Below are 230686 nucleotides of genomic sequence, written 5' to 3'. Positions count from 1 at the left end.
GTAAAATCGTTTGGCTCTTTGGATATTGAATCATTTGGTGTTTCCCATGATGCAGCAGAACCGATGTTTTTTGCATTTCATCATGAGGGAAAGAAGCTTGCATTGATAACAGACACCGGGTATGTTAGTGATAAAATGAAGGGCACAATTCGCAATGCAGATGCCTTTGTTTTTGAGAGCAATCATGATGTCTCAATGTTGCAAATGGGTCATTATCCTTGGAGTATTAAACGACGCATTCTAAGTGATGTGGGACATGTTTCAAATGAAGATGCAGCACTAGCCATGATGGATGTGATCGGAGATTCAACAAAACGAATTTATTTAGCTCATTTAAGTAAAGATAATAATATGAAAGACTTAGCAAGAATGTCTGTTGAGCAAACATTAGCTAGTAAAGGTTTTATTACCGGTGAACAGTTTGAACTATATGATACAGACCCAACAACCCCAACTACGCTTGTAGCAATTTAAATTTCATAATATCGTCATCATCTTGGTTAATTTTCAATCTACAAGAGAATAATGTTGATTAGGTAAGCACTATTCAAGATGTGTTTGAAAGGAATGGTGAGCATAATGGGCTATTATGATCAAGATTATGAGAATTATAATGCCAAAAGACAAAAAGGTAATCGAGGCGGCTGGTTTTTAGCAGGATTTGTTGGAGCAATCCTAGGAGCATTGTTGATGTATTTTGCTATACCGGCCCTGTCAAATATCGTTCCGTATGACATGGAACTCGGAGAAGAGTCGTCAGACCAGGAAGGCACTATTGACAATCAGTCGGGAGTTACCAAAAATGTATCAGTAAATGTGAATTCAGCCATTACAGACATTGTTGACAATGTATCAGATGCTGTTGTTGGTGTTGTCAATCTTCAGGAGGCCGGATTCTGGAATGAAACGGGTGAGGCTGGAACCGGCTCAGGCGTTATTTATAAAAAAGAAGGAAAGAATGCCTTTGTCGTCACAAATCACCATGTTATTGAAGGAGCATCACAACTTGAAATTAGTCTGAGTGATGGAACAAGAGTCCCAGCTGAAATTCTGGGCAGCGATTCTTTAACTGATCTCGCGGTATTGAGAGTAGATAGTGAAAAGATAAAGAAAGTAGCCGAGTTTGGCAATTCTGATAGTGTTAAGCCTGGTGAACCTGTCATTGCCATTGGAAATCCACTTGGACTTCAGTTTTCAGGGTCAGTAACACAAGGTATAATATCAGGAACAGAACGAGCGATCCCTATCGATGAAAATGGTGACGGTCAAGTGGACTGGAATGCTGAAGTCATGCAAACAGATGCAGCGATCAATCCTGGAAATAGTGGTGGAGCTCTAATCAATTTAGATGGAAAAGTGATTGGAATTAATTCCATGAAAATAGCTCAATCAGCAGTAGAAGGAATCGGGCTTTCAATTCCTTCAAATCACGCCATACCAATTATTGAGGACCTTGAAAAATATGGTGAGGTAAGACGACCGTTTTTAGGAATTGGCATGAGATCGTTAAATGAAGTTTCCAGCTACCATAAAGAGCAAACATTAAAGCTATCTGAAGATGTTACAGATGGTGTCATCGTAATGAGTGTTGTTCCCGTATCACCAGCAGCTCAAGCCGGCTTACAGGAGTTTGATGTTATCACAGAGTTTGCAGGGGAAAAAGTAAAGGATATTATCGAACTACGAAAAGCTCTTTATGATCAGGATGTCGGTAACACAGTTGAAGTGGTATACTATCGCAACGGTGAAAAGATGTCTGGTAAGTTAAAGCTTGGAGAGGAAAACATGTAAGGGAGCTAAATATTTTAGCTCTCTTTTTTTACTGGTTGTGGACAACTATTAAGGGTAAACTAAATAATAAATATCCACATGTGGATAAGGAGGATTCTAGAAAATGTATTGCTGTGAAGACCATATTGAACTAGCAATTGATATGTATGTAGATGAAAAAGAAACTGCACCAGAAATAGAAAAAATTGATAGCAATGGAAAGTTATCCACAAGATGCCAATTGTGTGAAAAACCAGCTATATATGCAGTTGGAGAATAATTTTTAACATTATTGTGGATAAGTTTTCAGTAATGTGGATAACTTTTGTGGATAAACATAATTAGAACGGGGAAACAAAAATGAACATTTCAATCATTACAATTGGAAAGCTAAAAGAAAAATACTTAAAACAAGGAATCGATGAATACTTAAAACGTTTATCATCCTACGCAAAGATGGAAGTCATTGAATTACCAGATGAAAAAGCTCCTGAAAATCTAAGCGAAATCGAAATGGAGCAAGTAAAGGAAAAAGAGGGAGAAAGAATCCTAAGCAAGATTAGTGATGACACATATGTTATCGCATTAGCCATTGAAGGAAAAATGAAATCTTCTGAACAGCTGGCAAAGGATTTGGATCAGCTTGCTACTTATGGAAAGAGTAAAGTTGCGTTTGTTATTGGGGGATCACTTGGGTTGAGTTCTGCTGTTATGAAGAGAGCTAATGACAGTCTTTCTTTTTCGAAAATGACATTTCCTCATCAGTTGATGCGGTTGATTTTGTTGGAGCAAGTTTATCGGGCGTTTCGGATTAATCGGGGTGAACCGTACCATAAGTAAGCACAAAGTCTTCAAGAGAAGTATCAAAGAAAAGTTCAATATCCTTGATACTTCTTTCTTTTGGTCTTTTCCCCTCATTAACTGTAATCCTATTAATAATTGAATGAAGAACATGCTTTTGTTGTTCATGGCTAACATTCTTTAAAGCAATATTAATTTGAGATAGTACATCGAACACATCATTAAACTCAATTGATTGAACAGATGGCTTCCGTAATTCAGATTCAATGGCTTTTTTTCTAGCCAAAAGTGTTTCACTGTTTTTTTCTAAATTTTCAATTTTACGAAGCAAGGATTTACTATTTAATTGTTTTTTTTCAAAATTTGATAAGTATAGTTCAATTACCTTCTCATTATTCTTTATTTCTTTTTCTGTTTGTTTCAATTGTTCTTCGAGTGGTTGCTTATGCTTTTTTAGTTCTTGATTTACTTTACCTAATACATTTGATAACACTTGTTTATTCCTTGAAAGAAGGTGTAATCGTTTAAATACGTATTCCTCTGCATCATCAGCTAATACTAAATTAGAAGAACAAACAGAAGAGCCTTTATAGTGAAAGTTTCCGCATTGGTAATAGCGAATGTATTCATTGCTTTTATTAGAACGCTTTGCCTTATGTCCAATCATTCCTTGACCACAAACAGGGCACCGTAATAATCCTGTTAAAGGGAAACTTCCTAAGAATGTTTTTGTAGGTTTATGTGATTTTTTTTTAAACATTGCTTGGGCTTTGTTCCAAACATCCATTGTGATAATTTGTTCATGCTTACCTTCTTTAATCATAGGTTTTTCATTTTTTCCTTGTCTTCTTTTTTCAGACCAATTTTCGACTTGATTAAACCGAATAAATCCAGCATATAAAGGATTTGTAATTACAGTTCTAATAGAATTAATAGAGAATGCTTTTCCTCTTTTTGTCTTATAACCTTCCTTGTTTAATTTATTTGCAATTGCTTTATAACCTTTTCCATTTATGTAAAGGTTAAATATATATCTGACGATGAATGCTTCATCTTCAACAATAACTAATTGTTTATTTTCAGATTTATAACCTAGAGAACTGCCACCATTCCAATTCCCCTCATTAGCTCGTTGATTCATCCCCATCTTTACATTCTCAACAATTTGGTTTCGTTCTAATTCAGCAAAGCTACCCATCATTTGTAACATAGCTTTTCCAGTAGGTGTCGAGGCGTCAATGTTTTCACTAAGACTAAAAAAGGCTACATTTTGTTTTTCAAGCGTTTCGATAATGTTTAAGAAATCTAATTGTTTTCTTGATAATCTTGAAATTTTCCATACCATCACCATATCAAACATACCCTTACTAGCATCTTGTAATAATTGTGATAGAGCAGGTCTATTCATAGTTTTAGCACTAATTCCTTCGTCTTTATAAACATCAATAATTTGGTGTTTGTGAACTTTGCAAAAATCCGTAAGTGTTTGAATTTGTCCTTCGATGGAAAAGCCTTCTTGAAATTGCTCTTCTGTCGATACACGTACATATAAAGCTACCTTCATTTTGTTTCCTCCTGTTGTTCAAATATTTTGTGTAGTTGTTCAAGTAAAAATAGCTTATCTTTTTTATCTAGCTTAGATAAATCATAAGAAAATAGAGAAGTGAAAAACTTTCTTCCTTCCTCGTCTTGAAAGAGATGCTTTAAATTAGAAATCACTGTATTCATCTTATTCATTTCATTAACAATGGCAGAAAAAAAGTATTCATCTAATAAATTGCTTTGTACTTTTGTAATATCCTCAATTTCCCCATCGTTATAGTCATTTTTATTTATTATAGAAGAGGTGTTAAATAGCTTGTTATTATAGTCAATTTCTAAGTTGTATTTATTAGAAAAAGAAAAATCATTATCAGAAAAGCGATACTTATTATTCAAAATATCGTTTATTTCTGATTGATTTACATTTAAATACTCTAAAAGCTGATAAGCTGTTTCATAATCGGGTTTCTTTATATTTCCTCGTTCTAATTGAGAAACGTAAGCAAAAGACTTTCCAATTTTTGAAGATAAATCTCTTGAAGATATTCGATTTTTTAATCGTAGACCCCTTATAAAGTCGCCAAAAGTAACGTTTTCCATTAAATCACCTCCTTACACAACCTATTATTGCCTAGTGTTAAATTTGTTAAACGTAAAATAAATAATGAATAAAAAATAATTAACAAACAAAACATACTTAACACAACGATAATTGAAAGGAGTTGAACCATCAAGATGAAAAATATACCAGCTAATAAGGGTTCTTTATTGGTAGATGTTTTTTCAAATCTAATAGCTGATTTAGTAGTACACAATACTGATGTTTATAAGAATCTTATTGATGATTGGGGTGGTGAAAGATGTTTTTACGATGACCCAACATATTTATCGGAGGAAGATTTGGAGGATTATCTTTTTGAACTTGAATTAGAAGATACCCAAGAAGAGTTGTTAAATGACCCATTATACAGAAAACAAAAAGAAGCGGAAGAAGAAGTTTTATTAGAACTTAGAGCGATGGAATAATTTTGTCTGTATAACATCGTATTGTCAGTAAAATTTTATCCCTTACAAATCATTTAACATAATTAACAAAAAAACATTGAAAGGGGTTAAAACATGAATATCCTCGATAAAAACTATTAATTGAAAAGGATGTATTTATTTTGTTTGATACAATTAGAGCAAATGTCAATGTTGATATACCTCTTGAGAGCATAGACCAACTTCGTAAGGAAGAAAAACATCAATTATTTTTGAAAAATAGTAATGTTAATGAATATAAACGATTACCATATAATGTAACTGTCCAAGAAAGTGTAACAATAAAAACAGGTGAAATATATTATTCAATTTTTATAAGAAAACACCGTATTCCATTCATTAACTATTATTCAAAAAGCAGGGTGTTAATTATTGAAGTGTCTATTCCAAAATATTTGTTTGGTGAAAACTTCACAATGATTAAACTAGCAGACTTGAACGATTTTTGGAACAAATTAAATGCCGATATGTATGACCTTTTTGGAATAAAAATAAAACAGGGTGAATGGAATGTAAAAAGGTTGGATTGTTGCTATAACTTAGATGTAACCCTGTCTGATTACACTCTCAAGGATTGGATACAACACGTTTCTACGCTTTCGTTTCCATATAAAAATAACAAAAAATTATCAGAAGATAAGTCTATTCCTACAGGTGTAGAATACAGAGCAAGTTCTAAAAGTAGTCATAAAATAATGTTTTACGATAAACAAGCAGAGATATTGGCGAATGAAAAGCGGGTAGAGGAAAGGGCTAAAGATATTTTAAGGATTGAGATTAGAACATCTAAAAATGAACGGGATAAATATTCTAGCTCAAATAAACTTGTAGATTATTTAACGCTAGAATTTTATAAGTGGATAATGGAAAAGCATAAAATAAATGAGAAGTTGAAAAGCATTAACCAATCAAAAAAGATTGATAAAAATAATAAGAGAAAAAATTACGAGCAGCTCATAGAAAAATACGGCATAACACAAGTGGAAACTCTGATAGGGCATCAAGAGTTAATCAACGAGTTTGGACAGGAGATTCAACATCTATACACTGAATCCACCTATAAGAATAGGAAGAAAGTAGAGCGTAAAATGATGGAAGGTCTCAATGAGCCAAAAGCTAAAGTAACAAAAGAAGTGTTTATTGATTACACACTGTTTGAATAGAATTAACTGCTAAAGCGAGATCCCTACAAAAGCCAATAGATATGCCTAAAATCAACATTGCATATATTCAATGAAATTCAAGTTTCATTAGAAAAGGCGATTCCAAAAAATAAATTGGATTCGCCCTTTGTTATTGAACTAACGGATAGTTTAAGTACAATATTTCACAAACTTTTTTAAAGTCCCCCATTGCTGAATATTTGAAAAGCCCTCTTAGTTATGATATCTCCCTTGACAAACCAAAAAATTATTAATTTTCCATGCAATAATACATAATTGATAAAAAAATACCAGATACTTGTTATAGAATATAAAATTAATCTTAAAAAGGAATTGATTATATGGATAATAAAAAGGCTGCAAAGTTAACTGCGGGTGAGTTAGCACACTGTTGGGAACAGTTCATGAATAATAGTATGTCAAATGTTGTTTTGGAGTATCTTACCCTAACATCAGAACTAGAAGAAGTTAAATCTCTTTGTAGTGAGGCGGTTTCTATTTCTAAATCTGCTGTACAATTTTTTGAATCTGTTCTACGAAGTGAAAACTATCCAATCCCTAAAGGCTTTAACATTAAAGATGATTTAAACCCAAATGCCCCTAAGATGTATACGGATGTTTTTATACTATTTTATTTAAATAATATGTCTAAAATTGGAATGTCCTTAACAAGTATGGCACTATCCGATTCAGTAAGGGAGGATATCCGCAATTTTTTCCATGAACAATTAAAAAACGTTTCAAATTTATTTGAACGTACAACAACTATTCTATTAGAAAAGGGAGTATTTGTAAGACCTCCTTCAATTACCTCCACTCATGAAACAAACCCAATTGCAGATAAAGGATTTTTGGGTAACTTCTTTAATGATAATCGAGAATTAACGGCAAGAGAAGCAAATGAGCTACACAAAAATGTTTTTATGAATTATATTGGTAAAAACTTATTAATTGGATTTATACAATCTACATCTAATCAGCAATTAATGAGTTTATTGCAACATGGAAAAGAATTATCTTTAAATATTATAGACAAATTAGGTGATATTTTAGTTCAAAATGATTTGCCTATTTCAATGACTTGGGATACGAATGTTTTGGATGGTAAAACATCTCCTTTTTCAGATAAATTAATATCTTATCTATTAGACCAACTTAATCGTGATGGTATCGCCAGTTATGGATATAGTGCAGCAGTAAGTATCCGAAAAGATTTAAAAACTACATATGCAAAGATAATTGCAGATGTGTATCAATATGAAGAAAATATAAAAACCTTTATGATAAAAAATGAGTGGATGGAGAAACCTCCTGTTGCACTAAATAGAGATAAGCTTGCTCAAGACTAAAAAAAAATAAAGCTACCAAAGTACGGTAGCTTTTTTGTTTTTCAAAGGAGTATTCCAAATCTCCTTTAAGAAATGGTGAGTGTACTAGATATATGAAAGCCATTATTCCACTAACCTGCTCCGTTAGTTTAACAATAAATGGTACATAAATGTTAGTCAATATTTTCATGGCTAACCATGTTTGAATAAGTACACCTTTATAAACATAAATAAATCCTTAAAAACATAGCGTTATCACGTTTATAAAAATATAAAATTAATATATAAACGTTTATAAAATAAACAACACTTTTATAAACACTTGTGATATAATTTATGTATCAACTAACGAAGGAGATACAAACATCATGAGTAAAAAAACATTTGGCTACATTCGTGTATCAAGTAAAGACCAAAACATAGACCGTCAGCTTACAGAACTAATTGAATTAGGTGTTAATGAGCGTGACATATTTATTGATAAACAAAGCGGTAAAAATTTTGATAGACCACAATATCAAGCTTTAAAAATACAATTACGTGAAGGTGACCTTCTATATATCAAGTCAATTGACCGTTTCGGTAGAAATTCAAAAGAAATAAAAAAAGAGTGGGAATATATTACTCAAGAAATTAAAGCGGATATAAAAGTAATAGATATGCCTTTATTGGATACAACACAACATAAAGACACATTAGGGACGTTTGTAAGTGATTTAGTGTTACAAGTGCTATCGTTCATGGCAGAAACCGAGCGTGAGAATATACGTAAGCGACAAGCCGAAGGTATAGCGGTAGCAAGAGCGAAGGGTAAACAATTAGGTAGACCTACCATGTCACTAGAAACGCTCACAGACGAGCAAATAGACACGTTAAAAGCAAATTATTTTAGATGGAAGAAAAAAGAGATTACTGCGGTAATGTTAATGGAAATGTTAGAACTGAAAAAGAATACATTTTATAAAATAATTAAAGAATATGAAGAAACGTTTTAGGCACTCATGGAGTGCTTTTTTTCTGATTAGCGGGGTTAGTTTACAGAAAAAGTTAAAGGAGAAATCTTTTTAATGACAGTAGTACATCAACGTACAAATTCATGTTATATTTTACGAAACGAGTGCTACTTAAAAAGGCAAGTCAGTTAGATTAAACTAACTCGCCTTTTATGGAAAGGAAACTTATATTGATATATATAAGTGGGTATCAAATTCAACTTTGTTCTTTGTTTGTTTTCGGTGAACCGTATCATAAATAAATTACTTAAAATTTATCTACATGTGGTAAAAAAAGGGCAGAAGTTGCCCCCTCTATGAAACTACCCTATTACATAAATGAAATGCATATAAATGTATGTGTTCTACAAAGAGTGTCAGGCCCATTAAAGGTGCCTGACACTCTTTTGTTTAGTCGGCAAATGAATAGGGTATTTACCTTCAAAGTAAGATACTTAACTAGGTGAATTGTAGAAATAAATGAGAGGGAAAGGGATTGATAGCCAACATGCAGTTGAATAAAAAGTTACTATTGGTTTTCAGTTTTATTATGATCTGCCTTTTATCTGCTTGTGCTGAGAAGGAGGAGCTTGCGGACGGATCTAAACTAATACATAAAAATCAATTTGTTTTTGCTGCTTCTGGTGAGTTTAAGCCATTTAGTTATATAAATGATGATCTCACCATGTCAGGCTTTGATATTGAGGTTGGAGAAGCCATTGCAAAAGAAATGGACCTTGAGCCGGTTCAGAAGCGAATTAAATTTAAAGGGATTGTAGAAGGGGTAAAAACAGGCCGTGCGGATGCAGCGGTTGCTAGCCATACGATTAATCCGCAGCGGAGCAAACATGTCTCTTTTTCTACCCCCTACTATTATTCTGGACCGCAAATTTTCACTAGACCTGACAGTCAAATTAAGACTGCCAAGGATTTAGCTGGAAAAGAAGTAGCTGTAGCAAAGGGTTCGACCTATGCCAATACAGCTTCTGAGTATACAGACAAAATAAAAACATATGACAGCGATATTACAGCTTTAAAAGCGTTAAGCAGCGGACGTCATGATGCGGTTATTACAGATTTTGTCACTGGGAAAAGTGCTGCGAAGGAAGGGTTTAATATTAAAGGACAGCAATTAATTAATCGTAGTGAACAAGCGATTGTGCTTCCAAAGGATAATCCAAAACTATTGAAGCGAATAAACGAATCGCTGGAGAAACTCCGGGAAAATGGAACTCTAACTCGGATTAGTATTAAATATTTTGGTGAGGACATTACCAATAAACCGGAATAAATCAACACCATGGAAAGAAAGGAAGTAGGTACATTGCCAAGTTTTTCACATTTTTTTGACGTACTAACAGAAACAAAGGGTGTATTCTTAAAAGCTATGCTTTTAACATTAGAGCTAACGGTTGTTTCGATCTTACTCGGAATCGTTATCGGACTTTTCTTTGCTTTATTAAAAATCTCTAAAATAAAAATACTAGAACTTATTTCAGATACATATGTCTATTTGGTCCGCGGAACACCGCTGATTGTTCAAATATTTATCCTCTACTTCGGAATAAGTGGAATTTTCCTGCTTCCTGACTTCTGGGCTGCTTCATTTGCACTGGCGTTACATAATGGTGCCTATATTTCTGAAATCCTTCGAGGAGCGATTCAGGCAGTCGACAAAGGTCAGATGGAGGCAGGACGCTCTTTGGGGATGACAAAAGCACTGACATTAAGGAGGATTATTCTTCCGCAGGCATTCCGTCGGGCGCTGCCGTCTTTAGGCAACCAATTTATCATAGGCTTAAAAGATTCTTCATTAGCTGCATTTATCTCGATGAATGAGCTGTTCAATGTGGCAACAACATTAGGGTCCAATAATTTTGATGAAATGACCTATTTACTCATTGTAGCAATATACTATTTATTACTAGTAGCGCTAATGACATTCCTAGTAAAAAGATTTGAACTGAAATTAGCAGTAAGCGATAGATAGGAGGCGAGGACATTGGGCACAAAGGAAATGATCAAGATAAATCAATTGAATAAATCATTTGGAGATCTACATGTATTAAAAAATATCAATATGACAGTTTTCGAAAGTGATGTCGTTTGTTTAGTAGGAGCGAGCGGCTCAGGGAAAAGTACCCTCCTTCGCTGTTTGAACTTTTTAGAAAAAAAGGATAACGGCAATATAATAATTGAAGGAAATGAGGTCGACCCAGGTACTGATAACCTCAATAAGATTAGGGAAAAGATAGGCATGGTATTTCAACATTTCAACTTATTTCCACACAAAACTGTTTTGGAAAATATTATCGAGGCTCCTATAACGGTAAAAGGGGTTGAAAAGAAGAAGGCGATCCTCAAAGCAAAACAATTACTGAATAAAGTAGGTTTGGAGGATAAGTCAGATGTCTATCCTAGTAAACTATCAGGTGGGCAAAAGCAAAGGGTGGCAATTGCGAGGGCACTTGCGATGGAACCAGACATTATGCTTTTTGATGAGCCCACTTCTGCACTCGACCCAGAGCTTGTGGGAGAGGTTTTAAAAACCATGAAAGAATTAGCTGAAGAAGGAATGACGATGGTTGTTGTCACCCATGAAATGGGATTTGCTAGAGAAGTAGCGGATTGGATTGTGTACATGCACGATGGGAAAATTATTGAGCGCGGTAACCCTGAGCAATTTTTCAACCATCCGAAAGAGGAGAGAACTCAGGAGTTTTTAAAGACGACAATGCTGAAATAAAAATACGAGGTCCTGTCTATATATTTAGGTAGGACCTCGTATTTTATTGTGCTTCAACTTTTTAGTCCTTATAAATCCCTTTAATCATCTTTTTAGTCCTTATAAATCAATTTAATCATCTTTTTCTCTACAAATGAAGGTATATAGGTAATGGCAGTTTCCTTTAATAAGCATGTATGCATTTATAAAAAAATATGCTGTAATAGTGATAGGATAATAATTCATCTTGTTCGAAGTAGTCAAAGAATTGAGGAATTGATGTGAAAAAATTTAAGAAGTTTTATTTAGAGATTACTAGTGTATGTAATCTTGCATGCAGCTTTTGTCCACCAACAGAACGACAGAAGCAATTTATTTCTGTGGAGGATTTTTCTAAGAGATTAGACCAAATAAAACCGCACACAAATTATATTTATTTACATGTAAAAGGTGAGCCGTTGCTCCATCCTAAAATAGACCAATTGTTAGAGTTAAGTCATGAAAAGGGATTTAAAGTTAATATTACAACCAATGGAACATTGATTAATAAAAAGAGAGAAAAGTTATTAAATAAGCCTGCGCTAAGACAGATGAATTTCTCACTCCATAGCTTTGATGGCCATATTGGTTCTAAAGATAAGGAAGGGTATGTGAGAAGTATTCTTTCTTTTATTAAAGAAGCAACCAGCCAATCAGAAATGATTGTTTCCCTGCGATTATGGAACCTTACACAAGACAATGTGACTAATATTGAAAGAAAACGAAACAGAGAATTACTAGAAATAATTGAGAAAGAATTTGATTTAGACTACAAAATTGAAGAGAAGGTCGTACCTGGAAGCGGCGTGAAAATTGCGGACCGCATCTTTATCAATCAAGATTACGAGTTTCAGTGGCCTGCGTTACATGAAGAAGAAGATGACGGGAAGGGCTTCTGCTATGGCATGCGAAATCAAGCAGGTATTTTAGCAAATGGGACTGTTATTCCGTGTTGTCTGGATGGTGAGGGAGTTATCAATCTTGGAAATATTAATGATCATTCATTTTCTGATATTATCGAGATGGATAGAGCTAAAAACCTTGTAGATGGCTTTTCACGAAGAGTGGCAGTAGAGGAACTTTGTAGAAAATGCGGATATCGCAAAAGGTTTGGAAAATAGGTAGGCAAATGGCTAGGATTTAATAAGTTTGATAGAGTCAGTTCAACTCATTACCTCATTTAAAATAAATCAGTGAAAAGGGATGCTTCCTAATAATTGGCATCCTTTTTTTATTCTCAAAAATTTGGAAGCTTAAGGACCTAGGTTAGATTCCCTGGTCCAATTAGGTACTTATAGAACAGTTCTAATCATATTCTTATAAAAGAAAAAAATAAGAAGGAGGTCAAGCTAGTTGAAAAATATAAAAGTCAGATTACAGCCTATTGTAAGTAAGATAAATTTACCCACTGTTTTGAAAACAACTATACTTCCAGGTGACACAATTGAAAGGTTATTTATTGCAACCCAGGTAGGAGAGATCTTTTATATCGGAAACGGGGATATTAGGACTTTTTTAGATATTCGCACGCAAGTCATAAAACTAGGTACTTCTAGTGGTGGATACGATGAACGGGGATTGCTAGGGCTAGCGTTTCATCCGAATTTTTATTATAACGGTCTGTTTTATCTTCATTATTCAGTAGCCGGAACACAAGGTCCTGGTGCTCATCCTGAGGATTTTAAACCTGACCCGTGTGATCCTAGAACTTTAAATCTAAGATGGGTAAACAGAGAAACTCAATATGATCATATTGATACAGTTGAAGAATGGATTTTACAATCAAATGGTCAGCCTCAAAAACTACGTACATTACTTAACTTAAGAAGACCATTTTCAAATCATAATGGTTTCAATAGTTTAAATTTCTCACCTGAAACAGGAAAACTTGTTTTAACAACCGGAGATGGTGGGGCAGGCTATGATCCATTTAACTTAAGTCAAGACAATTTGGAAATCGCCGGTAAAATAATTGAAATTGATGTAGGTAAGAATACAACCATCAAAAATCCACCCATTGTCACTCGTTTTAATGAACTTCCTCCAACTATTCAGGATACGCTCACGGTAATGGCCAAAGGGGTTCGTAATATTCCGGGCATTTCATTTCAACGGTTTAATCATCAGTATATTAAATATGCAGGGAATGTCGGACAGGATTTGGTCGAGTCGATTTTTTCATTTGTTCTTTATAAACCCATACCGGTTACACAGCTTGTTCAAACTGGTTTCATATATTCTGAGCAAGAAGGATGTATTAACTTTGGCTGGCGGGGGTGGGAAGGTGATTTTCCTACTTCTACCATAAGTGGCTGTACTAATAATCCGACTTTAGATGAGAAAACTATTGCTTATTACAATGAAACAGTAGCACTTTCAGGGAGTCGTCTTCAGCCTTTAACTAGCTATTTTCATAAAGATACCAGACCCAATAAGTTTGGGGGAACTGCACTTACAGGAATTCAAGCCTATATGGGGAATAGAATCCCTGGCTTAACAGGAAGTGTTGTATTTACCGATCTTGCCCGGAAAGAATCTCAACCCCAGGTTAGAGGTGCTTTAGCTTATACCAGATTGAGGCCAGACGGTAAACAAAGTGATTTTAGTATGATTCAAACCGATTATGATTTTGGGTCTCAATCAGCCTTTTATGTTAATTTGGGAACGAATTTAAATCAAACTAGATTATATTTGGGGGTTTATGGCTCAATGAAAGTGACTGATTTTAACCAAGGCACTGTTTTTGAAATCGTTAATTGAAATCCAAATTAAAACCAAGGGAGCAATCGGATTCCCTTGGTTATTTATTTTCTAAAAGGTCGAATTATGAAGGTTTTTTCTTTCGAATTTTTGGGTGTAGGTTAAAAAATTCATTGTATTCAAAATGGTAATATAAAAATGTTTACCATCCCCCTAATTTTTAGTTTCTATTAGTTAACAATTGGTTCGTAGTAATTTTAATAGAATTTGGTACAACTTGTACGTTCATGTAAGTTTCTTCGTTGAGGACTAGGTATAAAGAAACATTGAGATTATTATAGATTTATAGTATTGTTTAATTGACAGTAACTTACTAACCTACATATGTAAACGCTTCATAGTTGTAAGTATAACTTTTTGTGGATTGGAGGTTATATAAGAATAACAAGAAAGTTAATGTTAATTAGTGGTACGTACAATTATTTAGTTTTAGTTATTCATTCAGTTAATTTTCGTATTTGAAGACATCCTTTTTTCGCTATTTTTCATAATGAATAGGAGCGCCCTTTATATTCGGAATATTATGAATCTTTAATTCCTAAAACATAAAGGTTAAGGCTAGTTTTATCGTGGTTATGCAGGGAGGAATGGGAGTTGAAAAAAGTGGATACGTTTTCATTTTCTATAACAAAGGAGGAGAAGGAAAGAAATGAAAGGTTATTTTAAAAGCATCATATCTGTGTTTCTAATAACTTTGTTGTTAATACCAAGCAGTGCCCTAGGTAAAAAGGAGACAAGTAATTCTGAACCACCCGAATTTAGAAATGCGTCTGTTCATGATCCTTCAATCATTAAAGACCCTAAAACGGGGACTTACTATGTGTATGGTTCACACATTGATGGGGCTAAGTCAACGGACTTAATCAATTGGGATAGATTTACGAATGGATATTCTACTCCAAATAATAAAGTATATGGAGATTTATCAGCAAACTTGGCGGAGTCATTTAAATGGGCAGGAGAAAATGATTCAGACAGCAGGGGCGGATTTGCAGTTTGGGCTCCAGATGTGTTTTGGAATAAACATTATGTAAATGAAGATGGTACAAAGGGTGCCTATATGATTTATTATAGTGTGTCTTCCACTTATATCCGTTCTGCCATCGGTATAGCGGTTTCGAAGAATATTGAAGGACCATTTAAATATGTAGATACCATTATGTATTCAGGATTTACCAGCAATGAAGCATATGATCGAAACAGTAATGTAAATAAACATTGGGAGAATACGAATATCGCAGATCTTATTAAAGATGGTGTGATCGATGAAGTTAATCCTGATTGGTTTACGGAAAGTGGTGCATTTAATAACAAGCTTTACACCAATGCAATAGACGCTAATATCCTTCAAGGTAAAAATAATAAGTTATATATGACTTACGGTTCCTGGTCAGGCGGAACCTTTATTTTAGAATTAGATAAGAAAACAGGGCTGCCAAAGTATCCTGGAAAAGATGGAAAAACAGAAGATGGAAGAATGATTGATAGATATTTTGGTACAAAAATTGCTTCTGGCTACGGAAGATCGGCTGAAGGAACTTATGCTGTATACGATAAGGAAACACGTTATTATTATCTATACATCACGTATGGCGGTTTAGCTTCTGATGGCGGCTATCAGATGAGGCCGTTTAGATCCAAGAATCCTGATGGTCCATATGTCGATGCAAAAGGAAATGCTGCTGTTTTCCCAGAATCATTCGATATAGGAGTTGGAAACTTCCCGGGTAATGACGATCATAAAGATATCGGTAATAAAATGATAGGGAACTTCCTATTTAAAAGAGACCTTGGTGAAGAAGGAACAGGAATTGGTACAGGCTACCTTTCTCCAGGTCATAACTCTTATCTAATTGACGATGAACTAGACAAGGAATTCATCGTTACTCATACTCGTTTCCCACAACAAGGGGAAATGCACGAAGTTCGTGTACACCAAACATTTAAGAACAAAGATCAATGGCCGGTACCAACACCATACCGCTATGCTGGAGAAACAATTGAGAAGGTTTCCGAAGCGGATGTAACGGGTGACTATAAATACATTAACCATGGCAAGGAAATTACAGGTGACTTAACAGAGTCAACATGGGTAAAATTGAACGAAGATCACACCATTTCTGGTGCAGTAACAGGTACATGGGAACTTTATGGAAATTACAAAGCGAAATTAACCATTGATAATGAAGGTACGTATGATGGTGTGTTCATCCGCCAATATGATCCTACTTCTCAGAAATGGGTTATGACATTTAGTGCAATGTCAAATGAAGGGATTGTCGTTTGGGGAAGTCATGTGGAAGCATCTTCTGATGAGAAATTAGTACAGGCAATTAAACAAGAGTTAATGACTACTTTCCCATCAACAGTGATTAGCAATATAACACTTCCAACAGTTGCAACAAGAGGAGCTCAAATTACATGGGAATCTTCTAATCCGGAGGTAGTGTCTAATGAAGGAGTGGTTACAAGACCGGATCCTGGCTCTGAAGATGCTGAGGTTAACTTAACAGGGACGATTACATTAGGAGATGCGACAGAAATACTAACCGTAACTGTGACAGTGAAGGCAAAGGAAGAAGGCGGCTTATCGGCTTTCTACGATTTTAATGAAGGTTTTAAAGACAGCTCTGGTAAAAAAGCGGACGCAACCGTGACTGGCAATCGACTTAATAATACAGGCGGAAATATTACATTTGCTGAAGGTAAGGTGGGACAAGCTGCTCAATTCGATGGGGAATCAGGACTGAAATTAGCTGATGGCTTAATTACAGGTGATACTTACTCTGTATCAATGTGGTTAAAGCCGGAGCAAATCACTGAATTTACAACCTCATTCTTTGGGGCAGAAACATTGAATCATTGGGTCAGTATCGTACCAAAAACCGGATGGGGTAATACAATGGTTTGGTCACACAACGGTGATCAATGGTATGATGCTGTAACAGATACCACCATACCTGAAGGTCAGTGGTCACATCTTACTTTAACGGTCCAGGAAGGACATGCTGTATTTTATATCAATGGAGTGGCTAAATACACAGGCGACAATTTCCCGAATGTATTTACTTCTCTTGATGCTGAATTTGGTTTAGGTGTTAACTATTGGGATACTCCTTTCAAAGGATTGATGGATGAAGTGCGTCTGTATGATGGAGTAGCCATCCCGGCAACAGAAGTACAATCACTTTACCAAAATCCAAGTGGATTAACTGAATAAACGTGAAAATAATTATCCCCTTTTGTCTATTGCAGAACAAAAGGGGATTTTTTTCGTATAAATATAACCAGATAGATGAAGCAGACATAGACATTACCTTCATATGTGGCTATTATTTCATAAGGGAAAGAATTTTATTTTATAAAGAATTAGTTTCAGATAGTAGGAGGTTTAATCTTGAAAAATATAATATATTTTATGTTTGGAAAGCCATACATAGAAAGTAAGTTTTATAGGTTTACCTACTGGTTTGGTGTCGGATTTTATTTTTTTGCATTGCTATTATTTATCATTCAAGCCATTTCATTTGGAGGAGGGGTCTTTATCCTGTTTCCAGCAATCGCCTTTCCTCTAATTTTTAGACTAGTTTATAAATTGAGTACACAAACACATAAATCATTTAAAGGTTTGAATAAACGGGTCATTATAATTCTAGGGATAGTTCTAGGAGGAACCATAGGGCTATTCACCGTTATTACCTTGGTCGTTACCTTTATTTTTGGAGATAATGTAGTGATAAATATGAACAAAACAACAACCAATGGAGAAGTTAATGTATCTATTGGTTCATTAAAGGGTAATCATGAAGTTGAAACTTTTGAAATCAATGAAACAGTTAACGGAACTATGACTATTCCTTTTGAAGCTTCGGTTGAAGAAGGGGAATATACTATATATGTTGAACATTCAGATGAGAAAATTTGGGAAGATACAATATCTTCAGTAAAAAATGGAGTAATAAGATTTGATGGGAAAAAAGGCATTTATACTATTAGTGTTTATACAGATGAAGCTAAGAAAATAAAATTGAGCCTTTCGTTGTATTAAGAGACCGTCAAAACTGAGGGTCTTTTTTTTCTTAGAGTTTAAGATGTATAAAAAATAAGCTTAAGATATGAATATAATGGAAGCCGAAGATTTAGCTTAATATCTTCGGCTTTTTATAGGGTAATTTCATTATTACAAACCAAACCTCTTTAGTGAAAATATGGAAAGATCAAACTTGCTTTGTCCGTTCACAGCCAACTCGCTCAATACTTCTCCCATCACGCTTGAAAACTTAAAACCATGTCCGGAAAAGCCGCAGGCAAAAATGATGCTTTTATTTTCAGGGTGGTGATCAATGATAAAGTGATTGTCACTTGATATTGTATATAGGCATGTTTTTCCTTGTTTTAACGGTCCGTTTGCTTCAGGCATATAGGTTTTAAGGAAAAAACGAAGATCTTCTTCATCTGATTCATACTGTCCAAAATTCTGAGTATGCTTGTTGGGATCAATTCCTTGTCCACCATCAGATCTTCCAATTTTAAGACCTGTTCCATTTACATTAGGAAATCCATAACACATATTGTCTTTATCCTCTATATAAAAAGATGGAAAGTTAGCAGCATCATATAGGTCAGTAGGTGTATCAAACCAGCCAAAGGCTTTACGGGTTGGCTGAATGGGAAGTTTTAGATCTGGTAACAGTTTGGAAGCCCAAGCCCCAACTGTTACGATGGCCTTTTTAGCCCGGAATACCTTGTTTTTCGTTGTGATTTTGATACCAGATGAGTCATTTGATTCAATTTGCTGAACAGGAGTATTTGTCACTAATTGTGCACCATTTTTAATCGCAATGTCTTTATAGGCTTGAATGGCATTCTCACTGAAGAGTAACCCTGACTCTGCTTCAAAGCATCCGATAAAATGGTCCGGTACAGAGAAACCTGGCCACTTCTCTTTTACCTCACGACTATCCATTACCTCTAATGGCAATTCGTATTTGTTTGCAGCAGCAATTGTTTCCTGAAGAAAGGCAGAATCTCTTGGTCCGAGTCCTATAACTCCTGTTTTCTCAAAAATCTTATAGTCTGTTTGTTCTTCTAATTCTTCCCATAATTGCTGAGCGCGTTTTACTAAACTTACATACTGTCTACCTTCGCCATATGCATGCCGAATCATGCGGGTATCTCCGTGATGACTTCCACGATTATGAGGAGGATCGAAGGCATCAATTAAAACAGTCTTTACTTGCTGCTGAGCTAAGAAGGCACCAGCAGCCATTCCCATCGTGCCAGCACCAATAATTGCAACATCAAAAATAAGTTCATTCTCCAAGATATTTAATCTCCAATCTGCCTTATTCATTTGTTTTTATGATTTGTTGAAATGTTAATGATGTACAAGTTAATAAAAATATGAATTAATTAGAAAATTTATTTGACAATCATCTTAATATTAAATAATATCATAATATACTAAAAATTGAATTACTTATCACGAGAGACTGAGGGACAGGCCCTATGACGTCCAGCAACCATCATTTTATGAAAGGTGCTAATTCCTGCAGAGTGTTTCATTCTGAGAGATAAGGTTTAGATAAAAATCCTCTTTCTGATTGAAGGAGGATTTTTTGATGTGGAATTATCCAACATTATTAAAAAGGAGTAAAAAAATGAAAAAGAGATCTCGTTTATTTTTATCACTGATTGCACTAGTAGGCTTAGCCGGAATATTAAATGGTTGTTCCTCTAAAGAAACAGCAAATGAAACAGGAGATAAAGTCATACTAGTCGGGACACAGAATGATTATCCACCTTTTGCTTTTGCTGATGAGAACAATGAACTGACAGGATATGATATTGACGTTGTGAAAGAAATTGATAAAAAGTTAGATGGTTATTCGTTTGAATTCGTTGCAACACCTTGGGATAGTATGTTTCTTTCATTAGAATCAAATAAAATCCAAGCAGTTGCAGATCAAGTTGCAAAAACAAAAGAACGTGAAGAGAAATATTTATTTACGGATGAATCATATTTTGCAGCAGAAACGGTGATTGTCGTAAAATCAGGTCGAACAGATATTAATACAATAGAAGATTTAGAGGGGAAAAAGGTCGGAGCGTTAGCTGGAGATTCTTATACTCTTTTGCTAGAAGAACATAATAAGAAAGCTGAAAATGACATTATTTTGAAGTATAGCGAAAGTGGCACTCCTTCAGAGATTTTGCAGGATGTACAAAATGGACGTATTGATGCCTATGTAAATGATCCCATTATGATTCATACAGTCTTAGAAAAATATGATCTTGATGTAGAAGTTGTAGGTCAGCCCCTAGTTCAAGATGACATGGGAATTGTATTTAAAGATGAGAAGCAAGGTGAGGAATTAAAAGCACTAGTTGATCCGGTTCTTAAACAACTTAAGGAAGATGGAACGTTAGCTGAACTATCGAAAAAATGGACTGGTGGAGAATATATTCCTGAATAAGGTTGGAGAAGGGAATACAAAATGGAAAATTTATTAGATATTGGTTTTTTAATAGAAAGCTTTCCTGCAATTGTTGCAAGATTACCTATTACAATTGGTATTGCGGTAGGGTCAATGATTCTAAGTTTATTTCTTGGACTTGCTACAGCACTTATAAAAATATATCGGGTGCCGGTATTAAAGACAATCTCTTCTTTTTACGTATCTTTTATTAGAGGCACACCTTTGTTGGTGCAAATTTATCTTGTTTTTTATGGAATACCAAAAGTCATTTACTTTCTTCAAACTGAATATGGCTGGCTTCAAAATGTCGATGTAAACATTATTCCACCGGAAATATATGCATTATTAGCCTTTTCTATTAATTTAGGTGCTTATTTATCTGAAACAATAAGGTCAGCAATAGAATCTGTTGATCGAGGCCAGTTTGAGGCTGCTAAAGCGATAGGGATGAGTCCAACACAAATGATGCTGAAAATTATTTTCCCGCAGGCTTTAACAGTGGCCATACCTAATCTGGGAAATATGTTTATTAGTACGATTAAGGACACTTCTCTTGTCTTTATTATTGGTGTTATTGATATTATGGGACAAGCCAAAATTATGGGCTCTCGCGGATTGGCCTTTTTTGAAGTCTATATAGCGGTTTCGATTATTTATTGGATTCTATGTATCATCGTAGAGAGATTACTTACTTTAGTAGAGAAGCGTGCCCGGAGATATGAAAGAGGGGTTATCTCATGATTAAAGTGGAGAATATTCATAAATATTTTGGTCAACAGCATGTGTTAAAAGGGATTGATTTTTCTGTTAATAAAGGGGAGGTTGTCTCTATTCTTGGACCAAGTGGTTCGGGGAAATCAACATTATTGCGTTGTCTCAATTTTTTAGAACATCCTACAAGTGGAATCGTTGAAATTAACGGGAAAAGAATAGATGTTGAATCAGCAGGTAAGACAGATGTTCAATCTTTAAGAACATCAACAGGAATGGTCTTTCAACAGTATAACTTATTTAAAAATTTAACTGTGTTACAAAATGTAATGATTGGCTTAACAAGTGTTAAGCGTGTGAATCCCGAGGAAGCAAAGAAGGTAAGCACAGATATCCTTGCAAAAGTGGGTCTTCAAGATAGGTTAAATCATTATCCTGCTCAGCTTTCCGGTGGGCAACAACAAAGGGTTGGTATTGCTCGAGCACTGGCACTTAATCCAAAGGTTTTATTATTTGATGAGCCGACTTCATCTTTAGACCCAGAGTTAGTTGATGAAGTTTTAACAGTTATTAAAGATGTGGCAAAGGAAGGAAATACAATGTTGATTGTTACCCACGAGCTGAATTTTGCGCGTGAAATTTCCGACAGAATTATCTTTATGGAGAATGGAATGATTCTTGAAGAAGGAACAGCAGAACAAATTTTCACCAATCCTAGTGTTGAAAGAACAAAGAAATTTTTAAGTAAAGTATTAAAGAAATAAGAGTAAGATTTTCTAGTACTATCAGAAAGTATAAATTTTATGGATGATAGTACAAGAAAAACTAAGGCTTTCACCATAAGGGCTTGGCGACAAGCCAAGTTTTTCTAGTATCTTTACTTTTAGGAAGAGGGATATGAGATGAATCCAATAGAAAAGATCCTGAGTAACTTTCCAATTATGATTATCGATGGAGCAATGGCTACAGAGCTCGAGAATCATGGGTGTAATCTAAATGACCGTTTATGGTCAGCAAAAATATTAATGGAAAATCCAGATCTCATTAAGCAGGTTCATACAGATTATTTCAAGGCGGGAGCAGATTGCGCCATAACAGCCAGCTATCAAGCTACGATTGAAGGATATAGGGAAAAAGGTCTGAATGAGGAAGAGGCGGTCGACTTAATTAAGAAGTCTGTTGTAATTGCTACGAAGGCACGCGATGAGTTTTGGACAGATATCGAATATCAGAATAACCGGCCTAAACCACTAGTGGCTGCTTCTGTAGGTCCGTATGGTGCATTTCTTGCCGATGGCTCTGAATATCGTGGGAATTATTCATTAAACGAAGATGAATTAGTAGAATTTCATAGAGAGCGGATAAAAATTTTAATTGAAGCTGGTGCTGATATCTTAGCATGTGAAACCATTCCTTGTCTTATAGAGGCCAAGGCAATAACAAGGGTATTAAAGGAATTCCCGGACGTTTACGCGTGGATCAGCTTTAGCGCAAAAGATGAATTGCACATTAGTGACGGGGAAAAAATTGCTGATTGTGCAAAGTGGATAGATGGAGAGAAGCAAATAGCTGCGATTGGTATAAATTGTTCAGCTCCAAATATTATTGAATCACTTATTAAGGAAATAAAAGACCAAACCACTAAACCCATCATTGTTTATCCAAATTCAGGGGAAGAATATGATGCAACAAATAAACAATGGAAAGAAATAGCTCCTTCTAATCAATTTACTACTAGCACTCAACGCTGGTATAAAGCAGGTGCAAACATAATAGGTGGTTGCTGTAGGACAACACCAGAGGATATAAGAGCTATTAGTGCTTGGGCGCGTAAATAGCTTTTAGACATATGAGAACATTGGAGCAGGAGGGTTATATTAACCTCTGCTCCTTTTTTATTTGGGAGTAGAAAAAGCCTGGTGACTGGTGCTGTAAATAGTAAATAACAATTTGAATTGAATCTTAATGTACATAACTAAAGGTATTACAAAGACCAAAATACATAATATAAAGCTTTCATACCGTCGGAATCTTTTTCATTTTAGAGAGGAGTTTTCCTTTTTCAAGAGAATTATCAGGTTATTAGACTAAATCTGATGGAGGTTGATCATGATGAAATATGTAGTTTATAAAGAATGGCTTATTGACCAATTAAATAACGATCAAGTGAAAATTGTGGATTGCCGGTTTGAATTAGGAAATCCTGTTAATGGAGAAAAGTTATATGAAGAGAGTCATATTCCGGGTGCTTTCTATTTTGATTTAGAAAAACAGCTATCTGGCCCTGTTTCAAAGCATGGTGGAAGGCATCCGCTTCCAGAAATCGAACAATTTAAATCCGAAATTGAGAAAGTTGGAATAGACAACACAAAAACGGTTGTTGCCTATGACATTGGAGAGGGACAGTTTGCATCCCGTTTTTGGTGGCTGCTCTCCTATTTAGGGCATGAAAATGTGTATGTGTTAAATGAAGGCTTTAAGGGCTGGAATGAAGCTGGCTACCCATTGACGAAGGAAGTAACGGCATCTGAATTAGCTGAATTTGAAGTGAATATCCAACATGAAATGCTGGCTTCTTATGAGGATATAAAAGAAGTTGTGCAACAAAAGAAAAAGTCTCCAATCTTAATAGATTCAAGAGAGGAGCGACGCTATGCAGGAGAAGTGGAGCCGCTTGATCGAATAGCTGGACATATACCAGGTGCGATTAATAAATTGTGGACAGAAGGATTAGAACAAGGTTCTTTTAAAAATGCAGAAGAACAGAAAAGGAGATTTTCTGAGTTAGACCAGGAGGATCCTATTATTGTTTATTGCGGGTCAGGTGTGACTGCCACTCCTAATTACATCTCTCTAAAAATGGCAGGTTATCAACATGTAAAACTATATGCTGGAAGCTATAGTGATTGGGTTTCATATGACGAGAATCCAGTAGCAAAAGGGAAGGAATCTTAATAGAATATGTTCCACGTGAAACGTTCACATAAATTGTAAAAAGGCTGCCCCTAAAGAACATCAGTCATGATTCTCTAGGGACAGTTTCAATTTAAATAAATTTCCTATAGAAAATATTCACTCCTAAGTCTAAACCTTTTAATAAATAGATAATTTCTCTGGATTCATTGTGATATACATTTCGTTTATTTTTTCATCACTAATATAAAAACTAAGGATGCTATGAATCTTACTATTGATGTACATAACGATTGCTGGTTGATAGTTGATATTCTTAATTTCAAAGTGAAAATCTTCAGGAGCTTTTTTTACGACTCCGTATAATAAGGCCAAAACATTGGTGATGGATATGATTGGTCGTATCGCTGCAGTGACTTTTCCTCCACCGTCAGAATATAGTGTGACATTGTTAGAGATAAGTTCTAATAAGGTATCGGTATTTTCTGTTTGAAAAGCTGCTATAAAACGGTTAATCAGTGACTTATTGTTCTCATAGTTTAAACTTTCACCTTCTACAACTAAGAGTTTTTGCTTAGCTCTACTAAAAATTTTCCTGCAATTTTCTTCTTTTTTTTCAATGATATTAACAATCTCTGAGTATGTGAAATTTAATACCTCTCTTAAAAGGAGAACTGCCCGCTCATCTGCTGTTAAATGCTCCATCATTCGTAAATAAGCAATGCTCAATCCTTCTTTCTGAATAATTCTTTCACTTGGGTCTAAGTCATGTATTTTCTCTAGTAGTAATGGCTCTGGATTCCATGGCCCTACATATTGTTCTCGTTTATACCGTGCGGATCTTACTAAATCAAGACAGAGGTTTGTCATTATTTTACAAAGATATGCTTTCTTATTTTCTATATTTTCTGTACTTATTTGGTAAGCTTTTAGAAATGTTTCTTGGACCATATCTTCTGCTTCTGCAATTGAGCCTAACATTCGATAGCCTAATGAAAATAACAATGGTTTAAATAACTGGTAGTCTTCCTTCGTGATTTGCATCGTTATTCCTCTTTTCGTTTAATATGATATCTTCAGCTGCTTGTTTTCCACTGCTTATTGCTCCATCCGCTAAAATATAGTCAGGAGAAGCCCAATCCCCGGCTATATATAGTCCCGGAATTTCTGTTTTATAACTATGAAGCTTGCGTTCATCTCCAATCCGAGGTAAACGCTGATTCACAATAATGTTAGGGATAAATCGTTTTGATATCACGTTTTGCTGCCAGCCTGGCTGTATCTTATCTAAGAATTGCTCAAGTTCTTTTTTAATCATTGTTCCATCTATATGTTCATCTGGATGATGATATTTAAAGACATGAAGAATGGCACTCATTGGGTTATCAGAGAGGCGGGCATAGCTTGAATGTACTGAATAATAAAGAGGATCTGTGATGCCTAATGCAAAAGGCCGATTTTTGTTAGGAAGCTGTGTTAAAGCTATATCTAAAGTGGCCCCTCTAACAGGTGTTATTTGAGTTAAAAAATTTCTAAGTGAAAAGACTATCTTTTCACTTAACATAGCATTTAGTTCATGAGCTCCTGTTGTGCAAATAACATATTTTCCTAGAAGTTCCTCACTATCTGAAAGTACTAATTTAAATAGGTTCTGTTGGGTAGGTTCAATTTGTTTAACAAACGTATGCGGTTGAACATGGACACCTGAAAGTATGGCTTTATTATGAAGTTGATCTATCATTGATTGCCATCCGCCATCAAGATAAAGTACACCTCCCATAGCATTTTTAATACTTGATAAAATTACTTTTGCACTCATTTTTTCAGGAGCATGACAATAGGTTGACAATCTGCCAAGGACGTATAGTAAGGACTCCACTATTGTAGAGCGGGCTACCTGTCTAACCCATTGTTGAAAGGTCTGCTCTGCTAATTTTTCAGAATCTATCCTCAGTATTTTTATCAGAATAGCTATCCACTCTATGCGTTCAGTTGCATTTAATAGGCGGGTTGTAAAGAGTGCTAAAGGAGAAAGTGGAGCTGCATATTCAGTATTATTATCAACTAAAATGCCGCCTAACTTGGGTGATTTGCCTCTAAGATTAATACCTAATTCTTCGAGAATAGACTTGGCTTTTCCTTTTTTATAAAGAGCATGGGGGCCAAGATTAAAATATTGTTGACCCACCTTGTTTGTTCGTGCCCTTCCGCCAACATTATTTCCCTTTTCTAATAATAAAATAGACATATTGGTTTTCATCAAATAATTGGCTGCAACATAACCTGCTAATCCACCACCAACAATGATAATATCCCACTTTTGAGTCATAAGATAACCTCCACATATTCATTTCACAACCCAAGACGAGAAAGGGTGAGTGAATGTGACACGTTAATAATTAAATATTTATTAATTTCTCCTTGAATTTGAATTTTTGAATTTTCCTTTATGTCTTAAATTTTAACTATTTTGTACATTGACAGCGGTAACAAACACATATATAGTAAAACATATAATCACATACAGGATTATAAATTACATATGTGATTTATAGGGAGGTGTTATCTTGACTGTTAAGTCTGCACTCCGTGTTTTACAGATTTTTGAATTGCTTGCTCAATATCCTGATGGATTAACGGTGAAGGAAATGAGTGACCAGCTAGGTTGGCCTCAGAGCAGTACCTTTAATCTGATAAAAACGTTATACAATCAAAGCTATTTATCACAATCATCTTCAAAGAAGTATAAACTTGGAGCAAATCTCATTCAACTCGGTTCAAAGGCATTAGATTCCTTTGACTTTGTGACTGATTCTCAACCATATTTGCAGGAATTAATGAATCAAGTGGAAGAAACTGTTTTTATGGCAGTCCTTTCAGAAGACAAAGTGATTTATGTGAATAAGTTTGAGTTTGAACGTTCTATCCGGACCAGTGCTTATATTGGAATGCAAAGGCCGGTATATTGTACAGGACTGGGGAAAGCATTTCTCACTTTCCTTCCTTTTCATGAGAGGGAAGAGATGTTAAATAAGATTGAATTAAAAGCGATCACTCCAAAGACAATTACAGATCGTCAAGCTTTGGAAGAACAATTATCTAAGTCTTTCGAAATGGGCTACACGATTGATGATGAAGAAAATGAAGAGGGATTACTTTGTATGGCTGCACCTGTCTATGATGTAAGCAAAAAGATAAAGGCAGCGATAAGTGTGGCTGGTCCAAAAGAGAGAATGCTCCTTCATAACGACAATATTGTAAGCAGTTTATTAGTAACAGCTGAAAAGATTTCAGCAAGAATGGGATACAGTAAGTGATTTAGGGGGGAGAAATAGTTATGGATGTGGTAACAATTGGGGAAACAATGGTGCTATTTACTCCGGAAGCGGAGGGCTCGTTGCGATATTCGCAGCAGTTTTCAAAAAAGTATGGAGGGGCTGAGTCGAATGTAGCCATTGGATTGGCTAGACTTGGTCATCAAGCAGGCTGGATCAGTAAAGTAGGAAATGATGAATTTGGAAAAGGCATGCTTTCATTTATCCGTGGCGAAGGGGTCGATGTTCATAAGGTGCTGCTAACAGATGAAGCCCCGACAGGGATGTATTTTAAAGAACATAGACGTGAAGGCATGATCAATGTTTATTATTACCGAAAAGGTTCAGCTGCAAGCAGGATGAAAAAGGAAGAATTAGATCGTGATTATATTGGTCAAGCCAAATATCTTCATATAACGGGAATAACTCCAGCTCTTAGCGAAAGTTGCCGCGAAACGGTCTATGAAGCTATCAAAATAGCAAAAGAAAAAAATGTAAAGGTCGTTTTTGATCCGAACCTTCGAAGGAAACTTTGGGAAGAGGACCTGGCTAGAGGAGTTTTGCTGAAGATTGCTTCAGAAGCGGATATTATTTTACCTGGTATTGAAGAAGGACAATTTATGTTCGGAGTCGACCAGCCTGAAGAAATAGGAAAACGCTTTTTAGAGTTGGGAGCATCCATTGTAGTATTAAAGATAGGAGCAGAAGGATCTATCTATTTTACGGAAAATGAAATAAGAAAAGTACCTGGTTTTCCAGTTAAACATGTTGTCGATCCAGTAGGAGCTGGTGATGGATTCGCAGCCGGGTTTCTTTCCGGAATGATTGATGGGCTGCATCTTGAACAGGCATTGACACGTGCTAATGCTGTAGGTGCCCTTGTAACAATGGTTAAGGGAGATGTAGAAGGGCTCCCGGATCGATTTGAGATTGAACAATTTATATCAAATAATGAAAACGATGTTATTCGTTAAGGAAAGGTGATTTTATGACTTTATTAGATCAAATTAAAGAGACAGGTATTGTCGCTGTTATTCGTGGTGCGTCAACAGAAAATATTATTCCTATTGCAAAAGCTTTAAAAAACGGTGGAGTAACAGCCCTGGAAATTACAGTTGAAACACCAAGAGTTCTTTCAGCGATTGAAAAGTTATCAGCAGAGCTTGGAGATGAGGTCATTGTTGGTGCAGGAACAGTCCTTGACCCTGAAACAGCAAGAGCAACGATTATGGCCGGAGCAAAATTTGTTTTTTCACCTACTGTAAACAAAGAAACAATTAAAATGACGAAGCGTTATGGTGTACTTAGTATTCCTGGAGCATTAACACCGACTGAAATATTGACTGCCTACGAAAATGGTGCAGATTTAATCAAGGTGTTTCCGGCAAATGTATTTGGTCCAAAATATTTAAAAGATATCCATGGTCCACTTCCACAAATTCCATTAATGCCTACAGGTGGAGTAAGTCTTGAAAACATTGGTGATTTTGTGAGAGCTGGTGCTGTTGCTGCAGGGGTAGGCACTTCACTTGTTAATACAAAGAGAGAAATTAATGAGCAGTACCTTGCAGAGCTTGAGCAAACAGCACGTTCTTATCATCAGGCATTTAAAGAAGCACAAAAAAAATAGAATACACATAGAAATAGCATTGGATAAATTAGTAGATAGTTATAATAAATTTTAATATTGTAGGATATTTTTAATTCATTGTCTAAATTTTGTAATAAGTTATTGTAAATGTAAGTGTTTACACATATAATAAAACTAAATCGGTTTACTAAACCGGTTTAGGAGTGAAAATACATGGAAAAAGTGACAATGAAAGATGTTGCAGTCAAAGCGGGGGTATCTAAGAGTACTGTATCACAGTATATAAACAATCGTTTTGAATATATGGCACAAGCAACAAAAGAAAGAATTGAGAGTGCAATCGAAGAACTTGGATATATACCAAACTATGTGGCAAAAAGCTTAAAGCAAAAGAAAACAGCCACAATTGGAGTTATTGTTGCGAATATCCTGCATTCTTTTACAACAGAAATTATTAGAGTCATAGAGGATATATGTAACCAAAATGATTTCCATATTTTTGTATGCAATGCAGATGATAATCCGGAAAAAGAGCAAAGTTATATTAAAATGTTGATGGCTAAACAAGTGGACGGTTTGATTATCTTTCCAACAACTGGGAATACAGAGTTATATAAACAGTTAAAAATAGCCGGGTTCCCAGTTGTGTTCATTGACCGCAAAATTGATCCTGTTATCTTTCCGACGGTAATGCTGGATAATGAAAAAGCGTCTGAATTAGCTGTTGAGCGAATCATTGAAAGTGGAAGAACAAAAATTTGTCTAGTAGGTCAATCAATTGAAAGTGGAATTTCTCCACGTATTGAACGGATTGATTCATATAAGAAAGTCTTAATGAAGCATGGCTTACATGTAAATGAAAAATGGATCATAACAGCTGAAACGAATGGAATCAGTGAGCAATTACAAACCATCTGGCAAGATGAAGAATATCGTCCCAATGCTTTTTATGCGATTAATGGGATGGCCGCAATTGATTTATTAACCTTTTTGAAGGAACAAAATGTTCTTATTCCCCGTGATGTAAGCGTTATAACAATGGATGATTCACCGTTTTTAGCAGCTGCTACTCCGGCTATAACGGTTGTCACTCAACCAAACAAACAAATGGGAATAGATACAGCAAAAATGATCATTAAGTTAATTAATAATCCGGAGTTGAAAGAAGAATATGAAGTCTTCCGATATCCGCCAACATTAATTGAAAGAGAATCTGTATAAAAATTTAAATCTGCCAGATTGCTAGAATGGCTGTGATATATACGTAGGTTACAAGAAAATTTTTAGAATAGGAGTGTTTTCTATGAAAGCTGTTCGTATTCCAAAGCCAGGAGAGATTGTTTTAGAAGAAGTTGAGGTTCCAGTTATTAGTAATCCAACTGAAGTACTTGTGAAAATAAAGCGAGTAGGAATTTGTGGATCAGATATGCATATTTACCATGGAACAAATCCGCTTGCTACATATCCCCGAGTGGTTGGTCACGAGGTTGCAGGAGAAGTTGTGTCTGTTGGTGAAGCTGTCACCAACTTAAAACCGGGTGACCATGTTGTCGTAGAGCCAATTCGTTATTGTGGCAAGTGCTATGCATGTCGAAAAGGACGTCCGAATGTATGTAATGAACTTTCTGTTTTTGGCGTTCATGAGGATGGAGGAATGCGTGAATTTATCGTGCTTCCTGAAAAACAACTTCATGCAGTGGATCCGTCATTGGACTGGGATGAAATTGTTTTGGCTGAGCCTTATACAATTGGTGCTCAAGCTGTATGGCGTGGAAACGTAGAAGAAGGCGATACTGTCTTCATCCAGGGATCAGGACCGATTGGCATTTGTATCTTGAAAATGGCGAAGCTTGCAGGAGCTACAGTCATCATGTCTGATTTAAAAGAAGAACGTCTTGCATTTGCAAAAGAAAATGGTGCGGATTATGTGATTAATGCCGGAAGCGAATCTATTGAAGAAAGAGTAATGGAGCTAACAAAAGGCGAAGGTGCCAATGTTGTCATTGATGCCGTATGTTTACCTTCAACATTCGCGTTAAGTTTAGACGTCGCATCTGTTGCTGGTACTGTCGTTGTTCTTGGTTTTGATGAACGTCCATCCGAAATTCCACAATTACCAATTACAAAGAAGGAATTAACTCTTGTTGGGTCCCGTCTTCAAACCAATCAATTTGAAAAAGTTGTTACATTATTAAATGAAAATAAGCTAAAAGAAAATGGCTTGATCACTCATAAATTTGCTTCAAGTGATGTAAAGGAAGCTTTTACTTTTGTAGAGGAAAATCCAGACATCGTAAGAAAAGCATTGATCATATTTGAGTAAAGAAAGTGATTCACCATTTAAAAAATAGTAGATTCTATTTTTAAACAGAGATTATTTGACAAAAGTAGGTGTACTTTTTATGAATATGACATTTCGTTGGTATGGCAGAGATAATGATACCGTGTCACTTGAACAAATAAGACAAATTCCGAATGTTAAGGGAATTGTTTGGGCGCTGCACAAAAAACAGGTTGGTGAAGTGTGGACGATTGATGAAATTCATGAAGAAGTTGAGTACATCCAATCATATGGTTTTCATGCGGAAGTAGTTGAAAGTGTAAACATTCATGAATCAATTAAGCTTGGTATTGAAGAGCGAGATTACTATATTGAAAATTATAAACAGACGATCCGAAATTTGAGTAAGTTTAACGTAAAAGTGATTTGTTATAACTTTATGCCTGTATTTGATTGGATCCGTACTGATTTATTTCACCCGCTTCCAGATGGGTCAACGGCTCTATTTTATGAAAAAGCAAAGCTGGATACGCTTGGACCGAAAGAGTTAATCGAAACCTTTGCTAGTGCTTCTTCAAAAATGACGTTAGCTGGATGGGAACCTGAAAAATTAGCAGCAACTCAAGAATTGTTTGAGGCGTATAAAGAAATTGATGAGGAAAAACTCTGGGAAAATCTGCGTTATTTCTTATTAGAAATTCTTCCTGTATGTGAAGAATGTGACATTAAAATGGCGATTCATCCGGATGATCCGCCATGGAGCTTATTTGGACTGCCTCGAATTATGACAGGGGAAGAAAGTTTAAGGAGATTAACAGAAATATCCAATTCTCCTTCAAACGGAATTACATTTTGCACAGGCTCCTTAGGTTCAAATCCGGCAAATGATATGGTGGATCTTGTTGCTAAATACGCAAAGTATTCTCCGTTTTCCCATCTTCGCAATGTGAAGATATTTGAAAATGGTGATTTTATTGAAACATCTCACCTTACAGCAGATGGATCAGTTGATCTGGCAGGAGTAGTCAAGGAGCTTGCTGAGCAAGATTATCAAGGGTATGTAAGACCTGACCACGGTCGACATATATGGGAGGAAGATTGCCGTCCTGGATATGGATTGTACGATCGGGCACTTGGGATTATGTATTTAAATGGTCTTTGGGATGCTTATTTTAAATTGAAAAAGGAGAATGTGTAATGTTACCTATACATGAAAACTTAAATGGACGAGTTGCTGTTGTTACTGGCGGAAGTGGGGTTTTATGTTCGGAAATGTGCCGTGAGCTTTCAAGACACGGAGTAAAAGTAGCCATCTTAAATCGTACAGTTGAAAAAGGAGAGGCAGTTGCAGAAGATATTCGCTCTAAAGGCGGAAGTGCCATTGCGTTAGCAGCAAATGTTCTTGATCGGGCTTCTTTAGAAAAGGCAAGAGATGAAATTATTAAGCAATTTGGAAAGATTGATATTTTAATAAATGGGGCAGGTGGAAATCATCCTGATGCCATTACTGCAAATGAAACGTATGGAGAAAAAGTGGAAGGCAAAACATTTTTTGATCTCGATGAATCAGGATTTTCACAGGTATTTGCGAGCAACTTTACCGGGACATTTTTAGCGAGCCAAGTATTTGGTGAAGCACTTTTGGAACAAGATGCTCCATCGATTATCAATATCTCATCCATGAGCTCATATTCACCAATGACAAAGGTTCCGGCTTATAGCGCAGCTAAAAGTGCTATCAATAATTTCACGATGTGGATGTCTGTACACTTTGCTGAAACTGGTTTACGTGTAAATAGTATCTCACCGGGCTTTTTCTTAACCCAGCAGAATCGTAATCTATTATTAAATGAAGATGGATCTCTTACATCACGTTCAAACAAAATTATTACACATACACCAATGAAACGTTTTGGAAAACCAGAAGATCTTCTAGGAACATTAATCTGGCTTGTTGATGAATCTTGTTCAGGGTTTGTAACAGGTATTACCGTTCCTGTTGATGGCGGGTTTATGGCTTACTCAGGGGTTTAGGTTTTTGAATATTGGAATATGGGGGGTACCCCCTGTATTCTCTCCTTTTAATGTGGACGGAATAGGTAAAAAAACCGTTTTTATCTGAGTGGAAAATGACAGCGCTTTAAATCAGAGTTAGGAGATGGGGGTATAAGAAATGAAAAAAATCATCATGAAGGGTTTAGCAGGGGTTGCACTATTAACAGGAATGGTAGCACTCTCAGGTTGCAGCTCTAATGCAGTTGCAGGTCAAAGTACTCTAGTGAAAGTAGGTACTCCTTTTGCAGCTTCACATCCGGTGAATGTTGCATTGTTAGAGGTATTCGAACCGGAAATTGAAAAAATGACAGACGGAAAGTTTAATGTGCAAATTTATCATTCCGGCCAGATTGGTGGAGAAAAGCAATTATATGATTTTACCCGCAGTGGAATCGTTGAAGCTACGGCAGTTGGTACTGTTATGTGGAGTGAAGTTCCAATGATGTCGACTCCTGACTTTCCATTTATTTTTAGAGACGTTGAGCATGCTAGAAAAGTATATCAAGGAGAAGTTGGGGAGTATATTGCAGAGAATTTAGAATCACAGGAGCCTCTTCAATTTTTATCATGGCATCCAAATGGTGCACGCGTTTTTAGCTCAAGCAAACCAATTAATTCAATAGAAGATTTTCAAGGACTTAAATTAAGAATGCCAAATAACCCAATTCACGTTCAGGTTGCACAGTCTCTTGGAGCAAATGCTCAAATTATGGATTTGGGAGAAGTGTTTACTGCATTAGAGCAAAATGTAGTTGATGGTCAGGATAACCCAATTTCAACGGTTAGACAAGAAGGCTGGTATAACGTTCAGGATCATATTTATGAGTCGAACCATATGGTCTCTTCAATTGAATTGTTAATGTCCAACGAGTTTTGGGAAACGTTGACAGAGGAAGAAAAGGAAATTTTCCAAGAGGTTGCTGATGCAACATCAGATAAAAGCTGGGATTTATATCAAAAAAGTCTTGAGGAAGATAGAAAATTCCTGGAGGAAAATGGCTTAACATATGTGGTTCCAACAGAAGAGGATAGAGCAAAATTGGTGAAGGCGATGGATCCGGTATATGAAACACTTTACGAGAAATACGATTGGGCAGAAGATTTGATTAAACGAATTCAGGCTGTTGAGTAGGAGAATTGGTTTTTGAACAAGGAGGGAAGGATTATGTCCAATTTTTTGGATAAGCTTTTCAAAAATGTAGATTATTTATTGGGAATCATGATGGCATTGATGGTTGGATTAGTATTTCTAAATGTCATTCTACGTGCCGGGTTTAATTCAGGTCTTGTGTGGTCAGAAGAACTTGCTCGTTATTTATTTGTTTTTATTACCTTTATCGGTGCCATTGGGGCAATGCGATCCAATTCTCACTTAGGAATGGATATTGTTATTCGACGCTTGCCGCATAAAGGAAAGATTGTTGCCTATTACTTAAATCAATCGTTAATTCTTGTTGTCATGGGAATGCTTGTTCAAGGAACATCTAAGATGGTTGTTCAGAGTGTGGAAGCAAGAGCAGCTGCAACTGGAATTCCATTATCTATTCTTTACAGTATTATGATTGTGACGGCTGTTTGTATTGGAATTAACTGTATTGCAAACATCATTAAGGTAATAAAAGATCCATCTAAAATTGATGAACTTGTTACACTGCATGAATCAGAAGATGATGATATTGTTGAACAGGTTAACAGCGATAAAACCAATTCCACAGATAAATTGGGCAACTAAGGGGGATTAGGCAATGACAATGCTCGTTTTTATAGTAAGTCTGATTGCTGCAATGGCTATAGGAATGCCGATTGCTTTTTCACTGCTATTAAGCGGTGTCATCATGATGTTTTTTCTAGGGGATTTTGATACGCAGATTATTTCACAAAATTTGTTTGTTGGAGCCGATAGTTTCTCTTTAATGGCGATCCCATTCTTTATTTTAGCCGGTGATTTAATGAACCGCGGCGGACTAACGTTACGGATTGTTCGTGCAGCCACATCACTTGTTGGTCATATTCGTGGCGGTCTAGGGTATGTATCGATTTTAGCTATTTTATTATTTGCAAGTTTAGTAGGTTCGGCTGTTGCATCAACTGCTGCATTAGGAGCTATCCTAATCCCAATGATGACACAGGCTGGATATGATCGTGGCCGGTCAACGGCATTAATCGCAAGCGGTAACATTGTGTCACCAATTATGCCTCCATCTGTTCCGATGATTGTCTTTGGTGTAACAGCAGGTGTATCCGTTACCGACTTGTTTATCGCGGGAATAGCCCCTTCAATTTATATCGCTGTTGCTCTATGTCTTGTTTGGGCATGGGTAGCTCGTAAGGATAAAGTTAAAGCATTACCACGTTCTAGTTTTAAAGAAATGGCAAAAGCATGTTTAGATGCTGTTTGGGCGATTTTAATGCCTGTTGGTATTTTAGTAGGTCTTAGAGGTGGATTTTTTACTCCTACTGAGGCTGGTGTAATTGCTGTTGTATACGCTTTAGTAATTGGGATGTTTATCTATCGTGACTTAAAACCAAAAGATATCATGGAGAGCTTAATTAGTTCTGCGAAAACATCAAGTGTCATTATGTTGTTAGCAGCAGCGGCAATGGTATCCGCATGGTTGATGGCAGTAGGGAATGTACCACAAGAAATTTCATCAATTTTAAGTCCTTTAATTGATCAACCGTTACTGCTTTTAATCGTCATTAATATTATTATTATTTTGGTCGGTATGGCTATGGACGTAAATCCAACCATCTTGATTTTAACACCAGTGTTAATGCCTGTTGTTGAAGCAGCAGGAATCAACCCGGTTTACTTTGGTCTATTGTTCGTATTAAACAATGTTATTGGACTTCTGACTCCACCGGTCGGAACCGTTTTAAACGTTGCAGTTGGTGCAGGTAAAATAAGCATGGAACGTTTAATTAAGGCGATAACTCCGTTCCTGATTGTAGAAGTCGTGATCTTATTCTTATTAATCCTTATTCCGGAATTAGTAACTGTTCCAATGGAGTTTTTCTCTGGTGAATAGGAAAGTGAATATTAACTTCTGAGCAATTTAGTTAGATGTAACGGCAATAATGACTAACTTACAGCTCGAATCTTTGGAGAAATGAAAAAGAGGGATCAACATCCCTCTTTTTTTAGTTCCAATTATATAGAAAGGAAGTATTTCCTAATAGACAACAACTGGATCATATGTTTCCAGATTATCATAAACAGCCTTCATAACATTAGGAGGGACATTGACACAACCACCCGAACCGGCTGTTAAATAGGCATTGCTTCCCCAGTTAGTTCGCCAGCTGGCATCGTGGAAGCCTTGTCCACTATTTGTGAAAGGTGCCCAATAATCTACTTTTATAGAGTAATTAGGATTACCTGCAGAGCTTCCTGTGAGGGTGTATGGTGTTCTTTTATAGAGGATATACCACACTCCAGGAGATGTATCTTCCTGTGTACTGTGCTTACCGGTAACCACATTTGTTGTTAGTACTTGTTTTCCGTCTTTATAAAGCCAAATACGCTGTTCTTTAATCGATACTTCAGCATAGGTATCACCAATACCGCCATTTGTAATAGTTTCATAGCCATATCCCTCATTGCTCCAACCATTTCCATAAATATTAGCTGCAGATACTGATTTTTCTCCTTTTTCAAAAGCATCTTGCACAAGTGCTGTTTCTTTTTCAACATCAAGTGCCCATCCATAGCCTTGTCCTTTCACTGAAATCACTTTACCAGAATGGGTTTTAAAGGTAAAATTTTTGTCCAATGTGGATTGAGAGTCATTAATTTCAGTTATTTTCTTTGTAAGATCTGCTGGATCAATCGTAACCTTTAAATCTTTTGTGACAGAGGCATTTTTAATGAGATTGCTGGCTTTTAAAGAATAAACTTGATCCTGCACCTTATAGTCAACAGTATGCTGTAGAAGCTCTTTTAGCTTTTGCTCTTCTTTTTTTACAACCTCACTGTCTTCCTTGAGTGGAAGAATGAATGAAGAATTCAGGTGAATATCATGAGTATATTTCTGCTTATCATATTCTTTTAATAGATTAGTAACATCATATTGCGTACCATCAATACTCTTTGTAATAATAACTTCTCCGTTTTCAAGTACAGCTTGTGCATCTTTAGGAGCCTTTAAATTTTTATTCATTGAGATAAGTTTTTGTTCAAACTCATTTCGCAGGATGTCGTTACGATATTGATCCTGTTTGCCAGGTACTAATGAATAATTTTTTTCTATAAAAGAAGGGAAGAATGTCCATTGTTTTTTTAATAGCTTTTTAACTTCTGATAAATCATCTTCTGTAAAAACCATCTTAGTATCTTTTCCATCTACGATTAATTCGTTTCCAACATAAACTTCATTTGTTAGAACGGTTGTTTGCAACTTATTCAGTGTCTCATCAGCAGTTAAATGACTAACACTTATACCATTAATTTTTATATGCGCGTTAAAGTGATTTGCTTGATAATAGCTAATAAATGCCAAGATGAGTGCAATAAAAAGGACAATTACCGTTGTGATCAATTTCCAATTTTTATACCACTTAACTGGTTTTTTATTTGCTTGATCATTTTCTTTAAAAGGTTGTTCTGCAGTGTTTCCCATACTCTTTCCCCCAGTATAACTTCGACATCGAAATCTTATCTTGTTGATATTATTACAAAGTTTACAGTTATTTTACCCTATTATTAAACTTTAACTACAATTTTACTAGAAAAAAGATAATGATTTTGTCGTAATTTGTAAGTTTTCTAATTTATGTATATTTCGTGAATACAGGGAGTGATTTCATTTGAAATAAGATATACCTATTTATATTTTTTACTTGCTTCTCACGTAACGTTAGGTTTTAAGATAATAATAGAAACTTAAATGGAGGGATCCTACATGGGGGAGAGTTATTCAATTGGTGAATTTTCCAAGAAGACAGCAACAACCATTCGAACGTTGCATTATTATGATGAATTAAATTTATTAAAACCTTCATATGTGACAGATAAAGGCCGGCGTTATTACACCAATAGTGATCTTATTACATTACAAAAAATTCTTACATTAAAATTTTTAGGATATTCACTTGAGCAAATTAAGGAGTTTTTTCAAGAAGAAACTTGGGATTTAAAGGAGACTCTTTTCTTTCAGAAAAGTAAAATGGTTCAAAAGAAAAAACAAATTGAAAATGTGATTAAAGCTTTAGATCATGCCCTTCATATAATAGAAGATCGTAAGGAAATTGAGCCGTCTATCTTTATTTCCCTTATTAGTACGATTCAAATGGAACACGAACAAAAAGAGTGGTTAAAGAATTATATAGATGGCGATCTGATTGAAACTATATACGATGTTTCCGAAAGTAAGCAGTTGGAAGTAGAGAAAAAATGGGTGGAAATTTCAATGGATTTAAAAAAACTACGTAACCTTGATCCGGATGATCAGCGTGTTCAAGATCTCATTGGTGAAATGATGGCACTTGTAAAAGAGTTAACAGGTGATGATCTTGCGTTTGTTCAGGAAATTTCTGAAAAAGAAGTAGAGGATGATGTATGGCTATTCCATTCCCCTTTTTCAGCTGAAGAGGAGGAATGGATTGCGAGTGCCTTAAATGCTTACTTAAAAAGGAAAGGAGTAGATTTACAAGATGGAAATGGAGAAAAAGAATCTTCCTAAAGCGAATCATATTGGTGAATTTTGGGCCCTTATTAAAAATTCAAAACCACCTGTAACAATATTTTGTGTGGCCGTTGTTCTTAGCTTGCTTGAGACTGGGGCTGGGCTAATTGTTCCTCTATTTACAAAATCATTGGTAGATCAGCTTTCCCAATCAGCTTTAGAGGTGTCGGTTATTCTTTTATTGGCTGTTGCGTTTATTGTGCAAACAATATCATCAGGACTTTCCTATTATTTTATGACATATTTAGGAGAATCAATTGTTGCATCTATAAGAAAGCGACTTTGGGAACATGTTCTCCATTCACCAATACCTTATTTTGACCAACATGAGTCAGGAGATACGATGAGCCGGATAACCCAAGATACAAATACAATTAAAACGCTAATTACGCAACACTTAATTACTTTTATTACTGGACTAATCACTATTGTAGGTTCGGTCATCATTCTCCTTTTTATTGATTGGAAAATGACATTAATTATGCTCATTGCTGTTCCACTATCAATTGCGATTATTATGCCGCTGGGACAAAAGATGTATAAAGTTTCACAGCTAACACAAGATGAGATGGCAGGGTTTTCTGCAAATTTAGGAAGAGTTTTAACTGATATTCGACTTGTTAAGGCTTTTGTTGCAGAGAAAACAGAACAACGAAGAGGAAATGACCTTATACATCACTTATTCCAATATGGTTTAAAGGAAGCAAAAATTCTTGCTGTTATTACACCTTTCATGTCATTTACGATGATGCTCGTACTTGTTCTCCTAATTGGTTACGGCGGTGTTCAAGTAGCTTCCGGTGCTTTAACAGCAGGTTCTCTCGTAGCCATAATCATTTATATGTTTCAAATTGTAGTTCCTTTTAGCCAAATGGCAGGGTTTTTTACAGCTTTTCAGAAGGCAATGGGAGGAGCTGAACGAGTTCAATACATTCTATCTCTTAATAGAGAACCGAGTGAAGATAACCTTATTGTTCAAAACCCTTCTCAGGATATTCATTTTAAAGATATTAACTTTGGATATAAAAAAGGAACTTCTATCCTAAGAAATATGATATTGTCCATTCCTACTGGAAAGACCACCGCATTTGTCGGTCCAAGCGGGAGTGGTAAAACAACCTTATTTGCCTTACTAGAAAGATTTTATATTCCAACGTCAGGAGAAATCTTACTTGGTGATACAAATATAAAGGATTTCAACCTTAAGTCATGGCGTAGTCAATTTAGCTATGTATCTCAGGAGAGTCCGCTCATGTCAGGAACAATTCGGAATAATATTATATACGGTATGGAAAGAGAAGTTGCAGAGAAAGAAATAGAAGTAGCGGCAGATCTCGCCAATGCTTTAGATTTTATTTCTCGACTTCCACAGAAATTTGATACAGAGGTTGGCGAACGGGGGATAAAGCTATCAGGAGGACAAAGACAACGAATTGCGATTGCCCGTGCTTTAATACGTGATCCGAAAATTCTTTTATTAGATGAAGCAACTTCTAATTTAGATAGTGCTTCAGAACATCTTGTTCAACATGCACTTAAACGTTTAATGAGAGGTAGAACAACACTTGTTATCGCACACCGTTTATCAACTGTTATTGATGCAGATCAAATTATTGTTTTAGATGGTGGGAATATTACAGGTATCGGTACACATTATGAATTAATTGAACATCATGAATTATATAGAAAGCTTGCAAAACAACAGCTTCAGAATACAAATTTAGAAGCAACTCCAAAAATAGGATCAAAAACCTGAATTAACTTTCCCTGAAAAACGTCCAGAATCAAGTATTGTAAGAAGGAGATTAAAAACTCATATAAAAGGGTATCATTTTTATAATAAAAATGATGTTATGAACTGATTAGAATCAGGAATACTTTTCATTGTTCAGAAAAAGCAAAAAACAATGTATAATTTATTGAGAGTAGAATAAAATAGTGATAGGTATAGGAAAAGGGAGTATCTCGCAAATACTCCCCCTCCTTCAAACAAATTAATTGAAGATGTTTACCCAGCACCAGCAGCAGCAAGAGCAGCACCATCCGCCTGGTGATAATGCACTTGCGTTGAAGTCCTTTTGGTCTTCAACTTTTTTGATTACCTTCATATTCTCACCTCCTTTTAATAAATAGATTAATAGGTTAAGGGAATGGCAGGATCTCATTATTAATGTCTACACCTTCTGCTAAGTATTCGTCATATTTCTCATGGCCAAGGACAGGTACGCCCGCGATAAATGCAGGGGTAAATTCTTTCATAAATACTTTGGAGATATAAATATGTTTAAAACGATCTCCTATCAGTAGTCTGGAGATATAAGGGTTAAGGTGGTGCTTTTTTACGTAATCAAGAATGTTTTGATTTGTTTGATTCTCTTTTATATCAGAAAGTAGTCTCTGTTGATTCCCTTTTACATACCAATTCAACTTATGCTGATTACTCTTAAGTCCATAGTATGAAACTGCTTGATAGAATGTCTTGAAATGTTTAGGATCATCATCCTCATTAACATCCAATACTCCATTTGAAAATTTAGATGTCAGCCAGTTAGGAGCATAAACGATCTTTCGCGTATTATTAACGGCTTGTGTATATTCTTCCATTGAAGCAAGTATTGCTTTTTCAATGTCTGATGAAATTCCCCCTCCAGTATTAAAGGAGTATTTGGTCATATCATCGTCAAAGGACATGGCTGTAATGACATGAAAATTTTGCTGATCCACATTGTGTCTAAAGAAACGGATGTTTTTTTCTTTAATATAATCTTTAAATCTCTCTAATTGTTTATTATGAATTTTATCAATGATAATCTCTTCGGGTTTTACCTGGCAGTACCAAGATAGATTTATTTCATGCCGTTCTATAATTTCCATCAGACCGTGCCCAATACCATGGTGCTCTAAGTAATGGGATGTAAGACCACCTGAAGTAGCATAACCTATTCTCTTTTCTTCTGGAGTTTGGGGTTTATAGTACATAAGAATAAGGCAAGCTGGTATATAGACGATATCTCCAGAATTTAATTCCTCCATCTTTATCCAGCTGGTATAGGTGTCTTCATGGAACTCTTCAAATAAAAAGTTTTCATCCATAAATTGATCTGCTGAAAAATTCCTAATGTCATGAGGATGAATGGCGTTCATTCCTTTTTTCTGCAGGTCATGATAAGATCCCAGTTCAATGAGTTCCTTTTGTTCAAAATATTCAAGGCATGCCATAAGTCTTTCAAATGCCTCTCCAAGGGAAGAACAAATAGCTTTGTATAAAGTAAACCCTTTTCCACCGGCAAAGATAGATTCATTTAACTTTACACTCATGCTTGTTCGTCTGAGTAAATAATTAAAGAAATAGTTGATATTCATGAATTCACAATTTCCGATGTACAATGGAATTTCTGAAGAGGGTGCCATGACAATATCAAGTTTTTTAATAAGATTAAAATATCCTAAGTAGCTGCTCATCTCTTTATAATTGGTGAAATCCTCATATTCAAGAAAAGGAGGTTCTGAAATTTTTCGTTTATTTTGAATAGTGACCTTTACTCTTTTCTTTTCATTTACGAGTCCCATCTAACCTTCACACTCCTTAATACGATAAATAGAACGGCTGCCAGTAAGAATAAGTATAATAGGCTACCAAAAGATTCATTAATTGAAAGTTCACTAATCCAAAGCATTTGAATAACCTCTATACTGTGTGACATCGGAAATATTTTTGCTGCATATTGTACATATTCTGGTAATGAATCCAATGGTAGGACAATTCCAGAAGTGAATAGCAGTGCCATAAAAAGACCTGAAGAAACTAAATTAGCTGTTCTTGCAGATTTAATAAATAACGCAATTAAAAAGCCCATTGCATAAAAAATATAAATGATCAATAAGTAGAGAAGAATGAAATATAGTATCTCAATGCCATTCATGTAAAAAGATGCACCGTATGCGACAAATGACAATGTAACAAAAAGAAATGTAGATAGAATACTAAAAGTTGAAAAGGTGAGAACTAAAGCAGAGAAATAACTTCTAATATTGATCGGATAGGTACTGTATCTTTTTAATACTCCCTGCTCCTTTAGTTCCAAAATGGTTATCGGAATTCCCATTAACCCGGCATTTGCAAGGAGGAACACAATATTGACAGGAACAACTGTATCAATTCCTAATACATTTTCTCCATATTGAGTCATCTCTCTTCCGAAAGCCCCGCCAAAGACGATGGTCAATATAATAGGTAAAATAATCATGAAAAAAATTGAAACAGGTTCTCGCAGTAATGCTCTCATTTCCACTTTATAAAAGGCCATTTGAGTCCTCATATGATCTCACTCCGTTTCCTTCATTAACTCTCCTGTGTGATAAAAATAAATATCTTCCAAATTTACTGGATGCATGTTGAATTTTGCGGAAGAATTTACTGAATGAAAGGTATCGTAATCCTCTTTCTTTATAAAGAAGTTATAGACCGAACCGGAAACTTTTAAATCAAGTTGTGAATTTCCTTCATTTATGTATTGCTTAAGTTCTTGTAAATAATGTTTTCTTGTTTTAATGACGAAGCCCCGTTCAAAATCTTCAATTAGCTCATTTGTGTTGCCGTGAAGGACGACTTTTCCTTTATTCAATAGATATACATAGTCACTATATTGTGCAGCCTGATTTAAATAGTGATCAGAAACAATAACAATATTGTCTTGTGAATAATCCCGAATCATATTCCATATTTCATCTCGACTAAATGTATCAAGTCCTGAAACAGGTTCATCCAGTACAACAATGCGATACTTGGGCATGAATAACATGGCAATTAGTACTCTTCTTTTTGTTCCGCCGGACAACATTTTTGTTTTTTGATGATAGTATTCCTGCAGTTTAAACTCTTTCAAATAATCGTACGTGTCGATATCTAACTTAAATAAGTCTTTTATAAGATTTAATTCCTCTGCCACGGTACAATTTTTGCGGAGAGTATTACTTTGTGTGAGAAATCCCACATAGTTTCTTATATTAATGTGATCAACTCTACTGTCGTTAATTGTCACCTGCCCATCGTTATAATGTCGAAGCCCGACAAGGATTTCGAGAAGGGTCGTTTTTCCACTTCCATTTGGTCCGGCAATTAAATACACCCCGGGATTTTGTAAAGATAAGTTAATGCCATCCAATACTGTTTTATCACCGTAGCTTTTGACTAAGGAGTTTACGTTAACTTGCAACAGTAACAACCTCCGATTTTGATGATTTATTTTTTAAGGTTAAATAATTATAAATTCCATGAAAGAGGATGGATAGGAGGATACTATTTGTCAAAAGAAATATCACTCCACAGATCAAACTTAATATTGCTTTGGAAAAAACATCATAGTAGGAGAAAGAGATATGAATCAATCCAAAACAAATGCTTCCCAAAAAAAGCAGTAAAAGATCAGAATAATCATTGTCTTGAAATAGATAATATCGAAACAGTAACTCTTCTTGTATCCCTATGATGAGGGATAGAAAGAATGCTGGAAAATGGACTTTTCCTTTAAAATAGTAGGAAAGATCTATAAGTATGACTTTTTGAGTAATCATATTTAGAATGAAAAAATCAAGCATAAAAAACAGAAAAGAAAGCATAACAACGATAAATACCGTCAAGATAGAAAACGATAGATTAAAATGTATAGAGTTTAATAAGAAAATGTTTGTTGTGATACATATAGCTAATGTACCTGCATATAGATATGGTGCTTTTCTATTCTTTCTAAGAATGAACATAAGGATCATAAGGAGTAATATTTGTAGGATAACGATTTCCTAAACCTCCTCTGGCTTATATCCAAAACAAATCGATAGAATAGGATAATCATTGCTTGAAAGGTCAAGCAACTCCTCTAATTTATGTTCTAAATATCCGGCAACAGAACAGGACCCCAAATCATGATATTCTGCAATTAGCTGTAAATAGGCAGCTAGAATTCCTGTATCAACATGGGAAAAACGGTATGCTCTCTTATAATACTTCGGAACAACTCTTTCCATATCTGCCACGATGAAACAGATAAAATTACTGTATACTGTAAATTCATTTTGAAAGTTAATTTCGTTAATAAGCGGCCTCATGTTACCAATGTCCATTAAGCAAAGTTCATCATTTATAAAATCGTAGTAATATAAGCCCTGCTCTAATCCTTCAACATTATTGACCACTATGTACAAATCAAGATAGTTAAGACCGCCTTGTGAGTTAGTATACTTAAATGGATATTTCTTTTGATTATATGCACCTAATCCATAGTTCTTTACACCAAAGCTATAGTGAATGATGTTACTGAAGGTTTCAAAATCTACTTTTTTGTTTTCATAATCTCTCAGTGAATGTCTGTTGGAAATTAGATGTGAAACCATTTTGTTCTGAAATCGTTCACTATTCACCTTAAGAGGTATTTTTTTATGCGATTGTTTAATAATATGTTCTTTATTATGCTGGATGTAATACTCATCATGCATATATTTCATGTAATTCTTCGTTTTGTAAGGTGTATCATCAATTATTTCATGGGCAACCTTTACTTGGTCCATATCTGTCACATCTAGTAGCTGTTCTTTTATTTGTTGCAGTTTATCCGGAATTTCCTTTATTCTTGTTCCTTCCATAGAGTCTTCAGCCCCTTTCTTAAGATTTCGTAATAAAAACTTCCATAATGCTTCTTTCTACTCCGTCAAGATGAAGTATTTCGTTTACTTTACTAGTATCAAGGTACTCTATATGTTCAAAGGGTTGTCCAGTTTTTTCGAGATGCTGGCTAATTCTTTCTAAGATTCTTCCATATTGGATTAAACCATTTTTATACCCATACTCTCCTAAAAACAGCATTTTTCGAATAGGAGTAAAAATAGGAAGTAGGATAATAGAATTTTCATCTTCTACGATTTCCTTTGAAAGAGACCTGAAAGAAAAATATTGATGCTGTTTTAATTTTTCTTTTATCTGTGAAGTATTTTTCCATTTAAATAAAAAGTCCTTTTGCGGAAGGTATTGGTATATTTCATTATGAACAAGGATCAGCAAATCAATCATAAAATATCCTTGTTTACTATATTCGTTTAAATGAGCTATGAGTTCTTTAATGGTTAGTGGAAAATCTCCCAAATCAACATATTTTTCTTTTCTCATGACATATTCCGAGTCTTGTGGATGAACAGTTGAACTATGCCACTCAATAGATTTTTCATACAGGTCCATATTTTTTAAAAATTCATCGGAAGAAACAGGATTTGAATTCACATGAAAGTATTCTGATGGTGAGAAATAGTGTTCACTTGTATAACGAGCCGAGTAGTATGATAAATTCTCCTCTAAAAACTCAAAAATGTTCTCAGAATAAGCTACGTTTTCTTCAATATATCTTTTAAAAACAGCTACTTCTTCACCGGTGAACTTCTCTTCCTTCTCCTCAAACATAATGCTTAGCATTTGCTTATCCAATTGCACATCCTCCTATCTTCTTATATAAATGCATGTACAAGGTTTTTGTCACTTTGGCAGCTTGGACATTTTGGGAATTTCAATAATCGGGTTTTCGTATTTACCATACGTTCAAAATCCAGTGAGTAGGCAAAATAATTCATTGATGAGAAACGTGTATAATGATTTAGTAATAATATCGTTTGATTGACAAGCATATGGAAGTGAAGAGGTCTTGATGAATGTTGAATTTTATCTTGTTGAAGTAATCGTTCCTTCATTACTTGATAGTCTAAGAGGTTATAAAAAGAAGATTCGCGTAAAATTTCAAAATCATTGTAACAGCCTACTTGATCAAAATTAAGTAGAGGAATAATAATTCCTTCATTTCCATCGAGATAAGAAATAATTAACTTTTTATTTTGCTCCAGGCATAGTTTATTTACTTGATAAAATGTACCAGGGGAAAAATGGTTTTTAAAGAGAATCACATATTCATATGATCTCAATTTTTCGCTTGCAGCCTTATCATCATGAATATGAATGAATTGCTCATCATGATTTGATTCATCAAGTACCAGGATATGAACAGAATAGTGATCTTTTTCAAAGGTATCTTTTACCTCTGATACATGTTCCCAATCTGTCAAGACACAAATAGATTTCTCAGTTTGTGTAACTGCAGTGGATTCTATCAGTACATCAATTTCAAGTAATTGTTCTAATAAATCTAAAACATATTCTTCATTTGTTTGGCCAATATTATTGATTAGCTCTCCTGCTAATTGTTCTTGAGGAATAGGAAAACTAATTCTTTCAAATAGAGTCTCTAAAATACCTAATTTCTCTTCATCCTTTATATGAAAAGAATAATTTGAAATACTGCCCTTTTTTACAAGATATTCATTACGGGAACACCTGATAAACTGCATGCCTTCATTAAGATTTAACATAGCTTACTTTTCCTCCTTATACGTTTTCTCCATGTGCAGATCAAAGCCGACAACTGTTCCATTCATGTCCACCTTTGCAATTTCAATGATGTGATTTTTGTTTAAGTCTATTTCATTCACATTTGAAGCTTTAGCATATTTTACAAATTGATCAACTGCTCTTTTAAACTCATTCATATCATTTGGTATAGAAATCTTAATACTTTCTTTTAGTGTATATTGATCGATAAAAAAGTAGGATTCATACTTTTTGAAGAAACCCTGTATATTATGGGATTCAGTAATTGGAACCATGATTTGTATAGTAATAGTTTTCTTTTTTTCATCTCGGCCAATGACCTTTGTAATGACCTTATTGCAATGTGTATGTCCCTTTTTACCTAGACGTTCAATAAGCTTGTCCATTTCTTTTTTCATTGTCATAGGGTTGGAGATTTCTTTTTTAAAGGCTACGATTTCTGTAAAAACGAGAGTATCTGTTTCAATTATTTCAAGTTCTTTTAACATGGATAATTAGATCCTCCTTTTGCTAGGAATAAAGTAGTGTTTTTTGTGGATTTCCCTGAATTATGTCCCTTTTTTATATTCTTTTGTATAATAAAAAATGGTAAATATGGCTTTAGGTGGTAATTAGAAACCATGGAAAGTCACCTTTAAAGCATTCATTTGTTTTTACTACCTTCCAGCTGTTGTTTCAATGTCATTATAGTGAGGATAATTGTTAATTTAAATAGGAAGATTTGCAATAAATCATGGAGAATGAGTCAAAAATTCTGAAGGGACAGGTAAAGAATGAAGAGCTTAGGTGATCGAATAAAGTACTATAGAAAGAAAAAGGGACTAACAAGAAAGCAGCTGTGTGAAAATCTATGTGATGAATCAACAATTTTTCGACTGGAAAAAAATATGCACGTCCCTCGCTTGGATATCTTATATGAGATTGCAAATAGATTAAATATTCAACTTGAACAGCTTCTGCTTGAAAAAGATGAGAAGCTGAACAAAATAAAAGCATTATGTAGAGAACTAATCTATTTCAATGACTATTTGGCGTTAGAAATGGTGCTAAATGAACTTGATCAACTTATAAAAAAGCGTAATACATCCTGCCCGTCAAGGAGAATGCTTTTAAAGTACAGATCTTGGTTAACTGCGATCTTATTGTATAAACGGGAAGGCGAATATTCAGAAGCGAAGCTATTACTTGAAGAGCTAGTAGAAGAAGACTATTTTGTAAATGAAATAGACTTTGATATTCTAAATACTCTGGGGCAAATACATTTAGAACAAAAGCAGTATAAGGATGCACTCCTCTTTTTCAAAAAAGCCTATGAAATGCTTTCAACTAAAACACCTCAGATAAATGACTACACACTATTTCCAAGAATCGGTTATCACTATTCTCTTATTTTATATTATATGGAAAGCTATGATAAAGCACTTGAAGTAGGTTATACAGTCTTATATTATTTAGAAGCAAATCAACTAATTCACTATAGAGGTGAGATATGTAACTTGATCGGCCATATTTTGACGATCAATCAATTTGATAAAGAGGCAATGGAGTACTTCATAAAAGCAGAATTGTTATATACTTTAGAAAATAAGTAGTATATATAGATACATGTAATTTATATTATATTCAAATTATTTGTTTTGCTATTATCTCTCCTTTTACATTAAAACTATCAGCAGCTAGCTAACTAACTTGTTTTCCTTTTGATGCTGTGGACATAAAAGCTAGATTTAATAATATAGGTGCTTTGCAAGTTAATAGGAGGATCTTATCAAATATGAATGAGAGGATACTTTTGTTGTTGACAAGGTATGTGAGGAGCATTAAAATTAAAAATTATTTGAAAATAATTTTATAAATACCCAAGCTATGATCGCTATGGATGAAACTATAGCAGGAGCAGCTTCTGGAGAGACTGCGGTATTCCGTAGCGCCGAAGGATTCACAATCTCAGGCAAAAGGACAGGAGAGTATAGAATATCTATTTGAAACCATACTAATAGTTAGTAGGTGGACAAATACTATTTAATATTCTTATGACCAAGAGATTTGGATGATATCCGATCTCTTTTTTTGATGAGTTATTTTTGATCATTGATTTACATCGTATGGTGTGCAGCTTTTAAGGAGGAGTTAGATTTGGCACAACAAGAATTAAAGAGGGATTTAGCAAACAGGCATGTTCAATTAATTGCAATTGGAGGCACAATTGGTACCGGTTTATTCTTAGGATCCGGTAAGGCGATACAACTGGCAGGTCCATCTATTATTTTTGCCTATTTAATAATGGGTATTGCCGTGTTTTTTATTATGAGGGCGCTGGGAGAACTATTGTTGTCCAAAGCAGGTTATCAATCATTTACAGACATTGCCGAAGATTACCTTGGACCTAGAGTAGCATTTGTAACTGGATGGACATATTGGTTTTGTTGGATTATGATCGCAATGGCTGATATTATTGCTGTTGGTGTATATGTACAGTATTGGTTTGATATACCACAGTGGATACCTGCCATCATCTGTTTGATTGTATTGTTAGGATTCAATCTTTTAACGGTAAAGCTTTTTGGTGAACTAGAGTTTTGGTTTGCCTTAATCAAGGTTATAACGATTCTTTTATTAATCGGCATTGGGATTGTTTTGCTAATAATAGGATTTAAGACAGATGCAGGCACAGTGACTATTACGAACCTTTGGGAACATGGCGGGATTTTCCCTAACGGTATTTCAGGTTTCTTATTATCATTTCAAATGGTTTTATTTGCTTTTGTTGGAGTAGAGTTAGTGGGGGTATCAGCAGCGGAGACTGCGAATCCGAAAAAAAATATTCCATCTGCAATCAATAAGATTCCTTTAAGAATACTTTTTTTCTACATTGGCTCGATTATTGTTCTGTTATGCATCAATCCATGGACACAACTAACTGCAGATGAAAGTCCATTTGTAAAAACATTTAGTTTAATTGGGATACCAATTGCCGCAGGTATTATTAATTTTGTCGTCTTAACGTCAGCTGCTTCTGCATGTAACAGCGGGATGTTTTCAACAAGCCGGATTTTATATAATTTAGGCAAAAATGACCAGGCTTCCTCCAGTTTCGCGAAACTAAATAAAAATCATGTTCCCGGTAATGCGTTGTTGATTTCCACGCTTGTCGTATCGGTAGGAGCACTTTTGAGTAAACTGATTCCAGCACAAGCCTTTGGAATTGTATCAACGATAAGTTCCATTTGTTTTATTTGGGTATGGGGCGTTATTGTCATTTCACATTTAAAGTATAAAAAAACACGTCCACAATTACATGCAAAATCAACATTTAAAGCGCCTTTTACGCCATTTATTAATTACGTTGTCCTAACGCTTTTTGTGATAATTCTTATTATTATGCTGTTTGCAGAAGAAACACGTTCTGCATTATTGTTGACACCTATATGGTTTATATTAATATTTATGATGTACTCATATAGGAGCAAAAAGAAAGAAATATAAGTAAGAATGTCATTAGAGGAATCAAATTGATTTCTCTTTTTTCCTTTCAGGTAAACTTGTGCAAAATGAAAAATCATGGTACATTTTATTTGTGAAATACTTCACAAATGATAGAGGAGTTATTTTTAAAATCAATTTGTGGAATTATTCAAACATACCTAAATAAATTATCTATATAAAAACTCTAAAAAAATTTTTATCAATTTATGTGAAACACTTCACAAATATAAAAGTAGGTTAGGAGGAATCAGAATGAATATAACATTAGGTAATAAAATTGTATTAGTAGGTAATGGTGCTGTTGGTTCAAGTTATGCTTATGCGTTATTAAATCAGGGCTTATGCGATGATTTAATCATAGTCGATCTGGACGAAGAAAAAGCCAAGGGAGATGTCATGGATTTAAACCATGGTATAACCTATGCTCTTAGTCCAATGAATATTAGATATGGCTCATATAAAGATTGTAAGGATGCTGCTCTAGTTGTTATATGTGCGGGTGCAGCACAAAAGCCTGGTGAAACAAGACTGGATCTTGTGAATAAGAATGTTAATATATTTAAATCAATTATCGAGAACATTATGAATTCTGGCTTTAATGGTATTTTCTTAGTCGCTACTAACCCAGTCGATATTTTATCTTATGCGACTTGGAAATTCTCTGGTTTGCCTAAAGAAAGAGTAATAGGTTCAGGGACCATTTTAGACTCTGCAAGATTTAGATATATAGTAGGAGAAGAGTTTAAAACAGCAGCAATAAGTGTTCATGGATATATTATTGGAGAGCATGGTGACTCTCAATTTCCTGTATGGAGCAGCACAAACATTGCTGGAACACCAATCGCAGATAGGTTAACAAAGGAGAGAAAGGAAGAGATAGCTGCTAGTGTGCGTGATGCGGCTTATGAGATTATCAAAGCAAAAGGTGCCACGTATTATGGCATTGCAATGGGGCTAGTAAGAATAACAAAGGCTATTTTAAGAAATGAGAACGCCGTCTTACCTGTTGGAGCATTGTTAGAGGGAGAATACGGACATCATGATGTTTTTGTAGGGATTCCTTCTGTAATCACTAGAACAGGTGTCAAAAATATTGTTGAACTATCACTAACTGAAGATGAAAAGGGTAAGCTGGCTAAATCAGTTCAAACTTTAAAAGATATCCAAAATACAGCTATACGTCTTTAATTCAAAGAGGACCTGAATCTTCTCTTAGTACCAATGTCAGCTTAATTGCCGAAACCGGTACATCTATCTTATTTAGCAGGTTTAATACTGTCAATTTCCATTTCACCAATAGCACTGTTGGTGAAACTGGCAAAAGCTATTTTAACGAAAATGACATTAAAATATAGACTTTCATATTGTCATTATTTTTCTAACTACTATCTATTAAGCTGAAGATTTAGCTTAGCAGGAAAACTCAAGTCTCTTTAGGATTTCACAATCCAAAGAGACTTTTTTTAGCTGGAAATGGGAAATATTTAGTAAGAAACTCTATCCTCAAAACAAATACTTAGGTATATGTATGTTCATTTATACTATAGAAGTTTATAGTAGGTAAGACAACTAAAACTAATTAAACTTATGAAAACAAAAGTACATAAGAGGAGGCCATTTTCCATGAAACTTGAAAGAGTTCGTTGGGGTATTATTGGATGCGGGAATGTAACAGAAGTAAAAAGTGGACCAGCATTTCAAAAAATAAAAAACTCTGAGTTGGTAGCTGTTATGAGGAGAACAGGTGAACTGGCAAAGGACTATGCAGAAAGACATAAGGTTCCAAAATGGTATGATGATGCTGACTTACTTATTCAAGATCCTGAAGTGGATGCGGTCTATATTGCGACACCACCGGGCTCTCATAAGGAATATACCCTGAAAGTTGCAAAGGCAGGGAAACCTGTTTATGTAGAAAAGCCAATGGCACTCAATTGGGCTGAATGCAATGAGATGATTGCCGCCTGTAAAGCAGCGCGGGTTCCTTTATATGTTGCGTACTATCGCAGGGCACAGCCTCGGTTTGTGAAAATAAAAGAGCTGTTGGAAAGTAAAGTAATCGGTGAAGTCCGTTTTGTATCATCAACTCAATACCAAAAAGCAAGGGAAGATGTGATGGATCCGGAAAATCTTCCGTGGAGAGTTCAGCCTGAATTGTCCGGAGGGGGTCTGTTTTTTGATTTAGCCAGTCATACGCTTGATTTATTAGATTTTTTACTGGGGCCGATAAAGGAAGCTAGTGGCTTTGCTTCAAACCAAGCAGGCAACTATCGTGCGGAAGATATCGTGACAGGAACGTATCAGTTTGAATCTGGAATCCATGGAATAGGAAGTTGGTGCTTTTCTGCCTTTGAAAATGTAGATGCGAATGAAATTGTTGGAAGTAAAGGTAAGTTTACCTTTTCCACATTTGGTGATGAGCCAATTGTTCTAACAACAGCTGATGGAAAAAAAGAATGGAAATTTGAGCGACCTCAACATGTTCACCAACCTCTATTAGAAACAATTGTAGCTGATTTAACAGGAGATAGCTGTCATTGTCCGAGTACTGGAGTAACTGGTGCAAGGACAAACTGGGTCATGAGTGAATTAGTTAAAAGTGAAAAGCGATGATCTGGTAATCTCATTATTAGGTCAAAGGGAATTTACTATATACTCTCAGTATTTCCTACTTTACATATAGGAATTACGGTGTTAATATCTCTATTGTTATATAATTGTTTTTATAAAAGGAAGTGGATCAATGTATATATTTGTTATTCTTAATATTATCATCATGCTTTTACTTATTATCGGTTTATATATGATGCAGAAAAAGCATGTCTCTTTTTCTAAAAGAGTATTTACAGGGTTAGGTTTAGGTATCCTGTTTGGTTTAGGGATGCAGTTTGCCTATGGAATTGAATCAGAAACTGTTTCAACATCGATTGATTGGTTCAATATTGTTGGAAACGGATATGTTAGCTTTCTAAAAATGATTGTTATGCCTTTAGTTTTCATTTCAATTCTTTCTGCATTTACAAAATTAAAGATGGAAAAAAATCTTGGAAAAGTCAGTGGCTGGATTTTGGGGGTACTGTTAGGTACAACAGCAATTGCAGCTGCCGTAGGGATTACTTCAGCACATGTCTTTAATTTAGAAGCGGTTCAAATTGAGCAAGGGGAAGCAGAGGTAGGGAGAGCTGCAGAATTAGAGGAAAAAGTTGTTACTGTTCAAGATTTGACGATACCTCAACAAATTGTTTCATTAATACCTACAAACCCATTTTTAGATTTAACTGGAGCAAATCCAACATCAACTATATCTGTTGTTATTTTTGCTGCTATTCTTGGTATTGCCTTTTTAGGAATTAAACGTAAAGAACCAGTATATGCTGAAAAATTTGCTGATATTGTAGAGACATTCTATAAAGTGATTATGCGAGTTGTTACTTTGATTTTAAGACTTACTCCTTATGGTGTGTTAGCACTTATGACAAGAGTAACAGCAACAAGTGATTATCATGCAATCTGGAAGCTTGGAAAGTTTGTCTTGGCATCCTACGCAGCATTAATTGTTATGTTCATTATTCATTTAATCATTATATCAATAGCGGGTTTAAATCCGGTTACTTATGTAAAGAAAACCTTCCCAGTACTTACGTTTGCGTTCACTTCAAGAACAAGTGCAGGGACATTACCTTTAAATATTAAAGCACAAACAAACGATTTAGGAGTACCTGAGGGAATAGCGAATTTTGCCGGTTCTTTTGGTCTAACAATCGGGCAAAATGGGTGTGCAGGTATTTATCCGGCTATGTTAGCGGTTATGATCGCTCCAACAGTGGGAATTGATCCATTATCACCATCATTTATCTTTACACTAATTGCTGTGGTAGCAATTAGTTCATTCGGTGTTGCAGGTGTAGGTGGCGGTGCTACGTTCGCGGCATTGCTTGTCCTTTCAGCATTGAATTTACCAGTAGGATTAGCCGGACTTCTAATATCTGTAGAGCCGCTAATTGATATGGGTCGTACTGCACTTAATGTAAGTGGAAGTATGACAGCTGGTGTTATAACAAGTAAGGCAACGAAAGATTTGGATACTAGCGTCTATAATAATTCTACTCAATCTTTATCATAATAAACAAAAAAACTTCTCAACTAGTTAGGTTGGGGAGTTTTTTTGTTTGAGGAATTATGATATCCAACTGAACGTGCTTGGTATTTCCATAATATATTACCAATAGAGTTAACCTGATTCTCGTTACATTGAATGACAACCGACACCTCATAGTTTTCCTTTTTCAGTATCGCTTGTATTTTTACTCTTTTATATAAAATAAATGAAATGAATCCCAATATAAATCCAACAACTGCTCCAATAAGTCCCCATAGAATAGGTCCCCAGGTCAGAATAAAACCACTGCTTGCTCCAATAACTGCTGCACCGGTTGCAACGGAAATTCCAATTTCGAAACCAGTAGGACTTTGTTCTTTGAATTCATTTTTCGTAGAATGATCGTCCATAAATACAATAAGGATATTCTCACGAGGAACTAAATTGGCTTCCAATTCAGCTAATGCTTGCTCTAATTCAATTGATTGGTCAAATATACTGAATATCAACATCTTACAAGCACCTGCTTATGGAAAAATTCGAAGTTTAGCATGTTTATAGCGATTTCTTAATCTTTGGCGTTGTTCCAGTCGAAAAAGATGATTGTGTTCAAGTGTTGTACGATATGAATGGTACATAGAACCACCCATTACAGAGGGCATAAATAGCAGCCAATGTGGATGGAGAAGTGATATAGACTCCTGGGTGTGACCGAGTAATAGCAGTAATAGTGCTTCGTGCGTGCTCGACAGGGTAATATATACCCACCACCAAAATATAGCATAGAAGGCTAGACCGAAACGATTGATATACAATTGGCCTAATCCAGGAAAGAAAAAGGAATATATGACCCCAAAGATTGGACTTTTCTTTTCAATGAAGTGAATTTCCATAGGATAAATTTCCATGCTTGAGATTCGTTTATTTTCCAATCGAACTAAATGGTATAGTTTGTTTTGGTACAGGGCGGATCGGAAACTATCTCCAATTGCAACTAAATAAATTGCAAGGTATCCAAATGCCCATTTAGGTTCAATGACCATTTTTGCAAGTTCAAACTGACCACAAAATGAATAGACCATCGCTTCATTAATATGGGCTAAAGTATTTATAATCACTTCTACAAGTGTTAAAAGTGTTGCTCTTAAATACCGGTTAAGCATATAATGGCCGAAGCCTGGAAAAACAGCAGACCACCAAGCAATCATGTAAGGGTTCTGTGGATTTAATTGTGTAATACCGAACGTACTAATCTTTGATAAAGGTCTTTTCATTATATCTAACCTTCTTCATCATTTTCTCTTATAATTTTCCCTAATAATTTGCTGCTTATGTATATTTCCCTCACCGATTTCCAATTTTTTCAACAAATACTTTTCCTTTCAAATATGCTACATTTAAGGAAAACATTGTTATTAAAAAGAGGTATCATATTGTGAATTCTCAGCTGACAGCTTATATTACTCTTATTTGCACATCAGGCGTACTGAATTTGTACTTATGCTCATCGGTATTTTTAAGACGCCATCAATATTCGAATATTGCACAGTTTTTTATTTTATATACTACTTCTATTTCGGTTTATTGCTTTGCTTCTGCATTTGGATTAATGGCTACAAACCTTGAGCAAATCAAATTTTGGACAATTATTTTATATATTGGTTTACCATTCTCACCGCTGTTGGGATTACTATTTATAATGAAGTATTTAGGGATAAAACTAACTTCCAAGAAGGTTATTGTTCTATTAACAATCCCCGTTATTAGCCTTGTTATGGTAGCTACAAATGATCTCCATCATTTACATTATAGGGTTTTTGAGGTTGATCCAAACTTAGGTGCTCCATATATTCATCAGGAAATTGGAATATGGTATGTTGTTCATGGTATTTTTACATTTTCTTGTATGTTTGTTGCGTTTTTGCTGCTTCTTTCCCGTTGGAGGGAAACTGCCAAGATCTATCGCTTGCAATTACTTGCGTTAATGTTTGGACAACTGGTTCCAATGGTGACAGCTTTTATTTATTTAATTGGATTAACACCTCCTGGAGTCGATCCAGTACCTATGGTTTTATGGCTATCCTCACTTTTATATTTATGGTCGATTAACTCATCACGCCTGTTTACCCTAACACCTATTGCAAAGGATACTATTTTTAATAGTATTAATGACGGTGTAATTGTGCTGGATGAATCATATCGATTAATCGAATTTAACAAAGCGTGTGAAATTATGTTTCCACGAATAAATCAATCTATGCTGGGTATGGAATTTGAAGGGGTGTGGCTCCGATTATCAGGAAGCTCATTTCCTATCAATATAGAAGCTTCTTCATCATTTACAAAGGAAATTCAATTATCGTCTGATCGAATATATCAGGTACGTACTTCCTCATTGCAGCATGCAAAACATGATAAAGGTTTATTAATTATTTTTACTGATATAACAGAATTAAAAAGGCTACAAATTAAATTAGAACAATTAGCTTATTATGATGAACTTACTCAGATTTATAATCGTCGTGCATTCTTTCAAAAAAGTGAGCAGGAGTTTGCTGGAGCAAAGAAAAGGTCAGAACCTTTTACGATTATATTGATTGATATTGATTATTTTAAAAGGGTAAACGATACGTATGGTCATCATGTTGGGGATCAACTGCTAAAGCATGTTGTAAAGATATGCCAAACTCAGTTAAGCGAAGGGGAGTTATTTGCCCGCTATGGTGGAGAGGAGTTTGTTCTTGCTCTTAATGGCTATACAGCTCTAGAGGGAAAAGAAATAGCAAATAAGTTACGTAGATATGTAGAAACAAAACCTCTTCAAACTGATGAAAATCTTGTTTATGTGACGTTAAGTAGCGGAGTAGCTGAAGCAACAAAAGAGAAAGAAGAAACACTTAATCAGCTTTTAAATCATGCAGATAAAGCATTATACACAGCGAAACACGAGGGACGTAATCAGGTACAAGTCTACAATGGGGAAAAGGGAGAATTGATAAAAGCACCTTAACGTAATAGTTAAAGGTGCTTCTTATTAATTACTTTAATTATTCGAGCTAAAAGGTTAAATAATTTCCAATAATTTTAGTTTTCACCATAGCGGATGGAGTTCACCCTTTTTTGCAAGCGTTAAATAGTTTATAATAATCAGATAATGGTATAAATTTTAATCTGAAAATATTTAAAATAGTAGTATAATTATAGTTGTAACAGAAAAAGGTTTTTCTTAAGGTGTTTCTTGCTTTCTGCGACTCCTAAGCAGGAGCTCCTACTTTTGGATGTATCAAATTTATGGTTGATAGTATAAGAAAAACGAAGGCTTCCGCGATAAACAAAGTTTTTCTAACAAATATAGGGGATAAGGAAGGTTATAATGGGCAGCATACAGAAAAAAACAGACGTAATCTTAATTGGTGCCGGTATGATGAGTGCGACGTTAGGAACACTTCTGAAAGAATTAATACCGGATTGGGAAATAACTGTATTCGAAAAGCTTTCAAAAGCAGGAGAGGAAAGCTCGAATGAATGGAATAATGCAGGAACAGGGCATGCGGCATTATGTGAGCTTAATTACACGGTTGAAAAGCCGGATGGATCTGTAGATATAAGTAAAGCTATAAACATCAATGAACAGTTTCAAGTTTCAATGCAATTTTGGTCTTATCTTGTTAAAAGCAAGCTGATTCAAAATCCAGAGGATTTTATCATGCCTTTGCCGCATATGAGTTTAGTCCAAGGGGAACAAAATGTGTCATTCTTAAAAAGACGATTTGAAGCGCTATCAAAGAACCCATTGTTTAAAGGGATGGAATTTTCCGATGATCCAAAAAAATTAAAGGAATGGATTCCACTCATTATGCAGGATCGCTCAACAACTGAACCTCTAGCAGCAACCAAAATTGACTCTGGAACAGATGTTAACTTTGGTGCATTAACACGCATGTTATTTGATCACTTAGAGCGAAAAAGTGTTGAGATTAACTATAAGCATAGTGTGCAGGATATCAAACGGACAAGTGACGGGTTGTGGGAATTGAAAGTTCAGAATCTAGGTAACGGTAATGTTGAGCGTCATACGGCAAAATTCGTCTTTATCGGAGGCGGAGGAGGAAGCCTGCACTTATTGCAGAAAACAGGTATTCCCGAAGGGAAGCATATTGGAGGTTTCCCGGTAAGTGGACTATTTATGGTGTGTAATAATCCCGCTGTTGTCGCACAGCACCATGCAAAAGTTTACGGAAAAGCTAAGGTTGGCGCACCACCAATGTCTGTTCCACATCTGGACACCCGTTTTATTGACAATAAAAAATCATTGTTGTTCGGTCCATTTGCAGGTTTTACACCAAAGTTCTTGAAAAATGGTTCTATGTTTGACTTGATAACTTCCGTTAAACCCGATAATCTGTTAACGATGTTGGCAGCAGGTGCAAAAAACATGTCCTTAACAAAATACCTAATTCAACAAGTGACGTTATCTAAAGAGCAACGCATGGAAGAGTTGCGAGAATTTATTCCGAATGCCAAAAGTGAAGATTGGGATTTAGTCGTTGCAGGACAACGTGTGCAGGTCATCAAGGATACTGAGGCTGGTGGTAAAGGTACACTACAATTTGGTACGGAAGTTGTAAGTGCCTCTGATGGCTCAATAGCAGCATTGCTTGGTGCATCGCCAGGTGCTTCAACAGCTGTACACGTTATGCTTGAAGTATTATCAAAATGCTTTCCTGAACACATTGATAAATGGGAACCGAAAATCAAAGAAATGATTCCTTCATATGGTAAAAAACTAATGGAAAATCCAGAGCTTCTGCATGAAGTTCATACTTCAACAGCTCAGTCGCTTGGTTTATGTGAGAAGGACCCGGTTCTTAGTTAATGTTTTTCATCATTGCTCCTTAAGAAAAAGTATAAATAGATATGGCATTAAGAAATTTCCCTAAAATAACAGGAAATAGTAAGAAGCCAGTATGGCGCGGTAAAATACCGCACCATACTGGCTTTTATTTTCCCTGAATCTGAATCATTGCCAATTTGTATGGAAGACCCCTGACTGATCATGTCTTTCATATGTATGAGCACCAAAATAATCACGTTGTGCCTGTAATATGTTTGCATTTGAGATACCTTTTCGGTAACTATCAAAGTAAGTAAGGGAAGCACTTAAACATGGAAACGATATACCGGAATTTATACCTTCACATACAACTTTACGCAAGGCCATTTGATAATCTGTAATTTTTTCAGCAAAGTATGGCGAAATAAGCAAATTAGCTAGATCTGGCTGCTCCTCGTAAGCTTTGCTAATAACATTTAAAAACTCAGCACGAATGATACAACCACCACGGAAGATTAATGCAATTTCCTTTAAAGGTAAATCCCATCCATTAAGTTCAGATGTCATTTTATACTGTGTAAAGCCTTGTGCATAGGCACATACTTTCCCCATATAAAGAGCCTGTCTAACATAATCAATCCACACATTTTTATCTAAATTCTGCTGCTCAACTTCCGGCATTTTCAATATACCTTCAGCCATAACCCGCTCTTCTTTTAGTGAGGAGATATAACGTGCAAATAAAGATTCAGTAATAATAGATGTTGGAATTCCGTTGTCAATTGCTTGTATACTTGTCCATTTTCCTGTTCCTTTTTGTCCTGCTTTATCAAGAATAACATCGATTAATGGTAAACCGGTCATGTCATCTTTTTTTCTTAAAATCTCTGCTGTAATTTCAATTAAGTAACTTTTTAGCTCGCCTTGGTTCCATGTGTCAAAAATATCGGCAATTTCATCTACATCTAAATGTAACTTTTCTCGCAAAAATGTATATGCCTCTGCAATTAATTGCATATCAGCATACTCAATTCCGTTATGAACCATTTTGATAAAGTGGCCGGCGCCTTTTGGACCTAGATAAACACAGCAAGGGTCGCCATTTACTTGCGCAGCTATTTTTGTCAAAATTGGAGCTGTCTTTTCATAAACTTCTTTATCTCCGCCAGGCATGATGGAAGGACCTGTTAAAGCTCCAACTTCACCACCGGAAATCCCAATTCCTAAATAACCAATACCTTTCGACTTTAGTTCAGTATATCTTCGCTCAGTATCCTCGAAATGAGAGTTACCTCCGTCCATAATAATATCTTCAGCTTCAAGAAAGGGCACCAGTGACTCGATCACTGAATCAATAGCTTTTCCAGCTGTAACCATAAGAAAAATCTTCCTAGGGGACTCAAGGGACTGAACAAATTCCTCAATTTCGTAGTAAGGTTGAATGGTCTCACCATTCATTTTACTGACAAGACGATCTGTTAAATCTCTCGTATAGTTATAAACAGCTACCTTTTCGCCTTTGTTAGCCATATTTAATGCAATATTACTTCCCATTACTCCTAAACCAATAACACCAATTGTATTAACCATTTATCTTTTCTCCTTTTATCTCGAATGAACAAGCAATAAAACCCTCACACCAAAGTGGGGGTTTTATTGCTTAGAAAATTAAACAAATAAGCTCAATAATAGAATAAATGCCAATCCAGCTACTGAAATAATCGTTTCTAATAATGTCCATGTTGCGAATGTTTCTTTCATACTTAAACCAAAATATTCTTTAAACATCCAAAAACCGGCATCATTAACATGTGAGGCAACTACACTTCCTGCTCCTATTGCAAGTACAACTAAAGCAAGATTAACATCAGATTGTCCTAACATCGGAATAACTAAACCAGCGGTTGTTAGTGCAGCAACTGTTGCAGATCCCAGGGAGATACGTAAGATTGCCGCAATAACCCATGCCAGCAGGATCGGTGATAATGTTGAACCACTAAATAGGTCTGCTACATAATCACCCACACCACCGTCAATTAATACTTGTTTGAAGGCTCCACCGCCTCCGACAATTAAAAGCATCATCCCAATTTGAGTAATGGCAGTTGTACAAGATTCCATCACATCATTAATTGGAATTTTTCTAGCTAGTCCCATCGTATAGATCGCAACTAATAGTGAGATTAACATGGAAGTTCCAGCTTCACCAATAAAGCGGATTACTGCAAGAAATAAATTATCTTCAATACCCAATGTGTTTTGGATAAGTGTAATAATAGTTGAAAGTGACATTAAAATAACAGGGAGTAAAGCAGTGAAAACACTGATTCCAAAGCCGGGAGTGTCTTCTGTTTTAAATACCTTTTGTTCACCAAGAGAGGCAATGCTGCCTGTCTTAGAAAATGATTCTGGAACTAGTTTTTTTGCGATTTTTGTGAAAATAGGACCTGCTATAATAACTGTTGGTACTGAAACGATAAAACCATAAAGCAACACTTCACCAATGTTTGCACCAAGCTCACCAGCAATAACTGTAGGACCCGGATGAGGTGGTAAAAACCCGTGTGTGACAGACAATGCAGCTGTCATTGGTATCCCAAGATATAAAATAGAAACCTTTAATTCCCTTGCAATAGCAAAAACAATTGGAATTAATAATACTAGTCCTACTTCAAAAAATAGTGCAACTCCGATAATAAAGGATGCAGCAACAACTGCCCATTGAATGTTTTTAACTCCAAATTTGTCAACGAGGGTCATCGCAATGCGCTGAGCACCCCCGGAATCTGCGATTAACTTTCCTAACATCGCTCCAAGTCCAAAGATTAGCGCTAAGTGACCGAGCGTTCCGCCTAATCCAGCTTCGATAGTCTTTACAATATCCGTAAGTGGCATTCCTAATGCTAAAGCCACACCGAAGGACACGATGATTAATGAAATAAATGTATTAATTTTTAAGCCCATGATTAATAGTAATAATACTAAAATACCGATGGCTACTATAACTAATGGCATTTTAAATACCTCCTATGATGTATATCTTGTTAGTGTTTAATCAGGCTTCTTTGATAGTTGGCAAGCCGTGTATAATCCTCTTCCAATACTCTGGAGATGTTAATGAATATTGGCAGTAATTGTCTGTATTCCTTTGTTGCTGCTTCATCAGGTGTATGCTTGTAGGTACTACCAATCATATCGGAAACGACTTCAAAAGAGTCGATTTTTCCTGTAGCATAAAGCCCCAAAATACAAGCACCTAAACATGAACTTTCATAGCTTTCCGGTACAACAACTTCTGATGCAAATATATCGGACATCATTTGTCGCCATACATCCGATCTTGCAAACCCTCCTGTTGCTTGGATGCGTGTGACAGGACCATCCATGCATTCTGTTAACGCTAAGAATACGGTATATAGATTATAAATGACACCTTCTAAAGCTGCCCGAATCATATGTTCTTTTTTATGTGACATGGTTAATCCGAAGAATGAACCGCGAACATCGGGATTCCATAATGGTGCCCGTTCTCCAGCTAAATATGGATGAAATAACAGCCCGTCAGCACCCGGCCTTACGCGCTCTGCAATTTTTGTTAATACATTATAAGGGTCGATTCCAAGCCTCTTTGCTGTTTCAACTTCTGATGAAGCTAGCTCATCGCGAATCCAACGAAGGACCATTCCACCGTTATTTACCGGACCTCCAATAACCCAATGTTTTTCCGTTAAGGCATAACAGAAGATTCTGCCCTTTTCATCTGTTTGCGGCTTGTCAATAATTGTTCTAATTGCACCGCTTGTCCCGATAGTGACGGCAATTTCACCTTTTCCAATGGCATTTACCCCCAGGTTTGAAAGCACACCATCACTTGCACCTATGACAAATGGAGTTTGTGGATCAATACCAATTTGTTTAGCTAAGTCTACATTACAGTTAGTAAAGATTTTAGTTGTCGGTACAAGCTCAGATAAATGAGCAGGTGTTACACCGGCAATCTTTAGTGCTTCTTTATCCCAATCAAGTGTTTTAAGATTCATCATGCCCATACAGGACGCGATGGAATGATCTACAACATATTGATTAAAAAATCTATGGAAAATAAACTCTTTAATACCGATATATTTTTTCGCTTTGACAGCGATTTCAGGTCGATCATTAACGATCCATGCAATTTTACTTAAAGGTGACATTGGATGAACAGGTGTCCCTGTACGCTTATAAATCTCATGGCCATTAAGTTCAACTTTAATTTTGTGTGCCCATGACTCACTGCGGTTATCTGCCCAAGTGATACATGGTGTTAGTGCCTGATCATTTTTATCCATGGCAATGACACTATGCATCGCACTACTAAAGGAAATGAAAGACGGCTTCTTTTCTGAGTGATGTTTCATTATATTCGCAATCGCTTGCAAAACAGCTTGGAAAATCTCTTCAGGATCCTGTTCAGCTGTTGAAATATCCGGGGTATAGAGCGGATAACCAATATTTTCCGTTTGAATGACTTTTCCGTTTTCAGAAAATAGTACTGCTTTGGTACTTGTAGTTCCTATATCTACACCTAACATATAGCTAGTCATTTTTATCTACAACTCCTTTTGTGAGTATCTGTTGTGACCTCCAAAGATCATCAACTTTATCTTGTACATCATCAAAATTTAGATGTAAGGATTTTATCATGAGAGATCGATCTTTAGAGTTAATTGCATCAATATAAAGCTCATGATTTTTGATTACCCGAGTAAAATCTTCATATTTTTCTTCTACACGAATTCTCATTGATAAAAGAATCATGCTTTCCATTACAGGTTTTAGTTTCTTCCAAATGATAGAAATAAATGAATGGTCTATAGATTGAATAATCGTTTCATGAAATAGGATATCCTGAAAGGCGAACTCATCAGCATCCCGATATTTTACTGCTACTTTCATCATTTCAACAATTTTGCTAAGTTCTCTTACAAGATTATCAGTATCTATTCTAGCTAAACGTTCAAATACGAATGATTCTATTAATAATCGGACATCGTAGATCTCTTCTATTTCTTTTTCTGTTAATCCGATGACAACAGCACCCATTCTTTCTAATCGAATAATATTTTCGGATGCTAATGTTCTTAATGCTTCTCGAATAGGGGAACGACTTACAGAAAAATCTGCAGCCAATTTATTTTCAGAAAGTATGGCACCGCTCTCAATCAATCCTGAAATAATACGCATTCTAAGTTCAGAAGTTACGCGATCACCAGTAGAAGCTTTTGAAAGCCACTTCATAGGATAGAGAAATTCCTTTGATTCGGTCATATATTCACCTCTAATGAGTTCAAGTATACTTGTATACAAGTATTATAACGTATAATATGGATTCTGCAACCGCTTTTATCTAATTTTTTATCTAAAATTTTAACTAAATTCCATAATATTACTGGGGAGATCGTTGTGAGAAAGGTGAATAGTTGATTTTAAATGGAATGATATATATAACACTTGCCAATAGAAAAAAGCCGCTATACCACGAAAGGTAAGCGACTTAATATAAAATTAATTTCTAATAAGATAATCAAAAGCACCTAATGCAGCAGTAGCTCCAGATCCCATAGAAATAATGATTTGGTTATAAGCACTGTCAGTACAATCACCTGCAGCGAATAAACCAGGTAAAGTTGTTGAACCATGTTTATCAACAATGATTTCACCCATACGGTTACGTTCCAAAATTCCCTCTAACCAATCAGTGTTTGGAACAAGGCCAATTTGAACAAATACACCTTGTAACTCAACATGATGTTCTTCGCCTGTTTCACGGTCAGTATACGTAATACCGTTAACACTATCTGTTCCTGTAATTTCTTTAGTTTGAACATTTTTAAGAACAGTTACGTTAGGAAGGCTGTATAAACGTTTCTGAAGGACATCATCAGCTTTTAACTCAGGGTTGAATTCAAGTACAGTAACATGTTTTACAATACCTGCAAGATCAATTGCTGCTTCAATTCCAGAGTTTCCGCCACCAATAACGGCTACATCTCTACCTTCAAATAAAGGACCATCACAGTGAGGGCAGTAAGCTACACCTTTGTTTTTGAACTCTTGTTCTCCAGGAACACCAACATTACGCCAACGAGCACCTGTTGAAACGATCACAGTTTTACTTTTTAGAATAGCGCCATTTTCAAGTTCTAGTTCAAAAAGGTCTTTCTTTTCGATACCTTTTGCTCGTTGTAAGTTCATGATATCGATCCCATATTCTTTCACATGCTCTTCAAGACTAGCAACAAGCTTAGGTCCTTCAGTGCTTTTTACACTAATGAAGTTCTCGATGCTCATTGTGTCCAGAACCTGACCACCAAAGCGCTCAGCAACAATACCAGTACGAATACCTTTACGTGCTGCGTAAATGGCTGCACTTGAACCGGCAGGACCACCACCAACAACAAGAACGTCATATGGCTCTTTATTCTCGAACTCGGATGCATCAGGAGCAGTACCGATTTTAGCAAGAATTTCTTCAAGTGTCATACGGCCGCCGCCTAAGAATTCAGCATTTAAGAAGACAGCTGGCACAGACATAACGTTCTTGCGTTCAACTTCCTCTTTAAAAGCAGCTCCATCGATCATTGTATGTGTGATATTAGGGTTTAAAACACTCATAATGTTAAGAGCCTGCACAACATCCGGGCAGTTATGACAACTTAGGCTCACATATGTTTCAAAGTGATGTTCACCACTAATGCCTTTAATTTGATCAATAACACTTTGATCAATCTTTGGCGGTCTTCCACTAACCTGTAAAAGAGCTAAAACTAATGAAGTAAATTCGTGACCAAGTGGAATACCGGCAAATGTAACACCAGTTTCCTCACCAACACGATTTACACTAAAGCTTGGTGTTCTGGTTAATTCAGCTTTCTCAACAGTAATTTTTGATGACATGGAAGCTAGCTCATTCACTAGCTCCAACATGTCAGTTGAGATCTTATCACTACCAGCACTAACATTTAATACGATATTTCCTTCAAGTAATTGAAGATATTGCTCTAACTGAGCTTTTATTTCTGCATCAAGCACCATTTATTATGACACTCCTTAAAGCTTTCCAACAAGATCAAGGCTTGGCTTAAGTGTTTCAGAACCTTCTTCCCATTTAGCAGGACAAACTTCACCTGGATTATTACGTACATATTGTGCAGCTTTCACTTTGTTAATAAGAGTGCTTGCATCACGACCAATGCCTCCAGCGTTAATTTCAACTGTTTGGATAACGCCATCTGGATCGATGATGAATGTTCCACGATCAGCAAGACCTTCTTCTTCATTTAATACTTCAAAGTTACGTGATACAACTTGAGATGGATCACCAATCATTGCATATTTAATTTTACCGATTTTTTCTGAACTGTCATGCCAGCCTTTATGTGTGAAGTGAGTATCAGTAGAAACAGAATATACTTCAACACCAAGTGCTTTTAAGTTATCATATTCGTTTTGTAAATCTTCAAGCTCAGTTGGGCATACGAAAGTGAAATCTGCTGGATAGAAGCAGAATACGCTCCATTGACCTTTTAGGCTTTCGTTTGTTACATCGATGAATTCACCATCTTTAAATGCTTTTGCTGCGAAAGGTTTTACTTCAGTACCGATTAATGACATGTATATATTCCTCCTAAATGTTTTAATAAACAATAATAGATATTATCTATAATTGTTATAATTTAATATAAATTATCAAATAGAATTTGCTTTTAGTCAAGTGAAATGGTAGATCTTTTAATAAAAAATAATATAGAGAGCTTTTTGACTGCTGTACTTACAATGTTAATGCGAATAGACACGACTAGTTTATACGCACTCGATTTGTATTTCAAACCCTAAATGAGAAACTGGTTAGTAATTATTGGGAAAACTATTATCAACAAATTGAAAAGGCCGATAAGGGTTTTCAACAACAGTAGAATTCCCGAAAAAGACAATCTTAATCAAAAATACTTTTTTTCATAGATGAAACTTTTCTTCATGTACTACGTAAAAAAGATAAAAGGGAAAACAGGAGGAAACTAATGTTCTCAGAAGTAAATACAAGGCTAATTGAAATAAAAGGGGATTTACGTAAAAAACAAAAATATGAAGCTCAAATAGAGGATTTTCAAAAGGAACTTGAAGTGGTTGAAGAGAGAATTGTGCAGCTGGAAACTCAATACAGATCAGAAGAAAAAGATGTTATTCAACTTGAAAAAATGACACTAAACAATCTATTTGCCCTATTATCCGGAACAAAGGATGAAAAGTTATCAAAAGAAAAACAGGAATTCATTGCTGCCAAGCATAGATTGGAAGAAGCAAACAAAACAAAATCTGAAATAGAAAACTCAATATATGAATTGAAAAATAAACTGTATATGATCGATGATGTAGAATCCAGGTATAACCAAGTTCTTTTTGAGAAGGAGAAAATGATTAAATCAAGTCATTCAAGATATTCAGATAAAATGTATGAATTAAGTGAACAAGAGGGGATCCTTAAAGCTTATATACAGGAGTTGGAAGAAGCTATTACAGCGGGAAAAAATGTTAAACATGATCTTTTAGATGCGCAAAATTCCCTTAAAAAAGCGAGAGATTGGGGAGCATTTGATATGTTCGGAGGCGGAACAATCTCCAGTTTTGTCAAACATCAACACCTGGATGAAGCAGAAGATTGTATCCATAAAGCTCAGACAAGCATGCGTTATTTTCAAAAGGAATTATTAGATATCCATGAAGAAGCACATCTAGAAGTCGATATTTCAGGCATGTTAAAATTTGCTGATTTCTTCTTTGATGGCTTCTTTGTAGACATGATGGTCCAAGACAAGATTAACGATTCTTTAGATCAAACAAAAAGCCAGCACTCGAAAGTGAACGGAATTGTATTAAATTTAACTGATCAACTTGATGAGAAGAAAAAAGAAATAGAATCGATTCAGAAGGAAAAACAGGAGTTGATCGAGAGTTTATAGAGTTTTTTAAAAATATGGGTTATCGAATGTGAGTGATGAGCAGCAATCTTATCTATGGGTGAGATTGCTGTTTTTTGTTTTATTGGGGGAAAAGTTTTGCGTATGGTGATAAAGGAGAATGAGAGAGCAGTATAGACGGGGGAGTCTTTCTTAATGGGTGATGAAAGACAGAGAGACGAGCAAATAAAGGGAAATGTCTTTCATAGTGGTGATGAAAGACAGAGAGACGAGCGAAATAATGGGAAATGTCTTTCATGGTGGTGATGAAAGACAGAGGGACGAGCGAAATAAAGGGAAATGTCTTTCATGGTGGTGATGAAAGACAGAGGGACGAGCGAAATAAAGGGAAGTGTCTTTCATGGTGGTGATGAAAGACAGAGGGACGAGCGAAATAAAGGGAAATGTCTTTCATGGTGGTGATGAAAGACAGAGAGACGAGCGAAATAAAGGGAAATGTCTTTCATGGTGGTGATGAAAGACAGAGAGACGAGCGAAATAAAGGGAAGTGTCTTTCATGGTGGTGATGAAAGACAGAGGGACGAGCGAAATAAAGGGAAATGTCTTTCATGGTGGTGATGAAAGACAGAGGGACAAGCGAAATAAAGGGAAATGTCTTTCATAGTGGTGATGAAAGACAGAGAGATGGGACAATAAAAGAAAATGTCCTTCATATTTGTAATGAAGGACAAGATGCATAAAAATTAATTTATAAGATTATTCATAAAACGACCATTGTCGAGCTCCCTTGATTCCTAAGTTTCCTTTAAGGACTCTATAAATTCTCTTTTTAGAATCTATTACTTTACACCAATCCTGTATTATATTTGTTGTGATTTTCTTATCAGGAAAAAGGATCCTAAATTCCTTCACACTTCGCATAATAGCAGTTGAAACGGCTTCTTCATACCCGCATCTTTGGCACTTACAATTTCTCCTAATAATAGATAGAGAATACGAGTTACAATGTACACATGTTATTCCTTTTCTTAACTGGTTATATTCATAAGGGGGTAATAAAGTAAAAGGTGAGTCATTGATATGAAGTGAAAGCAACTTTTCAGCTAGCATTTTACGCTTTTGATCTAATTTAGTAGAGGAAAGTTTATCTAATTTCCTGAAGTAAGGGTTAAGTTGTGTTGGATAAATAAATGGTTTGTTAAGGGGGGCTTGGTATAGGGTGAATTCAGGATTTATAAAAATAACGGATGCTTCTACAGGTAAATGAAACCCAAGACTTTGAAGTAACTGACGCAACAATGATTCAGTTCTATTTAATTGTATAAGTGGATTATTTATTTCTGATTTTTGTTTCTTATAAAGTCTATCAGAGTCGTAATAAAAATCTCCTTGATAGTTCTTTACTTCATGCATATAAATAGAATCTGCTGAAATAAGTAGAGAGTCAATTTGAAACAAGGTATTGTTAAAGTTAAGTAGTAAGTCATTTAAAATAAGGCATTCACATTCTATCTTCGCTAAATACGTATCAAACATTTCTTCTCCTTCATAACCTTTTTTGAGGTTTTCATAATGAAGTTTCGTCTTGTCTGGAAAACTCATGCGCCTGTCTAGATATTCAAGAGCCAATAATTCAAGTGATTTCCTTCTTTGTTTGTAAATCATATTTCACGTCCCTTTACATGTTATTTGTATATTCAAATCTATTATAGAAAGAATCAAGTGATTATTTCTAGTTTTTTAAAAAAATAATTCTGTTTATCATTTACATAGAACTATTAGTGAACATGAATGTGATTTGTTTCACAATATAAACTCTACTGTTTTTTATATCGTTCCACGTGAAACTTTTTTATAGCAAGTGATTCCCAAAACTTGAAAAAGGGTATAGACAGGTAAAACTAAAAGAGGGATTAAGATGAATAAGAAGAAAAAGAAGTGGATAATAAGTGCCGTTATTATCATTATTATATCAGCAATCATGATTTATCACAGAGTGAAGCCTCTTCCACCTGGACTATCCTATCAAAGTAAAGTTCATACAATATCCGAGCAAGATGTGGAATTTTTATATGATCTAACTTATCAAAAAGATGAAGAAGAAGTGTATGACCACTCTATTTTTGATGAGGTATATAAAACAATTAGTGAAGCGGAGGATTTTTTAATACTCGATCTTTTCCTAGTTAACGGATATACAGATAATAAACGGTCATATCCTAAGCTAAGTGAGGAACTAAGGAAATCAATAGAAAAACAAATAAAAAAACATCCTAATTTAAAAGTAGTTTTCATTACAGATCAAATTAATACTACATATGGATCTCATGAAGCAAACCAAATCGAACCATTGGAGGATCTGGGAGTTGAAGTTGTTTATACAAACTTGGATCGGTTACGAGATCCAAATATTTTATACTCTGGCATCTGGAGAGCAACTCTGAAGTGGTTTGGACAGGAGGGCTATGGCTGGATGCCGAATCCAATGGCAAAATCTGCACCACATGTTACTGCTCGGTCTTATTTGAAATTATTAAATATAAAAGCAAACCACAGAAAAGTAGTCATCACAGAAGATGCAGGATTAATATTATCTGCCAATCCACATGATGCTAGTGGGTTTCATTCAAATATTGGCTTTAAAGTAAAAGGGGAAATTTTAAAAGATATGGTGAATGCTGAAAAAGCGATAGCTTCCTTTTCAGGAGGGAACCTACATGCATTTCCAACTAAGGCAGAATTAGATGAGGAAATTCAATCTTCTTCATCAGAAAAAGGATTATCACTGCAAGCACAGATTTTAACAGAAAGAAAGGTTCAAACTCATATTGTGAAGGCCCTAAAAGAGGCAAAAAAAGAAGATGCGGTTTGGATCGGCATGTTTTATTTGGCAGATCGAGATATCATTAAAGGTATTGAGGATGCAGCAAAACGGGGAGTGAAAATCAACATTGTGTTAGACCCAAACCAAAATGCCTTTGGACAAGAAAAAATGGGGTTGCCGAATCTCCCCATTGCAGCAGAGCTTCAAAATCTTGACTATAAAAATATTACCATTCGCTGGTATGAAACAAACAAAGAGCAATATCACTCAAAGCTTATTTATATTAAGGGACAACATAAATCGATTGTCATAGGTGGATCAAGCAATTTTACTTCCCGAAATCTTGATGACTATAATGTAGAAGAAAATATAAAAATAACAGCATCAACTGGCAGTGAATTCGTAAAATCAGTTGATCGTTATTTCAATCGAATTTGGAATAATGAAGACGGCACGTACACAGTAGATTATGAAGAGTACCAAGATCAGTTACCTGTATTTAAATATGTCATGTATATCATCCAAAAAATATTTCAGATGACTACATATTAAATGTTTGAGTGAGAATGAAGAATTTGATCATTTTAGAAGGAGTTTGGAAGTAAGAATTATAATAGTTGATAGCAGGACTTCTTTATGCGGTTTTCATCTTTTGAATTTGCTCTTGAAATTGTTAAGTGAACATTTAATACATAGATTGGGGGAGGCGAGGGAGGCATCAGCATGGATGTTTCAGTAAGCACTATAGGTGCAATAAGTGCCCTAATTATCGCCATTGTTTTAATTCTAAAAAAAGTACCACCAGCTTATGGGATGGTTGCCGGGGCTTTAATTGGAGGACTAATTGGTGGCGTTGATATTTCAAACACCGTGGACTTAATGATGGAAGGTGCAAAAGGAATTATTCCAGCAGTCTTGAGAATTATGGCTGCGGGTATCCTTGCTGGTGTTTTAATTGAATCTGGTGCAGCATCATCGATAGCAGAAACGATTGTCAAAAAGTTTGGTGAAGAACGAGCGCTCTTAGCATTAGCAGTGGCTACAATGATTTTGACAGCTGTTGGAGTATTTGTAGATGTAGCGGTTATTACTGTTGCACCGATTGCATTAGCTATTGCTAAGCGAGCACATTTTTCAAAAACAGCTATTTTACTAGCGATGATTGGCGGAGGAAAGGCAGGAAATATCATGTCACCAAACCCAAATGCAATCGCGGCATCTGAAGCATTTAATGTACCACTTACATCTATTATGGCCGCAGGAATAATCCCGGCTATTTTTGGTATTGTCATAACGTATATGTTAGCAAAAAAAGTAGCGGAAAAAGGCTCAGCGGTTATGGATCAAGATGTTGAAGTATTAGATAACACAAAAACCCCTCAATTTATCACAGCCTTGATTGCACCACTTGTCACAATTATTTTACTAGCACTACGACCTTTATTTGATATTAATATTGATCCAATGGTTGCACTACCTGTTGGAGGAATTATTGGTGCAATTGCTATGAAGAAGACACGGAAAATTAATGAGTATGCAGTTTCCGGCTTAAATAAAATGTCTGGAGTTGCAATTATGCTATTAGGAACAGGAACATTAGCTGGAATTATTACAAACTCTGAGCTAAAAGACGTTATTATCAATGGATTAAGCTCATCTGGTTTGCCGGCATATTTATTAGCACCTGTATCTGGAATTTTTATGTCTGCAGCAACAGCTTCTACTACAGCAGGTACAGCAGTAGCAAGCGGTGTTTTCAGTAGTACAATTTTAGGTTTGGGAATTTCAGCATTAGCGGGAGCAGCAATGATTCATGCAGGTGCAACGGTTCTTGATCACTTGCCACACGGAAGTTTCTTCCACGCTACAGCAGGAAGTGTCAATATGGACATAAAAGAACGTTTAAAACTAATGCCATATGAATTTTTAGTTGGATTAACTCTTGCCGTAATTTCTACTCTTGTATTTGGAGTGTTTAAGCTTTTTGGTTAACTATATGTTTCATTATAAGAAAGGAGAAAAGTAACAAATGAAAATAGTCATTGCCCCAGATTCTTTTAAAGAAAGCTTATCCGCAATGGAGGTATCGAAAGCAATAGAACGAGGCTTTCAAACTGTTTTTCCAAATGCTGATTATTATAAAATACCAATGGCTTATGGTGGAGAAGGTACAGTTCGATCATTAGTAGATGCAACAAACGGAACAATTGAAGAAAGAATTGTTACAGGTCCACTTGGAAATCCGGTTAAAGCTTTCTTTGGAGTGATGGGGGATGGAAAAACAGCAGTTATTGAAATGGCTGCTGCTTCAGGGTTGCATTTAGTTCCTATAGAACAAAGAAATCCGTTAGTAACGACAACAAGGGGCACCGGAGAGTTAATCTTAACTGCTCTTGATTTGGGAATAGAGCATATCATCATTGGAATTGGCGGAAGTGCAACGAACGATGGAGGAGCCGGGATGGTTCAAGTGTTAGGTGGTAGATTGCTAGATGGTAATGGAGACGATATTGAAGCAGGAGGCGGTGCTCTTTCGAAAATCGTATCAATTGATTTGACAGGACTTGATCAAAGACTAAAAAAAGTCAGAATTGAAGTAGCCTGTGATGTTGATAATCCGTTAACTGGACCAAGGGGTGCATCAGCTATATTTGGTCCCCAAAAAGGAGCTACACCTGAAATGGTTCAATTGCTGGATCAGAATCTGACTCATTTTGCTGATGTTGTTGAGGCGTCAACTGGGAAATCATTTCGAACGATAGAGGGTGCTGGTGCTGCCGGTGGTCTGGGAGCAAGTCTTGCAGCCTTTTTGAATGCCGAACTAAAAAGAGGAATCCAAATTGTTTTGGATGCAGTGAATTTTGCTGATGTTGTGAAGGACGCAGATCTTGTTATTACAGGTGAGGGCAAAATTGATCATCAAACTATTTATGGTAAAACCCCAATCGGCGTTGCAAAAGCAGCTAAAAAATATGGAGTGCCTGTAATTGGCATAGCCGGTTCTTTATCCCAAGGTTGTGATGTTGTATATGAGCACGGTATTGATTCCCTCTTTAGTATAGTACCAGGTGTAACAACACTTTCCGATGCGTTTGAACATGCTGCAGTTTACATGGAAATGACAGCGAGAAATATTGCAGCGACTATGAAAATTGCTAATATATGAAATGAAGAACCCAAAGGAATGGAATCCTTTGGGCTTTATGATTAGGACTTTGTTTATAGCAGCATTGTTACGATTGACCGTGATACCAATGATAAAACGTACCCACCTCTTCTTTTGATAGACCATATAGTTTACTTTCGTGCATAGGTTTTGCTCGATTAAGAAAAACAAGTGTGGCAACGTTAAATTTCCGCTGTAACCAAGAGTGTTCAACAGTAACTTGCTGTATTCGTTTATGATGTGTAACAAACGTTTCATTCACAAAACCGCCTTTTCTAATTTGTACAGTTTTGCCGTGGCGAATATAGCTTGTGAACCAATAATCAAGGATCCTTGATACAACGGATATGACAAATACAATAGCTGCTATCCATAGCCATTCCCGTTTAAAGATGGCCAATCCAATTACTGATACAATTGTTAGATAATATGGAAGAAGAAGCTTCAGCCACAATACTTTAATAGGGAATCTTTCCATACGCTCTTTAATTACATATTGAGGCAGCATGGCCTGTAAAATTTGGTATGCCTGTTGCTTAGGCATAAAAGGATATAAAGAACTTGTATCCTGATCACCATCAATCTCAGAACCACCTGCACTTATAAGCTTTACTTCAACAAAACCTAGTAAACGTTTTAGGATAGATTGTTCAACTACAACAGCTTGAACTCTATGCTTTAGTATTGAATAACTAATAACGTTTCCTATTCCTTTCTCAATAAAGATTCTATCTTTATCATCACTAATCACAAAGTTTCCGTATTTTGTAAAGGTTTTAAATAATCCAAACAAGGCAGAAAGAAGCATAGCTAAAATCAGAATAATAATAAGCATCCACCAATGAATGAGTAAGTAATCAAACGCACTCTTGGCTGTATCTTCAATGTGAAAGAGTTCTACTATATTAAAATATAATGCATTTAATAAAGGGAAAAAGGCCAAAAAGCTAAGTGAAGTAAAAGAAGCCTTAATCAAGTCCTTTTTATTTGATTGAAAATGAATAGTTCGTTCAATCAATGGTTTTTGTTCTTCATCTTTTCGATCCTTTGGTTGTTCTAACTGAAGGAGGATAAGTTTTTTTTCTTTCGCTGTAATAACGGGAAAAGTGAAGTTTGCATGTTCTCCACTTGTACCTGTTTCAAGGGTTAGGGATGTAAGTCCGAGCCATCGGTGGATAAATGTTGTGTTTAATTTATGATTATGGATACTGCTAAAAGGCACTGCACGTTGTGATTTAACAAAGACTCCTTTACGTTCTATCACAGAATTCTGAGTGACTTCATATTGACAGAACATCCACTTTAAAATGGTTCCAATAAGGGTGAAAACTGAAACAACAATAAATATGTAACGACCCCATATAACCCATATGGACGTTGAAGATGCTTTAAAAATAAATAAGAGAAGAACAATACCTATTGAACCTTTCATAAATGAAATTAAGTCTACCGCTATCATCGCAGGATGGTAACGTCTAGATGATTGATTCATGTTCTTTTTCTCCTTCATTATTCTCTTCGTCTTTTATTTTTGCAAAAGTAGCAATTTGTGCTTTTAATAGATGGGCTTCTTCAGTGGGAATAGCAGGAATAACATGATTTGAAGTTGTTGTCCCAATCTCGATGTTGTATAGCTTATGCCGGCGCATGATCGGACCTTGTTCTGTGCGTACATATTCCACTTTTTCCATAGGAATCAATGTATGCTGTAGATTCCACATTCCATGCTGTAACTGGATAAACTCTTGATCAATTTCATAACGCCAGGTGCGTTGTAAATAGATAGGCTCAATAAAAATAGAATAAACACCAGATAAAATAGCAAGCCCACCTAAACAATAAAGGAGAATACTAATCCAGCTAAACCAATCAAATAGTTCAGTGCAAATAAATAGTATCGCTATGATAGTGAGTGCAATGATATGACCGATTGTATTTGACATTCTCCAAACTTTGACAGCATTAAGAGAGATTTCTCTTTTTGGCTCGTTTATATTTAAATACATGATTTTCACCTCTATAACATATACGAGGTAGTGAGGATAATAGTTTCATAAATATATTGCGATTTATGTGTAAAGGTCATCTGTTTAAATATAAGATGGAATGTCAAAACACTGGAGCATTCAATCACAGGTTTAGAAGTAGATAAAAAGAACGATCAACATTTAATCAGATTGTGGCTCGTTCTTTTTATCTTTTAAAAATGAGGATTTAAGAAGTGATGACTTGCCAATTATGGTTCACTTCTGCGTTTACGATTTTATATTTAGAAAAGTAATTTGCGAGTATTTCTGTCATATCAAGTTGAATTTCTTTCATGATTTTTTTTCCTTTAAACATATGATAATTTCCTCCACCTGCGGCTCGATAGTTGTTCATTACAACATGATAAGTACGATCCATATGTAAAGGGTCACTATCTTTCATAAGGTGCAGAATTCTTTTGCCAACTGGTTTTGAAACGTCAATTGTATAGGAAATGCCTTCCCACATATCATAATTGTAGTGCTGAGGTTTTGGTTCTACAAACTGTGGATTAACATCAATTTGCCCTTGATCATTTAAAATAAAGTAGGTAGCTGTTTTCTCTAGAGCATCCTTGATATCTTGACCGGAAAGCTCAATAACAGCTAAAGTGTTAGGGTAAATATAATTTGACACAATTTCTCTCATGGTGACATTTGCTGAAAACCCAAGAGCTTGGTTATGAAATAAAGCTGTATTGGAAATGTCGACATTTGCGATCTCCATTTGTACACGATTGACGAATTCAATAAAAGGATGTTCCTTTGTTCGGGCTTCAAATGGATCATGTATGATCATATCACCTTGAATTTGTCCAATATACTGATCCAGCCAATGTTGAGTTGCTTCTTCATAAGGTTTATTCATTTGTGAAATTTGTTCATCCATTTCAATAGGTTTTATTGAAATAAGCGAAGGCTTCTTAGATTGGCATATCCATCCATCGGTAGATGAATGGGTAAAGTGCAGATCAATCCGTCCTAAAAACATTCCATTACAGCCGGGTTGAATAATTGTTACTCCATTGACTTCATCAGATAGGAGACGATGCTGATGTCCTGTTAGTAATATATCAATTCCTTCTACTTCCATACAAAGTTGATATGCTTGATTCTCTCCAGTCAAGGATTCGGTTGGTTCACCTGTCTTTAAATCTTTTTCAAATCCTCCGTGGTACGATACGATGAAAAGATCCGGATTTTCCTTCTCTTTAATATAGGAAATCCATCTTCCGGCACTTTTGATACTGTCCTCAAATTCCAAGTCTTTAATATGCTCGGGTTTTTCCCAATTTGGTATATAGTGTGTAGTTAATCCTAAAATGGCCACTCTAAAACCGTGTTCAAGTGTTTTTATTAGATATGGTGGTCCAAAATAAGGTTCTTTTGTATCTGAGTGAAGAATATTGGCAGAAAGAAACGGAAACTTTGCTTCTTGTATGGCCTGTTGTAGAATGGGTAGTCCATAGTTGAATTCATGATTACCAATAATAGCAGCATCATATTGTAACTCGTTAAACGTTTGGATCATTGGATTTGGGAGATGGTTCATTTGACGTACATAATGATAGGCTAAAGGAGTTCCTTGCATACTGTCTCCATTATCTATGAGAATTATATTTTTTTCTTTTTTTTGTATTTGTTTAATAGATGTTGCGATCTTTGCAAGACCTGATGGATCAAATTCATTAGTGCCATATGATATGGGGAAGATGTGACCATGCAAGTCACTTGTTTCTAAGATTGTAATCGATATGGTTTTTTGCTCTTCCACAGGATATCCCCCTTTAAAATAGAATGAACAATATTAAAAAAAGCTGACTTAATGAGGATAATATACCATTAAGTCAGCTTACGATAAATATTTTTATAACGGATAGATTAATAATCATCTGTCATTAGTTTACTGAAAGGCCACTTATTGCAACTAAGCTGTAAAATTACCATCATAGCTTAACATCACAGCTGATTTTACTGTATCCATATCAGATATATTATTGATAAATCCCATATCTACATCTTTGACGCGTATTTCATATGTTACTTCATAGTCATTGCCGGGCATAACAGATTTAGATTTTACCGAGTACTTTCTTGAACTCTCAGATACAACATGTTCTATTGAGTTTTCAACCGAAATGTCACTATATTTCACAATTAATAAATAAGGATTTTCAACCTTAATTTTGTTAATAAAAATGATGAGCACAGCTCCGATTAGAATGGATCCAATGACAACAAGAGGGATAAAGCCTGCACCGCATAAAATACCTGAAACGATTGCCCAGAAAATATAGACAATATCCATCGGATCTTTAATCGGTGTGCGGAAACGAACAATTGATAGTGCACCAACCATACCAAGTGATAACAGGACATTTGAAGAAATTCCCATAATAATTAAAGCTGTTGCCATTGACATGATGATAAGTGAAATATTAAAAGTGTGTGAGTAAATAACACCTGAAAAAGTTTTCTTATATACAAAGTAGATAAATAATCCTACTAGAAAAGCTACTAATAACCCGATTAGGGAATCTACAATTGAAAAGCTGCTTGTTTTTTCTAAAATACTTGATTTGAAAATATCATTAAAAGATACATTCTCCATGTTTATTTCCTCCAAAATATTATTTTTATATATTAACTTGCTAACAGATAGTTAAGATAGTTAAACTTTTCCTAGCCATACATGCGACTAATTTGATACTTTGAGTAAGCGCCGGCTCTTAAGTTGTTGACTTGTAATAGTTGTTTAATAACTAATGGCAGAAATTCATCATATTTTACTTCAAGTACAACAATATCAGGGTCTGTGTCAATCATTGATAGGTTCAGATTTAGTACATCATTATTTCGAAAGCTTGTTCGAATCGAGCTATCGAAGGTAATTCGAACATTGCCATATTTATAGATAAAGACCTCTCTTTCATAGTCTACGACTGTCATTGGTTTTAGCTGAGAAAGGTTCATTTGATAATATAAATCCTGGATGAGAGGTCGTTGATCAGTTTCCATCCATGATATATTTCCAGACCTTATCTGTTCATATTCATCAGAAGTGATACGACATTTTTGTTTATATGTTAAGTTATTTCGTTTGCTCTTTTTTTCTAAATTCAGATATGAGGTGTTAAAGTCATATAATCTAACCCGAAATTTATCACGTTCGTAGTAGCCCTCTTTTTTTTGATTTAATACTTTATTTTCAAAGTTATCAAAGTAAACACTGCGAATAAAATACTTCCCATCATTCTTGGCATGAGGATCTACTTCCATATAGTGTTTTAGTTTATTTCGAAGTAAAAATACTTCCATTTTGGTCATTTCATGTTTTAGTTCACGTCTACCCTTTGAGCCGTTTAGGGTCATAGCCTTCATCCTTTTTCTCTCCTTTTTTGTCTCAACTTCTGTGTTCACATTATTAAGGATGAACCTTAAACAAACCTTAAAAGATAAAAAAAGAAGATTACAATTTTGTAATCTCCTTTTTAGGTAGCTTCACTTTAAATGTTGTTCCTTTATGCTGGTTTTCATGAACGGTAATTGTGCCGTTATGCTTTGTCACGATCCAATGCGCGATAGAAAGCCCTAAACCGGTACCACCTGTGTCACGGGAGCGGGCACGATCTTCACGATAGAAGCGATCAAAAATGTATTTCATGTTTTGCTTTTTAATCCCAATGCCGGTATCTGTTACTTCAAGGACGATTTTATTGTCTTCTATATAGGTTTTTACACCAATACTATCTTGTTCCACCGTGTATTTTAATGCATTATCAAGCAAAATAACTAAAAGCTGATGAAGTCGTTGTTCGTCGGCTTCTGTGTTAATTTTGCTATTCAGTTTTAACCAAAGATGCTTTTCCTGTGATTCAGCAATGTCTATATAGGGTGAACAAACATTACTAACAAAGCGGTCTACATCTATCACTTTCTTAACGAGCTGTGTCTCAGCTGAATCAGCTCTTGCCAGCGTTAATAAGTCAGAAGTAAGTTTCGATAATCTCCTTGTTTCTGAGAGACTTAGAGCAATGTTTTCAAACTTGTTCATAATTTTTTCCTGAGGTTCGGTGAGCAATAGCTCTAATTTATTTTGGATAATCGTCAATGGTGTTCGCAGTTCATGTGATGCATTTTCGACAAATTCTGTTTGCTTGTTCCAGGATTGAATAATAGGCTTCATCATTCTTTTTGATAAGACGTAACTGGCAGAGATCGATAGAATAATAAAGACAGAGGAACAGAGAATTATGAGATTTCCAAAGTTATGGATGATTGTTTGTTCTGCATCCGTGTTGATGAAAAGTTGAACATACTCGACATCATCATTAGCGTTTGTGTCTTTGAAAACAATGTATCGAAAATCATATAAATCATTCAACGTTATATTTGTAATTACATCTACATTTTGAGTATCTAATTCATAGTCTTGTAAATAATTTTCATATAAAGAGGTCCCAATTTGATCTTGGTTGATAATTTCTCCATTTTTATTCCAATTCACCATCATAATTCGCGGGTTAGGAAAGTTTCTTTTTCTTTCCTCAGGCGGAGTGTTACGGTTTAAACTGTCGTTATGCTTAGGAGTATTTAAAGGTCCTTCATCATCCTGCATCATCGCTTTAAATTGCAATAATTCTTCATCCGTTTTGGTGAATAGAGTTGTTTGAACTTGTCCGTAGATAATGAAGCCAAAGATAGTAAAAATAACAGTAAAAGCTATAAGGTTGAGAACCATAAAGTTAAGCTGTTCTTTTCGAAAAACCTTTTGCTTAAACATGGCCTTCACCGTTCTCTGTCAGCATATAACCCAGCCCACGGAAGGTTTTAATGTATTGATCATAGCCAAATTTTTTTAAGGATTTACGAACATTACTGCAATAAACCTCAACAACAGTTGTGGAGGTATCAGATTCAAATCCCCATATTCGATCAAAAATTTGTTCTTTTGTGAGGATAGTGTTTTTGTTATTGATTAAATATTCCAGTAGATCAAATTGTTTTCCGTTTAATTTAACGATCTCGTCTCCAATATAGGCTGTTTTATTTTTAAGATTCATATTTAATTCTTTGAATGAAATGACATGTTCCTTTAAATCTCCACCAGATCTTCTGACGATGGCCTCTAAACGTAAAAGTAATTCTTCCCGATGAAAGGGTTTAACGATATAATCATCAGCTCCTACTTTAAAGCCTTGGATTTTATCATCAATGCCATCCTTTGCTGTCAGCATGATTACAGGGGTTTTAATTTGCTTTTTCCTTAGTTCTTGAAGTACTTCATAACCGTTCATATTAGGGAGCATGATATCTAATATGATACAGTCAAAAATATTTTGCTCTGCTAAATAAAGTCCTTCCTCACCATCAAAAGCCTGTTCTGCTTCAAACGTTTCTTGTGTTGTTTCTTTAATTGTTTCAGAGAGATATTTGTCATCTTCTATGATTAATAGTTTCATTTTGGTCACCTTCAATCGATTTAATGTCTTTTTAAATGGTTGTAACGCTGTTTTCGCATACTTTGTTGTTTTCGATGAAATTAAAGGTTAAAAATTAGTCCGTTTCATTGCGCTGCAGTCACTCGCTTTCCGCGGGGAGGAAGCTGAGCCTCCTCGTCTTCGCCTGCGGGGTCTCAGTCTTTCCTCACTTCCCGCAGGAGTCGAGTGTCTTCCGCTCCATTCCACTATAGAGTTACTACAGTGTTTTATAAGCCACAATCCTTGCGAAAATCTGCCTCTGCGGGGTTTCACCTGTCACGCTGCTCCCACAGGAGTCTCGCAATCTTCCGCTGCAATCAACTAAATAGTTTTATGCAAAGAAGGACCTTAAAATCACAACCTATTAGAAAAGAGTCTTCATAAAAACTAAGAATAGAATAGATTATAGATCTAAATTTAGTAAAAATGCAAAATTTTTTAAAAAGATATTTTTAAGGTTTTATTAAGGTTTGTACTTAATAATGTATCTCACAAGGGTACAACCCGTATAGAGAAAAAGGAGATGAAGGGTATGATGAAAAGATCAGCTTATTACAAAATAGCCGCAACGTTATTAAGTACAACCATGTTATTTGCATGTTCGAATAATGATTCAACAACTACATCCAGTGAGACAAGTGCAGAGACAGCGGGTGTCGGTAAGTTAGTTAATACAGATGTAAGCAATCTAGTAAGTAAGGCAGTTTCCTATCAAGAAGACAGTTATACTCAATGGAAAAATGAAAATCCAACATACATTGAGTTGAATGGAACAGAGGCAACCTTTGATTCTTCTGCCGCTGTTCTTTTCAAAAATAATGTGTTAACAATCAAAACAGGTGGCACATATGTCTTAAGTGGTCAATTGGATAATGGTCAAGTTGTAGTTGACGCGGAAGATAAAAATACAGTGAAACTGATTTTAAATGGAGTGGACATTCAATCTTCAACAAGCTCAGCCATTAATGTGGTGAATGCAGAAAAAACAACGATCTCACTTGTTGAAGGGACCGAAAATAATATAAGTGATGGAAAGCAGTATGTTTATGAGGATTCGTCTGAGGATGAGCCTAATGCAGCCATTTTTAGTAAAGATGATCTTACAATCAATGGAACAGGGACATTAATTGTCCAAGGAAACTATAATAATGGAATTGCAAGTAAAGATAAGTTGAAAATTACAAGTGGAAACATTGAAGTCCATGCTGTTGATGATGGGATCATGGGACGAGATCTTGTTGCTGTGAAAGAAGGAACAATTAAGATTGAAGCTGGTGGAGATGGAATTAAATCTACAAATGATGAAGATACATCAAAAGGTGTCATCGCACTTGAAGGTGGAACGTTTGATATAACATCTGGAAACGATGGGATTCAATCGATTGCATCGTTATGGATAACGGATGGCTCTTATACAATTAAATCAGGGGAAGGAAGCCCTGACACGATAAATAATCATGAAGAAAGAATGCCAGGACAAGAAAATAGTACAGCTGCTACAACGACGACAACAGAATCTGAAAGCTATAAAGGATTAAAAGCCTCTGTTGATATTGCAGTAGGAGGAGGAAGCTTTAAGATTGATTCAGAGGACGATGCTGTACACAGTAATCAACATGTTACGCTAGCAGGCGGGGAATTTATGATCTCAACCGGTGATGACGGGATTCACGCTGATTCATCCGTTGTCACAACGGGAGGTAATATAAATATCACCAAAAGCTATGAAGGAATTGAAGGAAAAAACGTTACAATTGAAGACGGAGAAATTCAACTTACATCTACTGATGACGGAATTAATGTTGCCGGAGGAAATGATGCTTCAGGTATGGATATGCCGACAACTGCTACTGAAGGAACAGGTTCATTACAAATAAATGGCGGCTATATTTCTGTAAATGCACAAGGTGATGGACTGGATTCCAATGGCTCAATTTCCATGACAGATGGTGTTGTAATCGTAAATGGACCAACAGAAAATATGAATGGTCAGCTGGATTACGATAGTAGTTTTAACATAACTGGTGGTTTCATCGTAGCAGTCGGAAGCTCTGGAATGAGCCAAGCTCATTCTGAAGATTCATCACAAGCTGGTGTTTTAATGACTTATCCTGAAATACAAACAGCTGGTACAATGATTCATTTAGAAGATAGTGAAGGAAAAAATATAGTAAGCTTTACTCCTGCTAAAGACTATCAATCGGTTTTTATTAGTTCACCTGAATTAACTAAGGATGCTTCTTATACTCTTTATTCAGGGGGAACGTCTACAGCAGAGGAAGCGGATGGACTATACACAGATGGCGGTGTAGAAGGTGGAACAAAGGTGGTTGACTTTACGGTCTCTGAAACTGTTACATGGTTAAATGAGTCTGGTGTAACAGAAGCAGCAGCTAATAGACCTGGAGGCGGTGTTGGAGCACCTGGTGGTGATCAAGCCCGACCCGATATGGGAAATCGTGTGGATATGTTTTCTGACTTAGACGAAGAGACAAGACAAAAGGTTCAGGAAATTATAGAGCAACAAAGAAATGGTACACTCACACAAGAAGAAGCGCAGGAACAATTAGCAGAGCTTGGTGTAGAAATGCCGCAAAGAGGAACACCACCACAGCAATAAAACAAAGTAGAGTAGAGGTAATAAAACCTCTACTCTTTTGTTTATCCTTTATAAGGTTCGATTGTCTGAATTGTACCATCCTCATTATATGTGAGCTCTGTATACTTAACACTGCGTTTATGGTTCACTCCATCAGATAATGAGCAGTCATGATAAAATAAATACCACTTATCTTTAAATTGAACAATGGAATGATGAGTAGTCCAGCCAATAACAGGAGTAAGAATTCTTCCTTTATAGACGAAAGGACCTTGTGGACTTTTGCTTATGGCATACACAATATAATGAGTTGTCCCTGTTGAGTAAGAGAGATAGTAGTAGCCATTATATTTATGGACCCAAGCCCCTTCAAAGAATCTTCTATCCTCATCACCAGCTAGAATTGGCTGTCCACTTTCATCAATAATTGAGATTTCTTGAGGTTTCCCTTTAAAGGAAAGCATATCATCTGTTAATTCAGCTACAATTGGTCCTAGTGCAGGTTCATCTGCAGCAGGTTCTTGGCCATTTGGATCAAATGTTCCTGTTTTCCACTTTTCAAGCTGTCCTCCCCAAAGGCCGCCAAAATAAACATAAGCCTTGTTGTCGTCATCAACTAAAACAGCAGGATCAATACTAAAGCTGCCAGGTATGTAGTTTTCTTGCGGTGTGAAAGGACCTGCAGGATTATTGCTTGTTGCTACACCAAGCCTGAAGATTTCATCATGGTCCCGTGCTGGGAAAAATAAATAATAGGTGCTATTTTTATAAGCAGCATCAGGTGCCCAAAGCTGTTTTTTTGCCCATGGAATATCTTTTAGGTGAAGAACCTCACCATGATCGATACATGGAGAGTCAAAATCTTCCATTGATAGGACATGGTAATCTTCCATTGCATACTGATCCCCATTGTCATTAGAAGGTCCATCATGATCAAGATCATGAGAAGGATAAATATAAAGCTTCCCTTCAAATACATGTGCTGACGGATCTGCTGTAAAAATATGTTCTACAATTGGTTTGTTTGGCTTTGTTTTCGTTTCCATCATTATTACCCCTTATTTAGAAAGAATAGTAAGCGCTTAACATATCTATTATACCAGTATCTTTCTAGTAGGGTGGGAACAAAATCTGTTATTTTACTAGTTTTTTCAAAATAAAAAAGAGGACAGTGTCCCCTTTATCATCTTACAAAGCGCTCTTAATGACATTTTTATCATACATAACCGATAGAACAGCAAAGATTGAATATAAAACGGTATAAAGCCCCATAACAATTAACATTGGTGTCCAAACCTCTGTTCCGAATAAAAACCAGCCGGATTGTACAGCAAAGTAGCTATGCAGAAGACCAATTGTTAGTGGAATACCGAAGTTATAAACCTGCTTTACTTGAATCCCTTTTAATAGATCAGTTTGGGTAAAGCCAAGCTTTCGCAAGATGGTATAATTCGGTTTTTCATCTTCACTCTCATCCATCTGCTTAAAGTAAAGGATACATCCGGATGTGATGAGGAAGGTTAAACCTAAGAACCCAACGATAAACATAATAAGACCCATTTGATTTTTCTGATTGTTACTCATATTAAGCTGTGAATCATGAAATGAACTTTCATGAAAGCCCAATTCTATAAAGATGTTGTTTGCTTCTTGAACTTCATCCTTATTCCGTAAACTAATTCCAATATATAGATTTGATTCAGTTTGTATATCTTTTACAAGGTCTTTTTCCATACGTTGAAACGTAGATTTATCAACGATGGCAACTGGTATTCCACCGCTTGTAAAGTACCAGGAAATAGGATAGTCCTTCTCTAGCCCTAAGTAATATTGTTCAATTTTTTCCTTATTTCCAACAAAAGATATGTCACCAGAGTTTTTAAAGCCCATAAATGTTTGAAGAAGATCATTATATCCTGTAAAGATCGTTTCATCTGCTGAAACATCAATACCTTCAATATGTTCATCACTAACAACTGGCATTTGCATGGAGTTTGGATCCGTATTTAATCCTTCAAGCTTCGTATTCATGATATTTTCCACATTTACATTTGCTTGGAGTACAGGGATGATTGCTTCCTCATAATCTATATTTTGTTCTGCTAATTTTTGTTTAAATTGCTCTGCATCTTTTTCAATTGTAAAAGAAAAATCATCAGGAACATTATTAATAGCCAGCTGCTCTGCTGAATAATACGAAATATAACTTAGCGATAATAATCCGATTGCAAGGGCGGACACGGTTGTAATGATTGTTAATAGCATGGCATTCGATTTCATACGAAACATTATAGAAGAAAGAGACAACACTTCATGGATATTAAGGTATCCTTGCTTATTCTTGCGTATGACATTGGCAATAAAACGAACAGAGCCTTTGTAAAACAAGTATGTTCCAACAATAACTGAACCAAGAATAAACACCATAGCTAAAAACAAAGTATTCATTGATGTAAAATCTCCACTGAATAATTTCGAAGAGACATAATAGCCTGAGATAATAAGTGTCAATCCAAGAACACCAATTAGAATTTCTACTACAGAGATCTTTTTTACTTTTCCTTCAGTTGAAGACTTCACTCTAAAGAGGGATAAAATACTCTGTTTCTTTATAAAAACGAAGTTCATTGCCATAATGACAAGATAAATCGCACTAAACACAATAATTGTTTGGATAAAGGCCTGAGTTGAAAAGCGAAGGGTAGCGACGCTTTCTACGGCAGTAACTTTAAACAAAATGAGTGTAATCAGTTTTGAAAAAGAAAACCCAATAAATATTCCAATTAGTAACGAACTAAAGTATAAGATAATATTTTCCATACTCAAAATACGAAAGATTTCATGTTTGGTCATTCCAATTAATTGAAATAATCCAATTTCTTTACTTCTTCTTTTAATAAAGATAGTGTTTGCATACAGGAGAAAAACACCGACTATGACAACAAGTAAAATAGAAGCTGCTCTAATTGCTGCTCCACCTTTAATCGATCCTTTTGCAGCATCCATTGCAGGGTCATACTGTAACGTAACAAATGCAAAATAAAGGGCAACAGTGAAGATTAAGGCAAATGCATAAAGAGAATAGTTTTTAATGTTTTTCTTTAAGTTTCGGATTATCAGTTGATTAGTGCTCATATTGCACACCGCCTAGAACACCTTGGGTTTTAATAATGTCTTTAAGAAAATCTTTTCTTTCCTGGACACCTTTATGCAATTGGGTATATACTTGGCCATCCTTAATAAAGATAACCCGGTGACAAAAGCTTGCTGCAGTTGGATCATGTGTTACCATAACGATCGTTGATTTACGCTTTTGATTTAACTCGCTTAACTTTTGCAATAAATCTGAAGCTGACTTTGAATCAAGTGCACCAGTTGGCTCATCAGCAAAAATAATACTAGGCTCGTGAACAAATGCCCTTGCTGCAGATGTACGTTGTTTTTGTCCACCAGAGATTTCATTAGGATACTTGTTTTGCAACTCATATATTCCCAGTTGTGAAGCTAAGGCTTCAAATTGTTCATTTGCCTCTTTTTGGGGCGTTTTTGTAATAGATAGAGGCAATAATATATTTTCCTTCACTGTTAAAGTGTCCAGCAAATTATAGTCTTGAAATATAAATCCTAAGTGATGCTTTCGAAACTGGGCTAATTCTTTCTCTTTCATCCTTGTCATTTCTTTTCCTTGTATTAAAATTGTGCCTTCGCTCACACGATCAATCGATGAAAGAACATTAAGTAAGGTTGTTTTCCCAGAGCCCGAAGCACCCATGATGCTAACAAATTCTCCTTCTTCAATACTGATATCAATCCCTTTTAACACTTCCTGCTTATTGAACTTATTTCCAAAGCTTTTATGAATTTTCGTCGCTTCTAATACTTTCAATGTAAAAACTCCTTATCTTCAATATGATAATTTCATTATAAAAAGGGAGAGAGATCATTTCCTTCGATTAGGCTAACAAAATAAAAAAGCATGTGACAATGTTGTCACATGCCCATCACATCTATAAATTCATTTCTCTTTGAAAAGATCAATGTAAAGGTTGTTCCAACATGGAAGGTTGACTCTACTTCAATATGGATATGCAAAGATTCAGCCACCTTTTTAGCTAAATATAAACCCATTCCGGTAGAAGATTGATCTGTATGATTAGTCGTAGAAGTGAAGCCTTTATCAAATATACGTGGCAGATCTTTTGGATCAATGCCTCGTCCGGAATCAGATAGTTGGAGTATAACTTGGTTGTTTGTTTTTAAACTTTTCAAGGTAATATCTGAGTCCTCACTATACTTTACCGCGTTTGTTAAAAGCTGTCTCAGGATAAATGCGAGCCACTTTGGATCTGTTAACACTTCCGTTATGTCCAATTGCAAGTCAAATCCAATCCCTTTTTGTATACACCAGGATTGTAATAGTTTAATTTCGTCAAAGAGCAATTGCTCTAAATCAGTTTTTTCTATATGTAAATCATTTTCCATAAAACGAATTCTCTTTTGATGAAGCTGTTGATCCAGTAATAAGTGAATTCGAAGCCACTCATACGTTAAACCTGACTTAAGTTTTTGATCTTCAACTCTCTCAATGATTAAATGCATAGCTGTTAAAGGTGTTTTGACTTCATGAATCCATGATAGCAGCTCGTCTTTTTCCTGCTCAAGAATTGTTTTGTTTTGAGAAGCTAAGCGTTTTAACCTCTCTGTTTGTTCGGTGCTACTTGTCGCAATGATCTCCTCAAATGGAGTTTCAGGTTTGGTTAAATCTGTTGAATCAAAATTATTTTCTCGTTCTTTTAACAATTTATAAAACTTCGTTTCCTTGTTGTACCTAAGAATGAGAAAAATGAAAAAGAGTAACGTCATAATAAAGACAATATATAGGATTGGTTTAAGTGGTAATAAAGGATCGAGATAAGCAACTAATAGGATAAGAAGCTGTGTTGCAAAAATGAATAAAATCCAACTAAGTCTCTCTAATAAAAACTCTTTAATCATATATATCCTCTTCAATTGCACGATATCCTTGTCCTACTTTTGTTTCTATATATTGTCCTAATCCGATCTCATCCAATCGTTTTCGAAGTCGATTGACATTAACGGTTAGTGTATTATCACTTACAAATCGTTTATCATCCCATAAGCTGTTAATGATATTTTCACGGCTGACAATATTGTTTTTTTGTTGAATTAGCTGCTTTAAAATAAACATTTCATTCCTAGTTAATTCAATTTTACCAGCGTCATTAAATACTGTATTTTTCTCGAAATCAACTGTAGCATTACACCATGTTTTCATATTTGTTTGTTCTGTACTGTAGTCATACACTCGGCGTAAGATGGCTTGAATTTTAGCAATAAGAACATCAAAATGAAAAGGCTTTTGAACAAAATCATCTGCTCCAAGCTGCATCGACATCACCATATCAGTCGGATGGTCCCGCGATGATAAAAAGATAATGGGAACTTTTGAAACATTGCGTATCAATCGGCACCAATGAAATCCATCAAACTTAGGTAATTGAATATCAATAATGACAAGGTCTGGATTATAATCGGTGAATTCCTGCATGACCTTGTTAAAATTACTAATTCCTTCCACATCATATGACCACCCGGCTAATCGCTCTTTAACCTCATGAAATAATGATCGATCATCCTCAATCAATAGTATTTTAAACAATGATTTCACCACACTGACATAATTTTATCCGTTAGGTTAAGTTTATAGCAAAAAATTCCTTTTTACTATCAAATAATTGGGATGATGATTTTACAAGCAATGAAGAATGAGTTGTCTATTTGATGAAAGACAAAGAAGCGTGCATTTAAAGGAGAAAAGTCTTTCATAAAGGTGATGAAGGACAAAGAAGCGAGTATTTAAAGGAGGGAAGTCTTTCATAAAGGTGATGAAAGACAAAGAAGCGTACATTTAAAGGAGGGAAGTCTTTCATAAAGGTGATGAAAGACAAAGAAGCGTGCATTTAAAGGAGAAAAGTCTTTCACAAAGGTGATGAAAGACAAAAAAGCGTGCATTTCAGGAGAAAAGTCTTTCATAGAGGTGATGAAAGACAAAAAAGCGTGCATTTCAAGGAGGGAAGTCTTTCATAGAGGTAATGAAAGACAAAGAGTCATGCTATTAAAAGAAAAATGTCCTTCAAAAAAATGAAGGACAAAAACTATGAGAAAGGAATACAAATACCACCATCCCCAAACAAACTCAAATCTCAATATCTACCCCAATACTATCAAGTCTACCAGACTCGCGAATAAAGGCTGCAACTGCTTGATGGTCCTCATTAGTCGTATAAGCATCTAATGCAGCTTGATCTTCGAAGCGAACCATTAGAATCACTTGGTATTCCTTGCTTTTTTCAGCTAGATTTAAACCTGCTTGAATTTCAACAATCCCTGTTAATACATCTTCTAATGCTTTAAATCGCTTGATTACTTCTTGGAGCTGTTCTTGTGTTGTTTCTTCACTAAATTTTAATAAGACTGTACGTTGAATCATGCTACTCTCTCCTATTCTTAACTACATCTTTTTTAATTCACATTTTAATTATAGCAATGATAAGAAATCTAGTGAATCATCATCATTTTTATTAAATCTAGGTTTTCTACCGTTCCTATTAAAACATCCCTTCATATATTACCAATAAACTAAGTGGAGGTGCTGTAGATGTTTGGTTACTCGATGGTTCAGATGGTTCGCACATATGCAAACAAGATGGATCGACCTTTAAGAGAGGAAATCTTAAATCTCTATAAGCCACTTAAACATACACCGTGTGTTTTTCACAATCTGATAGAACAAAATATGAAAAGAACGAAAAAGGTACCAGTTATTATAGAATTTGAACATGATCAATATGATCGTGGGTGTGAACAAGTTAAAGGGACGATTCAGAGTTGCCCTATCAGCAAAGTTAAAAAGAATTTCCCTAGAATAACTTGTAGTAGTGTAGATTTAACTCCTAATACGTTAGAAGAACTTCTCACAAATTGTCATGGAATTAAAAGAATCTACCTGAATAGTAAGGTTCATGCTTTACTCGATGTGGCGGTGGAATCTGCGAATGCCCAAAATGTAGTACGAAATAATACAGTTTTAACAGGAAAAGGAGTTAAAATTGCGATTATTGATACGGGGATTTACCCGCACGAAGATCTTGAAGGAAGAATCACCGATTTTGTAGATTTTGTTAATGGTCGTACAAATCCGTATGATGATAATGGTCATGGCACACACTGTGCAGGGGCTGCTGCAGGTGATGGAGCAGCTTCCTCGGGGAGGTATAGAGGACCAGCACCTGAAGCTGACCTAGTTGGTGCAAAAGTATTAAATAATGCTGGAGCTGGTACCCTTGAATCTATTATGCAGGGTGTTGAATGGTGTATTCAATATAATGAGGAAAATCCGACAGACAAAATTGATATTCTAAGCATGTCTCTAGGATCAACCGCTCAGCCTTATGCGAATGAAAATAGAGATCCAATGGTCCAAATGGTTGAAGCTGCTTGGGCAGCCGGTATTGTCGTATGTGCTGCAGCTGGAAATGAAGGGCCTGAAAGTCAGACAATTGCCAGTCCAGGTATAAGTGATCAAGTTATCACTGTTGGAGCCTTAGATGATCGAAATACTCCGGGAACAAAAGGTGATGATGTGATTGCTAGTTTTTCAAGTAGAGGACCATCGATTTATGGAGTAGCAAAACCGGATATTGTCGCTCCGGGAGTTAATATCGTATCGTTAAGATCTCCGAATTCCTTTTTGGATAAATTTCAAAAAGGAAATCGAGTAGGAAATTTCTATTTTACATTATCAGGAACATCAATGGCTACACCAATCTGTGCAGGAGTTGTTGCTTTAATGTTGCAGAATGATCCTTCCTTAAAGTCAATAAAAGTGAAACAATTACTAAAGAGTGGAGCAGATGTTTGGAAGGCAAGAAACCAGAATATATATGGGGCAGGATATATTAATGCGGAAAAATCAATTCCTAAAAGATAAAGTTATTTCCTAAGAAATGAATAGGCAGTCCACGATTTGATAGTGGACTGCCTATTTTATTTTTTTAGTAGTAAATACACAAAGTATGGAGCACCAATCAGTGCAACCATAATCCCTGCCGGTAATCCATCCGGCTCAACTAAATTACGTCCAATTGTATCAGCAAGCAATAATAGAAAACCGCCAACTAATACGGCAATTGGGATAAATAATTGATTTCTAGGGCCAACCAGGGCTCTGGCAATATGAGGAGCCATTAGACCAATAAAGGAAATGCCTCCTGTTACAGATACAGCTGAGGCTGCGAGTGCAACAGCTGTTAATAATAAAATAATACGTTCCTTTTCAATAGAAAGACCAACCCCGACTGCCACTGGTTCACTGAGTCCGAGAATATTTAAGCGGTTGGCTTTGTAAAGTGTAAAAGGGATAAGGATGATGAGCCAAGGGAGAAGGGCGAGAATAAACGGCCAATCTGTACCCCAAATATTTCCCGCAATCCATTTGGCGATAAAATCAACTTTTACACGATCTGCAGAAGAGATAAGAACAATCATAAGCCCCGAGAGAGCAAGTGAAAAACCAACCCCGATTAAAACTAATCTAATTGGCTGCAAGCCTACTTTTCGGTCATATGAGAAAACATAAATTAAGATTGCTGTGATTAGGGCACCAAGAAAGGCAACGACAGGCAGCATATAAATAAATGAGCCTGAATCAATTGGGAAAAATAAATAAAATAATGCGATTGCTACTCCTGCCCCAGAGTTTATCCCGATAATACCAGGTTCAGCTAATTCATTCCTAGTAATGCCCTGAAGGATTGCCCCTGATAACGCAAGTGCCATCCCTGCCAGTAGTGTAATAAAAATACGTGGCATACGAATAGAAAACAAGACGAATTCATCCTTAAAGGTTCCTTGCCCAAGGAGAGTAGGAATAATTCGATCATACGATACAGAAGAAGAGCCAAGTCCTAATCCAATGATAATCGTTAGAAAAATAAGTACGATAAAAATAGCAATAAAAATTCGCTGCTTTTTGACTAATGATGACTGTATCATGAGAATGCTCTGCCTCCTTTCTTAACGATAATTAAGAAGAAGGGGATACCCATAACAGCAACAATTGCGACAACTGGTGTTTCAAATGGAGCATTTAATGTTCGGCCAATGGTATCAGCAAACAGCATAAAGGCTGCACCAACAATGGCTGACATAGGGATAATAAAACGATAATCAGTTCCAACAATTGCCCTCGCTATGTGTGGAATCATAAGCCCGATAAAAGCCATATTTCCAACAAGTGCAACAGAAGCACCTGCAAGTAAAATGATCAAGATGAAAAGAATGACTTTAATTTGAAATGTTTTTTGACCTAGTCCAACTGCAACTTCTTCACTTAAACTAAGTATCGTTAATTGTTTTGAAAAAAACATTGCGATGATCATTCCAATGATAATGACAGGAACAATGATTTGTAATTGGCTCCATGAAGTACCAACTAACCCTCCTGCTGTCCACATGGAAACATCTTTTGACGTTTGTGAGTAAAGACCAATGCCTTCAGCAATTGCATAGAGAAAGGCTGAGATAGCAGAACCAGCTAAAACAATGCGGATAGGGGAAAAGCCTCCCTTTTTCATTGAACCAATTCCGAACACTAATAAAGCCCCAACTGCAGCCCCAATAAAGCAGGAAATCATCACCCATAAGTAGTTAGCAGATGGTAAAAAGGATATCATAATGGCGAGTGCAGCATTAGCGCCTGCCGTCAAGCCCAGTAACCCGGGATCAGCCAGTGGATTCCTTGTCATTCCTTGCATAATAGCACCCGAAGTTGCAAGAGCTGATCCTACAAAAATTGCAGCAACCTCTCGAGGTAATCGTATCTCCCGAATAATTGTAATTTGTTCATTTGTTATATTTGGCATAAAAGAAAGCCACACATCTTTAACAGAAATATCAGCAGCTCCAAATACTAAAGAGACGATAAATATACAAATAAACAAAAGTACAGCTACAAAAAATTTTACTAAAAATGGAACGAATAGTTGAGTTTCCTTTTTCATACCTCACTCATCTTTTCTTTAAAAATTTTCAACATGTGGATAACGTTTACATAATGATATAAAATCCTATTAATACTTTATCAAAAAATAGAGAGGAATTCTTTAAAAGAATTCCTCTTGTTATTACTCACCTAAAAATGATTCTTTAAAGAAGGCTAATTGATGTTCCAGTGTGATTGGATCACTGAAAGATGCACCATTTCCTTCCATTTCATAAACATGATTGTTTTTTACAGCAGGAATGTTTTTATATGTTTCAGTTTCTTGGAAAGAAGTGTCAGCATCCGAATATTTGCTTAAAATTACGTAATCACCTGCATATTCAGGGATAACTTCAGCTGAGAGAGTATAGTAACCTGCTTCTAATGCAACTTCTTTTACTTTTTCAGGCATTTTCAGACCCATTCCTTGATAAAGAATTTCTGTTCCTCGTGCCCAGTTATCACCGTAAACATATAAATCTTTTCCAAAGCTTTCAATAACAGATACTGTTGCATCTTCACCGATTTTTGCTTTAATTTCTGTACCAGTTTCTTCTACACGAGCTTTAAAATCTTCCACCCATGCTTTAGCTTCTTCTTCTTTGTTTAAAAGCTTACCAATTTCAATATGCTGTGTTAAATAATCAACTTTACCCCATGTATACGTTACTGTTGGAGCAATTTCACTTAACTTATCAACATTTTTAATAGTAGAAAGTCCAATAATTAAATCCGGCTCTAATTCAATAATTTCTTCTATGCTCTCATCCGTTACTTCTACTGCATCTTTTAATTCATCTGCAAGAATTGGGCTGTTTAATGACCACGACTCAGCACCTACTACATTTACACCTAAATCAATAACATTTCCGGCGAAACCAGAAAGTAAAACAACACGCTGAGGATCAGCAGGAACTTCAACAGGTCCATTTTCGGACTCATACGTAATAGTTTCCGCCTTTTTATCATCAGAAGGAGTGCTTCCGCTTCCTTCGTTTTCTGATGCTGAATCATTGTTACCGCACGCACTAATAACTAGCAACAGCAGCAGTGTGAATGGAACTAACAGTTTCTTCATTTTTTTCTTCTCCCTTTAGTAAATTATATGTGATGCACATCGGCTTGTTTGTACGGGGATCCGTTCCAATTTCAGCATCGATATGGAAAACTTTCTTTAATACATCATGTGTAATAACTTCTTTACAATCTCCAGCTTTAATGACCTGCCCATCTTTTAGCGCAATAATATAGTCAGCAAATCGGGCAGCTTGATTTAAATCATGTAATACCATAACGATTGTACGTTCTTGTTCTTTGTTTAATTTCTGAAGAAGTTCCAGTACTTCCAGTTGATGTGCCATATCTAAATAGGTAGTAGGCTCATCCAAAAAGATGATATCTGTTTCCTGAGCTAGAGCCATTGCAATCCAAACTCTTTGACGTTGTCCTCCAGATAAAGCATCAACAGGTCTGAATTTAAAGTCCATCGTACCTGTTACTTCAAGTGCCCAATCAATCACTTCATAATCTTTTTTTGTTAGACGTCCGAAGCCTTTTTGATAAGGAAAGCGTCCATAAGATACTAGTTCACCTACAGTTAACCCACTTGCACTTTCAGGTGTTTGGGGAAGGATCGCCATTTTTTTAGCAAGGATTTTCGTATTTTCCTTTGAAATATCTCCTCCATCTAAAATGACATTTCCTGATTGATGTGGAATGATCCTTGTAATTGCTTTTAATAATGTAGATTTTCCACAACCATTTGATCCAATGATGGTCGTGATTTTTTTATCCGGAATCTCTACACTAAGATCTTTTACGATCAAGCGTTCACCATATCCTATTTTCAAATTGTTAGTGTAAAGGCGAACCATTTATGTAACCTCCGTTTTGATTGATATTTTTTATGCATAGTTGATTTACGCTCCAACCAACCTATATAGTGTTTTTCAAAAAAGTTATAGAAACAACACTCTTTTTTAAAAATAAGAATGTATAGTGTTTACTTAGTTTTCATGTCCAGCCCCAGTTTATACATGACAAAAAGAGAATCGTTCTCAATGAAAATGATTATCATTACTGAATAACTAAATTCTATAATCCCATTGTACTATTGTCAATACATAATTTCATGTTGTAAAAGTCAAGTAAGCGTTGTATAGTTAAATGAGAATGATAATCATTAATATCCAAGCTAAGGAGTGAAAGGAATGGACTCACAAGAAATATATGATGTTACGATCATTGGGGGAGGACCAGCAGGACTTTACTCAGCTTTTTATAGTGGACTTAGAGAAATGAAAACAAAATTAATTGAATTTCAGCCACAGCTCGGTGGAAAAATACATGTATATCCCGAAAAAATGATATGGGATGTTGGTGGGCAAACGCCAATACTTGGAGAGAAATTAATCGAACAATTAGTTCAACAAGCCCTGACATTTGATCCAACTATTGTGTTAGGTGAAAAAGTTGAGTCCATTTCACGTGATGAGAATGGCATTTTTACATTATCAGGTTCATCAGGACGTAAGCATTTGTCTAAGACAGTAATCATTGCTGTTGGTGGGGGAATATTAAACCCACAGAAGCTTGAAATTGAAGGAGCAGAAAAATTTGAAGTATCAAATCTTCATTATACTGTGAAATCTATAAAACGTTTTAAAGATCGGACGGTTGTGATCTCTGGTGGGGGTAATTCCGCGATTGACTGGGCTAATGAACTGGAACCAATTGCGAAAAAGGTATATCTTGTACATAGAAAGTCGAATTTAACTGGTCATGAAGCTCAAGTTTCACAATTGATGACAAGCTCAGCTACGTGTTTATTACAAACATCCATAACAAAGTTAATAGCTAGTGACAACCATGAACACATTGAAAAGGTAGAATTAACACATCAAGAAACAGGGGAAGTTACTTATTTATCAGTAGATGATGTTATTATCAATCATGGATATGAACGCGATGCTTCTCTACTTAAGAACAGCCAGTTAGGTGTTTCTTTGATTGATCAATATTTTATCGATGGCTCATCTTGCAGTGAATCCTCCATTAAGGGTATTTATGCAGCAGGTGATATTTTGAAGCATGAGGGGAAACTAAACTTAATTGCAGGAGCCTTTCAAGATGCTGCAAATGCTGTAAATAAAGCAAAGCAATATATTCAACCTGATGCTAATGGATTTGGCATGGTATCTTCTCATAATGAGTTATTTAAAGAAAGGAATAGAGATCTTGTGAAACAGATGATTAAATAATGTTAATGTCCCATTATGTTTATGGGGCATTTTTTATTATGAAAAAACACTTTATTTGTATCGTGTAAAATGAATCTTAAGGAGAATGAGTGAGAAATGGTAATGGAGGTATTCATGGATAAACAACTGGCTGTAGTAACAGGGGCATCTAGTGGATTTGGGTTATTAACTTCCCTGGAGCTTGCGAGAAAGGGCTTTTATGTTATTGCAACAATGAGGGATATAAAGAAACAATTCATGCTGATAAATGAAGCTGAACGGTATGGAATAAGGGATTACATTGAAGTTTTCCCATTAGATGTAACGTTAAAGGATTCCATTGATCAATGGAGAGATTTTATCATCGCAAAAGGGCGAATAGATGTACTTGTGAACAATGCAGGTTTTGCAGGAGCAGGATTTGCTGAGGAGATATCTGTTGAAGAATATCGTCAGCAGTTTGAAACAAATTTTTTTGGTGTCATAGGGGTGACGCAAGTTGTACTACCACTGATGAGACAGCAGGGGAGAGGGAAGATCATCAATATGAGCAGCATTAGTGGTCGAGTTGGCTTTCCAGGTCTATCTCCATATGTATCCTCTAAGTACGCCTTGGAAGGATGGAGTGAATCATTAAGGTTAGAGCTCAAACCTTATGGAATAGATGTTGTCTTAATAGAGCCAGGTTCATATCAGACAAATATTTGGACCAGCGGCAAAAAGATAACTGAAAAATCATTAACAAAAGAGTCGCCTTACAATAAAGTCATGACAAAGCTGGAACAGCATATAGAAAGTGGTTCAACTACCTTTGGAGATCCTGCAGATGTCGCTAAGCTTGCAGCGTCAATTGCGATAAAAGACAAAACATCCTTCCGATATCCAATAGGGAAGGGAGTAAAATCTTCCATTCTATTAAAAACGATTTTACCGTGGGCATGGTTAGAAAAATTTATATTAAATAAATTGATGAAATAGGAGACTGCTCTTTGGCATGTCTCTATTTTTGTTATTATGTAACCTTTTTTTAAAAATAGGGTTTTTTTAGCGTGATTTTTGGAGCAGCATTCTGCAGTGGAATTAATTACAGCAATAAATTTTAAAAAATAACCTAAAGTTTTCACCAAAATCTATCATTTTCTTCTATGAAAAGACATCTGATAGGGGATGTAACTAAGTCAAAAGACAGGGTTTTTTAGGTCGAATTGTAACGAATTATGTATGTATACAAGTTTGTTTACACGTGTACAAATTGTATTCGTAATGTATACAATACTGTTTACTTGTACACAAACATGATTACATAGCGATTTAATAGGATGTATACAAGTTTGTAACAAATGTATACATTATTGCTTACTTGTATTCATATTGAACACAACGAAAGTACGATTGACGGTATCTTCCCCTCCCCTTACCCTTGAGTTAATAGATTTACAATCAACTTTAGGAGAGGGATGGTTTTTATATGAGTAAAACGAGAATAACAGCAGTGGATGTTGGTAATGATTGTGTGAAGGCTCTTTTTGGAAAAGGAGATTATGATTTATATATTCCTAACGTTATTGCGAGAGACACAGAAGATCGTCCTGTTATTGGTATAGAAGAATTAAACGATAAAAATCCTTTAGATGGGATTCATATAAGAGTTCACTCCCCTGCACTGAAAGAAAATAACGTTATTTATCGTGTAGGAAACTTAGCGACCAAAAGTGATAACCCAAGTGAATTGGATCCTGGCAGCAGCAAATCTGAGGAAGACCAAACACTTGTTATGCTATTTACTTCCTTAGCATTGGATGCTGTGCGTGAGGAAAATGCGAGTATATTTAAAAAGACAAATAATGTAATTGATGCTAATTATACACTTGGGACAGGCTTGCCGCTTCGTGAAGTGAAAGAAGGAAAAGATGTGGGCTATCGTTCACAATTATTAGGCTCTGTTCATCAGGTGGAATTTCTAGTGACACCAAAATATCAGGGTTTAAAGGTTAATATTAAGTTTGATGAAGTAAAAGTATATCCTGAAGGATTTGCGGCCTATATTAATCTAGTGATGGACAAGGACTTAAAAGTCATCAATCGTGATTTAATCGATAAACAGATCTTAATTCAAGATATTGGGGGCTTATCAACAGATGTCGCTGTCATTAAGAATCGAAATGTTGATGATGATAAAGCACAAGGCTTTAATTTAGGTGTTTCAGAATCATTGGAAGCGATCAGAGAAGAGATTCGAACAAAGCATGGCGTAGAGCTCGATAGCCGTCGTGATGTGGTTGATATTATTACTAGAAAAAATGATCGTCATCATATTATGGTGAAGGGAAGCCGTACAAATGTCCATGACATAACAGACCGCATTCTTCTTGAACTGGCAAAGAAACAATACCGTCATCTTCGAAATGTTTGGCAAAAAAACTCCCAAACTGAAATCTGCTATTTTGTTGGTGGAGGCTCTATTGTTTTAAAAGAGTATATTAAAATGTTGAATAATAGCCTTGATGGCTACAATATCGAGTTCTTTGAGGATGAAAAAGAAAGCATTTGGATGATGGCGAACGCATACTATAAGTTAATCTCTGATTTCGTCAGAAAAAACAGCGAACCACAGAAGAAAAATGAAAAGCAAACAGTCTAAAACAAATTAAGGTGGTTACATGAATAAAAAGGGTGCACCGACTATAAAAAGGGGACAAGCTATTACATTTCGCCTTCCATCTGATACACCTGATCATCTTATAAAACAGTTGGAAAAGCTTAAACAAACCGAAAAACGAAACTTTTCAAGTAAAATCGCTGAATTTGTTTTAGAAGGCGTTGGAAGCTCTTTAGCGAAGGATAGAGAAATGGTTAGTCTTCCAATGCCCAAGCAATTATCAAAAGATCAGCGGAATTGGCTGAAACATTCTCACTCAGAAGCGTTATTAGGAAGCATTGTCTATCAAATTCTTTCAGACCCTGTAAGAGCTACTTCTATCTTGGCGTCATTAACAAGCAATGCCCTGGATATCGATGAAGCATTGTACTTGCAGGAAATGGATGTTGATGGCAAACAGGATCTTGATCAAATTGACACAATTGAGCCGATAATAACTGAAGAAGAATGGGCTCCTGGCGTTGACGATGATGATATATTAGACTTTGATTTTGATCGAACAGAAAGAGAGCTTGCTTCATCTAAAGAGGATACCCATGAGGAATCAGAAGAGATGGAAGATCTTTTAGGTGATTTTTTAGCAAAAATGAATAAATAAAAAGTGTGAGGAATAAGGTTAGATAGGCATAACTCACAGAGTCAGCACCACGTATAATATTTTTTGAAAATGGATTGACAGAATGAATTGGAAAATAATACAATAAAGCAAGATCTTAATAAATTCGAATTGGAGGGTTACAAAATGGAAAATGTATTGATGAATAAACCAATAAAAATTTCATATTGTAATGTGACCCGCCCAAAACAACTTTAATTCATTCAAGCTTTTTATATCCTAAAGCTTATTTCAAGCGCAGGTCACAGCTATTGTGATGTGCGCTTTTATATTATGTATGAGGCATTATGCACGATCGCATAATGCCTTTTTTGTGTCTAATTATAAAAATATCGAGCCTTATAGCTCGTTTATATAGATTGATCTTACTTTTCAAGAAGGGAGTTTTAAAGATGGTTAAACAATTGGTTATTCGCATTGATTTAGATTGGATAAAAGGTGGCTAACCGGATTGACATTTATTCATAAAAAGGGGAGGGATCTTTATGTTTTCAGTACTTGGAAAATTAAGCTGGTTTTTTAAACAGCATTGGAAACGGTATTCAGTTGCTGTTTCGTTATTAATTATTGTTAGTATCTTAGATGTCATTCCACCAAAAATTATTGGGGTTGCGATTGATGACATTCAGTTTGGACAGATGACAGGGGAGCGGCTGCGAGAACTATTATTTTTCTTCATTGCTCTTATCATTCTTAGTTACGGTATAACCTATGTATGGATGTACCAATTATTTGGCGGGGCACATTTAATTGAACGTATTTTAAGATATCGCTTTATGAGGCATTTGCTTTCAATGACTCCAAGCTTTTATGAAAAAAATCGAACTGGGGATTTAATGGCCAGAGCGACGAATGATCTAAAGGCAATTTCGCTAACAGCTGGGTTTGGCATTCTAACTCTAGTTGACTCAACCATTTTTATGATCATTATTATATTTGTGATGGGGTTTACGATAAGCTGGAAACTGACGCTGGCGGCACTAATACCATTACCACTCATGGCCATAGCCATTAACTATTTCGGTAAGCTCATTCATAAGCGTTTTACGGTTGCTCAAGATGCCTTTGGTGACTTAAATGATAATGTGCTTGAATCAATTGCAGGAGTCCGTGTTATTCGCGCATATGTTCAAGAAAAGGCAGATGAACAGCGTTTTAAGAATATGACAGAGGATGTTTATGAGAAAAACATTGCTGTGGCAAAAGTTGATGCTCTTTTTGAACCGACAATAAAGATTTTAGTAGGTTTAAGCTATGTGATTGGGTTGGGGTATGGTGCATATCTTGTTTTTCATCAGATGATTACATTAGGGGAGCTTGTGAGCTTTAATATATACTTGGGAATGTTAATTTGGCCGATGTTTGCGGTCGGAGAGCTGATTAACATCCTTCAGCGTGGAAACGCTTCATTGGATCGTGTGAATGAAGTCCTTGCGTATGAGGAGGATGTAAAGGATGTGAAAGAACCTGTTGCATTGGATATTCCCGAGGAAATTGTTTTTAGCAATGTGACATTTCAATATCCAACTTCAACAACAGAAAACCTTCGTGATATTAACTTGAAGGTGAAAAGAGGGCAAACCGTTGGCATTGTTGGAAAAACAGGTTCTGGTAAAACAACATTGCTTAAGCAGCTTATACGGGAATATCCCGCTGGTAATGGTGAAATTCTTATTTCAGCTCAGCCAATTGAAAAAATCCTGCTTGATACACTGCATTCCTGGATTGGGTATGTTCCGCAAGAACAAATCTTGTTTTCCCGAACGATTCGTGAAAATTTACAGTTTGGTAAAGAACAGGTAACAGAGAGTGACATTCAGGAAGCCCTTCGATTGGCCGCCTTTGACAATGATCTTTCAGTTCTTCCTAAAGGGTTAGAAACATTAGTTGGAGAAAAGGGTGTTGCTCTTTCTGGTGGGCAAAAGCAGAGGATTTCGATTGCCCGCGCGTTAATAAAGGATCCGGAAATTCTTTTACTGGATGATGCGATGTCTGCAGTTGACGGGAAAACGGAAGCCAAAATTATTGAAAATATCCGCAGTGAGCGTAAAGGGAAAACAACATTTATCTCTGCACATCGTTTATCGGCTGTTCAACATGCAGACTGGATTATTGTGATGGATGAAGGAAAGATTGTGGAAGAAGGAACTCATGATCAGCTTATCGAGCTCGGTAAATGGTATAAAACGCAATATGATCGCCAACAAGCTGATTCGTATGGAGAGGTGAGTTAGATGAAGAAAAAATCAACAGGAAAACGACTCTTCCACTATGCCCTTCTTTATAAGCGAACGATTCTGATTGCTCTGGCTATGTTAACCTTTGCTGTTGGAGCAGAACTAACAGGACCGTTTATTGCAAAAAGAATGATTGATCATCATATGATGGGAATTGAAAAACCATGGGTTGAAGTGCAGGAAAGAGATGAACAAACGGTCGTTTATCAAGATCAATTATTTAAAAAGAACGAAAATATATCAGAAAGTGATTCAGTAGGAAGTAATGACCTCCAAATTGTGCAGGTTGGTCGTTCGTTTTATGTGACAGAAGAGCATCTGTCGTTCGATGGAGAACGGACTGTATCTGGAAATACCTTAACAATAAAAAGCGGGTCACAAGAAGCAAGCTATGATGTGGAGCAATTAACGCCTCAAGAGTTGTTAGCATTTTATCAACCAGAGATACGACCAATTGTCATCCTTCTTAGCTTTTATGTAGGACTATTATTCATTGCAGCCATCTTTCAATATGGAAAAACACTATTGCTGCAAAAAGCCGCAAATCGCATTATTCAAAAAATGAGAACAGACGTATTTGAGCATATTCAGCGGGTACCAATTCAATATTTTGATAACCTCCCTGCAGGTAAGATTGTCGCACGTGTAACGAACGATACAGAGGCCATACGTGAATTGTATGTAAAAGTGCTTGCCAGCTTCTTTACAAGTGGTATTTATATGACCGGAATCTTTGTGGCTTTGTTCTTCCTGGATGTGAAGCTTGCACTCATTACGTTGCTGCTGGTACCTGTTCTGGTTATCTGGACAGTTATTTACCGGAAGTTGGCTTCTAGATATAATCATTTAATTCGTACAAGAGTCAGTGATATTAACGGAATGGTAAATGAGTCAATTCAAGGTATGACCATCATCCGGGCATTTCGTAGAAAAAAACAAACAGTCAATGAGTTTGAAGTGTTAAATCAAGAGCATTTTACCTACCAAAATAAACTTCTCAGCTTAAATGCATTCACCTCACATAATTTGGTGAATGTTCTACGAAATGTTGCTTTCGTTGTCCTGATTTGGTATTTTGGCGGGCAATCGCTCACAGCTGCCGGAATGATTTCAATAGGTGTACTCTATGCTTTTGTTGACTACTTAAATCGATTATTCCAGCCTGTTACAGATATTGTTAATCAGCTTGCACAGTTGGAGCAAGCGCGAGTTGCTTCTGAACGGGTCTTTGAATTACTGGATGAAAAAGGAGAAGAAGTCAATGTGGAGCAGCTTCCTCGTTTTGAAGGAAATGTAAAGTTTAAAGATGTTTCTTTTTCCTATAATGGTGAAAATGATGTGTTAAAGAATATCTCCTTTACAGCTAAAAAAGGGGAAACTGTGGCATTAGTTGGGCATACAGGTTCAGGGAAAAGCTCGATTATCAATCTCCTGTTTCGTTACTATGATATTAATAGAGGTATGATCACAATTGACGGCATGGATACAAGCGAAATTCCTCGTCAGCAGCTCAGAAAACATATGGGTATTGTTTTACAAGATCCGTTTTTGTTTACCGGGACGATTGAGTCAAATGTTAGTCTGGATAATCCTGATATTTCAAAAGAGACGATTAGAAACGCTCTTCGAAGTGTTGGTGCAGAAAGATTTATTAATCAGCTCCCAAAGCAATATGAAGAACCTGTGCTCGAAAAGGGAAGTACGTTATCAGCAGGTGAAAGACAGCTTATTTCATTTGCGCGAGCTCTTGCCTATGACCCTGCCATTCTCATTTTAGATGAGGCGACGGCAAACATCGATACAGAAACAGAAGCAATTATTCAGCAGGCATTAAATGTTGTGAAAGAAGGCAGAACAACGTTTGTCATTGCCCACAGACTTTCCACCATCCGAAATGCAGATCAAATACTCGTGTTAGATCATGGAGAAATAGTTGAAAGAGGAAATCATGAGGAATTGCTCGAGAAAAAAGGAAAATACTATAAAATGCATCAATTGCAATTAGGTAAAGAAATGGTGAACGCAGGATAAATAAAGGTTTCGTTTGTCTTAATAGAGGGAAGGGTACAAGTAATAGGAGGTAATCGTTCATGAAAATAGTAAAAAAACTAATCAAATGGGCGCCAATTATCTACCCAATCGTTAAGAAAATCCTTAACAAACGTAAGACAGGTCATATGAAATCGAGAATATAAAAGGGTAAGGGCTGGCCACATTTTGTTGGTCAGCCCCTTTAATGCCTTATAGGTGGTAGAGATGTATGTGTCTCCTTTTTAAAAGAAATATGTAACTCGTGATCCTGATTAACAGATGCATAAAAGATTTGGTGATAATCAATTAGGCCATGCTGTGATAACTGATTGCGGAGCCAATTTTCATCGAGTTCTAAATAATCAAGAGAATCTTTATATACGTTTCCTTCAATTATGACAGGAAAGGAAATGTTATTTCTGGTTGTTTGAATAGTAAGATCTTCTTTCGTTACAGTTTGCTTAGAAGTTTTTTTCAACACACTCATTGCACCATCGGCCTCAATAATTGCTAAATCAACCTCTGCAGGATCAAAGATATCCTTACCTCTCAGCATTTGAAGAATATTATCAATGGAGTACCCAATTTTACTCATATTTTTCACTAGAAAGTTTCCGTCTTTTATGACTAGGGTCGGCTCAAAAGTAATGAGCTTACCGAATTTGCGGTTTTTTATTTTTAAGTGAGAAACCAGTTTTTGCAGTAACCCAATCATAACAATAGTAAATGCAGTTGGAAGATGTTTAATCTCAGGATCAGCAATATCTGCACCAACAACAGCACCTAAGATGATAATGATTAGAAAATCAAAAATGGGTAATTCCCCAATTGTACGCTTCCCCATATAAATGGTGGTAAATAAGAGTAAAGGAAGGATTGTCACGATTCGTCCAAGAACTATGAGCAAATCCTTTAGCAGTTCTTCCATCCTTTTACCTCCTTGAATAATATCAATAGGCAAAGGTTTTCCATAAATGGAAGGATAGATACATGATGAAGTACAGGATCATCTCCATTTTTAAAAAGAATAGATTCTTATGCTTTAGTCTCAGGAACCTTCATTAAGATGATAAAACCAATAATAAAGAGAATCACAAGACTAAAAACACCACTGCTGGAGTTACCTGTTAATTGTGCAGTTGTGGCTACAAGTAAAGGACCCATTATCGATGCGAATTTCCCAAAAATATTATAAAAACCGAAAAATTCATTTGCTTTTTCTTTCGGAATAAGCTTCGCAAAATAAGATCTGCTGAGCGCTTGAATGCCTCCTTGTGATGTAGCCACAAGCATCGCTAGAATCCAAAAGTCCAAGGTTGTCTCGAGGAAGTATGCGTAAATACAAACAATCATGTATACGATAATTCCTACATACAACATTTTTTTGCCGGTGAATTTTTCAGAGAGCCTTCCGTACAGAATAGAAAATGGTGCAGCTACAACCTGTGTAACAAAGAGGACAATGAGGAGGTCGGTTGAGCCGATTCCTAAATCTGTTCCGTATGCGGTGGACATTGTGATAATAGTTCCAACTCCATCAATATAGAAAAAATACGCGAGAAGAAATAAAAATAATGCCCGATGTTTTCGGATTTCAGTTAGGGTGTGCCAAAGTCTTTTGAAGCTATTAAAGACAGGATTTCGTTCACGTTTGATAAAGTGGAGTTGTTGAACATGCTTTAGCAATGGAAGCGTAAAAATTCCCCACCATACAGCTGTTATAATAAATGCTATTTTACTTGCTATAACAGTTGAAATAGGTAGAATACCATTTTGCGATAGCACAATAATGGCGATGCTAATGATAAATGGAATGGTACTTCCGATATACCCTAAACCATATCCACGAGCAGATACAAGGTTCATTCTAGATTCTGATGCCACATCTACTAAAAATGCATCGTAAAAAATATTAGCACCGGAAAAACCAATTGTTGCAAGAGTATAGCAAACTAATAAAAGTAACCATTGTTCTGCTGGAATAAAGGCGAGAATCCCGGTAAACCCAATTCCTAAAGTTAAAAAGAAAGAAAAGAAACGTTTTTTATATCCTTGATAATCAGCAATTGTACCTAAGATGGGACCAAGCATAGCCAAAATAAAGGTTGCGATTGCGATAGTATATCCTAAATAAGCAGTAGAGTCTGCCGGGCTTACCCCTGCATTTGTCGCTGCTCCTTTATAAAATATAGGAAACACAGCTGTCGAGATAATAATAGAATAAGCGGAACTGCCCCAGTCATAGAAAATCCAACTATTTTCTTCTTTTGAAAAACGCCTCATTCATATTGCCTCCCTAGTAGGTGTACAATCATATTTTACAAGATTTTTATGGTGAATATAGGAAATTACTGAAATTTAATAATGGGTTAATAAAGTATTAACATTTTATAGGGTGACTCTAATTAGTAACCGCTTACATTAATGTATATTCCCGTGAAAAGAAAATAATCCAACCCTTAAGTAGAGTTAGATTAATTAAGTGATTTTAAGCTCCATGACTGTAGAGATATCTGAAAATCCAAGATCTTCGTATAAATGTTTTGCTGGATTACCAGTGAAAACATTGAGCTGAACTTTCTGGTATCCTTCAGCCTTTAATTGTTGGATAGCTGATTGCATGAGCTGCTTTCCTAGACCAAGCTTTCTGTAAATGGGAAATACATATAAAGAGGTAATCGTTCCTGTTTTCTGAACATTTATAGGGTTAAAATCAGGACCCATTAAAACCCATCCTGCAATTTGATGTTGATCTACAGCAATAAGATAATAAGACCCACTATTTAATAATGGGACAAACATATTCATCCCTTTTTGTACATCATTATGAACCAAACCCATGGTGCTCTCGGACATAACGTTAATTGTCATATAAAGGAGAGTATTTGTTTCATCTTGACTTGCCTTCCTAATCATTATCATACCAAGCACCTCTCAAAGAATCTTCAGATAGCATAGTATATGAATGGAGGCACTTGATGTGATTTGTGGATGGGTAATAGAGGAATAATAATAAAAATGGGAATTATATTGGATGTAAGCAGTTGAAGGACAAACTTCAGGTTCATGTGGGAAGAAAAGTCCTTCATAGCAGGGATGAAGGACAAACCAGGATCAAAAGCAGAACAAAAAGTCCTTCATAGCAGGGATGAAGGACAAACCAGGATCAAAAGCAGAACAAAAAGTCCTTCATAGCAGGGATGAAGGACAAACTGGGACCAAAACAAGAACAAAAAGTCCTTCATAGCAGGGATGAAGGACAAAACCGGTTCAAATCAAAAACCAAAAGTTCTTCACCCCCTGCTGCATTACTCAAAAGTACCCTTTACTAATGCAACCCCGTCTTCCACCATCTGTCTGCCCTTTGCCCAGACAGATTTGATAGTGAGATCAGCATCCAGTAGGACGACATCAGCATCCTTACCAGGCGTTAATTCGCCCTTTTGATACAGCTTTAATATGTTGGCAGGATTGCTTGTTATCACGTTTAGTGCTATTTCCAGGGGAATGTTTTCCTTCTGAACTGCTTCCTTTACCGCTTGAAAAAGCGTGTCTACCTTGCCGACTTTTAGGCCGATTAGTTCTCCCTCTCCGTTAAAATTAGGCAGGCTTGCTTGACCGTCAGATGTAAAGGTGATTTGGTCAATTGATACACCAGCTTCCAGCATTCTTTTAAGGCCGTGACTGCAGGAAACTTCCCCTTCAGCAAGAAATTTAGGAATCGTACTTGTTGTAAAATCAACCCAACCGCCTTTTTTGGCATATTCAATGCCAGCTTCAAAAAGATGTGGATTTCGGTTTATATGAGTTGGATAAAATTGTTTTATTGGCAGGTCTGTAGAAGAAACTACATCCAAAATAGGATTAAGATGTCGATGGCTGTCCCCGACATGAATATTGACAATTCCCGCTTTGCCAGACAGCATGCCGCCAATTCTTGCAGCCGATGCAAGCTTAGCCAATTCTTCAACTGTAGGTTGTGAGGACCTGTGATCACTTATGGCTATTTCTCCAACACCTATGATTTTATCGATTAAGACAAGGTCATCTTCTATTTTTCCTGTGACAGTTTTAACAGGTACTTGATATGATCCTGTATGGACATAACAGGTAATTCCTTCTTCCTCAAGTGCACGTGATTTGGCAATTAAATTTGCCATCGTTCGAGTTGTTCCGTCTGTGCCAATGACTCCAACCAGTGTAGTTATACCAGACAAGGTTGCATCTGTTAATTGGAGCTCAGGTGTTCTTGTTTTGTAGCTTCCTTCACCGCCGCCACCTGTAATATGAACATGAGAATCGATAAAGCCAGGAACAACCTTCAGTCCTGAAGCATCATAAACTTTGAAATCAACAAAATTTATTGGTACGTCAATTTTATCTTTTATATAGCAGATTTTTTCATCAGCTATAAGAATATCTTTTTTACCTACATAATTAGGAGCATATACTTCTCCGTTCTGTATGAGTGTTAACATTACGTTGCATTGCTCCTTTCTTAAAATGTTATGATGATCTTTGTTCCAGTAGCTTACAAATTTCCACAATGGTATTTGTTGCTTTTACCATATTATCGACTGAAATAAATTCGAATTTTCCGTGGAAGTTTTCTCCACCAGTAAAAACATTGGGGGTAGGTAAGCCCATATAGGAAAGCTGGGAGCCATCAGTACCGCCGCGAATTGGTTCAACAATAGGTTGTATCCTCAAGTTTTCCATTGCTTGGTGAGCGATATCGACTATGTATTTAACAGGTTCTATCTTGTCTTTCATATTGTAATATTGATCATTCAATTCTAATACGATCGCTTCTTCACCATAAACCTGCTTAAATTTATGCACAAGGTTTACAATTGTTTGTTTTCTTGATTCAAAAAGTTGTTTATCATGATCGCGGATGATGTAATGGACATTTGTTTGTTCAACATCACCATTGAATGAGATGAGGTGATAAAAGCCTTCATGTCCTTCGGTAAATTCAGGTGCTTCCATTGCCGGTAGCTTGGATTGAAAAGCCATAGCTATTTTCGCGGAATTCACCATTTTTCCCTTAGCTGTGCCAGGGTGAACATTATTTCCTTTAAATGTAATCTTTGCTGCGGCAGCGTTAAAGCTTTCATATTGTAATTCTCCAAGTGGACCGCCATCAATTGTGTAGGCGAAGTCTGCTCCGAATGCTTCTACATCAAACTTATGAGGACCTCTTCCAATTTCTTCATCCGGTGTAAATGCCACTCTGATGTTTCCGTGCTTAATATCAGGGTTAGTGATAAGATAACGCATAGCGGTCATGATTTCAGCAATCCCTGCTTTATTATCTGCACCTAACAGTGTTTTTCCGTCTGTTGTAATGAGGGTATGACCGTGATAATTTGCAAGGTTAGGAAATTGGTTCGGCGAAAGGATGACTCCCAGCTCCTGATTAAGCGTAATGTCTCCACCATCATAGGACTCCACAACTTGAGGATTTACATTCTTACCTGTAAAATCAGTTGCTGTGTCAAGATGGGCTAAAAAACCGACAGTAGGTATGTTTTTATCTGTATTAGCAGGTAAAGTCGCCATCACATAGCCGTTCTCATCCATTGTTACGTCCTTCATGCCGATCGTATTTAATTCATCGACTAAAAGCTTACCAAGTGTAAGTTGACCAGGGGTGGATGGGCAAGCTTCATTGTTTTCATCCGACTGGGTATCAATCACAACATAATTTTTAAAGCGATCAATGATCTCTTTTTTCATATAGATTTTCCTTCCTTATGTTAGAGTTATATTTATACTATCATGCTAAAACGTATTTTTACCAATTCAGAGACAAAAACAAGCATTGAGCACTAAAGCCCAATGCTTGTTTTGTTAAACACCGCGTCTTGCAAAGTCAATAAAGCGAAATTTATCAAGTCGATGCCGTGATTCGGTGTATTGAAACAAACTAGTGTTTTCCAAATACACATAGTTTTTCACAACAACAATATGTGAGAATCCTTCTAGATCAAGATGTTTTCGATCTTCATCTGTACAGTCCTCTACAACTATTTCCTTTTTGGCAAAGCTGATCGTTAAATCAAGCTGTTTTTCAAGATACTCGTAAATAGATCCTTCACAAATCTCCTTTGTGAGTGTAGGAACATATTTCTTCAAAAAGTAGTCCTTGTCCAAGATGATGTTAACCCCATTTATTTCTCGTGAACGAGTAACCTTCCATACCTCATCATCACTAGAAGCTTCCAATTGTTGCATTAAAAATTCATCCGGATTAATTAACCCAAAATCATGAACTGTTGTCACAACAGATTCCATTTGCAGATTTTGAGAGACTTCCTTAAAACTTACGAGTCCTGAAATGGGAAAACTCATCTTTTGAACATCTATGACGACTGAACCTTTACCTTTGATCTTTTGAATAAAGCCGTTTTGGGATAAAAGGTTAAGAGCTTTACGAATTGTTTCCCTGCTTGTATCATATTGGAGCGTTAAATCATTTTCGGAAGGTAATACCTCACCGGGCTTTACCTCACCGGATTTAATGCGATTTGTTAATTCTTTATATATTGTAAGGTATTTATTTTGTCTCATATTCATCACCACCCTTATCTTACCATGAACAGGTGAAGGATGTTAAAACCTCTATTTCGTTAAATGGTACACAACAGATTCGTAAGGACGTAATGTGATGTTTTCAAACGACAGTCCAGTATCTTTGTAATTGGATAGCAGGATGTCTCGCTTATAGCCATTTATTTCAACATGCTTAGGTAAGACAAACGTTGCTGGTTTGTCATAAAAATTATTCAGTACTAAAAGTTTCTCCGTTTGCGTATTTCGTAGATAGGCAAATACAGATGGATCATTTTCTACTAAAAGCTCATATTGACCAGTTGTGATAATATCGTATTTTTTACGTAAGGATATGAGCTTTTGATAATGATAAAAAATTGAATTTTCATCAGCCATTGCGGTTTCTGCATTAATTTGTTGATAATTTTTCGATACATCGATCCAAGGTGTGCCTGTTGTGAAGCCGGCATGCTGTGAATCATTCCATTGGACAGGTGTTCTTGAATTATCACGTGATTTATGTTTCAGAATTTCAAGAATTTCTGTCTCTTGCATTCCTTTTTCTTTTAAAATGTTGTACATATTCAATGATTCAACATCACGATATTCATCAATTGAAGTAAACTTAGGGTCTGTCATCCCGAATTCCTCTCCTTGATAAATATAAGGAGTCCCCTGCATCATATGGATCGTTGTTGCCAGCATCTTAGCTGATTCAACACGGTATTCTTGATCATTTCCATAGCGGGAGACAACTCTTGGCTGGTCATGGTTACACCAGAATAAAGCGTTCCAACCGCCGCCGTCATTCATCCCTGTTTGCCAGGTTGAAAGAATCTTTTTTAATGCAAGGAAATCCATATCTCCGATTGCCCATTTCTCACCGTTAGGATAATCAACCTTTAAGTGATGAAAATTAAACGTCATACTTAATTCCCCGCGCTCAGGATTGGAGTATTGAACACAGTGATCAATCGTTGTTGATGACATTTCACCGACGGTCATGCTGTTGTGCTTTGAAAAGACTTCCTTGTTCATTTCGTGAATAAATTCATGTACTCGAGGACCGTCTGTATAAAATTTTCTCCCATCGCCAGGTGCAATGGAACCATCATCATCAGGGAAGCATTGGTCCTTTGAGATTAAGTTAATGACATCAAGTCGGAAGCCATCGACGCCTTTTTCAAACCAAAAGTTCATCATGTTGTACACTTCTTTTCGAAGTTCTTCATTCTCCCAGTTAAGATCAGCCTGTGTAACATCGAATAAGTGAAGATAGTACTGTTCTGTTTCTTCATTATACTCCCATGCAGGACCGCCAAATTTTGAGACCCAGTTTGTTGGCACTGATCCATCTTTCTTTGGATCTTTCCAAATATAATAATCACGATAAGGGCTTGATTTCGATTTTTCCGCTTCTTTAAACCATCTATGTTCAGTTGATGTGTGATTAACAACGATATCCATAATCACTTTTATTCCAAGCTGATGAGCTTTTTCCAGTAATTCGTCAAAGTCACTCATTGTACCGTATTCTTCATGTATTGAGTAATAATCACTAATATCATAGCCATTATCTTTTTGAGGTGAAGCGTAGATAGGTGTAAGCCATATCACATCAACACCGAGATTTTTTAAATAAGATAACTTGCTAATAATTCCTTGAATATCTCCTACACCATTTCCGGTTGTATCACAAAAGCTTTTTGGATATATTTGATATACAACTGATTTTTTCCACCAAGGGTTATTCAATATAAACACCACCGTTTTTCTAAGTTTTTAGTTCTATAGTTGAAATGAAAGAAAAGGGACAAATTTCTCGTCCCTTTTTCTGTTATTTTTCTTTTTTCATCTTAGCTAACAAATAGGTTAAAACAAATGGTACAACAAGGACAATGGCCATACCTATAAAGAATGAAGGCCAGAATTGTGAATCAATTGATAGGAATCCCGGTAATCCACCAACCCCAATCGAAAATGCCTTCACTCCATTAATGGAGATAAATAAACCTCCGATAGCAGAGCCAATGATCGCTGCGATAAATGGATAACGGTAGCGTAAGTTGACACCAAACATAGCAGGCTCTGTAACACCCAGCCAAGCTGAAATACTTGATGTTAGGGCTAAGCCTTTTTGTTTCTCTTCTTTTAAAATTAACATCATTGCAAATGCGGCAGAACCTTGTGCGATATTTGAAAGAGCAAGCATTGGCCAGAGGAATGTACCTCCTGCGTTTGCTAATTGAATATCAACAGCAAGGAAAGTATGATGCATACCTGTTACCACTAATAAGGCATATAATCCACCATAGATAAGACCGCCAAGTGCAGCGAAGTTTTCAAAAATTGCAATAACCCCATCTGTTAACACATTTCCTATTGCAAATGTCACAGGTCCAATAACAATGAAAGAAGCAAATCCTGTAATTAAAAGTGTTAATGGAGGAACAACTAGTAGCTGAATGCCATCAGGTACATGTTTTCGTAAAAAGGTTTCCAATTTAGCTAGTAAAAGGGATGCAACTAAAATCGGTAAAACCTGACCTTGATAGCCGATTTTTTCAACTTCTAGTCCGAATAGGTTCCAGGTAGGGATTTCTTCAGCAGAACCATATCCCCAAGCATTTAATAAATCTGGATGTACTAACATTAAACCGAGCACAATCCCGAGTAATGGACTTCCTCCGAAACGATTAACAGCTGACCAACCGATGAGTCCTGGTAAAAAGGTAAAGGCTGTATTAGCTATTAAGTTAATAATGTTAGCTAAGTCTGCCCATTGTGGATAAACATCAACTAGTGATTGCTCATCAAAGAAAATGCCTGGTCCTGTTAAAATGTTATTAATTCCCATTAATAAACCAGCAGTTACAATCGCCGGTAGGATAGGAATAAAGATATCAGCCAATGTTTTTATGGCACGTTGAAGAGGATTTAAATTCTTCTCTGAAGCTTTCTTAACATCTTCCTTTGATGCCTCTCCAGCTCCTGTTTGCTGAACAAGCTCTTTATAAACCTTATCAACCGTTCCTTGACCAATTACAACCTGAAACTGTCCATTTGTTGAAAATGAACCTTTCACTAATGAAATTTCTTCAAGTGATTCTTTATCTACTTTTCCTTCATCAACCAAAGCAAAGCGTAAACGTGTTACACAGTGTGTGACTGCGGAAATATTATCTTTTCCACCAATGGCATCAATGATTTGACTTACTTGTTTTTGATCGACACTCATTGTTTTCCCTCCTATATATAATCCTTTTACTTGGCTATAGCGTTTTCATTTAGGAGATGAACTCCAGAGATCTGTATATACAACTATGTTATTATCATAAACTTGTATATACATGTTGTCAACGAAAATTAAATCGGTTTCATTATGAACATAAATTTTTATTAATCGTTACATTGAATTGCCGGTTCATAACATGGTAAAACTGAAAGGAACTTTGAATGAATAATAGAAAGGAATAAATGAATGAGTTACGAAAGAATAATTGACCAATATATCACAACAAATGATCATTTTCTTCAAGAGTTTATTGCTCAAACTCTGCATGATTATCCAAATAAAAAGAACGAATGGACAAGGTTTTTACTTCGAGAAGCCATACAGAATCCCGAGAAAGCAACGATTCTTTTATATTTGAAGGTGGAACCCGAGGATGTAGAAGCAGCTATGATGATAAAGGAAGGACTAGACCGGATACATAATAGTATTCGCCATTTTTTCACCCAATTATTATTGGACTTTACCCCTGATATCATCTTAGAAAACCAACATCTGTTAACGGATTTAATTAACGATCAAGATTGGGACATTTATCAGGTGCTGTCAGAAGGCTCAGAAGATGAAGTTTGGAAGGAGTACATAAAGATCCTGACCAGACTTGAAAGTGAAAGCGATTTTAATATGAATGTATATCTTTTAGCAAAAAAGATTGCCTTTACACTAGTGAAAAAGAATTACATAACAAGGGATCAAGTAATGATGATGTTCGAAGCAAATAGGAATGAAGAATGGTTTCAATATGACGGATATTTAGCTGTTTATATGATGGGTCTAATGGAAATGAAGGAAACCACCGCTCAGCTTGTCTCCCTTTTAACAAGAGACGATGATATGTTGCTGGAGGAAATATCCGAAGCACTGATTTCATTCCAAACAGACGAGGTTGTTGATGCAGTCAAGGTATATTTAAATGACATGGAAGCCAATATCTTTGCAACTTCAATTATTGAGAATATAAAAACAGAACATGCCGTAAATGAATTGAGAAATGCCTATCATCAAGTAGAAGCAGATATGCAGGGAACAATCTTTGAAGCATTAGTACATCAACTATCACCATCAGCCGAACCGGAAATTCAAGATTATTTAAATCATGTGGGGTCGTCAAATTTCATTGACATCAACCTGCTGGCATACAGTTATTTTAAATTACTTGGAATTGATCATCCTAGATTAGGGATTTGGAGAGATAACTTAGATAAGAGGTAAACGTTTAGGGAAGTCCCGTAAAAAAGTGAAATGATCTTTTACGGGACAAAATAATAAATGAGGTTGCTTCAAAGTATGTCTCCTACTTATATTTTATACCTCTATAGTGGAATGGAGCGGAAGACACATGACTCCTGCGGGAAGTGAGGAAAGGCTGAGACCCCACAGGCGAAGCCGAGTTATCATGAACGAAACTAGCTCCTTACTCGTAAATTCGTAGGTTAATTTGGTAAGAATGTTTATTGGTAAGTAAACAAAAACCAAATCAGAGCTACATTACGGAAGGAGCTAGTTATTATGAAGGATACCATAAAATTTGTAGGTTTAGACGTATCAAAAGAAAAAATTGCTGTCGCTATTGCAGAAGAGGGCCGTGAAGAGCCTAGATATTACGGAATGATTGCACATACACATGAAGCAATAAGGAAATTAATGAAGAAGCTTGGAGAACCTCACACTCTACGAGTGTGTTATGAAGCAGGACCAACTGGATATCCATTATATAGATTATTAACCTCGTTGGGTGTCCATTGTGAAGTGATTGCTCCGTCATTAATTCCTAAAAGGCCAGGTGAGCGTATAAAAACTGATCGTAGGGATTCAATTCGATTAGCTCAGTTATATCGATCAGGTGAATTAACTTCTATTTATGTTCCAACTCCAGAAGACGAAGCTCTCCGAGATTTAGTAAGAGCACGTGAAGATGCAAAAGAAGATGAGCTAAGAGCTAAACATCGTTTAACTAAATTTTTATTACGTAATAATATTAAACCACCAACTGGGGTTAATAAATGGACTAAAAAGTACCGCGAATGGTTAGATGCTTTGAAGTTTGAAAAGTCCTCTTTACGAGTTGTTTTCCAAGAATATTATCACCAAATAAAAGAATTAGAACAACGTGTTCGAAGGCTCGAAGAGGAAATTAAAGTACAATCTATTGAAGGTGTTCATGCACCAATAATTCAAGCCCTACAAGCATTAAGGGGTGTAGCCCTTGTAACGGCTACTAGTCTTGCGGCTGAAATTGGTTCATTTAGGCGTTTTCGAACTCCCAAAAAATTTATGGCTTATATTGGGCTAATTCCGAGCGAATCCTCTAGTGGTGATAAAAGAAGACAAGGAGATACGACAAAAACAGGAAATCGACATGTTAGACGTTTATTAATTGAAGCTGCATGGAGCTATAGATATCAACCTGCAGTTAAAGGGGAATTAAAAAGACGTCAAGATGGTCAATCGCCAACAGTTCAAGCGATATCCTGGAAAGCTCAAAATCGACTTCATCGAAAATATTTTCGACTAATATCTAGAGGGAAAGAACACGGTAAAGCAATTACTGCAGTGGCAAGAGAGTTGGCAGGTTTTATTTGGGCTATTGCACAAGAGGTAGAAGAGGCTTCAAGAGCTTGAGTATTAAATAGGTCTTTAAAATTCGATTTATTAAAGTTTTTTAAATGATTCAGATTTTGTAGATTTTAAAATAGATCCATGAGAATAGGGCTCGAAGGCAAAGTAAAATACCGGAAAGGAAAATCCACGCGCCTCCTCTGTGCTAATCTTAATTAGATTAACGCACGCGCCGAGTTAGTGGAAAAGTCCTTTATACGGAAAGATAAATTGTGATAACCCACGAATATCAGGATGCTAACCGCAGTAGAGATTTTGCCTTCGTGCCGTATTCTTATCGTCTATTCAAATAAAGTAATCAGGAGGTAAGGATAATTCATTATTTCTTCCTTAGCTTAACGCAGTATCTCAACTCTAAGAATAGCAGTCAAGGAGAACACTTGACAGCCATTCTTAGAGTTGAGGATGGGTTAGTAAGCTAAAGAAGGAGTTAATCTAGCCTGAAAGGCTAATAGGACAACAAAGTAAAGAAGCCGAAAATAGCTTCTCTTCTTAAAGATACCCAAAAATCATTCAATTACTAATTTAGAGTGGGAGCCTTGACAGTTTCGTTCATATCAGGAGGCTCAGCTTCCTCCCCGGCGAGTCTTGTGTCTGCAGCGCAATGGAACGAACTAATTTCAACGTTTAACTTTATTAGAAGAACATAGTTTGCAAGGCAGTCTTACTGAATAACCTCAATATGCTTAAAATCCTTCACCTGAAAAAGCCCCAAATCAGTTAACTTTAGCTCGGGTATAACAGGTAACGCCAAAAACGACAAAGTCAAAAATGGATTAAAATCCCCGGAAAACCCAATCTCAAAGAGAGCTCTATCTATTTCTTTCAGATTTTCATTGATTTTAATAAAAGATGCAGTCGTCATTAAACCTGAAATCTCAAGTGGTAATGATGCAATCACTTCATTTCCTTTAATCACAACAAGCCCGCCGCCCATTGCTTTTATAGCTTCAATTGCTTTTAAAAGTTCTTGATCATTTGTCCCAAGGGCAATAATGTTGTGAGAGTCATGTGCGACAGTCGAAGCAATAGCTCCAGATGTTAAGCCAAACCCTTTTACAATGCCTAATCCTATATTTCCTGTAGAGGAATGGCGTTCAATCACAGCCATTTTGAGTTGATCTTTTATAACAGAAGGTTGGAATTGACCATCCTTCGAATCAACTTTTTCCATCACATGCTTTGTGATAATTTTATTAGGAATGATTTCAATGATATTGGCTGTTGCGTCTTTTGGACAAGATATTTGGACATCCTCCAGACTTATTTCATTAATATGAATTGTATCCAGTAAGGAAGGAGGTATGGCTTCTGCTTGATAAGAAGAATGTACACAATGCCCTTCTTCGGCAATAAGTTCGCCTTTAATAAATACTTGGTTAACTTTCACAGATTGCAGATCATCTAAAAATACAATATCCGCATCATAACCAGGTGCAATCGCTCCTTTTGTCGGTAATCCGAAACACTCAGCTGCATGAAGTGTTGCCATTTGGTAGGCGGTGATCACATCTAATCCATTTTCAATCGATAGTGAAATGTTGTAATCAATACTTCCTTCAACGATCAAATCATCTAAGTGCTTATCATCTGTCACAAAAAGGCAGCGTCTTGCATTACGTTCAGTGATAGCAGGTAAAAGAGCTTTTACATCTCTTGCTGCAGAACCTTCGCGCAGCATGACATACATCCCTCTTTTTAATCTTTCATATGCTTCTTCTGGTGTGACACATTCATGGTCTGTTTTAATGCCTGCTGCTGCATATACATTTAAAGCATCACCTGTTATCCCGGCGGCATGGCCATCGATTTTTTTTCTGAGCTGATGTGCATCAGATAGCTTTTCCATCATCATTTCCTCCTGATGAAAGACAGATGGAAAATCCATCACTTCTGCAAGACCTAGTACACTTTGTTCTTGATAAAAGCCCCTTAAATCCGCAGCTGATAATGTGGCACCTGCATTTTCGAATGGTGTGGCAGGGACACAGGATGGCAGCATAAAGAATGTATTTAGAGGGAGGTTTTTAGCGGAATCGATCATAAACTGAATACCGGCTGTACCACTTACATTTGCAATTTCATGTGGATCTGCAATGACTGTTGTAACACCGTGCGGGACGACAACCTGTGAAAATTGTTGAGGAGTGACCATCGCTGATTCAATATGAACATGTCCGTCGATAAATCCAGGAGATATATATTTTCCATTTGCATCAATGACCTTTTCACCCTCGTATTGACCTATGCCGATGATGATTCCATCTTGAATCGCAATGTCTTCCTCAATGATTTCTCCATTAAATACGTCAATGATTTTACCATTTTTGATAACCAGATCAGCTTTTACCTTTTTAGCTGACGCGGCTAGCTTTCTAGCTGAAAAAGAATTCATCAGGAAAAAGCTCCTTTCTTTTGCCATTTGTATGTTTTCCAAAACAATTGATTGTATTAAAAAACCGCAAGAAAAAGTGTGTGTACTTTCTCTTTGCGGGATTTCCTGGACTTTCATATCACTGTTTATTTAGATTAGCATACATTTTAAAATGTGTAACAAAACGTGTCAATATATATTACACAACATTTTGAAACGTTGATGTGTAAGTATAGCAGGGTTAATTTTTAAAAGGTTCAAATTGATTGTCATTATCTGAGTTTATGAGCAAGGTATTTTGGATGCTTGAGCTTTTATTTAGTAGAAGTCCAAGGTTATTTTGTGTTTCGATGATCGTTCCGCGCTCCAGTGCCTGATAAAAAATTTGCTCTTCCCAAATGGGAACGATGGTATCGGGTGTGTCACTTTTTAACTCAATCCATGCTCCATCTTTTTTGCCATAGCTTTTTCGGATCGGTTCGTTTCTCCCTAAAGTAATGAGCCATACAATTAGTTTCATCATGCTGCCTGTTAACATATCAAAGCTTATATTTTTCATCGGACTGCTTGTTAGCTGATAGATCGAAAGCTGTGCTCCATTTAGGTTAACATGAGCTCTTATGGCTGAAGCATAATGAACATCACCTGATAGAATGATGCATTCACTTGGTTTATGTTTCGATAAAAAGTGGAGAAATGAGTAGAAGCCGGTTAAATTATATTTCCACGCTTCAAAGTCTAATTGATATTGAACAGGCATACCTAAAGATCGGAAAGGATAAACTTGATTTTTTAGAAATTTTTCAATAACATCTACCCCATATAAAGGTGTAGGAGATGCTATCCGCAGGGAGTCACCATTTTTCCATTCGTTACTCTTAAGCAATTGATCTAGTAGTTCCCACCCCTTTTTACCGATTAATATCGGTGTCTTGGGTGTCTCGTTTATTAGTTGTAGCAATTTCATTTTTGTAGGGGAAGAATCATAGTCCCGCAGTGTGCGAGTATCTAAACAAAGTGTACGCGGAGCTGTAGGTGCTATAAAATGCCACGAGTCGAAAGATAATAGTGTATCTTGCCAGTCTTGATAGTATTTGGATCCAATTGGATATGTTTTTACATATTGTTGAATAGTTTGAATGAAAGCATCATCAAAATTCTCCGGTTGGTTTCCCCAGCCTTGAAATACCCAAAACGCTGTTAGACCGTTGCAAATGGTATGTTTACCAAGTGGTGCCCTATAGACTTTTCTGATCCACTCTGCAGAGATGTTCCAATCATCTGTTATATCATGATCATCAAAAATCATATATGTTGGAATATTTGCCAACACTCTTCTTACCTTTGATGTACCGCTGCGGAAATTGTGAAGCTCCTTTACTTGTTCCTCGTTTCCCTCTAGAGTTTTAAAAGATTTATTCTGCTCATTGGTAAATAAATTCCAAAGTACAGGGCTCCAGCTAAGTAAATACATCGCAGCATATTCTCCGAATGAAATCAGATGGTTGTGCGCATTTGAGGATGTAAATTTACACAATGTTTCAATGATGTGCTGTCTGCCCTGAATGTTGTATAAGTGATGTAAATGTTGATGCAGTTTAGGCTCAACGAAAGTAAGATCTTCCCTTTTACCGATTAAATAGTGTACAATTGCTTGAATATAAGGGACGAGTGGGTCTGCGATATCATCTGCATAAATTTGATCTCCCAGCATAAAAAGAGAGCTGGGCCGTAAATTAAGGTCAAAACGATGTTGACTGATGACACGATCAGCGTTTGGTAAGGCATCTTGTCCTTTTCCATGTGCTTTTCTACATGAGCCATATAGAACGGGAGACTCCTTTTTTGTGTTAATATAAAAGGTCGGATAGTCTAATCCTTCATATATAAGTGAATCTGGATGGCTTTCAGTTAATAGTTGAAAACTATCGAGGTCATACGTTTGCGTTCCTTTTTGTAGATAAAGGTTATAACCAAGTAATTGCTCGACAGGAAAGTTTTTGTGAGTTGGGTTGACTTTGATTAAATGGACAAACAACTTTTTCCCTAAAGTTATTGTCTTGGTTTGCGTATGAACTGGTAATTCTTCATAAACTAGGCTGTATTCTGATTGTTGAATGGTAAGTACTTTTGCAGTAATAGATACTTTTTCACTAGTTGCCAGCCAAATGGTCACTTGAGTACAATCTACTCGACGAAGGATCGGACCGGAGAGAATCATGGGAAGTTCCATTTTTCCAGTCACCACCTTGATCTAGGTATTTCTACTACCTTATTCAGTCATGATGATTTGGTGATGATGAAAGATTTGCTTAAATTTGAATTCTTCATTAAACTCTAACTAGATATTTACAACGGGATGGTGGAGATGGTGAATAATAACCAAAACCAAACCTTTGATGTGATTGAGGTGTGTTTGCTGGCGGGTAAGATTATGCTCAGGAGTGGCGCAGAAACATATCGGGTGGAAGATACAATGATGAGAATTGCAGCAGCTTATGGTATTGCGGATTCTCATAGCTATGTCACACCAACAGGGATTATCTTTTCTGTAAGCAGTAAAACACCGACACAGCTAGTCAGAATTGTTGATCGTTCAACAGATTTACAAAAAGTTGCAAAGGTTAATGGGGTTTCAAGGCAAATTAGTAATGGAGAACTCACAGTAAACGAAGCGTATGAACAGTTAAAGGAAATCGAGCTTGATGCACACGCTTATCCGATCTGGGTACAAATTGGGGCTGCTTCTATAGCGAGCGGCTGCTTTCTTATCATGTTTAAAGGAGATTGGTCAGATTTTTTACCAGCCGTAGTTGCCGGAGGTATTGGTTTTTCAAGCTTAATTTATATCCATCAACTTGTCGAGATCAAGTTTTTTGCGGAGTTTCTGGCTTCATTACTTATTGGATTATTATCTGTCCTTTTTGTTGTCCTCGATTTAGGAACAGAGCTTGATAAGATTATCATTGGTTCTGTGATGCCGTTAGTTCCAGGACTATTAATCACAAATGCTGTAAGAGATTTAATGGCAGGCCATTTAGTGTCAGGTATATCAAAAGGTGCAGAGGCGTTTTTAACGGCATTTGCGATAGGAGCAGGTGTTGCAGTTGTCTTTTCATTTTATTAAGAAGTTGCTTCCGCGGTTCGGGGAGGGATATGTTTGATCGAACAGGTGATTACAAGTTTTGTGGCGTCGGCTGCATTTGGAATTATTTTTAACGCTCCTGTAAAAGCATTACTTCGAGCCGGGCTTGTTGGTATGATTGGTTGGATGGTTTATACCGGTCTGTATGAATATTCGAATGATAGCGTGTTTTCTTCTTTGGTTGCCTCATTTTTTATTGCCATTATTAGTCAATTTTACGCAAAGAGGCATAAAACACCTGTTATCATTTTTAATGTTTCAGGAATCATTCCGTTAGTGCCGGGTGGATTAGCGTACGATGCGATGCGGCAGGTAGTAGAGAATCAATATAATGATGCAATAGCTCTTTCAGCTGAAGCTTTTATGATTTCAGGCTCTGTTGCAATTGGATTAGTTTTATCGGAAGTAATGAATCAAATCATTCGTAAGATAAAAAATAGGGATAATAAACAAAACAATATTGCAGATCATAAAGGTCTTAAATAATGACAGAGTCTAATGTATAATGTTTTAATGACGAATAGAGAGGTATTTTAAAGATGAATGCATTTATAAAAAATCAAATACAACAATTTCAGGATAAAAATCAAAATAGAGGACGTTTATTAGTTAGTTGTCCGGACCAACCAGGTATTGTATCCACAATTTCTAAATTTTTATTTTCACATAATGCGAATATTATTGAATCCAGTCAGTATTCAACAAATCCGGAAGGCGGTACATTCTTTATTCGTATTGAATTTGAATGTCCAAACCTGAAAGAAAAAGCTGCTGAGATGGAAAGCCAATTTGGTGAGATCGCGAAAGAGTTTTCGATGGCATGGAAACTGACTCATGTATACAACGTGAAAAAGGTGGCCATTTTCGTCTCAAAAGAGCTTCATTGTTTGTTAGAACTATTATGGGAGTGGCAAAGTGGAGATTTAATGGCTGACATCGCACTTGTGATTAGTAATCATGAGGAAGCAAGAGAAGTAGTTGAGTCCTTGAACATTCCATTTTATTATATCCCGGCAAATAAAGATATTCGTGAGCAAGTAGAAGAAAAGCAGTTGGAATTATTAAATGAATTCAATGTTGATTTAATTATTTTAGCTCGTTATATGCAAATTTTAACGCCGAAATTTGTATCAGCGAATCCAAATAAAATCATCAATATTCACCACTCGTTCTTACCTGCGTTCATTGGAGCAAGACCATATGAGCGAGCATATGGACGTGGAGTAAAATTAATTGGTGCAACGTCGCATTACGTAACAAATGACTTAGACGAAGGTCCGATTATTGAGCAGGATATTAGCCGCGTTGATCACCGAGATAATGTTGACAATCTAAAGAAAATTGGTCGTGCTGTTGAACGAAGTGTTTTAGCGAGAGCTGTAAAATGGCATCTAGAAGATCGAATTCTTGTACATGAAAATAAAACAATTGTCTTTTAACGGATTAAGAGGTTCGAATCTATTTCGAACCTCTTTTGTGTGAAGTAAATACATTGAGTTACAAAAATGCAGGAGAACTTGCAAAAAAGAATTAAAAGATGCAAAAAAATGGTCAAACTTGCAAAATTTCTGGCCCTTTCTGCAAGAATCCTTCAAAGATGGTCTCTGATCACCAGTAGAAGCAAGTGACTGAAGTAGAAATAACCTGAATCAGCTAAAGAGCCTTCAATTTAAATAACGAACTTTTCAAAAAAGTGATACAATATTGGCATTAAGGAAAAGCGGAGGTACGTTATGAAGCGACTAAATGGCAAAACGATCGCCCTTGCAGGTCAGCGTAAATCTGAAGAATTAAGTAAATTAGTAGAAAACTTAGGCGGAAAAGCGTTAATTCGTCCGGCACAGGGGACTGTTTTTTTAGACGACACAAATGTAGAAAAAGAAATTCATGCCCTCATTGAAGGTGACTTTGATTGGCTCATTTTTACAACTGGACTTGGAACAGACAAGCTTTATCAAACTGCTATGAATATGGGATTAGATGAACAATTTATTCAAGCATTAACAAAAGCGAAAATAGCTGCAAGAGGTTATAAAACTGTCAATGTTCTTAAGAAACTCGGGTTACAGCCAGATGTCAGAGATGATGATGGTAGTACGGCTGGTTTAGTGAGAGAACTTAGTGCTCATTCTTTAAAAGGCTGTCGGGTTGCGTTGCAGCTCCATGGTGATCCTGCTCCTCTTTTAATTGATTGGCTGAAAGACCAACAAGCAGAATTTCGGGAGATTCTTCCCTATAAGCACATTCCCCCAAAACCAGAGGTGATGGAACAGCTTGTTAGTGAAATTCTGGATGGAAAGATTGATGCCGTTAACTTTACAAGCACACCACAAGCAAGATTTTTAATGTCCTATGCAAAAGAACACGGTTTAGAAAAGGAAGTGTTAGAGGCATTTTCAACAAATGTCATGGCTGTTTCAGTTGGAAAAGTAACAGCACAGGCATTAAGAGAAGTAGGAATTACGCGAATGGTCGTTCCAGAGGAGGAACGAATGGGGAGTGCTATAATCGCTTTAGTAAACTATTATAAAGGTCTAGAAGAGAGCGCAGACTAAAATAAAATGCCTGATATCCTTTCTGAAGGTGTCAGGCATTTTTTTCGTTAAGAGCGGTTAACGAAGAATGGTAAGGATTGAACTCCTAATAAGCGGGCATATGTGAATAATTGACCTTTATGGTGAATTTCATGGTCCTTTGCACTTTCAAGTAGAGCCAAACCGGGCGACTTCATACCGGCAAATTCAACAACTGCCTCCAATTGCTCGTCAGTTAAAGCTTGCAGCTTAGATTTTGTTTGATTTGTTTGATTTTCAACCAATGTTTTTAGTTCACTTAGCGTTTCGATGTTTGATGATCCTGTTGGAGGTGTGAACACACCATTTTTTACTGTATCAGCAAACATTTCCATTGCACCTGAGATATGTAAAACAAGCTCGGAAAGTGACATCGCATCTTCCCATGGTTTATAGCTAAGATGTTGATCTTCAAATGTATCAAGTAATTCATGTAGTACTTTACGGTGGCTCATCCAGCCTGAAACTAGTTCATTAATTTTTGACATGCCATTCATCTCCTTAATAAAGTTGTCATTCATCTTGATTATATCTTATAGAGAATTAAATAACTGAAAATATGCTCCTTTATATTTTCTTTATGTCCCATGAAAGTCAGGTTTCTAATCGTGAAAGGTAAATTAATTTTGTTAGCGCTTTACTTATTGTATAATAGAACTTGTCTAAAATATTTAGAAAGCGATTTCCTAAAAGGGATGGTGGAGAAAATGAACTATCGCCAACTTGGTGACACAGATCTAAACGTAAGTGAATTGAGCTTTGGAACTTGGGCAATCGGAGGCTCATGGGGAAAATCAGATGATACAGAAGCATTAAAGGGTCTTGAGCGTGCAATGGATGCTGGTGTGAATTTCTTCGATACAGCAGATGTGTACGGAGATGGCCATAGCGAGGAGTTACTTGCCAAGGCTACGAAAGGCAATGAAGATAAAATCCATATTGCAACAAAGTTTTGCCGTGCAGGGGATATTTTCGATCCGGAAACGTATTCTGAGAAGGCGGTTACGGCATATTGTGAAGCAAGCTTGAAAAGACTTCAGCGCGACACAATTGATCTTTATCAAATTCATTGCCCGCCGATGGAGATTCTAAAAAATGGGCAAGTTTTTGAGGTGTTGGACAAGCTGCAACAACAGGGGAAAATTCGCCACTATGGAGTAAGTGTGGAAACAGTGGAAGAAGGTTTATTCTGTTTGGATCAATCGAACGTGAAGGCTTTACAAGTTATTTTTAATATTTTCCGTCAAAAGGCAATTCCTGAATTGCTTCCACAGGCGAAGTTAAAAGGCGTTGGCTTATTAGCGCGTGTTCCTTTAGCAAGCGGGTTGCTAACAGGAAAATTTGGGGCAAATGCTACGTTTGAGGCAGACGATCACCGTAACTTTAATAAAGATGGTGAGGCTTTTAATGTTGGAGAAACATTTGCAGGTGTCGAATTTTCAAAAGGTGTTGAGCTAAGTCAGAAGCTTAACTGGATCGCTGAAGGTCGTGGAAATATGGCACGAGCTGCCCTTCGCTGGATTTTGGACCATGAGGAAATCACAACGGTTATCCCTGGATTTAAAACAGTAAAGCAGGTTGAAGACAATCTACAGGCAACTGAGGTACCTTCTTTTAGTGAAGCTGAGTTAACAAGGTTAACTAATTTTTATAATGAAGAAATACATCCGAATATTCGTGGAGTTTACTAGAAAGAAAGGATAGAAGCTCTTATCGGTTGGGGGATAAGGTAAAGCACCTGAGTTTAAAAAATAGACGGAAAAATTCCGCTTATTTAGTAAGTTATGATTAAATAAGGCATAAATAGGCGGAGAGATTCCGCCTATCGACTCAAAAAGTGAGAAAAAGGGAGATTTTGCTTTTCATAATCGGAAAATCTCCGCTTATTTTTCTATTACTAATTATTCGACACAGGACAAGACATTCTACTAAAAGTAAATGAGGTTTTATATAAAGAAGGATTTTATATACCGATAACGATGGAAATATCACTGCCATCGGTCCGTATTATAAGAAAAGCACCTCAAAAAAGAATCCTTTCCCTATGTTGTAAGAAGCATTCCCACTACATTATAAACTCGACTCCTTCAATTCCAGCGCAGAAGAAGCGGTCTTTTTCCGACTTTGCACGTATTTGTACATAAAGATAGCTAAAATTAAAAACAAACCAGCTAAAAGATAAAGAGTTTGATAGCCTAACTGAGCTGCAACGATTCCGAGTATAAATGATCCGGCTGCGATACCTGAATCAAAAAGAGTAAAGAATGTCGCAGTTGCATGTGCACTTCTACTATGTTCAGTTGATTGAACCGCAAGTGTTTGGAAGCAAGGAACAATCGTACCATACCCTAATCCGATGAACGCACCTGCTAAAAGAAACATAAACGTAGTCTGAGACATACTTAATAACAAAAGTCCGACCATAAAAAAGACGAGTGCTGGATAAATTACAATATTTGGTCCTTTTGTATCAAATAATCGACCGCTGAAAGGTCTTGATGCAATCATAACAACGGCAAAGACAACGAAGAAGTAGCTTGCTGCATCTAATAGCTTCAATTCATTTGCATACATAGAAATGAAGGATAAAACACTTGAATATGCAAAGGCAACTAAGCTACCTACAAGTGCAATCGGCAGTGCTTTTCCGTCCAATAAATCCTGTACTTGAAGTCGCTTCTTTTCAACCGGAGCTGTTCGGGCTGCTTCATTTACTTTACTAAAGGCTGTAAACAATACACCAATTGTAATTAAGAATGCAAGAATGAAGAAAAGGGTAGTAAATGATGTGAATTGTAAGAGAGAAAGCGCAAGAAAAGGTCCGCAAACAACGGCGAAGTTCGTTGACATGACAAAATAACCAAGTCCTTCTCCTCGTCTCTTCAATGGCACCATATCAGCTGCAATTGCACCGGTAGCGGTTGTTGCAATGCTGAACCAAATGCCATGAACAAACCGTAAGACAAGAAGCAATGCATAATTGTCTATCCATAAATACATGTAGGAGCAGACGGTAAATAAAATCATGCTAATCATTAACATGCGTTTTTTTCTAAAATCCTGAAGAAGCTTACCTGAAAAAGGGCGAACAAAAATGGCGGATAATAAGAAAATCGTGACAATTAGGCCTCCATCAACACTCGAACGACCTAAATCATTTACAACATAGATGGGTAATGAAGTGAGTAATCCATAAAATGTGAGAAATAAAAAGAAGTTGATAAGAAAGATGCTGATAAATCCTTTTGTCCATATCGGTTGTTTTTCAGTTTGATTCATATAAAAATATTCCCCCTAACCTTCATTTGATGTACCTAGCTTTTTTAATAGTGCATATAATTGCTCTTGTTCATCATCATTTAAGTTGGTAACCATACTTTGTTCAAAGTTCTTTACATCCTGATCAACCAAAGGGAGAAGCTCAAGTGCTTTTTCTGTAAGAGAAACAAGTCTTTCTCGCTTGTCGCTTCCAGTTGTACGGATAATCCAACCGCTTTCCTCTAATTTAACCAGTGTTCTCGTAACGGTTGGTGCTTCAACATTTAAATAACGCCATATATCACTTTGTGTCATGGGACCGTTTGACTTTAAACAATAAAGAATGGACCATTGTGAGCTATATAGTCCATGTTTTTGTAAGTATTCATTTACTTCTTTAGTCATATGTCGTGTTTTTTGATAAAGCATATGGAAAAGTTTATTAGTTTCGATCAACCTCATCACCTCAATTTGTTACCTAGGTAAGTAATGCCTGGGAATACAAATATTTACCTAGGTAAATAAATACCTATACTAAGATAACAGAAATGATGGTGATTTGTAAAGAGATAATAATGGTGAAATCTCAGGTAGCCTGTAATCGTTACTGTTAGGGGATTTCTCTCTGGCTTAGCTTAAATTTTTCCTCAAGAATAAATAAAAAAACCCTGACAATTTTGCCAGGGTTTTTACCGAATTAAATTTTCACCGCATCTCCCTTCACCTTCCATGCCTTCTTCCAAGAATGACTTGCGAGAAGTAAGATCGTAAATGCGACGATTGCAATCACAGAAAATGTGATAAAACCGGAAGCGTATGAACCTGTCATTTCTTTTAGAGTTCCCAAAATATTTGGTAAGAAGAAGCCGCCAATCCCGCCAGCTGCTCCAACAATACCTGTGATCATTCCGATTTCCTTTTGAAAACGTTGAGGGACTAATTGGAATACAGCCCCATTTCCCATGCCTAAGCACATCATTCCAACAAAAAGTAATGCTGTGATTGCAAATAATGGAGGTAATTGACTAACTCCAAGCATACATACTGCAACACCGATGAATAAGAACGATAGTACTTTTACTCCTCCGACTTTATCTGAGATATATCCTCCAACCGGTCTGAAGAAGCTTCCTGCTGCTACACATAAAGTAACGAAATCTCCTGCTTGAACAGATGATAAATTGTATTCATCCACAAAGAACATACTCAAAAAGCTTGATAATCCTACGAATCCACCGAAGGTAACGCTGTATAAAATACAGAAAAACCAAGTATCTCTATGGGCAAATACTTTAAAATAATTTGCAAGCGGCTGAGGTGCAGGTTGTGATGGTGCATCCTTTGCCAAGATGACAAAAATGATAAACGTAATGAATAATGGAATAAGAGCAAATCCCATTGTAATATGCCATCCAAACTGTTCTGCTAAACGTGGACCAAATAAAGTTGCTAGAAGTGTACCGCTATTCCCTGCACCTGCAATCCCCATTGCTAAACCTTGAAGATGTGGAGGATACCATCTGCTGGCCATCGGAAGTGCAACGGCAAAGCTTGCACCTGCTACCCCTAATAAAATCCCGATCATATAAAGCTCAGGTAACGTAGTTCCTGCAAATAATCCCCAAAGAAGTGGAATAGATGTAATCGTCATTCCTAAAATAGCTGTTCGTTTAGGACCAAATCTGTCGGTTAAAATACCTAGCACTATTCGGAAAAATGAACCTGCAAGAATAGGAATAGCAACAATTAATCCCTTCTGTGAGGGAGATAAGCCAAAGTCCTGTGTTATAAACACCCCTAAAGCTCCAAGCATAACCCAGATCATAAAACTCACATCAAAATACAAGAAAGAGGAAAAAAGTGTCTTAGGATGACCGCTAGTTTTTAAGTCAGATATTTTCATTGTAAATCTCCTTTCATTTTCCATTTACAGTTAAAATTTTTCTAATTTTCTGTCTTGTTGTATGTCGCTTATTATAGATGGCAAAAAAGTAGTAGAAAAGATACTTGTAAGGAAATGTGACACGGAAATATAAAATGAAAAAACAAGAAGAAGATGAAAAAATGTATATAAGTAGAAACTAAGAATTCATGTTAGGTAATCTAACAAGAATAATTTTATGTGAACTAATATATGAAATAATGGATTTATTGAAAAAGTCTGATTATCTGTAATGGTGGCTAGCTCCAGCGCCAAGCCTCAGATCGCACAGGTTGTGCTAGTCGGGGCTGACGATGCGCTTGTGCTTTTCGTGAGGAGGGGTAACATGAAGAAAAAATTGGTAGTGATCGGAAATGGAATGGCAGGCGTCCGATGTGTTGAGGAAATTTTAAAACAAAATTCAGGTCTATATGAGATTTCAATTATTGGAAGTGAGCCTCACGTCAACTACAATCGAATTCTTTTATCATCTGTGTTACAAGGTGAGACAACATTTCCTGAGATAACAATTAATGATATAGAGTGGTACCAAAAATACCAGATCACCTTATATTCTGGTGAGACAGCAACGAAAATTGATACAAAGCTCAAAAGTATTTTAACAGATAAAAACCGTACGATTCCCTATGATAAATTAATTTTTGCGACAGGATCTTCACCTTTTGTTTTACCTCTTCCAGGGGTTGAAATGCAGGGGGTTGTCACATTCCGAACAATTGAAGACTGTAAAGGGATACTTGAAACAGCTAAGCAGTTCAAAAAAGCAATTGTAATCGGGGGCGGAGTTTTAGGGCTTGAAGCGGCAAGGGGATTGTTAAATCTTGGATTAGATGTAAAGGTTGTTCACAATACAGAGTATTTGATGCAACGCCAGCTGGATAATAAAGCCTCTCGTATGCTTCAAAAGCAATTAGAACAACAAGGTATGCAGTTTCTCTTAGGTAAAGTCACAAAGGAAATAAGTGGGGCTGATCGAGTAGAGGAAATTGAATTCACAGATGGGACGAAGGTAGAGGCAGATCTTGTCGTTATGTCTGTTGGTGTTGTTCCGAATATAAGTTTAGCTAAGAACACAGGTATCGATACAAATAGAGGAATTGTCGTAAATGATTTTATGGAAACGAGTATCCCTGAGATATATGCAGTCGGGGAATGTGTTGAGCACAATGGCATGGTCTACGGTCTCGTAAAACCACTTTATGAACAAGGGAAAGTTCTGGCTAAGTATATTTGTGACAAGCCAGTCGAGGGATATAGAGGCTCTATTTTATCAACAAGCTTAAAAGTACCTGGGGTTGATCTTTTTTCTGTCGGTGAATTTGAAGAGGATGAATCAACTAAAACATTAACGATCTTAAATGAAGTGGAAGATATTTATAAAAAAATTGTTCTTCGAGGAGACATTATTGTCGGGGCGTTATTGTATGGAGAAACAAGACAGCAATCAAAAGTGCTTGACATGATTGTCAAAAGAAAGCATGTAAGTGATGAGGATAAACGCAGCCTTCTGCACTCAATCGACGACGGAACATCTTCAATCAAAGCAATGAAGCGATCCGAAATCATTTGCAACTGTAATGGTGTAACAAAAGGAGCCGTTATGGAAGCTGTCCAACAGCAAGGGTTAACAACAGTTAATGAGGTAAAACAATGTACAAAAGCATCGAGTTCATGCGGTGGTTGTAAGCTGCTCTTAACAGATTTGGTTCAGTATATTCATAGTGATGAATGTGATGAATTTATTGAACATAAGTCACTGTGCTCATGTACGTCTCTTATGGAGGATGAGGTTGTTTTACAGATTCAGCAACGAAATTTAACGTCCCTGCAGGAGGTATTTGTTGAACTGAATTGGCGTGCAATCGAAGGCTGCTCCAGTTGTGTCCCCGCTATTAACTATTATTTATCAATGATTTATCCGGAGCGTGAAGGATTTAATCATGCGATAAATTCACTTGAAGACATGAAGGTGAAAAGGCTGAGTGATGGTACTTATACAGTCACACCGCAGCTTTTAGGAGGGAAAATAACGTCTAATGATTTAAAAAATCTATTAGATATGATGGATAAATACAATATAGCAGACATTGGAATCAATTCTGAACAACGAATCCAATTAAAAGGAGTAAAACAGGAAAGTATCCATGCTGTTTGTTCTCATCTTAAATTAAGTCCTGTCACAACTAATACCGTTCGTCATGTTAACACGTTTTTTAGTGAACAAGAATGTGAATGTCATACAGATGAACGCTCTCTTAAACTGTCCATTGCATTAGAAAAAGAGTTGGAGTTTTTGTTAACACCTCACAAACTGGTAATCAGTGTGTCGGGCTGTAAGCATAAAGAAGCTGATATGAGAACAAAGGATATTAGTGTCATAGGTGCTGAACTAGGCTGGGAAATTTATGTGGGAGGAAGTCTATCTCCTATCTTAAAACAGGGAGAGCTTTTTACTGTAGCTGCACATGAGGGACGAGCGAAACAAATGATTTGCGGGCTCATCCAATATTACAGAGAAACAGCCAATTATCTAGAGCAACTGGGAGATTGGGTTGAACGAGTGGGAATGATTCATATTCGTGAGGTTTTATTTGAAGATTCAATATGTGAGCAGCTTGTTCTGCGATTGGAAGCAGAACTTCATTCAAATGTTGAGAAGTCGCTATAAATAGATTAATAGAATAAGAGGTGATCTATCTTGACCGATTTGTTATTAAAATATTTCCGAACAAAGCAACAAGAAGTCCAATCTGAGAAAGTTTATGATACTCAATGTCCGTTTTGTAGTATGCAATGCAAAATGCAGTTAATCGAACAATCTGTTGTCTCGAGAAAAACCTATAAAACAATAGGGAAAGACAACCCAACATCCCAAGGACGCTTATGTATTAAAGGAATGAATGCCCACCAGCATCCGTTCCATCAAGATCGTATTCTCCATCCGTTGCTAAAAGTAAATGGAGAGTTTGTGCGAATTTCATGGGAAGATGCCCTTGCAACTATAAAGAAACACGTTGAAGAAATACAAGCAGTTGATGGGTATGAGGCATTATCGATATATGGAAGTGCCTCTATAACAAATGAAGAAGCCTATATACTTGGGAAATTTGCCAGAGTCGGCTTAAAGACTCCGTATATTGATTATAATGGCCGCCTTTGTATGTCTGCTGCGGCAACTGCGGCAAATCAGACTTTTGGCTTGGATCGCGGATTAACAAATACGTTAAAAGAAGTCCCCTTCACAAGGGTCATCTTGTTAGCGGGAACAAATATTGCCGAGTGTCAGCCGACAATTATGCCATACTTTGAAAAAGCGAAGGAAAATGGGGCATATATCATTGCGATCGATCCAAGAGAAACGCCAACAACACAATTGGCTGATCTGCATTTGAAAGTGAAGCCCGGGATGGATGCTGCGCTGGCAAATGGTTTCCTAAAAGTGATCATTGAGGAAAACTTAGTAGATGAAGCATTTGTGAAAGAACGTGCAACTGGATTTGAAGAGGTTAGGGACTATGTTCAATCACTATCATTAGACGAGATTTTTGATCTGACAGGTGTCCCGGTGGATCAAATAAGAACAGCCGCAACAAAATTTGCCTCTGAAGAATCTGGTATGCTTTTCACAGCTAGAGGGGTTGAGCAGCAAATAGATGGAACAGTTGCTGTACGAAATTTCCTAAACTTCATTGTCGCAACAGGTAAAATTGGAAAACCATATTCAGGCTATGGTGCCATAACAGGTCAAGGGAACGGACAAGGAGCAAGGGAGCACGGACAGAAGGCAGATCAATTACCGGGATACCGTTTAATTGAAAATGAAGAGCATCGTGCACATGTTGCCAAAGTATGGGGAATCGACAAAGACGAGCTGCCAAGAAAAGGTGTATCAGCTTACGAGATGTTTCAAAAGATAAATGATGGAGAAATCACGGGAATGTTTCTCGTTTGCTCTAATCCGGTTGTCTCTAATCCGAATGCAAGTTTTGTGAAAGAAGCGCTAAAGAAATTAAAGTTTTTAGTCGCTTTTGATATGTTTATCTCTGAAACTGCCCAATTTGCCGACTTAATTTTACCCGCATCCTCTTATTTAGAAGATGAAGGGACAATGACAAATGTAGAAGGCAGAGTCACTCTGCGTGAAGCAAGTCGCCCGTGTCCAGGTGAGGCGAAAAATGATTGGGAAATTATTTGTGACATTGCAAAAGTCTTAGGAAAAGAAAAATACTTTCCTTATAAAAAAGCAGAAGATATTTTTAATGAATTGAGAGAGGCGAGTAAAGGCGGAATCGCTGATTACTATGGCATTACCTATGAGCGCATTAGAAAAGAGCAGGGTATTCTTTGGCCTTGTCCTGAATTAGATCATCAAGGAACAGAGAGGCTTTTTGAACATTCGTTTGCAACACAGAACGGTAAAGCTAATTTGATCCCAGTGTCGAACACATCAGAAATACCAAAGGAAAAACCATGTGATGATTATCCATTGTACTTAACAACCGGCAGAATCATGTCACACTATTTAACTGGAGTGCAAACACGTAAAAGTTCAGCACTTGCAGCAAGGAATTTTGAATCATATCTTGAAATCCATCCTGACACAGCTAAAAAATATGAAATTGAACCAAATAGCCTTGTAGCTGTTGCCTCAAAACGAGGAAAAATTATGGTGAGAAGTAAAATCTCTGAAAAAATTAGACAAGATACTGTATTTGTTCCATTCCACTGGGCAGAAGATCAAAACGTGAACATGCTTGTAGGAGAGGACTTAGATCCGAATTGTAAAATGCCCGGGTTTAAAGTTAGTACGGTGAATATTAAACAAATATGAGGAAAATCAGTTAGTAGCTGGTTTTTCTCTTTTTTTTGTCTATTTAGCCATGTTATTAATTCTAATAAACTATGTCAGAAAAACTAACATGTATATAAAATATTTCATTTAACCGTGATATAGTGAAAGAAACTTTCCAAGGGGAGGAAATTCACTTGAATAAAAAGAAGCTTGTGCTAATAGGAAACGGAATGGCCGGAGTAAGAGCAATCGAAGAAATTTTAAAAATCTCTAAGGATGCATTCGATATCACCATTTTTGGAACGGAACCGCATCCGAATTATAATAGAATTCTTTTATCAAAAGTTTTACAAGGTGACACAGAAGTAAAAGATATCACCCTAAATGATTGGGATTGGTATGAAGAAAACAATATTACCCTTTATACAGGTGAAACTGTAACAAAAATTGATTCAGAGATGAAGGTCGTTCGTTCGGACAAAGGAAGAATTGTACCATTTGATGAAGTAATCGTAGCAACTGGATCTGTTCCATTTATCCTGCCTCTACCTGGTGCAGATAAGGAAGGGGTAACAGCATTTCGTGATATTAAAGATACAGATATTATGCTTGATGCTTCTAAAAAGTATAAAAAAGCAGCCGTTATTGGTGGGGGATTACTTGGATTAGAAGCAGCACGCGGTCTTCTAAACTTAGGAATGGATGTCACTGTTATTCACATTGCACCAACTTTAATGGAGCGTCAATTAGATGAAACAGCAGGTAAGCTTCTTCAAAAAGAATTAGAAAAGCAGGGAATGAAGTTCTTATTAGAAGCTAGTACGGCTGAGATATATGGAGAAGATCGTGTAGAAGGATTGAAGTTTAAGGACGGAAGTCACCTTGAAGCAGATTTAGTCGTAATGGCGGTAGGAATTAAGCCGAATATTTCACTAGCGGTTGAGAGTGGTCTTGATGTAAATAGAGGGATTGTCGTTAATGACTTTTTACAAACAACTATTCCAAATGTGTATGCTGTCGGTGAATGTGCAGAACATAACGGAATTCCATACGGCCTGGTAGCCCCCCTTTATGAACAAGGCATGGTTTTAGCCAAACATATTTGCGGGGAGGCTACTGACGGGTATAAAGGCTCTGTATTATCAACGCAATTAAAGGTATCCGGAGTAGAGGTATTCTCCGCTGGTGACTTTATGGAAGGCGATGACAAGAAATCTCTGAAAATCTTCGATGAACAAGATGGTATCTATAAAAAGATTGTTTTAAGAGGAAATAAAATTGTTGGGGCGGTTTTATTCGGGGATAGCAAAGAGGGTAGTCGCTTATTTTCAATGATTAAGAAGGAAGCAGACATTTCTGATACAGAGAAAATCAGCATCCTTCAGCCGATTGGAGAAGAAGCTGGTGAAAGTTTAGTCGCATCAATGGCTGATGATGAAATTATTTGTGGATGTAATGGAGTGTCTAAAGGGACGATTGTTCAAGCAATCCAAGAAAAAGGCTGTACAACAGTTGATGCAATTAAGGGTTGTACAAGTGCCTCCCGTTCATGTGGTGGATGTAAACCATTAGTTGCAGATGTCCTTCAATATACACTTGGATCTGACTTTGATGCTTCCTCACAAAAAGAAGCAATCTGTGGTTGTACAACATTATCACGTGACGAAGTAGTAGAAGAAATTCGAGCAAAAGGATTAAAGCATATAAAAGAAGTGATGAATGTACTCGGCTGGGAATCTGAAGGATGCTCAAAATGTCGTCCGGCACTTAACTATTACTTAGCAATGGTGAATCCAATTGGATACGAAGATGAAAGAGAATCCCGATTTGTAAATGAACGTATGCACGCAAATATTCAAAAAGATGGAACATATTCAGTTGTACCTAGAATGTATGGCGGTGTAACAAATGCCAGTGAGTTGCGCCGAATTGCAGATGTTGTAGAAAAGTATGAAATTCCATTAGTAAAAGTAACAGGTGGACAGCGTATTGACTTATTCGGTGTAAGAAAAGATGATCTGCCAAAAGTATGGCAAGATTTGGATATGAATTCAGGTTATGCTTACGGAAAATCATTACGTACGGTAAAAACATGTGTTGGTGAAACATTCTGCCGTTTCGGAACACAAGATTCAATGGGCTTGGGTATTCGCCTTGAAAAGAAATTTGAAGGCTTACAAACACCGCATAAAGTCAAAATGGCTGTCTCTGCCTGCCCAAGAAGCTGTGCAGAATCAGGCTTTAAAGATATTGGATTCATTGGTATTGATGGCGGCTGGGAAATCTATATCGGCGGTAATGGTGGCACACATGTACGAGGCGGAGATTTATTATACAAAGTAAAAACAGATGAAGAAGCAATGGAAATCACAGGTGCTTATCTACAATATTACCGTGAAACAGCTAATTACTTAGAGCGCACATCTGCATGGGTAGACCGCGTAGGCCTAGCACATGTCCAATCTGTTCTAGATGATAAACAAAAACGTATCGAGCTAAATGCCCGCATGGACGAAACATTATCTGTTTACAAAGATCCTTGGAAAGAAATTATTGAAGATAAGAAAACAACAAAAGAACTTTTTGAGACCGTGGAGATGTCTTAAGAGGAACTTATTAACCCTTTTTTGTACTTTTAGAAAGTATTTTTCCTGTGAATTGGTACTTTAGACAAAAACTTTCTAGGTTGATTGGAGCGGAAGGTGCGAGACTCCTGTGGGAATTGTGGGACAGGTGAGACCCCGCAGGCGCTGTGCGTCGAGGAGGCTCACCGCCCACCCCACGGAAAGCGAGCATCCTGTAGCGAAAATCAACCAACAGCAATACTAGTTACAAAGAAACAAGGGTTAAAAACAGCCTATCCAAAAAATGGTTATAAATATCAAAATATTCCCTCAAGGAGGAATAAACACATGAAGGAATTAACAAAAGCAAAGATATATGTAGGAGCATTAAATGATTTGCCCGAAAGAGTAGGAAAAACGGTTATACTAGAAAAGAACAAAGAAGTAGCAGTTTTTAAACTTTCAAGCGGTAAAATAAAAGCGATAGAAAATAAATGTCCTCATAAAGGCGGAGTGCTAAGTGAAGGGATTGTAAGTGGTGAGCATGTATTTTGCCCAATGCATGACTGGAAAATCTGCCTTGAAGATGGAAAAGTACAAGAACCGGATTTCGGCTGTGTCAAAACATATGAAACAGTTATTGATGATGGAGAGGTCTTTCTGTTAGTTTAAAGGTATAAATAAAAAGCGAAAGTAAGAGAACAATCTTCCCTTACTTAAAAATAAATAAAGTTAAGGGAGGACGAGGGAATGAGTGTAGGAAAAGTATACCTGGTTGGAGCAGGTCCAGGTGATCGCGAGCTAATTACGGTAAAAGGAAGGGAAGCCATAAAAAAAGCGGATGTTATCCTTTATGATCGACTGGTGAATTTCTCTCTTCTTGACGACGCACCAGCACATTGTGATCTGATTTATTGTGGGAAGCTTCCAACACGTCACTTCATGAGACAGAATGAAATTAATGCAACCTTAGTTCAAAAGGCAATGGCAGGTCATACAGTTGTAAGGCTTAAAGGTGGAGATCCAAGTGTTTTTGGGAGAGTAGGCGAGGAAGCAGAAGAGCTTGCTTTACACCAAATTCCATTTGAAATTGTGCCTGGTATCACTTCAGGAATAGCTGCACCATTATATGCCGGTATTCCCGTAACACACCGTGACTATGCTGGATCATTTGCTGTTGTTACAGCTCATGATAAATCGAAAAATGGCAAACCGGATATCGATTGGGAAGGATTAGCAAGAGGTGTTCAGACGATTGCATTTTATATGGGCGTTTCCAATTTAGAGCATATTTGTGAAAACCTTATCCAGTTTGGTAAATCGCCTGATACGCCCGTTATCATTATTCGCTGGGGAACGTGGAGCCGTCAACAAAACGTAGTTGGAACACTTTCTACTATTGTAGAGAAAGTTCGCGCGGCAAAGATAGAAAATCCGGCGATTACATTAGTGGGCGATATTGTTTCAACAAGGGATAAAGTGAAATGGTTTGAAAATCGCCCGTTATTTGGAAAGCAAATTCTCTATATTCGAGGAAAAGCTGAGGATGTAAATCGCACAAGTGAATGGATGGAACAAGGAGCAGACGTGATTGAATTTCCTCGATGGATCACTAAAGAAAAGTTGATCGAATCTGCTGTTTTGAATTTACTCCCTGCTTACGAACGTATGTTATTTTTATCCAGAGAAAGTGTGGAGGCCTTTTTTAACCAGCTAAAAGAGAAGAAAATGGATATACGTCAAATCCAGGCAAAGCTTTATTGTCAAAATACTTTAGCGATCTCTAAGCTTGAAGAAAAAGGGTTATATGCTGAGCATGTGGATACGATGGACCATCAAGGAAGCCTCCTTGTTATTGGATCCGAAGAACAAAAAAAGGATTATTCTAGCTTGGATGGTATCCATTTCATCTCTGTATATGAAACCAGCATTGATGGTAGATATGAGACCATTATAAAAAGATCATTAGAAGATGCATCTTTGACAACAATCGTGTTTTCATCAAGTGAAGCGGTTGATCTTCTTATGGAAAAAGGGGCTCAGTATGGAATATCTCCGAAAGAAATAAATCAAACAGTTTCCTTTGTTTGCGAAACGGCTCAAGCACGTGAAACCTTAGAAAAGTATGGTTTTGCTGTGGAGGAATCGGATGGAGAAGTACTGGTTGAGTCTTTGTAGAAAAATATATAAGTAAGCTGAAAGTAGTCTGATTGAAGTTAAATTGGGCTGCTTTTTTGTGTTCATTTGGTTTGGGATAGCTTAAAGACAAAGTAGGAAAAATTAAGAGGGGAAAAGTCCTTCATATAGTGGATGTGAAGGACAAAATAGCAGAGAACAAAGAGAGAAAAGTCCTTCATACAGTGGATGAAGAACAAAATAGGGAAAATTAAACATATAAATGTCCTTAAGAATGTCATGAAGGACAAAACTCAAGAAATAAGGAATATACTGTCCTTCATGACTTAGGATAAGAAAAATGGGGATCAATACTCAATCTCTTCATAATCCTTTGGCTGTGGAAGCGGCTGATTTGTAGTGGTAATGTTATATTCTGACAATGCTTCGGACTTTCGTTGATATACTTTTCCTTTATAAGCTTGTGATTGATTTTTGTTATTATGTTCTCTCTTCATGATGTGTCATCATCTCCTTATTCTTGATGTTAGTTTTAGCTTATCCAGATCGGAGAAGAACATGAAGAGAGAAGGAACTTTTTCATTGTTAAAAATTCACATTCTTAGTTCAATCGAATACCATCGATCACATATCTACCTTCTTCAACGGCTTCTTCGCAGGTCCTTCGATCACATCTCCTGTCACTGAAAATCTTGATCCATGACAAGGGCAATCCCATGAACGATCACCACTATTCCACTCTACTTCACACCCCATATGCGTGCAGGTAGTATCAACAAGGTTAATATTTCCATCCTGGTCTTTGTAACAACCTGCTCTTTTGCCATTCACAACAACAACAGAACCTTCATCATTGCCTATGTCTTCAATCCGTTTATCAGCAATATCGATTTTTCCTTCAATTAAATGACCTGCAACATCGAGGTTTTGCTTGAGGAATTTTTTTATGCTTGGATTGCATAAAAACGTGAAGGACTATAGAGCTCTTTGTATGGATTTTCCTTTTCTAATACAAGATCTGCAAGAAGTTGTGCAGCTGCGGTTCCGTTTGTCATACCCCATTTTCGATATCCTGTTGCGACAAAAATATTCGGTTTGTTAGAGGTAATTGGTCCAACATAAGGTACTTTATCTAATGTGTATAAATCCTGGGCAGACCATCTATATTTGATTTCTTCAATTCCGAGCACTTCCTCAGCGAATTGCTCAAGTGCTTTGTAGTGTTTTGATGTGGATGTACCTTGACCTGTTTTATGGCCATCTCCACTAACTAATATGAGCTTTTCCCCGTTCATTGGCGTATATCGCAGGGAACGGGTTGGTGAATCTGCACTATAATACATTCCTCCAGGGTAATCCTGCTTTGCTGTAATCCCTAAAATATATGAACGTTCTGCATGCAAGCGCGAAAAATAAAATCCTTTTCCATCAAAGAATGGAAAGTGAGAGCAGGCTATTGCGTATTTACATGCAACTCGACGGCCTTCACGCGTAATGACCATTGGCTTTGGTGTTGTTTCATCTATGTCAATCGCAGTTGTTTGTTCATAGACTTCACCACCTGCCTTCACAATTTCATCCACAAGCACTTTTAAGTATTTAAGAGGATGGAATTGTCCTTGTGCTTTCATTACCAAAGCACCTTTCACATCAATGGAAAAAGGAATGCTCTCAACAAATTCGCTATGTATGCCAAGTCTTTGGTAAGCCTCGTATTCTTTCATGACTTTTTTAGCATATTCATCACTAACTGCATAAATATAGGCATCTTCTTCAGTTAGATCACAATCGATTTGAAGATCGCCTGCCGTTTGGCGAACGAACTTAAGTGCATCAGCATTTGCCTGATAATATTGCTTGGCTTTTTCTTCTCCCATGTGTTGAATGAATTCATCATAAATTAATCCATGCTGGGCTGTTACTTTAGCAGTTGTATGCCCGGTCGTACCATTTAGAACTTGATCAGCTTCCAAAATAGCGACTTTCATTCCTTGCTTTGAAAGCAGGTATCCTGTTGTAATTCCGGTAATACCTCCCCCAACGATTGCGACGTCGACTTCCGTATCAATCGTCAAAGGAGAAAAAGAATGAACTTGAGTAGATTCTCTCCAAAACGGCTCCGGCTCATGTGGCATCTGTCCTTGTGGAAACTCTTCTGTCATCAAACTGCCTCCTTTGCTTCACGCTGCATTCTTCTTATTCATTTTTTCCCATTGATAGAAAAACATGTATGCATTTATATGAGCCTGACCCTCACTACGTCTCAAGTCTTAGATGAAAATAAAGCTGGCGCTCGTTTTGAGGAAATGAAAATGTAGGTAAGATAAAGACATAGAAACGGACCACAGCATAAGAAAGCAAAAACTCTTATGCGAGAAAAGAAAAGGAGGAAATAAGATGAAGAAGTTTGGTTATGTATTACTTGGTGGGGTGGCCGTTATGGTGTTGCTATCAAATCTGGCACCAATGATTGCCTTAGGGATAAGTCTTCTCATCATGTATTATGCGTACAAAGGATTTTTGAAAACTGATTCAACGTTTACAAAAGTTGTTTGTGCAATCGTTGGAGTCATTGCACTGTTTGCTTCAGCGTCTAACCTTCCAGCCGTTTTAGGCTTTGTGGCTATCTATGTTTTATATATAGTGTATAAAAACTGGAATAAACCATCAAAGAAGGTTAAAGAAAGCTCTGACCCATTCACTAATTTTGAAAAAGAATGGAATGACTTAAAAGGAAATTTATAATTCAAAAAAGGAGAGATATATTATGGCAAACATTTTTACAAGATTAAAGGAAACCATTGCAGCAGATTTACATGAGGCTTTAGATCAAAAGGAGCAAAAAAATCCGATCGCAGTTCTAAACCACTACTTAAGACAATGTGAAGCTGAAACAGAAAAGGTACGTAAGCTTGTTGAAAGACAATATTTATTAAAAGACGAATTCAATCGTGAATACAATGAAGCAGTTCATTTAGCAGAAAAACGTCAACGCCAGGCTGAAATTGCACTTCAAGCAGGGGAAACAGAGCTATATGAATTTGCTTTAAGAGAACAATCTCATTATGAGGAAAGAGTTGCACGTTTAGAAGAGTCACGTCAGCAAACCACACGTCAACTTGAAGAGCTTGAACAAAAGTATGAGGAAATGAAGCATAAGGTAAAGGATATGCATATAAAAAGAATGGAACTGATGGGCAGAGAAAATATAGCTCGAGCACATCACCGTATGAATAAAGTTGTAGATCAGGGCAGTTTTTCAACGAAAGCTTTCACTCGTTTTGAGGAAATGGAAAGCTATCTGGATCGCCTTGAACAAAAAGTGAACCAAGACTATCACCGCAGTACAATTGATGCACGAATTGCTCAATTAGAAAAACAACTAAAAACAGAAGAAACAAATGCAATTTCATAAGACAACATGGTATTCTAAAAGGGCGTAGGTCACTGCGCCTTTTTCACATAGTATAAACTTCAATTAACTCTCCAGAAAAAAGGAAGGAGGAATACCACATGCTTAAGAATATAAATTCAGACTATTTAAATTGGATCATCTTAATAGGATTTCTCCTCCTTCTATTAGAAGTATTATTTTTTAACGGTGGATTAATTGTCACCTTTCTTCTCTCCATTGGAAGTATCTATTTAGGACGGAAATGGCGACCGCGCTTTTTAGGGAAGCTCCTGTACTGGGGCGGATGGATTTGGTTCGTTGGTACCGTACTTAATATGATTACTCTTCGCTATTTTTTATTTGTATTGGTTATATATCTTATTGTCCATTTTTTTCAAACACAAAAAAACCCTAAGCAAGTAAAACCGATTATCATTGAGTCTCAAGAAACAAGTAATAACGGTGAATTTATTCAACGGAAAAAAATCTTTGAGAATAAGATTTTTTCCAGCCAAAAATCGCCGGAGCATGCATATGAATGGAATGATATTAATATCCAAGTCGGGATAGGAAATACGGTCATTGATTTAAGTGACACTGTATTGCCGATTGCTGAAGCGGTTATTGTCATTCGAAGCCTAGTTGGGAATGTTCAAGTGTTAGTCCCTTATGAGATGGAACTTCATATCCATCATTCTACAATTGCGGGATCTATTACGATCTTTCAAGAGGCCGAACAGCGGGTCGTGAATGAAACAGTTATCTACGAGACAGCACAATATAAAGAGGCTGACCAAAAGATTAAGCTCTTCACCTCAGCAATCTCGGGAAAGCTTGAGGTGAAAAGAGTATGAGCATGGTTCAGCGGCAAATTATCAGCAGCGCCATTTTTACCCTCATTATATTTGTTATCTTTTCTCTTCTGTTTTTTATGGCTTTTCCTTTCGATGAGTGGGGAGAATTATGGACTCGTAAAGTAATGGACTTACCGTTTATTTATATTGTACCAAGTGTTAGTATTTTAGCGGGTGTATGTTTTGGATTTATTACGGGATTTAGTTGGAAGAAACATCTGCGATCTATTGACCTAGATATTCAAGAGGTTTCAAAGGGAAAGCCGATTCTTACCGAACAACACCCATTACCGGATATTCAGGAAATAAAAACAAAACTAACAAAAATCCAGAAACAAATGCTGGAGCAAACAAAATTATCACAAAAAATTGCAAATGAAAAAGCGGAAGATCAGGAAAGAAGAGTTCAGGAAATGGTCTCCCAGGAAAGAAATCGGCTGGCAAGAGAGCTTCATGACTCAGTTAGCCAACAGTTATTTGCTGCATCAATGATGATGTCAGCTGTTACAGAGTCAAAGCCGATATCTGATGACTGGGAAACGAAACAACTGAAAATGATTGAAGCAACTATTCATCAGTCACAGCTTGAAATGAGAGCGTTATTACTTCATTTGCGTCCCGTTGCATTAAAAGGAAAATCACTTCAAGAAGGAATTCAGGAGCTTTTAGTAGAACTTATGCAGAAGGTCACAATGAATATAAAATGGAAGGTAGAACCGATACCGTTAGACAAAGGGGTAGAGGACCATCTATTTCGAATTTTACAAGAATCTGTTTCCAATACATTGCGACATGCGAAAGCAACAACTTTGGATGTGCTGCTTATAAAGCGTGACGAATTTGTGATCATGCGTGTGACAGATGATGGAATAGGATTTGATCAGGAAGAAGGAAAGTCAGGATCCTATGGATTGCAAAATATGCATGAACGAGCATTAGAAATTGGTGGATCAATGAAAATCGTAAGCTTGAAAAATAATGGAACACGATTAGAGGTAAAAGTTCCAATTTTGGCAGGAGAGTGGGGTGAAGAAAATGATTAAAGTCGTATTTGTTGATGATCATGAAATGGTGAGAATCGGAGTTCTATCCTACCTTTCCGCACAGCCCGATATTGAAGTAATCGGTGAAGCTGATAATGGACGTAAAGGTGTAGAACTATGCCTGGAGCTTCGTCCGGATGTGATTTTAATGGATTTAGTCATGAACGAAATGGATGGAATCGAAGCAACCAAGGAAATTATGAATGCATGGCCAGAGGCAAAAATTATTATTGTGACTAGCTTCCTTGATGATGAAAAAGTATACCCGGCTCTTGAAGCAGGTGCAACCAGCTATCTTTTAAAAACATCAAAAGCAAGTGAAATTGCGAATGCAGTCCGGGCGACCTTTCATGGACAATCTATACTGGAGCCTGAGGTAACAGGGAAAATGATGATGAAAATGCGCCAAAAGGATGCGGTTCATCTGCACGATCAACTAACCTCCAGGGAAATGGAAATTTTAATGCTTATGGCTGAGGGAAAAACGAATCAGGAAATCGCTGATGAATTATTTATTGCGCTAAAAACAGCTAAAACACATGTGAGTAATATTTTAAGTAAACTTGATGTACAAGACCGAACACAAGCGGTTATTTATGCATTTAAACATTCACTTGTAAAATAAATACTAAGGAGAGACAGCATATGCATAGAAATATAGAGCTATATAATTACTTAGTAGAAAACTCTTGGCAAATGACAGAGGATTGGTATCATCTTGTGGAGGATGAAGATCCCAATTCTGTTTATTCTTCAAGAGATCCAAAAGTTATCCAAGCCTTAAAGGAGCAAAATCAAGATTATTTTCTACGTTTACATAGGATTTTCAAAAAAGAAGAAGATCAGTTTTTCAAGGAATTTACAGAATGGTCGGAAGAATTAGCCCGAGACCAGAAACATCTGGATACGCCAGTGCATTACGTTGTTAGGGAGTTTGGTAGAACACAGGAAGTTTATATAACCTACATAAAGAATTTCTACAAACAAAATATAGATAAAATCGATGTTGACAGACTTTTCCTTTGGTTAGAAAAGGTGAGAAAAATCTGCCAATTATCTATTTACATTTATATTGATCAAGCTCATAAGAATACGATGAGACAACTGGCGGCACAAAAGGAAGTCATTAATGAACTAAGTGCACCGGTTATCTCTCTCCAAAACAGAGTAGCTCTGCTTCCTCTAATAGGAGATATTGATACGGCAAGAGCAAAATTAATTATAGAAAATACATTAAAACAATGTGCTAATTTGGATGTTGATTACTTATGTATTGATTTATCAGGTGTTGTTATTATCGATACAATGGTAGCACAGGAAATATTTAGTTTAATAAGAGCACTGCAATTACTGGGTATTACTGCTATTTTATCTGGAATAAGACCAGAAATTGCCCAAACAGCTATCCAGCTTGGTCTTGATTTTGGAGAAATTAAAACAACTGCATCATTAGCCAGTGCGTTGGAACAGTTGTATGCATTAAAGTAAAAAACGCAGAACGAGTGTTCTGCGTTTTTTACTTTATGGTCCGCAGGGACAGGTTCCTCGTCCCACCCCGTGGGACAAGGAACCTGTCCCTTTGTCCCGAATTCATCTATAATAGAAACAGAATGTAGTTACGAAAGGATGTTTCGATGAGTAAAACAGTCGTTCTAGCTGAGAAACCTTCTGTTGGGAGAGATTTAGCTAGAGTGTTACATTGTCATAAGAAAGGAAATGGTTTTCTTGAGGGAGATCAGTATATTGTTACATGGGCACTTGGGCACCTTGTGACATTGGCTGATCCGGAAAGCTATGGAGATCAATATAAATCATGGCGCTTGGAAGATTTGCCAATGCTGCCCGCACCGCTTAAGCTAGTGGTTATTAAAAAAACAGGTAAGCAATTTCAAACGGTCAAATCACAGTTATTGCGCAAGGATGTGCGTGACATTGTAATTGCAACAGATGCAGGGCGTGAAGGGGAGCTTGTCGCACGATGGATCTTAGAAAAAGCTCATGTAAACAAACCAATTAAAAGACTTTGGATATCTTCTGTCACAGATAAAGCGATTAAAGAAGGCTTCCGCAAGCTTAAAAGTGGAAAAGAATATGAAAATCTTTATGCATCAGCCGTAGCAAGGGCAGAAGCAGACTGGATTGTTGGCTTAAACGCAACACGTGCGCTCACAACCAAATACAATGCACAGCTATCTTCAGGACGTGTCCAAACACCAACATTAGCGATGATTGCTCAGCGCGAGGAAGAAATCCGAAGCTTTAAGCCTAAGAAATTTTATGGAATCAAAGCTGTAACCGAGAAGGGACTATCATTCACCTGGCAGGATGCAAAGACAAACGATACGAAATCATTTGATGCCGAATCGATTGATAGAAAGCTCGGTCAGCTAAAAGGAAAAGAGACCAAGATAGTCAATGTGAAGGTTACGCCTAAAAAGACATATTCGCCTGCTCTTTACGATTTAACCGAGCTGCAACGAGATGCAAATAAGCGGTTTGGTTATTCAGCAAAAGAAACACTTTCCATTATGCAAAAGCTCTATGAACAGCATAAAGTGTTAACATATCCACGAACAGATTCACGCTATATTACAAGCGACATTGTAGCAACCTTAAAGGATCGCCTTGAAGCGTGCCGGATCAAACCATATGCACCAGCTATTGCAAAGATTTTAAGCAAGCCTATTAAAGCAAATAAATCATTCGTAGATGATCAAAAGGTATCAGATCACCACGCCATCATTCCGACAGAAGAATCTGTACCATTAAGTGCATTATCAGATAAAGAACGGAAAATCTATGACCTTGTCGTTAAACGTTTTGTTGCTGTTCTTTCACCTGCTTATCAATATGAACAAACAGTTGTGACAGCTAAAATTGGTGATGAATCGTTTTTGGCAAAGGGAAAGCGTGTCATCTCTCCAGGCTGGAAAGAAGTATACAGTGACCATGTAGACGAAGACAGTGAAGATGATCAAACACTTCCAGCTTTATCAGAAGGTGATACGTTTTCGTTAAGAGCTATCTCCAAAACAACTGGAGAAACAAAGCCGCCTGCCAGATTCAATGAAGCAACACTACTTTCAGCTATGGAAAATCCAACAAAATACATGGCAGGTGAAAGCAAGGATCTGATTAAAACGATTGGGGAAACAGGCGGACTTGGAACCGTTGCAACAAGAGCTGATATTATTGAAAAGCTGTATAGTAGTTTTTTAATAGAGAAAAAAGGCAAAGAACTCTTCATTACATCAAAGGGTAAGCAGCTTTTAACGTTGGTTCCAGAAGAATTAAAGTCACCTGTTCTCACAGCAGAATGGGAGCAAAAGCTAACGAAAATTTCCAAAGGTGCTCTACCAAAACAAGTCTTTTTAAACGAAATGAAGCAATATGCGAAAGAAGTAGTAAATGAAATAAAAAATAGTGAACAGAAATTTAAGCACGATAATCTGACAGGAAGCAAGTGCCCTGAATGTGGCAAACTAATGCTGGAAGTAAACGGAAAGAAAGGTAAAATGCATGTTTGCCAGGATCGTGAATGCGGTTATCGAAAAGGTATCTCAAAGGTGACAAATGCCCGCTGTCCAAATTGTCACAAAAAGTTAGAGTTACGAGGCCAAGGAGAAGGTCAACTATTTGTTTGTAAATGCGGCCACCGCGAAAAAATGTCTACCTTCCAGGAAAGACGTAAAAAGAATCAAAATAGTAAGGTATCAAAACGTGAAGTCTCAAATTACATGAAAAAGCAAGATGATAACTTTTCAAATAACGCATTAGCAGATGCGTTAGCAAAGTTGAATCTTAAAGAATAACAACTGTGAAACGCTAAAGATAAGGAAGATCCAACGTGCCAATTATTAAAACAGATATGTTTATATATGCACCGCGCAACATTTGCTTTGATGTTGCGCGTGATATCGATATTCATACCGAGTCCACAAGCCAAACAAATGAACGTGCCATCGGTGGTGTAACAAGCGGTCTCATCGGACTGAACGAAACCGTCACCTGGGAAGCTGTACACTTTGGGGTTAAGCAAAACCTAACCGTTCGAATCACTGAATTCGACTTCCCTAACCGTTTCGTCGACGAAATGGAAAAAGGAGCCTTCAAACGTTTTTACCACGTACACGAATTTATTGAAAAAGAAACCGGCACTCTTATGGTCGACACATTCGACTACACCTCCCCGTTCGGCATTATTGGAAAGCTTGCGGACCGACTGTTTTTAGAGCAGTATATGAAAGAATTTTTAATTAAGAGAAATCGGTATATTAAGAAGATTGCTGAAGAGAGAGTGGGCCGCTGAATGCGGTCTTTTTGAATTGGACTAGTAATAAATGTAAGCAAAATGTGTCGAATGGTAGATTATCATTTATCCATAAAAAGTAAGAAATAACCCCCAAACAATCCTTTATCTATCCATGTAAGCAATATTATTTCCAAAAAAGTGAACGTTTTATGAAGAAACTATTACAAAATCGTGATCAACCGTTGAACGTTACATGACAAAAATTAAAAAATATACCTTTCAGGTTTGTCCTCTGCTATGATGTGGGTATTGAATTACGTGTTACTCGCGTATATGTGAGTTTCACTATGTTCATTTCTTCACAAAAGCAATTCACAACATTTTAGCTAGTGGTTAGTCAAACTAACTATAGTATAGATCCTAGTGTGTCTATGCATAAAGGAAAGGAGTACTTTTATGAAATTAAAATGGTCTTTGTTTGCGATTATGTTAACAATTGCTGCTGTTTTATCTGGATGTGAGCCGTTATTGGTTTTGGATCCAAAGGGGCCTCAGGCTGAAAGACTAGCAAGTGACATTCTGTTAACAATGGGTATTATGCTATTTATTGTTCTTGTTGTATTTGGACTTTTAATTTACATGCTAGTAAAATATCGTGCTTCTAAGCAGCCTGATGATTATGAGCCGCCTCATATTCACGGGAATGTATGGGTTGAAACGATTTGTGTTGGTGTACCAATTTTAATTGTTGCTTATCTTTCTTTTGTATCTGTTCAAAGTAACTATATTGTAGAGGCAAAGCCGGAAGGCTACGGAGATAAAGAGCCTTTAGTTGTGTATGCATCATCTTCTGATTGGAAATGGCATTTTAGCTATCCTGAAGAAAATATTGAAACAGTTAACTACTTATATATACCAACTGATCGTCCGCTTGAATTTAAATTGTATTCACACGGACCGATTACAAGCTTCTGGATTCCGCAGCTTGGTGGACAGAAGTATGCGATGAATGATCACGTTACAACACTTCATTTAGCTGCAGATGCACCAGGTGAGTATATGGGCCGTAACTCTAACTTTAGTGGTGCTGGATTTGCTGAAAATACATTTAATGTAACAGCGATGTCTCAGGAAGAATTTGATGAGTGGGTTGATGAAGTAAAAGAAACAGCTGACCCTCTTACAAAAGATGAATTTTCAGAGCTGTTAGAACCAGGTCATCTTGGGCAGTTAACATATACTGGAACTCATTTAGAGTTCTCACCTCCGAATGAACATCATCATGGTGAAGCTGAGGAAGAAGAAGCTTCTGATGCAGAAACTGAGGAATCTCACGATGATCATTCAGAACATGAAGACATGTCTCAATCAGAGCATGAACACATGAATCATTAAAATTTGGCTTATCACTAAGCTTAACTTGTTCTAATGAAGAAAAACTTGTCCGTTAAACATTTTCTTCTTTACAAATAATTCATTTCCGAAAGGAGTCACAAACGTATGGATTTCTTTGATCGTTTTGCCGTACCTCATCCAAGTTTTGCGATCTATGCAGCAATGGTTGCGATTGGATTAACAACGATTGCAATCCTTGCTGGATTAACATACTTTAAAAAATGGGGTTATTTATGGCGTGAATGGTTAACGACTGTTGACCATAAACGTATCGGTATTATGTATTTAATTTCTGCGTTAGTTATGTTATTCCGCGGTGGCGTTGACGCGATTATGTTGCGTGCACAGCTTGCCGTTCCTGATAATACATTACTAGATTCACAGCATTATAATGAGATTTTTACAACTCATGGTGTTGTTATGATTCTATTTATGGCAATGCCATTTATCATGTTCTTCATGAACTTAGTTGTTCCACTGCAAATTGGAGCACGTGATGTTGCATTTCCACGTCTGAATGCTTTAAGCTTCTGGTTGTTCTTTATGGGAGCTATGTTATTTAACATTTCATTCGTTGTCGGTGGATCACCTGATGCAGGTTGGACTTCATATTTCCCACTGGCTAGTGAGGAATTCAGTAAATCTGTCGGAACGAATTATTATATGATTGCGATACAGATCGCCGGAATCGGAACCCTGCTTACGGGTATTAACTTTATTACGACGATCATGAAAATGAGAGCACCTGGTATGACATTAATGAAAATGCCAATGTTCACTTGGTCTGCGCTTATTGCAAACTTAATTATCGTATTTGCTTTCCCTGTATTAACAGTTGCACTTGCAATGGGAACAATGGATCGTCTATTTGGAACCCACTTCTTTACGATCGATAACGGTGGTATGGATATGCTTTGGGCGAACTTGTTCTGGGTTTGGGGACATCCTGAAGTATATATCTTGATTTTACCGGCATTCGGTCTTTATAGTGAGATTATTTCAACATTCTCAGGTCGTAACCTATATGGCTACAAGTCAATGGTTTGGTCAATGGTGTTAATTTCTCTTCTTTCTTTCTTAGTATGGGCGCATCACTTCTTTACAATGGGTCAAGGTGCGTTTACAAACAGTATTTTCTCTATTACAACAATGGCGATTGCTGTACCGACTGGGGTTAAGATCTTTAACTGGTTGTTCACACTGCGAAAAGGTAAAATTCGTATGACAACGCCAATGCTTTATTCAATGCTATTCATCCCGCTTTTCACATTAGGTGGGGTAACAGGGGTTATGCTTGCAATGTCTGCAGCTGACTACCAATACCATAATACAATGTTCTTAGTTGCTCACTTCCACAATGTTATTATTCCTGGTGTAGTGTACGCTATGCTTGCTGGATTAACATATTACTGGCCGAAAATGTTCGGCTTTATGTTGAACGAAAGAATTGGGAAATGGACAGCGTGGTTACTTTCTATCGGTTTCGTCCTAGCATTTATCCCAATGTATATTACTGGTTTAGACGGTCAAGTACGTCGTAGCTTCACATATTCAGAAGCAACTGGATTTGGTCCATTAAATATGGTGTCATTTATCGGTGCCGGAATTATGATGATCGGTTTTGCGTTAATCGCTTATAACATCTATTACAGCATTCGTTATGCACCAAGAAATATCGGTTCAGATCCTTGGGATGCACGTACACTTGAGTGGGCTACACACACTCCAGTTCCAGAGTACAACTTTGCAATTGTACCTGAAGTGAAAACAAGCGAAGCATTCTGGGATGCGAAGAAACACGGTCATGAACTATTCAAAGGTGAATATAAGAAAATTCATATGCCTAATAACAGTGGTATGCCATTCATTATGAGTTGTTTCTTCTTTGTATGGGGCTTCTCGCTGATCTTTAGCTTATGGATTCCAGCTATTATAACAACAATTGGGATTTTCGTATTTATGACACTTCGTTCGTTCGAAAAAGATCATGGTCGATATATTCCTGTTAAAGAAATTGAAGAAACTGAATCAGAATTGCGAGGTGCTTAAACATGAAAATTGATAACTCGCTTCCACTTGAATATAGTACAGAAGAAAATCAATTAAAGATCTTTGGATTTTGGATTTTCCTTGGTGCGGAAATCATGCTTTTCGCAACACTTTTCGCAACTTACTTTACATTATATAATCGTACAGGATCAGGTCCTGACGGAGCAGAAATCTTCGTTATCACGCCTGTTATTCTTGAGACACTTTTACTTTTAACAAGTAGTTTTACGATCGGTCTTGGTATCCATGCCATGCGTCTTGGTAGAGTAAAGGCAATGATTAATTTCTTTGTCGTGACACTTATTTTAGGATTAGGGTTCTTAGGTATTGAGATATATGAATTTATTCATTATGCTCATGAGGGAGCAGGTATTGGAGTAAGTGGCTTTACGTCAATTTTATTAACGACATTAGGAACGCACGGTGCCCACGTAACACTAGGGTTTTTCTGGGGATTATTTATTGTAATGCAAGTGAAAAAACGTGGATTAACTCCAGAAACAGCAAATAAGTCGTTTATCTTTTCACTTTATTGGCACTTCCTAGATGTAGTTTGGATCTTTATCTTTAGCTTCATCTATCTGAAAGGAATGATGTAAACATGAGCGAATTATTTCCGCTTAAACAAGTTATGGGATTTGTTTTTTCATTAGTCCTTACAGTCGTTGCACTTGGTGTTTACTTCTTTGATATGTCGTTTCCGGTAGGGATGACTGTACTTCTTGTAACAGCATTCATACAAGCAGGTCTTCAGCTTGTTGTCTTCATGCACGCAGGTGAAACGGAAGACAGAGCGGCTATTTATACAAACATCTACTACGGAGTAATCATTGCGTTAGTGACTATTTTTGGTACACTGCTTGCAATGGTTTGGGATATGGGCTAAAAGCAAAAAAGGGTATGACTCTAATTGAGAGTCATACCCTTTTTTATCGTTTAAAAAATTATAAAATTCTTGAACTGGGGCTAAGCGCTTCGACATCCAGCTCCAGCGCCTAGCCCCTCGAGGTCATAAGCCCCAAATGAATTGAAGACAAAGAACGTCTTCTATTCATTTGGGGCTTATGCTTGTCGGGGCTAATCAAGGCGCTTGCGCTTTTGTTCTTAATGAATATAGTTCTCGTCAGTTCTGCTTTGTAAGAATTCCGGTAGTTCAGATTTCCAAAGAACATAAAGAACAGTTAAGTGTGCTGCAACGATATTAAAAATGAACATTGATCCAAACACAAGGTGGCCAGTTCCGAAATCAGAGTACATATAGAGAATTAATGTTGTCCACATCAGAATAATAAGTGGTACTTGTAATATAGCAAGCTTTCTATTTTCCTTCCATAAAAACAATGGGGTTGCTGTTCCTATTAATAAATAAGCAAAAAATACATCCATTTTGACACACTCCCTTAACATTGGTATCGCTTACAAGTCTGTGTCCTAATTAGTAACATTTTGTGAACTTTTTGTTACAATTACTATAACATACTTGCCAACAAGAAATAAAGAGAAAAGTGCATGGAGTAAAAAAGATTTTGGCATGTTAAGCAATATACATTGACGACAAGAATTTGTTTAGAGTATAAGTGAAGATGGAGAGTAAATAGTATATGTTTTGTAAGTAAGTAAGATTCAGGTTTTACTCAAGAACTTGTCGTGTTTCTTTTACATTTCATGCACTTTCTTTGTACTACTAGTTATACGTTTCCCCGTATGATAAAGATGAAACATGGAAGTATACTTGGAAAAGCCTTAAGGAAAGGTGGATTACATGAAAACAACTCAGGAAATTTCCAGACGAAAGCTTCTAAGTATTGCAGGATTAGGATGGATGTTTGATGCTATGGATGTCGGAATTCTTTCATTCATCATTGCAGCTCTTCAAAAGGATTGGAATTTAACTTCTTCCCAAATGGGCTGGATCGGCAGTGTAAATTCAATTGGAATGGCAGTAGGAGCTTTAGTGTTTGGATTAATGGCTGATAAAGTCGGCCGAAAGCAAGTATTTATTATTACTCTGTTACTTTTCTCAGTGGGAAGTGGTCTTTCTGCATTTGTCACCTCCTATGCACTGTTTCTTATTTTAAGGTTTTTTATTGGTGCCGGGTTAGGAGGAGAGCTTCCGGTTGCATCTACATTAGTGTCTGAAAGTGTTCCTGCTAATGAACGTGGAAAAGTTGTTGTCTTATTAGAAAGCTTTTGGGCTGGTGGCTGGTTAATCGCTGCACTAATCTCTTATTTCGTTATCCCTACATATGGTTGGCAAGCTGCACTTTTATTAAGTGCTCTACCAGCATTTTATGCATTGTATTTAAGAATGAAACTACCGGACTCTCCAAGATTTCAAGCGGTTGGTGTGACGAAACAAAAGGAATCCCCGTTCACAAAAATTTCCAAGGTATGGGCTAAGCCTTATGTAAAACAAACAGCCATGCTTTGGATTCTATGGTTTTGCGTAGTATTTTCCTATTACGGTATGTTTCTTTGGTTACCAAGTGTGATGGTGTTAAAAGGCTTTAGCTTAATAAAAAGCTTTCAGTATGTGCTTATCATGACACTTGCCCAGCTTCCAGGCTATTTTGTTGCTGCATACCTAATTGAACGCGCAGGTCGAAAATTTGTCCTCATTACGTTTTTAATTGGGACAGCCTTTAGTGCTTATTTCTTCGGAAATGCTGATACTCTACCATTATTACTAACATCAGGTATCTTTTTGTCATTCTTTAACCTAGGGGCATGGGGTGCGCTTTATGCCTATACACCTGAGCACTATCCAACAGAGGTGCGCGGAACTGGAGCAGGACTAGCTGCATCATTTGGAAGAGTTGGTGGAATTTTAGGACCCTTACTTGTCGGATATTTAGTAGCAGCTGAATATTCAATCAACATCATCTTTCTAATTTTTGCAATATCCATTATTATTGGAGCTCTAGCTGTGTTACTGCTCGGTGAAGAAACAAAGCAGAAAGAATTAATATAAGCAGATTAGTATGTGATGAGAGGAAAAAGAGTTATCCTTTTTATAATAGAAAAAAGGAGGCAATAACCTTGAATGATGTAATTAAAACGATATTAAATCATCGTTCCATCCGCAAATTTGAGGATAAAGCATTAACAGACGAACAAATTCAAGTAATCGTTCAAAGTGCCCAGGCAGCATCTACTTCAAGCTTTATTCAGGCATATTCGATTATTGGTGTAAAGGATAAAGAAAAAAAGCTGAAGCTGGCAGAGTTAGCAGGTGGCCAGAAATATGTAGCGGAAAATGGACATTTCTTTGTCTTTTGTGCCGATTTGCACCGACATCAATTAATTGCTGGTCAATATAATCATGATGCGAGTGAAGTTCTGGAGAGTACGGAAAAATTTATGGTAGCTGTGATTGATGCAGCTCTTGCAGCGCAAAATGCTGTGCTCGCTGCTGAATCCATTGGTCTTGGTGCTGTTTATATCGGAGGTCTAAGAAACCAATTATCAGAAGTGTCAAGTTTATTAAAAACTCCTGCACATGTTCTTCCTGTATTCGGTATTGCGGTCGGATATCCTGCGCAGCAGCCGGATCAAAAGCAAAGACTGCCGCTTGAGCATGTGTATCATGAAGATGAATATCAACAAGATCAAACCAGGTATATCAATCAGTTAAAAGAGTATGACGAACAAATTTCTGAATACTATGAACAGCGGACGAATGGTGAAAGAAAAGACACTTGGACAGGTCAAATGGCAGGCTTATTATCAAAACCTACTAGAATGTATATGAAAGAATTTGTAGAGAAAAAAGGATTTAATAAGCGATAAATCTATTATAGTCAGGTGCTTTTATGCATCTGGCTTTTTTGTACATTAAGAAAAACAAAGGCTTACGCATACAAGGCGAGTTATTCTAATTTATTAGATTTCCTATAGTAAGACTGCTAAATATAGTATAATGGCAAAAAAGATAGAAGATTTTAGTAATTACCGGATTATTCCGTTGCATATGATAGATAAAGAAAGGAGCTGAAAAAGCTTGAAAAAACAGCGAATTGTTCTCATCTTTACAGTGGTAAGTTTATTACTCATGCTAGGCTCGATTCTTTACCAAACCCTTCAAGAAGAAGATCCATATCGTTTTTACACAGGGTTAGGACAGGAATTTGATATAGGTCCAGATGATTCTCGAGTTGCGTTTTCGTATTTTTTAGATGGTCATGAAGCGATTTATGTGTCAAATCTGGATGGGACGGATGTTACTAGATTAAGTGAGAAAATAGAAGGAAGATCACATTCACCAAAATATTCATCTGATGGAGAAGAACTGCTGTTTTTGACAGAGGATGATCAACGTATTCAAACAATTACCGTAATGAATCATGATGGTAGTAATGCAAAGCGGTTAGCGCTGGATAGTCTTCATGTAACAGATGCTGTTTTTGCCCCTGACAAGGAGTCTATATACTTTGTTGCAATGCCTGCTTCTGAAGTTGGGAAATCAGAAGGTGAAACAAAAGAAGGATTTGATCTTTATCAAGTTCATCGTCAGAGTGATCAAGTTGATCAACTAACAGACAGAGATCATTTTTCAATGAATGATCTTTCTATTTCAGCTGATGGAAAGACTTTGTATTACAGTTTATATAAAACGACTGAACAGCTTGTTGCCTATTCTTTAGAGAAAAAAACCGAATCATCCGTTGCACAAATCAAAGATGATATGTATTCTTCCGTTCTGTCTAAAGATGGTACATTGCTCGCTTATACAGCAGTAACTGAACAATCAAAGAATACTAGCTTGTTTCATTATGAGTTATTTGTAAAAAATATCGAAAGTAATAAAACGAATCAATTAACAGATTTACAAGCAAATGTGCAGTCACCTGTCTTTTTGCATGAAAAGGATGAAATTGCATTTTTGCATTATGAAAATTGGCCGGGGGAACCGGAGGAATATCAATTAATGTCAGTATCTCTTAAAGGTAATGGTAAACCGGAGTTAATAAACCTTGATCTACCTGCCTCTAGCGGAAGTTACTTTATTCCAAAAACAATTGGGTTTATGCTAAGTGAACAAGCAATAGCTGTTTATTATATTCTCTTTTTTGCTGGATTGATTTTGATTGCTCAAAGAAAGTCAGGTAAAGTTTACTTGCCATCATTAGTTAGTCTTGCTCTAGCTGTTCTCACGTTTGTTGGCAGCTTTATCATTGGTTTTTTCACAAACCCTTGGTACGGAATAGGACTGGGGATGGTGGCGATTACGATGTTTGTTTGTTCGTTACTTCTCATACTATTTTCATTTATCCTAAAAAGATTTACTAGAAGATCCTAAGGAAATGTTTATTTCTTTAGGATTTTTGTTATTTCTACAAGCTGTTGGTGAATAGATTTTAAGCGAAGTATGCAAAGCTGGGAGGGCCATACATGTATCCATATCCTGTTTATCCGTATTATGGGAAAAAGCAAAAGACAAAGGTGCAGCCAATTGTATTTCCACCACAACATCAAAATCGTCATCCAGGTTTTGAATTTGAAATGACTCCTCCACCAATCTCAGAGTGGGATGGCTATAAAGGAAGTGGAAAGTTAAAGAATAAAGTAGCAATTATAACTGGGGGAGATAGCGGAATTGGAAGGGCGGTTGCCTATGCCTTTGTAAAAGAGGGAGCGGCAGTTGTTATTCCTTATTATAATGAGCATCAAGATGCCCAGGCGACAAAGCGAAGAATTGAAGAACTGGGTGGGAAATGTTTACTTTGCCCCGGAGATTTATCACGGGAACAATCATCCTATGAAGTTGTCAAATCAGCCATTCGAACGTTCGGCCGATTAGATGTTGTTGTCAATAACCATGCTGTACAGTATGTTCAAAAAAGCATTTTAGATATATCAGCAGAGCAACTGGAAAAAACGTTCAAAACAAATATATTTGCCTTTTTCTATATGGTCAAAGCAAGCCTGCCTTATTTAGAAAAGGGAAGCTCAATTATTAACACAACATCTGTCACTGCATATGAAGGAAACAAAACATTGATTGATTATTCTGCGACAAAAGGAGCCATCACAACGTTTACAAGATCTTTGTCACTGTCTCTTGTGGATAAACAGATAAGGGTGAATGGGATAGCACCAGGTCCAATATGGACTCCATTAATTCCCTCGAGCTTTTCAGCGGAAAATGTCGCAACATTTGGTTTAGACTCCAAAATGAAACGACCTGGACAGCCATTCGAGCTTGCACCTGCATATGTGTATCTTGCATCAGATGATTCACGTTATGTAACAGGTCAGGTTTTGCATGTAAATGGAGGTCAATTCAGAACGTCGTAACCGCAACTTAGGAACTATAAAATAACCCTGTGAATAACTTGTGTATAGTGGATAAAAGTCCTATATATATTGTGGCGAACGAATGTACCCACACAAAATGTGGATAGTAAATGTGGATATGTTGATAACTTTTGTGGATAAGTTGTTGTTAACTAGGTAATAGGCTGTTAATATCTAAATTTTTACGATATAAAAGTGGAAAACTGTAAGCAATATCAACATTTTCTAAATGAAAGCGCAGTTATCCACATGTGAAAAATAAAATTTAAAATAAGGGACCGTTTACAAAGACGGTCCCTTTATCTTTGCTTAGGAATTTATAAAATTCCTGAACTGTGGCTGATCAAGGCGCTTGCGCTTTTGTTCATTGTATGAACCGTTTCTTTTTGACAAATCATAACTAGTACTTAATTTTAAAGGACGTGTCATGATGACTGAAAAAACAAATACATATGAATGTATCATCGTTGGAGCAGGAATTGCGGGCTTGCAGGCAGCGATTCAATTAGGAAGATATATGCATAAAGTAATGGTGATTGATTCTGAAGATGGAAGATCAAACTTATGCAGAGGCTACCACAATATATTGGGATGGCCGGATGGAGTAAGCGGTGAAACTCTTAGAGATCTAGGTAAAAAACAAGCAGCACAATATGGAATTGAATTTATAAAGGACTATGTTATCGAAGCAAAAAAGAGTAATGAAAGAATATCAGTGAAAACTGAATCCGGTAAAACATATGAATCCACAACGCTTCTGTTATCCACAGGAATTAAAGATCGAATTCCGGAGATAAAAAATATTATCCCATGTTTAGGTGTTTCTATCTATGTATGTCCAGATTGTGATGGCTATGAGGTAAGAAATCAGCATGTTCTTCTGTTAGGATCCGGAAAAACAGGTGCAAGTTTGGCGTTAACCTTAACATATTGGACAGAAAAGATTACATTCATCAATCATGATGGAGAAGTGGAGCAGTCATTATTAGAGAAGTTAAAGCAAAAGAACATAGATGTTATTCATGAAGAGATTGAGGCAATTGTTACTGAAAATGAATCTGACTTTAAAGGGGTAACATTAAAAAATGGACAAACCATTCAGGGTGATAAAGGATTTATTGGATTTGGCGGCAATGCCGTTCATTCTGAGCTTGCAAAGCAACTAGGTGTAGAAAGACTTGAAAACAAGCATGTTCTTGTAGATCCTCGAACAAAGGAAACAAATATAACAAATGTGTGGGCAGCAGGAGATCTTATTGCCCATTCAGAGCAGGTGACCATCGCAATGGCAGACGGATGTCAGGCGGCCATATGGATTCATAAACGGTTACTGAAAAATAATCAGTGACGTGAAATCTCTGTTTTCCTTCTTCATGATGTTTTGTATCATAGAGTGAGTAGGAATCAAAAAGGGAGAGGTTGGATTTGCGAAAAGAAATTGAGGATTTGTACGATGAAGTGTATGAAAAACTGGCTGAGTATCATCAAACGTCTTTTGAGTACACACAAAAGCTTTCAGATTACCCAATCACCCAACATGAAGAAGTAACAGAAAAGCTGGAAAGAATTGAGTTTGCCTTACAAGCGGCAAAGGATATTTTGGAAAACATCATGACTCCGGGAACAAAGATGACGATTATGCATCAAAAAGGGACCATTCAGATAGATCTAAATAATTGAGAGAACGAACACACGAGTCTATTTTTATACTTTCATAAAGCATGAAATTTTATGGGTAATAGGATAAGAAAAACTATAGCTTTCACATTAGGACTTGGCGATAGGCCAAGTTTTTCTAATAAAAAAGGGACAATTTATACCAAGTGATTATCTAGGAATAAAATGCAAATCTCTTTTAAAAAATGAAGTTTTCTGTATAATTAAGACATAAACAAAATAATGATCTATCTTCGGGGCAGGGTGAAATTCCCGATCGGCGGTAATAAGAGATTTTCTTTAAGCCCGCGAGCCTTTTAGGCAGGATTTGGTGCAATTCCAAAGCCGACAGTATAGTCTGGATGGGAGAAGATGGAGGTTCAGCTAACGTTCAAAAAATGACTTGATGAACGTTTATTTAGGATGCCTTCGTAAACTCCCTCATACATTTGTGAGGGAGTTTTTTATACGTTATCAACATAAGGTATCTTACTTTGCGAACACCTCTTCCAAACGCGATGGATCAATGGAGGAGAGATACAAATGATTAGAACAGAAAAATTTAGTGTAAGAACAATGGCATCAGTTGCAATGCTTAGCAGTATATCGTATTTATTAATGCTTTTAGTTTTTCCGTTACCACTATTTCCCACCTTTTTATTCATTGATTTTAGTGACATTCCTGCGCTACTTGCAACTGTTATGTTTGGTCCATTGGCAGGTGTCTTAGTCGTTTTAATTAAAAATATTATTAATTTCTTAATGATGGGGAGCCCAACTGGAGTGCCTGTTGGTCACATTGCAAACTTCTTAGCAGGAGTTGTCTTTATTTTACCTACGTATTATGTATATAAAAGAATGGAAACAAGAAAAGGGATAATGATTGCCCTGGCGGTTGGAACACTTTCAATGGCGATTGTTATGAGTATATTAAACTATTTATTTATACTTCCGGCATATACCTACTTCATGCAGGCACCTGATATGCGCAATTTAGTTATACCTGCGATATTACCGTTTAACGTAGTAAAAGGTGTCCTAATGTCAACTTTGTTTGTATTGGTATTTGTCCGACTTAAAAGTTGGATGGCGAAATTTGCATAAAAGAAATATGATCGTCCCCAGTGGTTTACTGGGGGTTATTTTTTGCCCAAAAGGTTAATATCAGGGAAAAGGAATAAATTTTGCAAGAGACAACATTTGATTCAAACCTAAACAGTATGTCTCTCTTGCCTAATTTCACCTGGTGATTTCCCAGTGAGTTTGCGTGTAATCTTGTTTAGGTAGTTAGCATTTTTATAACCGACTAATTGCGCGATTTCATCAACCGTGTATTTAGTATGCTGCAAAAGCTCGATGGCCTTTTGCAGTCGGATATTTGTTAAATATTGAATAGGAGTTGTTCCAGTTTCTTCTTTAAATAGTCTAGTGAAATGATACTTTGATAATTTTGAAGCCTCTGCCATTTCTTCAGCTCCAATGTCATCCTGGTAATAGTTTTTAGCGAATAATACGGCGCTTATGACTCCCTCTGACCAATCCTCCATATATTTATCAACTGTTTTTAATGATAAAGACAATTCCATTAGAAATTGATAGGCGATGCTTGATCCGTGATAGGCATTTGTTATTTTTTTCTCGATAGAATCATCGTAAATTTGCTTAAGAAACTTAATGAGTGTTGATTCCGGGTGAAATCGGATAACCTGGTTGTCTGATTTCTTTACATGCTCCCAGCAGCGTCTTGCTTCATTTCCGTATAGGGTTAAATAGAGAAATTCCCATTTCGATGAATGTTCTGGTAAATAATAATGATAATTGCTGGGGCTGCTGACAATAAATGCATGACCTGCTTTTAATTGATGTACCTTACCATCAATATTGATTTCACCATGTCCAGATAACGTATATTGAAAGATGTATTTATCTTGATCCTTTCTCTCCGTTCCGCTCCAAGAGTAAATGGATGAAGCTTGCTCATCCCAACCAACAGACCAAATTTGAGCAACACTGTTCACATGTGGCTCATTAAAACGAAAGACAATGGCTCCTTTTTTCTTTTCCATAGCAAAAAAATCCCCCTTTCTTACCCTTTTTATCTAAACTGAGCAAAAAAAGACTTATGTATTAATCAGAATAGTGTTTGATATAGTTAAAATCCTTGTATATAAAAGCTTATTCTAAGCAAAAAAGTGCTAATTAATAAAATAATTTTACCATTGTTCAATGAAAAATTGAAACTTACAATAAAGATAACGCTATCACAAACCAAAAATGCGAGATGAAGGGTGATTTTCAATGATAGATCAATTACTAGACCAGTTTAAACAAATATTCAAAACAGATCAGTCTGTTCGCACATTTTTTGCGCCGGGCAGAGTGAATTTAATAGGTGAACATACAGATTATAATGGCGGTCATGTGTTTCCATGTGCTTTAACATTTGGAACATACGCATTGGTAGCACCAAGAAATGACAAGTCTATCCGTCTGTATTCAGTAAATTTCCCTGATAAAGGAATTATTGAATTATCAACTCAAGATCAACTTGCGCTTGAAAAAGAACATGACTGGGCCAATTATCCTAAAGGAGTCATAAAAGAGTTCGCAGATCGAGGTGTTCAGGTAGAAACAGGATTGGATGTTTTATTCTACGGAAATATTCCAAATGGTGCGGGTTTATCTTCTTCAGCATCTATTGAACTTGTAACAGCAGTTGCTTTACAATCAATATTGGAAACAACGTTTAGTCGTGTTGATCTTGTTAAAATGAGTCAGCATGCAGAAAATGAGTTTATTGGGGTAAGCTGTGGCATTATGGATCAATTTGCCATAGGAATGGGAAGAGAAGACAATGCAATTCTGTTAAATTGTCAAACACTTGACTATCAATATAGCCCCATAGTCCTTGAGGATGCATCTCTTGTCATTGCAAACACAAATAAACGCAGAGCACTTGCGGACTCAAAGTACAATGAAAGGCGCTCTGAATGTGAACGTGCTCTTTCACAAATACAAACTCAAATTTCGATTCAATCTCTTGGCGACCTTACACCGGAGCAATTCGAAAGTCATCGTCACCTAATCAAAAATGAACTTGATCAAAAACGTGCAAAGCATGCTGTTTATGAAAATGCACGAACGATTCAAGCAGTTGAAAAACTGCAGCAAGGTGATATTAAAAGCTTCGGTCAGCTAATGTGTGATTCTCATACATCGTTAAGAGATGATTATGAGGTAACTGGTTTTGAATTAGACACATTAGTAGAAGCAGCTCTTAGCCAAGATGGTGTAATTGGCTCAAGAATGACAGGTGCAGGCTTTGGAGGATGTACAGTATCAATTGTAAAAAATGATAAAATCGAAGAATTTATTCGAGAAGTAGGCAAGCGTTATAACGAAAAAACAGGGTTAGAGGCTGATTTTTACGTAGCGAATGTTGGCGATGGAGCAAAAGAAATAAAAATGAATTAAGTGGAGGATGAAAAGATGGCAGTATTAGTATGTGGTGGAGCAGGATATATTGGGAGTCACACGGTGTCTGAGCTACTAGATCGTAATGAAGAGGTAGTGGTGGTTGATAATCTTCAAAAGGGACATCTTCCAGCTGTTTTAGAAGGAGCAAAACTTTACAACGGTGACTTACGTGATGAAGCTTTTCTAAAAAGCGTTTTTCAAGAAAATGAGATAGAAGCGGTCATTCACTTTGCTGCTGATTCATTAGTTGGTGAGAGTGTTGAAAAACCACTGCAATACTATGAAAATAATGTGTACGGAACAATGTGCCTTTTAAAGGTCATGACAGAATTTAATGTGAAGAAAATTGTCTTTTCATCAACAGCTGCAACTTATGGTGAAGCAGAAAATATTCCGATCGTTGAAACGGATCCAACTGTTCCGACAAATCCATATGGAGAAACAAAGCTTGCGGTTGAAAAAATGCTAAAGTGGAGTGAACAAGCATACGGGTTAAAATATGTTGTGCTTCGCTATTTCAATGTAGCAGGTGCTCATATGAAAGGAAAACTTGGTGAAGATCATGACCCGGAAACACACTTAATTCCAATCATCTTACAAGTAGCATTAGGAGATCGTGAGAAAATTATGATCTTTGGTGATGACTATAAAACAGAAGACGGTACATGTATAAGAGATTATATCCATGTAACAGACTTAGCCGATGCCCATATTTTGGCGATTGAAAAGCTGCGCAAAGAAAATACAAGTGCTACGTATAATCTCGGCAATGGAAACGGCTTTTCTGTAAAAGAAGTCATTGAAACAGCTCGTAAAGTAACAGGTCATCCAATACCTGCCGAAGTAGCACCACGCCGTGCAGGAGACCCTGCTGTATTAATAGCATCATCCGAAAAAGCCATAAAGGAACTAGGATGGAAGCCTAAATATGCTGATCTTCACACGATGATTGAAAGTGCGTGGAACTGGTTCCAAAAGAATCCTAAAGGCTATCAAAAATAAATTTTTGTTGTTTAAAATACTAAATTTTTTATGAATTTTGGCTAAGCGCTTCGACATCCAGCTTCAGCGCCTAGCCCCTCTAGGGTCTAGCCAATTTAGAATTGAAGGCAAAGAACGCCTTCTATTCTAAATCGTCTTATGCTTGTCGGGGCTGAACAAGGCGCTTACGCTTTTGGTCAAAAGACGAGAGGGTGTATACCGTGTCTATTCATATTGATAAAGAAATAGAACGATTGCTTCAATTTGCTTTAAAAAAGGAAATCATCACAATCTGGGACGTGGATTTAGCTCGAAATAAAATCTTAGAGGTGTTACAGCTTTCTGATACGAAGGCTGTAACAATCGAAGATGAAGAGTTGGAATCTCCTGTATCGATTTTAGAAAATATACTGGATTGGGCAGCAGAAAAAGGTCTTATCAAAGATAACACTGTGACATTCCGTGATTTGCTGGACACGAAAATTATGGGCTGTCTTGTTCCATCACAAGGAGAAATCATACGTCGATTTGATGAGCTTGTTTTTCAGGCTGGACCAAAACAAGCGACAGAATGGTTTTATCATTTCTCACAGGATGTTCATTATATTCGTACAGATCGGATTGCGAAAAATGAAAAATGGCTTGTTGGTACAGAATATGGCGACCTGCAAATGACGATCAATTTGTCAAAGCCTGAAAAAGATCCAGCCGCGATTGCAGCTGCGAGAAACATGCAAAAAAGTGAATATCCTTCTTGTTTATTATGTAAGGAGAATGTGGGATATGCAGGTCGCATAGATCACCCGGCAAGGCAAAATCACCGCATAATCCCTGTTACATTAGATGATGAGCAGTGGTTTCTTCAGTTTTCACCATATGTGTATTACAATGAGCATGCCATTGTTCTTGCCGGTGAGCATAAGCCGATGAAAATTTCTAAGGAAACTTTTAAAAAGTTACTGCATTTTGTTGAGCAGTATCCGCATTATTTCCTAGGATCAAACGCAGATTTACCGATTGTTGGCGGCTCTATTTTAAGCCATGACCATTTCCAGGGAGGACACCATACATTTCCGATGGAGGTTGCAGAAAAAATGCATACATTTTCTGTGAGCAAATATCCATCCATTGATTTCTCGATCGTGAAATGGCCGATGTCTGTCCTGCGTCTTCAAGGAACAAATCAAGCAGACTTAATGGAAGCAGCAGATGATATTTTACAGGAATGGAAGAACTATAGTGACGAAGCTGTAGACATACACGCATTTTCCGGTGAAACTCCACATAACACAATCACACCGATTGCCAGAAGAAGGGGCAAGCTTTTTGAACTTGATTTAGTATTAAGAAACAACCGAACAAATGATGAGCATCCATTAGGAATTTTCCATCCACATCAAGAGGTTCATCATATTAAAAAAGAAAATATCGGTTTAATTGAGGTTATGGGGTTAGCTGTATTACCGGGAAGATTACTAGATGAGCTGAAAAAACTAGCAGCTTTCCTTGTTGAAGCTGATGGCTTAGCTGAGATTGAAAAAGACGAAGAAATTAACAAGCATGTTGAATGGGCCAAACAGGTATATGAAAAACACCCGGATTTAACCGAAAAAAATGTTTATGATGTTCTGTTAAAAGAAGTAGGACATGTTTTTGCAACCATCTTAGAGCATGCAGGTGTATTCAAGCAGGATGAAGCTGGCCGACAAGGGTTTCACCGCTTTGTTCAGCAATTGAAAGCTTCTCTAAAATAAATTTCAATTTACTAGTATAAGATGTATCAAAAGTGTCAATGATGCTAGTAATCCCCCCCTAATTTTTATATATGTATGTGGCCTCCTTACTTGTAAGGAGGTATTTTTTTATTAAACAAAGGGACAGCTATAAACTGTCCCTATCATCATTAATGAGCCACAATGACAACTCTACCTTCATCAAGCTCTCTCTCTAATTCGTTTGCTTTTTCTTGGGAAACCCCTAGTGATGTCATTCTTTCTCTCAGTTCATCTCCTCGAGAGCGAAAGACATTAGCCACTTTATCAAAGACTCCTTCTTCTTTTAACCCGATATGACGAGTGTCTGTGTTTTCTGTTAAGTGTTTTGAACGGTCAGAATCATGTGCAAATAAATAGATGTGATCTTTTTGACATCCTTCACCTTCAAGTCTCTCGATAATCTCTGTAGCTTGTACACCATTTTCTACAACATATGTTTTCAAGTTCATCATCTCCTTTGCATTGTTACTAAACATGTACCCCGTGTTTATATAAATAAAACATGTTGGGAAAATAAGTTATAGATTAAAAAGACGTTTTACCTATAAAGGCAGTAAGCTGTTTGTTAAAATAAAAGAATATGAATGAACAGGTGATTAAGATGAAAATATCCATTGTGATTGTTACACATAATCGACTGGACGAATTAGCCGAGCTTCTTGAATCGATTTCCCTCCAAACTGAGGCACCATATGAGATCATTATTGTGAATGATGGTGGAGAGAACATTGAAGAAGTTATTACTCTTTATACAGAGCTGCCGATCAAAGCAATTGAACTGCAAGAAAATGTCAAGCATGTTCGAGCCAGAAATATGGGAGTTAGTCTAGTAACGGGAGATTATATTATGCTTTGTGATGATGATGATTTACTCTCTGCAAACCATGTGGAATATGCAAAAGAAGCACTACGTGGGGCAGACTTTGTTTACTTTGACGCGGAAATTGTGACGTTTGACAAACAGGGGAAAACCCGTATTCCTATTAAAAGACGAACGTTTGCCTATCACTATGATGAGCAAGGAATGAGGAAGTTTTCGACCTATGTTCCATCAGGAAGCGTGTATAAGAAGGAATTGCATGACAGAATCGGAATGTTTGATCCAACTATGCATAACTATTGGGATTGGGATTTTATTTTAAGAGCTGCACAGGTTTGTCAGGTGAAAAGAGTACCAGTTGCCAGTGTGATATATGCATTTGCAGAGAGTGGGACAAACCAATCTGCAAGCCTAAATGATAAACGGAAAAGTTATTTGGATAAATTATGCGAAAAACATCAATTAGGATCTCTGCCACAGAAAAATTTCTTTGTTTTGTTGGAAGAGCCGGAAATGAAGGAGCGCGAAGCAAAAACAACGATTGTATGGGATGGTCAACCAATCCATACTCGTTATTGTATACGAGGGGAAACATAAGATGAATGTTAAAATTGAACAAAGCTGGAACAACTTATTAAGTGAGCAATTTCAAAAGGACTATTATAAAAAACTAATAGAGTTTTTAGATGAAGAATATAAGCAACACACAATTTTTCCAAAGCCTGACGATATTTTTCGGGCTTTAAATGAAACACCATATGGAGATGTGAAGGTTGTCATCATCGGTCAAGATCCATATCATGGAGAAGGGCAGGCACAGGGTTTAAGTTTCTCTGTTCAACCAGGGGAAAAGCTGCCTCCTTCCTTGCGAAATATTTTCACAGAGCTTTGTGAGGATATAAAGTGTGACAAGCCTGAAAATGGCTCATTAGTAGATTGGGCAAAGCAAGGTGTTCTGCTTTTAAACACAGTGTTAACAGTAAGAGAAGGTGAGCCTAATTCCCATAAAGGAAAAGGATGGGAACTCTTAACGGATGAAATCATACACGTACTAAATAATCATGAAAAGCCAATTGTCTTTATCTTATGGGGCAAGCATGCACAAGCCAAAAAACAGTTGATTACCTCACAAAAGCATTTGATTATTGAGTCGGCCCATCCAAGTCCATTTTCAGCAAGAAAAGGATTCTTTGGTAGTAGACCTTTTTCAAAGTCAAATGAATTTTTAAAGAAGCACGGGTTAGGTGAAATTGATTGGACCTTAAAAAATAAGGGAGAATGAATGATGAAAGAAACGACAATAAATTGTGTAAAGTGCAAGCATTTTTATGTGACATGGGATACAAGATTTCCAAATGGCTGCAGGGCATACGGGTTTAAATCTGCCGGCAGGCCGGCCATCATGGTAAAAAGATCATCGGGAATGGCCTGCTTAAAATATGAACAGAAGCCATTGAAGGCATAATGGAGGAATAAACGTGGATATACCAATATCAAAGCTTCTTTCTAAAATGGAAAGTGAAATAATAAAAGCGAAAAACAGTCAATCAGAAAAGGAAAGAAGAGAGCGAATTGTCGTCATTCAGTCGCTATGTGAATTAATTTTAGACGAGAAATCACCACAGGTACAACCTTTACCATCCTCTTCTCCAAGCTCAATTAATCCTGCTGAGCTTCAAAAAATGATGGGAAATATGGCAACGGTTGTTAAAAATCCAGCAAATTCCGGTTCACTTAAGGAAGAAGACGCAAACGGGGACTCTTTATTTGATTTCTAATTCCAGTATATGTTAAATCACTCCAAAGAAATCCATCATATTCTAATCTAATCGGGACACAATGATAATTAAATATCAAAGTGGAGGTTAGAGAAATGGTATATGATGAATTTTTAAATGGAGGAATCGGAATTGGGAGATTTACGATGGGAGCTTATGATGATTTCTCTTCAACAAAGCTTTCCCAAGATCGATATGATGTCTATGTAAATCAGGATTATGTTGGTCAGAAGTACTTATTAACAGCACAGGAATCCGTTTCTGATATTGATGATTTCCTGAGAAATGAAGGAATCTCTGATTTTCAATCAGTAGTAGATGGAGACCATTATCATATTAAAGCGTTAGGAAATGAACATAAAGTGGCAGATGTACTGAAGGTATATTTGCAAAATCGATAAGGGGCCGTAAAGGCTCTTTTTCATTTTGATAAAAACTCCATTATTTAGTCAAGATTTAAAGTTGAAATTATATGATAGTAGGGTAAGATGAAGGGGGAGGTGTGTTCTGATGAAGCTTTTTCTTATTCTAGGTGTAATTAATGGGTTTTTAGCAGTAGCGCTAGGAGCTTTTGGTGCCCATGGATTAGAAGGAAAGATTCCTGAAAAATACTTAAAAACATGGCAAACAGGTGTGCAATATCAAATGTTTCATGCCGGAGGCCTTTTTATCGTTGCTTTTTTAGTTGATAAGTTTACTAATATTGGCGCAGTCACAACAGCAGGATGGTTATTCTTAGCAGGTATTGTTTTATTCTCAGGAAGTCTCTATGTGCTTAGTGTGACACAAATTAGTATTTTAGGTGCCATTACTCCACTTGGCGGCTTAGCGTTTTTAGGTGGCTGGCTATTGATTGGGTATGCAGCCATTCGTTATTTATAATAGATATACATAAGTCTAAAAGCCGATCTGAGAGGATCGGCTTTTAAGCTGTTACCATTACCTCGGTGGGGCAGTAGCAAGTGCAAATTGTGGATCATAATTAAGCTCTTCATCAAATGTTACATAATCTAAATACACCATTAATAATAAATAACGCATACCTGTTTGAGGGTCGCTTAAGATTAGATGATCTCTTCCTGCTGCTTCAACCACACCTTTGAAAATTTTCGCATTCCATTCACGATTGCCTTCAAATGTCATATAAACAGTCGCCACTTTACCTCGATTTAAGCGCAAAATATTTTCAACATAAGACTGTTCCAACGGGAGCATACCAGGAATGTTTTGTGCCACTCCTTGCTGTTGTTGCTGCGGTAAAATTTGTGGTGGTTGAACACCATTTTGACCATATTGTCCATATTGTCCATATTGACTAGGATAGGCATATGTAGGATAAGGTTGTTGGTAGCCTACTCCTTGTTGCATGCCTTGCATTGGAAATCCAAAAGGTTGCTGTTGGGTTTGATTCATTGCCAAAATGACCCCTCCTTCAAATATTCATAAAACATCAGGACTGTTTGAGAAATACCAGTAATAGAAAAGAAGCAAGATGATGCCATGTGACAAAGACATTTCCTTAATCAATCTTTGCTCATTCATACGTATGTATAAGAAAAACAACTTATGACTTATCCATAAAAAAATAAATAAAGGAGAAGAAACATGTCTTATGTTTCCTTAGAAGAAATCTCAAAAGAAACCCTTCAAGTAGCGAGAGAAATTGTTAATTCTAATAAAAGATATAATATGCTTGAAAACGGACGAGAAGAACGCACTTTAAGAGAAATGGAAGAAGAATTTCTAAATCCAATGACGAAAAGCTTTTTAGTCAAGATAAACAATGAATATGTTGGTGTTCTTGATTATTTACCTGAGAACCCTAGGGATCGCTATCCATGGCTTGGATTGCTTATGATTCATCATAATCATCAAGGAAAAGGATATGGTAAAAATGCCTATGCTCTTTTTGAACATGAAGCAAGAAAAGCCGGAATGCAAATTGTTCGTTTAGCGGTACTAACAGAGAATCGTTCGGCGAAAGTATTTTGGGAGTCGCAAGGCTATAGACGGTATGAAACAAAGCCATATAAAGAGGGAAAGAAAGTAGACTGTTATGAAAAGGTGATTAAAGAAAAAACAGACCCAGAATGACATACACATTTTGAGTCTGTTTGTGGTTGATTTATTAGTTAATTTCAAAGAAGTTTTGAAGCTTTGATGAATCGAGAAGGTTTCCAACAAAGAAAGAACCAAACTCTCCATATCTAGCACTTACTTCATCAAATCTCATTTCATACACAAGCTTTTTAAACTGAAGAACATCATCAGAGAATAGGGTAACTCCCCACTCATAATCGTCAAAACCGACAGAGCCTGTAATGATTTGTTTAACTTTTCCAGCATAAGAACGACCAATTAGACCATGACTTCTCATCATATTACGACGCTCTTCCATTGTAAGCATGTACCAGTTATCATTGCCTTGGCGACGCTTGTCCATTGGATAGAAGCAGGAGTATTTAGATTGTGGAAGCTTTGGATAAAGTCTGGCGCGAACATGTGGGTTTTGATAAGGATCCTCGTTGCTTTCACCAGCCAGGTAGTTGCTAAGCTCAACAACAGATACATATGAATATGTTGGGATCGTAAACTCAGCCAGCTTTGTTTTATTAAATTCAAGCTCGATTTCATTAAGCTCTTCCATTGTCGGACGCAAGATCATCATCATGAAATCTGCTTTTTGACCAACAATTGAATACAGCGCATGACTACCCTGTTCAGCATTCTCCGTGACAGTCCATTTTTCAAGTAAGCCTAAAAATTCATGAACCGCTGCTTGTCTCTCATCACTTGATAAAAGTTTCCAAGAAGACCAGTCAATGGAACGGAAATCATGCAGACAATACCAACCATCTAATGTTTGTGCTGCTTCACTCATTTATATTCACTCCTAAACATGTTAATCGTTATGTACACACTTTTACTATATCATAGTTTGTCCGATAACCCATGTGAATAAAACTTGAACTTCATTCATGACCTAAGAGAGTAAAAAAACAAATCTGTGAGAAACTGAAAAAGGATAAAAAATTAAAGTAAAAAAAAGTTAGAGTTTTTTGAAATTAAAGAAATTGGGTATGTAAGCGTTATAGCGTAATAGAACAGTTTGAAAACAGAAATAAGTGGAGTATCCTAGATGAGGAAGCATTTTTTTATACTTTAAGAAAGATTAATTATATTAAAGGATTAAAGTATAAGAAAAACTAAGGCTTTCGCCATTTGGCGATAAGCCAAGTTTTTCTAACATAATCAAGGAGGTTTTTTTGTGTCAGATTTATTTGCAACGTTAAAAGAAAAAGTGAGCGGTCAACAAATTAAAATTGTTTTTCCGGAAGGATTAGATGAACGTATTCTAACAGCTGTAAACCGTTTATCAGGTGAAGGCATTCTTCAACCGATCTTAATTGGAAGTCAACAGGAAATTACAAACAAAGCAACTGAACTAAATTTAACATTAGACGGTGTAGACATCTATGATCCGCAAAACTACCCTGAAATGGACGAGCTTGTTGCTGCATTTGTTGAAAGACGAAAAGGAAAAGCAACGGAAGAGGATGCACGCAAAATCCTACTAGACGAAAACTACTTCGGAACAATGCTTGTACACCTTGGGAAAGCTCATGGACTTGTAAGTGGTGCTGCACATTCTACTGCTGATACTGTTCGCCCGGCTCTTCAAATCATTAAAACAAAAGAAGGCATTAAAAAGACTTCAGGTGTATTCATCATGGTTCGTGGTGAAGAGAAGTATGTATTCGCTGATTGTGCGATCAACATTGCACCAGATAGCCAAGATCTTGCCGAAATTGCGCTTGCAAGTGCGCAAACAGCTCGTATGTTTGACATTGATCCACGTGTTGCGATGCTAAGTTTCTCAACAAAGGGTTCTGCAAAATCTCCTGAAACAGAGAAAGTGGCAAATGCAGTGGAAATCGCAAAAGAATTAGATTCAAGCGTAGTTCTAGACGGTGAATTCCAATTCGACGCTGCCTTCGTACCATCTGTTGCAGAGAAAAAAGCTCCAGATTCAGTTATCAAAGGTGACGCAAACGTATTTGTTTTCCCAAGCCTTGAAGCTGGAAACATCGGCTACAAAATTGCTCAACGCTTAGGTAACTTTGAAGCTGTTGGACCAATCCTACAAGGATTAAACAAACCGGTAAATGACCTATCACGCGGATGTAATGCAGAAGATGTTTATAAATTAGCATTGATTACAGCTGCGCAGGCATAATTTTATAATGGTTAAAATGGAACTGGCTGAGTTAGTCAGTTCTTTTTGTATCTAAAAATGTTTAACTTTCCTAATGGATTAAAATTTTTTTAAAAGGTTATTTCACAAGGATTGTTACTTATAATTCTATTTTAACTCTATAGTGAAATGGCGCGGAAGTCACTCGACTCCTGCGGGAAGTGAGGAAAGGGCGAGACCCCGCAAGCAAAGCTGAGGAGGCTCGGCTTCCTCCCCGGCGCATGGAGTGACTGCAGCGCAATGAAACGGACAAATTTAAATCCAACATATTTTACTAGAATACCCCATTTCTATGGCGGAAAGTGTTTACCTACCAATTCCAAGAGGTAATTTAATAATTAATAAGAGGAAGGTCAAAACAACATATAGAATAGTATCTAAGAGATACATAAAAAGACATGAGGTGAAAGCATGGAAACAAAACCAATGTACATTAACGGCCAATGGCATCAAACAGAAACAACGATTGATGTGGAAAACCCTGCGACAAACGAAGTTATTGCCAAAAGTGCCTATGGCGGAAAAAAAGAAGCAGCAATGGCCGTTGAGGCTGCATATGACGCATTTTCAAGCTGGTCAAAGCTTATTGCCGGTGAGCGTGCAAACTACTTAAAAAAGTGGCATCAATTAATTGATCAGCATAAAGAAGAAATCGCAAACATCATGACAAAAGAACAAGGAAAGCCTCTTAAGGAAGCACTTGGAGAGGTTCAATATGCTAATAGTTTTATTGAATGGTATGCAGAAGAAGGTAAACGTATATATGGTGAGAGCATACCGAGCTCTCATCCGAATAAAAGATTGTTTGTGACGAAGCAGCCGGTAGGTGTTATGGCAGCCATTACGCCATGGAATTTCCCTGCTGCGATGATTACAAGAAAAGTAGCTCCTGCGTTAGCGGCTGGCTGTACAGCTGTCATAAAACCTGCAGAACAAACGCCATTAACAGCAATTCGACTCGTTGAACTTGCACATGAGGCAGGAATTCCAAAGGGTGTGCTCAATCTAGTTATCGGAGATGCACAGCAAATTGGTGAAGTTTGGCTAAAAGATGAACGCGTCAGAAAAATCTCCTTTACTGGTTCAACAGAGGTTGGAAAACTCTTAATGAGAGGAGCCGCTGAAACGGTTAAGAAAATCTCCTTAGAACTGGGCGGTCATGCCCCGCTAATTGTATTAGAAGATGCTGATCTCGATCAGGCTGTTGAAGGTGTCATAAGCTCTAAATTCCGAAATGCCGGTCAAACATGTGTATGTACGAACAGAGTCTATGTTCACCAATCAATCTATGAGCCTTTCATGAACAAGCTTAAAGATGCCTTCCAAAAGCTTTACGTTGGTGATGGTTTCCATGATCAAACGACGATCGGGCCATTAATTGACCGTAACGCATTAAATAAAGTGAAGAACCAGCTGGAGGATGCGTCAAATAAAGGTGGAGATATTACTTATTTAGGTCAATCATTTAATGATGAGAAGGGTTATTTTATGACACCTGTTATTGTTGGTGAGGCTACTGATGATATGTTGTGTATGACAGAAGAAACATTCGGCCCTGTTGCACCTGTTACAACTTTTGAAACGATTGAGGAAGCAGTCAAACGGGCAAATCAATCTCCTTATGGCTTAGCAGCATATGTGTTTACACAAAATATTTCCAAAGGTATCCGAATTGTAGAGGAGCTTGAATATGGAATTGTTGGATTAAATGATGGATTACCTGCTGTTGCACAAGCCCCATTCGGCGGTTTTAAACAAAGTGGACTTGGACGTGAGGGCGGTCATTATGGAATTGAAGAATTTTTAGAAGTGAAATATATTTCGTTGGGGCTTTAAGAGGTTCTGTTTAATAGGTTTATACATTAAGAAAGTATAAATTGGCAGCGAGGATGTTTAATCGACGTAGTGGCCAATTTGAAGTACAAAGTATAAGTGCAACTACGCATCACGCTTCGCCTTTACAGGCTCGCCAATCGGCGAGTTTTCTTTATGCTGGTAGGCTGATAGTGATATAATAGAGAATAGAAAAAGTTAAGGGAGTAAACAGCATGAACCAATTACAGCCTTCTTCATTAATCAACCAGCCGAAATGGAGAGTTATCGATCAATCAAGTTTGGGGCCACAGTTTGATGCAAAGCATTCTTTTGCCATAGATGATACTTTATGTGCAAGTGTGGGGAAAAATGAATCTCCAGCGACGGCTCGAACATGGGTTCATCATCAAACGATTGTTTTAGGGATACAGGATACAAAACTACCATTCTTAGAAGATGGACTCCAATTTCTTCATGATCAAGGTTACCAAGTGATTGTTCGAAATTCCGGCGGGCTAGCGGTTGTGTTGGATAAGGATGTTCTAAACATTTCCCTCATTTTCCCTGAGTCTGAAAAGGGAATTGATATAGACCGCGGGTATGACGCAATGCTTGAACTCATCAAGCATATGCTAAAAGACTATGGAGCAACTATTGAAGCAAGAGAAATCGTTGGCTCTTATTGCCCGGGCAGCTATGATTTAAGTATAAATGGAAAGAAATTTGCCGGTATCTCACAAAGGAGACTTCGTGGCGGAGTTGCAGTTCAAATCTATCTTTGTGTAACAGGAAGTGGAGAAGATCGGGCAGATCTCATTCGTCAATTTTACGAAATCTCTCTTAAAAATGAACAAACGAAATTCATCTTTCCAACAATAAAACCGGAAACGATGTCCTCTCTTAGTGATTTGCTTGGAGTTGAACTCACAGTTGAAAAGCTCTTATATCAGCTGCTTTTCACTTTAAAAGAACATAGTCAGGAACTGATTGCTTCCTCTCTAACAGTTGAAGAACAGGAAGTATTTCAGCAAAATTTGATTCGAATGATTGATCGCAATGAAAAGGTATTTTCAAAAAAGAGCTAGCCTGTTATGATTCGGCTAGCTCTTTTTCTGTTTGATTAAGTTTCTCCAGAATTCTTCTTTTTCGATACAACATAATGCCCACTTCTGATAAATCATTGATCATTGAGCGATTTGTAATAGCACCAAATAATATCCCTGCAATTGGAACCATTTGCAAAAGCTTTTTCCAGCCGAATTGATCTCGGTATGTGAAAACGACTTCGCGCCAACCTTGAAGCTGTGAAATCATCTCGGTTTTTGTTGCTTCTTTTCTTTGGTAAAACGAAGATAGCTCATTTAATATTGCCTGCTTTCCAACAATATCAGCAGAAGAAAATTGCAGGCATTTTACAATGAAAATACGCTCTTCTTTATTCTTTGGGTCATAGCCGTAGGTAATAGCAATTTCCTGCAGTGTTTTCAGAGAGAGACCTAATATGACTGGGATATCAATGGCAAGGGTGAAAATCCCTCCAACACCTGTAGTAGCTCCTTGAATGGTTGCTAGATTACCTCGATTTGTTTTTAAATTTCCACTTACTTCGTCCATAGTTGATAAAGGGAGAGACGCGATATCCTGTATAGTAAGCTCTTGTTGATTTGAATGCTTTTGAAGCTTTTTTAAGACCATTTTTTCTTGTGTTAAATATTGTCCGCCCGACTGAACGAATTGTCCAAGCTCATCTAAGAGGACCCCTATCTTTTTCTGAATAAATGATGGTGTAATTTTATCTAATAGCTTAAATGGAAGTCGTCCAATTCGTTCCCAAAACCATATCCCTTTTTGATCCTGTTCCCATTTTTCAATTGTTTTTAGCTCAGCTACTAACCAATCTTTGTTTTCCATGATCTGACCAACCTTTTAAAATGTAATGTTATAGTTAATACGTAGGGGATCCTTTAATAGTTTCAAAAAAATGAAAAGATGTACCTAATTAGGCACACCTTCCTGGTTATTACTCGGCCATTTTTTCCAAGTTTCCATTACGGTCCATTTTAAATGTTGTTGGTACTGTGCGGTCTTCTTCGTCAAATAGGACAAGCTTACGGGCGCGGTTCATGATTTTCATTAATGTTTCATAGTCTTCTTGAACGGTTACAGTATCTTGTTCTAGTTTTTCAACCTTTTTCATAAGCTCTTCATTTTGGGAAGACAGATCTTGGTTTTCCTTCTTCAAGCGTCTATTTTCACTTAGTAATGCTTCTGATTGTAGATTGTTTGTTTTATAAGACTGCAAGAATGCAATAACAGAATCCATTGTTAATCTGTTATATATACTTGCAGGCTGTTGTGTTTGTGGTATTTCTTTTGGTTGCGATGCAGGTGCAGCAGCTGTTTGGTTGCCAAATGGTGTTTTAACATCTTCATCAGCTGGCATGACCTCAGCCATATGACTCTCTAAGCTTGCTAATATTGTTTGCTCCTCTTGTTGATCAAAATCTTCCATTTCCATAGAAGGAGTATCAGGTGTATAAAGAAGCTGCTTCTTTACAGGTTGTCCTTTTCCTAATGCTCTCATTCGCTGTTTACGCTGTTTTTTCGCAAGTGATAAAGCCTTCTCATAATCATGGCGAACAACGGCATTCCAACGGAACCCACAAGCAGCAGAAGTACGATTCAATTTATCTCCGACTTCTTCAAATGCATTTAATTGAGTACTGCCTTCTCTCACATGTCGTAAAACGGTTTCAGCTAGTAATAAATCATTCTCTTCAGACCATGCGTCTTGTCTTTGTTTCATTTTTCCAACTCCCTATATAAATAGATTATTCACGTAACTGTTAGTAAGCATGGACAAGTTGAAGGTGTTTTATTCAAGTTTGTTAAGAGGATAGTAGATTTTTTTCTGAAAAGTTATTGATAGGATAAGAAAAACTAAGGTTTTCTCCATAAGGATTCGGTGATAAGGTGTGTTTTTCTAAAAAACTACTAAGAATACTGGTAAATCAATCCTTTGAAGGAAGTGAAAAATTTTTGTCCATTGCATAGCCTCTCTTGCATAAGGATGCGAATAACGGTAAAATACCACTTAGTGAAAAAACGGTAGCACGTCCTATTGAAAGAAAGGATATGAGAATCAATGGCAAATGAATTTCGTATTTGTGATGATTGCCAAGCAACAAATATAAAAACACTTGTACCTAAGTTAAAATCAGTAGATTCAGAAGCTAAGATAGATATTGCCTGCCAATCTTATTGTGGCCCGGGAAGAAAAAAATCATTCGCTTTTGTAAACAATCGTCCACTGTCAGCGCCGACAGAAGATGAACTAATTGAAAAAATCGTTCAGAAGTTATCAAAATAACATCACCTTTGTGTTTGAATGCATGGGTGATGTTTTATTTTGAGGTAGAACGGGTTTGATAGTAATTAGTGTGGTGTCTAGCTCCAGCGCCTAGACCCGAAGCACAGGACGTGCAAGTGCAGTCAATGCGACAGGACGTCGCGTCTTTGACTCTCTCGAGGTCATAAGACAAATAGGAATCTATTCTAAATCGTCTTACTTTGTCGGGTCTGAACAGGTTTGATAGTAAATAGTGTTGGTGTCTAGCTCCAGGCGCCATCGGCTCGAGGTCATAAGTCAAATAGGAATTGAAGGCAAAGAACGCCTTCTATTCCTGAGCGTCTTATGCCTGTCGGGTTTGATCAAGTTTGATAGTAATTAGTTTTGGTGTCTAGCTACAGCGCCCAGCCCCTCGAGGTCATAAGCCACAAATGAATTGAAGACAAAAAACGTCTTCTATTCATTTGCGTCTTATGCTTGTCGGGGCTGAACGGGCGCTTCCGCTTTTCTTAGTGTCGAATGATTTTGCAGATTTTGGGTGTTATTGTCGATTGGAAGTCGATATAATGGTAGTAGTGAGTAAAGTTACTAAGTAGAACGGAAGTGGAAGACAATGAAAAACGGAAAGTTGTCTGAGGAAAAGGTTTTCAAAGATCCCGTTCACCGATATATACATGTACGAGATAAAATCATTTGGGATCTTATTGGTACGAAAGAATTCCAACGATTAAGAAGAATACGTCAGTTGGGAACAACGTATTTAACATTTCATGGTGCGGAGCACAGCAGGTTTAACCACTCATTAGGAGTGTATGAAATTGTCCGCAGAATTGTGGATGATGTGTTTAAGGGCAGACCTGAATGGGATGACGAGGAGAGACTTTTATGCCTTTGTGCAGCGTTGTTGCATGATTTGGGTCATGGTCCATTCTCACATTCTTTTGAAAAAGTATTCCATCTTGATCATGAGGATTTTACGCAAGCAATCATTTTGGGAGATACAGAGGTTAATGAGGTACTAACATCTGTGGAAGAGGATTTCCCGAAGAAGGTAGCAGAGGTTATTGCCAAAACCTATGAAAATAAACAGGTTGTAAGTTTAATATCTAGCCAGATTGATGCCGATCGAATGGATTATCTGCAGCGTGATGCCTATTTTACAGGTGTTAGCTATGGACATTTTGATATGGAACGAATATTAAGAGTGATGAGGCCAAGAGAAGATCAGGTTGTGATAAAAAGCAGCGGTATGCATGCGGTTGAGGACTATATTATGAGCCGCTATCAAATGTATTGGCAGGTATATTTCCACCCGGTCACACGAAGTGCAGAAGTGATTTTAACAAAAATTCTCCATCGTGCGAAACAGCTGCACCAAGAGTTTTATGCCTTCAAGCAGGATCCTGTTCATTTTTATTCCTTATTTGAAGAAGAGCTGACTCTTCAAGACTATTTAAAATTAGATGAGTCTGTTATCATGTTTTATTTTCAGGCGTGGCAGGAAGAAGAAGATCCCATCTTGCGTGACCTTTGTGTTCGTTTTATGAACAGGCAACTGTTTAAATATGTAGAATTTAACCCAAATGTGCAAATGAAGACACTGATGGAATTAACAACATTATTTAAAAAGGCAGGAATTGACCCGGAGTATTATCTTGTTGTCGACTCTTCCTCAGATCTTCCATATGACTTTTACCGTCCTGGCGAGGAAGAAGAGAGATTACCGATTCATCTACTAATGTCGAGTGGAGATATACGTGAGTTGTCCCGAGAATCAGAAATTGTAGATGCCATATCCGGAAAAAGAAGAACAGATCATAAATTGTATTTTCCATTGGACTTAATTGAGGATTTATCAACAAAACGTGCGGCAAAAAAGAAAATCCTTGAATTATTAAATATAAAAAAATAACGGTACTTATCGATATAACAAAGAAAGAAGTTAGGAGATGACGGGGAATTGATGAAAGAACATGCGAAGCTGATGAAGGCTATTTCATCAGCGGGGGAAATCATTGGCCGGAAAAAATTGCAAAAAATGGTTTATATCGCAAAGAAAATTGATTTGCCTTTTTATGAAAAATACAATTTTCACTTTTTTGGACCATACTCTGAGGAGCTGACATTACGTATTGAGGAGCTTTGTAACTTAGGGTTTATTGATGAGGTCCACGAAAAGAAAGGCGGATATTTTCAGTATCGTTACTCTTTAACAGAAGCAGGAAATGAATTCCTTGGCCACTACGATGTGGACATGCCTCCACTGAAGAACTGCATGCTGGACTTGAATGAACAAAGCTCGAGATTTTTAGAGTTAGTTTCAACCGTATTATATTTTGACGGACTGAATAAAGAAGAGGTTAAAGACAAGGTATTTACGTTGAAAAGTAAACAACGATATACAGAAGAAGAAATTGCTGATGCCTATTCTTACATCGAAAAAATTAAACAAATCGCTCAAAACGAAACCGCTAAGCATTAATCTTGCGGTTTTTTCGCTTTTATTAGTACCCATTAGTCGAAATTCACCCCCTAATCATGGTAAGCTGAAATGTGAGTACATATAGTGAAATGTCATTATAATAGAGGAGTCTGTGATGAATTTTTTAGCCTTTCCGTTAGAAATGATTCCATATGTGGTGATTACGTTAATCATTGCTTTTACCTTACACGAGTTTGCACATGCCTATGTAGCTTATAAGTTTGGTGATCCTACTGCTAAAAGACAAGGTAGATTAACTTTATCACCATTGGCACATTTAGATCCAATTGGAACCATTTTAATTTTTATTGCAGGATTTGGGTGGGCAAGACCGGTTCCTGTGAATCGTTTCCATTTCAAACGACCGCGTTTAGCTGGAGTATTAGTTTCTATTGCAGGACCTTTAAGTAACTTTATCCTTGCCTTCTTAGGAACAGCAATTTGGTATATACTATTAACAACAAATGCGGTCTCATACATCCCGTCAATCTATGTAACAGGTCTTGAGCAATTTTTTAATATCTTTGTTTCACTTAATGTCATTTTGTTTATTTTTAACTTACTTCCATTTCCGCCATTGGATGGATATCGGATTATTGAAGACCTGGTTCCGGCGCATATTAGACCGAAGCTGGTTCAGTTTGAGAGTTATGGAATTATTATTTTCTTAGTTTTAGTCATCACACCACTTGATGCGTACACAATACAACCTATTTTTGAAATTGGGCGGGCAATTGTAATGGATATTTTCCATTTCATTCTGAGCCCATTAGTATGATGTCTTGAACATAAGGAGGTCCTTTAGATGGAAGAAAAAAAGAAAAAAAGCATTGGATTTAATATCATAAAAAGTGATCCAACAGACGGTCACGGCGGTTTCGGTGTGGGTGCACTTAGTTTAGATAATGTGTCCCCGGTTTTTATTGATATCGAAGAAGGTGAGGCTTTCGTTGATATCGGGGCTATGCATGCTAGAAGTGTCGTAGAAAAAGGAATTAAATTTTTAAAAACAAAAGAAGAGGTTCCAAACGGAAAACCATATTGGTTAGTTTGGGTCACAATTGACCGCAGAGCAGAAGGTCCTTACTATGCAGGAGTAACAGCTTGTGAGCTGACAGTAGACCGCTCAATTAGAAGAGGCTACAAATCACTGCCGGAGCATGTGAATCGCATGGATAAATCAATGAAGCGCCATATTATTGTTGATCATATGGATGATCGTTCAAAGAAGATCTTAACTAATTTCCTTAAGCATCACAATAAGGAAATGTGGGAGCTTTCTGAGCAAAAGTTAAAAGATGATTTAAAGATATAAATCGCAAATATGTCGAAAGTGTGACATATTTGTGAACAAGTTGGTAAAATCTTGTGGTTTTTCATGAAAATTAGTAGACTGAATATACAGTTTATAAAACTAGGACGCAAAAAACCCCGAGCATAGCAGGTGCTCGGGGTTTTTTGTCTTGATTTGAAAAATTTATCTGCGATTTTTTAGTATTTATCTTCGATTCTGGAGATTTATCTACGATTATTGGTGATTTATCTTCGATTCTGAAAGTTTATCTACTATTTGTCAATTTTCGACAAAAATCGACATATCCCGTTTCTGACTCTCATCTTTAATCCCACCATTTAAACTTATCTAGCCAGCTTTCCTTTTCCTTCTGGTCAGGCTGTTCTCCTTCTTGAGTATCACCATCACTCATATGTTCTTCACAATACTCAGTCGGCTCAGTGCCTTCAATAAAATACGTGAGACGCTTTGTTGGGCAATCCTTAGTGGCGAGTTTTCCACTGGCGGGGTTAATATACACTCCAACAACGCCATCTGGTGGGCGAAAAGCTTTCACAGATTGATCGTCAAGAGCTTCTTCCATAAAGGTTGACCAAATTTCCTTTGCATAGCCGCGTTCTTGAACAAGGTTAATGGTCTTTCCTTTGTCATAACCAGTCCATACGCCAACTACGAGTTGTGGAGCTAATCCAATCATCCAGCTATCTGATGAGGTTGTTCCTGATTTGCCTGCATAGTCTCGTGTAAGGGAGTCAGCAATGCTATGACCTGTGACAGATGTATAATCATTTAATGTTGTATCGAACATTCCCTTCATCATGTGTGTCGTGACGAAGGCTGCTTGTTCATTCAATACTTGCTCTTTTGGTTTTTTTGACTCAAAAATGACATTTCCTGCTGTATCTTCCACTTTTGTTACAAAGGTAGGTTCAACTTTTTTTCCGCCATTCCCAAGTATTCCGTAAGCATTAACCATGTCAATCAAACGAACAGGTGAAGTACCTAATGCAGCAGACGGATTTTTCTTAATGCCTGTGCTAAGTCCAAGAAGTTTCCCGGTTTTGATGAGCTCTTCCATCCCGATAAACATATGGGTTTTCACAGCGTAAATATTATCAGACAAAGCAATGGCCTGTAGCATCGAGATAAAGTCGTTCGCATAATAGTCGTTGTAATTACTCGGCTTATAAGAAGCTTTTCCATCATCATAAGGAAACGAAGTTGGTTCACTTTTCATTTCGGTAGATGGTGTAAAACCGTTCATAATAGCAGAGTAGTAAAGGAACGGCTTAATCGTCGAACCTGGCTGCCTTTTGGCTTGTGTAGCACGGTTGAAGGGACTGTCATCATAATTTCGTCCACCAACCAATGCTCTCACATAACCGGTCTTTGGATCCATTGCTACAACACCTGTTTGTATGTCAGACGATTCGTCGATTGTATCCTTCATTGTCTCTTCAGCGAGCTTTTGCATGTCGGTATCTAAAGTTGTATAAATTTTCAAACCTTTTGTTTGGATTGCTTGTACGTCTATGTCTAACTTGTCAGCTATCTCACTAAGCATAGCATCCTGGAAGTATGGTGCTAATCTTGGCTGAACGGTATCCGTTTTCTTTTTATAAACAAGCTCTGTTGCTAATGCTGATTGGAATTGCTTTTCCGTAATATATCCTTCATTTTTCATCATTTTTAGAATGATTTCTTGTCTTTCCTCTGCTTTTTCCCTATTTGCGTAAGGGGAGTAGAGGGTTGGTCCCTTTGGAATGCCGGCAAGCATCGCAGCTTCTGCCAAATTTAAGTCGTTTGAGCTTTTTCCGAAGTAATAATTAGCCGCGGCTTCAATTCCGTAAACTCCATGTCCATAGTAAATGGTATTTAAATAACCTTCTAAAATCCGATCCTTACTGAAATTTTGCTCTAATCGAATCGTATATAAAGCCTCATTCGCTTTTCGCTGCCATGTTTTATCATGCTCTAAAAATAAATTTCGAGCGTATTGCTGAGTAATGGTACTGGCACCCTGAACTTTTGCCATCGCTTTTAAGTCTGCTAAAGCTGCACCAGCTATTCGCTTATAATCAAAGCCATGGTGTTGATAAAAGCTTCGATCCTCTATTGAAATGGTAGCTTCAAGGAGATGTGGAGATATATGATGAATGTCTACCCAATACCGTTTTTGACCATTATGTAACTCTCCTATTTTTGATCCATCATTTGCATAAATAAGAGTTGATTGTGGAACTGATAAAGAAGGAGGACCAAGCCATTTTGCATACAACACAATGCTTAAAATGACCGTTGAAAAAAGGACTAAACCTAACAAACTAATAAAAATAAGTGCGCGTACTGTCTTAAGTGTAATTCGCAACCGTCTCGGTGTCATCACATCCATGAAGCTCACCTCCTATATTCATCATTAAAGACATACTGTTAGCCATTATGAGCCTTTTATCGGAATTTTAAACATTTTGAAAAAAAGTCATAGCTTTTTTTCTCATTTTCTGCTAGATTCATGTATAGTTTGAAGGGACAGGGGGACAGGTTCTGTGTCCCATTTTTTGGGACACAGAACCTGTCCCCTCGTCCCAAATAGAAAGGATGGTTAACATGAGTGAGTTATGGTATACAGAGAAGCAAACGAAGAATTTTGGAATTACGTTAAAAGTTAAACAAACGTTACATACAGAGCAAACTGATTTTCAATATTTAGAAATGGTGGAGACAGAAGAGTTCGGAAACATGTTGTTTCTTGATGGTATGGTAATGACTTCACAGAAGGACGAGTTTGTTTATCATGAAATGGTGGCACATGTTCCTTTGTTTACTCACCCAAACCCTGAGAATGTGCTAGTTGTTGGTGGTGGAGACGGTGGTGTTATCCGTGAAGTGTTAAAACACCCACAAGTGAAAAAAGCGACACTTGTTGATATCGATGGAAAAGTAATCGAGTACTCTAAAAAGTTTCTTCCGGAAATCGCTGGTAAGCTTGATGATCCTCGTGTAGAAGTAAAAGTAGGCGACGGCTTCATGCATATCGCAGAAAGTGAAAATGAATATGATGTAATCATGGTTGATTCTACAGAACCAATGGGACCTGCAGTAAACCTATTTACGAAAGGCTTCTATGCTGGTATCTCGAAAGCATTAAAAGAAGACGGTGTTTTCGTAGCTCAAACGGACAACCCTTGGTTCACACCGGAATTAATTACGAATGTTCAACGTGACGTTAAGGAAATTTTCCCAATCACACGTCTATACACAGCGAACATTCCAACATATCCAAGTGGACTGTGGACATTCACAATCGGTTCGAAAAAACACGACCCACTAGAGGTAAGTGAAGATCGCTTCCATGAAATTGAAACAAAATACTACACAAAAGAATTACACAAAGCTTGCTTTGTTTTACCTAAGTTTGTAAGTGATTTAATTAAGTAAATAGAAAAAGAAAAGTGAGAGAGGCAGATCTCTCACTTTTTGAATGGAGGTAATGTTCATGAAATTTGATGAAGCTTATTCAGGTAATGTATTTATTAAAAGCCACCCAAGCTACGAAGAAAGTGAAGCGGTAATCTACGGCATGCCGATGGATTGGACAGTAAGCTATCGTCCAGGCTCACGCTTCGGCCCGGCGCGTATTCGTGAAGTGTCAATCGGTCTTGAAGAATACAGCCCTTACTTAGATCGTGAATTAGAAGAAGTAAAATACTTTGATGCTGGTGATATTCCGCTGCCATTTGGTAATCCGCAAAAAAGCATCGAATTGATCGAGGAATACATTGATCAACTACTGGCAGATGATAAGTTTCCATTAGGAATGGGCGGAGAGCACCTTGTATCATGGCCGGTTATGAAAGCTATGTATAAAAAGTATCCTGATCTTGCGATTATTCATTTTGACGCTCACACAGATTTACGTGATGACTACGAAGGTGAGCCACTTTCTCACTCCACTCCAATTAAAAAAATTGCTGATTTAATTGGACCAACAAATGTTTATTCTTTTGGAATCCGTTCAGGAATGAAAGAAGAATTCCGCTGGGCAAAAGAAGTGGGCATGCACATTTCAAAATTTGAAGTGCTGGAGCCTTTAAAAGAAGTTCTGCCAAAGCTGGCTGGACGTCCTGTATACCTAACGATTGACATCGATGTTCTTGACCCTGCGCACGCACCAGGAACAGGAACAGTTGATGCCGGTGGAATAACTTCCAAAGAGCTTCTGGCTTCGATTCATGAAATCGCAAAGTCTGACATACGTGTAGTTGGCTCTGATTTAGTCGAAGTTGCTCCTATCTATGATCACTCTGAGCAAACTGCTAACACAGCAAGTAAAATTATTAGAGAAATGATTTTAGGATTAGTTCAGAAAAAATAATAGAGGGTGGAGCCTGGTACGTTGTGTATCAGGCTTTTTATTGAAAACTTTGTAATAATACAGATATAAATGTAAAAAAACAAGCCGTTTTAAAACTATGTCAACAGGATGTTTTGACCAAAATAATGGGTTGTTTTCCAACTATTAGGTCATTTGTTGAGAGATCAGCTTTTTCTAATAGGTTCATGAAAACATTGATTGACTCTGAGCATTAAGTCAAACTTCGTAAGACTATCCGCCTATGAAACAATTCAGCTGTTAAAATTATCCTCAAATATGACAAAAAAACACATGTTACGATATCCTCGTCAGCACATGAGTTGATAAGGAGGATGACATACATGAAGAAAAAAATGATTTTGTCAGTCGTAGCAGGTGCGGCCCTTTTAATGGCAAATCCAATAGCACAAAAAGCAGATGCAGCTTCTAACACAACACAAGCTAAAGTCTATTACTATCAATCAGGTAATCTTGATCGCGAGCAAATCGATGAATGGATCAAACAATATTTCAGTAACTATCAAAAGTCTACTACTCAAACAGAAGTACAAGCACCAAAAGAAGAGCAAACACAAACTGAGCAGCAGCCAGCAACACAACAACCTGCTCAGCAACAACCAGCTCAAACTGAGGAAACAAAAGAACAGGCAAGCTATCAATTAAGTCAGTATGAACAGCAAGTTGTTGACTTAACAAACCAAGAACGTGCGAAGCAAGGACTTCCTGCTTTAAAGGTAGATCTTGAATTAAGCAAAGTGGCACGTGAAAAATCACTTGATATGCAAAAGAACAATTATTTTTCACATACAAGCCCAACATACGGTTCACCATTTGATATGATGAAACAATTTGGTATTTCCTACAGAGCAGCCGGCGAAAACATTGCCAAAGGCCAACGCACACCACAAGAAGTAGTCAATGCGTGGATGAACAGCTCAGGACACCGCCAAAACATCCTAAGCAAGAACTTCACTCACATTGGAGTGGGCTATGTAGCAGAAGGTAACTACTGGACTCAACAATTCATCGGAAAATAAAAATAGAAAACGACTAATCCTTTAATAGGGTTAGTCGTTTTTTTATGGGACAAGGAACCCTCTGTCCCATAAAGACCTCTTGCGTAGTTGCATTTGGTTCTTTATACTATTAAAGTTAAAGGAGAATGATGGAAAGGGAGTGTCTGCATGTCGGAAAGCACGCCTATTCAAATCCATGTGTTATCAGAGATCCGCAAAGAGCATGAAGGTGATAAAGAGACAATCGAAATGACCACAGCAGGTGAGCAATTTCTCAAAGGAAATACGGTTTACCTTCGATATGATGAAGAGCATGAGCTTGGATCTGTCAAAACAACAGTGAAAATCGCACCTGAAGAAGTCATGGTCATGAGATCCGGAGCTGTCACAATGAAACAACGCTTTATCCAAGGACAAAAAACGATGACTGATTATGCAACTCCATTTGGAAAACTTCAGCTTGAAATCAATACAAACTCATTGACAATTGATCATACAGAGCTTGAAGATAGGCTCGTTGTTTTATATGATTTGCAAATAGACGAAAATGAAAAACATGTACATAAACTCGTAATCACATACAAGGAGGATAAAAAATGAATATTGTTGAGCAAGTGAAAGACCGGTTAAAAGAAGAAATTAAAGCGGCAGTCATAAAAGCAGGCTTGGCAGAAGAAGCCCAAATTCCTGATGTATTATTAGAACTACCAAAAGAAAAAGCGCATGGAGATTACTCCACAAACATGGCGATGCAGCTGGCACGTGTAGCAAAGAAAGCTCCTCGTATGATTGCAGAAGACATTGTAGCGAATTTTGATAAGCAAAAAGGATCTATTGATAAAATTGAAATCGCAGGTCCCGGGTTTATCAACTTTTATATGAATAATAGCTACTTAACAGACTTAATTCCAACAATCTTAAAGACGGGCACAAGCTATGGTGAAACAAACATCGGAAACAATGAAAAAGTTCAAGTAGAGTTTGTTTCAGCAAACCCGACCGGAGACCTTCACCTTGGTCACGCACGTGGTGCAGCTGTTGGTGATTCATTATGTAATGTTTTAGCAAAAGCAGGCTATGATGTATCCCGCGAATATTACATTAATGATGCCGGAAACCAAATCAATAACCTGGCTCTATCTGTTGAAGCACGTTATTTACAAGCATTAGGAAAAGACACGGAAATGCCAGAAGATGGCTATCATGGAGAAGACATCATTGGCATCGGGAAAAAGCTTGCAGCAGAGTATGGCGATAAATTTGTTGAGCAATCAAGTGAAGAGCGTTTAGCTTTCTTCAGAGAATACGGCTTAAAATACGAAATGGCAAAATTAAAAGAGGACCTGGAAGAGTTCCGTGTACCTTTTGATGTTTGGTATTCAGAAACATCTCTTTACCATAACGGAAAAATTGACAATGCACTAGCAGCGTTAAAAGAAAAAGGGCATATCTATGAAGAAGAAGGGGCTACTTGGTTCCGTTCAACTACGTTCGGCGATGACAAGGATCGTGTATTAATCAAAAATGACGGCTCTTACACATATTTAACGCCTGATATTGCTTATCACAAGGACAAGCTTGACCGCGGCTTTACAAAACTTATCAACGTATGGGGAGCAGACCACCATGGTTATATTCCGCGTATGAAAGCGGCGATTGAAGCATTAGGATATGGAAAAGAAACTCTTGAGGTCGAAATCATTCAGCTTGTTCACCTATACAAAAACGGTGAAAAAATGAAAATGAGTAAGCGCACAGGAAAAGCTGTAACAATGAGAGACCTAATAGAAGAGGTTGGTCTTGATGCAGTACGTTATTTCTTTGCGATGAGAAGTGCGGACACTCATATGGATTTTGACCTTGATTTAGCTGTTTCTAAATCAAATGAAAACCCGGTATACTATGCACAATACGCTCATGCACGTATTTGCAGCATGCTGCGTCAAGGTGAAGAGCAAGGTTTGTCTTTTGGGGAGAATCTAAAATTAGATGAAATCTCATCTGAAAAAGAATTCGACTTATTGAAAAAGCTTGGAGAATTCCCGCAAGCTGTAGCAGAAGCTGCTCAAAAACGAATTCCACACCGTATTACCAATTACATTTATGACTTAGCATCAACATTACACAGCTTCTACAACGCTGAAAAAGTGTTAGATCCTGAAAATACAGAAAAAAGCCGTGCGAGACTAGGGCTCATGAAGGCAACTCAAGTAACGTTACAAAACGCGTTAACGATCATTGGGGTTTCTGCTCCGGAAAAAATGTAAAAGAAAAACTCAGATGCTGTTGGGCATCTGAGTTTTATTTTGCTCGAAATGAGTCGAATTTTGTCTAATCGTAAATAAATATTCAAAATAGCAAATAAAATCTGAGAATCGCAAAAAAATCTCTAAAATAGCAAATAAAATCCGGGAATCGCAAATAAATCTCCGCAATCTTCATCCCAAGTACAAGCTACCACTGAATCGTAGCTCCGCCTATCCGTTTTACTCCCCGAATCTTCGAAATATCTTCGCAAAGCTTCAATGCAGCTTTATCTTTTTGCTTCGCTTCGATCATGAAATCTATATCAACATTCATTTCTTTCAATACCTTCAATAAAGGCATTAAAAACTCTGAATCTACATAATCGGCATGACTTCGAAATTCCTTCTCAGACTTAGGGGAAGAAACATGAATTTTTGGATGCAGCCCCACCCAGTCCCATGTTGGGAAAATAGTAGGTAGCAGCTCTTCAACCTTTTCATCCGCTTCTTTATTAGCCATATAATGATGGTAATCAAATAGAAGGGGAATTTGTTCCTTCTGGCAAATAGCTAAGGTTTCTGAGGTGGTATAGGTTTTATCATCATTTTCAAGTGTCATTCTTTTTTTGATATGTGCAGGCAAACTTTTTATGTTTTGATGAAAACGCTCGGTTGCTTTTTGTTTATCTCCATAAGCGCCGCCAACATGGATATTGATAATTGCCTCATCTGCCAGACCCATTGCGTCTAGAACATCATAATGATAAGACATGTCACTAACAGCATTTTTGGTTATATGCTTTTTATCGCTCGTAAATAGTGTGAATTGGTTTGGGTGAAAACTCACACGCAGCTTGTATTTTTTTACAAGTGTTCCAATTTCCAAAAGAAGATCCTTAAATGGTGTCCGATAATCCCATAGCACCTCAGGATGTGTGGCCAATGGAACAATCGATGAGGATAAGCGATATACCCATATTTCATGGGCAATATTATAGTGAATCATGCGCAATGTATGTTCCAGGTTCTGTTTTGTGACATATAAAAGCTGGTCATGCCGCTCCTCTTCGTCGAGTTTTTTCCAACGCGTAAAGGTTAACGATTTAGCAGGGGAGCAGTCCCAAAGGGAAAGAGCGTGCGATACATATCCAAAGCGAATAATCATTGGACTCCTCCTTTGCCGCTTTTTAGCTTATAAAAAGTGCGAAACTAGTGTAGCAAATGCTTCTTTAAGTCGCTGAAAAAACGGTCTTTTTTGGTAACGTTCATACGTTAGTAATTGTGATCGATGAAAATCTTTATAGACAAACTGTTTGACTTCCGCAATTAATTTTTTGTCATAAATTAAACAGTTCATTTCATCATTTAAATAAAAGCTTCGTTTATCAAAGTTTGCGGTACCAATATCACAAAAATGGTCATCGATCATAATCATTTTGGCATGATAAAAGCCATGATAGTATTGATAAATTTCGCATCCAGCTAAAAGCAATGGACGGAAGTACGGATAGGAAGCTTCCTTTACTAAAGGATGATCTTTGTTCATTGGTACTGTGATCTTGACCTTTACTCCTCTCGTTATAGCGGCCAGCAATTCATCAAGTATTCTTTTTCCCGGAATAAAATATGGTGAGCAAATGAGTATTTCATATTTTGCATCTTTGATAAATGAGATGAAATGCTTTTCCAGGTTTTCACCATATGTAGAGATAAAAAATTGAGTACTTTTACCTGCGATCTGCGCTGGAAAATACCGGGCCTCTTCCAAATCATTTTCACCAGTTGAATCATACCAATCGGTTAAAAATTGCGTCTGTAAATCTGTTACACCTTCACCGGTTATTTTTAGGTGAAAGTCTCTCCAAAAGCCAAGCTTTGGATCCTGACCAATGTATTCCTTACCTATATTAAACCCGCCTAAATAGCCAATCAAACCATCTATAACAGTAATTTTTCGATGATTCCGAGCTTGAAGCGTGTAAAAAAGAAAGGGAAGTTTAGGTTTATGAGAATGGGTAACACGCACACCTTTCTCCTTTAAGGTAGCAATTTTACGTTTAGTTAATTTAGAGCTGCCAACATAATCAACAAGCAGTCTGACTTCAATACCTTGGCTAGCTTTTTCGCCTAAAAGAGACAGGAATTCATGGCTGATTTGATCATTTTTTATGATAAAGAATAGCACGTGAATGCTTATCCTGCTATTTTTAATGTGCTCAAATAAGTCCTTGTATAAAGAATCTCCGTCCGTAAATAAGGTGATATCACTTTTTCTAGGTGAATATTGTGTATATTTTGATTTTAGAAGATGACTCTTTCTCCCGAGATGATAATCTACAATAATCCAGCAAATTAGCGCCACTATGATAAAGCTAATGATGAAAAATAGTTTCAACCGCCATACCTCCTAGCAGCATTCCTGCAATATTTCATAATAGGTTTTACTTCTGTTTGCATTTTTATTCTGAGGGGTAGCTCATGGTTTTCTACTTTAAGCATGAATCAAATGAGAACCGAATACATTGTAGCAAGCAAGCAAAAATATATTGACTGAATGCTCATTCATTTATTATGATAGGAGTATAATATAGCTGCCTTTTGAAGGGGAAAGGTCATAGACCGCAACAAATGGGAGATTGGGGGAAAATAAAAGTGGATGCATTATTATGGGTAAATGTTGTAGCATTTTTAATTGTAACCGCTTACGCAATTCATCTCTTTGTTTATTTAATTCGAACAAGAATGGCGTATATTAAGCTTGGAAAAAAGGTTGAATTCGATGGCAAAGTGAAGGAAAGACTCGAAAAAATATGGGTCAATGTATTTGGTCAAAAAAAGCTTTTAAAGGATAAAAAGAGTGGAATCATTCATGTCATGTTTTTCTATGGATTTATTCTCGTCCAATTCGGAGCGATTGACTTCATCATTAAGGGACTCATACCAGGGGCACATCTCCCGCTTGGACCGCTGTACCCGGCATTCACGTTTTTCCAGGAAATTGTCACATTTATGATTTTAGTGGCAGTCGTTTGGGCTTTTCATCGCCGCTATGTCGAGAAGCTTGTCCGATTAAAAAGAGGATTTAAATCAGGGCTTGTCCTACTTTTTATCGGTGGGCTTATGCTTTCGGTGTTACTTGGAAACGGAATGGGACTCCTAAGGCATGGGCATGACCTTACTTGGTCTGAGCCGCTTGCGTCTTCCTTTGCCTTTATCTTAGGGTTTGTAGGAGAAACAGGATCTATCGTTATCTTCTATATCGCATGGTGGGTTCACTTACTATTTTTATTAACATTTTTAGTATATGTCCCTCAATCAAAGCATGCCCACTTAATTGCTGGGCCGGCGAATGTGTATTTTAATCGCACATCAAATCCCGGGAAGCTTGAAAAAATCGATTTTGAAGATGAAACACAGGAAACGTTTGGGGTCGGAAAAATTGAGGAATTTACACAGCCGCAGTTAATTGATTTATATGCCTGTGTAGAATGTGGCCGCTGTACAAACATGTGCCCGGCAACAGGCACAGGAAAAATGCTATCACCGATGGACTTAATTATTAAGCTTAGAGATCATTTAACCTTTACAGGTGCTGCCGTGACACAAAAGCAACCATGGGTACCGGCAGTTGCCTTCAATAACACAAAAGGAAATCAAATTGCGATGATGGCTGCGGGCTCCGGTGCCCAGGAATCGGCTGCTACAACTACCGGATATCACGCGTCCTTAATCGGAGATGTTATTACAGAAGAAGAAATTTGGGCCTGTACAACATGCCGCAATTGTGAGGATCAATGTCCTGTTATGAATGAACATGTTGATAAAATTATTGATATGCGCCGCTATCTTGTGCTGACAGAAGGGAAAATGGACGCAGATGCACAGCGTGCGATGACAAATATAGAGCGCCAGGGAAATCCATGGGGCCTTAACCGTAAGGAAAAAGAAACATGGCGGGAAGCCCGCGAAGATGTGATTATTCCAACAGTGAAGGAAATGAGCAAAGCAGGAGAAGAGTTTGAATACCTATTCTGGGTTGGTTCAATGGGATCTTATGATAATCGCAGTCAAAAGATTGCCCTATCATTTGCTAAACTCTTAAATGAAGCTGGCGTGAAGTTTGCGATCCTTGGAAACAAAGAGAAAAACTCAGGGGACACACCTCGCCGCTTAGGAAATGAATTTTTATTCCAAGAGCTTGCAACAAAAAATATCGATGAATTCGTCAAAAATGATGTGAAGAAAATCGTCACGATTGACCCGCATGCTTACAACATTTTTAAAAATGAATACCCTGATTTTGGTCTTGAAGCAGAAGTGTATCACCATACAGAGTTACTTGCAGAACTGGTGGCATCCGGAAAGCTGAAACCAACACTTCCTGTTAACGAAACGATCACCTTCCATGATTCCTGTTATTTAGGAAGGTACAATGAAGTGTATGACGCGCCGAGAAACATTTTGAAAGCAATACCGGGTGTTAAGCTTATTGAGATGGAACGAAATCGTGAGAAAGGGATGTGCTGTGGAGCAGGTGGAGGACTAATGTGGACAGAAGAAGATACAGGGAGCCGTATTAATGTCGCAAGAACCGAACAGGCATTGGCTGTTAACCCGTCTGTTATCAGCTCAGGATGTCCTTACTGTTTAACGATGTTAAGTGATGGAACAAAAGCGAAGGAAGTGGAAGAGAAGGTTAGCACATATGATGTAGCAGAACTATTAGAAAAGTCGATTTTTGGTGAACAAAAAGAGCTAGTTTCATAGTCATTTTCAGGAGGTCCATAAGTTAAAATAAAAAGAGGGGGATACCCCTCTTTGACCATGAAAAGAAATTGAGCGAGCGTTCAGTTTTATTGTAAGCGTTATCAAAGAAACAAAGGGGAGATTATATATGACAAAAACAGTGATTTTAAGTGGAGTAAGAACACCGATTGGAAAATTTGGCGGAGCATTGTCAACATTAACAGCTGCAGAGCTTGGAGGAATTGTGATAAAAGAAGCCCTATCAAGAGCGAATATACAAGCTGAGGACGTACAAGAGGTGATTTTAGGGAATGTCCTTCAAGGCGGGCAGGGACAAATTCCTTCACGTCAAGCCGCACGTGCTGCAGGCTTACCTTGGAATGTGAAAACAGAAACAGTTAATAAAGTGTGTGCATCAGGGTTAAGAAGTGTGACAATGGCTGACCAAATCATTCGTGCCGGAGATGAAGAGGTAATCGTCGCAGGCGGGATGGAATCAATGAGTAATGCACCTTATATCATGCCAAAGGCGAGATGGGGTTTAAGAATGGGTGATCATCCGGTGAAGGATTTAATGATTCATGATGGATTAACCTGCAGTTTTACCGGTGTTCATATGGGGACATACGGAAACAGCACCTCTAAGGAACTTGAAATTACGAGAGAGCAGCAGGATGAGTGGGCATTAAGAAGCCATAAACGAGCAGTTGCTGCCCAAGAATCAGGGATACTTGCAGAAGAAATCACATCTATTTCTGTGCCGCAACGAAAGGGAGAACCGATCATCGTGGAAAAAGATGAAGCACCACGAAAAGATACATCAATTGAACGTTTGGCTAGTCTGTCTCCTGTTTTTAACCATGACGGAACCATTACAGCCGGAAATGCCCCGGGAATTAATGATGGAGCTGCTGCCCTCGTTCTTATGAGTGATGAAAAAGCAAAGCAGGAAGGCAGAGAGCCTCTCGCAACTATTTTAGCTCATACAGCCATCGCGGTTGAGGCTGAAGATTTTCCGAAAACACCTGGACTTGTTATTAATGAATTAGTAAAGAAAACAGGGAAATCTGTTGAAGATATCGATTTATTCGAGATTAATGAAGCGTTCGCCACAGTAGCATTAGCTGCAAACCAATTGGCCAATCTTGATCCTGAAAAGGTCAATGTCAATGGTGGCGCAGTAGCGCTTGGGCACCCGATCGGAGCAAGTGGAGCAAGGATCCTCATTACCCTAATACATGAATTAAAACGCAGAGGTGGAGGAATTGGAATCGCTGCTATCTGTTCCGGCGGCGGTCAAGGTGACGCGATTATGATTGAAGTTTAATAGGTTTTGATCAATCCAAATCAAGGAGGGTTTCTATGACAATTCAAACAATTATGGTAATAGGTGCAGGGCAAATGGGCTCAGGTATTGCCCAAGTATGTGCAATGGCAGGCTTTGAGGTTATTCTACATGATCTAAACGGAGAAATTGCCCAAAAGGGGCTTAACTCCATTAAAAAACAACTTCAAAAACAGGTCGAAAAAGAAAAGCTGACTAACTCAAAAAAAGAGGAAATCATTCAAAGGCTTACTCCTTCCACGACGCTTGAAAATGCGAAAGAAGCAGATCTTATTATAGAAGCTATCATCGAAAAGATGGAAGCAAAAACTAGTTTGTTTGAAAAACTGGATCAGTTGGCAGGCGAACAGGCGATTTTAGCCACAAACACATCATCACTACCAATCACAGAAATTGCTGCCGCAACAACCAGACCTGATCGTGTCATCGGCATGCACTTTATGAACCCTGTTCCGGTCATGAAGCTGGTTGAAATTATTCGGGGATTGGCAACAACAGACGAGGTGTATGAGCAAATAGAAGCTGTGACAAGGAAACTAAATAAAACACCTGTTGAAGTTCAAGACTTCCCGGGATTTGTATCAAACCGTATTTTAATGCCAATGATTAATGAGGCGATTTTTACAGTCTACGAAGGTGTAGCAGAGCCGGAAGCAGTTGATGAAGTCATGAAGCTTGGGATGAATCATCCGATGGGACCACTGACATTAGCGGATTTTATTGGCTTGGATACGTGCCTGTACATTATGGAAACTCTTCACGAAGGTTTTGGTGATGACAAATACAGACCATGTCCATTACTAAGAAAATACGTAAAGGCAGGTTGGCTCGGTCGAAAATCCGGCAGAGGCTTTTATCAGTATTCGTAAGCATTGGAAGTGACCAAAGGGGTGGGCATCTATGAATCTAGTGTTAACAGAAGAACAAATGATGTTGCGAAAAATGGTGCGTGATTTTGCGAAAACTGAAGTAGAGCCGTTTGTAGAGCAGATGGAAAAAGGGGTATTTCCTAGAGCTCTTATTGACAAAATGGCGGAATTGGGGCTGATGGGGATTCCGGTTTCAAGCAAATATGATGGAGCTGATATGGATTTTACCTCCTATATGATGGTTATTCATGAATTAGCAAAGGTAAGTGCAACACTGGCCGTTATTTTATCTGTTCATACATCAGTTGGAACCTATCCAATCCTGTCGTTTGGAACGGAAAAGCAAAAAGAAAAGTACGTAAAAAAGCTGGCAAGAGGTGAGCATCTAGGTGCCTTTTGCTTAACAGAGCCGAGCTCAGGCTCTGATGCAGCCAGCATGAAAACAAAGGCCGTCAAAAAGGGCTCATTTTATGTGCTGAATGGATCAAAGGTGTTCATTACAAATGGAGGGGAAGCAGATACGTATATCGTATTTGCCAGAACAGGAGATGGAAAAGCAAGTACTGATATTTCGGCCTTTATTATTGAAAAAGGTACACCGGGTTTAATCATCGGTAAGGATGAACACAAAATGGGCTTAAGTGGCTCAAAAACGGTTCAGCTCCATTTTGAAGATGCAAAGGTTCCAAGTGAAAATCTTCTCGGCAAGGAAGGGGAAGGCTTCAGGATAGCGATGGCTAACCTTGACGGTGGAAGAATCGGTATTGCCGCACAGGCATTGGGTATTGCTGAAGCTGCACTTGATAAGGCAACACAATATGCTTGCGAACGAAGACAATTTGGCAAGCCAATCTCGGCTCAGCAGGGAATTGCTTTTAAGCTTGCTGATATGGCAACAAATGTCGAAGCAGCAAAGCTATTAGTCTATCAAGCCGCATGGCTAAAAGATCAAGGACTACCTTGTGGCAAACAGGCGGCAATGGCTAAATTATTTGCTTCTAAAACAGCAATGGATGTCACAACTGAAGCCATACAGGTGTTTGGAGGCTACGGCTATACAAAGGATTACCCTGTTGAACGATATTTCCGTGATGCGAAAGTGTGTGAAATCTATGAAGGAACAAGTGAAATCCAGCGAATTGTCATAAGTAAGCATCTATTAAAATAAGGGGTTTTTAAAGGGGAGAAATATGATGTACTTTAAGCTGTCGGAAGAACATGAAATGTTAAGAAAAACAGTTAGGGATTTTGCCAGAAAAGAAGTTGAACCAACAGCAGCTGAACGAGATGAGCAAGAACGATTTGATATGAGCATCTTTAAGAAGATGGCTAATCTGGGCTTAACAGGAATTCCTTGGCCGGAGGAATACGGCGGAATCGGCAGTGATTATTTAGCCTATGTTATCGCAGTTGAAGAGCTATCCAGGGTATGTGCATCAACAGGTGTCACGCTGTCTGCCCACACATCACTAGCAGGCTGGCCATTATATAAATTTGGCACAGAGGAACAAAAACAGAAATATTTAACACCATTGGCACTTGGAGAAAAAATTGGTGCTTACGGATTAACTGAGCCTAGTTCAGGATCTGATGCAGGCGGAATGCGCACACATGCAAGAGAAGAAGGAGGTCACTATGTATTAAATGGATCAAAGATCTTTATTACAAATGGAGGAATTGCCGACCTTTATATCGTTTTTGCCATAACTGACCCTTCAAGTAAACATAAAGGCACAACAGCTTTTATCATTGAAAAAGACTTTGAAGGCTTCTCTGTTGGAAAAAAAGAAAGCAAGCTGGGCATTCGTTCATCACCAACAACAGAAATTATTTTTGAAGAATGCAAGGTGCCTAAGGAAAATATTTTAGGTCAAATAGGTGAAGGCTTTAAAGTCGCGATGATGACATTAGATGGCGGAAGAAACGGAATCGCTGCACAGGCAGTTGGGATTGCTCAAGGTGCACTTGATGCAGCAGTTGCTTATGCTAAGGAGCGGGAACAATTCGGCAAGCCCATTGCTGCACAGCAAGGAATTAGCTTCAAGCTGGCTGATATGGCCACTAGCATTGAAGCAGCACGTCTATTAACCTATCAAGCAGCATGGCTGGAATCACAGGGTCTGCCTTATGGGAAGGAGTCTGCAATGTCAAAGCTCTTTGCAGGAGATACAGCCATGAAGGTCACAACAGAGGCTGTCCAAGTATTCGGCGGCTATGGCTATACAAAAGACTACCCTGTTGAACGATACATGAGAGATGCAAAAATCACACAAATCTATGAAGGAACCCAGGAAATCCAACGACTGGTTATTTCTAGAATGCTAACGAAATAGATTTTAAAAATGTATGAATTTGTGATGATTGCTACTTTTAAATCTTATTTAAAAACGACAGTGAAATGGAGAGGAAGACACTCGACTCCTGCGGGAAGTGAGGAAAGGCTGAGACCCCGCAGGCGAAGCCGAGGAGGCTCAGCTTCCTCCCCGCGGAAAGCGAGTGTCTGCAGCGGAATGGAACGACCTAATTTTTACCATTAACTATATTAAAAAATAAATATGCGAATGTGTCTATGTTAGGTGGGAAACGTAGATGAAGAAACGAGAAGTTATTACATCTGTTAAGGATGAAAAATTAATTGAAAAACGCAGAGAGCAAATGATTAAGGGTGCAGTAACCCTTTTTAAAGAAAAAGGGTTTCACCGGACAACAACAAGAGAAATTGCCCGTGCCGCAGGGTTTAGTATCGGCACTTTATATGAGTACATCCGCCAAAAAGAGGATGTGCTTTACTTAGTCTGTGACAGAATTTACGACGAAGTTCACATTCGTCTTGAGGAAAATCTCGATACAAAGCAAGGAACAATTGAAAGCTTAAAAAGGGCAATTGAAAATTACTTTTACGTCATGGATGACATGCAGGATGAAGTTCTTGTCATGTACCAGGAAGTAAAATCGCTTTCAAAGGATGCTCTTCCATATGTGTTAAAAAAAGAAATTGAAATGGTGGGAATGTTTAAAAACATTATTGAATGCTGTGTGCGAAATGGGGAGCTTAATCTTTCAAAGGAAGAATCCGAATTAATTGCTCATAATATCTTTGTGCAAGGTCAAATGTGGGGGTTTCGCAGATGGGTACTCCAAAAACTATACACAATTGACGAATATATTGAATTGCAGACAAAGATCATTTTACAAGGAGTAGGGGAGTAACTAAAACGAACAAAGGGGTGAGGAGATGGCAGTAGCTAAAGCTTATAAGCCAACACATGCGATTCGATTTGTCACAGCTTCAAGCTTGTTTGATGGTCATGATGCATCAATCAATATTATGCGGAGGATTTTACAGGCAAGCGGAGCAGAAGTGATTCACTTAGGACATAATCGTTCCGTAGAAGAAATCGTATCTGCTGCGATTCAAGAGGATGTCCAAGGAATTGCGATTTCCTCTTATCAAGGCGGACATGTTGAATTTTTCAAATACATGTATGATTTGCTGCAGGAAAAAGGAGCGGGTCACATTCGTCTCTATGGTGGCGGTGGAGGCGTGATTATTCCCAGAGAAATAAAAGAGCTTCATGAGTATGGAATCGCAAGAATTTTTTCACCAGAGGACGGTCGGGAGCTTGGTCTACAGGGGATGATTAATTATATGTTAAAGGAATGTGATTTTTCTCCGGTAGGTCAAGATAATATTAGGATCGATCAGGTAACATCAGGTGATCCAAAAACGGTGGCGAAGCTGATCTCCTATGCAGAAACCAAAATTTCGGGTGAAGCATTACCTGAAAAAGTAGAGTCTCTACTCAGGGAAATTCACTCTCAAACTAAAAAAATACCTGTGCTTGGTATTACAGGAACTGGCGGAGCAGGAAAAAGCTCGTTAACAGATGAATTAATTAGACGTTTTCTCAATGAAATAGAGGACATTCGAATCGCTGTTTTGTCTGTGGATCCTACAAAACAAAAAACAGGTGGAGCATTACTAGGAGATCGAATTCGGATGAATGCTATTTTCTCGCCTCAGGTATTTATGAGAAGCTTGGCAACCCGTCAGTCAAAGTCAGAGATTTCACTAGCGATTCATGATGCAATTTCCGTTGTGAAGGTAGCCGGATTTGACCTTGTCATAGTGGAAACGAGTGGAATCGGTCAAGGTGATGCCGAGATAGCTGAAATATGTGATCTTTCAATGTATGTGATGACAAGTGAATTTGGAGCACCATCTCAATTAGAAAAAATCGATATGCTCGATTATGCTGACCTGGTCGTCATTAATAAATTTGAGCGTAAAGGTTCAGAGGACGCAAAACGCCAAGTCCAGAAGCAATACCAACGCAGTCGAATGCTATTTGATAAAGATTTAGATGACATGCCCATTTTTGGCACCATTGCAAGTCAGTTTAATGATCTGGGAACAAATACTTTATTTGCGAAAATTTTAGAGCTAATTAATGAAAAGGCAGGCTTTCATTGGCAATCAACATTACCTGTTGTAAAAGAGGTTGAAAAGCAAAATGTCATTATCCCGCCGGAAAGAAGATATTACCTGCGGGAAATTAGTGAAACCGTCAGAACCTATCATCACCAGTCAGAAAAGCAAGCTGATATTGCGACAAAACTCTTTCAAGTAAAGGGAGCATTGGAAGCATTAGCGGATCAAGAAAAAAATGAAGAAGTTGTGACTTCATTACAGGCTCTTCAAAATAAGCTTGAACACCAGCTGACCCCACGATCGAAGGAATTATTAGCGAATTGGGCAAGTTTGAGAGAAAAGTATGCACAAACTGAATTTACAACCATCATACGCAACAAAGAAATTATCACAAAGCTGCGAACAACATCACTCTCAGGGCTTTCAATACCAAAGGTTGCGTTACCGAGATACACAAATGACGGCGATATTTTAGCTTGGCTGTACAGAGAAAATGTACCAGGAGCATTTCCTTTTACAGCTGGAGTTTTTCCATTTAAACGTGAAGGTGAGGATCCGAAAAGACAATTTGCTGGTGAAGGAACACCTGCAAGGACAAACCGGCGCTTTCATTATTTATCAAAAGATGATTCAGCAAAGCGTCTGAGTACAGCCTTTGACTCTGTGACATTATATGGAGAAGATCCTGCTTACCGACCAGATATATATGGGAAAATTGGAGAAAGTGGTGTGAGTGTATGTACACTTGAAGATATGAAAAAGCTGTATGATGGCTTTGACTTATGTGCACCATCCACCTCTGTTTCGATGACAATTAACGGTCCTGCGCCTATTATTTTGGCAATGTTTATGAACACGGCAATTGATCAGCAAATAAAAAAGAAGGAAGCTGAGGTTGGTCGTACGCTAACAGGTCAGGAGGAAAACGAAGTAAAGGCGTACACCCTCCAAACAGTGAGAGGAACGGTCCAGGCTGATATTTTAAAAGAAGATCAAGGTCAAAACACATGTATTTTTTCAACGGAATTTGCCTTAAGACTGATGGGAGATATCCAGCAATACTTTATTGATCATAAAGTGAGAAATTACTACTCAGTTTCCATCTCCGGCTATCATATTGCAGAAGCGGGCGCAAATCCTATTTCTCAGCTGGCATTTACCCTTTCCAATGGATTCACATATGTAGAATATTATTTAAGCAGAGGGATGGATATCGATTCTTTCGCGTCAAATCTGTCTTTCTTTTTTAGTAATGGATTGGACCCTGAATATACCGTAATCGGCCGGGTGGCCAGAAGAATTTGGGCCACTGTCATGAGAGATAAGTACGGTGCAAATGAACGAAGTCAAAAATTAAAGTATCATATCCAAACATCAGGACGCTCTTTACATGCACAGGAAATTGATTTTAATGATATTCGCACAACCCTGCAAGCATTAATGGCTCTTCATGACAATTGCAACTCTCTCCACACAAATGCCTATGATGAAGCCATTACTACGCCAACAGAGGAATCGGTTCGTCGTGCGATGGCCATTCAAATGATCATTACAAAAGAGCATGGATTAACAAAAAATGAAAACCCGCTTCAAGGATCCTTTATAGTAGAAGAATTAACAGATTTAGTAGAAGAAGCGGTCCTGCAGGAATTTGATCGAATCAATGAACGCGGCGGTGTGCTGGGGGCGATGGAAACTCAATATCAACGCGGGAAAATTCAGGATGAATCAATGTACTACGAAATGAAAAAACATACTGGGGAACTGCCAATTATCGGGGTCAACACCTACTTAAACCCAAATCCTCCATCAGAGGAAATGATGGATACAATGGAACTTGCCCGCGCATCCAAAGAGGAAAAAGAAACCCAAATTCAAAACCTTAAAGCATTCCATCAAACACATAAACACGAAGTAAACGAAGCATTAACCAAATTAAAACAAACAGCCATCCATAACGGCAATATCTTTGCCGAACTAATGGAAACAGTAAAAATAGCAAGCCTCGGCCAAATCACCAAGGCACTGTATGAAGTCGGGGGTCAATATAGACGGAATATGTAACAGTAAACCAGAGAGAAACCGGTTAGTGTCGGTTTCTATTCTTGTTACTAAAGAATTTTTATGCCATTTCAGATTTATCTAACTTCTCCATAAGTGTAAATTTTACACTTATACTTATTTTTGATAGATACGATTTTAAAACTACTTTAAGCAAAAACTAATTAGGTTGATTTCAGCGGAAGGTGCGAGACTCCTGTGGGAGGAGTGGGACAGGTGAGACCCCGCAAGCGCAAAGCGCTGAGGAGGCTCACCGCCCACCCCGCGGAAAGCGAGCATCCTGTAGCGGAAATCAACCACCCACATACTAATTCCAAAGTGGTTTTGTCTTAAGTGCTATGTTAATTGGAACAAGAAAAGAATAGAGTACAACACACAAGTTCAAATCAACCAAATTTTTAAATGATAAAGGTGGCATAAACCGCTAGAAATTGTTTATAATGAATGGTATGATTTGTTAGGTTTATTTTTGTACATAATTACTATGTTTACATGGCTTTCTTACCCTAATGCTAGAAGGTTAAGAGGTTAGCCGATAGATATTGATGACCTTGAAAGGGAGTGCCGGAACTTGAGTCTAAAACAATTAACAGACGAACAAATAAAAGAAATGGCGATGGTAGAAGTTGCCTATGAGCTTTTTGAAGATAGCAAAAAGCCTTATGTTTTCAGTGAATTAGTAGAGGAAATAAAAGGCCTATTAGGTTTAACACAACAGCAAGTTGAAGATAAAATCGCACAATTCTATACAGACATTAACATTGATGGCCGTTTTATTTGTGTAGGTGAGAACATGTGGGGACTGCGTACTTGGTATCCTTATGAGCAAATTGAAGAAGAAATTGTCCCTGTTGCAAAAACGAAGAAGAAAAAAGCTAAGAAAACTGATGATGAAGACGATCTGGATGAAGCATACGATGAGCTTGAGGATGATCTGGATTATGATGATTTGGATGACTTCGATGACACAGATGAAGACGAAGATGACGATTTCGATGATCTAGATGATACAGATGATGACGATGACGATGATGATGACCTGGATGATGACGATCTCATTGACGATGATGAAGAATACGATTTAGATGAAGAAGATGATGAAGACGAAGATGAAGACTTCGACGAGCTGGAAGACGAAGAAAAATAAAAAGAAATCGTCTTGACTTTCTTTTTCTAACTAGGTAGAATCTATTTTGGGCTCTTAAAAAAGCAATTGTTTTATCAATTACACAATTACAGCTCCCTTTCAAATGTTTTGGAAGGGAGCTTTCTTATTTATATTTTTAAGTAATGCTTCTCTATTATTGGTTTTTCAGATGAACCCATTTTATGTTCTTAAATGATTTCTTCATCTTTTGTACAAAATAAAAAACATACAAGCTTCTGAGGGGGAAGACCATGACAAAGTATATTTTTGTAACAGGTGGCGTTGTGTCATCTCTAGGAAAAGGGATCACCGCAGCATCACTGGGTAGATTATTAAAAAATCGCGGCATGAGTGTAACAATTCAAAAATTCGATCCTTACATAAATGTTGACCCGGGGACAATGAGTCCTTACCAGCATGGGGAAGTGTTTGTGACAGGAGACGGCGCTGAAACTGACCTGGACTTAGGTCACTATGAGCGTTTCATTGATGTAAACTTAACAAAATTCAACAACGTGACAACAGGAAGAATTTATTCAACTGTCCTAAAGAAAGAACGACGCGGTGATTATCTTGGAGGAACTGTACAAGTTATTCCACATATCACTAATGAAATCAAAGACCGTGTTTTCCGTGCCGGGAAAGAAACAGGTGCAGACGTTGTTATTACAGAAATCGGTGGAACAGTTGGGGATATTGAATCACTTCCATTCCTTGAAGCCATTCGCCAAATTAAAAGTGATATCGGACGGGACAATGTAATGTACATCCACTGTACACTTGTACCGTATATTAAAGCTGCAGGTGAACTAAAAACAAAACCAACACAACATAGTGTAAAAGAATTACGCAGCTTAGGAATTCAACCAAATATCATCGTTGTTCGTACAGAAATGCCAATCTCTCAAGACATGAAAGACAAAATTGCATTATTCTGTGACATCGATACAAATGCGGTTATTGAATGTCGTGATGCAGAAACTCTTTACTCTATTCCTTTAGATCTTCAAGAGCAAAACTTAGACACAATTGTGTGTAATCACTTAAAACTTAACTGCAATGAAGCAGATATGACAGAATGGAAAGAGCTTGTAGAGCGTGTAACAAATCTTTCTAAAACAACAAAAATTGGCCTTGTGGGGAAATATGTTGAACTTCAAGATGCTTATATTTCTGTTGTGGAAGCACTTCGTCATGCAGGCTATGCATTTGATTCCGATATCGAAATTAAATGGGTAAATGCAGAACAATTAACAAATGAAAACTTAGAAGTTGAATTATCAGATGTTGATGGTATTTTAGTACCTGGCGGATTTGGTGATCGTGGAGTTGAAGGAAAAATCCTTGCAACAACATATGCACGTGAAAACAAAGTCCCATTCTTAGGCATTTGCTTAGGTATGCAGGTTGCATCAATCGAGTATGCACGTAATGTACTAGGGTTGGAAGGTGCAAACTCATCTGAAATTGATCCAAACACCAAATACCCTGTTATCGATCTTTTACCTGAACAAAAGGATATTGAAGATTTAGGCGGAACACTACGTCTTGGCTTATCTCCAAGTAAGCTTCAAGAAGGAACACGTGCATTTGAAGCATACCAGGATGAGGTAATCTATGAGCGTCATCGTCACCGTTATGAATTTAATAATGAATATCGTCAAGCTATGGAAGACGCTGGCTTTGTATTCTCAGGAACAACTCCTGATGGTCGTTTAGTGGAAATCGTTGAGCTTAAAGACCACCCATGGTTCGTAGCATCACAGTTCCATCCGGAATTCACATCAAGACCAACAAAACCACAACCATTATTCCGTGACTTTGTTCGCGCGTCTTTAACAGCATCAGAAAAATTATAAGTTTTTTAAAAGCTATTCTCATTCCTACTATAAAAGTGGGATGAGGATAGCTTTTTTATTAATTAAAAACATATACTTCTGTATGTAAGATAGATTTGTTTTTATAAGTTTAATTTTAAAAATAATATATTTTAAAAGGTCACTTTATTAGGTTGATTTCCGCGGAAGGTGCGAGACTCCTGTTAGAAATGCAGAAGTGCCTTGGTCAGCCTAGGGCAAATAAGACGATTTAGAATAGAAGGCGTTCTTTGCCTTCAATTCTAAATTGGCTTATGACCTCGAGGGGCTAGGCGCTGGAGCGGGAGTAGTGGGGCAGGTGAGACCCCGCAGGCGCATAGCGTCAAGGAGGCTCACCGCCCACCCCACGGAAAGCGAGCAACCTGTAGCGCAAATCAACCATGCACATTACAAATTACAAGCAACCGATTATGAAGAAACCAATTAATAGAAGAATAATATCCTGATATACCATTCATGAAAGGGCTTCAAAAACTAAATTGAATAATACACCAATCCATAGTAATGTTGAGGTATCTAAAAAATAAAGATCAATCATAATTGAGGGAATGCGATGAACCTAACGATAAAAGATATTGCGGAGATGGCTGGAGTTTCCCCGGGAACTGTATCAAAAGTTATTAATAACTATAGCGGCATCAGTGAAAACACAAGGAAAAAAGTAATGGACATCATCACTGAAACCGGATATCAGCCAACCTTTTTTGCCAAAGCCTTAGCAACTAAAAAGTCAAATTTGATAGGCCTAATACATGCCGGAAAAGTAAATGTAGACTTCACACACCCTTTTTTTAATGAAGTTGTGACATCCTTTAAAAAGGTTATTGGATTATTAGGCTATGATATTATCATGTTTTCGAACGAACAATTTTCCAAAGATCACGGAAGTTATTTAGCCAGATGTAGACATTTTCATGTGGATGGCTGTGTCATTATTTCGGGTGAAGATATCGAGGATGATATTTACGAGCTTGTAAGGGAAGGTATCCCTTGTCTCGGCATTGACTTAGAGTTACAAGGACCAAAAGCAAGCTATGTCATGAGTGACAATGTGAATCTCACTAAAAATGTGGTGCAACACTTTTATGCACAAGGAATTCGTGATATTGGTTTTATCGGTGGAAGAGAGCATAATCTTATTACTGAGCTCCGTGAACAAGGATTTAAAGAAGCGATGAACCAACTAGGACTCAGCATAAAACCAAGCTGGATTCAATATGGTGATTTCAAAGAAGAAAGTGGCTATCACGCCATGAACAAAATACTAGAGAAGCAAACATATCCGAAAGCAGTTTTTGCTGCTTCTGATTTAATGGCATTTGGTGCAATTGAAGCCATTAAGAATCATGGGCTACATGTTCCAGAAGATATTTCCGTCATTGGGTGTGATGACATAGATGCCTGTCGATACAGCACCCCCAAGCTTTCAACAGTTAAGCAAAATAAAGAGCAATTAGGAAAGCTTGCCGCGAATATGTTAAACGACTTAATTCATGGAAAAAAGGACTTAAAGCCTGTATTAATTGACACCGAACTTATCATAAGGGAATCAAGTGAAAGATAAAGTAGGTCAGTCTCATAATGGACTGATCTTTTTAGTATAGAAAATATGCCTTTTTCCTTATTTCTAAGAAACTAATTTAAATAAAATGGAAACATTCGTTCTTATGTGAATATCTTACATCATTTCACAATATGATGAACTATCATCTGTGAAATGAGGGGATACGGTTGGCAAATAAAATAGTCATCACAAGAGAGATACTTGCTCATTATCTTGAACTTCAACATAAGAAAAAAGAAGTGGAAACAGAGATTGATGAATGGAAAAGAGCTTTTAATGAATATTTTGATTTGTCGGTGGGTAAAAACGCTAAAGCAGAAATGATCCTGAGGGATTACAAATTGCAAAGACAAATACGAAATACTGAAAAGTTTAAACAGCAACAAACCGTTAAAAGGCTTGAAGAGTTAAATTTGCTCGATCTTATTGAAAAAAAGCCTGATGAAGGGAAAATAAAATCAGCCATTCAACTAGGATTGTTGAAGGAAGAAGATCTAGAAGGCTGCAAAACAGTAAATACTTCCCAAGCTATTTATGTAAAATACTTATCCTCCAAGTAAACAGAGGAGCTAAAGGTTTGGTATGGTTTTAGAAAAAAAGAGACGATCCCAAAAGATGCTATTTTAAAATATAGATCAACGATTCGATTCCTAACCCTGTTCTAAATTAGAACAGGGTTATACTTGTTTCAAAAGTAAATACCTTTTTTCACTTTACTCCTCGTCATATTCACTTAAAATTTCATTCAGTGTAAACTTTAGAGAATAATAAACATATAAAGCTGTCATAAGTGCAGGGTAGCCATATCTTTGTCCATCATCACCAGGGATTAATGCTTGGCGCAATTTTGTATCAATATGAAAGTCTGTTACAGCTTCTAATCCGGAGTCTTCCCCTTTTATACTAGCAGATATGCCAACAGTTGGAATTCCCAGGTCAGTTAGTTTTTTTGCTAGTGTAATGGCATCAGAATCGGTTGAACGATAAGAAAAAAGTAGAACCCGGTCTTCCTGAGACAGCTCTTTCATCTGGCCATTTTCATCAAGAAGAGCTTCTGTACGAAGGAACGGCTCACTACTATTTTCCGCCTCTAAGACAATGCTATGGAGCTCATTGTATCCATAAATATATAGTTTCCCTTCTCCTATCAATGCTTGCGCCAATAGTCTGGCACTATCCTCTATAGATAATTCCTCTTGCTCTAAGATTCGGTTGAAATGTCCGGTTAATTGTGTTGTGAAAATTTTCATCATAAGAGATAATCTCCTTTCTCCAGTATCATATATTATAGCGATAAAAGAATAGAGAAGAAAGTCAGGCGTTGTCGAAGCATAGCTTTATGATAAGCTTAAATTGGAAGTGAATAGTGTATAATATGACAAAACGCTCAGAAATTGTCGAGAAAAGTATAAGAAAACATGAAGGGAAATAAAGGTTAGAGACGAATTAGTTAAGTAGATTAACGCAGGTGGGTAAGTCTTTCCCTTTCGTTATAATTGAATAAGTGATAGATGAACGGAAAGTTATTTTGGTAACTAATGATAGGAATTTAACTAAAAAACATAAGAGGAGTATGCAGAATGCTAAAAGAAAAGATACTAATCGTAGATGATCAATATGGAATTCGTATTTTATTAAATGAGGTTTTTCAAAAAGAAGGATATCAAACATTTCAAGCAGCAAATGGATTTCAGGCACTGGAAATTGTGGAAAATCACTCTCCCGATTTAGTATTGCTTGATATGAAAATTCCTGGTATGGATGGTATTGAAATTTTAAAACGAATGAGGGTCGTGGATCAGGATATCCGTGTGATCATTATGACAGCATACGGTGAGCTTGATATGATCCAGGAGGCAAAGGATTTAGGAGCACTTACTCATTTTGCCAAGCCTTTTGATATCGATGAGATCAGAGATGCGGTAAAGAAATATTTACCAATTAGAACAAATCAATAAAAGAAAACAATTGGAAAAGCCTTATACGCAAAGGTTTATTGTAACTGAAAGAGATCATCTTTTAGTATACCTCGTAACATTATATTACCCAAATATATGTCGAATTGTTGCCGATTTGTGAAGTTATTGGTATGCTATATGATGTGAAAAGTGATCATGCGAAGTTTACATATAAGGGAATTATTTGGTCATGCTAGGTATGATATACTTTTCTGTATAAGAAAATAAGGTCTATTATTAGGAGGATTTTCGACATGCCTTTAGTTTCAATGACAGAAATGCTTAACAAAGCAAAAGACGAAGGATATGCAGTAGGTCAATTCAACATCAATAACCTTGAGTTCACTCAAGCAATTCTTCAAGCAGCTCAAGAAGAGAAATCACCAGTTATTCTTGGTGTTTCTGAAGGTGCTGGACGTTACATCGGTGGTTTCAAAACAGTTGTTAAAATGGTAGAAGGTCTTATCGAAGACTACAATATCACTGTTCCTGTAGCGATTCATCTTGATCATGGTTCAAGCTTTGACAAATGTAAAGAAGCAATCGATGCTGGATTTACATCTGTTATGATTGATGCTTCACATGATCCATTTGAAGAGAACGTTGAAACAACTTCTAAAGTTGTAGAATATGCTCATTCAAAAGGTGTATCAGTAGAAGCTGAGCTTGGAACTGTTGGTGGACAAGAAGATGACGTTGTTGCAGAAGGCGTAATCTATGCAGATCCACAAGAGTGTGCTGAACTTGTTAAACGCACTGGTATTGATTGCCTAGCTCCAGCTCTTGGTTCTGTTCACGGACCATACAAAGGTGAGCCTAACTTAGGTTACAAAGAAATGGAAGAAATCGCAGGTCTTACTAACATGCCATTAGTACTTCATGGTGGTACTGGTATCCCAACAACAGATATCCAAAAAGCTATTTCTTTCGGTACAGCGAAAATCAACGTTAACACTGAGAACCAAATTGCATCTGCAAAAGTTGTTCGTGAAGTGTTAGCTGCGAAGCCAAACGAATATGATCCACGTAAATACTTAGGACCAGCTCGTGACGCAATCAAAGAAACTGTTATCGGTAAAATGCGTGAATTTGGTTCTTCTAACAAAGCGTAATCCTATAATGGATAATAATATGGCCGCCTTTTAAATAAAGGCGGTTATATTCTGAATTTTAAGAAAGCGCTAACAAGTATGATTAAATCCTTCTAATCCTTTACCTATATGACCAAACTTGATAGAATAATAGATGAACGGACTCGCTTGTGCTTGTCCGTTTTCAATTTTAGTCCTGCATCAATCTTCATACAACATCCACAAAAGTTATAGCTATGAATCTTCTAAAACTCGTAACTTATTTCGAAAAGAATATTGTTATTGTTTACTTTTATTTAAAAGAATAGTGGAATTGAGCGAACTTATTTTTCGTTTAACTGATTAAATAGCAACAAAGTAAGTAAGATAGACCAAACAAAAACCCATAAAATGTTTCATTTATTAATCGTAAAACATTGTTGTCCCGCCTAATAGATGGTTTAATAATAGGAGGAAGGTATGATTCATTTTACTGAAATTAGCACATAAGTATAATTCTTATGTATTTACTAATGAATTAAGGGCAATAAAATAAATAAACAGCTTGAATCCTAAATTCGGAATTAATGTTGACAAGATGTTTCATTCGGAAAACATGATGGACGTGTGAACGTATACATAACAAGAAAAGCGGAAGCGCCTTGGTCAGCCTCGGGAAATTAAGATGCAAATGAATAGAAAACGTTCTTTGTCTTCAATTCATTTGTGGCTAGAACCTAGAGGCAGTCTAAAAACGCGACGTCCTGTCGCAACGACTGCACTTGTACTTCCTGTACTTCGGGGCTAGGCGCTGGAGCTGGACACCGAGTTAAATGCAAAATTTCACATTTCTTACCTGTGTACAAAAGTTTCGCCTTGAATGTTCTTTCCGGAAAGTCAACTTCTTAGAAGGGAGACTAACATGGAAAAATTAAAAGTTGCCGGCGGCGATTTACTTAATGGAACTGTTTCAATTAGTGGAGCAAAGAATAGTGCAGTTGCACTCATTCCCGCAACAATACTCGCAGAATCTCCTGTAACAATTGAGGGACTGCCAAACATATCTGATGTCAATATTTTAGGGGATTTATTAGAAGAAATTGGTGGAAAGGTAGAATTAAAAAACAATGAAATGGTTGTGGATCCATCATCCATGATTTCAATGCCTTTACCTAATGGAAAGGTAAAAAAACTGAGAGCTTCCTATTATTTAATGGGGGCAATGCTAGGTCGATTTAAAAAAGCAGTAATTGGACTTCCGGGTGGCTGCCACTTAGGTCCTCGTCCTATTGATCAACATATTAAAGGCTTTGAAGCACTTGGTGCACAAATTACAAATGAACAAGGAGCGATCTACCTACGGGCAGATGAGCTCAAAGGTGCTCGTATATATTTAGATGTAGTAAGTGTGGGAGCAACGATTAATATTATGCTTGCTGCTGTTTTAGCAAAGGGAAGAACAATTATTGAGAATGCAGCGAAGGAGCCTGAAATAATTGATGTAGCCACTCTGCTTTCAAGTATGGGAGCAAAGATCAAAGGTGCAGGTACTGACGTCATTAGAATTGATGGTGTCGAGAAGCTGCATGGCTGCCGTCATTCAATCATTCCGGACCGTATTGAAGCAGGGACATATATGATTATTGGCGCTGCAATGGGAAGAGAAGTGATGATCGATAACGTTATTCCTTTGCACCTTGAATCTTTAATTGCCAAACTAAGAGAAATGGGCATGCATATTGAGACAAGCAATGACCAAATCCTAATTGTTGGCGGTCAAAAGGAATTAAAAGCCGTTGATATCAAAACACTTGTTTATCCGGGGTTTCCGACAGATCTGCAGCAGCCCTTCACATCTTTCTTAACAAAAGCAACTGGAACAAGTGTTGTAACAGATACGATTTATTCGGCCCGCTTCAAACATATCGATGAACTAAGAAGAATGGGAGCGACAATAAAAGTAGAAGGACGGTCTGCTATCGTATCCGGTCCGACAAAGCTTCAAGGAGCTAAAGTGAAAGCAAGTGACTTACGAGCAGGGGCTGCTTTAGTATGTGCAGGATTAATGGCAGATGGAATAACCGAAATTACAGGTTTAGAACACATTGATCGGGGATATAGTCAGTTAGAGGAAAAACTAACCGGGCTTGGTGCAACCATTTGGCGTGAAAAGATGACCGAAAAAGAAATTGAGCAGCTGCAAAATTCTTAAAGTTGATAGTAAGGAAATCAAGGATATATATATCCTTGATTTCTCTATGGTTTCTTCAATTTTCACCTCTTAAGACAAGCATATTTTCCAAAAATCATTGATTAAATCTTTGAAATAGGGTTAAAATAAAGAGTGCTGCATTGAATGAATACTACAAAAACTACTTCAAGCTCACCTTCATTTCCTTCTCTATCCAAAACGTACTAGTTTTTCTCTTCGTTAATGCACTAGAAAGCATTTACTATTAGACAAGTTCTCAATTTGAATTGAGTTGAACATTGATAGGTGAAAGAGTTTATAAAGAATTGAAAATTGAAAAGAGTGGTGTTTTTATGAGTCAGGTTTCAATTTCTTCATTAGAACATATGAAATTGAAAGAATTATATGAGCTTGCTCGTCAATATAAGGTTTCTTACTATAGCAAGCTAACAAAAAAAGAACTAATTTTTGCAATCTTAAAAGCAAATGCTGAGCAAGAGGATTTATTATTTATGGAAGGTGTCTTAGAAATTATCCAATCTGAAGGGTTTGGTTTCTTAAGACCAATCAATTATTCACCTAGCTCAGAGGATATCTATATTTCAGCTTCTCAAATTAGACGTTTCGATCTGCGAAATGGTGATAAGGTTTCAGGAAAAGTTCGGCCTCCAAAAGAAAACGAACGCTATTACGGTTTATTACATGTAGAAGCTGTAAATGGTGAAGATCCTGAAACAGCTAAGGAACGTGTTCACTTCCCAGCACTAACTCCTCTATATCCAGATAGACAAATTTTTCTAGAAACAAAACCAAATTATTTATCTACTAGAATCATGGACCTCATTGCCCCTGTCGGCTTTGGACAACGTGGTCTTATTGTGGCGCCGCCTAAAGCAGGTAAAACAATGCTATTAAAAGAAATCGCCAACAGCATTACAACAAACAACCCTGAAGCAGAGCTTATCGTCTTATTGATTGATGAGAGACCTGAAGAAGTGACAGATATTGAACGTTCTGTTGCCGGTGATGTTGTTAGCTCAACATTCGACGAAGTACCTGAGAACCACATTAAGGTTGCAGAGCTTGTCCTTGAAAGAGCCATGAGATTAGTTGAACATAAGAAAGATGTTATTATCTTAATGGATAGTATCACACGTTTAGCTCGTGCGTATAACCTGGTTATTCCGCCAAGTGGCCGTACACTATCCGGTGGTATTGATCCTGCTGCTTTCCACCGTCCTAAGCGCTTCTTCGGTGCTGCACGTAATATCGAAGAGGGTGGAAGTTTAACAATCCTTGCAACTGCTTTAGTTGATACAGGTTCACGCATGGATGATGTCATTTATGAAGAGTTTAAAGGTACAGGAAACATGGAACTGCACCTTGACCGCTCATTAGCAGAAAAACGTATTTTCCCTGCTATTGACATCCGCCGTTCTGGAACACGTAAGGAAGAGCTTCTTATTCCTAAAGACCATCTGGAAAAACTTTGGGCAATTCGTAAGTCTATGACAGATACACCAGATTTCATTGAAAAATTCCTTCGTAAGCTTCGTCAAACGAAATCAAACGAAGAATTCTTCAGCAATTTAGATGCGGAAATGAAAGGTGTACGTAATCGTTAGGGCACTTCTGTTTTGTTAAATAATAGAAAAATAATATCGTATCTAACTTAGTGTTGGTGTCTAGCTCCAGTGCCTAGCCTTAGATCGCATAGGACGTGCAAGTGCAGTCTTTGCGACAGGATGTCGCGGTTTTAGACTGCCTCGGGGTCATAAGCCACTCAGGAATTGAAGACAAAGAACATCTTCTATTCCTGAGCGTCTTATGCCTGTCGGGGCTGATCGAGGCACTTCCGCTTTTCTAGTAATATTTAACTTCAGCTTGATTTTACATCATGCACTTGTTATAATTTCATCATGTGCTTTTCTAGGATATTATTTCGTCAATTGGACGAGTTGGCCTAGATATATAACTCTGTTTCGAAATGATTCAGGGCGGAAGGAGATGAAAAGAATGAAAACAGGAATTCATCCAAACTTTAATAAGGTTATGGTGAAATGCGCTTGTGGTAACGAATTCGAAACTGGTTCTATTTTAAACGAGATCAAAGTTGAGGTTTGTTCTGAGTGCCATCCATTCTACACTGGACGTCAAAAATTTGCGGATGCAGGTGGACGTGTAGATAAATTCAACAAAAAATACGGCCTTAAACAAAAATAAGGATTTTCTCAACAGGCAAGACGAAATGGCTCTTGCCTGTTTTTTCACGCCTAATTTTGCATTTTATAGGCGGAAATTTGGTTATCCTACATATATTCGTAGGAATTTTAAACGGAATAATCATGACTTCGTACATGTGATAATAGATGAGTGATGTACCAAGAATCGGTATAGTCAATCAAGGAAAGAAGATTTGTACTTTGTGAGCTCCAGGCGCCATCTGCTCGACTTATGCTTGTCGCCGATAAGCGGGCGCCTTGCGCTTTTTTTAGAAGGGAGAGGCCGTTTCATGTATGTAATGAAGCAAAGTGGATGGCTTGAAATCATCTGCGGAAGTATGTTTTCAGGTAAATCTGAAGAGCTCATTCGAAGAGTAAGAAGAGCAACATTTGCTAAGCAGGAGGTAAAGGTTTTTAAGCCTGTTATTGATAATCGATATAGTGAAGAAAGTGTTGTTTCTCATAATGGAACGGCGATCATTTGTAAACCGATCTCTAAATCTGAGGATATTTTTGACTTTATTACGGAAAAGACGGATGTCATTGCTGTTGATGTTTTGTTACCAAAGTGTCTACACTCTGTATGTCAGAGACTTTTTAGTAATATAAGCATTCTATTGGCTGAATTATAAAGAAAAACATTTAAAAAAGATAGTGTACATTAAAGCTTTAATGTACACTATCTTTTTTGTGTTAATATTTACTTATTATAGAAGTTCAGAGGGTTTTTATGAATGTCTACAAGAGATCCGGGCCCGGTCGCGAAATGAAGCTAAAAGTGAATAACAAATAGTTTTACTGACACATGAAGAATTAAATAAGTTTGTAAGTAAATTTATAATAGAAAGAGGAATAACATTGAAAAATGAATCGATTCGTTCTGTCATTGCAGGTTATGGAACAATGTTAGCGTCTTCATTTTCAGTCAAAGACTATTTGGAACGTAAGGAGGTAGGCAGAGTTACTGTAAAAGGTATAGAAATACGACGACCAGTATACCTTTGTAGAAGGAATAGAGATGAAGAAATTCCTAAAAACCTAGATATTTTTATTAACTATGTAAAAAGAGCGTTAATCATCTATGACAGGATTATTGCTCTTTTTTATTGGGTAGTGTAGTTTTTAATAAATAGTAGTTTATCGATAATGATTATCGGATATTTTTTTGCAAATACTTTAACAGATTACTCAATAAATTCATGATAAATTGAATCTGTGGGTATTAAATTTGCCAACGTTTGTTTTGCTTTATATAAAGTTGACAGAACTTTCGGACCTAACCAATTTCCTGGTAATATTTCAGGAGGTACATAGGATCTAGTGTTAGAAGTTCATCAATAGTGTCGATGACAAAAAGGTATATTAAGAATATCTCGAGTATATCTGAGGTAGTACCGTGAATAAAATTATTTATTTTTGGTTCTATTTCAGTCGTATACCAGTCAAGTTTCGTTTTATAAAGTTTGTTTTTTTCTCTATATTCCATATTTTAGCCGCTATGTTTACATTAACTCTATTAATAATAAAATTTTGACTGAAGATTATTGTAACGTAATCTTCTAACTCTAAGCTATCTAGCAGCTCCAATACTTTTGATGTTATGTCCCAAGGATATATGTAAACGCTGTTATATAATTGACCGAAGCTATTCAAAGGCTTCAAAGCTAAAATTCAGCTGCGAAAGTTGAGTAATAAAGTAAAAAATAATTATTTCAATAAATAATCTAGATGATGGAAAAATTTTCTTGACACAAGAATCTTTATTTTATAATATAAAAATGTACTAACGTTTATTTTTATATTATAAATTTAAGGAGAGAAGTAAAAATGGATTTCATTAGTACGATAAATTATGAACAGGAGTACAAAAAAGCCTATGAAGAGAGTTTAAGTCTTTGGCCAGTGAAGTACAAAGACTATTTTGTATCTACAACATATGGTCTTACATACGTAATTGAGAGTGGAGATCTTAATGCTGAGCCACTTTTATTACTCCACGGTGCGAGCATGAGCTCAACTATGTGGTTTCCAAACATAGAGGAATTATGTAAACAATATAGGGTGCTTTCGGTAGATATATTGGGAGATAAAAACAAAAGTTTGCCCACTAATGAATTTTTAGATCGTAGAAGTCATGCTAAGTGGCTAGAGGAAGTATTAGATGGATTAAATATAACAAGGGCAAATTTTATTGGTCTATCGTATGGAGCCCTTAATGTTATGAACTTACTTAATTATTCACCTGATCGAGTTAACAAAGTAGTTTTAATTAGTCCTGCGGCTACTTTTGTCCCACTATCTCCTGACTTTTACTCTTATGCCTTTAAAATGGTTAAAAGCACAAGTGGAGTAGATAATTTTCTTGAATGGATTTTTGGTGATCGATATGAACTACCTCATCAACTAAAAAAGCAACTATATTCAGGAATGATGTGGGTTGATCCAAATAAAGGAACAAAACCTAAAGCTAGTGGTTTTCCATATGTATTTAATAATCTAGAATTATCCGAAATGAAAAACCCAATACTGCTACTATTTGGAGAACATGAGGTCATGTATGATCCCAAAGAAGCTTTGGCTAGGGCTATTGATTATGTCCCTAATATTAGGGCTGAAATAATAAAAGGGGTAGGGCACTTAATGACATTAGAGGATCCAAGGACGACAACATTTTATGCACTAGAGTTTCTTTGCTCCTAAAGAAAAAAATAGCACCTAACAGTTCTTAGAAAGATACATCAATACAAAAAGGGTAAATTAATATGTTGAGAAAATATGATAAGCCATTGGCTATTTTCTTTGTGTTTTGTTCAATCAGTTTACTTCTAGTGTTTATATTTAATCGTGATTTTCTCGATTGGACTTTTGCAAGACATCATAATCAGCTTTCTTGGTATATCAGACCAATTTTCATTATTCCTTTTTGTATTTTTGCATTCAAAAGAAGTTTGCGGATATCATGTTTATTGCCTTTTTCGGAAAAAGGATATAGTAGCATCGTTAACTAACGAACATGAATTATCATAATTTACACGCAACTATGAATTAACTAAGAATATTAGAAAAAAGAGGGATAGTATGACACGAGCCATTTTAGTTAGAGAAATTACAAAAGAGAATTGGGAGGAAGCATTCAAAATTTCTGTTCATGAAAATTAAAGTTCATTTGTTCCGACTGTGGCAGAATCTCTTGCTTTTGCTTATCTTAAGGCGTGGAATGAGGAGTTAGATCCTTACACCCTTTATAGTAATGATTCAATAATAGGTGCTTTTACATTTCTTATACACCTGGTAGTGAGCATAATTACTGGATTGGTGGATTTCAATTAGATAAGAAGTAAAAATAGCATCAAAACGTTGGGTAGGTTCTAAATCATATAAATCTTGTATACCAAAAAGGCTTCCTTGTCTTATAACGGGCATAGGGGGTCTTCCTCAAGTCTTTTAGTTTGTATAATCACTTACTAATTCGACTTTATAGGGAGGTACTTCTTTTTTTAGTTTTTAAAACCCTTGAGCTCGTAGGGATTAGATTTATGAAATTCATTCAATTAGGTAAAAAATTTTGAGGGATAGATTGATAACAGTCAGGGAAGTTAGCAAAGCGTTTTTAAATCAGTTGGTGTTAAAACCAAATTAGTCTTAATTGTCAAAAAGGTGAAATTTAGGGCTATTAAATACATAAGAAACACAGATGACGCGCGTTTCATCTGTGCTTTTTTAAGGGAATTATGTTTTTAATATTGTTTCTAAAAAGAAAGCAATATGCTGGTCTAAAAGGGATTCTACTTCTGAGGTATCCTTTCCATCAAATGTTAGAATATTATATTCCGTTAGTAAGGAGAAAACAGGATATTGATATTCTATTGCCAACATTTTTGGATCGAGTGGACGGATTTTTTTCATGTCTATTAATTTTGTGAAAACTATTTCAAGGAATTGTATCGTTGTTTTGAATAAATCGTTTAAAATTATTTCTCTTGCAAGAGGAGAACGGTATTGCTCTACTTGGAGAATTCGCCACATTTTTTGCCCGTTTTCATTCTCCATATACTTCTTGAAATTTCTGTGTCCTGCTTTTAAAAATTCCTCTACTGAGTTATTTTGTAAAATATCATCTAACAATTCAATTGGTGGCAGCGTTTTAGAGAAATCATCCCTAAAAAAGGTAAAAATATCCTCCAGTATAGCATCTTTACTACGATAGTGATTATATAAGGAGCTCTCCTTAATCCCTACTTCTCTAGTAATTTCACGTATAGATACTCCACTATATCCTCTTCGGGAGAATAGGTCCAATGATGTATAAAAAATTCTTTCCTTTGTGCTTAATGTCATACTTCTACACCTCATTTTAGTCATTCTTTTATCTAAAAGATTTCTATTTATACACAATACTAAATATTGAATAGATATTGCAATTTGTTAATGAATGGATATAATAATATTATATACTAACGTTAGTTAGTTTTAAAGAAGATTATTACTGGAAATTTACAAACCTATGTAAATATAGAAGGAAGTGTAAGTGTTGACCGAGCAACTCATAAACAAAGACAATAAGCCTCATAAATTAAAAGCAGATTGTGAAAATTGCTTTGCTCTGTGTTGCGTGGCGTTGCCTTATTCGCAGTCTGCCGATTTTGCTATGAAAAAATGTGGCGGAACTCCTTGTATACACCTTAAATCGAATTATAGGTGTAAAATTCACCAAAATCTTAGAACTAGTGGCTTTAAAGGGTGTACGGTATATGAATGCTATGGAGCAGGACAAAAGGTTTCTCAAGAATCCTTTCAAGGGGTAAGTTGGAGGGATTCTCCGAATATTGCTGATGAAATGTTCCGGGTATTTCCAATTATGCAGCAACTTCATGAAATGCTCCATTACTTACAGGAGGCTTTAAACTTACAGGAAGCACGCCCTTTATATAATAAATTGCAACAGATATACGAAGAAACGGAAATGGTTACGCATGGTAGTCGAGCGTCCCTCTTAGAATTTGATGTGCCTGCGCATCGAATGATTGTTAGTAATTTGCTTCTAGAAGTAAGCAAATTAGTGCGAACCAAAGTAAAGAGCGGGAAATACCTAGAGCGTAAAGGAGTGACAACTGACTTAATCGGTGCAAATCTTAAAAGAGCTAACCTAAAAGGTATTAGCTTTAGAGGGGCTTATTTGATTGCCGCTAACCTTAGAGGTGCTGATTTAAGAGTGTGTGATTTTCTTGGTTCAGACTTAAGAGATGCCGACTTAAGTGGTGCAAATTTGACAGGAAGCTTCTTCCTAACTCAGGCACAAGTGAACGCAGCTAAGGGTGATAAAATGACCCAATTACCCAAATTGGTTTCTCCTCCACTACATTGGTTAGTTTAGGTGAATTAGGTCAAGTTCAATAAATTATTGGAGTGATAGAATTGAAATCTTTTATTCGCACGGATCAATTTAATTTTATAAAAAGACAAGTACAAAATCTTGTTAATGGTCACGCTACAGCTATTGATAATGGTGTGATGAGTGCTTTGAAATCAATGACTTTAGAAAGAGTTTTAGTTTTATTTCCTATAATAGAAGAGGAACAAGTACAGTTATTACAACCCATATCTTTGATTGATAATAAAGAAGAGGCAGAAGCCTTTTTATCACAATTGAAGCCTTATGTCATGCCTTTTAAAGTATCAGAGCAGGGAATTAAGAAGCTATTTCCTAAGGCTAAGAAGTTAAAGGTACCTTCGCTTGCTGAAATAGATTTACGCGAGATAGCTTATCTAAGTTGGACAGATACTACTTCTAATAAAAGGTATATCGTCATTAATCGTGATAGCAAGCTAATCGGCATAGAAGGTTCATTTACACCATCGAATCAAAAAGGGGTTTGTTCCATTTGTAATAGTCATAAAGAGGTTGGGATGTTCCTTGCTAAAGTAAAGGGAAAAGAACAAGGAACTTTTAAGACAAGAGGAAATTATATATGTCATGATAGTCAATCATGCAATAAGAATCTGACCTCTTTAGACAAATTAAATAATTTTGTGGATTTGCTTAAATGATGAATTGTATGGAATAGCTAGTGATTAGAACTCAAGACATGTGAAGCACCAGTGTGGGTTTTCTCTATATTGTGGTAAACAAACAAAATTAAATAATGAAGAAAGTTGGTGTTCTCTTTGAAATTAATGGAAAAGGTTACATTAGGTAATGTTGAACAATGGTACGTTGCTCGTGGTTCTAGTATAGAAAACCCAATTCTATTATTCTTTCATGGTGGCCCAGGAAGTCCCCAAACAGGGGCACAACATAAGTATAATAGAGAATTAGAGAATTACTTTCTTGTTGTGAATTGGGATCAGCGAGGTTGTGGGAAGTCCTATAACAAAAACGTCGACCCGCAAACGATGAATGTACAGCAATTACTCTTTGATGCATATGAGCTAGTACAACATTTGCTAGAACGTTTCAATCAAAAGAAGGTCTATATTATGGGTCACTCGATGGGAGCTTTAATAGGGGTACTTTTTGCAGAAAAATATCCGGAAGTAATATCAGCTTATGTGGGAATTAACCAGCCGATTAATCGGCCTTTGGAAGAGGAAATCTCCTATAAATTCACTTTTGATTATGCTACCAAAGTGAATGACAAGAAGGCAATTGTGGAATTAGAGCAAATAGGCGCGCCTAATAATGGTTCATATAAATCAATTGATGGACTGGTAAAGCAGAGAACCTATCTTACAAAAATAGGTGGAGTTACTTACAAGAAAAATGCTATGTTCATCAATATGCATTACTTGTTAAGTTCTCATTTTAACATGAGGGATCGACTGAATTTCTTTAAAGGATTCTCTTTCACTTCTCAACACTTGTGGGAGGAATTATGTTCCTATAATATAGCTGAGAGTATATATGAATTAGATGTACCTGTTTACTTTGTCATGGGGCGACACGACAAAATTGTCCATGACCTAGTTGAAACTTTTTATCAAAAAGTCAAAGCACCAAGAAAGAACATCTTGATTCTAGAAAATTCGGGGCACATGGCTTGTTTTGAAGAGCCAGATGTATTTAACAGTTTTATGATTAACAAGGTACTGAAAGAGAATGAGGCTGTTTAATCGATACAAAAAGGCCATTTTGAGAAAAATGACGATCTGTGATTTGATTTATAAATGTTCCTATTTTTATCTCTTTGAGAAGGTAAGATTAAGTAAATAGCCACCCTACATAATAAACATAACATTTTTTGAGAGTGTACACGTTGATAATTCTTTCTAAGAGTATGCTAACAGCCATAAATAATTGTAGGAGAAGGAGAATTTTCAAATGTTTAGTGTGCTTTATAACAGATTTAAGGTTGCTTTCTGGATAATTTTAACGATTTTATTTGCTACAGGGAGCATTTCAAATATCTACACTGGTACTGATTGGGAAGTAGCATTAAATGCTGTACTTGGAGCTGTTTGTTTAATTGTATCCATAACATTATTTGTTAAAAAAGGAAAAAAGAGGAATGAAAAAAGACTTAACTGAAAAGGATGGAAGATTAATATTACTGTTGACACTTTTAGGAGCTTTCGCTGCCGTGGTAATGATTCCTTATCAAAAGGAGATAGGGCTACTAGATATATTGATTGAGACCTATCATATCACCTTTACCATTGCTGCAATAATAAATGCCATTCAGGTAACAATCTACACGTTAATTGCTTCAGCTATTGGCCTCCATCTTGCTAGACCTGTAGGTTTTAATGTTTCTTATCTAAGAGGTTTAGTATATAAAAATAAAACAGTTCCTTTGTCTTTGAAATGGATAATGATTGCAATTTTAGGCAGTGCAGTAGGAACATTAATCATTGCAGTCCTAGAAGTAAAGGTATTTCAACCTCATCTTGTAACCCAGTTAGTACCGAATGTAAGTCTGTGGAAAATAGGATTGCTTATGTTTTATGGTGGTATTGTTGAAGAAATATTATTACGTCTTTTCCTTCTAACTTTAATTGTTTGGATTTGTTCCATTTCCTATCGGAAGCAGTCTAGGCCTATTCCAAAATATATCTACTGGATTGCGATCCTTGTATCAACCTTATTATTTGGGCTCGGGCATTTACCAGCAACTGCAACTGTCTTTGGTGAGATTACTAGTTTATTATTTATTCGTGCCACAGTATTAAATGGATTGATGGGTGTCTTCTTTGGTTATTTATTTTGGAAAAAAGGTCTAGAGTATGCAATTATTGCCCATATGCTAGGGGATGTATTTTTGCATGTAGTATGGCATTCGTTGTTCACGTGATAGTACAACATAAGCAACATTTTAACCTGATAAAACAAACAGAACATATATAGGAGAGACTAACTAAAAGTTTACTTTTCTTTCTAGTAGCATAGTATCATTTTCAGTTAGAATGTGTACCGAAGTGTCTTAGATTTCAATTTTAGGAGAAAAGAATATGAATGGTATAACCTTACGAGATATAGATAGCAATAACTTTTTTCAATGTATAATGTTAAAATCGCAGGAGTCTACAGGTTATCCTCTTTTTGAGGAAAATGTTGCTTCAAATGTCTTTTCCATTGCACAATCAAAGGTTGAACCTGAATGGGTTACGAAAGCAATCTACAATAATGTGAATGAGATGATAGGTTTTTCGATGTATGGACTTTCTCTCATTTTACATGTGTATTTTAATACAAGGTTAATGATCGACTATAAATACCAGGGAAAAGGTTATGGAAGATTAGCCATGCTGGAAATAATCAAGGAAATGAGAAAGCTCTCTTGTGAAATCTATACAAGTTTTGTTCCAACTAATGACAGAGCAATATGAGTCTGGGTTTCAAAGACACTGGCCGTGTCGTAGAATTTGGGGGAGAAACCGAGCCACTTTATTGTTTAAATCTTAACTAATAGTGGAGACCGTCTTGGATGGTCTCTTTTTCACATAGAATATTTCAAGTATTATAGTTCTAATTTATATGCTCACAAGGTTATTCCTTAAAACTATCTAAGTAAAAAAACAGTTATACGTTTAATTAGAAAATGTTTCGGTAAATAGTTTACGTTACGTCAGGAGTAGTTAATATGGACTTAAAATTGATTTGCAATACATGGGATATTGGTAGGGTTATAAAGATTAGGGAAATTAATCAAGGCTTTATGAATAAAACATACTCTATAATTACAGAGGATAATTCGTATATTTTAAGAATTTATGAGAGTGAAAGTGATATAACCAAGGTTAGACGTGAGTATTTGATACTGGAGTACCTAAGTAATTGTCAGCTTTCCTTTGAAGTACCCACTTTTATAATGAACCATATTGGTGATTATTTATATCAGTCATCTGAAAATGGAACCATATCTATTTTAATGCCTTTGTTAAAAGGGATTAATCCAGATTTAAGCGATGCTAAACAAGCTTATGAAGCTGGAAAGGCATTAGGAGAGTTAAATAAAGCACTAAGTAGAATAAGTGAAGATGTATATAAAGATTTGGGAAGAAATCCTACCTATGATCAATTTCGTCAATTTCATCCTTTAATTAAAGGTATTGATAAAATTGTTGATCATTTACCAACTTCTATTGCAAAAAAACACGAACTACATAAGATCTTTCAACAACTCGATAAGGAGATTGATAATAGTTATTATCATCTGCTTGCAAAACAGTATATTCATGGTGATTATACCTCGGGCAATGTATTGTCTATCAAAGGAAAGATAACTGGAATCATCGACTTTGAATTTTGTTGTTATGATGTACATCCTATGGATTTGGCAATTGCGCTAGGCGGAGGACCAACAGCATTATGGGAAATGGACCAAAGTCTAACCAACATAGGTATGCTGACAAAAGGATACGTTAGTGTTACCCTCTTAACCGAAAATGAATTATTGTATATTCCTTTTTTGATAAGACTTCGTCGTGCTGCCATGTTCGTTTACTTTACGGCAAGATATGTAAAAGGGCTTGATAGTGAAAATTGGATGATTGGAATTGTAGATTGGATACTTGCAAGTGAAGCTTGGCTAATCGACAACAAGGATAGATTAATAGATAAAATTATACAATAAATCAGGTGAATTTTATTACATTTATTGGGAGAAGGGGTATAATAGTATTATATACTAACAAACGTTAGTTATTATAGTGCGGATATGATGTAACTTAAGGAGAATTAGAAAAAAAGTGGGATATTATGACACGAAACATTTTAATTAGAGAAATTACAAGATTTCAAATTGATAAGAAGTTCCAAGGAAAAGGTTATGGAAAAGATTCTTTACATATTACAGTAGACTACATAAAAAAGACACATCCCGCATGTAAAAGCATCTCATTAACTGTTGAGAAAGAGAATAATCAAGCAATACATATATATGAAAAAGTAGGATTTACAAGTCAGAAGAAAGCAAATATGTATGGAGAACTTGTTTTTAAACTAGATGTACCAAACTGAAGCAAACTAATTTTGTAGTGTCTTCATAAAGTAGAGGGCATAACCTGTCTATTAATAGAAATGGTATAGGACTAAGCAAAAAAAGAAGCAGGTTAGTTCCAATGTCCTACAGCCAAATCAAATGTTGCATTGACTATATAGATCGTATGAATTTTCCATCTTCTTACCAAGGTTACTTTTTCCCTGCACCAGGAATAAGAGCGTATAAACAAGTATCTCGTGTTCCCGTTTTAGATATTTTTTTAGAAACGAGTAGAGCAGATGCTTTCAGCGTGTCAAAAATTGAATCATATAACTGTCAATGCTTTGGGGATTGCAAAAAAAGGACCGTCTATTGACGGTATCTTTTTCCTAATAAGAAGAACCAGGTTACTTCTTAATAAATCTCATAATTAAACTGACAATGAACGAAATTATTGTATAAACTACAACCCAGATAAAGAAAGATTCATTGAAAACAGAGAAAGTTAAGATGGTGAACACAACTAATGTTAATAGTGGCATTACAAACCATCTTCTAACCAAAATGAAACCGATAATTGATGCTACAAGAACAATGATAGGACATATTAATAATACCAGAAAAAATTCCATATCTACTATTACCTCTTTATAGGTTATACCATTCTATACAAAACCTACTTAATTTTTATCTAAAAGCAACAAAGATTACAAAAAGTGCCTTAAAATTTGTGCAAAATATACCTAAGGTGCCTTTATCCATCTACTCTTATACCCTTAATTCCAGCCGCAACAGATTTTTGTGGGATTGTTTTAGCTGCAGTTTGCTTTGAAAATGGTGTAGAGATCGCAAATTGATTATTTTGGACAAAAAAGATTGCTGGGGTATTAAAGGCTCCGGCGAAATTCATTCCTTCATAAAAGTCGCCTTGTGAGGAACCACCATCACCCGTATATCCTACAGCAACTGCCTTTTGATGTTTTTTCTTTAAACCAAGTGCTACACCTGCAGTTTGAATAATTTGTGCACCAATTATGATTTGTGGAAGCAACGCATTAACACCGTCTGGAAATTGACCAGCTTTAAAATGTCCTCTGGACCAAAGAAATAAATTTTGCAATGGTACACCATGAAAGAATAACTGTGGAATATCTCGATAACCCGGTAGTATCCAATTTTCTTTTTCAAGTGCAAATTGACTGCCTATCATTGATGCTTCTTGCCTAGATGTTGGAGCATAAAAACCAAGTCTCCCTTGTTGATTTAACAAAATAGATTGTTTATCAAGAGTTCTTGTATAAAGCATTCTTTTCATCAATTCAACTAAATCATTATCTGGTAAGTTCGGAAAATTCAGCTCATCAATTACATTTCCTTCTTCATCTAAAACCCTAAATTCTTGAAATTCTTTTTCAATTTTGTAGTAGATTTTCATTCAAAAGAGCCAACATCTTTTATAAGTATATTTTATACTGTCGTATATATTTACATTATAAATATTCTGGCTAACACTGTCAATATTAGTTATGAATGTATAGATCGATTACTAAAAATATTAGTTGAAAATCTATGGACATTCTATATCATTAATATTGAGGTGAGTTTTTTGACACTTGAAAAGCAATTGCTATATTTACTCTCTAAAGTGGGAGAAATTGAAAGTAAAAAGCTAATCAAAATATATGAAGCTATGGGCTATACCCCACAAATAATTAGAAATGTATTAACTAAATTAAAAAAGGAAAAATATATTGATTCATTAAATCGTGCCATTTATCGAATTACTCCATTAGGAAAAGAAGTCCTCAGTTCTTTATATTTTAAAAGGGATTTATACAGCAAGCATTGGGATGGGAAATGGTACATCATTTTAATTGAAATACCAGAAACGTTAAGGAAAAAAAGAGATATATTTAGGAGAAAACTGATTCAATTTGGATTTGGGCAATTAAATAAAAGTGTGTATGTTTACCCTTGGGATATAACAAAAGATGTAATTAATATTATCGACACACTTGAAATTGAGGATTATGTAACGATTCTTGCAAGTAATGAATTCCTATTAAATAAGATTTCCAAAGATGGTGAGAAAGGAGCAAATAAAGCATTAGGAATATGGAAGATTGAAGAACTGAATAATATATATAAAGAAAAATTTGAGCGGTTTGAGATGGAACGTAAATCAGATATTAATAAGCTACTAAATAATCAACATCCGGATGATTTAATAGCATTTAGCTATTATTTAGAGATAGGTAAATTAATAAATGAACTGTTGGATATTGATCCCATGTTACCACCAGAATTTTTACCGGGGAGCTGGGGAGGTACAAAGGTATTATCAGAATTAAATAGGTTATATAAGTTGATAGCAAATATTATTCCTAAAGAGTCTATCTATTACATTTTTGTAGAGAAGGATCTATAGGATCAGTACTTTCTTAATGAACTGTTAAAATAAAATAAGGTAGCAAAAGTAAGAGTGTGATATTGTCCTTTACGTATATAGTGCGTTAATCCAAAGGATTAGCGATTTTTTGTTGTTTAGCGTACAATGATTAACTTTTTTGCTGTGGATATTTCTAAATGAGGTGTATTTAGGTCTAGCTTCAGCACCTAGCCCCTCGAAGTAGAAATGAGTGTCAAGAAGTCAATATTCACGACTTTTATTGACACAGAACATTTGCTTGCCGGGGGTGAGATTGCGCCTTAAGCGTTTTGTTTCTAAAGAGCAGACTGGCTAAATACGGGAATGTTTAATTGGTAAGGTTCTCTTACATTTGACGATAGAGATCATCAACCGATAATGGAGGCGACTTGTCAATTTCGTATATAGCATTTTTACTCTCTTGCTTTCCATTATACTAAAAAGCAATTATCTTATCCAATGACCATTCACGGGTATCTGTACATTCTATAAGTAATATTCCTTCCATGTTAGAGTCCATTTTACCAATTAGTTCTCCACTTGAATTCCATGCACAGCTTCCCCCTGCAGC

At 36.8% G+C, this 230686-nt stretch carries 203 protein-coding genes, 3 pseudogenes and 3 riboswitches (2 of these 209 only partly in view); of the genes and pseudogenes, 134 read left to right on the top strand and 72 right to left on the bottom strand.

Features of this window, described 5'->3' with window-relative positions; all coding sequences use genetic code 11:
* The 4 genes from HWV59_RS01295 to rlmH all read left to right on the top strand — a co-directional run.
* On the top strand, positions 1–474 hold the 3' portion of the coding sequence (locus tag HWV59_RS01295) for an MBL fold metallo-hydrolase (protein ID WP_175637915.1). 321 nt of this gene lie to the left of the window's left edge; the window shows 474 of its 795 coding nt (coding positions 322–795); its start codon lies off the left edge, out of view; the stop codon is at positions 472–474.
* A 105-nt stretch (positions 475–579) separates the two neighbouring features.
* Positions 580–1791: a S1C family serine protease gene (locus tag HWV59_RS01290; protein WP_102231782.1), complete on the top strand. Its 1212-nt coding sequence runs from the start codon at positions 580–582 to the stop codon at positions 1789–1791.
* 103 nt (positions 1792–1894) lie between these two features.
* Positions 1895–2050: a CxxH/CxxC protein gene (locus HWV59_RS01285; RefSeq protein ID WP_175637914.1), complete on the top strand. Its 156-nt coding sequence runs from the start codon at positions 1895–1897 to the stop codon at positions 2048–2050.
* A gap of 80 nt (positions 2051–2130) precedes the next feature.
* On the top strand, positions 2131–2610 hold the full coding sequence (rlmH, locus tag HWV59_RS01280; RefSeq protein ID WP_102231780.1) for a 23S rRNA (pseudouridine(1915)-N(3))-methyltransferase RlmH: 480 nt from the start codon (positions 2131–2133) through the stop codon (positions 2608–2610).
* Here the strand turns inward: rlmH and HWV59_RS01275 are convergent.
* Both HWV59_RS01275 and HWV59_RS01270 read right to left on the bottom strand, forming a co-directional pair.
* Positions 2582–4135: a recombinase family protein gene (locus HWV59_RS01275; protein ID WP_175637913.1), complete on the bottom strand. Its 1554-nt coding sequence runs from the start codon at positions 4133–4135 to the stop codon at positions 2582–2584. The genes rlmH and HWV59_RS01275 overlap by 29 nt on opposite strands.
* On the bottom strand, positions 4132–4713 hold the full coding sequence (locus HWV59_RS01270; RefSeq protein WP_175637912.1) for a helix-turn-helix domain-containing protein: 582 nt from the start codon (positions 4711–4713) through the stop codon (positions 4132–4134). Before HWV59_RS01270 ends, HWV59_RS01275 begins: the two co-directional genes overlap by 4 nt.
* A gap of 135 nt (positions 4714–4848) precedes the next feature.
* On the opposite strand from HWV59_RS01270, the gene HWV59_RS01265 reads away from it, so the two are divergent.
* From HWV59_RS01265 to HWV59_RS01215, 11 genes are all read left to right on the top strand, one after another.
* Entirely contained in the window at positions 4849–5139 is a 291-nt protein-coding gene (locus HWV59_RS01265; protein WP_175637911.1) for a hypothetical protein, read from the top strand.
* Positions 5140–5279: 140 nt separating this feature from the next.
* Positions 5280–6320, top strand: coding sequence for a hypothetical protein (locus HWV59_RS01260; RefSeq protein ID WP_175637910.1), 1041 nt, complete (start codon positions 5280–5282; stop codon positions 6318–6320).
* 341 nt (positions 6321–6661) lie between these two features.
* Positions 6662–7669 (top strand): DUF3231 family protein, encoded by a 1008-nt coding sequence (locus HWV59_RS01255; protein WP_047945067.1) that lies wholly within the window; start codon positions 6662–6664, stop codon positions 7667–7669.
* A 347-nt stretch (positions 7670–8016) separates the two neighbouring features.
* Positions 8017–8643 carry a recombinase family protein gene (locus tag HWV59_RS01250; RefSeq protein WP_175637909.1) on the top strand — a complete coding sequence of 209 codons (627 nt, stop codon included), beginning with the start codon at positions 8017–8019 and terminating at the stop codon, positions 8641–8643.
* A 505-nt stretch (positions 8644–9148) separates the two neighbouring features.
* Positions 9149–9931, top strand: coding sequence for a transporter substrate-binding domain-containing protein (locus tag HWV59_RS01245; RefSeq protein WP_175639956.1), 783 nt, complete (start codon positions 9149–9151; stop codon positions 9929–9931).
* 33 nt (positions 9932–9964) lie between these two features.
* Positions 9965–10630 (top strand): amino acid ABC transporter permease, encoded by a 666-nt coding sequence (locus HWV59_RS01240; protein ID WP_175639955.1) that lies wholly within the window; start codon positions 9965–9967, stop codon positions 10628–10630.
* 12 nt (positions 10631–10642) lie between these two features.
* Positions 10643–11386, top strand: coding sequence for an amino acid ABC transporter ATP-binding protein (locus HWV59_RS01235; RefSeq protein ID WP_407941526.1), 744 nt, complete (start codon positions 10643–10645; stop codon positions 11384–11386).
* 260 nt (positions 11387–11646) lie between these two features.
* Positions 11647–12525 (top strand): radical SAM/SPASM domain-containing protein, encoded by an 879-nt coding sequence (locus HWV59_RS01230; protein ID WP_175637908.1) that lies wholly within the window; start codon positions 11647–11649, stop codon positions 12523–12525.
* 232 nt (positions 12526–12757) lie between these two features.
* Complete coding sequence (locus HWV59_RS01225) at positions 12758–14164, top strand: PQQ-dependent sugar dehydrogenase (RefSeq protein ID WP_175637907.1); 1407 nt, start codon at positions 12758–12760, stop codon at positions 14162–14164.
* A 649-nt stretch (positions 14165–14813) separates the two neighbouring features.
* Positions 14814–17384, top strand: a complete 2571-nt coding sequence (locus HWV59_RS01220) for a lipocalin-like domain-containing protein (RefSeq protein ID WP_175637906.1) — start codon at positions 14814–14816, stop codon at positions 17382–17384.
* Between the two features lie 177 nt (positions 17385–17561).
* Positions 17562–18212 (top strand): hypothetical protein, encoded by a 651-nt coding sequence (locus tag HWV59_RS01215; protein WP_175637905.1) that lies wholly within the window; start codon positions 17562–17564, stop codon positions 18210–18212.
* Between the two features lie 132 nt (positions 18213–18344).
* Here the strand turns inward: HWV59_RS01215 and solA are convergent, their stop codons facing one another.
* Positions 18345–19487, bottom strand: a complete 1143-nt coding sequence (gene solA / locus HWV59_RS01210; protein ID WP_235991646.1) for an N-methyl-L-tryptophan oxidase — start codon at positions 19485–19487, stop codon at positions 18345–18347.
* A 153-nt stretch (positions 19488–19640) separates the two neighbouring features.
* A riboswitch (SAM riboswitch) is annotated at positions 19641–19744 on the top strand.
* A gap of 80 nt (positions 19745–19824) precedes the next feature.
* Between solA and HWV59_RS01205 the strand changes: the two genes are divergently transcribed.
* From HWV59_RS01205 to HWV59_RS01185, 5 genes are all read left to right on the top strand, one after another.
* The gene (locus HWV59_RS01205) at positions 19825–20640 is read left to right on the top strand and encodes a transporter substrate-binding domain-containing protein (protein WP_175637903.1); all 816 of its coding nucleotides are present in this window, start codon (positions 19825–19827) and stop codon (positions 20638–20640) included.
* Positions 20641–20661: 21 nt separating this feature from the next.
* Positions 20662–21384 carry an amino acid ABC transporter permease gene (locus HWV59_RS01200; protein WP_175637902.1) on the top strand — a complete coding sequence of 241 codons (723 nt, stop codon included), beginning with the start codon at positions 20662–20664 and terminating at the stop codon, positions 21382–21384.
* The gene (locus tag HWV59_RS01195) at positions 21381–22118 is read left to right on the top strand and encodes an amino acid ABC transporter ATP-binding protein (protein WP_175637901.1); all 738 of its coding nucleotides are present in this window, start codon (positions 21381–21383) and stop codon (positions 22116–22118) included. Before HWV59_RS01200 ends, HWV59_RS01195 begins: the two co-directional genes overlap by 4 nt.
* Before the next feature lie 138 nt (positions 22119–22256).
* The gene (gene mmuM, locus HWV59_RS01190; RefSeq protein ID WP_175637900.1) at positions 22257–23192 is read left to right on the top strand and encodes a homocysteine S-methyltransferase; all 936 of its coding nucleotides are present in this window, start codon (positions 22257–22259) and stop codon (positions 23190–23192) included.
* Positions 23193–23463: 271 nt separating this feature from the next.
* Positions 23464–24309, top strand: a complete 846-nt coding sequence (locus tag HWV59_RS01185; RefSeq protein ID WP_407941525.1) for a sulfurtransferase — start codon at positions 23464–23466, stop codon at positions 24307–24309.
* Between the two features lie 138 nt (positions 24310–24447).
* On the opposite strand, the gene HWV59_RS01180 is transcribed toward HWV59_RS01185, so the two are convergent.
* Both HWV59_RS01180 and HWV59_RS01175 read right to left on the bottom strand, forming a co-directional pair.
* On the bottom strand, positions 24448–25311 hold the full coding sequence (locus HWV59_RS01180) for an RNA polymerase sigma-70 factor (RefSeq protein WP_175637899.1): 864 nt from the start codon (positions 25309–25311) through the stop codon (positions 24448–24450).
* Complete coding sequence (locus HWV59_RS01175) at positions 25277–26596, bottom strand: phytoene desaturase family protein (RefSeq protein ID WP_175637898.1); 1320 nt, start codon at positions 26594–26596, stop codon at positions 25277–25279. The genes HWV59_RS01180 and HWV59_RS01175 overlap by 35 nt, the downstream gene beginning before the upstream one ends.
* A gap of 238 nt (positions 26597–26834) precedes the next feature.
* Between HWV59_RS01175 and HWV59_RS01170 the strand changes: the two genes are divergently transcribed.
* The 10 genes from HWV59_RS01170 to HWV59_RS01125 all read left to right on the top strand — a co-directional run bounded on the left by HWV59_RS01170 (position 26835) and on the right by HWV59_RS01125 (position 36537).
* Positions 26835–27584 (top strand): IclR family transcriptional regulator, encoded by a 750-nt coding sequence (locus tag HWV59_RS01170; RefSeq protein WP_175637897.1) that lies wholly within the window; start codon positions 26835–26837, stop codon positions 27582–27584.
* Between the two features lie 20 nt (positions 27585–27604).
* Positions 27605–28555: a sugar kinase gene (locus tag HWV59_RS01165; RefSeq protein ID WP_175637896.1), complete on the top strand. Its 951-nt coding sequence runs from the start codon at positions 27605–27607 to the stop codon at positions 28553–28555.
* A 14-nt stretch (positions 28556–28569) separates the two neighbouring features.
* On the top strand, positions 28570–29211 hold the full coding sequence (locus HWV59_RS01160; RefSeq protein WP_175637895.1) for a bifunctional 4-hydroxy-2-oxoglutarate aldolase/2-dehydro-3-deoxy-phosphogluconate aldolase: 642 nt from the start codon (positions 28570–28572) through the stop codon (positions 29209–29211).
* A gap of 174 nt (positions 29212–29385) precedes the next feature.
* The gene (locus HWV59_RS01155) at positions 29386–30393 is read left to right on the top strand and encodes a LacI family DNA-binding transcriptional regulator (RefSeq protein ID WP_175637894.1); all 1008 of its coding nucleotides are present in this window, start codon (positions 29386–29388) and stop codon (positions 30391–30393) included.
* Positions 30394–30475: 82 nt separating this feature from the next.
* The gene (locus HWV59_RS01150) at positions 30476–31495 is read left to right on the top strand and encodes a zinc-binding alcohol dehydrogenase family protein (RefSeq protein WP_175637893.1); all 1020 of its coding nucleotides are present in this window, start codon (positions 30476–30478) and stop codon (positions 31493–31495) included.
* A 79-nt stretch (positions 31496–31574) separates the two neighbouring features.
* On the top strand, positions 31575–32651 hold the full coding sequence (gene uxuA / locus HWV59_RS01145; RefSeq protein ID WP_102231746.1) for a mannonate dehydratase: 1077 nt from the start codon (positions 31575–31577) through the stop codon (positions 32649–32651).
* Entirely contained in the window at positions 32651–33487 is an 837-nt protein-coding gene (locus HWV59_RS01140; RefSeq protein ID WP_102231745.1) for an SDR family oxidoreductase, read from the top strand. Before uxuA ends, HWV59_RS01140 begins: the two co-directional genes overlap by 1 nt.
* 139 nt (positions 33488–33626) lie before the next feature.
* Positions 33627–34640 carry a TRAP transporter substrate-binding protein gene (locus HWV59_RS01135; protein WP_102231744.1) on the top strand — a complete coding sequence of 338 codons (1014 nt, stop codon included), beginning with the start codon at positions 33627–33629 and terminating at the stop codon, positions 34638–34640.
* A gap of 33 nt (positions 34641–34673) precedes the next feature.
* Positions 34674–35240, top strand: a complete 567-nt coding sequence (locus tag HWV59_RS01130) for a TRAP transporter small permease (protein WP_102231743.1) — start codon at positions 34674–34676, stop codon at positions 35238–35240.
* A 13-nt stretch (positions 35241–35253) separates the two neighbouring features.
* Complete coding sequence (locus HWV59_RS01125; protein ID WP_102231742.1) at positions 35254–36537, top strand: TRAP transporter large permease; 1284 nt, start codon at positions 35254–35256, stop codon at positions 36535–36537.
* A 144-nt stretch (positions 36538–36681) separates the two neighbouring features.
* On the opposite strand, the gene HWV59_RS01120 is transcribed toward HWV59_RS01125, so the two are convergent.
* Positions 36682–38127, bottom strand: a complete 1446-nt coding sequence (locus tag HWV59_RS01120) for a L,D-transpeptidase family protein (protein WP_175637892.1) — start codon at positions 38125–38127, stop codon at positions 36682–36684.
* A gap of 282 nt (positions 38128–38409) precedes the next feature.
* On the opposite strand from HWV59_RS01120, the gene HWV59_RS01115 reads away from it, so the two are divergent.
* Positions 38410–39189 (top strand): MerR family transcriptional regulator, encoded by a 780-nt coding sequence (locus HWV59_RS01115; RefSeq protein ID WP_102231740.1) that lies wholly within the window; start codon positions 38410–38412, stop codon positions 39187–39189.
* On the top strand, positions 39167–40948 hold the full coding sequence (locus tag HWV59_RS01110) for an ABC transporter ATP-binding protein (protein ID WP_102231815.1): 1782 nt from the start codon (positions 39167–39169) through the stop codon (positions 40946–40948). Before HWV59_RS01115 ends, HWV59_RS01110 begins: the two co-directional genes overlap by 23 nt.
* 386 nt (positions 40949–41334) lie before the next feature.
* Here the strand turns inward: HWV59_RS01110 and HWV59_RS01105 are convergent, their stop codons facing one another.
* From HWV59_RS01105 to HWV59_RS01070, 8 genes are all read right to left on the bottom strand, one after another.
* Positions 41335–42762: a YcaO-like family protein gene (locus HWV59_RS01105; RefSeq protein WP_175637891.1), complete on the bottom strand. Its 1428-nt coding sequence runs from the start codon at positions 42760–42762 to the stop codon at positions 41335–41337.
* Positions 42750–43511: an ABC transporter permease gene (locus HWV59_RS01100; RefSeq protein ID WP_175637890.1), complete on the bottom strand. Its 762-nt coding sequence runs from the start codon at positions 43509–43511 to the stop codon at positions 42750–42752. The genes HWV59_RS01105 and HWV59_RS01100 overlap by 13 nt, the downstream gene beginning before the upstream one ends.
* A gap of 6 nt (positions 43512–43517) precedes the next feature.
* Positions 43518–44408, bottom strand: a complete 891-nt coding sequence (locus tag HWV59_RS01095; protein ID WP_102231737.1) for an ABC transporter ATP-binding protein — start codon at positions 44406–44408, stop codon at positions 43518–43520.
* Positions 44398–44766 (bottom strand): CPBP family intramembrane glutamic endopeptidase, encoded by a 369-nt coding sequence (locus HWV59_RS27470; protein WP_407941607.1) that lies wholly within the window; start codon positions 44764–44766, stop codon positions 44398–44400. Before HWV59_RS27470 ends, HWV59_RS01095 begins: the two co-directional genes overlap by 11 nt.
* Positions 44767–44991: 225 nt before the next feature.
* Complete coding sequence (locus HWV59_RS01085; RefSeq protein WP_175637888.1) at positions 44992–45831, bottom strand: SagB family peptide dehydrogenase; 840 nt, start codon at positions 45829–45831, stop codon at positions 44992–44994.
* A gap of 19 nt (positions 45832–45850) precedes the next feature.
* On the bottom strand, positions 45851–46663 hold the full coding sequence (locus HWV59_RS01080) for a hypothetical protein (protein ID WP_102231734.1): 813 nt from the start codon (positions 46661–46663) through the stop codon (positions 45851–45853).
* Positions 46664–46683: 20 nt separating this feature from the next.
* Positions 46684–47595 carry a hypothetical protein gene (locus HWV59_RS01075; protein WP_102231733.1) on the bottom strand — a complete coding sequence of 304 codons (912 nt, stop codon included), beginning with the start codon at positions 47593–47595 and terminating at the stop codon, positions 46684–46686.
* A 3-nt stretch (positions 47596–47598) separates the two neighbouring features.
* Positions 47599–48102 (bottom strand): hypothetical protein, encoded by a 504-nt coding sequence (locus HWV59_RS01070; RefSeq protein ID WP_102231732.1) that lies wholly within the window; start codon positions 48100–48102, stop codon positions 47599–47601.
* Positions 48103–48387: 285 nt separating this feature from the next.
* Between HWV59_RS01070 and HWV59_RS01065 the strand changes: the two genes are divergently transcribed.
* The 5 genes from HWV59_RS01065 (at position 48388) to HWV59_RS01045 (ending at position 55223) form a co-directional block, all read left to right on the top strand.
* Complete coding sequence (locus tag HWV59_RS01065) at positions 48388–49206, top strand: helix-turn-helix domain-containing protein (RefSeq protein WP_175637887.1); 819 nt, start codon at positions 48388–48390, stop codon at positions 49204–49206.
* 301 nt (positions 49207–49507) lie between these two features.
* Positions 49508–49587, top strand: a riboswitch (glycine riboswitch).
* 163 nt (positions 49588–49750) lie between these two features.
* Positions 49751–51100: an amino acid permease gene (locus HWV59_RS01060; protein WP_175637886.1), complete on the top strand. Its 1350-nt coding sequence runs from the start codon at positions 49751–49753 to the stop codon at positions 51098–51100.
* 252 nt (positions 51101–51352) lie between these two features.
* Positions 51353–52288, top strand: a complete 936-nt coding sequence (locus HWV59_RS01055; protein WP_175637885.1) for an L-lactate dehydrogenase — start codon at positions 51353–51355, stop codon at positions 52286–52288.
* A 435-nt stretch (positions 52289–52723) separates the two neighbouring features.
* The gene (locus HWV59_RS01050; protein WP_175637884.1) at positions 52724–53713 is read left to right on the top strand and encodes a Gfo/Idh/MocA family protein; all 990 of its coding nucleotides are present in this window, start codon (positions 52724–52726) and stop codon (positions 53711–53713) included.
* Between the two features lie 130 nt (positions 53714–53843).
* Entirely contained in the window at positions 53844–55223 is a 1380-nt protein-coding gene (locus tag HWV59_RS01045; RefSeq protein WP_102231727.1) for an L-cystine transporter, read from the top strand.
* A 20-nt stretch (positions 55224–55243) separates the two neighbouring features.
* On the opposite strand, the gene HWV59_RS01040 is transcribed toward HWV59_RS01045, so the two are convergent.
* Positions 55244–55711 carry a hypothetical protein gene (locus HWV59_RS01040; RefSeq protein ID WP_175637883.1) on the bottom strand — a complete coding sequence of 156 codons (468 nt, stop codon included), beginning with the start codon at positions 55709–55711 and terminating at the stop codon, positions 55244–55246.
* 15 nt (positions 55712–55726) lie between these two features.
* Positions 55727–56473 carry a hypothetical protein gene (locus tag HWV59_RS01035; RefSeq protein ID WP_102231725.1) on the bottom strand — a complete coding sequence of 249 codons (747 nt, stop codon included), beginning with the start codon at positions 56471–56473 and terminating at the stop codon, positions 55727–55729.
* A 161-nt stretch (positions 56474–56634) separates the two neighbouring features.
* Between HWV59_RS01035 and HWV59_RS01030 the strand changes: the two genes are divergently transcribed.
* Positions 56635–58209, top strand: a complete 1575-nt coding sequence (locus HWV59_RS01030) for a sensor domain-containing diguanylate cyclase (protein ID WP_175637882.1) — start codon at positions 56635–56637, stop codon at positions 58207–58209.
* A gap of 363 nt (positions 58210–58572) precedes the next feature.
* Complete coding sequence (locus HWV59_RS01025) at positions 58573–60075, top strand: malate:quinone oxidoreductase (protein ID WP_175637881.1); 1503 nt, start codon at positions 58573–58575, stop codon at positions 60073–60075.
* Positions 60076–60219: 144 nt separating this feature from the next.
* On the opposite strand, the gene gnd is transcribed toward HWV59_RS01025, so the two are convergent.
* The 6 genes from gnd to ahpC form a co-directional block, all read right to left on the bottom strand.
* Complete coding sequence (gnd, locus tag HWV59_RS01020; protein WP_102231722.1) at positions 60220–61623, bottom strand: decarboxylating NADP(+)-dependent phosphogluconate dehydrogenase; 1404 nt, start codon at positions 61621–61623, stop codon at positions 60220–60222.
* A 78-nt stretch (positions 61624–61701) separates the two neighbouring features.
* On the bottom strand, positions 61702–63048 hold the full coding sequence (locus HWV59_RS01015; protein WP_175637880.1) for a GntP family permease: 1347 nt from the start codon (positions 63046–63048) through the stop codon (positions 61702–61704).
* Between the two features lie 29 nt (positions 63049–63077).
* Positions 63078–64616 (bottom strand): gluconokinase, encoded by a 1539-nt coding sequence (gene gntK / locus HWV59_RS01010; protein ID WP_175637879.1) that lies wholly within the window; start codon positions 64614–64616, stop codon positions 63078–63080.
* Positions 64609–65340: a GntR family transcriptional regulator gene (locus HWV59_RS01005; RefSeq protein WP_102231719.1), complete on the bottom strand. Its 732-nt coding sequence runs from the start codon at positions 65338–65340 to the stop codon at positions 64609–64611. The genes gntK and HWV59_RS01005 overlap by 8 nt, the downstream gene beginning before the upstream one ends.
* A gap of 237 nt (positions 65341–65577) precedes the next feature.
* A complete protein-coding gene (ahpF, locus tag HWV59_RS01000; RefSeq protein ID WP_175637878.1) occupies positions 65578–67107 on the bottom strand; it encodes an alkyl hydroperoxide reductase subunit F in 1530 nt (509 codons plus the stop codon).
* Between the two features lie 15 nt (positions 67108–67122).
* Positions 67123–67686: an alkyl hydroperoxide reductase subunit C gene (gene ahpC, locus HWV59_RS00995; RefSeq protein WP_102231717.1), complete on the bottom strand. Its 564-nt coding sequence runs from the start codon at positions 67684–67686 to the stop codon at positions 67123–67125.
* A gap of 407 nt (positions 67687–68093) precedes the next feature.
* Here ahpC and HWV59_RS00990 point away from each other — a divergent pair, with 407 nt between their 5' ends.
* Positions 68094–69032: a hypothetical protein gene (locus tag HWV59_RS00990; protein WP_175637877.1), complete on the top strand. Its 939-nt coding sequence runs from the start codon at positions 68094–68096 to the stop codon at positions 69030–69032.
* Positions 69033–69598: 566 nt separating this feature from the next.
* The gene (locus HWV59_RS27210; protein WP_268921738.1) at positions 69599–69730 is read left to right on the top strand and encodes a hypothetical protein; all 132 of its coding nucleotides are present in this window, start codon (positions 69599–69601) and stop codon (positions 69728–69730) included.
* Positions 69731–69746: 16 nt separating this feature from the next.
* On the opposite strand, the gene HWV59_RS00980 is transcribed toward HWV59_RS27210, so the two are convergent.
* Positions 69747–70655, bottom strand: coding sequence for a nuclease-related domain-containing protein (locus tag HWV59_RS00980; RefSeq protein ID WP_175637876.1), 909 nt, complete (start codon positions 70653–70655; stop codon positions 69747–69749).
* 253 nt (positions 70656–70908) lie between these two features.
* Between HWV59_RS00980 and HWV59_RS00975 the strand changes: the two genes are divergently transcribed.
* The 3 genes from HWV59_RS00975 to HWV59_RS00965 all read left to right on the top strand — a co-directional run bounded on the left by HWV59_RS00975 (position 70909) and on the right by HWV59_RS00965 (position 74980).
* Positions 70909–72366 carry a phospholipase D family protein gene (locus HWV59_RS00975; RefSeq protein ID WP_175637875.1) on the top strand — a complete coding sequence of 486 codons (1458 nt, stop codon included), beginning with the start codon at positions 70909–70911 and terminating at the stop codon, positions 72364–72366.
* Between the two features lie 171 nt (positions 72367–72537).
* Positions 72538–73806 (top strand): GntP family permease, encoded by a 1269-nt coding sequence (locus HWV59_RS00970; protein ID WP_175637874.1) that lies wholly within the window; start codon positions 72538–72540, stop codon positions 73804–73806.
* 37 nt (positions 73807–73843) lie between these two features.
* The gene (locus tag HWV59_RS00965) at positions 73844–74980 is read left to right on the top strand and encodes a glycerate kinase (RefSeq protein WP_175637873.1); all 1137 of its coding nucleotides are present in this window, start codon (positions 73844–73846) and stop codon (positions 74978–74980) included.
* 67 nt (positions 74981–75047) lie between these two features.
* Here the strand turns inward: HWV59_RS00965 and HWV59_RS00960 are convergent, their stop codons facing one another.
* From HWV59_RS00960 to HWV59_RS00930, 7 genes are all read right to left on the bottom strand, one after another.
* Positions 75048–76472, bottom strand: coding sequence for a PH domain-containing protein (locus HWV59_RS00960; RefSeq protein WP_175637872.1), 1425 nt, complete (start codon positions 76470–76472; stop codon positions 75048–75050).
* Positions 76456–76986 (bottom strand): PH domain-containing protein, encoded by a 531-nt coding sequence (locus tag HWV59_RS00955; protein ID WP_175637871.1) that lies wholly within the window; start codon positions 76984–76986, stop codon positions 76456–76458. Before HWV59_RS00955 ends, HWV59_RS00960 begins: the two co-directional genes overlap by 17 nt.
* A gap of 208 nt (positions 76987–77194) precedes the next feature.
* Positions 77195–78781 (bottom strand): bifunctional metallophosphatase/5'-nucleotidase, encoded by a 1587-nt coding sequence (locus HWV59_RS00950; RefSeq protein WP_175637870.1) that lies wholly within the window; start codon positions 78779–78781, stop codon positions 77195–77197.
* 153 nt (positions 78782–78934) lie between these two features.
* Positions 78935–79618 carry a DUF4956 domain-containing protein gene (locus HWV59_RS00945; RefSeq protein ID WP_102231708.1) on the bottom strand — a complete coding sequence of 228 codons (684 nt, stop codon included), beginning with the start codon at positions 79616–79618 and terminating at the stop codon, positions 78935–78937.
* 71 nt (positions 79619–79689) lie between these two features.
* Positions 79690–80388, bottom strand: a complete 699-nt coding sequence (locus HWV59_RS00940; RefSeq protein ID WP_175637869.1) for a polyphosphate polymerase domain-containing protein — start codon at positions 80386–80388, stop codon at positions 79690–79692.
* Positions 80389–80476: 88 nt separating this feature from the next.
* Positions 80477–81790 (bottom strand): sensor histidine kinase, encoded by a 1314-nt coding sequence (locus HWV59_RS00935; protein WP_175637868.1) that lies wholly within the window; start codon positions 81788–81790, stop codon positions 80477–80479.
* Positions 81783–82469 (bottom strand): response regulator transcription factor, encoded by a 687-nt coding sequence (locus tag HWV59_RS00930; RefSeq protein ID WP_175637867.1) that lies wholly within the window; start codon positions 82467–82469, stop codon positions 81783–81785. The genes HWV59_RS00935 and HWV59_RS00930 overlap by 8 nt, the downstream gene beginning before the upstream one ends.
* A 550-nt stretch (positions 82470–83019) precedes the next feature.
* On the opposite strand from HWV59_RS00930, the gene HWV59_RS00925 reads away from it, so the two are divergent.
* A complete protein-coding gene (locus HWV59_RS00925) occupies positions 83020–85107 on the top strand; it encodes a carbohydrate-binding domain-containing protein (RefSeq protein WP_175637866.1) in 2088 nt (695 codons plus the stop codon).
* Between the two features lie 41 nt (positions 85108–85148).
* Here the strand turns inward: HWV59_RS00925 and HWV59_RS00920 are convergent, their stop codons facing one another.
* The 6 genes from HWV59_RS00920 to HWV59_RS00895 all read right to left on the bottom strand — a co-directional run bounded on the left by HWV59_RS00920 (position 85149) and on the right by HWV59_RS00895 (position 91597).
* Entirely contained in the window at positions 85149–86132 is a 984-nt protein-coding gene (locus tag HWV59_RS00920; protein ID WP_102231703.1) for a glycoside hydrolase family 43 protein, read from the bottom strand.
* Between the two features lie 142 nt (positions 86133–86274).
* A complete protein-coding gene (locus tag HWV59_RS00915) occupies positions 86275–88221 on the bottom strand; it encodes an ABC transporter permease (RefSeq protein WP_175637865.1) in 1947 nt (648 codons plus the stop codon).
* Positions 88211–88972 carry an ABC transporter ATP-binding protein gene (locus HWV59_RS00910; protein WP_175637864.1) on the bottom strand — a complete coding sequence of 254 codons (762 nt, stop codon included), beginning with the start codon at positions 88970–88972 and terminating at the stop codon, positions 88211–88213. The genes HWV59_RS00915 and HWV59_RS00910 overlap by 11 nt, the downstream gene beginning before the upstream one ends.
* 104 nt (positions 88973–89076) lie before the next feature.
* Positions 89077–90081 carry a sensor histidine kinase gene (locus HWV59_RS00905; protein ID WP_175637863.1) on the bottom strand — a complete coding sequence of 335 codons (1005 nt, stop codon included), beginning with the start codon at positions 90079–90081 and terminating at the stop codon, positions 89077–89079.
* Positions 90074–90766 (bottom strand): response regulator transcription factor, encoded by a 693-nt coding sequence (locus tag HWV59_RS00900; protein ID WP_102231700.1) that lies wholly within the window; start codon positions 90764–90766, stop codon positions 90074–90076. Before HWV59_RS00900 ends, HWV59_RS00905 begins: the two co-directional genes overlap by 8 nt.
* A gap of 537 nt (positions 90767–91303) precedes the next feature.
* Complete coding sequence (locus tag HWV59_RS00895) at positions 91304–91597, bottom strand: Dabb family protein (protein ID WP_102231699.1); 294 nt, start codon at positions 91595–91597, stop codon at positions 91304–91306.
* Positions 91598–91765: 168 nt separating this feature from the next.
* On the opposite strand from HWV59_RS00895, the gene HWV59_RS00890 reads away from it, so the two are divergent.
* A complete protein-coding gene (locus HWV59_RS00890) occupies positions 91766–93097 on the top strand; it encodes a S8 family peptidase (RefSeq protein ID WP_175637862.1) in 1332 nt (443 codons plus the stop codon).
* A gap of 56 nt (positions 93098–93153) precedes the next feature.
* On the opposite strand, the gene HWV59_RS00885 is transcribed toward HWV59_RS00890, so the two are convergent.
* From HWV59_RS00885 to HWV59_RS00870, 4 genes are all read right to left on the bottom strand, one after another.
* Positions 93154–94161: a FecCD family ABC transporter permease gene (locus HWV59_RS00885; RefSeq protein ID WP_175637861.1), complete on the bottom strand. Its 1008-nt coding sequence runs from the start codon at positions 94159–94161 to the stop codon at positions 93154–93156.
* Positions 94158–95168, bottom strand: a complete 1011-nt coding sequence (locus HWV59_RS00880; protein ID WP_175637860.1) for a FecCD family ABC transporter permease — start codon at positions 95166–95168, stop codon at positions 94158–94160. The genes HWV59_RS00885 and HWV59_RS00880 overlap by 4 nt, the downstream gene beginning before the upstream one ends.
* 123 nt (positions 95169–95291) lie before the next feature.
* Complete coding sequence (locus tag HWV59_RS00875) at positions 95292–96227, bottom strand: iron-hydroxamate ABC transporter substrate-binding protein (protein WP_175637859.1); 936 nt, start codon at positions 96225–96227, stop codon at positions 95292–95294.
* Complete coding sequence (locus tag HWV59_RS00870) at positions 96178–97023, bottom strand: ABC transporter ATP-binding protein (protein WP_102231695.1); 846 nt, start codon at positions 97021–97023, stop codon at positions 96178–96180. The genes HWV59_RS00875 and HWV59_RS00870 overlap by 50 nt, the downstream gene beginning before the upstream one ends.
* A 336-nt stretch (positions 97024–97359) precedes the next feature.
* On the opposite strand from HWV59_RS00870, the gene HWV59_RS00865 reads away from it, so the two are divergent.
* From HWV59_RS00865 to HWV59_RS00840, 6 genes are all read left to right on the top strand, one after another.
* Complete coding sequence (locus HWV59_RS00865) at positions 97360–98409, top strand: NAD(P)/FAD-dependent oxidoreductase (protein WP_175637858.1); 1050 nt, start codon at positions 97360–97362, stop codon at positions 98407–98409.
* A gap of 114 nt (positions 98410–98523) precedes the next feature.
* Positions 98524–99366 (top strand): oxidoreductase, encoded by an 843-nt coding sequence (locus HWV59_RS00860; RefSeq protein WP_102231814.1) that lies wholly within the window; start codon positions 98524–98526, stop codon positions 99364–99366.
* Positions 99367–99856: 490 nt separating this feature from the next.
* Positions 99857–101029 carry a ParM/StbA family protein gene (locus HWV59_RS00855; RefSeq protein WP_102231693.1) on the top strand — a complete coding sequence of 391 codons (1173 nt, stop codon included), beginning with the start codon at positions 99857–99859 and terminating at the stop codon, positions 101027–101029.
* 19 nt (positions 101030–101048) lie between these two features.
* Positions 101049–101645 carry a hypothetical protein gene (locus HWV59_RS00850; RefSeq protein WP_102231692.1) on the top strand — a complete coding sequence of 199 codons (597 nt, stop codon included), beginning with the start codon at positions 101049–101051 and terminating at the stop codon, positions 101643–101645.
* Between the two features lie 503 nt (positions 101646–102148).
* On the top strand, positions 102149–103897 hold the full coding sequence (locus HWV59_RS00845; RefSeq protein WP_102231691.1) for an ABC transporter ATP-binding protein: 1749 nt from the start codon (positions 102149–102151) through the stop codon (positions 103895–103897).
* On the top strand, positions 103898–105931 hold the full coding sequence (locus tag HWV59_RS00840) for an ABC transporter ATP-binding protein (protein WP_175637857.1): 2034 nt from the start codon (positions 103898–103900) through the stop codon (positions 105929–105931). It abuts the gene before it with no gap.
* 202 nt (positions 105932–106133) lie between these two features.
* On the opposite strand, the gene HWV59_RS00835 is transcribed toward HWV59_RS00840, so the two are convergent.
* From HWV59_RS00835 to treP, 8 genes are all read right to left on the bottom strand, one after another.
* Positions 106134–106859 carry a DUF421 domain-containing protein gene (locus HWV59_RS00835; protein ID WP_102231689.1) on the bottom strand — a complete coding sequence of 242 codons (726 nt, stop codon included), beginning with the start codon at positions 106857–106859 and terminating at the stop codon, positions 106134–106136.
* Between the two features lie 107 nt (positions 106860–106966).
* Positions 106967–108214: an MFS transporter gene (locus HWV59_RS00830; RefSeq protein ID WP_175637856.1), complete on the bottom strand. Its 1248-nt coding sequence runs from the start codon at positions 108212–108214 to the stop codon at positions 106967–106969.
* 195 nt (positions 108215–108409) lie between these two features.
* On the bottom strand, positions 108410–108853 hold the full coding sequence (locus tag HWV59_RS00825; RefSeq protein ID WP_175637855.1) for a GNAT family N-acetyltransferase: 444 nt from the start codon (positions 108851–108853) through the stop codon (positions 108410–108412).
* A gap of 386 nt (positions 108854–109239) precedes the next feature.
* Positions 109240–110409: a beta-aspartyl-peptidase gene (gene iadA, locus HWV59_RS00820; protein WP_175637854.1), complete on the bottom strand. Its 1170-nt coding sequence runs from the start codon at positions 110407–110409 to the stop codon at positions 109240–109242.
* A 28-nt stretch (positions 110410–110437) separates the two neighbouring features.
* Positions 110438–111673: a peptidase T gene (gene pepT, locus HWV59_RS00815; protein WP_175637853.1), complete on the bottom strand. Its 1236-nt coding sequence runs from the start codon at positions 111671–111673 to the stop codon at positions 110438–110440.
* A 114-nt stretch (positions 111674–111787) separates the two neighbouring features.
* Entirely contained in the window at positions 111788–112507 is a 720-nt protein-coding gene (gene treR / locus HWV59_RS00810) for a trehalose operon repressor (RefSeq protein ID WP_102231684.1), read from the bottom strand.
* A gap of 51 nt (positions 112508–112558) precedes the next feature.
* The gene (treC, locus tag HWV59_RS00805; protein ID WP_102231683.1) at positions 112559–114244 is read right to left on the bottom strand and encodes an alpha,alpha-phosphotrehalase; all 1686 of its coding nucleotides are present in this window, start codon (positions 114242–114244) and stop codon (positions 112559–112561) included.
* A gap of 82 nt (positions 114245–114326) precedes the next feature.
* Positions 114327–115727 (bottom strand): PTS system trehalose-specific EIIBC component, encoded by a 1401-nt coding sequence (gene treP / locus HWV59_RS00800; protein WP_102231682.1) that lies wholly within the window; start codon positions 115725–115727, stop codon positions 114327–114329.
* 243 nt (positions 115728–115970) lie between these two features.
* On the opposite strand from treP, the gene HWV59_RS00795 reads away from it, so the two are divergent.
* Both HWV59_RS00795 and HWV59_RS00790 read left to right on the top strand, forming a co-directional pair.
* A complete protein-coding gene (locus HWV59_RS00795) occupies positions 115971–116993 on the top strand; it encodes a HEAT repeat domain-containing protein (RefSeq protein ID WP_175637852.1) in 1023 nt (340 codons plus the stop codon).
* 297 nt (positions 116994–117290) lie between these two features.
* Complete coding sequence (locus HWV59_RS00790) at positions 117291–118403, top strand: IS110 family RNA-guided transposase (protein ID WP_175637851.1); 1113 nt, start codon at positions 117291–117293, stop codon at positions 118401–118403.
* Between the two features lie 661 nt (positions 118404–119064).
* On the opposite strand, the gene ade is transcribed toward HWV59_RS00790, so the two are convergent.
* Positions 119065–120795 carry an adenine deaminase gene (ade, locus tag HWV59_RS00785; RefSeq protein ID WP_175637850.1) on the bottom strand — a complete coding sequence of 577 codons (1731 nt, stop codon included), beginning with the start codon at positions 120793–120795 and terminating at the stop codon, positions 119065–119067.
* A 220-nt stretch (positions 120796–121015) separates the two neighbouring features.
* Entirely contained in the window at positions 121016–123007 is a 1992-nt protein-coding gene (locus tag HWV59_RS00780) for a metallophosphoesterase family protein (protein WP_175637849.1), read from the bottom strand.
* 135 nt (positions 123008–123142) lie between these two features.
* Between HWV59_RS00780 and HWV59_RS00775 the strand changes: the two genes are divergently transcribed.
* The 4 genes from HWV59_RS00775 (at position 123143) to HWV59_RS00760 (ending at position 126474) form a co-directional block, all read left to right on the top strand.
* A complete protein-coding gene (locus tag HWV59_RS00775) occupies positions 123143–123901 on the top strand; it encodes a threonine/serine exporter family protein (RefSeq protein ID WP_102230536.1) in 759 nt (252 codons plus the stop codon).
* A 27-nt stretch (positions 123902–123928) separates the two neighbouring features.
* Positions 123929–124405 (top strand): threonine/serine exporter family protein, encoded by a 477-nt coding sequence (locus tag HWV59_RS00770; protein ID WP_175639953.1) that lies wholly within the window; start codon positions 123929–123931, stop codon positions 124403–124405.
* Positions 124406–124458: 53 nt separating this feature from the next.
* On the top strand, positions 124459–125358 hold the full coding sequence (purU, locus tag HWV59_RS00765; protein ID WP_102230534.1) for a formyltetrahydrofolate deformylase: 900 nt from the start codon (positions 124459–124461) through the stop codon (positions 125356–125358).
* A gap of 294 nt (positions 125359–125652) precedes the next feature.
* Positions 125653–126474 carry a uroporphyrinogen-III synthase gene (locus HWV59_RS00760; RefSeq protein WP_102230533.1) on the top strand — a complete coding sequence of 274 codons (822 nt, stop codon included), beginning with the start codon at positions 125653–125655 and terminating at the stop codon, positions 126472–126474.
* Positions 126475–126521: 47 nt separating this feature from the next.
* Here HWV59_RS00760 and HWV59_RS00755 read toward each other — a convergent pair whose 3' ends face one another.
* Positions 126522–126980, bottom strand: coding sequence for a DinB family protein (locus tag HWV59_RS00755; protein WP_102230532.1), 459 nt, complete (start codon positions 126978–126980; stop codon positions 126522–126524).
* A gap of 219 nt (positions 126981–127199) precedes the next feature.
* Between HWV59_RS00755 and HWV59_RS00750 the strand changes: the two genes are divergently transcribed.
* Positions 127200–128183, top strand: a complete 984-nt coding sequence (locus tag HWV59_RS00750) for an aldo/keto reductase (protein WP_175637848.1) — start codon at positions 127200–127202, stop codon at positions 128181–128183.
* A gap of 379 nt (positions 128184–128562) precedes the next feature.
* On the opposite strand, the gene HWV59_RS00745 is transcribed toward HWV59_RS00750, so the two are convergent.
* The 3 genes from HWV59_RS00745 to HWV59_RS00735 form a co-directional block, all read right to left on the bottom strand.
* The gene (locus HWV59_RS00745; protein WP_175637847.1) at positions 128563–129771 is read right to left on the bottom strand and encodes an MFS transporter; all 1209 of its coding nucleotides are present in this window, start codon (positions 129769–129771) and stop codon (positions 128563–128565) included.
* A 15-nt stretch (positions 129772–129786) separates the two neighbouring features.
* Positions 129787–130179: a MarR family winged helix-turn-helix transcriptional regulator gene (locus HWV59_RS00740; RefSeq protein WP_407941606.1), complete on the bottom strand. Its 393-nt coding sequence runs from the start codon at positions 130177–130179 to the stop codon at positions 129787–129789.
* A 268-nt stretch (positions 130180–130447) separates the two neighbouring features.
* Positions 130448–131653 (bottom strand): nitrate/nitrite transporter, encoded by a 1206-nt coding sequence (locus HWV59_RS00735; RefSeq protein ID WP_175637845.1) that lies wholly within the window; start codon positions 131651–131653, stop codon positions 130448–130450.
* Between the two features lie 364 nt (positions 131654–132017).
* Between HWV59_RS00735 and nirB (HWV59_RS00730) the strand changes: the two genes are divergently transcribed.
* The 5 genes from nirB (HWV59_RS00730) (at position 132018) to cobA (ending at position 141226) form a co-directional block, all read left to right on the top strand.
* Positions 132018–134360, top strand: a complete 2343-nt coding sequence (nirB, locus tag HWV59_RS00730; protein WP_175637844.1) for a nitrite reductase large subunit NirB — start codon at positions 132018–132020, stop codon at positions 134358–134360.
* Positions 134361–134390: 30 nt separating this feature from the next.
* A complete protein-coding gene (gene nasC / locus HWV59_RS00725; protein WP_175637843.1) occupies positions 134391–136523 on the top strand; it encodes an assimilatory nitrate reductase catalytic subunit NasC in 2133 nt (710 codons plus the stop codon).
* A gap of 155 nt (positions 136524–136678) precedes the next feature.
* Positions 136679–139090, top strand: coding sequence for a nitrite reductase large subunit NirB (gene nirB / locus HWV59_RS00720; RefSeq protein ID WP_175637842.1), 2412 nt, complete (start codon positions 136679–136681; stop codon positions 139088–139090).
* Between the two features lie 306 nt (positions 139091–139396).
* A complete protein-coding gene (gene nirD / locus HWV59_RS00715; protein WP_175637841.1) occupies positions 139397–139720 on the top strand; it encodes a nitrite reductase small subunit NirD in 324 nt (107 codons plus the stop codon).
* A 78-nt stretch (positions 139721–139798) separates the two neighbouring features.
* Positions 139799–141226: a uroporphyrinogen-III C-methyltransferase gene (cobA, locus tag HWV59_RS00710; protein ID WP_175637840.1), complete on the top strand. Its 1428-nt coding sequence runs from the start codon at positions 139799–139801 to the stop codon at positions 141224–141226.
* Positions 141227–141531: 305 nt separating this feature from the next.
* On the opposite strand, the gene HWV59_RS00705 is transcribed toward cobA, so the two are convergent.
* Complete coding sequence (locus HWV59_RS00705) at positions 141532–141681, bottom strand: hypothetical protein (RefSeq protein ID WP_175637839.1); 150 nt, start codon at positions 141679–141681, stop codon at positions 141532–141534.
* 127 nt (positions 141682–141808) lie between these two features.
* Positions 141809–143319 (bottom strand): annotated as a pseudogene (locus HWV59_RS00700) (FAD-dependent oxidoreductase).
* A gap of 262 nt (positions 143320–143581) precedes the next feature.
* On the opposite strand from HWV59_RS00700, the gene HWV59_RS00695 reads away from it, so the two are divergent.
* The 12 genes from HWV59_RS00695 to qoxD all read left to right on the top strand — a co-directional run bounded on the left by HWV59_RS00695 (position 143582) and on the right by qoxD (position 155057).
* Positions 143582–143929 (top strand): lmo0954 family membrane protein, encoded by a 348-nt coding sequence (locus HWV59_RS00695; protein ID WP_175637838.1) that lies wholly within the window; start codon positions 143582–143584, stop codon positions 143927–143929.
* Positions 143930–143951: 22 nt separating this feature from the next.
* Positions 143952–144599: a PspA/IM30 family protein gene (locus HWV59_RS00690; RefSeq protein ID WP_102230522.1), complete on the top strand. Its 648-nt coding sequence runs from the start codon at positions 143952–143954 to the stop codon at positions 144597–144599.
* A 98-nt stretch (positions 144600–144697) separates the two neighbouring features.
* A complete protein-coding gene (gene liaF, locus HWV59_RS00685) occupies positions 144698–145432 on the top strand; it encodes a cell wall-active antibiotics response protein LiaF (protein WP_175637837.1) in 735 nt (244 codons plus the stop codon).
* The gene (locus tag HWV59_RS00680) at positions 145429–146475 is read left to right on the top strand and encodes a sensor histidine kinase (protein ID WP_102230520.1); all 1047 of its coding nucleotides are present in this window, start codon (positions 145429–145431) and stop codon (positions 146473–146475) included. Before liaF ends, HWV59_RS00680 begins: the two co-directional genes overlap by 4 nt.
* Complete coding sequence (locus HWV59_RS00675; protein ID WP_102230557.1) at positions 146468–147100, top strand: response regulator transcription factor; 633 nt, start codon at positions 146468–146470, stop codon at positions 147098–147100. Before HWV59_RS00680 ends, HWV59_RS00675 begins: the two co-directional genes overlap by 8 nt.
* A gap of 20 nt (positions 147101–147120) precedes the next feature.
* Entirely contained in the window at positions 147121–147963 is an 843-nt protein-coding gene (locus HWV59_RS00670; protein WP_175637836.1) for an STAS domain-containing protein, read from the top strand.
* Between the two features lie 146 nt (positions 147964–148109).
* Positions 148110–150287, top strand: coding sequence for a DNA topoisomerase III (locus HWV59_RS00665; RefSeq protein WP_175637835.1), 2178 nt, complete (start codon positions 148110–148112; stop codon positions 150285–150287).
* A 56-nt stretch (positions 150288–150343) separates the two neighbouring features.
* A complete protein-coding gene (locus HWV59_RS00660; RefSeq protein WP_407941605.1) occupies positions 150344–150784 on the top strand; it encodes an SRPBCC family protein in 441 nt (146 codons plus the stop codon).
* Positions 150785–151183: 399 nt separating this feature from the next.
* On the top strand, positions 151184–152122 hold the full coding sequence (gene qoxA / locus HWV59_RS00655; RefSeq protein ID WP_175637834.1) for a cytochrome aa3 quinol oxidase subunit II: 939 nt from the start codon (positions 151184–151186) through the stop codon (positions 152120–152122).
* 105 nt (positions 152123–152227) lie between these two features.
* Positions 152228–154171, top strand: a complete 1944-nt coding sequence (gene qoxB / locus HWV59_RS00650; RefSeq protein ID WP_102230512.1) for a cytochrome aa3 quinol oxidase subunit I — start codon at positions 152228–152230, stop codon at positions 154169–154171.
* A gap of 2 nt (positions 154172–154173) precedes the next feature.
* Positions 154174–154770 (top strand): cytochrome aa3 quinol oxidase subunit III, encoded by a 597-nt coding sequence (qoxC, locus tag HWV59_RS00645; RefSeq protein ID WP_102230511.1) that lies wholly within the window; start codon positions 154174–154176, stop codon positions 154768–154770.
* A gap of 2 nt (positions 154771–154772) precedes the next feature.
* Entirely contained in the window at positions 154773–155057 is a 285-nt protein-coding gene (gene qoxD, locus HWV59_RS00640; protein ID WP_102230510.1) for a cytochrome aa3 quinol oxidase subunit IV, read from the top strand.
* 218 nt (positions 155058–155275) lie between these two features.
* On the opposite strand, the gene HWV59_RS00635 is transcribed toward qoxD, so the two are convergent.
* A complete protein-coding gene (locus HWV59_RS00635; RefSeq protein WP_175637833.1) occupies positions 155276–155557 on the bottom strand; it encodes a spore morphogenesis/germination protein YwcE in 282 nt (93 codons plus the stop codon).
* Between the two features lie 376 nt (positions 155558–155933).
* On the opposite strand from HWV59_RS00635, the gene HWV59_RS00630 reads away from it, so the two are divergent.
* From HWV59_RS00630 to HWV59_RS00600, 7 genes are all read left to right on the top strand, one after another.
* Entirely contained in the window at positions 155934–157142 is a 1209-nt protein-coding gene (locus HWV59_RS00630; RefSeq protein ID WP_175637832.1) for an MFS transporter, read from the top strand.
* A 68-nt stretch (positions 157143–157210) separates the two neighbouring features.
* A complete protein-coding gene (nfsA, locus tag HWV59_RS00625) occupies positions 157211–157960 on the top strand; it encodes an oxygen-insensitive NADPH nitroreductase (RefSeq protein ID WP_102230508.1) in 750 nt (249 codons plus the stop codon).
* A gap of 211 nt (positions 157961–158171) precedes the next feature.
* Positions 158172–159470, top strand: coding sequence for a TolB family protein (locus tag HWV59_RS00620; protein ID WP_175637831.1), 1299 nt, complete (start codon positions 158172–158174; stop codon positions 159468–159470).
* 92 nt (positions 159471–159562) lie between these two features.
* A complete protein-coding gene (locus HWV59_RS00615) occupies positions 159563–160468 on the top strand; it encodes an SDR family oxidoreductase (protein WP_175637830.1) in 906 nt (301 codons plus the stop codon).
* A gap of 430 nt (positions 160469–160898) precedes the next feature.
* Positions 160899–161816 carry an NAD(P)/FAD-dependent oxidoreductase gene (locus HWV59_RS00610; protein ID WP_175637829.1) on the top strand — a complete coding sequence of 306 codons (918 nt, stop codon included), beginning with the start codon at positions 160899–160901 and terminating at the stop codon, positions 161814–161816.
* 77 nt (positions 161817–161893) lie between these two features.
* A complete protein-coding gene (locus HWV59_RS00605) occupies positions 161894–162148 on the top strand; it encodes a hypothetical protein (RefSeq protein ID WP_102230504.1) in 255 nt (84 codons plus the stop codon).
* 222 nt (positions 162149–162370) lie between these two features.
* Positions 162371–162502: riboswitch (FMN riboswitch) on the top strand.
* Between the two features lie 165 nt (positions 162503–162667).
* The gene (locus HWV59_RS00600; RefSeq protein ID WP_102230503.1) at positions 162668–163228 is read left to right on the top strand and encodes an ECF transporter S component; all 561 of its coding nucleotides are present in this window, start codon (positions 162668–162670) and stop codon (positions 163226–163228) included.
* 107 nt (positions 163229–163335) lie between these two features.
* Here the strand turns inward: HWV59_RS00600 and HWV59_RS00595 are convergent, their stop codons facing one another.
* The gene (locus HWV59_RS00595) at positions 163336–164190 is read right to left on the bottom strand and encodes an AraC family transcriptional regulator (RefSeq protein ID WP_102230502.1); all 855 of its coding nucleotides are present in this window, start codon (positions 164188–164190) and stop codon (positions 163336–163338) included.
* 232 nt (positions 164191–164422) lie between these two features.
* Here HWV59_RS00595 and HWV59_RS00590 point away from each other — a divergent pair, with 232 nt between their 5' ends.
* From HWV59_RS00590 to galT, 3 genes are all read left to right on the top strand, one after another.
* On the top strand, positions 164423–165598 hold the full coding sequence (locus HWV59_RS00590; protein WP_175637828.1) for a galactokinase: 1176 nt from the start codon (positions 164423–164425) through the stop codon (positions 165596–165598).
* Positions 165599–165613: 15 nt separating this feature from the next.
* A complete protein-coding gene (gene galE, locus HWV59_RS00585; protein WP_175637827.1) occupies positions 165614–166603 on the top strand; it encodes a UDP-glucose 4-epimerase GalE in 990 nt (329 codons plus the stop codon).
* Positions 166604–166809: 206 nt separating this feature from the next.
* On the top strand, positions 166810–168336 hold the full coding sequence (gene galT / locus HWV59_RS00580; protein WP_102230556.1) for a UDP-glucose--hexose-1-phosphate uridylyltransferase: 1527 nt from the start codon (positions 166810–166812) through the stop codon (positions 168334–168336).
* 149 nt (positions 168337–168485) lie between these two features.
* On the opposite strand, the gene HWV59_RS00575 is transcribed toward galT, so the two are convergent.
* Entirely contained in the window at positions 168486–168809 is a 324-nt protein-coding gene (locus HWV59_RS00575; RefSeq protein ID WP_102230555.1) for a general stress protein, read from the bottom strand.
* Positions 168810–168958: 149 nt separating this feature from the next.
* Here HWV59_RS00575 and HWV59_RS00570 point away from each other — a divergent pair, with 149 nt between their 5' ends.
* From HWV59_RS00570 to HWV59_RS00545, 6 genes are all read left to right on the top strand, one after another.
* Positions 168959–169774 (top strand): glycosyltransferase family 2 protein, encoded by an 816-nt coding sequence (locus tag HWV59_RS00570; RefSeq protein WP_175637826.1) that lies wholly within the window; start codon positions 168959–168961, stop codon positions 169772–169774.
* A gap of 1 nt (position 169775) precedes the next feature.
* Entirely contained in the window at positions 169776–170459 is a 684-nt protein-coding gene (locus HWV59_RS00565) for a uracil-DNA glycosylase (protein ID WP_102230498.1), read from the top strand.
* Positions 170460–170462: 3 nt separating this feature from the next.
* Entirely contained in the window at positions 170463–170642 is a 180-nt protein-coding gene (locus HWV59_RS00560) for a uracil-DNA glycosylase (RefSeq protein WP_175637825.1), read from the top strand.
* Between the two features lie 13 nt (positions 170643–170655).
* A complete protein-coding gene (locus HWV59_RS00555) occupies positions 170656–170955 on the top strand; it encodes a YwdI family protein (RefSeq protein WP_102230496.1) in 300 nt (99 codons plus the stop codon).
* Between the two features lie 95 nt (positions 170956–171050).
* Positions 171051–171356, top strand: a complete 306-nt coding sequence (locus tag HWV59_RS00550) for a hypothetical protein (protein ID WP_235991645.1) — start codon at positions 171051–171053, stop codon at positions 171354–171356.
* A 109-nt stretch (positions 171357–171465) separates the two neighbouring features.
* Entirely contained in the window at positions 171466–171837 is a 372-nt protein-coding gene (locus HWV59_RS00545; RefSeq protein WP_102230495.1) for a DUF423 domain-containing protein, read from the top strand.
* Positions 171838–171894: 57 nt separating this feature from the next.
* Here the strand turns inward: HWV59_RS00545 and gerQ are convergent, their stop codons facing one another.
* The gene (gene gerQ, locus HWV59_RS00540) at positions 171895–172332 is read right to left on the bottom strand and encodes a spore coat protein GerQ (protein ID WP_407941604.1); all 438 of its coding nucleotides are present in this window, start codon (positions 172330–172332) and stop codon (positions 171895–171897) included.
* A 228-nt stretch (positions 172333–172560) separates the two neighbouring features.
* On the opposite strand from gerQ, the gene HWV59_RS00535 reads away from it, so the two are divergent.
* A complete protein-coding gene (locus HWV59_RS00535) occupies positions 172561–173049 on the top strand; it encodes a GNAT family N-acetyltransferase (RefSeq protein ID WP_175637824.1) in 489 nt (162 codons plus the stop codon).
* 34 nt (positions 173050–173083) lie between these two features.
* Here the strand turns inward: HWV59_RS00535 and hemQ are convergent, their stop codons facing one another.
* A complete protein-coding gene (gene hemQ / locus HWV59_RS00530) occupies positions 173084–173836 on the bottom strand; it encodes a hydrogen peroxide-dependent heme synthase (RefSeq protein WP_102230493.1) in 753 nt (250 codons plus the stop codon).
* Between the two features lie 387 nt (positions 173837–174223).
* Here hemQ and pta point away from each other — a divergent pair, with 387 nt between their 5' ends.
* The 3 genes from pta to HWV59_RS00515 all read left to right on the top strand — a co-directional run bounded on the left by pta (position 174224) and on the right by HWV59_RS00515 (position 178110).
* Positions 174224–175192 (top strand): phosphate acetyltransferase, encoded by a 969-nt coding sequence (gene pta, locus HWV59_RS00525; protein ID WP_102230492.1) that lies wholly within the window; start codon positions 174224–174226, stop codon positions 175190–175192.
* Positions 175193–175636: 444 nt separating this feature from the next.
* On the top strand, positions 175637–177046 hold the full coding sequence (locus HWV59_RS00520) for an NAD-dependent succinate-semialdehyde dehydrogenase (protein ID WP_175639950.1): 1410 nt from the start codon (positions 175637–175639) through the stop codon (positions 177044–177046).
* 212 nt (positions 177047–177258) lie between these two features.
* The gene (locus tag HWV59_RS00515; protein WP_175637823.1) at positions 177259–178110 is read left to right on the top strand and encodes a lipoate--protein ligase family protein; all 852 of its coding nucleotides are present in this window, start codon (positions 177259–177261) and stop codon (positions 178108–178110) included.
* Between the two features lie 4 nt (positions 178111–178114).
* Here the strand turns inward: HWV59_RS00515 and HWV59_RS00510 are convergent, their stop codons facing one another.
* On the bottom strand, positions 178115–178936 hold the full coding sequence (locus HWV59_RS00510; protein WP_175637822.1) for an EcsC family protein: 822 nt from the start codon (positions 178934–178936) through the stop codon (positions 178115–178117).
* A gap of 109 nt (positions 178937–179045) precedes the next feature.
* Positions 179046–179831 (bottom strand): RsfA family transcriptional regulator, encoded by a 786-nt coding sequence (locus HWV59_RS00505; RefSeq protein WP_175637821.1) that lies wholly within the window; start codon positions 179829–179831, stop codon positions 179046–179048.
* Between the two features lie 339 nt (positions 179832–180170).
* On the opposite strand from HWV59_RS00505, the gene HWV59_RS00500 reads away from it, so the two are divergent.
* The 5 genes from HWV59_RS00500 to HWV59_RS00480 all read left to right on the top strand — a co-directional run bounded on the left by HWV59_RS00500 (position 180171) and on the right by HWV59_RS00480 (position 184171).
* A complete protein-coding gene (locus HWV59_RS00500; RefSeq protein WP_102230487.1) occupies positions 180171–180395 on the top strand; it encodes a DUF1450 domain-containing protein in 225 nt (74 codons plus the stop codon).
* Positions 180396–180987: 592 nt separating this feature from the next.
* A complete protein-coding gene (locus tag HWV59_RS00495; protein ID WP_102230486.1) occupies positions 180988–182286 on the top strand; it encodes an HD domain-containing protein in 1299 nt (432 codons plus the stop codon).
* Between the two features lie 48 nt (positions 182287–182334).
* Complete coding sequence (locus HWV59_RS00490; RefSeq protein WP_175637820.1) at positions 182335–182856, top strand: YwgA family protein; 522 nt, start codon at positions 182335–182337, stop codon at positions 182854–182856.
* 112 nt (positions 182857–182968) lie between these two features.
* Positions 182969–183634 carry a site-2 protease family protein gene (locus tag HWV59_RS00485; RefSeq protein ID WP_102230484.1) on the top strand — a complete coding sequence of 222 codons (666 nt, stop codon included), beginning with the start codon at positions 182969–182971 and terminating at the stop codon, positions 183632–183634.
* Between the two features lie 27 nt (positions 183635–183661).
* Positions 183662–184171 (top strand): YwhD family protein, encoded by a 510-nt coding sequence (locus tag HWV59_RS00480; RefSeq protein ID WP_102230483.1) that lies wholly within the window; start codon positions 183662–183664, stop codon positions 184169–184171.
* Positions 184172–184475: 304 nt separating this feature from the next.
* On the opposite strand, the gene HWV59_RS00475 is transcribed toward HWV59_RS00480, so the two are convergent.
* Positions 184476–186542: a transglycosylase domain-containing protein gene (locus tag HWV59_RS00475; protein WP_102230482.1), complete on the bottom strand. Its 2067-nt coding sequence runs from the start codon at positions 186540–186542 to the stop codon at positions 184476–184478.
* A 215-nt stretch (positions 186543–186757) separates the two neighbouring features.
* Here HWV59_RS00475 and speE point away from each other — a divergent pair, with 215 nt between their 5' ends.
* The 5 genes from speE (at position 186758) to argS (ending at position 191808) form a co-directional block, all read left to right on the top strand.
* Positions 186758–187588 carry a spermidine synthase gene (gene speE, locus HWV59_RS00470; protein ID WP_102230481.1) on the top strand — a complete coding sequence of 277 codons (831 nt, stop codon included), beginning with the start codon at positions 186758–186760 and terminating at the stop codon, positions 187586–187588.
* A 58-nt stretch (positions 187589–187646) separates the two neighbouring features.
* The gene (gene speB, locus HWV59_RS00465; protein WP_175637819.1) at positions 187647–188525 is read left to right on the top strand and encodes an agmatinase; all 879 of its coding nucleotides are present in this window, start codon (positions 187647–187649) and stop codon (positions 188523–188525) included.
* 341 nt (positions 188526–188866) lie between these two features.
* Positions 188867–189562 (top strand): CAP domain-containing protein, encoded by a 696-nt coding sequence (locus tag HWV59_RS00460; RefSeq protein ID WP_102230479.1) that lies wholly within the window; start codon positions 188867–188869, stop codon positions 189560–189562.
* Positions 189563–189709: 147 nt separating this feature from the next.
* On the top strand, positions 189710–190141 hold the full coding sequence (locus HWV59_RS00455) for a DUF1934 domain-containing protein (RefSeq protein WP_175637818.1): 432 nt from the start codon (positions 189710–189712) through the stop codon (positions 190139–190141).
* Positions 190138–191808, top strand: coding sequence for an arginine--tRNA ligase (gene argS, locus HWV59_RS00450; RefSeq protein ID WP_102230477.1), 1671 nt, complete (start codon positions 190138–190140; stop codon positions 191806–191808). Before HWV59_RS00455 ends, argS begins: the two co-directional genes overlap by 4 nt.
* A 187-nt stretch (positions 191809–191995) precedes the next feature.
* Here argS and uvsE read toward each other — a convergent pair whose 3' ends face one another.
* Entirely contained in the window at positions 191996–192952 is a 957-nt protein-coding gene (uvsE, locus tag HWV59_RS00445; protein WP_175637817.1) for a UV DNA damage repair endonuclease UvsE, read from the bottom strand.
* A 27-nt stretch (positions 192953–192979) separates the two neighbouring features.
* The gene (cls, locus tag HWV59_RS00440; protein WP_175637816.1) at positions 192980–194182 is read right to left on the bottom strand and encodes a cardiolipin synthase; all 1203 of its coding nucleotides are present in this window, start codon (positions 194180–194182) and stop codon (positions 192980–192982) included.
* A gap of 257 nt (positions 194183–194439) precedes the next feature.
* Between cls and HWV59_RS00435 the strand changes: the two genes are divergently transcribed.
* The 11 genes from HWV59_RS00435 to HWV59_RS00385 all read left to right on the top strand — a co-directional run bounded on the left by HWV59_RS00435 (position 194440) and on the right by HWV59_RS00385 (position 210388).
* On the top strand, positions 194440–196554 hold the full coding sequence (locus HWV59_RS00435; RefSeq protein WP_235991643.1) for a (Fe-S)-binding protein: 2115 nt from the start codon (positions 194440–194442) through the stop codon (positions 196552–196554).
* 127 nt (positions 196555–196681) lie between these two features.
* A complete protein-coding gene (locus tag HWV59_RS00430; protein ID WP_175637815.1) occupies positions 196682–197860 on the top strand; it encodes an acetyl-CoA C-acetyltransferase in 1179 nt (392 codons plus the stop codon).
* A 35-nt stretch (positions 197861–197895) separates the two neighbouring features.
* Positions 197896–198747 carry a 3-hydroxybutyryl-CoA dehydrogenase gene (locus tag HWV59_RS00425; RefSeq protein ID WP_175637814.1) on the top strand — a complete coding sequence of 284 codons (852 nt, stop codon included), beginning with the start codon at positions 197896–197898 and terminating at the stop codon, positions 198745–198747.
* Between the two features lie 31 nt (positions 198748–198778).
* Positions 198779–199915, top strand: coding sequence for an acyl-CoA dehydrogenase (locus tag HWV59_RS00420; protein WP_102230471.1), 1137 nt, complete (start codon positions 198779–198781; stop codon positions 199913–199915).
* Between the two features lie 25 nt (positions 199916–199940).
* Positions 199941–201080, top strand: a complete 1140-nt coding sequence (locus HWV59_RS00415) for an acyl-CoA dehydrogenase (protein WP_175637813.1) — start codon at positions 199941–199943, stop codon at positions 201078–201080.
* 256 nt (positions 201081–201336) lie between these two features.
* On the top strand, positions 201337–201957 hold the full coding sequence (locus HWV59_RS00410) for a TetR/AcrR family transcriptional regulator (protein ID WP_102230469.1): 621 nt from the start codon (positions 201337–201339) through the stop codon (positions 201955–201957).
* A 25-nt stretch (positions 201958–201982) separates the two neighbouring features.
* The gene (gene icmF, locus HWV59_RS00405) at positions 201983–205243 is read left to right on the top strand and encodes a fused isobutyryl-CoA mutase/GTPase IcmF (protein WP_175637812.1); all 3261 of its coding nucleotides are present in this window, start codon (positions 201983–201985) and stop codon (positions 205241–205243) included.
* A 568-nt stretch (positions 205244–205811) separates the two neighbouring features.
* Positions 205812–206387: a DNA-directed RNA polymerase subunit delta gene (gene rpoE / locus HWV59_RS00400; protein WP_175637811.1), complete on the top strand. Its 576-nt coding sequence runs from the start codon at positions 205812–205814 to the stop codon at positions 206385–206387.
* Between the two features lie 251 nt (positions 206388–206638).
* Positions 206639–208246, top strand: coding sequence for a CTP synthase (locus tag HWV59_RS00395; RefSeq protein ID WP_175637810.1), 1608 nt, complete (start codon positions 206639–206641; stop codon positions 208244–208246).
* Between the two features lie 571 nt (positions 208247–208817).
* Positions 208818–209828, top strand: a complete 1011-nt coding sequence (locus tag HWV59_RS00390) for a LacI family DNA-binding transcriptional regulator (protein ID WP_102230465.1) — start codon at positions 208818–208820, stop codon at positions 209826–209828.
* A gap of 167 nt (positions 209829–209995) precedes the next feature.
* The gene (locus HWV59_RS00385) at positions 209996–210388 is read left to right on the top strand and encodes a hypothetical protein (RefSeq protein ID WP_235991642.1); all 393 of its coding nucleotides are present in this window, start codon (positions 209996–209998) and stop codon (positions 210386–210388) included.
* A gap of 153 nt (positions 210389–210541) precedes the next feature.
* Here the strand turns inward: HWV59_RS00385 and HWV59_RS00380 are convergent, their stop codons facing one another.
* A complete protein-coding gene (locus HWV59_RS00380) occupies positions 210542–211081 on the bottom strand; it encodes a DUF2529 domain-containing protein (protein WP_102230463.1) in 540 nt (179 codons plus the stop codon).
* A gap of 327 nt (positions 211082–211408) precedes the next feature.
* On the opposite strand from HWV59_RS00380, the gene HWV59_RS00375 reads away from it, so the two are divergent.
* The 7 genes and pseudogenes from HWV59_RS00375 to HWV59_RS00345 all read left to right on the top strand — a co-directional run bounded on the left by HWV59_RS00375 (position 211409) and on the right by HWV59_RS00345 (position 218388).
* Positions 211409–211786: a response regulator gene (locus HWV59_RS00375; protein WP_102230462.1), complete on the top strand. Its 378-nt coding sequence runs from the start codon at positions 211409–211411 to the stop codon at positions 211784–211786.
* Positions 211787–212040: 254 nt separating this feature from the next.
* The gene (locus tag HWV59_RS00370) at positions 212041–212898 is read left to right on the top strand and encodes a class II fructose-bisphosphate aldolase (protein ID WP_102230461.1); all 858 of its coding nucleotides are present in this window, start codon (positions 212041–212043) and stop codon (positions 212896–212898) included.
* Positions 212899–213778: 880 nt separating this feature from the next.
* Positions 213779–215068, top strand: coding sequence for a UDP-N-acetylglucosamine 1-carboxyvinyltransferase (locus HWV59_RS00365; RefSeq protein ID WP_175637809.1), 1290 nt, complete (start codon positions 213779–213781; stop codon positions 215066–215068).
* A gap of 332 nt (positions 215069–215400) precedes the next feature.
* Complete coding sequence (gene rho, locus HWV59_RS00360) at positions 215401–216672, top strand: transcription termination factor Rho (protein ID WP_102230459.1); 1272 nt, start codon at positions 215401–215403, stop codon at positions 216670–216672.
* Between the two features lie 391 nt (positions 216673–217063).
* On the top strand, positions 217064–217270 hold the full coding sequence (gene rpmE / locus HWV59_RS00355; RefSeq protein ID WP_102230458.1) for a 50S ribosomal protein L31: 207 nt from the start codon (positions 217064–217066) through the stop codon (positions 217268–217270).
* 289 nt (positions 217271–217559) lie between these two features.
* Positions 217560–217823 (top strand): annotated as a pseudogene (locus tag HWV59_RS00350) (thymidine kinase); the annotation flags it as partial.
* Positions 217824–218127: 304 nt separating this feature from the next.
* Positions 218128–218388, top strand: coding sequence for a type 2 periplasmic-binding domain-containing protein (locus HWV59_RS00345; protein WP_175637807.1), 261 nt, complete (start codon positions 218128–218130; stop codon positions 218386–218388).
* A 303-nt stretch (positions 218389–218691) separates the two neighbouring features.
* Here the strand turns inward: HWV59_RS00345 and HWV59_RS27465 are convergent, their stop codons facing one another.
* A complete protein-coding gene (locus HWV59_RS27465; protein ID WP_407941603.1) occupies positions 218692–218922 on the bottom strand; it encodes a hypothetical protein in 231 nt (76 codons plus the stop codon).
* 174 nt (positions 218923–219096) lie between these two features.
* Here HWV59_RS27465 and HWV59_RS00340 point away from each other — a divergent pair, with 174 nt between their 5' ends.
* Complete coding sequence (locus HWV59_RS00340) at positions 219097–219969, top strand: alpha/beta fold hydrolase (protein WP_175637806.1); 873 nt, start codon at positions 219097–219099, stop codon at positions 219967–219969.
* Positions 219970–220998: 1029 nt separating this feature from the next.
* On the opposite strand, the gene HWV59_RS00335 is transcribed toward HWV59_RS00340, so the two are convergent.
* On the bottom strand, positions 220999–221607 hold the full coding sequence (locus HWV59_RS00335; protein ID WP_175637805.1) for a TetR/AcrR family transcriptional regulator: 609 nt from the start codon (positions 221605–221607) through the stop codon (positions 220999–221001).
* 193 nt (positions 221608–221800) lie between these two features.
* Between HWV59_RS00335 and HWV59_RS00330 the strand changes: the two genes are divergently transcribed.
* From HWV59_RS00330 to HWV59_RS00295, 8 genes are all read left to right on the top strand, one after another.
* Positions 221801–222643 carry a pentapeptide repeat-containing protein gene (locus HWV59_RS00330; RefSeq protein WP_235991641.1) on the top strand — a complete coding sequence of 281 codons (843 nt, stop codon included), beginning with the start codon at positions 221801–221803 and terminating at the stop codon, positions 222641–222643.
* A gap of 32 nt (positions 222644–222675) precedes the next feature.
* The gene (locus HWV59_RS00325; protein ID WP_328824158.1) at positions 222676–223317 is read left to right on the top strand and encodes a FusB/FusC family EF-G-binding protein; all 642 of its coding nucleotides are present in this window, start codon (positions 222676–222678) and stop codon (positions 223315–223317) included.
* Between the two features lie 126 nt (positions 223318–223443).
* Positions 223444–224379, top strand: a complete 936-nt coding sequence (locus HWV59_RS00320; protein WP_235991787.1) for an alpha/beta fold hydrolase — start codon at positions 223444–223446, stop codon at positions 224377–224379.
* Positions 224380–224587: 208 nt separating this feature from the next.
* Positions 224588–224794: a hypothetical protein gene (locus HWV59_RS00315; protein WP_175637802.1), complete on the top strand. Its 207-nt coding sequence runs from the start codon at positions 224588–224590 to the stop codon at positions 224792–224794.
* Entirely contained in the window at positions 224775–225557 is a 783-nt protein-coding gene (locus HWV59_RS00310) for a CPBP family intramembrane glutamic endopeptidase (protein WP_175637801.1), read from the top strand. Before HWV59_RS00315 ends, HWV59_RS00310 begins: the two co-directional genes overlap by 20 nt.
* A gap of 157 nt (positions 225558–225714) precedes the next feature.
* A complete protein-coding gene (locus HWV59_RS00305) occupies positions 225715–226092 on the top strand; it encodes a GNAT family N-acetyltransferase (RefSeq protein ID WP_217708430.1) in 378 nt (125 codons plus the stop codon).
* A gap of 254 nt (positions 226093–226346) precedes the next feature.
* The gene (locus tag HWV59_RS00300; protein WP_175637800.1) at positions 226347–227339 is read left to right on the top strand and encodes a phosphotransferase; all 993 of its coding nucleotides are present in this window, start codon (positions 226347–226349) and stop codon (positions 227337–227339) included.
* Between the two features lie 125 nt (positions 227340–227464).
* A complete protein-coding gene (locus HWV59_RS00295; protein ID WP_175637799.1) occupies positions 227465–227725 on the top strand; it encodes a GNAT family N-acetyltransferase in 261 nt (86 codons plus the stop codon).
* A 369-nt stretch (positions 227726–228094) separates the two neighbouring features.
* On the opposite strand, the gene HWV59_RS00290 is transcribed toward HWV59_RS00295, so the two are convergent.
* Together HWV59_RS00290 and HWV59_RS00285 are read right to left on the bottom strand one after the other, a co-directional pair.
* On the bottom strand, positions 228095–228319 hold the full coding sequence (locus tag HWV59_RS00290; RefSeq protein WP_075983135.1) for a DUF2651 family protein: 225 nt from the start codon (positions 228317–228319) through the stop codon (positions 228095–228097).
* Between the two features lie 125 nt (positions 228320–228444).
* Positions 228445–229122: pseudogene (locus HWV59_RS00285) on the bottom strand (thiamine pyrophosphate-dependent enzyme); the annotation flags it as partial.
* A 171-nt stretch (positions 229123–229293) separates the two neighbouring features.
* Between HWV59_RS00285 and HWV59_RS00280 the strand changes: the two are divergent.
* The gene (locus tag HWV59_RS00280) at positions 229294–230115 is read left to right on the top strand and encodes a PaaX family transcriptional regulator C-terminal domain-containing protein (RefSeq protein ID WP_175637797.1); all 822 of its coding nucleotides are present in this window, start codon (positions 229294–229296) and stop codon (positions 230113–230115) included.
* A gap of 436 nt (positions 230116–230551) precedes the next feature.
* Here the strand turns inward: HWV59_RS00280 and HWV59_RS00275 are convergent, their stop codons facing one another.
* Positions 230552–230686 carry the end of a carbon-nitrogen hydrolase family protein gene (locus HWV59_RS00275; RefSeq protein WP_175637796.1) on the bottom strand. 624 nt of this gene lie beyond the right edge of the window, so 135 of the gene's 759 nt are visible here — the last part of the coding sequence; its start codon lies off the right edge, out of view — the gene reads right to left on this strand; its stop codon occupies positions 230552–230554.

The sequence above is a fragment of the Metabacillus schmidteae genome, assembly GCF_903166545.1.
GTDB lineage: Bacteria > Bacillota > Bacilli > Bacillales > Bacillaceae > Metabacillus > Metabacillus schmidteae.
This window is presented reverse-complemented; position numbering and strand designations above follow the sequence as displayed.

What these genes read in the sequence shown, in the direction of transcription:
- HWV59_RS01135 (WP_102231744.1), top strand. Translation starts at nt 33,627, where the DNA reads ATGAAAAAAATCATCATGAAGGGTTTAGCAGGGGTTGCACTATTAACA.
- HWV59_RS01180 (WP_175637899.1), bottom strand. Translation starts at nt 25,311, where the DNA reads ATGCAAATCACGAAGGAAGACTACCAGTTATTTAAACCATTGTTATTT.
- HWV59_RS01045 (WP_102231727.1), top strand. Translation starts at nt 53,844, where the DNA reads ATGTATATATTTGTTATTCTTAATATTATCATCATGCTTTTACTTATT.
- HWV59_RS00885 (WP_175637861.1), bottom strand. Translation starts at nt 94,161, where the DNA reads ATGATACAGTCATCATTAGTCAAAAAGCAGCGAATTTTTATTGCTATT.
- HWV59_RS00480 (WP_102230483.1), top strand. Translation starts at nt 183,662, where the DNA reads ATGGAAGAAAAAAAGAAAAAAAGCATTGGATTTAATATCATAAAAAGT.
- nirB (WP_175637844.1), top strand. Translation starts at nt 132,018, where the DNA reads ATGAAGAAAAAATTGGTAGTGATCGGAAATGGAATGGCAGGCGTCCGA.
- HWV59_RS01155 (WP_175637894.1), top strand. Translation starts at nt 29,386, where the DNA reads ATGGAAAAAGTGACAATGAAAGATGTTGCAGTCAAAGCGGGGGTATCT.
- HWV59_RS01250 (WP_175637909.1), top strand. Translation starts at nt 8,017, where the DNA reads ATGAGTAAAAAAACATTTGGCTACATTCGTGTATCAAGTAAAGACCAA.
- HWV59_RS00545 (WP_102230495.1), top strand. Translation starts at nt 171,466, where the DNA reads ATGAAGCTTTTTCTTATTCTAGGTGTAATTAATGGGTTTTTAGCAGTA.
- gnd (WP_102231722.1), bottom strand. Translation starts at nt 61,623, where the DNA reads ATGGTTAATACAATTGGTGTTATTGGTTTAGGAGTAATGGGAAGTAAT.
- HWV59_RS01050 (WP_175637884.1), top strand. Translation starts at nt 52,724, where the DNA reads ATGAAACTTGAAAGAGTTCGTTGGGGTATTATTGGATGCGGGAATGTA.
- HWV59_RS00670 (WP_175637836.1), top strand. Translation starts at nt 147,121, where the DNA reads ATGCATAGAAATATAGAGCTATATAATTACTTAGTAGAAAACTCTTGG.
- cobA (WP_175637840.1), top strand. Translation starts at nt 139,799, where the DNA reads ATGAGTGTAGGAAAAGTATACCTGGTTGGAGCAGGTCCAGGTGATCGC.
- ahpC (WP_102231717.1), bottom strand. Translation starts at nt 67,686, where the DNA reads ATGTCATTAATCGGTACTGAAGTAAAACCTTTCGCAGCAAAAGCATTT.
- HWV59_RS00475 (WP_102230482.1), bottom strand. Translation starts at nt 186,542, where the DNA reads ATGGATGTGATGACACCGAGACGGTTGCGAATTACACTTAAGACAGTA.
- HWV59_RS00960 (WP_175637872.1), bottom strand. Translation starts at nt 76,472, where the DNA reads ATGAATCAATCATCTAGACGTTACCATCCTGCGATGATAGCGGTAGAC.
- HWV59_RS01110 (WP_102231815.1), top strand. Translation starts at nt 39,167, where the DNA reads ATGGAGAAAAAGAATCTTCCTAAAGCGAATCATATTGGTGAATTTTGG.
- HWV59_RS00370 (WP_102230461.1), top strand. Translation starts at nt 212,041, where the DNA reads ATGCCTTTAGTTTCAATGACAGAAATGCTTAACAAAGCAAAAGACGAA.
- rlmH (WP_102231780.1), top strand. Translation starts at nt 2,131, where the DNA reads ATGAACATTTCAATCATTACAATTGGAAAGCTAAAAGAAAAATACTTA.
- HWV59_RS00395 (WP_175637810.1), top strand. Translation starts at nt 206,639, where the DNA reads ATGACAAAGTATATTTTTGTAACAGGTGGCGTTGTGTCATCTCTAGGA.
- HWV59_RS00390 (WP_102230465.1), top strand. Translation starts at nt 208,818, where the DNA reads ATGAACCTAACGATAAAAGATATTGCGGAGATGGCTGGAGTTTCCCCG.
- HWV59_RS00930 (WP_175637867.1), bottom strand. Translation starts at nt 82,469, where the DNA reads ATGAAACTATTAATCATAGAAGATGACAAATATCTCTCTGAAACAATT.
- HWV59_RS27470 (WP_407941607.1), bottom strand. Translation starts at nt 44,766, where the DNA reads ATGATTACTCAAAAAGTCATACTTATAGATCTTTCCTACTATTTTAAA.
- HWV59_RS00890 (WP_175637862.1), top strand. Translation starts at nt 91,766, where the DNA reads ATGTTTGGTTACTCGATGGTTCAGATGGTTCGCACATATGCAAACAAG.
- HWV59_RS00920 (WP_102231703.1), bottom strand. Translation starts at nt 86,132, where the DNA reads ATGGAAACGAAAACAAAGCCAAACAAACCAATTGTAGAACATATTTTT.
- HWV59_RS00790 (WP_175637851.1), top strand. Translation starts at nt 117,291, where the DNA reads ATGAAGGATACCATAAAATTTGTAGGTTTAGACGTATCAAAAGAAAAA.
- HWV59_RS00990 (WP_175637877.1), top strand. Translation starts at nt 68,094, where the DNA reads ATGTTCTCAGAAGTAAATACAAGGCTAATTGAAATAAAAGGGGATTTA.
- HWV59_RS00535 (WP_175637824.1), top strand. Translation starts at nt 172,561, where the DNA reads ATGTCTTATGTTTCCTTAGAAGAAATCTCAAAAGAAACCCTTCAAGTA.
- HWV59_RS01040 (WP_175637883.1), bottom strand. Translation starts at nt 55,711, where the DNA reads ATGTTGATATTCAGTATATTTGACCAATCAATTGAATTAGAGCAAGCA.
- HWV59_RS00495 (WP_102230486.1), top strand. Translation starts at nt 180,988, where the DNA reads ATGAAAAACGGAAAGTTGTCTGAGGAAAAGGTTTTCAAAGATCCCGTT.
- icmF (WP_175637812.1), top strand. Translation starts at nt 201,983, where the DNA reads ATGGCAGTAGCTAAAGCTTATAAGCCAACACATGCGATTCGATTTGTC.
- HWV59_RS01070 (WP_102231732.1), bottom strand. Translation starts at nt 48,102, where the DNA reads ATGTTAAAAGAACTTGAAATAATTGAAACAGATACTCTCGTTTTTACA.
- HWV59_RS00295 (WP_175637799.1), top strand. Translation starts at nt 227,465, where the DNA reads ATGACACGAAACATTTTAATTAGAGAAATTACAAGATTTCAAATTGAT.
- HWV59_RS01265 (WP_175637911.1), top strand. Translation starts at nt 4,849, where the DNA reads ATGAAAAATATACCAGCTAATAAGGGTTCTTTATTGGTAGATGTTTTT.
- HWV59_RS00320 (WP_235991787.1), top strand. Translation starts at nt 223,444, where the DNA reads ATGGAAAAGGTTACATTAGGTAATGTTGAACAATGGTACGTTGCTCGT.
- HWV59_RS00750 (WP_175637848.1), top strand. Translation starts at nt 127,200, where the DNA reads ATGAACTATCGCCAACTTGGTGACACAGATCTAAACGTAAGTGAATTG.
- HWV59_RS00515 (WP_175637823.1), top strand. Translation starts at nt 177,259, where the DNA reads ATGAACCAATTACAGCCTTCTTCATTAATCAACCAGCCGAAATGGAGA.
- ade (WP_175637850.1), bottom strand. Translation starts at nt 120,795, where the DNA reads ATGAATTCTTTTTCAGCTAGAAAGCTAGCCGCGTCAGCTAAAAAGGTA.
- HWV59_RS00880 (WP_175637860.1), bottom strand. Translation starts at nt 95,168, where the DNA reads ATGAAAAAGGAAACTCAACTATTCGTTCCATTTTTAGTAAAATTTTTT.
- nirD (WP_175637841.1), top strand. Translation starts at nt 139,397, where the DNA reads ATGAAGGAATTAACAAAAGCAAAGATATATGTAGGAGCATTAAATGAT.
- HWV59_RS00335 (WP_175637805.1), bottom strand. Translation starts at nt 221,607, where the DNA reads ATGACATTAAGCACAAAGGAAAGAATTTTTTATACATCATTGGACCTA.
- HWV59_RS01105 (WP_175637891.1), bottom strand. Translation starts at nt 42,762, where the DNA reads ATGGGACTCGTAAATGAAAAGAAAAGAGTAAAGGTCACTATTCAAAAT.
- qoxB (WP_102230512.1), top strand. Translation starts at nt 152,228, where the DNA reads ATGGATTTCTTTGATCGTTTTGCCGTACCTCATCCAAGTTTTGCGATC.
- HWV59_RS00925 (WP_175637866.1), top strand. Translation starts at nt 83,020, where the DNA reads ATGATGAAAAGATCAGCTTATTACAAAATAGCCGCAACGTTATTAAGT.
- HWV59_RS00845 (WP_102231691.1), top strand. Translation starts at nt 102,149, where the DNA reads ATGTTTTCAGTACTTGGAAAATTAAGCTGGTTTTTTAAACAGCATTGG.
- treR (WP_102231684.1), bottom strand. Translation starts at nt 112,507, where the DNA reads ATGAGACAAAATAAATACCTTACAATATATAAAGAATTAACAAATCGC.
- HWV59_RS00965 (WP_175637873.1), top strand. Translation starts at nt 73,844, where the DNA reads ATGAAAATAGTCATTGCCCCAGATTCTTTTAAAGAAAGCTTATCCGCA.
- HWV59_RS01015 (WP_175637880.1), bottom strand. Translation starts at nt 63,048, where the DNA reads ATGCCATTAGTTATAGTAGCCATCGGTATTTTAGTATTATTACTATTA.
- HWV59_RS00875 (WP_175637859.1), bottom strand. Translation starts at nt 96,227, where the DNA reads ATGAAGAAACTGTTAGTTCCATTCACACTGCTGCTGTTGCTAGTTATT.
- HWV59_RS01140 (WP_102231745.1), top strand. Translation starts at nt 32,651, where the DNA reads ATGTTACCTATACATGAAAACTTAAATGGACGAGTTGCTGTTGTTACT.
- qoxC (WP_102230511.1), top strand. Translation starts at nt 154,174, where the DNA reads ATGAAAATTGATAACTCGCTTCCACTTGAATATAGTACAGAAGAAAAT.
- HWV59_RS01115 (WP_102231740.1), top strand. Translation starts at nt 38,410, where the DNA reads ATGGGGGAGAGTTATTCAATTGGTGAATTTTCCAAGAAGACAGCAACA.
- HWV59_RS00315 (WP_175637802.1), top strand. Translation starts at nt 224,588, where the DNA reads ATGTTTAGTGTGCTTTATAACAGATTTAAGGTTGCTTTCTGGATAATT.
- HWV59_RS00310 (WP_175637801.1), top strand. Translation starts at nt 224,775, where the DNA reads ATGAAAAAAGACTTAACTGAAAAGGATGGAAGATTAATATTACTGTTG.
- HWV59_RS00795 (WP_175637852.1), top strand. Translation starts at nt 115,971, where the DNA reads ATGAGTTACGAAAGAATAATTGACCAATATATCACAACAAATGATCAT.
- HWV59_RS00955 (WP_175637871.1), bottom strand. Translation starts at nt 76,986, where the DNA reads ATGTATTTAAATATAAACGAGCCAAAAAGAGAAATCTCTCTTAATGCT.
- HWV59_RS01185 (WP_407941525.1), top strand. Translation starts at nt 23,464, where the DNA reads ATGATGAAATATGTAGTTTATAAAGAATGGCTTATTGACCAATTAAAT.
- HWV59_RS00735 (WP_175637845.1), bottom strand. Translation starts at nt 131,653, where the DNA reads ATGAAAATATCTGACTTAAAAACTAGCGGTCATCCTAAGACACTTTTT.
- HWV59_RS01275 (WP_175637913.1), bottom strand. Translation starts at nt 4,135, where the DNA reads ATGAAGGTAGCTTTATATGTACGTGTATCGACAGAAGAGCAATTTCAA.
- HWV59_RS27210 (WP_268921738.1), top strand. Translation starts at nt 69,599, where the DNA reads ATGGTGGTGATGAAAGACAGAGGGACAAGCGAAATAAAGGGAAATGTC.
- HWV59_RS00690 (WP_102230522.1), top strand. Translation starts at nt 143,952, where the DNA reads ATGGCAAACATTTTTACAAGATTAAAGGAAACCATTGCAGCAGATTTA.
- HWV59_RS00305 (WP_217708430.1), top strand. Translation starts at nt 225,715, where the DNA reads ATGAATGGTATAACCTTACGAGATATAGATAGCAATAACTTTTTTCAA.
- gerQ (WP_407941604.1), bottom strand. Translation starts at nt 172,332, where the DNA reads ATGCAAGGCATGCAACAAGGAGTAGGCTACCAACAACCTTATCCTACA.
- HWV59_RS00425 (WP_175637814.1), top strand. Translation starts at nt 197,896, where the DNA reads ATGACAATTCAAACAATTATGGTAATAGGTGCAGGGCAAATGGGCTCA.
- qoxD (WP_102230510.1), top strand. Translation starts at nt 154,773, where the DNA reads ATGAGCGAATTATTTCCGCTTAAACAAGTTATGGGATTTGTTTTTTCA.
- HWV59_RS00905 (WP_175637863.1), bottom strand. Translation starts at nt 90,081, where the DNA reads ATGATTAAAGAGTTTTTATTAGAGAGACTTAGTTGGATTTTATTCATT.
- uvsE (WP_175637817.1), bottom strand. Translation starts at nt 192,952, where the DNA reads ATGATTATTCGCTTTGGATATGTATCGCACGCTCTTTCCCTTTGGGAC.
- HWV59_RS00895 (WP_102231699.1), bottom strand. Translation starts at nt 91,597, where the DNA reads ATGATTCAACGTACAGTCTTATTAAAATTTAGTGAAGAAACAACACAA.
- HWV59_RS00840 (WP_175637857.1), top strand. Translation starts at nt 103,898, where the DNA reads ATGAAGAAAAAATCAACAGGAAAACGACTCTTCCACTATGCCCTTCTT.
- HWV59_RS00740 (WP_407941606.1), bottom strand. Translation starts at nt 130,179, where the DNA reads ATGCTTTATCAAAAAACACGACATATGACTAAAGAAGTAAATGAATAC.
- HWV59_RS00595 (WP_102230502.1), bottom strand. Translation starts at nt 164,190, where the DNA reads ATGGAAAAGAAAAAAGGAGCCATTGTCTTTCGTTTTAATGAGCCACAT.
- HWV59_RS01085 (WP_175637888.1), bottom strand. Translation starts at nt 45,831, where the DNA reads ATGGAAGGAACAAGAATAAAGGAAATTCCGGATAAACTGCAACAAATA.
- HWV59_RS00340 (WP_175637806.1), top strand. Translation starts at nt 219,097, where the DNA reads ATGGATTTCATTAGTACGATAAATTATGAACAGGAGTACAAAAAAGCC.
- speB (WP_175637819.1), top strand. Translation starts at nt 187,647, where the DNA reads ATGAAATTTGATGAAGCTTATTCAGGTAATGTATTTATTAAAAGCCAC.
- HWV59_RS00615 (WP_175637830.1), top strand. Translation starts at nt 159,563, where the DNA reads ATGTATCCATATCCTGTTTATCCGTATTATGGGAAAAAGCAAAAGACA.
- HWV59_RS01290 (WP_102231782.1), top strand. Translation starts at nt 580, where the DNA reads ATGGGCTATTATGATCAAGATTATGAGAATTATAATGCCAAAAGACAA.
- HWV59_RS00660 (WP_407941605.1), top strand. Translation starts at nt 150,344, where the DNA reads ATGTTTATATATGCACCGCGCAACATTTGCTTTGATGTTGCGCGTGAT.
- HWV59_RS01255 (WP_047945067.1), top strand. Translation starts at nt 6,662, where the DNA reads ATGGATAATAAAAAGGCTGCAAAGTTAACTGCGGGTGAGTTAGCACAC.
- argS (WP_102230477.1), top strand. Translation starts at nt 190,138, where the DNA reads ATGAATATTGTTGAGCAAGTGAAAGACCGGTTAAAAGAAGAAATTAAA.
- HWV59_RS00775 (WP_102230536.1), top strand. Translation starts at nt 123,143, where the DNA reads ATGGTGAATAATAACCAAAACCAAACCTTTGATGTGATTGAGGTGTGT.
- HWV59_RS00430 (WP_175637815.1), top strand. Translation starts at nt 196,682, where the DNA reads ATGACAAAAACAGTGATTTTAAGTGGAGTAAGAACACCGATTGGAAAA.
- HWV59_RS01205 (WP_175637903.1), top strand. Translation starts at nt 19,825, where the DNA reads ATGAAAAAGAGATCTCGTTTATTTTTATCACTGATTGCACTAGTAGGC.
- HWV59_RS01025 (WP_175637881.1), top strand. Translation starts at nt 58,573, where the DNA reads ATGGGCAGCATACAGAAAAAAACAGACGTAATCTTAATTGGTGCCGGT.
- HWV59_RS00940 (WP_175637869.1), bottom strand. Translation starts at nt 80,388, where the DNA reads ATGAAGGCTATGACCCTAAACGGCTCAAAGGGTAGACGTGAACTAAAA.
- HWV59_RS00460 (WP_102230479.1), top strand. Translation starts at nt 188,867, where the DNA reads ATGAAGAAAAAAATGATTTTGTCAGTCGTAGCAGGTGCGGCCCTTTTA.
- HWV59_RS00855 (WP_102231693.1), top strand. Translation starts at nt 99,857, where the DNA reads ATGAGTAAAACGAGAATAACAGCAGTGGATGTTGGTAATGATTGTGTG.
- HWV59_RS00520 (WP_175639950.1), top strand. Translation starts at nt 175,637, where the DNA reads ATGTACATTAACGGCCAATGGCATCAAACAGAAACAACGATTGATGTG.
- galE (WP_175637827.1), top strand. Translation starts at nt 165,614, where the DNA reads ATGGCAGTATTAGTATGTGGTGGAGCAGGATATATTGGGAGTCACACG.
- HWV59_RS00455 (WP_175637818.1), top strand. Translation starts at nt 189,710, where the DNA reads ATGTCGGAAAGCACGCCTATTCAAATCCATGTGTTATCAGAGATCCGC.
- HWV59_RS00675 (WP_102230557.1), top strand. Translation starts at nt 146,468, where the DNA reads ATGATTAAAGTCGTATTTGTTGATGATCATGAAATGGTGAGAATCGGA.
- HWV59_RS00410 (WP_102230469.1), top strand. Translation starts at nt 201,337, where the DNA reads ATGAAGAAACGAGAAGTTATTACATCTGTTAAGGATGAAAAATTAATT.
- HWV59_RS00980 (WP_175637876.1), bottom strand. Translation starts at nt 70,655, where the DNA reads ATGATTTACAAACAAAGAAGGAAATCACTTGAATTATTGGCTCTTGAA.
- HWV59_RS00825 (WP_175637855.1), bottom strand. Translation starts at nt 108,853, where the DNA reads ATGATAATGATTAGGAAGGCAAGTCAAGATGAAACAAATACTCTCCTT.
- HWV59_RS00935 (WP_175637868.1), bottom strand. Translation starts at nt 81,790, where the DNA reads ATGTTTAAGCAAAAGGTTTTTCGAAAAGAACAGCTTAACTTTATGGTT.
- HWV59_RS00915 (WP_175637865.1), bottom strand. Translation starts at nt 88,221, where the DNA reads ATGAGCACTAATCAACTGATAATCCGAAACTTAAAGAAAAACATTAAA.
- iadA (WP_175637854.1), bottom strand. Translation starts at nt 110,409, where the DNA reads ATGTTAACACTCATACAGAACGGAGAAGTATATGCTCCTAATTATGTA.
- HWV59_RS01130 (WP_102231743.1), top strand. Translation starts at nt 34,674, where the DNA reads ATGTCCAATTTTTTGGATAAGCTTTTCAAAAATGTAGATTATTTATTG.
- uxuA (WP_102231746.1), top strand. Translation starts at nt 31,575, where the DNA reads ATGAATATGACATTTCGTTGGTATGGCAGAGATAATGATACCGTGTCA.
- HWV59_RS00850 (WP_102231692.1), top strand. Translation starts at nt 101,049, where the DNA reads ATGAATAAAAAGGGTGCACCGACTATAAAAAGGGGACAAGCTATTACA.
- HWV59_RS01065 (WP_175637887.1), top strand. Translation starts at nt 48,388, where the DNA reads ATGAAGAGCTTAGGTGATCGAATAAAGTACTATAGAAAGAAAAAGGGA.
- HWV59_RS00610 (WP_175637829.1), top strand. Translation starts at nt 160,899, where the DNA reads ATGACTGAAAAAACAAATACATATGAATGTATCATCGTTGGAGCAGGA.
- HWV59_RS00680 (WP_102230520.1), top strand. Translation starts at nt 145,429, where the DNA reads ATGAGCATGGTTCAGCGGCAAATTATCAGCAGCGCCATTTTTACCCTC.
- ahpF (WP_175637878.1), bottom strand. Translation starts at nt 67,107, where the DNA reads ATGGTGCTTGATGCAGAAATAAAAGCTCAGTTAGAGCAATATCTTCAA.
- mmuM (WP_175637900.1), top strand. Translation starts at nt 22,257, where the DNA reads ATGAATCCAATAGAAAAGATCCTGAGTAACTTTCCAATTATGATTATC.
- HWV59_RS00505 (WP_175637821.1), bottom strand. Translation starts at nt 179,831, where the DNA reads ATGAAACAAAGACAAGACGCATGGTCTGAAGAGAATGATTTATTACTA.
- treP (WP_102231682.1), bottom strand. Translation starts at nt 115,727, where the DNA reads ATGAGTGTCGATCAAAAACAAGTAAGTCAAATCATTGATGCCATTGGT.
- HWV59_RS01125 (WP_102231742.1), top strand. Translation starts at nt 35,254, where the DNA reads ATGACAATGCTCGTTTTTATAGTAAGTCTGATTGCTGCAATGGCTATA.
- HWV59_RS00975 (WP_175637875.1), top strand. Translation starts at nt 70,909, where the DNA reads ATGAATAAGAAGAAAAAGAAGTGGATAATAAGTGCCGTTATTATCATT.
- HWV59_RS00575 (WP_102230555.1), bottom strand. Translation starts at nt 168,809, where the DNA reads ATGATGAACTTGAAAACATATGTTGTAGAAAATGGTGTACAAGCTACA.
- HWV59_RS00600 (WP_102230503.1), top strand. Translation starts at nt 162,668, where the DNA reads ATGATTAGAACAGAAAAATTTAGTGTAAGAACAATGGCATCAGTTGCA.
- HWV59_RS00870 (WP_102231695.1), bottom strand. Translation starts at nt 97,023, where the DNA reads ATGGTTCGCCTTTACACTAACAATTTGAAAATAGGATATGGTGAACGC.
- HWV59_RS01100 (WP_175637890.1), bottom strand. Translation starts at nt 43,511, where the DNA reads ATGAGGACTCAAATGGCCTTTTATAAAGTGGAAATGAGAGCATTACTG.
- gntK (WP_175637879.1), bottom strand. Translation starts at nt 64,616, where the DNA reads ATGACTAGCTATATGTTAGGTGTAGATATAGGAACTACAAGTACCAAA.
- HWV59_RS01175 (WP_175637898.1), bottom strand. Translation starts at nt 26,596, where the DNA reads ATGACTCAAAAGTGGGATATTATCATTGTTGGTGGTGGATTAGCAGGT.
- HWV59_RS00830 (WP_175637856.1), bottom strand. Translation starts at nt 108,214, where the DNA reads ATGAGGCGTTTTTCAAAAGAAGAAAATAGTTGGATTTTCTATGACTGG.
- HWV59_RS00970 (WP_175637874.1), top strand. Translation starts at nt 72,538, where the DNA reads ATGGATGTTTCAGTAAGCACTATAGGTGCAATAAGTGCCCTAATTATC.
- HWV59_RS00375 (WP_102230462.1), top strand. Translation starts at nt 211,409, where the DNA reads ATGCTAAAAGAAAAGATACTAATCGTAGATGATCAATATGGAATTCGT.
- HWV59_RS00590 (WP_175637828.1), top strand. Translation starts at nt 164,423, where the DNA reads ATGATAGATCAATTACTAGACCAGTTTAAACAAATATTCAAAACAGAT.
- HWV59_RS01075 (WP_102231733.1), bottom strand. Translation starts at nt 47,595, where the DNA reads ATGTTAAATCTTAATGAAGGCATGCAGTTTATCAGGTGTTCCCGTAAT.
- HWV59_RS00420 (WP_102230471.1), top strand. Translation starts at nt 198,779, where the DNA reads ATGAATCTAGTGTTAACAGAAGAACAAATGATGTTGCGAAAAATGGTG.
- rpmE (WP_102230458.1), top strand. Translation starts at nt 217,064, where the DNA reads ATGAAAACAGGAATTCATCCAAACTTTAATAAGGTTATGGTGAAATGC.
- HWV59_RS00380 (WP_102230463.1), bottom strand. Translation starts at nt 211,081, where the DNA reads ATGATGAAAATTTTCACAACACAATTAACCGGACATTTCAACCGAATC.
- HWV59_RS01120 (WP_175637892.1), bottom strand. Translation starts at nt 38,127, where the DNA reads ATGGGAAACACTGCAGAACAACCTTTTAAAGAAAATGATCAAGCAAAT.
- HWV59_RS00705 (WP_175637839.1), bottom strand. Translation starts at nt 141,681, where the DNA reads ATGAAGAGAGAACATAATAACAAAAATCAATCACAAGCTTATAAAGGA.
- HWV59_RS01035 (WP_102231725.1), bottom strand. Translation starts at nt 56,473, where the DNA reads ATGAAAAGACCTTTATCAAAGATTAGTACGTTCGGTATTACACAATTA.
- HWV59_RS00865 (WP_175637858.1), top strand. Translation starts at nt 97,360, where the DNA reads ATGGACTCACAAGAAATATATGATGTTACGATCATTGGGGGAGGACCA.
- HWV59_RS00755 (WP_102230532.1), bottom strand. Translation starts at nt 126,980, where the DNA reads ATGTCAAAAATTAATGAACTAGTTTCAGGCTGGATGAGCCACCGTAAA.
- purU (WP_102230534.1), top strand. Translation starts at nt 124,459, where the DNA reads ATGAATGCATTTATAAAAAATCAAATACAACAATTTCAGGATAAAAAT.
- qoxA (WP_175637834.1), top strand. Translation starts at nt 151,184, where the DNA reads ATGAAATTAAAATGGTCTTTGTTTGCGATTATGTTAACAATTGCTGCT.
- HWV59_RS01270 (WP_175637912.1), bottom strand. Translation starts at nt 4,713, where the DNA reads ATGGAAAACGTTACTTTTGGCGACTTTATAAGGGGTCTACGATTAAAA.
- HWV59_RS00630 (WP_175637832.1), top strand. Translation starts at nt 155,934, where the DNA reads ATGAAAACAACTCAGGAAATTTCCAGACGAAAGCTTCTAAGTATTGCA.
- HWV59_RS00510 (WP_175637822.1), bottom strand. Translation starts at nt 178,936, where the DNA reads ATGGAAAACAAAGATTGGTTAGTAGCTGAGCTAAAAACAATTGAAAAA.
- pepT (WP_175637853.1), bottom strand. Translation starts at nt 111,673, where the DNA reads ATGAAAAAAGAGATCATTGATCGCTTTAAAAATTATGTTGTGATTGAT.
- HWV59_RS01245 (WP_175639956.1), top strand. Translation starts at nt 9,149, where the DNA reads ATGCAGTTGAATAAAAAGTTACTATTGGTTTTCAGTTTTATTATGATC.
- HWV59_RS01160 (WP_175637895.1), top strand. Translation starts at nt 28,570, where the DNA reads ATGACTTTATTAGATCAAATTAAAGAGACAGGTATTGTCGCTGTTATT.
- HWV59_RS01195 (WP_175637901.1), top strand. Translation starts at nt 21,381, where the DNA reads ATGATTAAAGTGGAGAATATTCATAAATATTTTGGTCAACAGCATGTG.
- HWV59_RS00745 (WP_175637847.1), bottom strand. Translation starts at nt 129,771, where the DNA reads ATGAATCAAACTGAAAAACAACCGATATGGACAAAAGGATTTATCAGC.
- HWV59_RS01285 (WP_175637914.1), top strand. Translation starts at nt 1,895, where the DNA reads ATGTATTGCTGTGAAGACCATATTGAACTAGCAATTGATATGTATGTA.
- HWV59_RS00570 (WP_175637826.1), top strand. Translation starts at nt 168,959, where the DNA reads ATGAAAATATCCATTGTGATTGTTACACATAATCGACTGGACGAATTA.
- liaF (WP_175637837.1), top strand. Translation starts at nt 144,698, where the DNA reads ATGCTTAAGAATATAAATTCAGACTATTTAAATTGGATCATCTTAATA.
- hemQ (WP_102230493.1), bottom strand. Translation starts at nt 173,836, where the DNA reads ATGAGTGAAGCAGCACAAACATTAGATGGTTGGTATTGTCTGCATGAT.
- HWV59_RS00945 (WP_102231708.1), bottom strand. Translation starts at nt 79,618, where the DNA reads ATGGAGAATGTATCTTTTAATGATATTTTCAAATCAAGTATTTTAGAA.
- HWV59_RS00760 (WP_102230533.1), top strand. Translation starts at nt 125,653, where the DNA reads ATGAAGCGACTAAATGGCAAAACGATCGCCCTTGCAGGTCAGCGTAAA.
- HWV59_RS00500 (WP_102230487.1), top strand. Translation starts at nt 180,171, where the DNA reads ATGGCAAATGAATTTCGTATTTGTGATGATTGCCAAGCAACAAATATA.
- HWV59_RS00665 (WP_175637835.1), top strand. Translation starts at nt 148,110, where the DNA reads ATGAGTAAAACAGTCGTTCTAGCTGAGAAACCTTCTGTTGGGAGAGAT.
- HWV59_RS00300 (WP_175637800.1), top strand. Translation starts at nt 226,347, where the DNA reads ATGGACTTAAAATTGATTTGCAATACATGGGATATTGGTAGGGTTATA.
- HWV59_RS01150 (WP_175637893.1), top strand. Translation starts at nt 30,476, where the DNA reads ATGAAAGCTGTTCGTATTCCAAAGCCAGGAGAGATTGTTTTAGAAGAA.
- HWV59_RS01055 (WP_175637885.1), top strand. Translation starts at nt 51,353, where the DNA reads ATGAATATAACATTAGGTAATAAAATTGTATTAGTAGGTAATGGTGCT.
- rho (WP_102230459.1), top strand. Translation starts at nt 215,401, where the DNA reads ATGAGTCAGGTTTCAATTTCTTCATTAGAACATATGAAATTGAAAGAA.
- HWV59_RS01005 (WP_102231719.1), bottom strand. Translation starts at nt 65,340, where the DNA reads ATGACCGAATCAAAGGAATTTCTCTATCCTATGAAGTGGCTTTCAAAA.
- HWV59_RS00635 (WP_175637833.1), bottom strand. Translation starts at nt 155,557, where the DNA reads ATGGATGTATTTTTTGCTTATTTATTAATAGGAACAGCAACCCCATTG.
- HWV59_RS01165 (WP_175637896.1), top strand. Translation starts at nt 27,605, where the DNA reads ATGGATGTGGTAACAATTGGGGAAACAATGGTGCTATTTACTCCGGAA.
- HWV59_RS00415 (WP_175637813.1), top strand. Translation starts at nt 199,941, where the DNA reads ATGTACTTTAAGCTGTCGGAAGAACATGAAATGTTAAGAAAAACAGTT.
- HWV59_RS00365 (WP_175637809.1), top strand. Translation starts at nt 213,779, where the DNA reads ATGGAAAAATTAAAAGTTGCCGGCGGCGATTTACTTAATGGAACTGTT.
- HWV59_RS00560 (WP_175637825.1), top strand. Translation starts at nt 170,463, where the DNA reads ATGAAAGAAACGACAATAAATTGTGTAAAGTGCAAGCATTTTTATGTG.
- HWV59_RS01200 (WP_175637902.1), top strand. Translation starts at nt 20,662, where the DNA reads ATGGAAAATTTATTAGATATTGGTTTTTTAATAGAAAGCTTTCCTGCA.
- HWV59_RS00695 (WP_175637838.1), top strand. Translation starts at nt 143,582, where the DNA reads ATGAAGAAGTTTGGTTATGTATTACTTGGTGGGGTGGCCGTTATGGTG.
- HWV59_RS01220 (WP_175637906.1), top strand. Translation starts at nt 14,814, where the DNA reads ATGAAAGGTTATTTTAAAAGCATCATATCTGTGTTTCTAATAACTTTG.
- speE (WP_102230481.1), top strand. Translation starts at nt 186,758, where the DNA reads ATGAGTGAGTTATGGTATACAGAGAAGCAAACGAAGAATTTTGGAATT.
- HWV59_RS00290 (WP_075983135.1), bottom strand. Translation starts at nt 228,319, where the DNA reads ATGGAATTTTTTCTGGTATTATTAATATGTCCTATCATTGTTCTTGTA.
- HWV59_RS00565 (WP_102230498.1), top strand. Translation starts at nt 169,776, where the DNA reads ATGAATGTTAAAATTGAACAAAGCTGGAACAACTTATTAAGTGAGCAA.
- HWV59_RS00550 (WP_235991645.1), top strand. Translation starts at nt 171,051, where the DNA reads ATGGTATATGATGAATTTTTAAATGGAGGAATCGGAATTGGGAGATTT.
- HWV59_RS00780 (WP_175637849.1), bottom strand. Translation starts at nt 123,007, where the DNA reads ATGGAACTTCCCATGATTCTCTCCGGTCCGATCCTTCGTCGAGTAGAT.
- HWV59_RS00835 (WP_102231689.1), bottom strand. Translation starts at nt 106,859, where the DNA reads ATGGAAGAACTGCTAAAGGATTTGCTCATAGTTCTTGGACGAATCGTG.
- HWV59_RS00860 (WP_102231814.1), top strand. Translation starts at nt 98,524, where the DNA reads ATGGATAAACAACTGGCTGTAGTAACAGGGGCATCTAGTGGATTTGGG.